We start from the raw sequence: 227,594 nt of genomic DNA on the forward strand, positions 1-227,594 counted from the left end.
CGGCATCCGGGAGTGGAACGTCTCGGTCATGCTGTCGGGCTCCAGCCCCTGGAGCGTGAGTACGGCGAAGCCGCCGCCGGGGGTCGCCGTTCCGGGTTTCGGGTCGACGATCGGCGTGTTCTCGACGTGCTCGGGTCGGTAGTAGCTGGTGAGCGTGTGGGTCGGGTGGCCGTCCTGCTTGACGAGTCGTGCGCGCTCGTAGACGGGGCTCCCGGGTTCGATGCCGAGGGCGCTCGCGACGTCGGCGTCAGCTTCGACCTTGCGGACCTGGTTGGTCTGGTCGTTCCTGTTCCATGCCTGCCCGGAAGCTTCGCGGTCGGCGGCGAACGCCACGAGTCCGAACTTCCACTTGCTCTTGGCGTAGCGCTCCACACCGAGACGCTTCATCGGCGGCCGCGCCCGAACCACGGTGCCGCGCCGACGCACGGACGTCACGAGCCCTTCGGACTCGAGAACGCTGATGGCCTTCCGCACCGTGTTGACGTTGATGTCGTACTGGACGGCAAGGTCGTCCTGCTTCGGAAGCGTGCTGTCCGGCGGGTAGTCACCATCCTTGATGGCGTCCCTGAGCAGCGAGGCCAGGTCGCGGTAGCCGATCGTCAAGCCGCCTCCTCTCGATGGGCGATAACCCTATCTCTACCTGCAGTCTACCGTCATGGCGAACTGATAGAGATAGTTCTATTGACAGTTGCCGTCGCACTGTGTGTAATAGAGATAGTTCTAACGACGACCTAGGAGGCGGCATGCAGGACATCCCGTTCGTCAGCTCGGGCTACCGGTTCATGGTCACGGAGGCCCCGACGATGAAGATGCGCGAGATCAAGGGGGAGCTGCAGCCCGCGACGGACCGGGACGGCGTTCCGGCGTTCGTGGTGATGCTGTTCGCGAAGCCGCGTCCGGTGGAGGGGCGTCGGCCGGGCAAGGGCGAGGAGATCAAGGTGACGCTTGCGACGGACCCGGGGGAGGGGTTCGACGAGGGCACCTACGTGGAGCTGATCGACCCGGTGTTGAACACGTGGCAGACGACGGGGGATGACGGCCGGATCACCGGCTCGGGTCTGTGGTTCAAGGCGATGGGTCTCAAGCCCGCCGGGTCGGGTGCTGCGCAGCGCGCCGCCTGATGCCGGCCGAATGACCGGTGGGTGACCGGTTCGCGCGGCTACCTCCCCGGCTGTCGCGTCATCACCACCCTGGAGCCCTTCCCAAATAGGTTGGCTGCCCGTTTTCGAGTCGGGCAAGGGCACTTCTTGTTCTTTGACAAATGCACAGTGGGCCGATCCATGCCTAAAACCGCGCTGTTTGTGGTGGCGCGCCTCGATTCCCGGCCGGACACGTCGTCCGGGAGTTCTGGGGTTCTACCACGGAGTTTCGAGCGGAAGGAGTAGGCGAATGGGTGGCGCAATGAACGCGGTTCGGGGTGGGTTGTCGTCGTACGACCCCCATGGCCCGAAGCGGGGTTCCTGAGACCAACCACGTCTGTTCGGCAAGTTTCTGGCTGTCGCCGACACGGATTGCCACGTGCACCGTGTGCGGCCGCCAGTGGCACATGTGAGGAGGAGGAGCAGTGACGTACGTGTTTTGGGCGGTCCTGGTGGGACTGCTGATGTGGGCGGTCCCGGTGTTCGGGGTTCTCGCGCTGGTCTCGGGGCTGGCGCTGGCGTGGAAGGCCGGACGGTGAGCCGCCCGGTGAAGGTCGGCGTGGTGATTCGCATGCTGGCCGCCCGGCTGGAGCGGGAACGAGCCGCCGCGATGACGGAACCGACCGAAGACCTGGGCTGGCAGGCCGGGTTTTGCGAGGGCCTGAAGCACGCGCAGCACGTGATCCGGAGCGGAGGCTGACATGTCGGAAATCCTGGCGATCATCACGGCGGCGAACGAGGCGTACCGCGCGTTCGTCGCCTCCGAGCCGGATCGGGACATCAAGGTCGCGGTCGGAAACGCGGTGCGCTTCCTGGCAGCAGACCTCACCTCGGCGGCCGAGCTGGTCGCCACGACACGCGAAGGGTAGAGGCGAATGCAGGAGATTCAGGCGATTGTGGACGCGGCAACCGCTGCGTTCGAGAACTTCCACGCCACCGACGCCCCGGCCGAGGCGAAGAGGCAGGCCGGTCGGTGGGTCGCCGGGATGGTCGGTGAGCTGTCCAACCTCGCGTGGCAGTTGGAGCACAACCCAGGACGGTGGAGCTGACATGCAGATCGCGACACTTAACCGGCGAGCGCAGCAGCGCTACGCCACGTTCGTGTCCAACCTGGACATGGTCGCCGAAGTCCTCGGCGAGGTCGACAAGCTCATCGACCGCTACGACGACTCCGCGATGGCCGACTCCTGGACCATCGCCACGAAGGACGAACTCAAGGCCCTGCGCACCAAGGCGTTCGACGAACTGGACCGGCTGCGCGTGCTCGGCAAGAAGCACGAGGCCGAGCTGGTCTCCCGGGACTGGAGGTTCTGACATGGCACACCAGGTCGACCGGGTCGTCGACGACCTCGGTTCCACGCTCACCCAGCTCAAGGAGTCGATGCGCGGGATGCCGCTGCACAAGAACGGCTTCAAGGCCGCGCACGACCGCATGGCCCGCGCGATGGGCACGCTCACCACCGAGCTGACCGACGCCCGGACCGCCATCAAACCCTGACCAACCGCACATGATCCGTTTCGCACACGACCGGCCCCAGCTCCCACCACGGGACGCGGGGCCGGTCTTGTGCTGTTCGAGAGGACCACCACAGCCATGAACACCCCCAAGTCGTCCCGCCAGACCGGGACCGAAGTCAAGGCGCTCAAGTGGCTCGTCCGCCACCCCGGCGCCACCGCAGGACCGGGCGCCGTCCTCTGGGCCGGTCTCGAGCTCGGCTGGACCGCCACCGGCGGCATCACCGGTGGAACTGCCGGCGCCTTGCTCTGCTGGTACCGGGCGCACCCTGACACCTTCGACCACTACGCCGCCCCGCGGCTTCGGGCGTGGCGCCGTCGCTGGTCGGCCTACTTCGGGCCGCGCTTCACCCGGGCGCTGCGGGCGTGCGACATGTACGTCACCGACCGCAAGACCGGCGAGGATCTGTTCCCCCGGATCACCCGACTGCGGTCCTACTCCCCGTCAGTGGACGTGGTCACCCTTGCCCTGGCTCGCGGGCAGGCTCGCCGGTCGATCGAGGAGAACCTCGAACGGCTCGCCGACACCCTGCGGGTGCAGCGCATCGCGTTCGAGCACCCGAAGCCCGGCTACGTCGCTCTGATCATCGAACGCTCGGAGCCGTTCACCGAGACCATCCCGGCCCCGGAGATGCCCGAGACGTCGGACGCGGTCGACCTGGACGACATCTACGTCGGGGACACCGAGTACGGCACCGACTGGCGGCTGAAGATCCGCGATCACCTGTTCGTGGCCGGGGCCACCGGCGCGGGCAAGAACTCGATCGTGCTCTCGGAACTGCGCGGGCTGGCCCCGCTGATCCGGGACGGGCTGGTGCGGCTGTGGATCTGCGACCCCAAGCAACTGGAGTTCCGCAAGTTCGGCGACGCCCACGTCGCCTACCGCTACGCCGACACCGAAGAGACCTGCGCGGCACTGGTCGATGAGTACATCGCGGACCTGCGATCGGTGCAGCAGTCCTTCGCCGCGACCGGGCGCCGCAAGATAGAGGTCTCGGCCGAGACCCCGCTGAACCTGCTGATCATCGACGAGATCGGCGCGTTGCTGGCCTACGGCGACGGCACCATCGCCCGCACTCTGCGCAAGCAGCTCGCCATCGCCGGGTCCCAGGGCCGCGCAACGGGCCATTTCATGACCGCGCTGGTGCAGGAACCCACGAAGGACACCGTCCCGGTCCGGGAGCTGTTCCCGACCCGGGTGTGCCTGCGGGTCACCGCACAGTCCCACGTGGACATGGTCCTCGGTGACGGTGCCCGGCTGCGTGGTGCGCTCGCGGACGAGATCCCGAACGTCCCGGACACCGCCGGTATCGGCTACGTGATCCGGCAGCGCACCCGCGTTCCGCAGCGCGTCCGGGCCGCCTACGTCGACGACCGCGAGATCGACGAACTGATCACCTTCATCCGCTCCGGACGTCCGGCACCTGGGCTGTCGGTGGTGGCCTGATGATCACGGTCACCTACCCGGCGGTACTGCGCCAGCGGCACTACTACGTCGTCGTGGGGTCCTACCCCCGTCCCCTCAGCGGCCGGATTCACCGCGACAGGTCCCGCGCGGTGTGGGAAATGCAGGTCGCGACGGAGCAATTCGCGGAACGCGGAATCGAGCTGTACGAGGCCCACGTCGCCGCACTGGACGAGGTGTACCTCGCGCGCTGCGGGGTGTGTGCGGAGCTGCCCGGAGACAAGCCGGACCTGTTCGAGGACTGGGACGCCCTGAGGGAAGCGCTACGCACGTGGTGCCCGACGTGGGTAACCACCGACGACTGGAACGTCTTCTGTCCCCGCCATCAACCGTCCGGAGAGGACGGGCCTTGAGCCACCGCGAGGACTCCCATGCCCGCGTGATGTCCCACCTGGGACGCGCGCTCTCGGAGGCGGCTGGCTGGTGCGACTGGGTCCGTGTGGACGTCGAACACCGCCTTGGCCATGTCGGCGACGTCGGGCCGGTCGACGACGCGGAGTACGGCGCCGCGCTCGACGCCTTTGGGCTGATCCAGGAAGCACTCGACAAAGTGCGCCGCGTAGGCGCTTGAACAAAGGAGAAGCGCCATGTGGCGTCTCGGATTCTTCGTGTGGCGAGCCTGGCTGTACGCCAAGTACGGCGTCCCGGCCGCGCTCGCGCTCTGGCTGATCTACCTCGCACAGGGATGGTCCCCGCTGTTCTGGATCGTGGCCGCCGTGCTCGGCTGCGTCGGGCTCGGGATGGTGCTCGGGATCACCGAGTTTCGCAACCGCGAGTTCGGCGACATCGGACGGGAGCGCATCCGATGACCCGCCGTACCGATCCCGGACAACCGGGCCTGTTCGACGCTCCCGCGCCTGCCGCCGCTCCGAGTGCCGGCCGCGCGTGCCCGCCCGCTCGGGGACGTCGCAAGCCGCTCGGCTCGCCCGGTAACCCGCTGGTGGCCAAGGACGTGCTCGCCGACGTGCGGGACGGAAAGTTCGGACTGCTGGACGACACCGACCGCGTGATGGTCATCGACGGCGACGGACACTGCCGGGCCGCCCAGGAGGACGACCTCGTCATGCACCTGGTGTCCATCGGCTACGTCGAACGCAGCCCGGCCCGCGAGACGGTCTCGTGCCTGCACGGCGTCGTCCGCAGACCCGTTCTGCCATTGCGGCTGACCCGACGCGGCCGGGACATGCTCCAGCGCTGGTCCAACCTCACGCCCCTGACCTGAAAGGCGTTGCTGTGAGCGGAATCCACTACTTCGGACACATCGACCGGTTGCTCTACGAGTACTACACGGCAGAGCTGGCCGTCCCTCAGGACGAGCGGGAGAAGCCGGGCTACCGAAACCCTCAGCTGGCTGAGCTGGCCGACACCGTCGTCCGGCTGCTGGAGCAGGAAGCCGACCACTACCGGAGCTACGCCGCCCGGTGGCGCGGCGAACACTGACCCGAAAGGAGATCACGATGTCCACTGCGGACAGTACGAACCGGACTCGTCGGCTGGTGGACCTCGTTCGAACCCTGGTCGCCGTGGTCCTCGGCACGATCGGTGCGGCGGCCGGGTTCACCCACACCCACGACTGGGCGGTCCACCACGGACAACTCGGCTGGATCGCCTGGGCCGACGCTGTGGTGATCGAGGGCATCGTCATCGTCGCCGGGTTCGAGATCCAGCGCGACCACCGCACCGGCGGAACCCGCAAGCTCACCTTCCCGGTAGCGGTGCTGGTGGCCGGGTTCGGGGTGCAGATGGCCGCACAGGTCGCACTCGCCGAACCCACCCCGGCCGGATGGCTCGTGGCCGCGATGCCGGCACTCGGGTTCCTCGTGGTCGTCAAGCTCCTCATGCGCCGCGCCCCGGCCCCAGAGACCACAGTGGCACCGGAGCCCGCTGCGGATCCCGCGCCGGTCACCGTGACCGCCTCCCGAACAGACGTCGTCGCCGACCCGGCCCCCGCACCTACCGCTGTGGTCGCTCCGGCCCGGCCCCGGCTCAAGCTCCCCGCCGAGCTCACCAGCCGGATCAACACCGTGGCCGAAACCGCCCGTAACGAAGGCCGCGAGCTGACCATCGAGGAGATCCGCCGCGTCGTCCGCGTCCCGGAACCGATGGCCGCGCAGATCCTGCACGAACTCACCACCAGCTGACCCAGCTCGACGCACCCGCCTACGGCGCGGGAGCCCGGCCACTAACCCGGCTCCCGCGCCGTTTTCATGCCCGCCAACCGAAAGGCTCCGACATGCTGACGTTGGAAGACCGCCTCGCCGCCCGCGTGAAAGCCTTGGACTACCACGACTGGCGAGCCAAGGTCCGCGCCGTCAACGGCTGCGCCCGCCCGATCCGGCTCTCCGGGGCACACCAGCTCCAGGACGCCACCACCGGGGCCGTGCTGCACCACCACGGCGGGGACATCTTCGCCCCGTGCGGCAACCGCCGGTCCGGGGTCTGCCCGGCCTGCTCCGACCGCTACGCCGCCGACGCCTTCCACCTCATCCGCGCCGGGCTCATCGGCGGCCACAAGGGCATCCCGGCCTCCGTGGGCGACCGGCCGCGCGCGTTCGTCACCCTCACCGCCCCGTCCTTCGGCCCGGTGCACACCGCCCACATCACCCAGAACGGGAAGCGTCGGCCGTGCGGCTGCGGGGAGTACCACCACGAGGACGACACTCGCATCGGCGCCCCGCTGGACCCCGAGACCTACGACTACGTCGGGTCGGTGCTCTGGCAAGCCCACGCCGGCGTCCTGTGGCAGCGCTTCACGATGCGGCTACGACGGGAACTGGCTCGCCGGGCTGGACTCAAGGCGCGTGAGTTCGCCGAACAGGCCCGCCTGTCCTACGGCAAGGTCGCCGAATACCAGCGGCGCGGGCTCGTGCACTTCCACGCCGTGGTCCGCCTCGACGGCCCTGACGGCGCGGTGTCCCCGGCTCCCCGGTGGGCACACCCGGACTTGCTCGAAGACGCCGTCTACGCGGCTGCTGGAGCCGTGCTCGTGCGGACCGCGTACCCGGACGGCACCGAGCTGCCGCTCACCTGGGGCACGCAGGTCGACGTCCGCCGGATCGAACCAGCCGCATCGACTGAGCTGGAAGACGATGCCGGCCACATCTCGGAGGCCCGGCTCGCCGCCTACATCGCGAAGTACGCCACCAAGGGCACCGGCAAGAGCGAAGCCGCCGACCGGCCGATCCGCTCCCAGCTCGACATCGACCACCTCAAGGTCACCACGCACCACCGCCGGATCATCCAAACCGCCTGGGACCTCGGGGACCTGCAGGCGTACGAGGACCTGAAGCTCCGCCGGTGGGCGCACATGCTCGCGTTCCGGGGTCACTTCCTCACCAAGTCCCTCGCCTACTCCACGACGTTCAAGGCCATCCGAGGTGACCGCCAGGCCTTCCGGCTCGCCGAAACCCTCGAACGCCTGGGCCTCGACGACCGCGCCGACTCGATCGCCGTGGTCAACGACTGGTGCTTCGACGGCGCCGGTTACCGCGACGACGCCGAACGCGAACTTGCCGCCGGTATCGCCGAACGCATCCGAGACGACCGTAAACTCAAGTACAGCAAGGAAAACGACCATGAATAGCAAGCTGCTCAGCATCGAAGATGTTGCCGACTACCTCGGTATTCCGAAGAACACCCTCTACCAATGGCGTACCAAGGGCTACGGGCCGACCGGCCGCCGCATCGGCAAGTACGTCCGCTACCGCTCCGAAGACGTCGACTCGTGGGTCGATCAGCAAGGGGTGGTCTGATGGGTCGGCCACCGCTGCCGCTGGGAACGTGGGGAAAGATCCGCACGTACGAGCTGCCGGACGGCGGATATCGAGCCGTGGCGAACTACAAGGACTACGACGGCGTCACGCGTCCGGTCGAACGGGTCGGTTCGACGAAGGCCAAAGCGATCAATAACCTGCTTGAAGCTTTGCGCGACCGCGCGCGAAGGTCGGGCGATGGTGAGATCAAGGCGGAGACCAAGGTTTCTGTTGCGGCGGACATGTGGTTGAAGTCGATTGACGAATCAAGCAAAGCCGCACGGACCAAGCGAGAGTACCGCGACACGTGGAACCGCTACTTGGCGACGCCGATGGGGCACCTTCGGGTTCGGGATATCCGTGTCTCGACAGTGAATCGCCTGATCACCGAGACGCGGGATCGCAACGGCCGTGGTGCGGCATCGCACGTCAAAGTGGTGCTGTCCGGGATCTTCGCACTGGTCGTCCGACACGACGCACTCGACAAGAACCCGGTCCGCGAGATCGAGAGTCTGGGTGCCAAGAAACGCAAGAAGGAACGTACGGTCAACGCGAAGACCATCGGTCCCATTCTCGGGGTGTTCCACGCGGCTGAGAGTGCGAAGCGCTGGGATTTGGTCGACATGGTCGACGTACTGTCCGGACTCGGGTGCCGTATCGGCGAACTGCTCGCGCTCGACTGGGATACCTCGGTCAACTTCGACGCCGGGACGATTCGGTTCCACGGGACCGCGATTCGGGTGACTGGGCGCGGCCTGTTCGTGCAGGACCACACCAAGAGCCGTGCCGGCATGCGCACGATCCGGCCGCCTGGCTGGGTGATGGACATCCTCAAACGTCGTCGGTCGGAGGCTGAGACGCCGTGGGTGTTCCCGTCGGCGAGCGGCACATTGCGGGATCCGGACAACACCCGGGCGCGGTTCCGGATGGTCGTTGAGAAGACGCCGTACAAGGGTCTGCACCCGCACGACTTCCGGCACTACGTCGCCGGGGTCCTTGATGATGCCGGCCTGACCGCTCGCGAGATCGCCGACTACCTCGGACACGAGCGAATCAGCACGACTCAAGAGGACTACATGGAAAGGGGCGTTGTGGGCGAGGACGTCGGTCCGGCGCTAGCTGAGCGCCCGAAGATCGAGCTTCCCAAAGATGAGGGTTAAGCGAGGGGCGGCCTAGTGCAAAGCCCCTGGTCATGACCCCGACCAGGGGCTTTGTGCCCCCGGCAGGATTCGAACCTGCGACACCCGCTTTAGGAGAGCGGTGCTCTATCCCCTGAGCTACGAGGGCTTGTCTTCTTGGACAGGCTACCCGACTGGTGGAACGAGGGGCCGCATGGTCCACGAACCTCTCCTCGACCCCATCGCGATCTTGGCGTGCAGCCTTGGCCGAGCTGGCGCGCCCGGTCGAGCGAGCCCACCGCGGGCCGGCTTCATCGGCAAGCAACGACACGTCACCCGTTTTGGTGAATCTTTGACAGTCGGCGTCCTCCAGGGCGGTTAGGGAGTGAGATGTCCTTCGTCCCCCTGAAAGGTCCTTCCCCGATGCCCTCCTTCTCCCCATCGCACCTGGACGTAATCGAGCGCCGGTTCCTGGCGATGACGTCCGGGCCGGATCCGTTGGAGCTCGACTGCGCGGCGCTGGGCTGCGGTTTGCCCGCGACGACGCTGCCACTGGATGAGGTGCGAGTCCTGCTGCTGAAGCGGCGAACGAGCTGGGTCACCAAGGACGCCGTGTGGCAGGAGCTGGTCAAACGAGCCCACGCGACGCCGGAGCCGTGGACGACGATTACCGCCGGGATGATGATGCCGGGGCTCAAGCACATCGGCGGAAAGCTCGGAAGCCGGTACTTCGGCGACCGGAACGACCTCGACTCCGAGGTGCTGGAGGGTTTCCTCCAAGCGCTCGATGTCGTGGACGCCAAGGCTCCGAAGGTCTACGCACAACTCTACTGGGCTGCCTTCCGCCGCGGGCACGAAGCATGCAACCGGGAGAGGCGTCTGGCCGTGTCGCGTTGCGAGCTCACCGAGACGGTCGCCGACCTGCGCCCGGCAAGCGGGCATCCGGACCTCGTCCTCGCCGGCGCCGTGCTCTCGGGTGCCGTTACTCCGCAAGAGGCCGATCTCGTCTCCGACGTCCTCCTGGACCACGACGATCGGTTGACCGCGGCCAAGCGACGTGGGATGAGCCGCTACCAGGTGACGTCACAGCTCAACACCGCTTCCCGGCACCTCGCCGACTACCTGCTCAACGAGTCTCCTCGGCCGGCTGCGTGATCATGCTCGTTGTCCGGAGCGCACCGCCTTGGCATGTACACGCCGCCTGCCGAATTGCCGACAAGACCGTTGACTGGGTTGAAGCCGAGCCGGGCAGTGCAGCTGCTGCCAGGTGCAAGGTGACCTGCCGCAGCTGTCCGGTTCGCACGCCGAGATCACCGCGCACGCCATTCAGCGCATGGCGGAGGAGGGCGACAGCATCGACTGGTGGGAGCGCGGAGACACACGCCGTCGCACGTGAAGCGAGGCGACCCGACTCTCGTCGTCACCCGGGTGAGTGGTTCTCACCCCCCGCCCACATCGCGGATACACCCTCCCGGACGGGCCACCACACCTGACCTGGACGGACCAGCGCGTCACCTGGTCGTGTCTGGTTTCGAACTGCTGAACAACAGTAGGTAACCTTCGTTAACGGGACGCGGGGAGCCGCCTCCTACTGGCTGTTGCGGAGGGCTTCGTTGATCAAGCTCATGTTCGCCGACGACGAGGAACTGGTGCGCTCGGGGTTGCGCGCGATGATGTCCGGGGCTCAGGACATCGAGATCGTGGGCGAGGCCTCCGACGGCAGATCCGCGGTCGAGGTCGCCCGCCGGTATCACCCTGACGTGGCCCTTCTCGACATCAAGATGCGTGCTCCCGACGACGGCATCAGGGCGCTCAGGGCCATCCTCGCCCTCCCCGATCCGCCCACCGTCGCCATGCTGACCACCTTCGACATCGACGAGTACGTCAGCCTCGCCCTCCGGCTCGGCGCGAACGGCTTCCTCCTCAAGGACATCGACCCCGCCGCCTTGCTGAGGGCGGTCCGGGACCTGAGTAGAGGCGGGGCCGTCCTGGACCCGGGCGTCGCCGCGCGGATGGTTCAGTCGCATCGGGACGAACAACGCGCTGCCCAGCCCGCCCGGAAGCTGCTCGCCTCACTGTCCGAACGCGAACGCGAGGTCGTCGCGCTCATCGGGCAGGGCCTCTCCAATGCCGAGATCGGCGGACGCCTGCACCTCTCCGAAGCCACCGTCAAGGGGTACGTCTCCGCCGTGCTCTCGAAGATCGGCGCGGCCAACCGGGTGCAGGCCGCGCTGCTGGCCTACCGCGGTGGACTTCTCGACCAATAGAACATGCTGCTCACGGCGCTGGAGTTCCTCGGGCTCGTCGCCTTCGCGGCGTCCGGGGCGCTCGCCGCCGTGCGGGCGCGGCTCGACGTCTTCGGCGTCGTGGTCGTCGGGCTCACCACCGCGCTCGGGGGCGGTGTCATCCGGGACGTCCTGCTCGGCATCCACCCGCCGACGACGCTGCGGAACTGGCCCTACCTCGCCGTCTGCGGGGTGACCGCCCTGGTCGTCTTCGCCTTCCACCCTCAGGTCGCTCGGCTGCGGCGGGGCGTGCTGCTTGCCGACGCGCTCGGGCTCGGCGTCTTCGCCACCGCCGGGACGACCATCGCGCTCAACGCCGGCGCGACCGTCTACGCCGCGTGCCTGATCGGCATGACGACCGGGATCGGCGGCGGTGCCGTCCGCGATCTGCTGCTCCGGGAAATACCCCTGGTCCTGCGGAGAGAGATCTACGCCATGGCCGCGCTGGCCGGCTCGGTGCTCGTCGTGGTCGGTCACACCGTGCGACTGCCGGAAGGACCGGTCACCGTGGTCGCCGCGGCAGGAGTGGTCGCCATCAGGATGGTCGCGCTCTGGCGGCACTGGAACGCCCCGGTCGCGCGGGCACCGGAGTGAGGATTCTCCTTGTTAGTTCTGTGTGTGTTCTTAGGCGAGTCTCAGCACGCTGAGTAAAACTGTCGCCATGCGCATCCTTGTGGTGGACGACGACCGCGCCGTCCGTGAGTCGCTCCGGCGGTCCCTGGAGTTCAACGGCTACCAGGTCGAGCTGGCCAGCGACGGTGCGCAGGCCCTGGAAGCGATCATCGCCAACCGGCCGGACGCCATGGTCCTCGACGTCATGATGCCCCGGCTCGACGGCCTCGAGGTGGCCCGCCGCCTGCGCAGCACCGGCGACGACCTGCCGATCCTCGTGCTCACCGCCCGCGACACCGTCTCCGACCGGGTGTCCGGGCTCGACGCCGGCGCCGACGACTACCTGCCGAAGCCGTTCGCGCTGGAGGAACTGCTCGCCCGGCTGCGGGCGCTGCTGCGCCGCGCCGTCCCCGAGACGCAGAACGGCCAGGCGTCGGAGGCCCTGTCCTTCGCGGACCTGACGCTCGACCCCGGCACGCGCGAGGTCCGCCGCGGCGGCCGCGAGATCAGCCTGACGCGGACCGAGTTCGCACTGCTGGAACTGTTCCTTTCCTACCCGAAGCACGTCCTCACGCGGGGCCGGATACTGGAGGAAGTATGGGGTTACGACTTCCCGACGTCGGGCAACGCGCTGGAGGTCTACGTCGGCTACTTGCGCCGCAAGACGGAGGCCGAGGGGGAGCCGAGGCTGATCCACACGGTGCGGGGGGTGGGGTACGTCCTGAGGGAAACCCCGCCGTGACCGAAGCCGGAGAACCCGGTGACCCCCGCGGCACGCGCTGGGGGACGCGCCGGTTCTCGCTGCGCGGCCGGGTGACGCTGCTCGCCGCCGCCTGTGTCGCCGGTGCCGTCGCGCTGGTGTCGATCGGCGCGTACATGGTCGTGAGCAACAACCTCTACCAGCAGCTCGACGACAGCCTCATGGCGCGCGCGCAGGCGGCGGTCGCCTCGCCGCAGGTGCAGACCGAGCTGCGGCAGGTCCCCGGTGCCTTCCTGGCCAGCGCCGACCTGCAGATCGGGCAGCTCACCGCCGCGCCCGACGTCCAGCACGCCGTGATGACCTACCCGCTGTCGAGCTCGGCGCCGCCGTTCGACCAGCACGAGCTGGACGTCGCGAACGGCGATTCACCGCAGTCGATGCGGACGGACTTCCGCACCGACAGCCGCGTCGTCGCGCTGCCGTCCGGGCACGGCGAGGCCATCGTGCTCGCCCAGTCGATGGGCCCGACCAAGCGCACGCTGAACGAGCTCGCGCTGGTCCTGTTCCTCATCGGCGGCGCCGGCATCCTGGTCGCCGCCGCGGCGGGCACCGCCGTCGCGCGGGCCGGCCTGCGCCCGGTCGACCGGCTGACGTCGGCCGCCGAGCGCGTTGCCAAGACCGGCGACCTGCGGCCGATCCCGGTCAGCGGCGACGACGAGCTGGCGCGCCTCACCACGACCTTCAACACGATGCTCGGCACGGTCGCGGACTCGCAGGAACGCCAGCGCCAGCTGGTCGCGGACGCGGGACACGAGCTGCGGACGCCGTTGACGTCGCTGCGCACCAACCTCGAGCTGCTGCTCGCCGCGAGCAAGCCGGGCGCGCCGCCGCTGCCGGACGAGGACCGGATCGACATCGTCGCGGACATCAGCGGCCAGCTCGACGAGCTGACGCAGCTCATCGGCGACCTCGTCGAGCTCGCCCGCCAGGACGAGCCGCGTGAGCGCTTCGAGCGCGTCGAGCTGCTGGACGTCGTCGAGCGCGCGCTCGACCGGGCGCGGCGGCGCGCGGGCGACATCAACTTCGACGTCTCGCTGCAGCCGTGGGTGCTCACCGGCGACAACAGCTCGATCGAGCGCGCGGTGCTGAACCTGCTGGACAACGCGGTGAAGTTCTCGCCGCCGGACGCGACGGTCTGGGTGCGGCTGTACCCGCTCGGCGACGGCACCGCCGTGGTCGAGGTGGCCGACGCCGGCCCGGGTATCGCCGAGGAGGACCTGCCGAAGGTGTTCGACCGCTTCTACCGCTCGTCGGAGGCCCGGACGCTGCCCGGCTCGGGGCTCGGCCTGGCGATCGTGAAGCACGCGGCCGAGCGGCACGGCGGCGCGGTGTACGCGTCGCGGGCGCCCGAAGGCGGTGCGCTGATGACGATCCGGCTGCCGGGGGCGCCCGGCTGATCCCGGCGTTCCGCGAGCCGCCGGCCGACCCGGGCGCCCGGGTGATCCTCGCGGTTTCGACCACCCTGCTCGAGCCGGGAGCGGATTCCTTCCCTCGGGTTCTCCGCCGTGGTCGCCGGCTGCTAAGCGCTCGCGGCGCTCGTCACCGCGGACGAATTGCCGCTCGCGTGGCGGGTTGCGCTCGCCTCGCCCGTGGTGGTGTTGTTCGGCTGGGGCGTGGTTCTGCCGATCGTGCTGTGACCTGGTATTTCGAAAGTTCACCCGCGTCCGCCCTGCGGATACCGTGTTGAATCGTGTAGGATTTTGTGTGGTTGGGGAGTGACGGGGACGGAGTTGAGCGGTGCTTGCGCGTCAGCGACAGGCGGTGATCCTGGAAGAGGCACGCCGGACCGGGGCGGTCCGGGTCAGTGACCTCGTGACCAGGCTGGGCGTGTCCGACATGACGGTGCGCCGCGATCTGGACGTCCTCGCCGGGCGCGGGCTCGTCGAAAAGGTCTACGGCGGCGCCACTTCGATCGTCGGCAAGAGCACCGACGAACCCGGCTTCGAGGCCAAGTCCGTGCGCCAGCGCGCGCAGAAGGAAGCCATCGCCGAGTTGGCCGCGACGCTCGTGCGGCCCGGCACCGCGATCGGCATCTCCGCCGGCACCACGACATGGACGCTCGCCCGCGCGCTCGACGCCATCCCGGGCCTCACCATCGTGACCAACTCGATCCAGGTCGCCGACGTGCTCCGCGGGTCGACGCAGCCGGACCGGACCGTGGTGCTCACCGGCGGCGTGCGGACGCCGTCGGACGCGCTGGTCGGGCCGGTCGCCGTGCACAGCCTGCGGTCGCTGCACCTCGACGTCGTCTTCCTCGGCGTGCACGGAATGGCCGAAGGGCCGGGCTTCACGACGCCGAACCTCACCGAGAGCGAGACCGACCGCGCGCTGGTCGAAGCCGGGCGCAAGCTCGTCGTGCTCGCCGACCACACCAAGTGGGGCACCGTCGGGATCTCCACGATCGCCGACCTGGACGAGGCCGACGTCGTCGTCACCGATGACGGGATTTCCGACGAGGCCAAGGAAATACTCGCCGAAAGGGCAACGGAACTCATGATCGCCGAGACGGCGGAGACGGTCGAGGCCGAAGAAGCGTGAAGCGGACTGTACGACACCTGGCCGACGGCCGGGAGATCATCTACTTCGACCGCCCCGGCGCGCCCGACCGCGTCGCCGAGGACACCCGCGACCTGCCACCGGTTTCGGCCGCGTCGGAGATCCGGCTGGACCCGCTGACCGGTGAGTGGGTCGCGATGGCCGCGCACCGCCAGACGCGGACCTACAAGCCGCCGGCGGACCTGTGTCCGCTGTGCCCGAGCAAGCCCGGCAAGCCGAGCGAGATTCCCGAAAGCGACTACGACGTCGTCGTCTTCGAGAACCGCTTTCCCTCCTTCGCCGAGGATGTCATCGGCGAACCGTCCACTGTGGATGGTCTGGGGCTGGTGCCGGTGCGGCCCGGACGCGGCCGCTGTGAGGTCGTCTGCTTCACCAGCGACCACGACGGCGCTTTCTCACGGCTGAGCGCGAAGCAGGTGCGCGCCGTCGTCGACGCGTGGGCCGACCGCACCGCCGCGCTGTCCGAAGTGCCCGGTGTGGAGCAGGTTTTCCCGTTCGAGAACCGCGGCGAGGAAATCGGCGTCACGCTGTCGCACCCGCACGGGCAGATCTACGGCTACCCGTTCGTCACGCCGAAGACCGAGCGGATGCTCGACGTCGCCCGCGCCTACCAGGCTGAACACGGCCGTCCGGTGCTCGGCGACGTGCTGGCCGCCGAGCGGAAGTCCGGAGCGCGCGTGGTGGCATCCGGCGAGCATTGGACGGCGTACGTGCCGCCCGCGGCGCGCTGGCCGATCGAGGTGCACGTCGTGCCGCACCGGCAGGTCGCGGACATTCCCGCGCTGACGGACGCCGAGCGTGACGACTTCGCCGACGTCTACCTGGACGTCCTGCGCCGGTGCGACGCGCTGTACGACCGGCCGCTGCCGTACATCGCGGCGTGGCACCAGGCGCCGGTGCGCCGCGACCGCGAGCTCGGCTGGCTCCACCTGGAACTGTTCTCGGTGTTGCGCGCCAAGGACAAGCTGAAGTACCTGGCGGGGTCCGAATCGGGCATGGCGGTGTGGGTCAACGACGCGACGCCGGAGCAAATCGCGGAACGGCTCCGCGCGGCGGGCTGATCCGGCCATACTCATCTCCGATGCACAGGTTCGGCTCAGGAACCTCTCAGGACCGTCCCGCAAGGTGATGACATGACCGAGAACGACCCCAGCGCGCAGGACCCCGCGGCGCCGCGGCACCCCGAGACCGGCCAGCAGGCGGCTCAGGGCGGCTGGGCGGGGAGCCCGTACGGTGACCAGGCCGCCACGCCCGAGACCGGCGGCACGCCGCAGTACTCGGCACCGGAGCCGACCTACCACGCGGTGACCGGGGCTGATCCGTCCTACGCGACGCCGAACCCGAACCCGTGGTCCGCGCAGGGTCCCGCGTCGGGCCAGACCCAGCAGAGCGTCTACCCGCCGCCGAACCCCAACCCGTACTCACAGCCCGGCACGTCGGTCTACGGCGTGCCGCCGGCGCCCACTCAGCCGAAGCGGTCCGGCGGGAAGCTGCTCGCGGGCGTCGCGCTGGTCGCGCTGCTCGTCGGCGGCATCGCGGGCGGGGCGGTCGGCTACCTGACCGGGGGCTCGTCGAACGGTCCGGTCGGCAACGCGCTCGACGCGCCGAAGCCGGCTCAGCAGACCGGCAACGCGCCCGCCGGCTCGGTCGAGTCGGTCGCGCAGAAGCTGTCGCCGAGCGTGGTCGAGCTGCAGGTGAGCGGGCAGCAGGAGGCCGGCGAGGGCTCCGGGTTCGTCATCAGCACCGACGGCTACATCCTGACCAACAACCACGTCGTCGAGGTCGCCGCGAACGGCGGGCAGATCCAGGCCGTGTTCCAGGACGGCAAGAAGGCCGCCGCCAAGGTCGTCGGCCGCGACCCGACGACCGACATCGCGGTCGTCAAGGTCGACGGCGTCAGCAACCTGACCCCGGTCGAGATCGGCCGCTCCGACGACCTGCGGGTCGGCCAGCCGGTGGTCGCCATCGGCTCGCCGTTCGAGCTGGCCGGCACGGTCACCTCCGGCATCGTCAGCTCGCTGCACCGGCCGGTGCGCGCCGGCGGCGGCCAGGGCGGGCAGGAGACGGTGATGGACGCCGTCCAGACCGACGCGGCGATCAACCCGGGCAACTCGGGTGGCCCGCTGGCCAACATGGCCGGCCAGGTCATCGGCATCAACTCGGCGATCTACAGCCCGCAGTCGGCGTCCGGCGGCCAGGGCCAGGGCGGCTCCCAGAGCGGCAACGTCGGCATCGGGTTCGCCATCCCGATCGACCAGGCCCGCCGCACCGCGGACACGATCATCAAGACCGGCCAGGCCGTGCAGACCTACATCGGCGCGCAGGTCACGGACGCCCCGCAGGGCGGCGCGAAGCTCGGCGCCATCACGCCCGGCAGCCCGGCGGACAAGGCCGGCCTCAAGTCCGGCGACATCGTGACGAAGATCGACGACCGGAACATCGACACGTCCGACACGCTGGTCGCCGCGATCCGCACCCGCGCCCCGGACGAGAAGGCGACGTTCACCCTCTCCGACGGCCGCACGGTCGAGGTGACCCTCGGCGGACAGCCCGTCCCGGCCAACTGATCCCGTCCATACGCTCGGCCGCCCTGGTGCGGCCGAGACCAGCACTGGCTCGACCCCCGCTTTCCCGGGGCCGGACCCACAAGGCCACGCGCGACCAGGCAGTCAGTGCCGGTCGCGCGTGGCCGCATTTGTGCCCCGGTCAGGTGCCGGGACGGTGGGCCGGCGTGCTTGGAGGGTCGGCTGACGTGCTTGGCGGGTCGGCTGACGTACTTGGAGGGTCGGCTGGCGTGCCTGGAGGGTCGGTCGGCGTGCTTGGAGGGTCGGTCGGCGTGTCTGGCAAGGCATCTCGTGTGATCGGGCGGGCATCTCGTGTGTCTGGAGGGGCATCTCGTGTGTCTGGAGGGGCATCTCGTGTGCCTGGAGGGACGACACGCGTGATTGGCCGGCCGACTCGCGTGCCTCGGTGGACGACACGGGGGACCAGTGCGGTCAGGACCACCACGAGCCAGACCGCGGCCAGGGTCAGGGCCAGGCCCAGGGCCGGGTTGCCGTCGTGGAGGCCGGGCATCGGGGGTGTTCCGTACGGGCGCCAGAGGAGCGGGAACGCCAGGATCAGCAGGACTCCCGTGATGACCGTGCCGGTGACCACCGGGACGCGCCACGGGGGACGCAGGACGCGGGCCAGGACGATGCCGAGCACCGCCGTCAGCGGGGCGACGACACCGTCGTTGATCAGCGGGCCACCGACGATCCAGCCGACCGTGCCGAAGACGTCCGGACGCAACGGGAACGCGTACTCGACGAACAGCAGTACGCCATATGCCAGCGCCGCGAGGCCGGGCAGGGCGAGCAGTGCGCGAGCGGTCTTCACAGCGCCTCCAGCTTCGTGACCCACTTCGTCTGCAGGACCCCGGGCCGGTTCGGGGCGATGATCCGGCACGGGAAGCCGTGGTCGAGGTCGAGCACCTCGCCGTTCAGCTCCAGTGCGAGCAGCGTCAGCTCGTCGGCCGTGTGCTCGCCGGGCAGGACGCTGACGCCGTACAGCCCGGAACGCTCCAAAGAGGACACCCGCACGGCCGTGCCCGGGGACGCGCCGACGGCTTTCAGCAGTGCGGGCAGCGAAATCCCGCGCCAGGTCGCCGACTGGCTCCAGCCCTCCACGCACGCGATGGGCAGCTCGGCGGTCGTCTGCGGCAGCGCGCGCAGCTCGTCGAGCGAGAACTTCGTCGTGCCGCGCGGGGTCACCACCGACAGTCGCCAGGCCGCGGCCTGCGCCGACTGCGTGACGCCCGCCGCGACCGCGGTGCGGTTCACCGGGAGGTCCTGCGTGCCCTTGCCCGTCTTCCAGGAGAGGCCGGAAATGCCGCGCAGGAACGGGACCGTGGCGCCGGCCGTGGCGACGACCGCGACGCCGGTCGCCAGCCCGGTGGTGCGCAGGAAGCCGCGCCGGGACAGCCCGGCGGCCGGCGGCTCTTCTTCCGGTGTTCCGCGGCTCAGGGCGCGGCGGAGCACCGGCAGCTTCACCGCGACGTGCACCAGGATCGACCCGATCGCCAGCCACGCGACCGCGTAGTGCACCTGCGGGAAGTAGAAGCCCCACGGGTAGTTCTGCGCCACGTTCAGCAACCCGGTCGTCAGCTCGAAGAACGCCGCCCCCGAAAGCACCAGGATCGAGAGGCGCTCCAGGGCGTGCGGCAGCGAGCGGACGAGTGGACGGCCGAACAGCTTCGGGTAGACGCTCCACAGCTTCGCCAGCAGCAGCGGGATCGACGCCGCGCCGGAGATCACGTGCAGCCCCTGCGTGACGCGGTAGAGCCCGACCGGGCGGCTGGGCCAGAAGAACCACTCCGGCGGGTGCTGGATCAGGTGGCTGATCAGGCCGGTCACGAAGCAGGTCGTGAACGTGACCGCCAGCGCCAGGCCGATCTTCGACGTCACGCGCTCGTCGTGCGCCGGTGCCTTGAAGTGCTCTTCGTTCGGAATCGGCAGCTTCATGACCGCTCCAATCGCGCGAACCAGCGGTGCCCGTGCCGGGTGGTCCAGTCGACGCGCAGCCCGGCGCGCACGGCGACTTCGGCGATCGCGTCCACGCCGACCCAGGCCCACGTGAACCACGCGACGTCGGCGTGGCCGGGCCGCAGCCGGACGCGCTCGTGCCGCAGCCCGCGTCCCGGCGGCTCCAGTTCGACGAGGACGTCACCGTCGACGGCGATCAGCTGCGCCGCGCGCCGCAGCAGGACGACCGGGTCGCCGCCGATGCCGATGTTGCCGTCGGCGAGCAGGGCGTGCCGCCACCGTCCTTCGCCGGGGACGTGGTCGAAGACGTTGCGGTGCAACGCACTCCCGCCGCGCCGGCGCGTCAGCCGGACGGCCGTGCGCGAGCTGTCCACGCCGAGCGCGGCGACCCCGCGGCCGGCCAGGGCCGCGGTGAGCCGGCCTGGACCGCAGCCGATGTCGAGGGTCGGGCCGGCGCAGGCGTCGAGCAGGACTTCGTCGCCGTCGGACGGCGCGCTCCACCGCTCGACCGGCAGCTCGACCCGCTCACCGGTGGCCAGTTCGAGCCAGCAGTGGTGGCCCAGCAGGCCGTGGTCGAACTCGTGGCCGACGAGTGCCGTCTTCATGCGACCGCCCGGCCGTGAACCGCCGCGACGGCGCGCGCGAACCGGCCGTCCGGGCAGGCCGCCGCCACCGCGCGGGCGTCGACCATCGTGTCCACATCGGACAGTCGCGCGGCCCGCCACGGCCGAAGCCCGCACGCCTCCAGGGCACGCACCGTGCGTTCGCCGGTGTCGGCGCGGGACATCGGGACGCCGGCGAGCACTTGCGCGTGCCGCGGGTCGGCGAGGCCCAGCGCCCACCAGCCGCCGTCCTCGGCCGGGCCGACCACGGAGTCGTGCCCGCCGTGCACGACCGGCGCGGCGGCCGCGGCGAGGGACTCCGGCGTGACCTGCGGGGTGTCCATGCCGATCTGCAGGATCGGCAGGCCGGCGTGCACCGCGGCGGCGTCCGCGTGGGCGTTCGCCAGGCGGGCGCCGAAGTCCCAGCCGCGCTGCGGGACCACGGTGGCGCGGCGCAGGGCCAGGCCGATCTCCGCGGGCCGGGCGGCGGCGTCGAGGTCACCGGTCATCGCGACGACGGGCGCGGCGCCGGGCACCGCGCACACGGCGTCGAGCGTGTCGAGCAGCGCGGCCGCGGCGATCTCCGCCGCCTGGGCCGGCGTGGCCGGCGGGCAGAGCCGGGTCTTGGCGAGGCCGGGCACCGGCGCCTTGGCCACGACCAGCAGCACGAACGAAGCGGTCATCGCGCTAGCACCCGCCCGAAGTCGCGGACCGCGCGCAGCGTGCCCCGCACCGAACCGGACACCTTCGACTTCGTGCCCTTGGCGCGTTCGCCGTAGCGGACGTCGAACTCGTGCACCCGCCACCCGGCCCGCTGGGCCTTGATCAGCAGCTCGAGCGGATAGCCGAACGCCCGGTCCGTGACGCCGAGCCCGAGCAGCGCCCGCCGGTCCGCGGCCCGCAGCGGCGCGATGTCCCGCACCGGCAGCCCCCGGCCGCGCAGCAGCTGCGCGAGCACGACGTTGCCGGCTCGCGCGTGCCACGGCCACACCCCGGGCCCGGTCGGCACTCGCCGCCCGACGGCCAGGTCGGCGCCGTCTTCGACCGCGGTCACCAGCCGCGGCAGGTCGCCGAGGTCCAGGGACCCGTCGGCGTCGGCGAAGCACACGATGTCCGCGGTGGCGGCCTCCAGCCCCGTGTGGACCGCCGCGCCGTAGCCGCGACGCGGTTCGTGGACGACCTTCGCGCCCAGCGAGGCCGCCACTTCGGGCGAGCCGTCGGCCGAACCGTTGTCGACCACGATCGCGCGGTACCCCGGGGGCAGCCCGGCCAGCACACCGGGCAGGGCGCCCGCTTCATCGAGGCAAGGGAGGACGACGTCCACTCCTGAGTCAGTCACGCCGCCGACCGTAGGTCCACGGTGGACCGTGGAAAACCCTTGCGCTCCTTACTGAATCATGACGAGTGACGAGTTCTTACCGGGTCGTTACGGCTGCCTCTCCCGGCCCGCGGAACCGGGCCCGCGGACCTAGGGTGGACAGCGATGAGCGAGCCGAACCCGGCAGCCCGGCTCGCCGAGCCGCCTGCCCGCGAACCCGAACCCCCGGCGCCCGATCGGCCCGGACGCCGCGCCCACCGGGCCGATCTCCTCGCCGTCGCGGCGGCCGCGGTGCTCGTGGCCGCGGCCGCCGCGGTCGGCGCGTACTACAACCGGCCTGACTCCGGCGTGATCATCTTCGTGTCGTCACCGCCGTTGTTCGCCGACTGGCTGCCGCACGTCGGCCCCGGCTCGGTGTTCGCCGTGCTCGTCGCCGTGGCGGTGGTGCTCCACGGCCCCACGCTGGCCGCCCGCCTGCCGTGGCGCCGGGCGCTCGCCCTCGGCTACCTGGCCTCGCTCGCCTGGATCTTCTCGCTGGCCATGGTCGACGGCTGGACGCGCGGGTTCGCCGGCCGGCTGACCATTCCGCAGGAGTACCTCCACGAGGTACCCGGCATCACCGACATCCCGGGGATGCTGCGCGAGTTCTCCTCCCGCATCCTCGACTTCCAGCCGAACTCCTGGACGACGCACGTGTCCGGGCACCCACCGGGCGCGACGCTCGTCTTCGTCTGGCTGGACCGGCTCGGCCTGCACGGCGGCGCGTGGGCCGCGACGGCCGTCGTGCTCGTCGGCAGCCTGGTCGCGGTGGCGGTGCCCGCCACTGTCGCCTTGCTCGGCCGCGCCGACGCGGCTCGCGTGGTGCTGCCCTTCGCCGTCCTGACGCCCGGCGCGGTGTGGATCGGCGTGTCGGCGGACGGCCTGTTCGCCGGGACGACCGCCACCGGGCTCGCGCTGCTCGCGTTGTCCGCCAAGGGATTCGCCCGCGGCCGCCGGTACGCCGTCCCGGCCGGGCTGGCGGCCGGGCTGCTGCTCGGCTTCGGGATCTTCCTTTCGTACGGCCTGGTGCTGCTCGGCCTCCTCGCGCTGGCCGTGGCCGTCCTCGGCCGGCAGTGGCGGGCGGCCGCGCTGGCCGTCGCGGCGGCGCTGGCCGTCGTCGGCGTATTCGCGTGGGCGGGTTTCTGGTGGCTGGACGGGTATCACCTGGTCGTCGAGCGTTACTACCAGGGCGTCGCGATGGTCCGGCCCTACTCGTACTGGGTCTGGGCCGACCTGGCCGCGGTGACCGTCGCGCTCGGCCCGGCTGTGGTGGCCGCCGCCCGCCGCGGCGTCACCGGCGCGGTCAAGGGGCGTGCCCTGCTCGCCGACCCGGTGCTGCTCCTCGGGGTCGCCGCCCTGGTCACCATCGTGTTCGCCGACGTCTCGGGCCTGTCGAAGGCGGAGACCGAACGGATCTGGCTACCGTTCGGGGTGTGGTTGCTGCCGATGACGGCCTTGCTGCCGCGGCCCGGGCGCCGGTGGTGGCTCGCCGCCCAGGCCGTGACGGCGCTGGCGGTCAACCACCTGCTGCTGACCGGCTGGTGAGGGAGACGTGATGAACGATCAGGCCGGGCGCGTGCTCGTGGTCGACGACGACGAGACGGTCCGCGACGTCGTGCGCCGCTACCTCGAGGTCGCCGGCTTCACCGTCGACGTGGCCGGGGACGGCGCCGAGGGGCTGGCCAAGTTCGCCGCCCACGAAACGGACCTGGTCGTCCTCGACGTCATGATGCCGGGGATCAACGGGCTCGAGGTGTGCAAGCGGCTGCGCCAGGTCAGCCAGGTGCCGATCGTCATGCTCACCGCACTCGGCGAGGAGGAGAACCGGATCGCCGGACTCCAGCTCGGCGCCGACGACTACGTCACGAAACCCTTCAGCCCCAAGGAACTCTCCCTCCGCGTCGCCTCGGTGCTGCGCCGCGCGCGGATGCCGCGCCCGGAACCGGCCGCCGCCGAGCTGGCGGACGGCGACCTGCGCCTGCAGATGACCGCGCGCACCGCGACGCTCTCCGGCCACGAACTGCCGCTGACCTCGCGGGAGTTCGACCTGCTCGCGTTCTTCCTCGCCCACCCCGGGGTCGCGTACTCGCGCGCGGACCTGCTCGAGAAGGTGTGGGGCTGGGACTTCGGCGACCAGTCGACCGTGACCGTCCACGTGCGACGGTTGCGCGAAAAGATCGAGCGCGACCCGGCCAAGCCGACCCGGGTGGCGACCGTGTGGGGCGTCGGCTACCGCTACGACCGGGAGCAGCCGTGATCGAACCCGGTGAGTCCTTCGGCGAGACGCTGGCGCACCTCTGGCACATCCTGCCGCTGGCGTTGCTCTTCTCCCTGCCGATCGCGGCGCTCGGTGGCGTCGTGCTCTACGTCCTGCGCCGGGGTTCGCTGGCCACCACGCTGACGGTGCTGGTGCTGATCCCGGTGCTCGCCACGCTGGTCGGCGTGCTGGGTGTCAGCGGGTTCATGTTCACCCCGGCACTGACGACGATGCTGCTGGTCTGCCTGCTCGTCGCGGTGGTCACCGTGCCGGCGGCGATCATCCTCGGCCGGGCCATCGCGCGCCGCAGCGTGTGGGAGCGGGAAGCGCGGGACCGCGAGCGCGCGGCCGAGGCGTCGCGGCGCGAGCTGGTCGCGTGGATCAGCCACGACCTCCGCAGCCCGCTGGCCGGCATCCAGGCGATGGCCGAGGCGCTGGCCGACGGCGTGGTGTCCCAGCGCCACGAGGTCGCCGACTACGCCCAGCGGATCAGCGGCGAGACCAAGCGGCTGTCCGCGATGGTCGGCGACCTGTTCGAGCTCTCGCGCATCACCGCCGGCGCCCTCGAGCTCACCATGTCCGCGGTGCCGCTGCGCGACGTCGTCAGCGACGCCGTCGCCGCCCAGTCGCCGGTCGCCGAGCGGAAGCGCGTGCGGGTGCTCGCCAACGCGTCGACCTGGCCGGTCGTCACCGGAAGCGACCCGGAACTGGCCCGGATCGTGCGGAACCTGGTGTCCAACGCGATCCGCCACACCCCGCCCGACGGGACGGTGGCGGTGCAGATCGGCGTCGACGGCGACGAGGCGCTCCTGGCCGTCGACGACTCCTGCGGCGGCATCCCCGACGACGAGATCAGCCGGGTGTTCGACGTCGCCTTCCGCGGGACGCAGGCCCGGACCCCGGAACGTGGCGGGACGACCAGCGGCGGCGGCCTCGGACTGGCCATCACCAAGGGACTCGTCGAAGCCCATCGCGGGAAGATCGGCGTCCACAACCACGGGCCCGGATGCCGCTTCGAGGTCCGGTTGCCGCTGGCGATGTCCTAGACCGGGTCGCGCAGTTCCGCTGTCGCGAAGTCGGCGATGCCCTTTTCGAAGCCGATCTCCGCGGTGAAGCCCAGCAGCTCGCGGGCGCGGGCCGGGTCGGCGACGACGTGGCGGACGTCGGCCGCCCGAGCGCCGCCGACCACGCGCGGTCGTGGGCCGTCGCACGCTCGGGCCAGCTCCTCCGCCAGGTCGCCCACCGTGTGCGGGGTGCCGGAGCAGACGTTCAGCGGGGTGATGTCGCCCTCCGGGCCGGTTGTCCTGAGCGCCAGGACATTCGCCCTGGCGACGTCGTGGACGTGGACGAAGTCGCGCTGCTGACGGCCGTCCTCCAGCACCAGCGGGGCTTCGCCGCGCACCAACGCCGAGCGGAACAGCGACGCCACCCCCGCGTACGGGGTGTTCTGCGGCATCCGCGGGCCGTAGACGTTGTGGTAGCGCATCGCCCACACGCTGCCGCCCGTCTGCCGCGCCCACGCGCCGGCCAGATGCTCCTGCGCGAGCTTCGTCGCCGCGTACGTGCTGCGGGGGTTCAGCGGCGCGTCCTCGGGCACCAGCCGCCAGGCCAGCTCGGTGCCGCAGGCCGGGCACCGTGGCTCGAACCGGCCGGCGTCCACATCGGACGCCCGGCGCGGTGACGGCGGGACGACGCCGTGGCCCGGGCACGCGTACCGGCCTTCGCCGTAGACGACCATCGACGACGCCAGCACCAGCTTCCGCACCCCGGCCGCGTGCATCCCGGCCAGCAGGACCGCCGTGCCGTAGTCGTTGTGCAGGGCGTACGACGGCGCGTCGGACGGGTCGACGCCGTGCCCGACCACCGCCGCCTGGTGGCAGACCGCGTCGACGCCGTCCAGCAGCTCGGCGACGATCTCGGCGTCGGTGACGTCGCCGCGCAGGAACCGGTGCCCGCTGGTGTACGCCGGTGGCGTGCGGGAGCCGTGGGCCGTGGGGAGGAGGTTGTCGAGCACCACGACCTCGGCACCCCCGTCCGCGAGCAGATCGGCGATGTGGGACCCGATGAACCCGGCTCCGCCGGTGACCAGTACGCGCACACCGGCCACGCTAGGGGCCGGAGGACCGGCGTGCCCGGGTGCGCGCGGGCACGTCACGGAATCGTCAGAACTCACCCGGCACCTCCCGGCGGCGGGTGGCCGAAACCGACTACGGTGGGCGCCATGGAACGGAGTGCACAACGGCTGGGCCGGGCCCTCGTGGTCATCGTGGACGATCGCGTGGCGCACGGCGAGCACGAAGACACCACTGGCCCGCTGGTCACCGAGCTGCTCGAAGAAGCGGGCTTCATCGTCGACGGTGTCGTGGTCGTCGAGGCCGAGACCGCGGGGATCCGCAACGCGCTCAACACCGCCGTGATCGGCGGCGCCGACCTGGTGATCACGGTCGGCGGCACCGGTGTGCTGCCGCGTGACCGCACGCCGGACGCCACCGCCGGGGTGCTCGACCGGCCGATCCCGGGCATCAGCGAGGCCATCCGGGCGTCCGGGCTGGCCGCCGGGGCCGTGGACGCCGGGATCTCGCGGGGGCTCGCCGGGGTGTCGGGAAGCACGCTGGTGGTCAACCTCGCCGGGTCGCGGTCTGCGGTGCGCGACGGGATGGCGACGCTGACCTCGCTCGTGCCGCACGTGATCGACGAGCTTTCGGGCCTCGAAGAGGTCTGATCTTCGCTTTGCCGGGCCGGGGGTGCCGAGTGGTCGCTCCCGGCCTGACTCATGCTCAGGCGCATCGAGTGCGGGATGACCGCACGCCGGCGGGGTGAAGTTCACTCTGGAGTTGTCAATGAACGCGTCGTGGGAGACTGGGGGCATGCCCGGGCAGCAGCGTGATCCCAAGGCCGGCAGCGAGCAGCGCCGGCGGGTCGACGAGATCTTCGGGGACGTCCTGCCCGAGACGACCTCGGACGAGCGCGATCCCGACCGGCGCACCGGGCTTCCGGACGACTGGTACCGGGAGAACCGGCCGCCGCACCACGATCGCTGACCGCGCTCAGTCGCGGCCGTTGTCGCGCTGGGCCTGGGCTCGCAGCAGGTCGCGGATCTCGATCAGCAGCTCGACGTCGGTCGGCTCCGCCGGGCCCGGCTCCTGGCCGCGCTTGCGCCGGTCCTGGATCTTCTTCACCGGCAGCACGATCGCGAAGTAGACGACCGCCGCGACCAGCAGGAAGTTGATCGCCGCGTTGATCACGTTGCCGAAGTCCAGGAACGTGGCGGGGTTGTTGTCGAAGATCTGGTAGCCGAGGCCCTTCGCGGCGTCCGTGCCGCCGATCGTGCTGATCAGCGGCTTGATGAGGCCGTTGGTGAACGCCGTGACGATGGCCGTGAACGCCGAGCCGATGACCACGGCGACGGCGAGGTCGACGACGTTGCCACGCATCAGGAAGTCCTTGAAACCCTTGAACACTTGCTCTCCTCACGAAGGGGACGAGGGATGGGCTAGCGGAGAGTAACCGTTACCGGACGGTCCAGTGAAATCGCCGCCACCCTCGTCGCGATCGCCTCCGGGAGCCGCAGCAGCACCAGCGGTCCCTTCGCCGCGGACGCCTCCCGGCTCCCGACCGACACGACCGTCGCGCCGCCGGCCAGTACCGACGCGGGCACGCCCGGCTCCGGCGCGGCCACGACGTCGACGCGCCGGCCCGGCTCCAGCAACTCGGCGACGCCGGCGTCGGCCAGGCGCACCGGCACCGTCGCCGTGGCCGGATCACCCGCCCCGGGGACGGTCGACGCGAACCGGACGTCGGTCAGGGGCTCCCCGGCGCGGACGGCGCCCGCCAGCAGGCGGCCGCCGACGCCGTCCAGGGTGCTCACAGCACCCGCTGGACGCGCGGAATCGGGGAGATCGGCGAGCCGGACGTCGGCAGCGCGCAGGGCCGCGCCGGAAGGGAGGTCGTGCGCCGCGACGACGGTCGGGGTCGTCGGCGCGCCTCGCGCGGAGCCGGGGTATGCGAAGAGCAGGGCACCGGCCAGCAGCAGGCCGGCGGCGAGCCAGCGGCGAATCAGCCGCGTCCGCCGGCTGGGGAGCCGGTTCAGATCAGGTAGGTGGAACCTCGCCAGCACGTCCACAGTGCCCCCTCGGTCGGATCGAGTGCGACGCCGTGCCGCACGAGATCGACGTTAGGGAAGCCGGACGGGCCGCCGGAAGGGCCGCGTCCGGCATCTGTGGACAACCGGGGTGTTGTGGACAACTCCGCGCTTCAGGAGGCGGCGGCGGCCGTTTTCGTCGTACCCGAGGAGGAGGATGCCGAGCTCGTGTCCGACTTCGGCTTGCTCTCCGTCTTGGTCTCGGTCTTCGCGGGGGTCGCGGTGGTGCTCGACTTGGCGGCGTCGCGCGAGTCGGTCCGGTAGAAACCGCTGCCCTTGAAGACCACGCCGACCGAGCTGAAGACCTTGCGCAGCGTGCCGGAGCACTGCGGGCACACGGTCAGGCTGGGGTCCGAGAACGACTGCACGGCTTCGAACCGGTGGTCGCATTCTTTGCAGGCGTACTGGTACGTAGGCACTGAGGGCTCCTTTGCTGGCACTCATCCGACCAGAGTGCCAACCCGATTGTGCTGGAAAACATTCCCCGAAAGCAATTCCACGTTGCTCACATCGGCAGGTCGAGCACGCCTCGACCCGGCGTCAGCGCCCCGCTCATGCGCACGTCGTGGGGTTCCCCGGGCAGCCGTTCGACCAGCTCTTCGTCGCGGACGACGGCCAGCAGCGTCACGCCGGCCGCGGCGAACACCAGCGAGCGATCGTAGTGGCCGGCGCCCCGGCCGAGCCGGACGCCCCGGCGGTCCACGGCCAACGCGGGCACGAGGACCAGCTCCGCCGCCCCGACGGCCTCGGTACCCAGGCGTTTCCCGCCGGGCTCGCGGATCCCGCGGAACCGGCTCGGTACGAGATCGGCCTCGCCGGCGTACTCCGCCCAGTCCAGCGGATCCGTCCGCGACCGGATGACCGGCAGCAGCACCCGCGCGCCGCCGGCCGCCAGCGCGTCGACGAGCGCCGTCGTGCCCGGCTCGGTGCCGAAGGGCAGGTACGCGCAGACCGTGCCGAATGTGACCTTCGACACCGCGCTGACCAGCGCCGACGCCTCCTGGGCGTGCGATTCGGCCGTCTGGTCCGCCCGCGCGCGCGTCAGCCGGGTCCGCCACTCCGCCTTGCTCAGGTGCTCATTGCCCAGCGCGTGCATGACCTCACGTTAGGCTTTGCGCCCATGACGGGCGCCGCAACCACCCAGACGTTCAGAACCGCCATCGTGCCGGCCGCCGGCCTCGGGACGCGCTTCCTCCCGGCGACGAAAGCCGTGCCCAAGGAGCTGTTGCCGGTGGTGGACACGCCGGGGATCGAGCTGGTCGCGGCCGAAGCCGCCGCCGCGGGCGCGGAACGCCTGGTCATCGTGACCTCACCGGGCAAGGACGCCGTCGTCCGCTACTTCGAAGCGCAGCCTGAGCTGGAGAAGAACCTCGAGGCCAAGGGCAAGACCGAGCTGCTGGAGAAGGTGCGCCGCGGGACCAGCCTGCTCGCCGTCGAGACCGCCATCCAGGAGCAGGCGCTCGGCCTCGGCCACGCCGTCGCGCAGGCCGAGCCGAACCTGAAGCCGGACGACGAAGCCGTCGCCGTGCTGCTGCCGGACGACCTCGTGCTGCCCACCGGCGTGCTGGAGCGGATGAGCGCGGTGCGGGCGCAGTACGGCGGCAGCGTGCTCTGCGCGTTCGACATCCCGAAGGCCGAGATCTCGCCGTACGGCGTCTTCGACGTCACCGACACCGACGACGAAGACGTCAAGCGCGTGCACGGCATGGTCGAGAAGCCGAAGCCGGAGGACGCGCCGTCGACGTACGCCGCAGCCGGGCGCTACCTGCTCGACCGGGCGATCTTCGACGCGCTCAAGCGGATCGAGCCGGGCAGCGGCGGCGAGCTGCAGCTGACCGACGCGGTCGCGCTGCTGATCTCCGAGGGCCACCCGGTCCACGTCGTCGTGCACCGCGGCGGACGCCACGACCTGGGGAATCCGGGTGGTTTCCTGCGCGCCGCGGTCGATTTCGCGCTTGAAACGCCCGAGTACGGTCCATCTTTACGGGCGTGGCTGACGGAACGGATCGGGACAGATCGCCCATGACGGAATCCCTCGACGCGGCACGGCCCGAAGTGGCCGGGGACGAGGCCGAGCTGCGCTCGGTCGACGCGCAGATCTCGATGACCTTGGACGCCGCCGTCCGGCCCCAGCCGGTGCGCGTGGCGATCTCCGAGGCCCAGGGGCTGCTCTGCGCCGAGGAGGTGGTCGCCGAGCACGCGCTGCCCGGGTTCGACCAGGCCGCGATCGACGGGTACGCCGTGCGCAGCGTCGACGTGCGCACCGCCGGGCAGGAGCCGGTGCAGCTGCCGGTCGTCGGCGAGATCGCGGCGGGCTCGCGCCAGCCGCGGCGCCTGCAGCCCGGCCAGGCCGTGCGGGTCGACACCGGCGCGCCGCTGCCGACGCTGGCCGACGCGGTCGTGCCGCTCGCCTACACCGACGGGCACCAGGCCCGGGTCACCGTGCACCGGTCGGTGCCGTCGGCGGGGTACGTGCGCCGGACCGGCGAGGACGTCCAGATCGGCGACGTCGCGGTGCGCCGCGGTGACACGATCGGCTCGGCGCAGGTCGGCCTGCTGGCCGCGGTCGGCCGGGCCAAGGTCCTCGTCTACCCGCGGCCGCGGGTGTCGATCGTCTCGGTCGGCGACGAGCTGGTCGACATCGACCGGACGCCGTCGGTCGGGCAGGTCTACGACGTCAACTCGTACGCGCTCGCCGCGGCCGCCCGGGACGCGGGCGCCGAGGTCAGCCGGGTCGGCATCGTGCCGAGCGAGCCGAAGCGGCTGCGGGAGATCGTCGAGGGCCGGCTGCTGATGTCGGAGATCGTCGTGGTCGCGGGCGGCGCCGGGGGCGCCACCGGTGACGAGGTCCACGCGGCGCTCTCGGACCTGGGCCGGATCGACATGACGCGGGTCGCGATGCACCCGGGCTCGGTGCAGGGGTTCGGCAGGCTCGGCCCCGACTCGGTGCCGACGTTCCTCATCCCCGGCAACCCGATGAGCGCGCTGGTCGTGTTCGAGGTGCTGGTCAGGCCGCTGATCCGGGCGGCGCGCGGGACGCGCAACCCGCACCGGCGGATCGTCGGGGCGCGGCTGCTGTCGCCGATCACGTCGACCGAGGGCCGCCGCGGGTTCCTCCGCGGCCAGCTCCTGCGTGACGAGGCCAACGGCGAGTACCTGGTCCAGCCGCTCGGCCAGTCGGGGGCGCACCTGCTCGCGTCGCTGGCCGAGGCGAACTGCCTGATCAACGTGCCGGAGGAGCTGACCGACGTCCCCGCGGGCGAGCAGGTCCAGGTCACCTTCCTGGCGCAACGGGCCTGATGAACTCCGTGTCGGGGGTGTCCTACCCGGTCGAAAGCCGGCACCCGGGCTGGCCGGCCCGGCTCGGCCCGCTGCGGGTCCCCGCCGGGGAGGTCGCGATCCGGCCGGTGCGGCTGCGCGACGCCGGCGAGTGGAGCCGGATCCGGCTCCGGGACCGGGCGCACCTCGAGATGTGGGAGCCGACCGGCGTCGGGCCGTGGCCCGAACGCAACGCTTTCTGGTCGTGGCCGTCGCAGTGGGCGGCGTTGCGCTCGCTCGCGCGGCGTGGCCAGTGCCTGCCGTTCACGATCACCCTGGACGGCCGTCTGGCGGGGCAGATCACCGTCGGTAACGTCATCCGGGCCTCGCTGCGGTCCGCCTGGATCGGCTACTGGGTGTCGTCCGACGTGGTCCGCGGCGGGGTCGCGACGGCCGCCGTCGCCCTGGTCACCGACCACGCCTTCGGCCCGGCCGGGCTGCACCGGCTGGAGGCCACCGTGCGCCCGGAAAACGGCGCCAGCCTGCGGGTTCTCACCAAGGCCGGCTACCGGCAGGAAGGCCTGTTCGAGCGCTACCTCGACGTCGCGGGCGCCTGGCGGGACCACTACTGCTTCGCCGTCACGCGCGAGGAGACCGGGGCCGGGCTGGTATCGCGGCTGGTCGCGGCGGGCCGCGCCGACTACGCCTGAGGGTCATTACCCACCTGGGTCCGTGAGCGCGTTACCACATGCTGTGAGATTCACCTAATCCGGTGAGGCATTTTCGTGATCCAATCCGGCGAGCCTCCGTCCGATCTGTTACTCCTGTGACTAGCGTGATTTCAGGTGGAAGGATCGGGGGAGGTGACGGGAGATGCCCAGCTCCGTGATCATCGTCGCGCTCGCCGCGGCATGGCTCGTCGTTCTCGTGCCCATGGTCGCGCGTCGGCGGCAGCAAGTGGCCCATACGGCCGACTCCGCGCTGGCGGCCAGGGTCGTACGCAGTGGACGCAACGAAGACCGGGAGGAATTCGCCATGTCCGAGGAGACCGTCAAGTCCCGGCCGTCGGTCGAGGACGACCTCGCGGAGCTGGAGGCCGACCTCGAACTCGAGGACGACTACGAGGAGCCGGAGCCCGAGCCGCTCCCGCAGCCGACCCGCGCCGAGCGGGCCGAACGAGCCGAGCGCGCGGCTTACCGCCCTGGCCGGGGCGGCTTCGACCCGGAAGCGGCGGAGCTGGCGGCGCGCGCGAAGTACAGCTTCCGGCAGCGCATCGTCGTCATCCTGCTCGCGGCGGCGATCATCACGGGCGCGGTCGCCGGGTTCGTCATGCCCCTGGTCTGGTGGGGCCACGCGCTGGCCGACGTCGTGCTGGTCGGGTACCTCGTCTACCTGCGCCGCCAGGTGCGGATCGAGGAGGAGATCCGGCAGCGCCGGCTCGCGCGGTTCAACAGCACCCGCGCGCCTCGGCGGTCGGTCCCGCGTCCCGCGGCTTCGTCGCCTTCCGCGGACGACGACGAGCCGGTCGAGGACACCGAGGACGTGGACGTCGTCGAGCCGGTCCGCCGCGAAGTGGTCGAGCGCCGTCCGTCGCCGACTTCGCGGGTCCGACGCAGCGCGGTGGTCGTCGACCTGGACGACGAGGACCCGGCGTTCGAGGAGCTCGACGAGCCGGGGACCGGGCCTTATCGGCGGGCTGTCGGAGAGTGACCCCCTCGGAGAGGTGCTCGTAGGGCACTGCTACGCTCTACGAGCACAACCAAGGGGCTGTAGCGCAGTTGGTAGCGCGTCTCGTTCGCATCGAGAAGGTCAGGGGTTCGATTCCCCTCAGCTCCACCCTAGGGGTCTTACTAGAACACGGGGCCGAAACAACGCCACGTAGTAGGACCTGAAGACCGTTGGTAGCCACGGGGCCGCCTCCCTTTTGGGAGGCGGCCCTTTTGGCATTTCGGGGTCGGGTGTCGGTTCGTGGCTCCGGCACGGTCACGTCGGTGGTCTGCCAGTCGCTCTGGACGGCGTGGAGTTGTGCGAAGGGCTCCCGGAGGCTGTGGTCGGCGATCTGGTCGTCATCGACGTAGATGCTGTGGAAGATCGCCTGGTTGAGCATGCGGCGTTGCTGTTCGTCGCAGCGGCGGTAGAGTTCTTGAGGGTTCTCCAGCAAGGTGAGCGCGGCTTCGATGAGCCGGGCGCTGTCGGAGAGGTTCTCGGTCGTGGTTGTGAGGCGCTCATCGAGGCGTCGTCGTTGTCGGGCGATCTCGCGGAGCTTGGTCTTGATCTTGTCCTGCCCGATGGTGGAGTCGGCCGCCAGTTCGATGAGGTTCTCTTCGCGGGTGTCCAGCGCCTTCATCTCCGTGGTGAGTTGCTTGTGGAGCAGTCGCTCGGAGGCTTCTTGCTCGTCGATGGCGCGGGCGACCTCGGCGCGGACGGTGGCGACGAACTGGGGGCTGAAGCGGATCGTGGCGTAGTGGTTTTCCACGGCGTCTTCGATGAGGGCGACGTTGATGTGCGGGGCTTCGCAGCTGCCGTTCTGCTTGTTGCGGCAGAAGAAGTAGGTGTATTCGCTGCCTCGGGAGTTGACGGTGTGCTGGACGATCAGCCGCTGGGTGATGCCCGCTCGCTTGCAGCGTCCGCAGAACAACGAGCCCTTGAGGTAGTGGGGGTGCTCGCGGCGGCGTTCGCCTGCTGTGGAGCGGGATTCGAGGAGATCCTGGACGCGGTCGAAAAGATCGTCGTCGATGAGCGGCTCATGCCGGCCTTGGACCTCCTCGCCGTCGACCTCTACGTACCCGAGGTAGTAGCGGTCCCGCAGCATCATCGAGAGCTTGTTGATCGACACCTGCTTGGCGGGATGACGGCCAGTGGGCCGAGTACGCAGTCCGCGATCGTAAAGCTCATCGGACAGGTCTTCCAACGAGTAGTCGCCGGTGACATAGAGCTCGAAAGCAAGCTGGACAAAGGGTGCACGTTCGGGGTCGACGGCGATGGTGCGGATCTCGCGGCCGTCGAACCGGTCGCGGACGTTGAGGTAGCCCAGTCGGGCGCGGCCGATCGTGCCGCCATTCTTGGCTTTCTGCTTCATCTTGTACGCGATGTCGGCACCGGACTCTCGCGACTGGTACTCGTTGAAGGTGGCCAGGATGCCGTGCATGAGCTGACCTACGGGCGAGTCGTCGATCGACTCGGTGGCCGATACGTGCGGGGTTCCAGAAGTCGGTTCACGGATCCGACCTGCGGCGATGGGCGCGTTCGGTGGATGGGGCATGATCGCCAGCCATGGCGTTGCGTCTGCTCTATCTGATCTTCCTCCGGCTTATGGGCCTGCTGGTGTTGCTTGGGCGCTCGGCGGCGTCCAAGGAGGTCGAGTTGCTGGTGCTGCGCCACGAGGTCGCCGTGTTGCGCAGAGGCAACCCGAAACCTCGTCTGGACTGGGCTGACCAGGCTGTTTTCGCGGCGTTGGTCCGGCTGTTACCCAAGGCGCTGCGGATACACCGGCTGGTTACCCCGGGCACGATCCTGCGCTGGCACCGGCGCCTGGTAGCCGCGAAGTGGACCTATCCGCACCGGCACGGGCGTCCACCCGTCGACGACGCGATCGCCGGGCTGATCGAACAGATGGCCAGGGAGAACCACGGCTGGGGCTACAAGAGAATTCAGCGTGAGCTGCTCAAGCTCGGACATTGGGTCGGTGCTTCGACGATTCGGCGGATCTTGAAGCGGGCGTGTATACCTCCGGCGCCGGTCCGGCACTCCGACACGACGTGGCGGCAGTTTCTGCGTACGCAGGCCTCGACGATGCTGGCGTGTGACTTCTTCCACGTCGACTGTGCGGTCATCCTCAAGCGGATCTACGTGTTCTTCGTGCTGGAGGTCGGCAGCCGCTACGTCGACGTCCTCGGCACGACCACCCACCCGGACGGTAGGTGGACCACCCAGCAGGTCCGCAACCTGGTGATGGATCTCGGTGATCGAGTCGACGAGTTCAGGTTTCTCGTCCGCGATCGGGCTGGCCAGTTCGCGGCCTCGTTCGATACCGTCCTGGCTGACGTCGGCATCGAGACGGTGAGGATTCCCGCGCGTTGCCCTCGGGCGAACTGCTACGCCGAGCGGTTCGTGCTTACAGCCAGAATCGAGCTCGCTGACCGCATGTTGATCCTCAACGAGCGGCATCTGCAGGCTGTGCTCGCCGAGTACGTCCGGCACTACAACGGTCGACGGCCGCACCGTTCCCACGAGCTTCGCCCACCCCGGCCGACCCACCCCGCAGCAGATCTCAGCTCTCAGAGGGTCAGGCGCCAGCGGCTTCTCGGAGGCCTGATCAACGAGTACGAACGCGCCGCGTAAATCCGCTGGTCAGCGCCGGGGAGCGACTTTTAGAACCCCGCAGGTGATGGACTTGGGGGAGCGGATCGCGTCGTTTCGGCTCCTCGTCCGCGACCGGGACGGACGCCTCGCGCGAACTGCTACGCGGAGCGATTCGTACGCAGCGTCCGCGCGGAGTGCACCGACCAGATGCTGATCTACAACGAACGGCATGCCACCGCCGTCCTCGGAGAGTACGCCCGGCATTTCAACGACCACCGGCCACGCCAAGGCCTCAATCAACAGCCACCAAACCACGATCCGGCCAGCGTCATCCCGCTGGACGCTCCAATCACACGCCGGAAGATCCTCGGCGGCGTGATCAACGAGTACCGGCGAGCCGCCTGAGCTGACCGGCAAAACACCTGGTCACCGCCTACGCTCCGACTTTTGGCACGGTACAAGCCGGAATTCCGGCGCCGGGTCCAAGCCGGTCGCGTTCGGCTGCGACCTCCGCCCATGCCGGAGAGCGAACATCGCCACGCTGACGACATCGCCGAAGTGGTCAAGGCGGTATCGGACCGCGTTCAGGCCGCTCAGGGTGGTCGGGAGACGTCACGCAAGCGGAAATGCCGTACGATTCGCAGCGGCTGAGCAATTGATCGACCGCTGAGGTCCTTCGCATTTTCCGAAGATGGGTGATCATTCCACGAAGCGCAGATTCCGCCCGGCTGGAGTACAGAAACTGGTACTCGTCGAGAAACCGGTTCCAGTAATAGTACGCGGATCTGTTTCGGCCGGCGGCCATTTGACACTCCCCCAGCACCGCTGCGGTGAGGATTCGCGCCCGGCGTTGCCCGGAAGGGAGATCGCGCAGGCAACGCAGCAATGATTCGCTTGCCAAGGGAAGGTCTTGTAACTTGACGTAGACTTGGGACATCCGAAAGGCGAGCACGGCCGCGCTGTAGGCGCACACCGGCTCGGAGCGCTCGCCGGTGCCGGATCGCCTAAGGAATATGATCTCATCGAGCAACCGAAGAGCTTTTTCAGCGTGGCCTAGTTCTGCATAGGCGACCGCTTCCTGAGCCCGCAGCAAGAGCTTCATCCCGAGCGGTTGGGTGATCGATTCACCCGCCAGCTTGTTTGCGGCCGCAACGATTTCCAGCGCATCTCGAGGACGGTCGAGCATCGTCGCCTGGTTGGCGAGATCACAGAGTATCTGGGCGGCGAGACCATGATCGCGCGCCGCAATGGAGACACGCAGCGCTGCGAGGTAGTAGCTTTGTCCGAGGCCGTGCCTGTGGCGGTCGACGTGCTTGATGCCAAGGCGTTGCGCCAACCGGACGGCACAGTGGACAAGACGCGACCTGTTGCCGCCCTGGCCGGTAGCCGAAAGCATTTCCAGGATATCGTCGCGTAAGTAGGCAGTGGTCGCCTCGCAAGCATGACCACCGCCGAAAAGATCGTCCAGATTACCCAGCACCGTAGTTGTTTCTTCGACTGCCTGGATCTGCGCCTTGGTGAAAATTCGCGGCAGTTTACCCGTGACCTGCGACACGAGCGGCACGTTGGCATCCTCGGCGAGACCGATCCAGGAGACATCCCCAGTTCGGTACGGAACCCGGTGCAGCTGAGCCCGGGACCGGTGGTCCAGGTCGGCTTCGGCCAGCCTTTCGAGCCCGGCAAGGGGATCTTCTCCACAGAGGGCATGAAGAACCAGCTGATCCGCCTCGTCAGGCCTCGCGAATCCGGCATCGACCAGAGTCAGGCTCTTGCCCAGTTCGGTGCTCAGTGCGTTCACGATCAGCGGAACGACCGAGGCGCGAGGCATCGAGCCGGCCAGCCAGTGAGACACCGCGGACCGGTCGTAACGCAACTCGATCCCCGCCCGAGACCCGAGGCGGTTGACCTCCGAAGCCAACGCCGAATTGCCCAGACTCGCTTGCTCCATCAACTTCCGAAGCAAATGATTCGGCGTTCTTTCCGACATCGCATCCTCGCCGTTATCCGCTCTACGAAAGAGCACCAGTGGAAGTCTGGGGCACGACACGGAATGTCGCTAGCCAGCGTTTGAGTGACAACGAAGTCCTCCGGAGTGACGGCTCGTTGCCTTACTGCGACTGGACGGCGGAGATCACCTACCACTATCGGCGTAAAGGTATGCCCGATCGGGCTTCGCCGCAGTTCGCGGTCCGAAAATCGGTACCCGAGTGTCACTGCGCACCCACCGCGGATTCAACCTGTTCAACACGGCCGAGTCGTCCGCCGCGGACCGGGTAACAAACCGGCAACCGTTGTTGCACGTCGAGAGAGGTTCTTGTCCATGACTGTCGAAGGAGCGGAAACGCCGGCGGACCCGGAACCCGTCGCACCCGGAAAACCGACGCACCGGGCCGAGCCGACCAGGTCCCGGGCTCACGGAGACGGGTTGAGCGGCCAGGTGGTAGTGGTGACCGGCGGGGCCCACGGGTTCGGACAGCACGTGGTAGCGGCGTTGGCTGAGGCCGGAGCCCGGCTGGTCGTCACCGGCCGGGACGATGCAGCACTGGCTGCTCTTTCCCGGGCTGCGCACTCCGCCGGTTGGGCGCTGGTCACGCAGGCCGGTGACGTCCAGGACCAAGCCACGGCGACCGCGGTGGTCGACCGTGCGGTCGAAACATTCGGCCGGGTAGACGTGCTGGTCAACAACGCCGGAATCACCGGGCCGATCGGACCGACCTGGGAGGTGGACTCCGACGACTGGTGGCAGGCGATGGAGGTGAACGCGCACGGAAGTCTGCTGTTCATCCGGGCCGCGCTGCCGGTGATGGCTGACCAGGGTGCCGGCACGATCGTCAACATCGTCTCCAGTGCCGGCCTGCGGCGCTTCCCGCATCTTTCGGCCTATTCGGTTTCCAAGGCGGCCGTGATCAAGCTGGGGGAAAACCTCGGCCGCGAACTGGCGACCGCCGACACCGGCGTATCGGTCTTCAGCCTGCATCCGGGCGTTCTCCGCGACAGCGGCATCGCCCGCAACCTTCTCCGGGGCGATCACACGGGCCGATGGCTGGTCAAAACCGCCGGCTGGGTCCGGGAACAGATCAGGACCGGGCGGTCCGTGGAGGCCGCGGTCGCCGCACAAGCGGTCGTCGCGTTGTGCTCCGGCAAATTCGAAGCTTCGAGCGGTAGCTATCTGGAGGTCGATGATGTCCTTGCGCGACTCACTCCTGAAACAGCCCAGGTTCCCGACCAAGCCAGTACCGGCGCGCGAGGCACTCGGCATTATCACGAAACGGAGCTACGCTTCTCGGATCTCGACTGGCAAGGTCACATCAACAACGTCTCGATGGTTGGATACCTTCAAGAAGCACAGATCCGGCTACTTGACCCGGATCGCCGAAAAATCTTCCAGGAAGCCGACGAGTCATTCGTGGTCGCCGCGCATAATGTCGACTACCTCCAACCTCTTCAGTTCCGAGAGGAGCCGGTCGTCGTCGAGACCAGGATCGTCGATATGGGTCGTTCGAAGATCGTACTGAACAGCGAGGTTCGCGACGACCAGAATATCTATGCCCGGTCGAGCAGCACGTATGTGGCATACGACACGGTGGCTCGCACCGTGCGACCGTTGACAGCTCACGAACGTCGCGAATTCGCCCGTTACACGGCGAAACATTCCAGGAATTTCCTCAAAAAGCGTTATCCTGACCTCTATCGAAAGCGGGTGAAGGCATGATATCGGCCGACAAGACGCGCGAGATTTTGCGAGAGATGCTCGCGGTGCAGGGCAAGGAACTACCGGACGACGGGACGAATCTGGCGGACTTCGGGTTCCGCTCATTGGACTTCTCGGAGCTGGCGATGCGCGTGGAGGACGAGGTTGGCGGCGAGTTGAACTTCGACGCCGCCGGCCTGCGTGACATGACCACGGTCGGCGATATGTATCGTTTTCTGTCCCGGCGTTCGCCGGTCCGCTCGCGGGTGCGCTGGCCTGGCTCGCCGGGGTGCTGGTCGTATTCTTCCCGTTGGCGCTGCGGGCTTATCACCGCCGCGTCGCCTGAAACTGCTGAGAGGTGAACGAGGGCCATGGACGTCAAAGTCACCTTGCGGGGCGGGCCCGAGGGACTGCCCGAAACCGTGCTCGTCCACGCGGGGCAGCAGCGGCTGAAGATCCCGTTCCGCGCGGGATACGAGCACTTCGAACCCGTCGACGGACGGGACACCGGGGACAACGCCGTCTTCGTCTGGTGCGACCGGACCAAACTCGCCGAATGAGAGAGGAAGGCGTGGCATGAACACCGCGATTCTCGGTACCGGCTCCTACCTGCCGGACGAGATCCTCACCAGCGCCGAACTGGGCAGCAGACTCGGGCTCGGGCAGCAGTGGATCTTCGACAAGACCCGCATCGCCGAACGCCGCGTCGCCGCGCCCGACCAGGCGACGTCCGATCTGGCCACCCTGGCCGCCGAACGCGCGCTCGCCGCGGCGGGGCTGACCGCCAACGACCTCGACCTGATCATCGTCGCGACGTCGACCCCGGACCAGCCGATCCCGGCCACCGCGGTCGCGGTGCAGGCCAACCTCGGCGCCGTACGCGCGGCCGCGTTCGACATCGACTCCGTGTGCAGCGGGTTCGTCTACGCGCTGGTCACCGCGCACGCGCTGCTGGATCTGGATCCCTCGCCCGGCACCGCGCTCGTCATCGGCGCGGACACCTACTCGCGCGTGCTCGACTACACCGACCGCCGCACGTGCGTGCTCTTCGGCGACGGCGCTGGAGCGGTGGTGCTCGGCAAGCGGGCCAACGGCCGTGGCCTGCTGTCGAGCACCCTCGGCTCCGACGGCACGACCGCCGACTACGTCACCATTCCCGGCGGCGGCAGCCGCCGCCCGGTCAGCAAGGAGACCCTCACCGCGGGCGAGCACTTCTTCGCCATGCGCGGCAGGCAAGTCCGCGACCTCGCCGCCCGCGTGCTGCCCGACCTCGTCGTGGACGTCGCGAAAGCCGCTGAGCTCGAGGTCTCCGAGATCGACCTCATCGTGCCGCACCAGGCCAACGGCGTGATGCTCGAAGACCTCGCCGACACCCTGGACCTGCGGCCGGACCAGATGCACCTGACTGTCGGGCGTTACGGCAACACCGGTGCCGCGTCGGTGCCGATCACGCTGGACGACGCGGTGCGCGGCGGCCGGCTCTTCGACGACGACGTGCTGATGATGGTCGCCTTCGGCGGCGGGATGAGCTGGGGCGGCGCGGCCTGGCGCTGGACCCGCCCGCGGAAGCCGGGCGAGGCCTGGTGACCCGCCCGCCGTTGCGTGCGCCGGCCGGGCGTCCGCCGCGCTTCGACGTCGAGTTGGCGCCGAGGGTCAGACCCGTGACGCTGGACGGGTTCCGCGCCTCACCGCGGAGTCGAGCGCGACGCCGGGCCGGGCGGGCGCACCGGCCGCGTCGTGACCGGCGGCTACCTGTACCGTGCCATAACTCGGCCGTGGTTCGTTGACCTGCTGTTTTGGTCGCGTGGGGGTTGTGGGATGCTCTCCGGCTGTGCTGTTTCGGCTGACGTACTTGATCATGGTGAGGTTGTTCGGCTGGCTGGGTCTACTCGCTCGGTCCGCTGCCGCCAAGGACGTCGAGATCCTCGTGCTCCGGCAGGAGGTGGCGGTCCTGCGTCGCCAGGTTGGCCGGCCACGCCCTTCGTGGTCGGATCGTGCGGTCTTGTCCGCGTTGGCACGGAGGCTGCCCCGCGAGCTGCGGCGGCTTCGCATCGTCAGGCCGGGCACGCTGTTGACCTGGCATCGCCGGCTGGTTACCCGGAAATGGACCTACCCCCACCGGCCTGGACGACCGATGATCGATGATGAGCTGCGCGAGCTGGTCGTCCGACTTGCCCGGGAGAATCCGCGGTGGGGGCATCGCCGCGTCCAGGGAGAGCTCGTCCGGCTCGGGCACCGCATCGGTGCGGGCACGATCCGCCGTATCCTCGCCGCGGCCCGGATCGGTCCCGCGCCTGGACGCAGGGACACCGGTTGGCGCACTTTCTTGCGCGCGCAAGCGGCGGGCTTGCTGGCCACGGATTTCTTCCATCTGGACACCATCGGCCTGCGCCGGCTCTACGTCCTGTTCGTGATGGAGATCCACACCCGGCGGTTCACATCCTGGGCGTGACCGAGCATCCGACCGCTGCCTGGATGACGCAGGCCGCTCGCAACCTGCTGATGAACCTCGGCCAGGGCATCTCCCGATTCCGGTTCCTGATCCGCGACCGGGACACCAAGTTCGCCGCGTCGTTCGACGCGGTGTTCGCCTCCGAGGGCATCGAGGTGGTGAAGACCCCGCCGCGAACGCCCCGAGCGAACTGTTACGCGGAGCGGTTCGTGCGCAGTGTTCGGTCGGAGTGCACCGACCGGATGCTGATCTACGACGAACGCCACGCCCTGACCGTGCTTGATGAGTTCGCCCGGCACTTCAATGATCACCGGCCGCACCAGGGCCGTGAGCACCGCCCACCCAACCACGACCCCGCTGAAGGCATCCCGCTCGACGAACCGATCCGCCGACATCGAGTCCTGGGCGGCGTGATCAACGAATATCGACGAGCAGCCTGAACTGATCCCAAAACCGCAGCTCAAAAGACCGAGTCGCGAGTTTTGGCACGGTACAAGTGCAGAGCATGCTGCGGCACTCGTCGATCACGGTGACCATGGACACCTACACCACTGTGCTGCCCGAAGTCGCGCTCGCGGCGGCTGAGGCCACGGCCAAGATCATCCCGCGGTCGGCATCGCGACAGCTCGGGCACGTCTCGGGCTCGTCACCGGCCACAATGGACAGTCAGCAAGCGGAAGATCTGGTTCCGGATAACACAAAACCCCAGGTCACTGTTTTAGGTGACCCGGGGAGTGGGGGTGCGCCATCAGGGACTCGAACCCCGAACCCGCTGGTTAAGAGTCCGAACTTTGAGGTGTCGGATGGTGCCGAGTGATGCCGGACAAGACCTTTTCGTCTGCTCAGAGCGTTCTGTCGTCGACCGTGGATGTCGGGGAGTGTCGTCCAGTGTCGTCGTGTCGGGGACCTCTCGGGCTCGTCTCGGGCTCGCTGGTGCCGGATTCTGTCGCCGAGTTCGCCGCGGTCATGAGTGTCTTCGGAGGAGTGGGGAATGGCAGCTGCTCGGTACGCGTGCCCGGTTCTGAGGCTTGGCTGGGCCCTGCGTGTCAGGGTGAGTTGAGTCCACTGGTTCACAGCAACCCGGCCTGATGCAGGGCGAGATACGGATCGACTGACATGACCCGCAAGACCATGTCCCCGGTAGTTGAGGGCGACAATGAGCGGATGGATTCCCAGCACCCGCGCAGCGACGGGCCACGGCGGCGACGCACGTTCACCGCGTCCGAGAAACTCGCGCATCTGGACGCCTACGAGGCGGTGTGTGAGCAGGGCGACGGCGGCGGGTACCTGCGGCGGGAAGGCTTGTACTCGTCGTTGATCAGCGAGTGGCGCAAGCAGCGTGATGCCGGCGTGCTGGCGGGCAAAAAGCCCGGTGAGAAGGTCGGCAGGCCGTCCGCGGAGCAGGCTGAGATCGCGCGGCTCACGCGGGAGAACGCCCGTTTGAGCAAGCGGTTGAACACCACCGAGACGGCTCTGGACATCATGGGATAAAGCGCACGCTCTCTTGGAAGGTCTTTCCGAGAGGGCGGATTCCGACGAGAAGCGCAAGAAGCATTGACCCAGGCCTACGCGTCGATGACCGCCGATGGTGTGCCCACGAGGCAAGCCGCCTGGTTGACCGGGCTGGTGCGCTCGACGGCGATCCGTCACGGCAAGACTGCCGCCGCGCCCACGCCGGTGGTCGTGCCGCACCCGGCGCCGGCCCCAGTCAACAAGCTGACCGTTTCCGAACGCCTGCGGATACTCCAGGTGCTCACCAGCGAACGATTTGTGGACATGGCGCCGTTGCAGATCTATGCCCAGTTGCTCGACGAGGGCGTCTACGTGTGCTCGGTGTCCACGATGTATCGGGTGCTGGCGGAGAACAAGCAGGTCAAGGAACGCCGCCGGCTGGCGCGGCACCCAGCGAAGGCCTGTCCAGAACTGGTCGCGACCGCACCTCGTCAGGTGTATTCGTGGGACATCACCAAGCTGGCGGGCCCGGTGAAAGGCACCTACCTCGACGCGTACGTGATGATCGATATCTACTCCCGGTTCATCGTCGGAGTCCATGTCCACGCCCACGAATCCGGTGTCCTGGCGAAAGAACTGATGGAACAGATCTTCACGGTCCACGGCGTTCCGCAGGTCGTGCACGCTGATCGTGGTACGTCGATGACCAGCAAAACCGTCGCCGTCTTGCTCGCCGATCTCGAGGTCACCCGGTCGCACTCGCGGCCCCGCGTGTCGAATGACAACCCCTACTCGGAATCGCTGTTCAAGACCTTGAAATATGGTCCGGAATTCCCCGAACGCTTCGGGTCACTGTCGGAGGCAAGGAAATTCATGGACGAGTTCGCCCAGTGGTACAACCACGAACATCGACACACCGGTATCGGGCTGCACACGCCCGCCGATGTCCACTTCGGCCTGGCAGCCGCCAAAGCCGCCGATCGGCGCGCCGTGCTCGCCGAGGCCCGGGCCAGGCATCCGCATCGGTTCGGTGGCATCACCACGGCGCCGAAGGTGCTCGATCTCCCCGACACCGTCTGGATCAACCGACCAGCCGACGACACCAACCCGGAGACTGAAACCGAAGCCGCCTAACACCCACTGGTCTCACTCGCCTTGACAAATTCCGCCAGCCACGCTCGAGCACCTGCTCACCCTCGCAGCATTTAAGGATCGGGCGTACCGACCCCTGACACCGGCGGGCGGGTCAGGCGCCGCCCTTGGCGAGGTAGTCGGCGGGGTCGTACAGGATGCACAGTCGCTGAATCTTTCCCTCGGCGAAGGTGAAGAACTCGGTGAGCCGAGAGGTGCCTTTGGGCAGGTGGGCGTCGTAGCACACGGCGGCGCCGTCGGGGTCGTGGACCTCCTGGATCAGGTCGATCTTCTGGATGTTCGCGATGAACCCCCGCACTCCCTGCAGGAACGGAGCGGCCCCCGTCCTTTGCCCGGCGATCGGACCCTCGAAGTGGAGGTCCTCGGCGAGCAGTGGTGCCAGGTCCCGGCCGTCCCCGTAGCTCTCGATCCCGCCCGTGAGGATCCCGTAATACTCCCTGAGCACGACGGGTGCGCTGTCGCTGACCACAGTCATGGTGCTCTCCCTCGTCTCGAACGTGGTTGAAAAACTAAACTACTTGATAGAGATTGGCAACCATCCTGCTAGTCTGCCGACGTGCGTTCCTACAACCAGTACTGCTCGATGGCACGCGCCCTCGACCTGGTGGGTGACCGCTGGACCCTGCTGATCGTCCGTGAGCTGCTCACCCAGGGCCCTTGCCGCTTCTCCGATCTGCGCCGCGGGCTGCCCGGCATCGCCAGCAACCTGCTGGCCGACCGCCTCCGCGACCTGGAGAGCACCGGGCTGATCGCCCGCCACGACGAACTGCCGCCGGTCGCCGCCACGCTCATCACGCTCACCGACCGCGGCAGCGACCTCGGGGGCGTGGTCCGCGAGCTGACCCGCTGGGGCGCCCCGCTGATGGTCGCCCCGCCGGACGACGACGCGTTCCGGGTGCACTGGTTCTCGCTGCCGCTGCGCCACCTGTGCACGGACATCACACCCGACGAGCCAGCGAGCGTCGTGCGCCTCGGCGACCTGGGCGACGGCTGCGACATCATCGCCGACCGCGGCCGGATCGACGTACGCCCCTGCTCGACCGAACGCCGGCCCGACGCCAAGATCGCCGCGCCGCCGCACGTGTTCGTCGCGCTCTTCACCGGCGCGGTGACCCTGCGGACGGCGATGACCATGGGACTTGCCGTTGACGGCTCCGTCGCGGCCCTCGAACGCGTGCTACCCGGGAAGATCGATGGCTGACGTACCCAACAGCGACCTGCTCGATCGGATCGCTAAGGACTTCACGGACGATCGAGACGTCGCCATGGGGACGATGTTCCGCAGCCCGGGACTTCGCGTCGGCGGCAAGATCTTCGCCTTCCTCGGACACCGCGGTGAGCTCATCGTGAAGGTACCCAGCGATCGGGTCAGGGAGCTCATTGCCACCGGACAGGCCGAGCAGGTGGTCATGGGCAAACGGACAATGCGGGAGTGGATCGAGCTCCCCGCCCTGGGAGACCGCACGGCGACGCTCGCCCTCTGGCGAGACCTCGCACGCGAGGCGCACCAGCATGTCGACTCTCTGCGGCGACCGAGTTGATCAGCGGCGGGAACCGCCGGCCACCCAAGCGATCGTCGCCGCCAGTGGCGGTCAGGGCGTCGTGAGGGCGGAGAGTGTGTAGTGCACCGTGCTGTTGAGCTCGGCGGAGGGCGCACCAGCGCGGGATCGTAGGTTAACTCCGTAGGCCAGCAGCGCCAACTGGCCCGCGGTGTTCTCGATGTCCGCTCCGGAGCGGAGTTGGCCGAGCCGGTGGGCGGTGCCAAGCGCGTCGCGCATCGCGGCGCGAAGGTGTTCGTAGTGACGGTGGAGGCGGCGTTGCACGTCGGGGTCGGAGCTTTCCGCGCCGGTGTGCGCGTTGACCATCAGGCAGCCCCACCGGGCGCGCTCACCAGAGCACCGGGCACGGATGAGTTGTTCGAAGAACTGGGTGATCGCCGGTAGTCCGCGCGGGTCGTCGGCGAGGCGGGCGAAGCCAGGCAGTGCATTGTCGTCGAGGTAGCGGTCAAGCGCGGCCAGGTAGAGCTGGCGCTTGTCACCGAACGTGGAGTACAGACTGGACCGGTTGACCCCGGTCGCGGTCACCACGTCCCGGATGCCGGTGGTGGCCAGTCCCTGCCGCCAGAACAGCTGCACGACCACGCCCAGCACGGCGGCTTCGTCGAAGTGCTTGACGTCGGCCACAAACTTCACTCCCCGCAAACCTGGAACAGATGGTCCAAGATAATATACCCTCTATCTTGGAACGACCGATCCAAGATAGTTGTTGGAAGGGAGCCGATCGCGAAATGGCTGAATTCACCGTCTACGACGAGAAGACCGCGCCCGAACAGGCGCGTCCAATGCTGGCCGGCGCCAAACGTCGACTCGGGTTCATCAGCACGTTGGCCGGGGTGATGGCCGAGTCGCCTGAGCTGCTGGCCGGGTACAACGCGTTGTTCGAGAAGTTCCAGGCATCTTCGCTGCCCGGTCCGGCCAAGCACGTCGTGATGATCACCGCCAGCGTGGCCAATGAGTGCGCCTACTGTGTGGCCGCGCACTCCACCATGGCGCTGCGCGCGGACCTCGATCAGGACACGGTTGGGGCGCTGCGCGACAGCAAGCCGCTCGACGACCCCGCCCTGGAAGTGGTGCGTGCGTTCACCCGCGCTGTGGTGGATGGCCGTGGCTGGGTGGACGACGAGCGAGTGGACGCGTTCCTTGCCGCCGGATTCACCCGCCGCCACCTGCTGGACGTCGTCCTCGGCGTGGGGGTGAAGACCTTGTCCAACTACACCAACCACATCGCGCACACCCCCCTCGATCCTGCCTGGGCAGCGCAGGAGTGGACACCTCCGGGTGCGTAGCTGACCAGAGCTGCGCCGATCCGCGCGGACGCCTGCATCCACTCACCGCATCGCTCGCATCATGTCCGGCGCGGAGGTGAACCTGCTCGCCCCTGCGCGACATACGAGAAACGTTCATCCAGGAATGATCGGCATGAACCGTGCCGACGACCGCACCGTTCATGATCGTGGTCGTCCGTGGGTGTCTCGGGTGGGGATGCCGCGTTCCCTCAGTTTGGTCAGCACTGTGGTGTGATCGACGCCCAGGTGTGCGCCGACTCGCGCGAGGGACCAGCCGAGGTTGTACAGGTGGATGGCGTCGTCGACCTGTTCGGGCGACAGCCCGCGCCGCCGCATCGGCACACCGTGCCGGTGGAGGATGTTGCTGACCGTCCGCCGTTCGATGCCGAACCGGTCGCCCAGTTCGTACACCGTCGCCCCGGCTTGGTAACCGGCGATGAGCTCCTGGACCCGGTCGGCGTCGAGTTGACGGGCCCGCCCCGGCTTCGGTCGGTCGACGGGCGGTAGAGCCGGTGTCGTAGGGCAGGACAGCTTCCGGAGCAGGGTTTCCAGCGCTTCTACCTGGGATTTGTGTTGTAGTAAGTTCCCCCAAGGTCCACAGATGGCAGGCTCGTGCTCGCGGAGAGCGCGGGCCTTTCTGTTCCGCGTGTCCTGTGGGGGTGCAACCCCCACACCCCGCTCGGGGGCACGCCCCCGAACCCCCAGCCGTGGTTGCGTTGGGTAGATCGGGTTCGAGTAAGCATCCCTGAGGTCCACTCAATTCATGAGAGTGCCGTGTGGGGGCCGAGCCCCCGCCGCCATCTGTGGTTCCGTCACGTAGAGCCCGTGTCAGTTCGGGGTCAGGTTCGTGTCAGGGCTCGGCGGCACAGTCCTTTCCATGACCACCTCAGCGATCACCGCTACCGGCCTCCGGAAGGCCTACCAAGACAAAGTCGTGCTCGATGGCATCGATCTGGATGTTGCCGCCGGGTCCGTTTTCTCGCTGCTCGGTCCCAACGGGGCCGGGAAGACCACCACCGTCAACATCCTCACCACCCTTGCGCAGGCCGATGGGGGCAGCGTGCGCGTTGCCGGGCATGATGTCGGCTCGGATGCCAAGGCCGTTCGGAAGGTCATCGGGGTCACCGGGCAGTTCGCCGCCGTTGACGAGTTGCTCACCGGGCAGGAAAACCTGCAGCTCATGGTGGACCTCAGCTCCGTCAAGAACGGCAAGCGGGTTGTCGCGGACCTGCTCGAGCGCTTCGAACTCACGGAGTCCGCGCAGAAGCCCACCTCGACCTACTCCGGGGGCATGCGCCGGAAGCTCGACCTCGCCATGACCCTCGTCGGGGACCCGCGGATCATCTTCCTCGACGAACCCACCACCGGCCTGGACCCGCGCAGCCGGCGGACCATGTGGTCCATTGTCAAGGACCTCGTCGCCGACGGCGTCACCATCTTCCTCACCACCCAGTACCTCGACGAGGCCGACCAGCTCGCCGACCGGATCGCCGTGCTCGACCACGGGCGCCTCGTCGCCCAGGGCACGCCCGATGAGCTCAAGCGGCAGATCCCCGGGACGCACGTCCGGCTGCGGTTCACGAACGTCGCCGAGCTCGACGCGGCCGCGCGGGTCATCGCCGGGTCCACCCGGGACGACGAGTCGCTCACCCTGCGGGTTCCCGGCGACGGCGGCACGAAGTCGCTGCGCACCCTGCTCGACCGGCTCGACGAGTACGCCATCAGCGCCGAAGAGTTTTCCGTCCACACCCCTGATCTCGACGACGTTTTCCTCGCCCTGACGGGCCACACCACGGAGGTCGCAGCGAAATGAGCACCCACTCGACGGTCATGTTGCGCCGCAACTTCAAGCACATCGCCCGGAACCCGACCTCGGTGTTCAACGCGGTCCTGATGCCGATCGTGATCATGCTGATGTTCGTCTACATGCTGGGCGACGCGTTCGACGTCGGCGTGAACTACGTCGACTACGCGACACCCGGCCTGATGCTGCTCGCCGTCTGCTACGGCCTCGGCGCCACCGCGACGTCGGTGAACTCCGACATGACCAAGGGCATCATCAACCGGTTCAAGGTCATGGACGTCTCGCGCGGCGCGGTGCTGACCGGGCACGTCGTCGCCAGCGTCCTGACGAACGTCGTCGCCATCGCGGCTCTCGTCGGCGTGGCGTTCGCGCTGGGGTTCCGTCCGAACGCGAGCTTCCTCGACTGGCTCGGTGTCGTCGGCATGGTCCTGCTGCTCGCCTTCGCGGCCGGCTGGCTGACTGTCGCGTTGGGACTGTTCGCCAAGTCGCCGGAGACGGCGGGCCTGGCGTCCGTGCCGCTGGTCATGCTGCCGTTCTTCAGCAGCGCGATCGCGCCGGCGGACAAGATGGGGCCGGGACTGCGGCAGTTCGCGGAGTACCAGCCCTTCACGCCGATCATCGAAACCGTGCGCGGGCTGCTCAACGGCACGCCGTCGACCGGCTACGCGCTCGCCGCGGTCGCCTGGTGCCTCGGGATCGCGCTCGCCGGGTACTTCTGGGCGCGGTCCACGTTCAAGAAGCGAGCGTGACTTCGGCCAGCTCGCGCCAGCTCGCCCGTTTCCCCTCCTGAGTCGCCTCGGTGAACCTCGTGTCACCGAGGCGATTCCGCGTGGCCTGCTCGATCCGCGCGATGTCCGGCTGCGAGCGGTCCACCACACCGCGCACGGCGGCGCTCGCCGCGAGCAGCCGCGCCGCCTGTTCGTACTCTTCCTTGCGCAGAGCCAAGTCCGCGATGCCGACGAGCACCTGCGCGATCATGGGCGCGGCCCCCGTCTCGGACGCCGCCCGGAAGGCCGCGACGCGGTGGTCGCGGGCCTCACCGAGGTCTTCGGCGAGGTAGCCGAGCAGATCGTGGGTCGTCACCTGGATGTTCGCCCGTTCGGCGGCCGAGCCCAGCGTCGCCGTCGTGACGTCGAGCTGCCGGCGTGCTTGGACGGCGTCGCCGCTCCAGCGGGCGATGTCCGCTTTCGCCAGGGCCAGCTCGGTCAGCGCCTCCGGCCAGGCGACCCGTTCCGCGAGCCGCTGCGCCTCGGCCATCGCCGACGCGCTCGCTTCCTCGTCCCCTGACAGCCAGTACAGCTGGGCCTGCCGCGACCGCATCCGCAGGACGTCCTCGATGGCGCCGACCTCGGTGACGACGACGATGGCCTGTTCGTAGTACTCGCACGCGCCGGCGAACTCGCCGCGCATGGCGATCCGGTCGGCCAGCTCGGTCAGGGCGAACGACGTCCCCCACCGTTCGCCGAGCGCGCGGAACTCGGTCAGCGCCGTCTCGAGGAAAGCGTCGGCCTCCTGCTCGTCCTCGCCGAACTGGATCCGCATCTTGCCGAGCTGCAGCCGGGCGAGGCCGCGGACCCACGGGTCTTCGTCGGCGAGCAGCGGTTCCCACGCGGGCAAGAACTCTTCCGGCGTCCGCAGCATGCGTTCCAGCGCGGCGACCAGCGACACCGCCGGGTGCGGGTGCCGAACGCGGCCGCTGAGCTCGTGGACCTGGTGGATCCAGTCCGCCGCCTCGAACTGGTCGCTTTCCCGGCCGGACGTCAGGAAGCCCGTGACGAACGCGTACACCGTGGCGCGGATTTCGTCGGGCACCTCGCCGGGCAGGGCGGTGGCCGCCATGAGCAGCTCGTTGCCTTCGGTCTTGTGCCCGGCGAGCCACCAGTACCAGCCGGCGGCCGCCGCCAGCCGCATCGCCTCGGGCGTCTCGCCGGTCGCGAGGGCTCCACGCATCGCGGCGACGATGTTGTCGTGTTCGGCGTCGAGGGTGGCGAGCCAGGTGAGCTGGTCGGCCCGGCGGAGGTGCGGCTCCGCGGTTTCGGCGAGTTCGGTGAAGTACGCGAGGTGCGCCCGGCGCGCCGAGTCCGTGTCCCCGGCCTCGGCGAGCCGCTGCTCGGCGTACTCCTTGATCGTGCCGAGCATCCGGTACCGCGGCGCCCGGTCGCCCGCGCTGACCACCAGCGACTTCTCGGCCAGCGCGGTCAGCAGCTCCTCGGCCGCGTCGGTCCCGCAGACCCGCTCGGCCGCCTCCAGGCTCGCGCCACCGGAAAACACCGAAAGCCGGCAAAGGACGGCGCGTTCGTCGTCGGACAGCAGCTCCCAGCTCCAGTCGATCACCGCGCGCAGCGTCCGGTGCCGCGGCAGCGCGGTGCGGCTGCCGCCGGTCAGCAGGCGGAACCGGTCGTCGAGGCGGTTGGCGAGCTGGTCGAGCGACATCGTGCGCAGCCTGGCCGCGGCGAGCTCGATCGCCAGGGGCATCCCGTCCAACGCGCGGCAGACGCGGGCGAGCGTCGGGGCGTCGGCCACGAAGTCCTTGCGCACCGCGCCGGCCCGGTCTCGCAGCAGCCGGACCGCCGGGGCTTCCTCGATCTTCGCGGGGTCGGCGCCCTCGGCAGGCAGGACGAGCGGGGCCACCGGCCACAGCGCCTCACCGGTGATGCCGAGGGGTTCGCGGCTCGTCGCGAGGATGCGCAGCCGGCGGCACTCGCCGAGCACCCGGTGGGCGAAGGCCGCCGCGGACTCGATGACGTGCTCGCAGTTGTCCAGGACCAGCACCAGGTCGCGGTCCCGCAGCGCGGCGATGACCCGGTCGGTGGGTTCGGCCTCCGGCGCGTCGCCGAGCAGGGCGTCGCGCAGCTTGAGCGCGGCGAGCGTCGCTTGGGCCACGTCGCCCTCGGTCGGCGCGAGCTCCACCAGCCAGGCGCCGTCCGGAACGTCACCGAGCAGCGTGCGCGCCGTCTCGGTGGCCAGCCGGGTCTTGCCCGAGCCGCCCGGTCCGACCAGCGTGGTGAGCCGGTGTTCGGCGACGAGCTCGCGGACGGCGGCGATGTCGTCGTCCTCGCCGACGTAACTGGTCAGCTCGGCGCGCAGGTTCGTCTTGCGTGGCTCTTCGCGTCGGGTCAGCTCGCCGCGCAGCAGCGCGACGTGCAGTGCGGCCAGCTCCGGTGACGGGTCGACGCCCAGTTCGTCGGCCAGCGTCTCGCGCGTGCGCTCGTAGAGTCGCAGGGCCTCGGTGTCCCGGCCGGTCGCGACCAGGCCGCGCATCAACGCTCCGACGAGCCGCTCCCGGGCCGGGTGCGCGGCCACCAGGTCGGTGAGCTCGGTGACGACGCCCTGGCCGAAGTCGGTCTCCGCGTCGAAGCGGTCCTCGAGGGCGGCCAGCCGGAGTCCTTCGAGCCGCGTGACCGCGGCGTCGAACGCGGCGCTCTCGGTGAGGCCGACGTCCTGCATGGCCGCGCCCCGCCACAACGCCAGCGCCGCACGCAGCTGCCGGACGTCGTCACCGGCCTGGGCGACGAGGCGTTCGAACCGCACGGCGTCGACGGCGTCGGGGTCGACGGTCAGCCGGTAGCCGGCGGGCCGGCCTTCGACGGCGCCGTCCGGAAGGACCTTCCGCAGCCGGGAAACCAAGCGCTGCAACGCGTTCGCCGCGTCGGCGGGCGGGTTCTCGCCCCAGATCCAGTCGACGAGCGTCGCCTTCGGGACCACGTGACCCGGGTCGAGCGCGAGCGCGATCAGCAGTCCGCGCAGCCGGGCGCCCGGCACGTCGGCCACGACGCCGTCGTCCGAGCGAACTTCGAATGACCCCAGTATCCCGATCTGCACCAGGCCGATCATGCCACGGGCGCCCGGGTGTCCGGGCCGTGTCAGCGCCGTGTCAGGCCGGGCGGCGATCGTGGTCGGCACACCCACCAAGAAAGGACCTCCGATGAGCGACATCCCGCAGGGACTTCCGATGGAGCGCGACGCGGGGCCCTTCGACCCGCCCCGCGAGGTCACCCTGCTGCGCGACACCCGCCCGGTCAGCCCGATGGTGTTCCCCGACGGGCACGAGGGCTGGCTCGTCACCGGCTACGAAGCGGTGCGGGAGATGATGGCCGACACGCGGTTCAGCTCGCGGCTGGACCTCGACGTCGTCCACGTGCCGTACGAGACGCCCGGCATGCCCGTCGCGACCGAGCCGTCCCCGCAGCTGCCGGGCATGTTCATCGCGATGGACCCGCCGGACCACGGCCGGCTGCGCAAGCGGCTCACCGGCGCCTTCACCGTGAAGCGGATGAAGCAGCTCGAGGAGCACATCGCCGAGATCGTCGAGCAGCAGCTCGACCACGTGGCGCGCCTGGCGCCGCCGATCGACCTGGTGAAGGAGTTCGCGCTGCCGGTGCCGTCGCTGGTGATCTGCGAGCTGCTCGGCGTTGCCTACGAAGACCGCGAAAGCTTCCAGGCCAACTCGGCGCAGTTCATGGTCCGGGACCAGACGCTCGAAGAGAAGATGGGCGCGTACATCGCGCTGAACACGTACCTGTCCGAACTGGTCACCCACAAGCGCTCTTCGCCGGGCGAGGACATCCTCTCCGACCTGGCGCGCCACGAGGACCTCACGATCGAGGAGCTGACCGGTGCCGCGTTCCTGTTGCTGATCGCGGGGCACGAGACGACCGCGAACATGCTGTCGCTGGGCACTTTCGCGCTGCTGGAGCACCCTGCGGAGCTGGCTTCGCTGAGCGCCGACCCTTCGTTGATGCCGGGGGCGGTGGAGGAGCTGCTGCGGTACCTGTCCGTCGCCGACATCTTCTTCCGGTACGCGACGGAGGACCTTTCGCTGGGAGGCGAAACGATCCTCAAGGGGTCGACGGTGGTCGTGTCGCTGCTGGCGGCCAACCGCGACCCGCAGCGTTTCGAGAACCCGGACGTCTTGGACATCCGCCGCAACGCGCGGGGACTGTTGTCGTTCGGCCACGGCGTGCACCAGTGCCTGGGGCAGCAGCTGGCGCGCATCGAGATGCGCGCCGGGTTCGAGGGTCTGCTGCGCCGCTTTCCGTCTCTCCGGCTCGCCATCCCCGCCGATGAGGTGAAGCTGCGGACCGACATGAACATCTACGGTGTTCACGAGCTGCCGGTCACCTGGTGAGCGTTGGTCGTGACACGCGGGATCGGCCGCGTGTCACGGTCCCTCCCGGGCCCGCATCCACAGGACGACGTCCAGGCAGCGCAGCAGGCTGATGTCGTCGATGCCGCCCGCTTCCTCACGCAGCTTCGCCACCGCCGAGGCGCGGGTCAGGTCGGTGTGGAACCAGTTCCACAGGCAGTTCCACGGGCTCGCGGGCGCCTTGAGGATCGCTCTGACCTGGCTGTCGTACACCGGGGTCAGGCGGGGACGCTTGCGGGCCAGCAACTTGGACGCCGTCACCGGGCGGTGGTTGCCGCCGCACTGGCGGAACAGCTCCCACAGCCGGTGGGCCGGCGCGCCCGGTTCGTAGAACGACCACGGGGCCGAGTGCATGGGGATGTCCGCCGGGATCTGCTCCAGCAGCTCCCGGATCTGGAGCGCGTACGTGATCGTCGTGTCGATGGCCACGTTCGCCAGGCTGGTGATGCTCAGGAAGTTCAGCGCCAGGACGTCCGCTTCGGTCACCGTGTTGGCGACCGACGGGCCGTCGCCGCCGCCGGCGAACCGCTCGAACCAGCGGCCCGTGTAGCGGCGCTGGTCGAAGTAGCGCCTCAGCGCCTTCAGTGACTCTTCGCGGTGCTCACCGCGGACGCATTCGTCCAGGACGTGGTGCTGGTGTGCGTAGTCGGTCATGTCGGACGCTCCCCTCCTCGCCCGATGAGGGTCGCGTCCGTGACCTCGGTCGTTACGGCAGCGTTTTAAGCCAATTTCCCACCACGCCGAAGTAAGCCGGCGCGTTCGGCGCGTAGTTGATCGCGTGGCCGTAGCCGTTCAGGATGTACGTCTGCAGCTGCGAAGTGCCGAAGAACGGCGCTTCGGACGCCCGCAGCGCCGCCGGGGACGAACAGTCGCTGCCCAGGGTGCCGCAGAAGTTCGGGTCATTGCCGACCACCAGCAGGACCGGGGCCGTGATCTGGCGGGACGCCGGGATGACCACGGTCGTCAGCGTCAGGCTGTCCACCGCCTCGGTCGCGGCGAAGACGTCCTTTGTGGACTCGTCGTAGGCGATCGCGGCGGTGTCGTACGGGCCCGGTGTGTGGAAAGCGGCGTAGCGGGTGCCCGGGTCGGTGGTCAGGTAGCCCGCGTCACGGCCCGGGACGGCCGGGTCCAGCGGGGCCGGGATCATCTGCGCCAGCGTGGGGATCACCGAGACCAGGTTCATCCGGTGCGTCATCCCGGTGACGAGCACGCCGTCGACGTCGCGGTAGCGGCCCGCCTCGATCATCGCCATCGCCGAGCCGATCGAGTGGCCGCCGATGACCACCTTCGCGAACCGCGCGCGCACCGCCTGGACCACCGCGTGCGCCGCGGTCGCCTGGACGGACGCGCTCAGCAACGTTCGGTTTCTTCCTGCGTCCGGACGGCTTTTTCGGCCAGCGAACGGTATTCGTGCTCCCGCGCGAGGGCCGCCTTGGCGCGCCAGGTCGAGGCCAGCTGCACGATCGCGATCGACAGCACGACGGTGATCAGGACGAAGACCCCGGTCACGCCGATGATCTCCTGCCATTGGTGCCAGTTCATGTCCGTCCCTCCTCGCCGTCCCCCTGGACGGATTCCGGTGTGGTCAGCGTCGGCACGGCGGCCGCGATCGTCTCCGGGGTCAGCACGACGGAGAACGGCGTGAGCTCGTAGAACCGCAGCGTCTTGCCGTCTTCGCCGACCTCGAAGCTCGCCTCGACCAGGCCCGCGGCTTCGAGCTTGCGCAGGTGGACCTGCAGCAGCGCGCGGCTGATCCGCAGCTCGCGCGCGAGCTTGCTGACGTAGGTGCGTTCGGCGCGCAGGGCGGCGACGATCCGCAGCCGGTGCGGGTTGCCGAGGGCGCCCAGCTGCCGCAGCAGGTCGTCGCCCGTGGTCCACATGCCAACAAAAGTTGGCAGGTGGTCGGCCGAAGGGGTATCAGGGTGATCCCTGAAGAGCCGGGAACGTCAGCGCAAGGCCTTCTGGCGGCGCGTCAACGCCGACGGGTCGAGGTTGGCGCGCGTCCCCGCGTCGTGGCCGTCGAGGTACCCGCTGCCGGACAGCCGGCGGGGCGCGGCGGAGCGCAGGCCGCCGTACTCGGAGTCGAACGCGTGCTGCACCAGCTGCGCGCGGTCGCGGACCACCAGCTCGGCCGACCGCTCGCCCGGCGCCGCCGTGCGGACCGCTTCCTGCTCGGCGTGGGTCAGCCGTTCGTGCACCGCGCGGGCGAACCCGTGCAGCCACGTGCGCCGGTAGGCGGCGAGCGACTCGCCGGGGAAGAAACCGTCCGGCCGGACGCGGGTCAGCTGCGTGCTCGCCTGCAGCAGCAGGCTGGTGAACAGCAGCTCGACCCGGCCGAGGTCGGACTTGAAGCCGAACACGGTGACGCTCTCGACCTTCTGGCCGAAGCGGTGCAGCAGCGTCCGGCAGCGCAGCGGGTAGGCGACCGAGGTCAGCAGGCTCGCCTTGTCGCGGCTGTACGGGTCGTTCATCGGGATCTTCAGCGTCCCGATCTCGTCGGAGTTCGCACCGGACGCGGCGAGCATCGCCTGGTCGATCCCGTAGCGCGCGACCAGCTCGGCGGCCTTCGTGTTGTAAGCCTCGGCCTCCGCCTCGGTGACCGCCGGGTCCTCGGCCTTGGCCAGCAGCTTGCGGATGCGCTCGAGCTGCGGGTCTGACTCGGTCATGGAGGGAGGGTATTCGATCAGGTGTTCGGACGCGCGCACCGGGTGCGCGTGTCGCCCGGCGACACAAGTGCGGTCTCGTACGCCACGACCACTGCCTGCGCCCGGCTCGAAATGCCCAGCTTGGCCATCAGCCGGTTGAGGTGCGTCTTCACCGTCGCCTCGCTGACGCGCGGCTCGGCCGCGATGTCGCCGTTCGTCGCGCCCGTGCCGACGTACTTCAGCACCTCGCGCTCGCGGCCGGTCAGCCCCGGCAGCTCCGGCGCGGCGGCGGGCCGGGCCGCGGTGAACGCCTCCACCAGCCGGCGGGTGATGGCCGGGCCGGACAGCATGTCGCCGCGGGCGGCCGCGTGGATGCCCGCGACCAGCGTCTCCGGCGGGCTGTCCTTGAGCAGGAAGCCCGACGCGCCCGCGCGCAACGCCGCGTAGACGTACTCGTCGAGGTCGAACACCGTCAGCATGAGCACGCTGCGCCGCCGCGAGGATCCGCTCGGTCGCCCGCACGCCGTCCAGCTCGGGCAGCCGGATGTCCATCAGGACGACGTCCGGACGCAGTGCTGCCGCCTTCGCGACGGCCTCGAGCCCGTCGCGCGCTTCGCCGATGACGTCGATGCCCGGCACCGCGGCGAGCAACGCGGCGAACCCGGCGCGGACGAGGTCCTGGTCGTCGACCACCAGCACGCTGGTCACTCGGGCTCCTGCGGTTCGGGTGACGGGCGGGTCGGGTACAGCAGGGTCAGCACGACGGCGAGCCCGGCCGGCTCCCGGGGACCGATCTCGATCACGCCACCGTACATCCGGGCACGTTCACGCATACCGACCAGCCCGTGCCCGGCCGGGTTCGGCATCACCTCGCGCCCGCCCGCGTCCGTCACGCTGAGCACCAGCTGCGAAGCCCCGTATTCGAGGACCAGCGAAGCGGCCGAACCGGCGTGCTTGAGCACGTTCGTCAGCGCTTCCTGCGCGACGCGGTACGCGCACAGCTGCTGGCCCGGCGGCAACGTCCGCGGCTCGCCGGTGACGCTCACCTCGACCGGGATCCCGGCCTCGCGGACCCGCGCGGCGAGTGCGTCCAGGTCGCCGAGCCCGGGCGGGGGCCGGTACTCCGCCGGCGCGTGCTGCGGCGGGCGAAGGACGCTGAGGAGGCGTCGCAGCTCGTCGAGCGCTTCGGTGGTCGTGCCGCTGATCGTGTCCAGCGCCGTCCGCGCGGTGTCCGGCGACGATTCGAAGACGTACCGCGCGAGGTTGGCCTGCACCGAGATCACCGAAAGGTGGTGCGAGACGACGTCGTGCAGCTCGTGCGCGATCCGGACGCGCTCCTCGGCGACGGCCTCCTCGGCCTCGTGCTCGGCGTCGCGCAAGCGGTGGCTGCGCACGTAGGCGGCGCGCCCGATCGCCGCGACCCCGGCGGCGAGCAGCAGCGCCAGGAGCGAGTCGCCGACCGGGGAAACCGGGCTGCCGGACAGCATCGACGTCTCGTAGGCGGCCAGGCCGAGCAGCGTCACGGCCAGCGCGTCCCGGAACCGGCACTGCGCCCACACCGTGTAGGCGGCCACGACCACGCTGAGCTGGCCGAGCTGCGACCGGAAACCGAGGCCGTAGAACAGTCCCATCAGGACGACGCAGGCGACCAGGGCCGAGATCGGGAACCGGCGGCGTGCCGCGAGTGGCAGTGCGCTCACGGCGGCGAGGACCAGGCCGAGGGGCCGCGCGTGGTCGCCGAAGTGCCCGCCGAGGTCGGTGGCGCCGACGAGCTGGTAGGCCGCGACGACGACCGCGAGCACGGCGTCGGCGAGCCACGGCCGCGCGCGAAGGAGTCCCGGCACGCTGCGAAGCTACCTGGTCGATCTTTCGCGGTAGGCGGACCCCGAGTAGTACCGCCAAGGTTTACCCGGCACTGCGTCGCCGGTTGCTTCCGCTGCGTGGTCGCTCATCGCTAACCTCGCTCGGCTCGGTGGAGAGGGGGTCCCAACCCAAGGCAAGGGGGAGGGCTTTGGTGCGCCCTCTTCGCCGGGCGCTCAGCCGGCGCTCAATTCAGGTACGCGTCGAGCGTGACGGCCAGCGCCGACTCCGGCGACGGCGCGAAGCTCGCGCCGGCCAGGCCGCCCCACAGCCACAGCTGCGCGAGGCCGTGCAGTGCCGCCCACAGCGACGCGGCGACCAGCCGCAGGTCGGCGCCCGAGCGCGCGAGTGGCGTCGGCACCGCCGCCACCAGCACGGCGAAGGTGTCGAACACCGCACTCGCCGCCGCCGAGAGCGCCGGGTCGTCCGCGTCGACCAGGTCGCGGCGGAACATCAGCTCGAACATCGCCGGGTTGGCCAGCGCGAAGTCGAGGTAGCTGTGGCACGCCGCGGTCAGCCGCTCGCGCGGCGAGTTCCCGGGCAGCGTCTGCCGGCGGGCGAGCAGGTCGGCGTACCCGCGCGTCGCCACGGCGGACAGCAGCTCGGCGCGGCCCGAGAAGTGCCGCAGCGGGGCGCCGTGCGACACGCCGGCGGCCTTGGCGATCCCGCGCAGCGTCACCGCGTCGACGCCTTCATCGGCCAGCAGCTCGGACGCGGTGTCGATCAGGCGTTGCCGGGTGCCCATGCCTCGTCCCGGGTCATGGGGAGCAGGTCCGGGCGCTTCGGGAAGAAGCCGTCGCCGGGCTGGCGGCCGATCACCCGGTTGCGCGTGCGCGTCACGGCGACCGGCAGGACCTCGCGCAGCAGCCAATGCGCGTCGGCACGCCAGCTCCCCGCCGCCGCGACGCCGGGCAGCGGGTCGAGCCAGGCGGGGTCGTGGCTGACGCCGAGCAGGCCGAGGACGTATGCGGCGAGCCGCCGGTGGCCGTGCGTGGAGAGGTGGAGCCGGTCGGCGCCGAAGTACCGCGAGTCGGTGACGGCCTGGTCGGGCCAGAGGTCGATGAGCTGCGCGCCGTAGCTGACGGCGGCTTCGCGGATGGCCTCGTTGAGCGCGACGATCCGCGGCCGCATCCGGCGTCCGAGCGGCATCCGGTGGGAGATGTCGCTGAGGGTGAAGGTGACGACGGTGGGCGAGATCTCGGTGCAGGCCCGGATCGCGGCGTCGACCCGCCGGGCGACGGTCCGCGCGTCCCAGCCGCGGCTCATGACGTCGTTACCGCCGCCGAAGAGCGCGATGAGGTCGGGTTCGAGGCGCGTCGCGGCGGGGACCTGCTCGGGGACGATCTGGTCGAGCCGCCGTCCGCGGACCGCCAGGTTGGCGTACCGGAAGCCGGGCTCGTCCTGCGCGAGGCGGGCGGCGACGAAGTCGGCCCAGCCTCGATACGCGCGCTGGTCCGGGTACGGGTCGTCGAGACCCTCGGCGCAGCTGTCGCCGAGGACGACGAAACGGTGGTAGTTCATTCCGATCTCCGTAACCCGTGGTTCACCTGGTGGACACTGTCTATCAAACTTGTGTAGACGCTGTCTACTTCGGGTCGTCACAATCCGGCGGGGCGCTCCGTCGTACTGGCATGACACTCGAATCGGAAGTCAGGCAGCACATCGGCGAGATCGTCGAAGGGCTGCGAGCCAAGGACCTCGAAGCGCTGAGGCGGGTCTACGCCCCGGACGTCGTGTCCTTCGACGTCGAGCCGCCGCTGCAGCACGTCGGGGTCGAGGCGAAGCTGAAGAACTGGGCGAAGGTGTTCACCCTCTTCGAGAAGGTGGACTACGAACTCCGCGACCTGACCGTCCACGTGCGCGCCGACCTGGCCGTCGGGCACGGCTTCGGGCGGATCAGCGGCACTCTGCCCGACGGGACGGCGATCGAGGGCATGTGGGTCCGCGCGACCTTCGTCCTGCGGAAGCTCGACGGCGCCTGGATGATCGTCCACGACCAGGCCTCGGTGCCGTTCGACGTGGCGACCGGCCGGGGCGTGGCCGACCTCGAGCCCTGACGCCTCAGGCGAGCCGCGCGCGGTGGGCCGAGACGGCGGCCCGCCGCGGGTCGGCCGCCGGGAGCGTCTCCAGCAGGGCGTCCAGCACCGCGAAGTCGTCGACCCCGCACGCCGTCTCCCAGAACGACCACAGCACGCCCGGGTCGGCGCTGTTCAACGCCACCTGGCGGACCTGCGCCGTGAGGGACTCGCGCTCTTCGCGGACCGCGGGCGCTTCCGACTCCGGCAGCAGCGGCCCGCGGAAGACGCGCAGGACGTCGGCCGGGGAACCGGTGCGCAACGACGTTCGCGCCCGGACGAAGTCGGCGTCGACGTCGGCCGCCAGGCGGTACGGGCGCGTCTGCACCACCTGCGCGCCCAGCTGGGAGCGCAGGCGGTGGATCTCCGCGCGGACCGTCACCGGGTTGCCCGTTTCGCCGTAGAGCTGCAGCGCCAGCCGTTCCGCGGACAGGCCGTTCGGGTGCAGGGCCAGCAGGGTCAGGATCTCCGCGTGCCGCAACGTCACCGGTACTTCGCGACCGTCCACAGTGGTCGAATGCGCGCCGTCGGAAAGGTAGCCGAGGCGCAGGCGGGAGCGCTGCCCCGCACCGCCGGAGGACAGCCGGAGCAGGTAGCCCTCGGCGAGGGGCTCGACCGTCGCGATGCGGCCGTCGGAGAGGGCGACCGTCCCGCCGCCGCGCCGGACGTCCACTGTGGACGGAAGCAGGCACGCCTGGGCGGCCAGCACCCGGCCGCCCGCCGAGAGCAGGGCGCCGGGACGTCCGCGCAGGGCTTCCAGGTGCGGCATGTTGACGCGCCGCAGGCGCTCGTCGCGGACCGCGAGGTGGGCGCGCAGCTGGCCCTCGGCGAGCTGCGCCGTGGCCGTGACCAGCGAAATCATCGCCGGGTGGACCGTGCGCAGCGGCCCGCTGACGTCGATGGAGCCGAGCAGCACGCCGGTCTCGGGGTCGCGCACGGGCGCCGCCGCGCACGTCCACGTGTGGTAGCGCCGGACCAGGTGCTCGGCCGAGTGGATCTGCACCGGCTCGCCGGTCGCGAGCGCCGTGCCCATGGCGTTCGTGCCGATCGCGGCTTCGCTCCAGCGCGTGCCTTCGGTGAGGCCGACGCGGTCGCCGCGCAGGAGCTGCGCCGTTTCGCCCTCGCGCCAGAGGATCAGGCCGTCGGCGTCGGTCACGATCATCACGTGCTCGGCGTCGTCGGCGATGCTCACCAGCATCTGTCGCAGCACCGGCAGCACCGGCGCCAGGGGATGGGCTTCACGCAGCGAAGCGAGGGCTTCGGTGTCGAAGACGAACGGGGCCTCGCCCTCGTCCGGGTCGACGCGGGCCGCGAGCGAGCGGTGCCACGAGTCGGAGACGACCGAGCGTGGCGGCCGGGGCCCGGGAACGCCCTGGAGCACCGCCTCGCGGACGTGTTCCAGCAGCCGCGCGTACGACTCGGGGTCGCGCAGCAGCTCCGGTTCGGGCGCCTCTGCCACGTTCACCAGCGTAGATAGCCGGCGCGCGGCCGTGCAACGCGCGTGCAACGTCGCCCCGCTTACGTTCGCCGCCACCAGCACACCGTCACTCCGAGCAACGAGGCAGGGAAGATGGTCCAGTACGCCGCACCGAACACCGAAGGCAGCGTCGTCAGCTACGAGCCGCGCTACGACCACTACATCGGCGGCGAGTACGTGCCCCCGGCCGGCGGCCGGTACTTCGAAAACCCGACCCCGGTCACCGGGAAGACCTTCTGCGAGATCGCCCGCGGTACCGCCGAAGACGTCGAGAAGGCGCTGGACGCCGCCCACGGTGCGGCCCCGGCCTGGGGCCGGACGTCGGTCGGGGAACGCGCCGGGATCCTGCTCAAGATCGCCGACCGCATGGAGCAGAACCTCGAGGCGATCGCGGTCGCGGAGGCGTGGGAGAACGGCAAGGCGGTCCGCGAGACCCTCGCCGCCGACATCCCGCTGGCCATCGACCACTTCCGCTACTTCGCCGGCGCGCTGCGCGCCCAGGAGGGCGGCATCTCGCAGATCGACGAGCATACCGTCGCCTACCACTTCCACGAGCCGCTCGGCGTGGTCGCGCAGATCATCCCGTGGAACTTCCCGATCCTGATGGCGGTCTGGAAGCTCGCCCCGGCGCTGGCCGCGGGCAACGCGATCGTGCTCAAGCCGGCCGAGCAGACCCCGGCGTCGATCCACCTGCTGTTCTCGATCATCGGCGACCTGATCCCGCCGGGCGTGGTCAACATCGTCAACGGCTTCGGCGTCGAGGCGGGCAAGCCGCTGGCGTCGAGCAGCCGCGTCCGCAAGGTCGCCTTCACCGGCGAGACCACTACCGGCCGGCTGATCCTGCAGTACGCCAGCGAGAACATCATCCCGGTGACCGTCGAGCTGGGCGGCAAGAGCCCGAACATCTTCTTCGACGACGTCGCCGCGCGCGACGACGACTTCTACAACAAGGCGCAGGAAGGCTTCGCGCTCTTCGCGCTGAACAACGGCGAAGTCTGCACCTGCCCGTCGCGGGCGTTGATCCAGAGCGGCATCTACGACAAGTTCATGGGTGACGCGATCGAGCGCGTCCGCGGCATCAAGCAGGGTCACCCGCTCGACACCGACACGATGATCGGCGCGCAGGCCTCCAACGACCAGCTCGAGAAGATCCTGTCCTACATCGACATCGGCAAGCAGGAGGGTGCCGAGATCCTCACCGGCGGCACGCGCAGCGACCTCGGCGGCGAGCTGTCCGGCGGCTACTACGTCGAGCCGACGGTGTTCGCGGGCGACAACAAGATGCGCATCTTCCAGGAGGAGATCTTCGGCCCGGTGCTGTCGGTGGCGAAGTTCGACGACTACGACGACGCGATGAAGATCGCCAACGACACGCTGTACGGCCTCGGCGCCGGCGTCTGGTCCCGCGACGGCAACACCGCCTACCGCGCCGGCCGCGACATCCAGGCGGGCCGCGTCTGGGTGAACAACTACCACGCCTATCCGGCGCACGCGGCCTTCGGCGGCTACAAGGCGTCCGGCATCGGCCGCGAGAACCACAAGATGATGCTGGACCACTACCAGCAGACGAAGAACATGCTGGTCTCCTACTCGGACCAGGCGCTCGGGTTCTTCTGATGACCCGGCGAGCAGACCTGACACCGGCCGCCGCGGACCTCCTGCGGCAGCTGGTGTCGGTCCACGGGCCGGTGATGTTCCACCAGTCCGGCGGGTGCTGCGACGGCAGCGCCCCGATGTGTTACCCGGACGGGGAGTTCCGCATCGGCGCATCGGACGTGTGCCTCGGCTCGCTGGAAGTCGAGGGCATCGCCGACGTGCCGGTCTGGATGTCCGGGCCGCAGTTCGAGTACTGGAAGCACACGCACCTGACGATCGACGTCGTGCCCGGCCGCGGCAGCGGGTTTTCCCTGGAGGCGCCCGAAGGCGTGCGCTTCCTGATCCGCTCGCGGCTGTTCACCGACGAAGAGTCGGCGGCGCTGAACTGAAAGCACCGAACAACGCCGTGGCGAGCACCAGCCCCTCCCGGGCGACCGGGGCGAGCAGGTGCTCGTCCGGCGCGTGCTGCAGGCAGCCCGGGTAGGAGTGCGGCAGCCACAGCGTCGCCAGCCCGAGGACGTCGGTGAAGACGTGGTTGGGCAGGCCGCCGCCGAAGCTGGGCAGGAGCGCGACCGACCGGTCCGCGACGGCGTCCAAAGTGGACTTGGCCCAGTGCACCCACGGGTTTTCGACGGGGGTCCGGCTGGCTTTGAAACGGGCGTCGGCGGTCACCGCGACCATCGGGAAGCCCTGCGCGGCAAGGTGTTTCTCGATCGTCGTGGTGACGTCGCCGACGTCGGTGCCCGCGACGTACCGCAGCTGCAACACCGCGCGGGCGCGGCCGGGGATGGCGTTGACCGGGCGGTCGGCGTTCCCGGCGTCGAGCGCCAGCACCTCCAGGGTGTTCCAGCCGTAGAGCCGCTCGGCGGGGCCGAGTCGTTGATCGCCCCAGCCTTCGTCCGGCGCGTCGACGACGACGTCGGCCAGCGCGTCACGGACGGACTCCGGCAGCTCCGGCGGCAGCAGCGCGGGCACCTGGATGCGGCCGTGGCCGTCGACGAGGCTCGCGATCGCCGCGGTCAGCGTCGTGGCCGGGTTGCGCAGGATGCCGCCCCAGTTCCCGGAGTGGGAGCCGCCCGGGCGCAGGTCGACGTCCAGGTCGATCCGGATTCCGCCACGCGCGCCGAGGAACAACGTCGGTGTCGCGGCGTCGAGGCGCGGGCCGTCGGAGGCGACCAGAACGTCCGCCTCCAGCAGGTCCTGCTCCTGCTCGGCGAACTCGGTGAGCCCTGGTGAGCCGATCTCCTCGCCGGTCTCGAAGAGGAACTTCAGGTTGAAGCCGAGCTTGCCGCGGGCTTCGAGGAGCAGCCGCAACGCCGTGAGGTTGATCAGGTGCTGGCCCTTGTTGTCCGCGGTGCCGCGGCCGTACCAGCGGTCGCCGTCCGCGGTCAGCGTCCACGGGTCCAGGCCGTCGCTCCACTTGCCGGCTTCCCCGACGACGTCGGCGTGGCCGTAGCAGAGCAGCGTCGGCAGCTCGGGCGACTCGACGCGGACGCCGACCAGGAACGGCCCGCCCGCCGGGTCCGGGTTGGGGTGCTGGGTGACGTCGCAGCCGAGGCCGGTCAGCGCGGGGGTCAGGGCCTCGTCGAGGTAGGCCTGGATCGCTTCCCGGCCTTCGGGGGCGTCGCTGACCGTGGGGTAGGCGACGAGCCGGGCGAGTTCGGTGAAGAAGGCGCCGGAGTCGACGTGGGCACGGGCCTGGTCGAGCAGTTCCATGGCCGTCAGCTTAGAGCCGGTAAACAATACGAACGGTCGTGCTATATTCGGCGGCATGAACGTCGACAGCGTTTACGTGGGGGAACCGAGCGTCCTTGGGTACCGGCGGGAGGTGCCGGTGCTGAGCGGGATCACGAAGACGCTGGTCACGGCCCCGGAGCTGAACCTGACCGAGCTGAACCTCGACGGCGACCGGCAGGCCGACCTCACCGTGCACGGCGGTCCCGACAAGGCGGTCTACGTCTACCCGGCGGAGCACTACGCGGCCTGGCGCGAAGACGGCTTCGAGGTGGCGACGGCCGACTTCGGCGAGAACGTCTCGCTGTCCGGGCTGACCGAGGACGACGTGCGGATCGGGGACGTCTGGGCCTGGGGCGACGCGCTCGTGCAGGTCTCGCAGCCGCGGTCGCCGTGCTACAAGCTCGCGATGAAGACCGGCCGCAAGGACATCACCCCGGCGATGATCGGCTCCGGGCGCAGCGGCTGGTACCTGCGCGTGCTGCGGCCGGGCACCGTGCCGACGTCCGGCGCCGTGGAGCTGGTCGAGCGCGCGGACGCGCCGACGGTCGCCGAGGTGTACGTCATCTCGTTCGCGAACTACGGGCAGCTGCCGCCGGACCGCATCGGGCCGGCGCTGGACTTCGCCGACCGCGTGCTGGCCACCCCCGGGCTGGCGGAGCAGTGGAGCGTCGGCATCCAGTCCACTGTGGACCGCTGGCGGGCGCGGCGTGCCGGTTGACGGCCGGGTCGCCCGCGGCGACGCGACCCGGCGCCTGGTGCTGCGCCGGGCGGTGGACGTCGCGTCGGTGGACGGCCTGGAGGGGCTGTCCCTCGGCCGGCTGGCCACTGAGCTGGAGCTGAGCAAGAGCGGCGTGTTCGCGCTGTTCGGCTCGAAGGAGGACCTGCAGCTCGCGACGATCGAGGCGGCGCTGGAGATCTTCCGCTCGTACGTCGTGACGCCGGCGCTCGACGTCGCGCCGGGATTGCCAAGGCTGCGCGCGATCTGCGAGAACTGGCTGGACTACTCGGAAAAGCGCGTCTTCCCGGGTGGGTGCTTCTTCTTCAACGTCGGCGCGGAGTTCGACGCCCGCCCCGGCCGGGTCCACGACGCGGTGGCGGCGGCGAGCGGCTCGTTCGCCGCGTTCATCCGAGAGACAGCCGTCGAGGCGGTCGCACTGGGGCACCTCGAGGTGGACGCGGAAGTCCTGGCGTTCGAGCTGCACGCGCTGGGCCGCGCGGCCAACGCCGACTCGGTGCTCAACGGCGGCACCCACGCATACGCACTGGCCAGGCGGGCCATCGGCGCAAGACTGTCGTGAGTGAGAAACAGGGTTAGAACCCTGCTTCTCACTCACGACCGTGCTTACTTCCAGTCGACCTGCGGGCTCCGGTAGAAGTCGATGCCCTGGGTCACCCAGCGCGGGGCCTGCTTGGCCAGCCGCGCGCGATAGGCGTCCCAGTTGTGCGTCGACTTCGGGGACCAGCCGATCTCCGCGATGCCCGGCAGCCGCGGGAAGGCCATGTACTCGATGTCGTCGCTCGTCCGGATCGTCTCCGTCCACAGCGGCGCCTCGACGCCCGCGACCGACTTCTCCCCGACGCCGGTCACCAGCGACGCCGGGTCCCAGTTGTACCCGTCCTTGACCTCGACCAGCGCCGCCCAGTCCTGGCCCAGCGGCGTCTGCTCGGTGTACTTCATGTCCAGGTACGCGAAGTTCGCCGGCGACATCAGGATCTTGTTGCCCCGGGCCGCGGCGGCCGCGACGGACTCGTTGTCGCCGCCGAAGTCCCAGTACTGCGGGACGGCCGACACCGGCAGGTCCGACTTGGCGATCTCGTGCCAGCCGGTGACCTTCTTGCCGTACTTGGCGACGATCGGCTGCACCTTCCGCTGGAAGGTCAGGTAGTCCGCGGGCGGCGTCGCGTGCGCCTCGTCGCCGCCGATGTGCAGGTACGGCCCGGGGGTGATGGCCGCCAGCTCGCGGACGACGTCCTCGACGAACTTGTAGGTGATCGGCGAGGAGATGCACAGCGAGCTGTAGCCGACCTCGGTGTCCGTGCGGACCGGGACGGCCTTGCCGTCGCAGTTCAGCTCCGCGTACGTCGACTGCGCCGCGTTCGTGTGGCCCGGCATGTCGATCTCCGGGATCACCGTGATGTGCCGCGACGCCGCGTACGCCACGATGTCCTTGTACTGCGCCTGCGTGTAGTAGCCGCCCGGGTCGCCGTCGACCGCCGTCTTGCCGCCGACCGTCGCGAGCTTCGGCCAGCTCTTGATCTCGATGCGCCAGCCCTGGTCGTCGGCGAGGTGGAGGTGCAGGGTGTTGATCTTGTACTGGGCGATCTGGTCGATGTACAGCTTGACCTGGTCCGGCTTGAAGAAGTGCCGGGCGACGTCGAGCATCGCGCCGCGCTCGCCGAAGCGCGGGTAGTCGAGGATCGTGCCGCCCGCGACCGTCCACGTCCGGTGCTGGACGCGCTTCGCGTCGATCGCCGACGGCAGCAGCTGCCGCAGCGACTGGACGCCGTCGAAGAGCCCGTCCGCGGTGTTGGCCTTCAGCGAGACGCCGTCGTGGGTGACCTTGAGTTCGTAACCCTCGGTGCCGATCCGGGAGTCGTGGCCCAGCTGCAGCGAGATCGCGGGCAGGCCCGACGACCGCGGCACGACCGGCAGCGGGTAGCCGGTGGCCGTGCGCAGCAGGCCGCGCAGGTAGTCCGCGACCTGGCCGGCGCCGCGGTCGGCGCTGATGACGGTGAACGGCGTCAGCTTGAAGCCGCCCCGCGGATCGGCCTTCGCCGAGACGGGCGCGGGGACGACGTCGGTCACGCTCCGTTCCGGCGCGGCCGGGGTAGCCGCCGCGGCGGCGGGCAGGCCGACTGCCGTGAGACTCACGATCGCCGTGGTCAGGACGGCTCTGGACAAGCGCATCAGGGCACCTCCGGTCGGGGACTGCTCCCAAAGGTACAGACCAGCCCGACCATTTGGAACAGCTCTTAACGAAGGGCGGCCCGGATCGCGTCGAGCACGCCAGGGTCCTCGATGGTCGAGGGCACGGCTTCGTCGCGGCCGTCGGCGATCGCGCGCATGGTCTTGCGCAGGATCTTCCCGGACCGCGTCTTCGGCAGGGCGTCCACAATGGACACATCGCGGAACGCGGCGACCGGCCCGATGTCCCGGCGGACCATGGCCACCAGCTCGTCGCGCAGCTGCTCCTCGGGGATGTCCGCACCCGCCTTGAGTACGACGAAACCGCGCGGCAGCTGGCCCTTGAGCTGGTCGGCGACGCCGATGACGGCGCACTCGGCGACGGCCGGGTGCGAAGCCAGCACGGCCTCCATCGAACCCGTCGAAAGCCGGTGTCCGGCCACGTTGATGACGTCGTCGGTGCGGCCCATGACGAACAGGTAGCCGTCTTCGTCGAAGTACCCGGAGTCGCCGGTCAGGTAGAAGCCGTCGTAGCGGGAGAGGTAGGCCTCGCGGTAGCGCTCGTCGTCGCCCCACAGCGTCGGCAGCGAGCCCGGCGGCAGCGGCAGCTTCACCGTGATGGCGCCTTCGCGCCCGGCCGGCAGCTCGTCGCCGGCCTGGTCGAGGATCCGGACGTCCCAGCCGGGGACGGGCTTGGTCGCGGACCCGGCCTTGACCTCCATCGGCTCCAGGCCGCGCGGGTTGGCCGCGATCGGCCAGCCGGTCTCGGTCTGCCACCAGTGGTCGATCACCGGCGTGCCGAGCTTCTCGTGCGCCCAGTGGTAGGTCTCCGGGTCGAGCCGCTCGCCGGCCATGAACAGCGTCCGGAACGCCTTGAGGTCGTACTTCTCCAGCTCGCGGGCGTCCGGGTCGACCTTCTTGATCGCCCGCAGCGCGGTCGGCGCGGTGAACAGCGCCTGGACGCCGTGCTCGGCGATGACCCGCCAGAACGCGCCCGCGTCCGGCGTGCCGACCGGCTTGCCTTCGTAGAGCACGGTCGTCGCGCCGACCAGCAGCGGCGCGTACACGATGTAGGAGTGCCCGACGACCCAGCCGACGTCGGAGGCCGTCCACCAGATGTCGCCGGCGTGGACGTCGTAGACCGCGTCCATCGAGTAGGCGAGCGCGACCGCGTGGCCGCCGGTGTCGCGCACGACGCCCTTCGGCTTCCCGGTGGTCCCGGACGTGTAGAGGATGTAGAGCGGGTCGGTGGCGGCGACCGGCACCGGGTCCGCCGGGGTGGCGCCGGCCGCCAGCTCGTCCCAGTCGAGGTCGCGGCCGGCCAGCTCGGCGGGGCCCGCTCGCGCTGCAGCACGACGACGTGGTCCGGCTGGTGCTCGGTCATCCCGAGGGCGCCGTCGATGATCGGCTTGTACTCGACCACCCGCGTCGGCTCGATGCCGCAGGACGCGGCCAGGATGACCTTGGGTTTCGCGTCTTCGATCCGCGCCGCGAGCTCCTTCGGTGCGAACCCGCCGAAGACCACCGAGTGCACCGCGCCGATCCTCGCGCAGGCCAGCATCGCGATCGCGGCTTCGGGCACCATCGGCAGGTAGACGATGACGCGGTCACCCTTCGTGACCCCCAGGGAGCTGAGCGCACCGGCGAACCGCGCGACCGTGTCCCGCAGCTCTTCGTAGGTGTAGGTGCGTTGCCGTCCGGTCACGGGAGAGTCCCAGATCAGTGCGGCCTGGCCGCCTCGGCCGGCCTCGACGTGCCGGTCGAGCGCGTTGTAGGAGGTGTTCAGCTCGGCGTCCGGGAACCACCGGTAGAAGGGCGGGTTCGAGTCGTCCAGGGCCCGTTCCGGGGCCTTCGTCCAGCTGATTTTCCCGGCCGCTTCCAGCCAGAACGCGTCCGGCTCGGTCAGGCTCCGCTGGTAGGCCCCGGAGTACGCACCCATTCCCGCTCCTTCGCGTCGGACGTCCGCTCCGGCCCCATCATGACGCGCGGGCGGCGGGCTTGCCGGATTCCGGGCAACCTGAAGACCCGGCAACCTCACGGCGGCCGGCTGCGTCCTAAGCTGGACCGCAGGAAAACGCCGCGTGGCGGTACCGAGCGAATACGGACAGTGAGGGGAGCCCGGCGGTGAACGGACTCGCGAGCGTGTTGCTCTCGCTAGCCCATTCCTTGTTCGGCCCGGGCTTTTGCCCCGGCGACTGGGTCTGGGCCACGAGTGCGGCCGGCGCGCTCGTCGCACTGCTGCCGCCGATCGGTGCGCTGGCGGTGGCGATCATCCGGAAGGGCACCGGCAACCGGTACGACGCCACGACGCTGGGGGTCTTCGGCGCGATCGGGCTGTTCAGCGCCCTGGTGCTGCCGTGGCTGCTGTCGAACGGCGTGTCGGGGGTCTTCCGGGCGGAGTTCGCGGGCCAGAAGTCCGGGCTGTCCAAGGCGGAGACGGCCACGTTGACCAGCGGCTTCTGCTGGGTGGACAACCAGAAGCAGTACCTGGGCGGGCGGCAAACCGTCTTCGACGTCTTTTCCGCCGGCAGCACCGGCCCCGACGACCTCCCGGTCTTCGTCTACCTTGCGGCCTTCGTCGTGCTCGGCGCCGGTTCGCTGCTGTTCGTGATGCTGCAGGGCCGCACGGCCTTCCGCCGCGGCCCGAAGTGGCCGTCGCGGTTCTTCTGGATCCCGTTCGCGGCGATGCTCGTGTTCAGCGTCGGCATGGAGGCCAACACCGCGCTGCACTTCTTCCTGGGTTTCCTGCCGTTCAGCGTGCTGGGCCTGATCCCGGTCGCGATGGTCGGCCCGCCGCCGTGGTCGGTGATCAACCGGCCGGACGTGCCGCCGCGCCGCGACCAGGAGCCGCAGGGGCCGCCGCCGTCGCAGGTCCAGCCGCGCCCGACCCCGCCGCCGCCACCCCCGGTCAACCGGCCGTACCCGAAGACGGCGCTGGCGTCCGCGCCCGAGCCCCCGCCGATGGCCGGCGCGCTCGCCGCGGCCCCGGGGCCGATCCCGCCGCCGCCCGGCTCGCGCAACGCAGGCGGCAGCCGCTACCGGCGCGTCAAGCAGCTCGGCGCGGGCGGCTTCGGCACGGTCTGGCAGGCCGTCGACACCCAGCTCAACCGCACGGTCGCGCTGAAGATCGCGCACGCGCCGGACCGCGACACCGCCGAGCGCATGCAGCGCGAGGCCCGGGCGCTGGCCGTGGTCAGCCACCCCAACTGCGTCAAGGTGTACGACCTCGCCGAGGAGCCGGACGGGCTCGCGCTGGTGATGGAGTACCTCGAGGGCCGTCCGCTGGCCGAGCTGGTCGACGGCCAGGGCCCGCTCGACGACGTCGCGGCCGGCCGCCTGTGGGCCACCATGGCCGGCGCTTTGGCGGCGGCTCACGACAAGGGCGTCCTGCACCGCGACATCAAGCCGTCGAACGTCATCCTCGACCCGAGCGGCCTGGCCCACCTGATCGACTTCGGCATCGCTCGCAGCCAGGGCGACTCGAAGATGACGGCGACCGGCATGATGATCGGCACGCCCGACTTCGTGGCCCCGGAGCAGGCGATGGGCGCGACGGCCTCCCCGGCGTCGGACGCGTGGCAGCTGGCGGCGACGATCAGCTACGCGCTGTCGGGCCAGCCCCCGCGCGGAACCCGCGAGACCCCGATGGCGGCGCTGATGGCGGCGGCGCGGGCCGAACCGGTGTCCCGGCTGCCGCAGCGAAGTGCGCACGCTCGCCTGCTGGCGGCTTCGCTGGACCCGGAGCCCCGGCGCCGTCCGACGTTGAACGCCGTACGGCGTGAGGTCGAGGGCTGGTTGTCGCGGGCGGGAAAGTCGGCCGACGGCCCGGTGACGCGGGTGGTGCCGCGCCAGCCGGGGGGCCAGCTGCCCCGCCGCTAGCTGGGCTTCACGGCCGAGAAGATCAGCAGCTCCTTCGCCCGCAAGTCCACGCTGACCTGCTCGAACCCGGCCTTCTCGAGCCGTCCGGGGAACGTCGTCGCGTCGATGACGTTCATCGTGTCGCCGAGGTGCAGGAGCCGGAAGCGGAAGTTGAGCTGGCCGTCGCTGCCGCAGTACGTGCCGCCCGGGCGCAGGACCCGCGGCCTCGGCGAAGATCGCGTCCTGCAGTTCCCGGGTCGGCACGTGGTGCAGCATCGTGAAGCAGACGACGGCCGAGAACCGGCGGTCTTCGAAGGGCATCTCCGCGCCGCTGCCCTCGACGACCTCGGCGCGGTCGCCGTACTTCGCGCGCAGCAGCTCGGTCGACGCGTGGTCGATCTCCAGCACCGTCAGCTTCGGGACGGCGTCGAGCAGCACCTTCGTGGTGGCGCCGAACCCGGGCCCGATCTCGAGCACGTCGTCGCCCAGGTCGCGGTCCTTCAGCCACGGCGTAAGGCGTTCCTCGACGGTCGCCGCCCACTTCTCGGAGCTGCAGATCTTGCGGTGGATCAGGTTCATCGGCATGCGTCCGACGCTAGGACGCCCCGCAGGTGACCGGTAGCCGATAGCCTGACAAACGATGTCGCGAAACAGCCAGGCCATGCTCCTCGGCGAGGTCGACCTGCCCGCCGGCACCTGGTTCCCGTGGCACGAGCACCCGGTGCACCAGCTGGTCTGGTCGGCCCGCGGAGTCGTCGCGGTGAAGTCCGGCGACGCGGGCTGGGTCCTCCCGCCGACGCGGCCGCTGTGGATCCCGGCGGGCGTCCAGCACCGCACGGGCGCGCTCGGCCGGGCGGCGCTGCGCGGCATCTACGCCGACCCCGCGTTGTCGCCGGTGTCGTGGCCGTCGCCGCGGCTGGTCGTGGTCCGGCCGCTGCTGCGCGAGCTCCTGGAGTACCTGACCGGCGACAGCGTCGCCCCGGCGGCGCGGCTGCGCGCCGAGGCCGTGGCGTTCGACCTGCTCGAGCCGCTGGACGTGGTCCCGATCGTGGTGCCGTCCCCGGCCGACCCGCGAGCGCGGGACGTCGAGCGGGCCGTCCTGGCGAACCCGGCGGACCCGCGGAGCCTGGCGGAGTTCGGGCGGGACGTCGGAGCGGCGGAACGGACGCTGGCGCGCATCTTCGTCCGCGAGTGCCGGATGCCGTTCGGAACGTGGCGCACGCAGGTGCGGCTGCGGGCGTCGCTGCCGCTGCTGGCCCAGGGAGCGTCGATGGAGACCGTGGCGCACCGGGTGGGGTACAGCTCGGCGAGCGCGTTCGTGGCGGCCTTCCGGCGGGCCGTCGGGGTCACACCGGGGGCCTACTTCGCCGGCTGAGCTACCGCCAGGACGGCAGCCAGCGTTCGGCGTCCCACTGGCCCGTGGTGATCGCGACGCCGTTCAGGATCGGCCACAGCCAGGCGAAGTTCGCCACCACCAGGCCCACGTACAGCGACACCACGAGCAGACCGGTCCCGCGTCTCTCGAACCCTCGCCGGGCGCTGCCCAGGATCTGGCCCAGGCACAACGTCAACCCGAGCACCAGGAACGCCGCCAACGGCGTCGCGTAGAAGAAGTACATCTGGCGGTCGATGTTGGTGAACCAGAAGACGTACCCGCCGAGGTAGCCGACCAGCACCGCCGCGTAGCGCCAGTCCGCGCGGAACACCGAGCGCCACACCGACCAGCCCAGCATCGGGATCGCCAGCCACCACATCGCCGGCGTGCCGATCAGCATCGTCGCGCTGACGCAGCGGGACTCGCCGCAGCCGGTGACGTCGCCGTCGTAGCTGTAGAGCATCGGGCGCAGCCCCATCGGCCACGTCCACGGCTTCGACTCCCACGGGTGCGGGTTGTCCTTGGGCGTCACCAGCGTTTCGTGGAAGTGCAGGACGTTGCCGGTGTAGTCGGCGAGCGAGCGCAGCGACGCCGGCACCCACGACCAGATGCCCGGCGCGATGTCCTTGATCTCGGTGTAGTGCCGGTCGGTCGCGGTCTCGCTCGCGAACCAGGCCCAGTACGCGCTCAGGTACATCAGGAACGGGATGACCAGGATCGCCCACAGCGCCGGCAGCACGTCCCGGCGGAGGGTGCCCAGCCAGGGGCGCTCGACGCCCGCCGCGCGGCGCGCCGCGACGTCGAAGAACACGCACAGCAGCCCGAACGCGACGATGTAGTACAGCGCCGACCACTTGACGCCGAAGGTCAGCCCGATCATCAGCCCGGTCGCGAACCGCCACCAGCGGAAGCCCAGCTTGGGACCCCACACGGACTCGTTGACCCAGCCCTCGCGCACGGCCGTCGCGAGCCGGGAGCGCACCTGATCGCGGTCGACGAGCAGGCAGGCGAACGCGGCGAGCACGAACAGCGCGATGAAGATGTCGAGCATGCCCATCCGCGACTGCAGGTGCAGCACGCCGTCGCTGATCACGAGGATGCCCGCGATGCCGCCGAGCAGCGTCGAGCGGGTCAGCCGGCGGGCGACGCGGACGGTCAGCAGCACCATCAGCGTGCCGGCCAGCGCGGGCACGATCCGCCAGCCCCAGCCGTTGTAGCCGAACAGCCATTCGCCGATCGCGATCAGCTGCTTCGCCAGCGGCGGGTGGACGACCAGCTCGTAGCCGTAGTTGTCCTCGTAACCGCCGTTGCGCAGCATCTCCCACGCCTGCGGCACGTAGTGCTTCTCGTCGAAGACCGGGCTGCCCTTGTCCGTCGGCACGCCGAGGTTCTGCAGCCGGACGATGCCGCCGATCACGGTCAGCACGAGGGTGACGACCCAGCCGCGCAGCCGGTCGGCCGGCATGCCGCGGCCGAGCAGGGTCACTTCGCGGTCGGTCGGCGGCCGGAGCGCCTCGACCGGGTCCGGCCGGACGCTTTCGTCGTCGGGACGGGTCAGCACGGCGGTCACGGGGGCGATCCTACGGGCGGGGCAGGGCGTCCGTCGTCCGGATCCGCTGATCAGCCTAGGCTGGGCGGGTGAGTGCCCCCCTGGTTCCCGGTCGTCTCGTGCTGGCCGCGACCCCGCTCGGCGACGTCCGCGACGCGTCGCCCCGGCTGGCCGAAGCGCTGGCGGAAGCCGACGTCATCGCGGCCGAGGACACCCGAAGGCTGCGGTCCTTGACGACCGCGCTGGGCGTCACGCCGCGCGGCCGGGTGGTGAGCTTCTACGAAGACGTCGAGACGGCGCGCCTGCCCAAGTTGCTCGAATCGTTACGCGCGGGGGAGACGGTGGTCCTCGTGACGGACGCCGGTATGCCCAGTGTGTCCGATCCGGGCTTCCGCCTCGTGGCGGCGTGCGTCGCCGAAGCGCTTCCGGTGACGTGCCTTCCGGGGCCGTCGGCGGTGACGACGGCGCTCGCTTTGTCCGGTTTGCCGTGTGACCGCTTCTGCTTCGAGGGCTTCGCGCCGCGCAAGCCGGGCGAACGGGCTCGCTGGCTCACGTCGTTGCGTGACGAGCCTCGGACGGCGGTGTTCTTCGAGTCCCCGCACCGATTGGCGTCCCTGCTGGCGGACGCGGCTTCGGTACTGGGCGACTCGCGTCAGGCCGCGGTGTGCCGCGAGCTGACGAAGACGTACGAAGAGGTGAAGCGGGGAACGCTTTCCTTCTTGGCGGAGTGGGCCTCCGACGGCGTGCGCGGAGAGATCACGGTGGTGCTTTCCGGGGCGGAGCCACGAGAAGTGGCGGTGGCGGACCTGGTGGGCGAAGTCCAGTCCCGAGTGGACGCGGGCGAGCGCCTGAAGTCCGCGGCGGCGGAGGTCGCCGAAGCGGCGGGAGTGTCCAAAAAGGAGCTTTACGACGCCGTTCTCGCCGCGCGCACAGCGAAGTAGCGCGGACCAGGGACGCCCCCGCGGCGGCGCGTAACGGTGAGATCGAAGAGTGGACGTCGAACGACGACATCGGCGCCGTGTTCGCGGGTGAGATGCTCGCGGCCACCGAGTATCAGTGGCACGTTGCTCGCCGCAGTGGTCCCGGACCGGGCGGGCGGCGTCGACGCGCTGTGGGACGCGGATCTCACGCTGATCCACTGACGGGGCTGAGTCCAACTAGGGTGGACCGTGTGAAACGGGGTGGACTGGGCGAGGATCTCACCGCCGAACTTGACCCTTCCGAGCCGTTCGACGAGATACCGCTCTACTCCCGTGACTCCGATGTGGCCTTCTTCGGTGGCCGGCCGGTCCGGGAAGCGAACGAGATCTTGATCCGCTACTCGGCCCGGTTTCTCGCCGACGTGGTCGGTGTCGTCGAGCCGGCAGGTGGTGAGCCTGCCCACCGGTATCTGATGGTCTCATTGCTGGAATGGACCGATTGCCGTGATGCCGGCTCCACGGGCCGGCCGGCTGGTTCCGAACTTCTCCTCGTGCCCTGGTTCTGGATCGGCGACCTGGCGCATCCGGCCATGAGGTCGTTCGAGATGTCGGCCGGCACCTCGATGTGCGCGCGGTTCGCCGAGTCTTCGCTTGGGTCCGGTGGCGAATTCCGGGTGTATGAGAATTTCAGCACCTGGAGTGACGGAGAAGTGTCGGCCAGGGTCTACGTCGAAGCCGTCGTGGCTGGTTGAGATCACGTCAGTAAAGCGGTAACCGCGGCATACGCCTTCTCCGCGTCCGGCGCATCCCCGGTGATCACATCCGTGTACACGAACGACTCGCCGATCCGCACCAGGAGGTAGGCCAGGTCCGGCACCGGCAACGGCGGCTCCAGCCGCCCAGCCGTGACCTCCCCGACCAGCAGCTTCTCGAGCTCCGCCGTAGTCCGTTGCTGGCAAACGCTTGCGCGGGTCGTCAGCAGCCGCAAAGCCCGCTCTGGCTCGCGGCGCAGGAAGTCCCGAAAAGGCGGCGAATCGTTCGCAAACCGAACATATCCGCTCACGAAGTCGGCCACCCCCGCAGCCCCACGGCCGACGCACGAAGGCCACAACCGCGCGATGGAGGCGGACGAAAGCGACCAAAGGATCTCCCCGAGCAGCCGATTCCGGGACCCGACCCGGCGATGCAGTGTCGCCCGGCTGATCGACAGCGCTTCCGCCAGTTCGCCCATGTCCACCCGGCGGCCGGCCAGGAACCACTCGCGCGCCAGTTCGAACTCCTGAGACATATGCCAGAATGTCTCACGGCTTCGATGGGAAGGGAAACCCAGATGCGTGCAGTGCAGGTGACCGAGTTCGGCGGACCCGAGGTGCTCACCCCCGTCGAGCTGCCCGATCCCGTGGCCGGGCCCGGTGAGGTGCTCATCGACGTCGAGCGGATCGGCGTCAACTACGCCGACACCCACCAGGCCGAGAACAGCTACCTCGCCCCGAGCAAGCTGCCGCTCGTCCCCGGCGGTGAGGTGGTCGGGGCCCGCGAAGGCAAGCGTGTCGTCGCCCTGCTGAACGGCGGTGGCGGGTACGCCGAGAAGGCCGTCGCGCCCGAGGTGACCACCTTCCCCCTGCCAGACGGCATCGACGACCTCACCGCTCTGTCCATGCTGGTCCAGGGCACCACCGCCTGGGTGCTGCTCAAGAAGAACGCTCACCTCGAAAAGGGTGAATCGGTCGTCGTGCACGCTGCCGCCGGTGGGGTGGGGACCATCGCCGTGCAGCTCGCCAAGGCCTGGGGTGCCGGGCGCGTCATCGCCACCGCCAGCAGTGAAGAGAAGCGCGAGCTGGCGCTCGAACTCGGTGCCGACGTCGCCGTCGACTCGCGGGCCGAAGACATGACCGCGACCCTCCTCGAGGCGAACAACGGCCGCCGCGTCGACGTCGTGCTCGACATGGTCGGCGGCACGACCACCGACCAGAGCATCGCCGCCCTCGCGCCGTTCGGGCGGCTCGCCTTCTACGGCATGGCCGGGCGAGAGAGCCCGAAGCCCGTCGAGCTGCGCAACCTCCTCGGCCACAGCACCACCGTCAGCGGCATGTGGCTGCCGCACGTCTTCCGGCTCCCGGGCAACGTCTTCGGGACGGCGCTGAACGAGCTGTTCGACCTGGTGCTCGAAGGCAAGCTCAAGGCGATCCCGGGCGGCGAGTTCCCTCTGTCGGACGCCCGCGACGCGCACGAGGCCCTGCGCTCCCGCAAGACCGTCGGCAAGCTACTGCTCGACCCCGGCAAGTAGGCGTTCCAGGGGTGCCGCCTTGTGGAGGCACTCCTGCCACTCCGCCTCCGGGTCCGAATCGGCCGTGATGCCGCCGCCGACGCCGAGGGAAATCGTGCCCGCCGCGATCTCGAACGTCCGGATCGCGACGTTCAGCTCCAGTCCGGCCGCCGGCGACACCAGGCCGATCGCGCCCGTGTAAACCCCGCGTCCGCAGGGTTCCAGGGACGCGATCAGGTCCAGTGCGCGGATCTTCGGCGCGCCCGTCACCGAGCCTGGCGGAAAAGTCGCGTCGAGCAGCGAAGAGTCCGACACCGACGGGCGCAGCACGCCCGTCACCGTCGAGTCCAGGTGCCAGACCCCCGGCGCCGGACGGACCTTCAGCAGTGACGGCACCGTCACCGACCCCACCTCGCACACCCGGCCCAGATCGTTGCGCACCAGGTCGGTGATCATCACGTTCTCCGCGACGTCCTTCGCGGATTGGCGCAGCAGCAAGGCATTTCCGTCGTCCTGAGGTCCGCGCCGGGGGAGCGTCCCCTTGATGGGCGTCGAGCGCACCGCACGGCCGTGCCGCGCGAGGAACAGCTCCGGCGAAAACGACACCACCGACCCCCAGGAGCCGGACAGGAAGGACGCGCGGCGGGGGGACAGCGAAGAAACGCCGGAGGCGAACAGCGCCGCTGGGGACCCGGAGAACGATCCGGTGAACCGGCTGCAGATGTTCGCCTGGAACAGCTCCCCGGCCTCGATCGCGTGCACGCACGCCTTCACGGCGTCCCGGTGCTCCGAGGGCAGTGGACGTCGCAGTGGTCCCGCGGACCAGGAAAGCGGCGTCGGCGGAGCAGTCAGCAGAGACTCCATTGTGGACACCGACGGCCCGCCGCCGTCCAGGGACTCCAGGTGGCAGGTGCCCGACGCGGACCACCGCAGCACGTGGTCCGCCCAGCCCCACGCGGACGGCGGCAACGCGCCGCGACGGCCCGACGGATCCGCCAGGTCGTACGACAGGTACCCGAACCAGCCGCCGCCGACCACCCCGGGCGGCGCGTCGACCGGCGCCGGAAAAGAAGGAAAGGAGGGAGTCCCGGACGACACCTGAAGCGACGGCGCGATCACGGCCGGTGAGCCGAACCACTCGCCGGACAGCATCGCCGGCGGCGGCAGCCCGCGGGAGGCGTTGTGGTGAGCGAGTACCGAAAAGGCGCGCGCGGGCGTGACATTCGTCCGAAGTGCCCTGCTCGTCACGCGCATGGCGACATTGTCACCGGTCCTACAGCAAAAGGTCGCCCAATGTGAACGGGTACACGACGGCGTTCTGCTCGACCGGCCCGTCGATGCCCGGCACGTCCGGGCTGCACGCGTGCTGGTGCACGCCGAGCCGGGAGTGGAACCAGCCCGGCCGCCCGGGGATGCCGTTGTGCCGGACCAGCCACAGCACGACCTCGCTGTCGGCCCAGCGGTCCGGGTGCAGCCGGTGCGCCCAGCAGTCGTGGTCGGCGTAGACGAGCACCCGCTCGATGCGCGCCGCGTGCCGGACGTGCTTGATCCACGCCTTGATGAACCGGTCGTCGACGCTCGGCGCCGCCACCTCCAGCGCCGGCGCCAGCGACCCGGGTGCGAACGCGCCGAGCCTGCTGGCCGTCCGCACGAAGTGGTCGGCCTGGTCGTGCACCGCGCCGGGCCGCGCGTAGTGACGGCCGCCGACGTGCAGCCCGGCTTCCTGGGCGCCGGCGAGGTTGCGTTCCGACGCGGAGCTGCTCCAGTTGACGTTCTCGCTGATCGTCACCGAGACGAACCGGGTCTGCGCGCCCCGCACGGCCTGCCAGTCGGCCACGTGCTCGCGGTGGGACAGCGAGATGCCGAGTTCGGCTTCCGGCTCCGTCACAGTCCGCCCCCGGCGCGTCGATGAAGAGCACACCATACGTCGCCGGGAGCGGACCCGCAGTGACCCACGCGCGGTTGATCAGGCCTTTTTGCTCAGGCGCTGTCTCGCTGGAAGGTGCGGGTGCCCCACCACACCGACACCACCGCCATCACGAGCACCACGACGCTGCCGGTGAACAACGCGTCCATCGTGAAGTCGCCGCGGAACGAACTGCGCTCCACGTCGACCACGTGGCGGAACGGGTTGATCTGGCTGACCGTGTACAGCCACTTCGGCGCGACGCCGGCCGTGATCGGCAGCAGGATCCCGGAAAGCAGCAGGAGCGGGATGAGCACGGCGTTGAGCAGCGCCGGGAACGTCTCCTCGCTCTTCAACGTCAACGCCAGCGCGTACGAGCACGACGCCAGCGACACCGCCAGCAGGAACACGATCACCAGGCTCAGCAGCACGCCGCCGACCGGTGCGTCGAGGTCGAACACCAGGTACGCCAGCACGATGATCAGCAGCGCCTGCACGACGGCCTGCAGCGCGTTGGCCAGCACCTTGCCCAGCAGCAGCGCGCCGCGGCTGACCGGCGTCACCCGGAACCGCTCGACCACGCCGGAGCGGTAGTCGGCCAGCAGGCCGAACCCGACGAACGAGCTGCCGAACAACGCCAGCTGGGCGGTCAGCGCCGGGGTGAGCAGCATCCAGCCGTCCACTTCGGACAGGCCCTGTGCCTGCATCGCCTTGACCATCAGGGGACCGAACAGGAACAGGTACAGCAGCGGCTGCATGAGCCCGATCATGACCCAGGTCGGGTTGCGCAGCGCCGCCTTCATGTCGCGGCGGAAGATCAGCCAGGTGTCACGCAGCACGGGTGCCCTCCTCGGCTTCGCGCAGCGAGCGCCCGGTCAGGGTCAGGAAGACGTCGTCGAGCGTCGGGCGGTGGACCTGCACCGACCGCATCGGGATGTCCTTCGCGTCGAGCGCGCGCAGCAGTTCCGGCAGCGCGACGTCGCCGCGCGGCACCCGGAACCGGACGAGCCCGTCGGCCGCGGACAGCTCGTGCGCGCCCGGCAGCCGTCCCGCGATCTCGGCGGCGTCCGCGCCCTGCTCCGGGTCCACGCCCACCTCGACGCGGTCGCCGTTGACGCGGGCCTTGAGCGCGTCCGGCGTGCCCTCGGCGACGATCCGCCCGTCGTCGATGACGATCAGCCGGTCCGACAGGGCGTCGGCTTCGTCGAGGTAGTGGGTCGTCAGGAAGACCGTGACGCCCTGCTCGGCGCGCAGCCGGCGGACGTGCTCCCACAGGTTGGCGCGGCTCTGCGGGTCGAGCCCGGTCGACGGCTCGTCGAGGAACACCAGGCCGGGCGAGTGGATCAGCCCGAGCGCGATGTCGAGCCGGCGGCGCTGGCCGCCCGAGAGCGTCCGGGTCAGCCGCTGGTCCAGCCCGGTCAGGTCGAGTTGCTCGGCCAGCTCGGCACCGCGCGCGATCGCGTCGGCCTTGCTCATCCGGTAGAGCCGTCCCTGCAGTTCGAGCTCGTCGGCGACCTTGGTCTCCGGCGAGCTGCCGCCGCCTTGGGCGACGTAGCCGATCCGCTCGCGCACCCCCAGCGGGTCGGTCAGCAGGTCGCGGCCGCCGACGGTCGCGGTGCCCGCGGTCGGCTTCAGCAGCGTGGTCAGCATGCGCAGCGTGGTCGTCTTCCCGGCGCCGTTCGGCCCGAGGAACCCGACGAGCTCGCCCGCTTCGACGTCGAGGTCGACGCCCTTCACCGCGTGTACTTCGCCCCCAGTGCGGCCCTTGCGGCGGAACCGCCGCTCGAGACCGCGTGCCGTGATCATGAGATCCCCTCTCGCAGGTAATCAAAGTTGACTAGCGGAAGCGGTCACTGTGCCCGAGAAAGGTCCGCTAGTCAAACTTGATTACCGAGCCGGTGGCTCGCCGAACGCGTCGCCGCGCTCGTCGGCCATCACGTACTCGCCCGCTTCCAGCCGGGCGATCAGGCCTTCGAGCCAGGCGAGGCTCGCGTCGGTGATGCCGCCCCACAGCCGGTACAGCTCACCGACGTGCTCGGGCGTGCCCAGCTCCATGCTCACCTTGATCTCTTCGAGCATCAGCTTCGCCTGCCGCTGCTCGGCCTCCAGGTGTACGAGCCGGTGCCGGAGCAGGTTGATCACGCGGGCGCGGGGGAAGGTCGTCATCAGCGAGATCGCGGCCGACAGGTCGGGGTGGTTGAGCTGGGGATCGGACAGCGCCTTCGCGAGCAGGACCTGGTACTCCTGCTCGCCGTCACCGGTGAGCCGGTAGGCGGTCCGGTCCGGCCCGCCCTCGCCCGGCTCGACGTCGACCTGTTCCAGCAGGTCCTCGGCGGTCATCTTCTTGAGCGCGTGGTAGATCGACCCGGGCTGGACGTTCGCCCACTTGTCCGCCGACCAGCTCAGCAGCTCGCGCCGCACCTGGTAGCCGTGCGCGCGGCCGTACATCCGCACCACCCCGAGCACGAGCAACCGTGTCGCCGACAACCGGGCCTCCCTCTCGACAATGCGCGTGACGCCCTCCGTAGGCTAATAAGGTATGAGCACCCCTGTGTTGACCGCGGTGGCCTGGCCCTACGCCAACGGCCCCCGCCACATCGGCCACGTGTCCGGATTCGGCGTCCCGTCCGACGTCTTCTCCCGCTACCAGCGAATGGCCGGCAACCGGGTGCTCATGGTCTCCGGGACCGACGAACACGGCACGCCGATCACCGTCCAGGCCGACAAGGAGAACTCGACCCCGCAGGAGACGGCGGACAAGTACACCCGCCAGATCGGCACCGACCTGCAGGGCCTCGGCCTCTCCTACGACCTGTTCACCCGGACCACGACCGGCAACCACGCCGAGGTGACGCAGCAGATCTTCCTGGCGCTGCACCGCAACGGCTACGTCGTGCCGAAGACCACGCGCGGCGCGATCAGCCCGTCCACCGGCCGCACGCTGCCCGACCGCTACGTCGAGGGCACCTGCCCGATCTGCGGCTACGACGGCGCGCGCGGCGACCAGTGCGACAACTGCGGCAACCAGCTCGACGCCGCGGAGCTGATCAACCCGAAGTCGCGGATCAACGGCGAGACGCCGAAGTTCGTCGAGACCGAGCACTACTTCCTCGACCTGCCGGCGTTCACCAAGACCCTCGGCGACTGGCTGTCGACCAAGACCGACTGGCGCCCGAACGTCCTCAACTTCACCAAGAACCTGATCGACGACATGCGGCCGCGGCCGATCACCCGCGACCTCGACTGGGGCGTCAAGATCCCCCTCGACGGCTGGCGTGACCAGCCGCTGAAGCGGTTCTACGTCTGGTTCGACGCGGTGATCGGGTACTTCTCGGCCAGCGTCGAGTGGGCGCGGCGGTCCGGGAACCCGGACGCGTGGCAGGAGTGGTGGAACAACGCCGACGCCCGGTCGTACTACTTCATGGGCAAGGACAACATCACCTTCCACGCCCAGATCTGGCCGGCGCTGCTGTTCGGGCACAACGGCGAGGGCGACAAGGGCGGCGAGCCCGGCAAGTACGGCAAGCTGCACCTGCCGGACGAGATCGTGTCCAGCGAGTTCCTCACCATGAGCGGCTCGAAGTTCTCGACCTCGCGCGGACGCGTCATCTACGTCGAGGACTTCCTGCGCGACTTCGGCCCGGACACGCTGCGGTACTTCATCTCGGTCGCCGGCCCGGAGACCCAGGACACCGACTTCACCTGGGACGAGTTCGTCCGCCGGACCAACTTCGAGCTGGCCAACGAGTGGGGCAACCTGGTCAACCGGTCCATCTCGATGGCGCACAAGAACGTCGGCGCCATCCCGCGCCCGGAGGCGCCGACGGCGGCCGACGAAGAGCTGAAGGCGTTGTCGCGCAAGGCGTTCGACACCGCGGGCGCGCACCTGGCCCGGTCCCGGTTCAAGCTGGCGGCGAGCGAGGCGATGCGGGTCGTCACCGCGGCGAACAAGTACATCTCCGACCAGGAGCCGTGGAAGCTCAAGGACGACCCGACGCGGCGCGACACCGTGCTGCACACCGCGCTGCAGGTCGTCTCCGACGCCAACACGCTGCTGACGCCGTTCCTGCCGCACTCGGCCCAGAAGGTGCACGAGGCGCTTGGCGGCACCGGCGTCTGGGCCGCCCAGCCGGAGCTGAAAGAGGTCGAGGACCTCGACATCGCCGGCCGGGTCAACCCGATCCTCACCGGCGACTACGCGGGCGAGCAGGCGAAGTGGGAGTCGACGCCGATCGAGGTCGGCAAGCCCCTGCAGAAGCCGTCGCCGCTGTTCACCAAGCTCGACCCGGCGCTCGGCGAAACCGGCCCGGAGTGGGCGCCGATCACGAAGGAGTAAGAGGTACTGCATGGGTGACGAGAAGCGCGAGCTGCCGCCGGTCCCGGACCGGCTCCCGGTGTCGGTGGTGGACGCGCACACCCATCTCGACGCGTGCGGCGCGGTCACCGCGGCCGAGGTCTCGGCCATGGTCGACCGCGCCGAGCGCGCCGGCGTCGCCCGCGTCGTCACGGTCGCCGACGACCTCGCCTCGGCGCGCTGGGCCGCCGAGGCCGCCACCTGGGACCGCCGGGTCTGGGCCGCCGTCGCGATCCACCCGACGCGCACCAAGGCGTTCGGCGAGGCCGAGAAGTCCGAAGTGGAGCGCCTCGCGGCGCAGGAGCGCGTGGTCGCCGTCGGCGAGACCGGCCTCGACTACTACTGGGACTACTCGCCGCACGACGCCCAGCAGGAGGCGTTCCGCTGGCACATCGACCTCGCCAAGCGGCTGGACAAGCCGCTGATGATCCACGACCGCGAGGCCCACGACGACGTGCTGCGCATCCTGGCCGAAGAGAATGCGCCGAACGCCGTAATCTTCCATTGTTTTTCCGGCGACGCGGAAATGGCCCGCAAGTGCGTCGACGCGGGGTATGTCCTTTCCTTCGCGGGCACGGTGACGTTCAAGAACGCGAAGGGGCTCCACGAGGCGGCCCGGCTCTGCCCGGCGGACCAGTACCTCGTCGAAACCGACGCGCCGTTTCTGACCCCCCACCCGTTCCGTGGGCGGCCGAACGAGCCGTTCGGCGCGGCCTACACCGTCCGTCACCTCGCGGCGCTCAGGGGCGAAGCTGTCCACGAAGTCGCCGAATCGGTCCGGACCACTGCCGAGCGGGTCTACCGACTCCCCAGTGTCACAACGGGTTGAACGCATTGCGACATCGGGGTTCCTCGATCGGCCACCTGATGGAGTGATGGGGATCACGACACTCCGGGGGGTGTTTGCGCAACCCGGCGGGACCCGTTACTGTCCCGTGATCGTGCCGGTCGGTACTGCACCATGCAGTTGCCGGCTGTTACGCCCACAGTCACGTCAGTGCACGTCGGGGAAGCGGAACCGGTGAGGTACGGCCGGAACCGTGACGATGGCGCCGGCTGCGGGCCCAGACGTAAAGACGCTGCCCCGAACGGCGTCTTGGGAAAGGGAACGACCCGGTGACAGGTAGCAGACAGGCTGGAGCGCGCTCGGCCGTCCTCGATCGTCATTTCGAGGACACCGCCTACGGCCAGCTCGACTTCTCCGACGACCCGAACATCACGCAGCAGGACATCCTCGCCGCGCTCGGCCCCGACGCCGACGCGATGATGGCCGAGATCGACGTCGACGTCGACGAGCTGATCCGGCTCATCAACGCCGAGACGACGTACCTGCCGCCGATCGTCATCCCGGACGGCCTCGAGGAGGACCGCACCGCTTCCCCCGAAGCGCGTCGTGCGGCTCTGGACGAGGGTCTTCGCCAGACCACCAAGGTCTGGAAGCGCCGCTTCCTCAAGGGTGCCGTCCTCAGCGTCATGATCAGCGTCGCCGGCGGCGGCGCGGCCGCGCTGGCGATGAACAAGAGCATCACGGTCGACGTCGACGGCCAGCAGCAGACCGTGCACTCCTTCGGCGACACCGTCGGCGAGGTGCTGCAAGACGCCGGCCTGTCCGTCGGCGCGCACGACTCGCTGTCCCCGTCCCCGCAGGCCGAGGTCGGCGACGGCGGCGTCATCAAGCTCGAGCGCGGCCGTCAGCTGAAGATGATCGTCGACGGCTCGGAGCACACCTCCTGGGTCCGCGCGACCCACCTCGGTGACGCGCTCGGCCAGCTCGGCATGGCGGGCGTGGACAAGCCCGGCACGTGGATGTCGATGCCGAAGGACGGCGAGCTGCCCCTGCAGGGCGCCACCGTCGAGATCAAGACCCTCAAGAACATCACGCTCTACGACGGCGCGAACGAGCCGAAGAAGGTCACCACCACCGCGGTCACCACGAAGGAGTTCCTGGGCGAGTACAAGCTCACCCTGGGCCCGGAGGACGCCGCCGAGGGTGGCCTGGACGTCAAGCTGGTCGACGGCGCCGAGGTGCACATCAGCCGCACCGGCGTCTCGACGGTCGTCCAGAAGGAGTCCATCGACCCGCCCGAGCAGAAGGTCGACGACCCGGACCTCGCCAAGGGCAAGACCTCGGTCGAGGACCCCGGCACGCCCGGCGAGAAGATGGTGACCTACAAGGTCACGCAGAAGAACGGCAAAGAGGTCTCCCGCGAGAGCGTCTCCGAGCAGGTCATCACCCCGCCGAAGCCGAAGATCATCCACGTCGGCACCAAGCAGGCCCCGACGCCGGACATCGGCGACGGCTCCGCGTGGGACCGCATCGCGAAGTGCGAGTCGGGCGGCAACTGGGCCATCAACACGGGCAACGGCTACTACGGCGGCCTCCAGTTCGACAAGCGCACGTGGGACGCCTACGGCGGCGACGAGTACGCGGCGCTCCCGAACCAGGCCTCGCGCGAGCAGCAGATCGCGATCGCGGAGAAGGTCAAGGCCGCACGCGGCGGCAGCTACAGCGCCTGGCCGGTCTGCGGCGCCAAGGCCTGAGTCTTCCTTCGAAACGGCCCCCGTCCCAGGTGGACGGGGGCCGTTTCGCGTGCGCCAAGGGGCATCACCCGTGTCCCGAGAGGCATCACCCGTGATCAGCGGGGCATCACTCGTGATCAGGCGGGCATCACGCCGATGCCCCTCCAATCACGCGTGATGCCTCCCCAATCACGCGTGATGCCCCTCCAATCACGTGAGATGCCCGGCTGATCACGCGAGTTCCGCCTTCAATCACGCGAGTTCCGTCCCTGATCACGCGAGTTCGGCCTCCGGTCACGCGAGTTCCGTCCCGGATCACGCGAAATCCGCTTCCGGGTGCGTGAGCCGGCTCTGTGGGGACGTGAGCCGACCGTCCGGGGGCAGGGGACGACCGCCTGGGTAGGCTCGTCCGGTGGTTGAACTGCTGGGACCGGCCGAGATCCGGGGGCTGGCGGCCGAACTCGACGTGCGGCCGACCAAGAAGCTCGGGCAGAACTTCGTGCACGATCCCAACACCGTCCGGCGGATCGTGGAGCTGGCGAACGTCGGCCCGGACGACGTCGTCCTCGAGGTCGGGCCCGGGCTCGGGTCGCTGACCCTGGGGCTGCTCGCCACCGGCGCGCACGTCGTCGCCGTCGAAATCGATCCCAAGCTCGCCGCCCGGCTGCCCGGGACCGTCGCCGAGCGTGGGGCCGAGGCCGCCGGGCGCCTCACCGTCGTCGGTGCCGACGCGCTGCGCGTCACCCGTGACCAGCTGCCCGAGCCGACCGCGCTCGTCGCGAACCTGCCCTACAACGTCGCCGTCCCGGTCGTGCTGCACCTGCTCGCCGAGCTGCCGTCCCTCCACTCCGGCCTCGTCATGGTCCAGACCGAGGTCGCCGACCGGATGGCGGCCGGCCCCGGCAGCCGGATCTACGGCGTGCCCAGCGTCAAGCTCGCCTACTACGGCCCGGCGCGCAAGGTCGCCGCCGTGCCGCGCTCGGTGTTCTGGCCGGTGCCGAACGTCGACTCCGCGCTCGTCGCCTTCGAACGCGGTGACGCTCCGGCGTCGGACGACCGCGATCGGCTCTTCGGCCTGGTCGACGCCGCTTTCTCACAGCGCAGGAAGACGCTCCGCGCCGCGCTCGCGGGCTGGGCGGGCTCGGCCGAGCGGGCCGGGGAGCTGCTCACGGCGGCCGGGATCGACCCGAAGACCCGCGGTGAGCAGCTCGATGTGCACGACTTCGCCCGGCTCGCCGCTGTCCGTTAGCAAGTCCACAGTGGAAGTGAAAGCGGTCCGGCGAAAATACCCCTCCTGGCGTGCCGTCTCGCGATTCGGACACCGCCACTCGTGTGATCTGGGCCGATGCGCTTGCTTTCGCTCCTCGGGATCGGTTTTACTCAGTACGTCCATCCCGAGCGACTGAGAGACCTGGCTCGCCGAAGTCGCAGCAACCACCCCCCACGGGGCAGGTGCTACCGCCAGGACCGATGGAGGCCGTTTCCGATGAAGAGGGTAGCCCGCCCCCTGCTCCTGACCAAGCGTCGCGTCGTCGACGAAGGCCGCCGCTCCGTGACCGCATGTCGACGCTCCCACTGAGCTTGTCGTAGCCGGTCCACCTCTTCTTCACGCACCGTCCTCTCAGGACGGACTTCGCTTGCGGCCGGGTGCCGCGCGTCGCGCGCACCCCGTTTTCTGGAGCCTTCGTGATCACCGTCGAAAACCTGTCCAAAACCTTTGCCACCAACGGAAATTCGGTTCTCGCTCTGCGCGACGTGAGCGTCGACGTCCAGGCGGGCTCGCTGTTCGGCGTGGTCGGCCCGACCGGGTCCGGCAAGTCCGTCCTCGCCCGCTGCATCGCGCTGCAGGAGCGCCCCGACCGCGGCGTCGTCCGTCTCGACGGCCTCAACACCGGCACGCTCGACGGCCGCCGGCTCCGGGAGATCCGTCGCCAGCTGGGCGTCGTCTCGACGAAGCCGACGCTGATCGCCGAGCGGACGATCGCCGGCAACATCGCCTCCCCGCTCGAGCAGCTCGGCATCGACGGCCCGCAGCGCCGCAGCCGGGTCGGTTCGCTGCTCGACCTCGTCGGCCTGACCCAGCGCGCGACCCAGCGTCCCGGCGAGCTGTCCGAGGGGCAGCTCCGCCGCGTCGCGGTCGCCAAGGCGCTGGCCGCGGCCCCCGCCGTCCTGCTCGCCGACGACCCGACCGCCGGCATCGACCCGGAGGAGGCCGGCGCGGTGCTCACCGTGCTCGACCGCGCCCGCTCCGAGCTGGGCACCACCGTCGTGGTCACGACGCCGGACGCCAGTGTGGTCCGCCGGGTCTGCGACGACGTCGCGGTGCTCGAAGACGGCACGGTCGTCGAGCGCGGCAGCGTCCTCGACCTGATCTCGAACCCGGCCAGCCGCACCGCGCAGGCGCTGCTGCCGGCCATCGAGACCACCCGCGCGCAGTCGGCGCGCTACGACCGCTCGGTCGACGTCGTGCTGGTCGGCTTCGCGTCGGTCGGTGCGCTGCTGCCCGAGGCCGCGGGCCGGTTCGACGTCGAGTTCGCCACCATCGGCGGCGGCCTGACCCGCATCGGCGACACCCCGGTCGGCCGGTTCCGCCTCGGCGTCCGCGGCGAGCGGGCGGACGCGGCGCTGGCGTGGGTCGCCGAGCGCGGTGGCCACGTGACGCACACCGCGCGCGGCCCCCAGGGCGTCGCGGCCTGATCGAACGCTCGAGAACGCCCCGATGCGCACGTCGCATCGGGGCGTTTTCGCGGGCACGTAGGCTGGTCGGGTGCTCGCCGTAGTTCCGCCTCCAGTCACCGTCCGGGTCCCGGCCAAGGTCAATCTGCACCTGGCGGTCGACGACCTGCGCGAAGACGGTTACCACGAGCTGGTGACCGTGTTCCAGGCCCTGTCGCTGACTGACGAGGTGACCGTCGCGGTCACCGAAGAACCGGGCCTGGAGATCTACGGCGAAGGCGAGGGGTCGGTCCCGACCGGCCCCGAAAACCTGGCCTGGCGCGCGGTCGAAGCGCTTTCCGCGCACGTCGGGCGCACCGGTGAGCCGAAGGTCCGCGTGGTGCTGCGCAAGGGCATCCCGGTCGCGGGCGGCCTGGCGGGCGGCAGCGCCGACGCGGCGGCGACCCTGGTCGGGCTGGCTTCACTGTGGAACCTCGACGTCACGCGCGACGAACTGGCCGAGATCGCCGCCGGGCTGGGCAGCGACGTCCCGTTCGCGCTCTACGGCGGCACCGCGCTGGGTACCGGGCGCGGTGAGCGGCTCGTCCCGGTGCTGTCGCGGCACACCTTCCACTGGGTGCTGGCGTTCGACGCCGAAGGGCTGTCGACGCCGAAGGTGTTCAAGGAGCTGGACCGCCTGCGTGTGGACGGCAACCCGCCGCGGATCGGCTCGCACACCCCGGTCGTCGAGGCGCTGGCCTCGGGCGACCCGCGGCAGCTCGCGCTGCTGCTGGGCAACGACCTCCAGGCGGCGGCGGTTTCGCTGCGGCCCGGGCTGCGCCGGACGCTGCGGGCCGGCGTCAACGCGGGCGCGCTCGCCGGCACGGTCTCCGGATCGGGCCCGACCTGCGCGTTCCTCTGCGAGAACGCGCAGTCCGCGGTCGAAGTCGCCGCGGAGCTGTCGGGTGCGGGGGTGTGCCGCACGGTCCGGGTGGCGCACGGCCCGGTCCCGGGTGCGAGAGTGGTCGGCGGGGACGACGCGCCGCGCCCGGCATCGCCGCGGGTGCACGCGTGAAGCACGCCGAATTCCCCGGCCCACTGTGCGGTCCGGGAATACGAACATGCCGGTGTGGCGTTGTGTTCGTGGGTCGCCGAGGCTCGACTGCGTCCAAAGTGGACTTGACCGGTCGTCGCCATCGCTTCGTCAACAACGTCGAAGTGCGTCGGGCGACCCGAAATTCGGCTCACACCGGGACCATCGAATCCTGGTTCGGCCTCGTGGCAGTGTCTCCCAAAGAGAGGATCGGCTGAGCGGATGGCCAACCTGGTCAACCTGGAGGCGGTGAGCAAGTCCTACGGGGTGCGCCCGCTCCTGGACGGCGTGTCGCTCGGCGTCGCGGCCGGCCAGCGCATCGGCGTCGTCGGCCTCAACGGCGGCGGCAAGACCACGCTCCTCGAAGTCCTTTCCGGACTCGCCGAGCCCGATTCCGGGCGGGTGAGCCATGTCGGCGGCCTGCGGATGGCCGTCGTCACCCAGCGGACCGAGCTGCCGGAGGGCAGCACGGTCGGCGACGTCGTCCTCGAACGCTACGGCGCCGAGCACGAATGGGCGGCCGACGCCCGCGTCCGGTCCATTGTGGACGGGCTCGGGATCACCGCGATCGGCCTGGAGACGCCGACGGCGAACCTCTCCGGTGGCGAGCGCCGCCGGGTTGCCCTGGCCGCGGCGCTGACCGGCGAGCTCGACCTCGTCGTGCTCGACGAGCCGACCAACCACCTGGACGTCGAAGGTGTCCGCTGGCTCGCCGACCACCTGCTGGCGCGGCGGATCGCGGTCGTGGTCGTCACCCACGACCGGTGGTTCCTCGACACCGTCGCGACGCTGACGTGGGAGGTCGCGAACGGCCGCGTCGAGCAGTACGAAGGTGGTTACGCCGACTGGATCTTCGCGCGCGCCGAGCGGGCGCGGCTGGCCGCGACGGCCGAGGAGAAGCGGCAGAACCTGGCCCGCAAGGAGCTGGCGTGGCTGCGCCGCGGTCCGCAGGCGCGCTCGTCGAAGCCGCGCTACCGCATCGAAGCGGCCGAAGCGCTGATCGCCGACGTTCCGCCGCCGCGCGACTCCGTCGAACTGCAGGCGTTCGCGAAGCGGCGTCTCGGCAAGACCGTGCTGGAGCTGGAAGACACGACGTACACGGTGGGCGAGCGGACGCTGCTCGACCACGTCACCTGGCGGATCGGGCCGGGCGACCGGATCGGCCTGGTGGGGATCAACGGCTCGGGCAAGACGTCGCTGCTGAAACTGCTCGGCGGCGACGTCGAAGGCTCGACCGGGCGCCGGATCGAGGGCAAGACGGTCGCGCTCGCGCACCTGCGCCAGGAACTCGACGACCTGCCCGGCGACCTGCGCGTGCTGCAGGCGATCGAGCAGATCGCCGGGCGCGTGGTGTTCGGCAAGCAGGAGATGACGGCGTCGCAGCTCGGCGAGAAGCTCGGCTTCCCGCAGGCCCGCCAGTGGACCCCGGTCGGCGACCTGTCGGGTGGCGAGCGGCGCCGGCTGCAGCTGTGCCGGCTGCTGATGGCCGAGCCGAACGTCCTGCTGCTCGACGAGCCGACGAACGACCTGGACATCGACACGCTGCAGCAGCTGGAGGACCTCCTCGACGGCTGGCCCGGCACGATGGTCGTGGTTTCGCACGACCGCTACCTGGTGGAACGCGTCTGCGACACGATCGTCGCTCTCTTCGGCGACGGCCGCATCACCCACCTCCCGGGCGGCATCGAGGAGTACCTGAACCGCCGCGCCCTGGCCAAGGAACCGGCGGCCGCGGCGGCTCCGACGGCGGAGAAGGCGGAGGCGAAGAAGTCGGCGGCGGACCTCCGGGCGGCGCAGAAGGAGCTGGGGCGGCTGGAGAGGAAGCTCGACCAGCTGCACGCGAAGGAGGAGAAGCTCCACACGGCGCTGCTGGAAGCGGCCACGGACCCGGCGAAGCTGATGGAGCTGAACGCGGAGCTGAAGGGCGTCCAGGGCGAGATCGAGGACGTCGAAGGCCGGTGGCTGGAGACGTCCGAACTGCTGGAGTGACACGGCTGCCAGTAATGTCTGCCTCATGAGCAGGTTCGTGGACACGCTCGTCGCCACCGCGGCGGGGCGAGGTCAGCAGCGTGGCATGGTCACCGGGGAGCCCAAGGAGCCGGTCCGGCGGACCTGGGCCGAGGTGCACGAAGAAGCCCGGCGGATCGCCGGTGGGCTCGTCGCCGGTGGGTTCGAGCGCGGGGGTGCCGTCGCGGTGCTGGCCGCCGCTCCGGTGCTGATCGCGCCGACCGTGCAGGCCGTGTGGCTGGCCGGTGGCAGCGTCACCATGCTGCACCAGCCGACCCCGCGCACTGACCTCGCTGAGTGGGCCGAGGACACCGTGCGGGTGCTGGGCATGATCGGGGCGAACCTGGTGCTGCTCGGCGAGCCCTTCGACCAGCTGGCCCCGGTGCTCGAGGAGAAGGGCATCGGCTACCGGCTCATCACCGAGCTGACCAAAGCCGAGCCGCTTGCCGAAGTCGTCCCCACCGACGAGGGCGAAACCGCGCTCCTGCAGCTGACCAGCGGCTCGACCGCCGACCCGAAGGCCGTGCGGATCACCTACGGGAACCTGTACTCCAACGTCAAGGCCATGGTCGACCGCGCGGAGTTCGACTTCGACACCGACGTGATGGTCTCGTGGCTGCCGACGTTCCACGACATGGGCATGGTCGGCTTCCTGACCGTGCCGATGACCTTCGGCGTCGAGCTGGTCAAGATCACGCCCGTCGAGTTCCTTTCCGGGCCGTTGATCTGGCCGGAGTTGATCACGAAGTACCACGGCACCACGACGGCGGCCCCGAACTTCGCCTACGCGATCGTCGGGCGGCGGATGGCGCGCGTCGACGAGGACGACGCCTACGACCTCTCGACGCTGCGGATCGCCCTGAACGGCGCCGAGCCCATCGACGAGACCGCCGTCCAGACCTTTGTGGACGCCGGTGCCCGGTTCAAGATGCCGGCGGAATGCGTTTTCCCGGCGTACGGCATGGCCGAGGCGACGCTCGCGGTGTCGTTCGCGCCGCTGTTCACCGGCCTCACGCTCGACGTCGTCGAGGCCGACGCGCTGGAGGCGGACAACCGCGCGGTGCCGGTGCCCGAGGGCGACCCGCGGCGCGGCACTGACGGCGTCCGGTCGTTCGCGCTGCTCGGCCGTCCGCTGGACGGACTGGAAGCCGAAATCGTCAACGACGCGGGTTCGCGCGTCGGTGACCGCGAAGTCGGCGAGATCCGGCTGCGCGGCGAGGCCGTGACGCCCGGCTACCTGACGATGGACGGCCCGGTCGCCACCCAGGACGACGAGGGGTGGCTCAACACCGGCGACCTCGGGTACCTGGTGGATGGCCAGATCGTCATCTGCGGCCGCCGCAAGGACGTCATCATCATGGGCGGCCGCAACCTGTACCCGACGGACATCGAGCGCGCGGCGACGTCTGTGGAGGGCGTGCGGGCGGGCAACGCGGTGGCGGTGCGGCTGGACGCGGGCAGCCGTCGTGAGCGCTTTGCGGTGGTCGTCGAGTCGAAGCTGGCGGGCGACGCCGAAGCCGAGAAGAACCTGATGAAGCAGGTCTCGGCGCGGGTGCGCGACGCCGTGGACATGCGGCCGTACGCGGTGGTGGTGCTGCCGGCGGGGAGCCTGCCGAAGACGCCGTCGGGCAAGGTGAAGCGCGCGGCGACGGCGCAGCAGTTCGCGGACAAGATCAAGAAGAACGCCGACGGCTGACCGCGCTTTCACGTGAAAGTGCCCACCGGGAAGCGGCACTTTCACGTGAACGCGGGCGTCTCAGCGCTGTTGGAGACGCTCGGCGCGCACCGTCGGCGGGGTGGCGCGCTCGGTCGTGGCCTGCTCCGACGTGCGGGCGCCCGGGAGGTCCGGGGCGTGGCCGGTGCGGGCGGCGAGCTGGTCTTCCACGGTGTCGAGGAACTCGTCGACCTCGCGTTCGTCGTAGCCGCGCTTGCCGATCAGCGGCTTCGCGAACATGACGTGGTGCACTTCGGCGGCGGTCAGGTCGTCCTCCTCGGCGAACGTCTTGGCGATCCGCCGGACGAACTCGTCGACCTCGTGCTTCGCGTAGCCACGGCGGCCGATCGGGGCGTTACCGAAGGTGACCTCGGCGAGGTCTTCGGCGGTGAACGACATGCAACTCTCCGATTCCGGGGTTGGGCGGTGCGAACTGCCGTACACCGTCCTAGTCCGAGAACAGGCACCCCCGGAAGGGACAGACCCCGAAGCTCACCCCGACGGGCGGCTGCCGTCCGCCTGTGAGTGAGCCGGGACTACGCAGCGCTGTGTGGCCGGTCTCACACCGTCAGGAGCGGCCGAACCACTTCCGCGGTCCCTGCGGGCGCTCCTCTTCGACGACCGGACGCGGGTTGCGCAGCTTGATCAGCGCCGCCTCCGCCTCGTCCAGGAACAGGTCGACCTGGGCCTGGTCGTAGCTGCGCATGCCCACCGGCATGATCGTGAACTCCACGAAGTGGATGTCGTCGGCCGTCAGGATGTTGCGGCCGGCCAGCGCATCGGCGATCAGGTCGAGGAACGCGTCGACCTCGTCCTCGTTGTAGCCGCGCCGGCCGAAGCGGGGTTTGCCGAACGCGATCGCCCGGACTTCGTCAGGGGTCATGGAGTCACCTTGCCACCGATGTCAGCCCGCATGGAAGGCGTTTTGCGCCGCCGCGAGACCCGTGCCGACCAGCGCTTCGGTCGCGTCCGCGCACCGGTCCACCTCGAACGGGAGCTCCTTGCGCTCGACCGTCGAGAAATCCTTCAGCACGAAGTCCGCCGGGTCCTGGCGGCCGGGCGGCCGGCCGATGCCGAACCGGACGCGGTAGTAGTCGCGGGTGCCCAGTGACTTCGTGATCGAGCGGAGCCCGTTGTGGCCGTTGTCGCCGCCGCCGAACTTCAGCTTCAGCGCGCCGAAGTCGACGTCGAGCTCGTCGTGCACCACGACCACGCCGGTCGGCGGCACCTTGTAGAACCGGGCCGCGCCGACCACCGGGCCGCCGGAGAGGTTCATGTACGTGCGCGGCTTCACGAGCACGACGCGCCGGCCGGCCAGCCGGCCCTCGAGCACCTCGCCGCCGCTCTTGTGCGTCTTGAACTTGCCGCCGATCCGGGCGGCCAGCTCGTCCAGCACCATGAAACCGACGTTGTGCCGGTTTCCGGCGTACTGGGGTCCGGGATTGCCGAGGCCGGCGAGCAGGATCAGCTCGCCGGCCCCGGGCAGGTCTTCGATCATGCGGAAATGCTATTCGGCGGCTTCGGCCGACTCGTCGCCCGCTTCGGCGGCGCCCTCGTCGTCGGCCTCTTCACGCTGCGGCTCGTTGACGGCGACGACCAGCGACTCGGGGTCGGTGACCAGGGTGGCGCCCTGCGGCAGCTCGACCTGGCCGGCCAGCACCTGGCTGCCGACCTCGAGGCCCTCGATCGAGACCTCGAACTGCTCCGGGATGTGCAGCGCCTCGACCTCGACCTGCAGGGTGTCGACGTCCTGGTTGACCAGGCCACCGGGGCCGGGGGTGCCCGTGACGACGACCGGGACGTCGACCACGATCTTCTCGCCACGCTTCACGACCAGCAGGTCGACGTGCTCGATGTAGTTCTTGAGCGGGTGCACGACGATGGTCTTCGTCAGCGCGAGCTCGTCGGAGCCCTCGATGGCGAGGGTGATGACGGCGTTGGAGCCGTTCTCACGGACGACGCGGGCGAACTCGATGGCCGGCAGCGCGAAGTGCCGCGGGTCCGAGCCGTGGCCGTACAGCACGGCGGGGATCTTGCCGGCGCGACGCGTGCGGCGCGCGGCGCCCTTGCCGAACTCGGTGCGCGGCTCGACGGACAGACGTACCTCGGACACGGTGTGGCACTCCTTCAAATCACGAACATGGTGCGGGAGACAGCATGCTGCGGCGGGGGATGCGGGCGTTGTTCTGTTCAGGCGGTTGCGTTCGGCGGCGAGTTTCCGGGCGTGCACGACGACGGGGGCTACTCGAGCCGCCGCGTCGATCACGCCGGGCACCCCAGAAGGGCCCCGCCTCGCCGAGACAACCTCAAGAGTGTAAACCAACCTCATCACGGTGGGTTGCGGCGGGGGCCCGGCCCAGGCTAGAACCCTCCTGAACCCCGGTGCGTGACGACACAAATCCGGTGGCGGGACTTCACCGGCCGAGGTGTGCTCGGACGCAGGCGCAGAGCAGGGGGCGGAAAGATGCGGGCTCGACGGGCCATGGCGGCGGCGGTGCTGCTGCTGGGCGGACTGCTGGCCGGCTGCCAGGCGGCGGTCCCCGGCACCGCCGGGGTCTCCGCGGCCGATCAGCGGACGGCCGACCAGCGCGGCGAGCAGCGCGCCGCGGTCGACGCGGCCCTCACCGCGCTGGGCCAGGCGCCCGCGCTCTCCCTCAAGTCGACGACCAACGGCGCCGAACAGCAGTTCCGGGTCACCCGCGGCGGCACCGCCCTCGGCGGGCTGCCGCTCGAAGGCCGCGTCGTCCAGGTGACGTCGGCGGCGGGCCAGTTCTACCTGCAGGCCGACGCCGACTACTGGAAGGCGCACGCCGTCGACGAGGACACGCAGTTCGGCACGAGCTGGGTGCGCTCGCTCGGCTCCGAGCTGCCCTTCGACCCCGCCGCCAAGTTCGCCCCGCAGGCGCTGGCCGACGGGCTGCGCAAGGCGTTGCCCGGTCTCGACCGGCTGGGCGCGCCGGTCGAGGCGAAGCTCCCGGACGGCACCGAGGTCTACCAGCTCGGCGCCGCGCCCAGCGTCCTGCGCGTCACCACGGCCAAGCCGAACCGGGTCGTCAGCTTCGCCCCGGCGCTGCTCGACCCGCAGGCCGGTCCGAAGTACGGCGCCGAGTTCCGCGTCGACCCGCTCGCCGGCGACGCGCTGAAGACGTTCCACACCGACCTCGACAACACTGTGGGCGGGCTGGGCCAGCCGTTCGAGGGACTGGTGCAGGCCAGCGCCGTCGTCACGAACGACAACCTGGACTGCAAGGACTTCGTCGGCTCCTGCACGACGACCGTCGACGTCTCCACCAGCGTGGTCGGCACGCCGGCGGCGGGCGGGAAGAGCGTCGTGCATATCACCCTCTCGGTCGAGGTCAGCGCCGTCTCGCTCGGCGCGCAGACCTGCACGACGGCGGCCGACGCCGAGCCGTACGCGACGGTCAAGATGTCCTGCGCGGTCAAGTTCAAGCTGCCGAACCGCACGGCCAGCTACCAGGTGCTGTCCAAGCCGAACGCGACCGCGGAGGTCCGCGCGGCCCTCGACGTCAACGCGGTGAAGCAGCAGGTCGCCGCGGAGTTCGCGAGCCTGGGCGGCTGAGCTGGACACCTACCCGGGGGTGTGTTGCTTCCGTTGAAGTAGGTGATCTCCCGTCCTTAGCATCGGCTGTGACAGCCGAATCCGAACGGGAGAAGTCATGGCCAAGCTGGTGGTTTTCGGGGCGACGGGGTATGCCGGTGGCAAGATCGGCGCCGAGGCGCTGCGTCGCGGGCACGAGGTCGTCGGGGTCGCGCGCCACGCGGGCTCGGTGCCCGAGGGCGTCGACGAGCGGCAGGGTTCGCTGCACGACGAGGAGTTCGTCGCGCAGGTCGCGAAGGACGCGGACGTCATCGTGGTCGCCACCCCGGCCCGCGCGATCGACGGCAAGAAGCTCATCGACGCCGTGCCGTCACTGGCCCGGATCGCGCGTGAGAACGGCGTCCGGCTGTCGTTCGTCGGCGGCGCGGCGAGCCTGCACGTCGCCGAGGGCGGCCCGCGGCTGTTCGACACCCCGGAGTTCCCGGATGAGTACAAGGAAGAAGCGGGCAGCCACGCGGAGGTGCTCGGCCTGCTGCGCGAGCAGCCGGAGGGCCTGGACTGGTTCTACGTCAGCCCCGCCGCCGAGTTCGGTGCCTGGACCCCGGGCGAGCGCAAGGGCGAGTTCCGGCTCGGCGGCGACGTCCTGGTGACCGACGAGAACGGCAAGTCGCACATCGGCGGCGACGACTTCGCGATCGCGTACGTCGACGAGATCGAGCAGCCGAAGCACCACCGCGCGCGCTTCACCGTCGCTTACTGAAGCTCTTTCAGCACGGGCGCGAAGGTTTCGAAGAACGGTTCGAAAACCGTGATGTAGGTGAAGCCGTAGCGCTCGCGCCGGCTTTCGAGCTGCCCGGCGATCTCCTCGACCGTGCCCAGCAGCAGCTGGGGCGCGTCGAGGAGTTCACGGGCGTCCGGCACGGCGCTGCGCTCGGTCAGCTCGTGCCACGCCTCGGCGGCGGCCAGCCGGTCACCGGTGACCTCGACGTGCTGGACCAGCATGTTGTATTCGAGGTCGCGGCTGGTTTTCGACCGGAAGTAACTCACCCGTTCGTCCATCGCCTCGGCGTTGTCGAGCTTGAAGGTGCCCGGCGGCTTCCCGGGCTGCTGCCGGAGCCCGCCGAACCCGACGACGTCCGCGTGCTCGGCGGCCAGCTTCAGGACGCCGTCGCTGTTGCCCGCGATGAGCAGCCGCGGCTGGTCGATGCCCTCGTCTTCGAAGTGTTTCCGCAGGTAGCCGAGGCTCTCTTCGAGGTAGCCGATCCTCGTGGCGGCGTTCTGCCAGGGGATACCGGCGGCGTCGAACTCGGCTTTCATGTGCCCGGCACCGAGCCCGAGGTCCAGTCGCCCGTCGAGCAGCGCGGCCGTCGAGGAGGCTTCGCGCGCGAAGAGGGCGAGATTGTAGAAGGGCACATTCGACACGAGCGTGCCGAGCCGCGGCCGTTCGGTGACGGCAGCGGCCATGGCGAGCACCGGGAACGGCGCGAACCGCCCGGTGCCGAGGTGGTCGGGCACGGTGATGACGTCGTAACCGAGCTCTTCGGCCCGCCGGCACTTGGCGATCCACGCGTCCCGGCTGCCGATCTCGCGGAAGCTGACGCCGAACTTGAAGTTCCCCATGACCGGCACGCTAGCGCCGGGAACCCCCGCCGGGCGCGGAGTTTCGCGCCCGGCGGACGGGTCGTCAGGCGTTGCCGTCGAAGAGGGACGTCACCGAGCCGTCTTCGAAGACCTGCTGGATGGCTTCCGCCAGCATCGGGGCGATCGACAGGACCGTCAGGCCCTCGAACCGCTTCTCCGCCGGGATCGGCAGCGAGTTCGTCACGATGACCTCGCGTGCCTTGCACTGCGAGAGCCGCTCGGTCGCCGGGTCCGACAGGATGCCGTGGGTCGTCGCGATGACGACGTCCGCCGCGCCCTCGTCGATCAGGGCCTCGGTGGCCTTCACGATCGTGCCGCCGGTGTCGATCATGTCGTCGATCAGGACGCAGAGCTTGCCCTCGACCTTGCCGACGACGCGGTTGGCGATGGCCTGGTTCGGCCGGTCCGGGTCGCGCGTCTTGTGGATGAACGCGATCGGCCGGTCACCCAGCTGCTGCGCCCACTTCTCGGCCAGCCGCACGCGGCCCGAGTCCGGGGAGACGACGGTGATGTCGGCGTCGCCGTAGGTCTGCTTGATGTGGTCGGCCAGCACGCTCTGGGCCATCAGGTGGTCGACCGGGCCGTCGAAGAAGCCCTGGATCTGCGCGGTGTGCAGGTCGACCGTCATGATCCGGTCGGCGCCCGCGGTCTTGAACAGGTCCGCGATCAGCCGGGCCGAGATCGGCTCGCGGCCCTTGTGCTTCTTGTCCTGGCGCGCGTACGGGTAGAACGGCATCACCACGGTGATCCGCTTCGCGCTCGCCCGCTTGAGCGCGTCCACCATGATGAGCTGCTCCATCACGTACTCGTTGATGGGCGTGGTGTGGGCCTGGATGACGAAGGCGTCGGTGCCGCGCACGGACTCCTCGAAGCGGACGAACAGCTCGCCGTTGGCGAACGTGTGCGCCGTCTGCGGGGTGATCGTCACGTTGAGGTGCTCGGCGACCTCTTCGGCGAGCTCCCGGTGCGCCCGTCCGGAGAAGAGCATCAAGTTCTTCTTCGGCGTACCTGACTTCGGACTCATGCTGGCGACTCCCCGTCGGTTCCTGCTGCTGACTCGGCGTCGAGCGCGGCCTGGGCCGCTTCCGCCGCGGGCGTACCCGGCCTGCGCCGGATCGCCCAGCCTTCGATGTTGCGCTGCGGCGGCGCCGACACCGCGAGTGTGCCCGGGGGGACGTCCTCGCGGATCACGGCACCCGCCCCACTGTAAGCGCCGTCACCGACCTGCACCGGAGCGACGAACGTGTTGTCCGCGCCCATCCGGACATACGACCCGATAACGGTCCGGTGCTTGTTGACCCCGTCGTAGTTCACGAACACGCTGGAGCAGCCGATGTTGCTGTGCTCGCCGATCGTGGCGTCGCCGACGTAGGTCAGGTGCGGCACCTTCGTGCCGGCGCCGATGTCGGCGGACTTCGTCTCGACGAACGCGCCGAGCTTGCCCTTTTCGCCCAGCTTCGTGCCCGGGCGCAGGTAGGTGAACGGGCCGACGGTGACGCCGTCGCCCAGCTCGGAGTCCGAGCCGTGCACGCGCACCACGGAGGCGCGGGCGCCGATGGTCATGTTCGTCAGCGTGCTGTCCGGGCCGACCGTCGTGCCCTCGCCGACCGACGTCGTGCCCTTGAGCTGCACGCCGGGCTCGATGACGACGTCGCGCGACAGCGTCACGCCGGCGTCGATCCAGGTCGTGGCGGGGTCGACGACCGTGACGCCCTCGCGCTGCCAGCGCTGGACGATCCGGCGGTTGAGCTCGGCGCCGAGCACCGAGAGCTGGACGCGGTCGTTGACGCCCTCGGTCAGCCACGGGTCGTCGACGACGAGCGCGCCGACGTGCAGACCGTCGCCGTTCGCGATGCCCAGGACGTCGGTGAGGTACAGCTCGCCCTGCGCGTTGTCGGTCGAGAGGCGCGAAAGGCCGTCGCGCAGCACCGCGGCGTCGAAGGCGTAGACGCCCGAGTTGATCTCCGTGATCTCGGCCTGTTCCGGGGTGGCGTCCTTGTGCTCGACGATCCCGGTGACCTTGCCGGCCGCGTCGCGGGTGATCCGGCCGTAGCCGGTCGGGTCAGTGACCACGGCGGTGAGCACGGTGACCGCGTTCTTCGCCTCGGTGTGCTCTTCGAGCAGGGCGCGCAGTGTCGTCGTGTCGAGCAGGGGGACGTCGCCGTAGCTGACGATCACCGTGCCGGTGAGGTCGGCGGGGAGGGTGGCGAGCGCGCAGGACACGGCGTGGCCGGTGCCCTTCTGCTCGGCCTGCACCGCGGTGCCGACCTCGCGTCCGAGCGTGTGCGCGACGTGCGCGAGGTGCGCGCCGACCAGTTCGCGGCCGTGGCCGGTCACCACCACGAGGTGCTCGGGGTTCAGGCCGGCGGCGGCCCGGACGGCGTGCTCGACGAGGGGGCGCCCGGCGATCGGGTGCAACACCTTCGGGGTCGCGGATCGCATGCGGGTGCCCTCACCCGCGGCGAGGATCAACGTGCTCAGCGGGCCGGTCAACGGCGCTCCCAACGGTTACCAATGGGTGGCTTCGGTCGGGCACCGATCCTACTGTGCCGATTGTCGGCAATCCGACCGGCAGCCACGGCGGAACGGGCGCCGGTGAGCCGGTCCGCTCCGGAGCGGGTCCGCCTGCTTTCGGCCGGATTGCTAACTGTGGTCTTCGGTGTCCCACGCCGGGTCGGTCGGAGGGGCCTCGCCCGCCCACGCGGCGGCCGGGTCGGCGGTCATCGAGTTGGCCGACGCGACCTGGTTGCCGCCCCCGCGTTTCGCCTGGTACATCGCCGCGTCCGCACGGGCGAGGACCTGCTCGCCCCGCTCCTGCGGCCGCAGCGACACCAGCCCGATGGACAGCGTGACGCCGTGCGAAAGGTGGTGCGGCAGGCCCGCGACGGACTTCACCGCGCGGCCGAGCGCCATCTTCGCCGCGGACGCCGGGGTGCCCGGGAGCAGGACGATGAACTCGTCGCCGCCGTAGCGCGCCACGAGGTCGTCGCCGCGCAGCGCGTCACGCAGCGTGCTCGCGACGACGCGCAGCACGTTGTCGCCTTCCGCGTGGGACTGCTTGTCGTTGACGCCCTTGAAGCCGTCGAGGTCGACGAGCGCGACGGCGAGCGGCTGCGCGTCGGCCGACGACGCGAGCTGGCGCAGCTTCTCGTCCAGCGCGCGCCGGTTCGGCAGGCCGGTGAGCGGGTCCTGCAGGGCCTGCTGGGTGATCGCGCCGTGCTCGGCGGACAGGCGTTCGTGCTCGCGGCGGGCGTTCAGCGTGGCGATCTGCGACTCGCGCAGGCTCCACATCTCGTTTTCGAGGCGCCTCGCGTAGTCGATCAGCGACTCGCTCGCGCCGGACGCGTAGTCCGGGGTGGTGTCGAGCCGGGCCAGCTCACGGGCGATGTTCAGCCGCATCGACGGCTGCGAGGTGTCGTCGGTCAGCGACTCGCGCGCCTTGCGGAGCACGTCGAGCGCCTCTTCGCGGCGGCCGGCCGTGTCGAGGCAGCGGGCCAGCGCGATGGCGACGATCTCGCGTTCGCCCGGGTAGCCGGTGCCTTCGTGCAGCGCCCGGAGCCGGTCGATCTGGTCGGCGCTCGGGCTGTGCAGGGCCTGCGCCGCGGCGAGGACGCCGACCTGGTCGACGGCCGGGACGTTCGCCTTCCGCGGAAACAGCGACTCGGTGAACGGGCCTTCGGCGGCCGTGGCCATGGAGGCGGCGGTGCGGAACTTCTCGGCGCTCTCGTCGTATTCGTCGATGCGCTCGAGCCGCAGGCCCCAGCCCAGCAGCATCTTGACGCGGTTCATCAGCTGCAGCGTGATCTCGTGCGGGCTCGCGCTTTCGCGGATCGCACTCGCCGCGCGGCCGATGACCTCCTCGGCGGCTTCGTAGACGCCGAGCTGGTTCAGCACGATCCAGCAGTCGTTCAGCGTCGACCACAGCATCCGGTTCCACTGGCGGATGCCGACCTGCCGGTTCGGGATCGCGGAGTCGTCGAGGATGGCCAGCGCGCGGGCGATCTCGGTGAGCGCGGGGTCCTCCTGCGCGGCGATCACCAGCCGGCGGCCGCGCAGCGCGTGCGCGTCGGCCCGCAGCAGCGCGAGGCCGTGGCGCCTGGTGTGCGCGAGCATCTCGTCGAGCCGGGGCTCGGCCTCCGCGGCCAGGCCCCTGGTGATCAGCCGGGCGATCGCGGACGCGCGCAGCAGCTGCGCGATCATCGTCGGCTCGCCGCGCCGCTGGGTCTCGTCGAGCAGCTCGTCCATCAGCTCGACGATCTGGAGCTGCTGGTTGTACTCCTGCCGCTGGACCGCGGCGATCAGCTCCCGCGCTCGCCCGACGAGCCAGGCATCGGACATCTCGGCCAGCGCGGGACGCCTGGCCGCCACCGGGTCGGTCGCCTCGTCGGTCAGCGCCAACCTCCCGGTGTCGTGGTTCGGGTCCTGCTGCTCCGCCGCCAGGATTCGAACCTGAACTGTCAGAACCAAAATCTGAAGTGCTGCCGATTACACTACGGCGGATCGATCCTGGTCAGGATAGCGACGATCGGGTGTCGTCCGCGCGGGGGATGCGTTACCGGGCCGTCCGCCGGGTACTTCGCTCCGAAGTACCGGTGTGAGGGTTCCGGCACTCCCCAGCCGCCGAAACCTCCTGTACCGTAACTTACGGCATCGTAGGTTAGGGCACCCTACGTCAAGGGGCGCCCGCGTAGGGAGAAGTGAAGCGTATGACGGCCACGCTCGACCGTTCTCAGCCCACCGGGGAGCCTTCGGCCCCCAAGGGACCCAAACCCGTCCTCGAAGGCACGCGCGGCATCGGCGTGCAGCTGTCGGTCTACTTCGGCGTGATCGCGCCGCTGGTGGCACTGCTGGTCGCGGTGCCCTTCGCCTGGGGCTGGGGACTGAGCTGGGTCGACGCCGGCATCTTCGTGGTGTTCTACGCGATCAGCGGGCTCGGCATCACCGTGTCGTACCACCGCTACTTCACGCACGGCTCGTTCAAGGCCAAGCCGTGGCTGCGCGTGGTCATGGCCATCGCGGGCAGCATCGCCCTGCAGGGCCCGGTGATCACCTGGGTCGCCGACCACCGCCGCCACCACGCGTTCTCCGACCGCGACGGCGACCCGCACTCCCCGTGGGCGTTCGGCACCTCGCCGTGGGCCATCGCCAAGGGCTTCTGGCACGCGCACATGGGCTGGCTGTTCGAGCGCGACCAGACCAACGCCGAGCGCTTCGCGCCCGACCTCGTCAAGGACCCGGCGATCAAGAAGGTCGACGAGCTGTTCTGGCTGTGGGCGCTGGTCAGCCTGCTGCTGCCGGCGCTCGTGGGCGGGCTCATCTCGTGGTCGCTGTGGGGCGCGGTGACGGCGTTCTTCTGGGCCGGCCTGGTGCGCATCTGCGTGCTGCACCACGTGACCTGGTCGGTCAACTCGATCTGCCACATGATCGGCGAGCGCCCGTTCGCGGCGCGCGACAAGTCGGCGAACTTCTGGCCGCTGGCGATCTTCTCCTTCGGCGAGTCGTGGCACAACCTGCACCACGCCGACCCGACGTCCGCGCGCCACGGCGTCAAGCGCGGCCAGATCGACATCTCCGCGCGGCTGATCTGGATCTTCGAGAAGTTCGGCTGGGTGCACGACGTGCGCTGGCCCACCCCGCAGCGGCTGGCCCGAATCGCGACGGAAAAGGGCTAGTCAACTAGGCTGCACCAGTGGCGGGGAGACGACGTTCGAAGCGTGAGCAGGTCACCGGGGCGCGTCCGGTCGCCCCGGTGACGCGCGTCCGGATGACCGGCAGCGAGCGGCGTCGGCAATTGCTGAACGTGGCACGGGCACTGTTCGCCGAAAAAGGTTTCGACGGCACGTCGATCGAAGAGATCGCGCACCGCGCCAACGTGTCGAAACCCGTGGTGTACGAGCACTTCGGCGGCAAAGAAGGCATCTACGCGGTGGTCGTCGACCGCGAAACCCAGCTGCTCCTGGACCGCATGGTGTCCACCCTGCACGGCGGCCACCCCCGTGTGATGCTGGAGCAGGCGGCGACGGCTTTGCTGTCGTATGTCGAGGATTCCCACGACGGCTTCCGGATCCTGGTGCGGGATTCGCCGGTGGCGAGCTCGACGGGGACGTTTTCGACGGTGCTCAACGACATCGCGAGCCAGGTGGAGCACATCCTGGCCCAGCAGTTCGCGGCTCGCGGGTACGACGAGAAGCTGGCCGCGCTGTACGCGCAGGCTTTGGTGGGGATGGTCGCGCTGACCGGGCAGTGGTGGCTGGACGCCCGGAAGCCGAAGCGGGACGAAGTCGCGGCGCACCTGGTGAATCTGGCTTGGAACGGGCTGTCGCACCTGGAACACAAGCCGAAACTGCGGCTCGGTTAGCTGAGCTGCCCGGCCTCGTGCAGGTGGTCGAAGATGAGCTTGTCCACCGCCGAAACCCGATCCCGGTCCGCGTATCCGAGCCAAGCGAGCTCGTCGATCTCGCTGCTCGCCGCCAACGTTCCCGTGTACTCCGCGGTGAAGCACGTCATCCGGACCACGATGCCCGCCGCCTTGCCGTCGGCCTGGGCTTCGAACACGCCCGCCGGCTCGATCGACGACAGCTCGATCGTCACCGTCAGCTCTTCGCGGACCTCGCGGACCAGCGTCTGCGCGTCCGTCTCGCCCGCTTCGCGCTTGCCGCCGGGCAGGTAGTACACGTCCTTGCCGCGGGAACGCGTGCTCAGGATGCGGCCGTCGACCAGGTGCAGCCACGCGATCTTGTCGATCACTTCAGGCCCGTCAGCACTTCGTCCGTCGTGACGACCGTGCCGAGCCGCGGGAAGATCTTCGTGATCGCGTTCTCGTGGGAGATGGCCGAGAGCGCGGTCATCGCGTCCGAGACGGCGACCGTGTCGTAGCCGTGGTCGGACGCCGCTCGCAGCGTCGACTCGACGCCGAACTCCGTCGCGATGCCGCCGAACAGCACCGTGCGGACGCCCCTGCCGCGCAGGAACTCGTCGAGGTCGGTGTTCGCGAAGCCGCCGATCGTGTACTTGGTGACGATCTTGTCGTCCTGCGCGTCGAACACCAGCTCGTTGCCCGGCGGGTTGTCCGGCCGCGACACCTTGACGATCACGACGGGCGCGCCGGCCTCGCGGAACGCCGTCCGCAGCCGCAGCGCGTTCGCGACGACTTCTTCGCCGCTGTACGGCGTGGTCGGCAGCGCGACGACCCGCTCCTGCAGGTCGACGAGCACGAGCGCGGACGTGGCCGGGTCGATCTTGGTCATGCCCCGATCCTAGGCACCGGCGGCGACCGAGCAGTGTCGCGGTGGTGGCGAGCCCCCGCCGCCGGACCGGTGGTGCACGTCGGCGGCGGGGCTCACCTGGGCAAACAGGCACGAAGTGGATGCCGGCTCCCGACCGCCAGGTCGGCGGTGGCGCTCGGGAGCCGGCGCGGTGCTGCCGCGGGAACGCTCTCTTCGGACCGCGTCCAACACTCGTCGGGGGCGGGCGAAAACTCCTGGTGCGAACCATGTTCCGCGATCCGCGCGCCCGGCGGAAGTGTCCACGGCACGCCACGGCCGTGGTTTTCTCATGATCAGGCCGGCGTGACCTTCAGCAGTTTGTCGTTCGTCCCGTCCGAAGTGGTCACGTACAGCGCGCCGTCCGGGCCGCTGCGCACCGCGCGCAGGCGGCCGAACTTGTCGTTGAACTCGGGCGGCAGCGTGACGTCGAGGACCTTGCCCGCCGCGTCCAAGTGGTACAGCAGCAGCTTCTGGCCCTTCAGCGCCACCACGACCAGCGCGCCGTCGTTCGGGCCCCACTGCGGGCCGGTCAGGAACGCGTCGCCGCTGATCGCCTCGGTGATCTTGCCGGACGTCCACAGTGGACTCACCGCGTCCGGGAAGCGCTTGAGGTCGGTCATCGGCACGCTCTCGTCGTAGCTGGCGTCCGTGCCGCCCTTCGACGGGTCCCAGCCGTAGTTCGCGCCCGGCTTCAGCAGGTTGACCTCGTCGTCGAAGGCCGGCCCGTGCTCGGCCGTGATCACCTGGCCGCTGCCCGGCCGGATCGCCACGCCCTGGACGTTGCGGTGGCCGTAGGTGTAGATCAGCCGCTCGTGCGGGTCGGCCGAGGTGATGAACGGGTTGTCCGGCAACGGGTTCCCGGTCTTCGCGTCCAGCCGCAGCACCTTGCCGCCCAGGGAGTGGCGGTCCTGCGCGATCGTCGACCGCGCGGTGTCGCCGGTGCCGACCAGCAGCGCGCCGTCCGGCGCGAACGTCGGGCGGCAGCCGGAGTGCCGTCCGCTCGGGTTCACCGGCAGCCCGGTGAGCAGGTTCTTGACCTTGCTCGCGCTACCGCTGTCTTCGGCCAGCTTCCACGTGACCAGCCGGATGTCGACGGCCTTGCCACCCTCCTGGTGGTCCTGGCAGGTGATGAACTCGCGGCTGGTCGCGAAGTCGGGACTGATCACCATGCCGAGCAGCCCGCCCTCGCCCTGCACGAGGACGTCGGAGAAGTCGGCCTTGACGTCGGTGACCTTCCCGCCGCGGATCAGCGCGAGCTTGCCGGGCCGCTGCGGCACGAGGATGCCGCCGTCGGGCAGGAAGCCGATGTCCCAGCCGTGCTGCAGCCCGGCGGTCACGGTCTCGACCTTGAACTTCCCGGTCGACGCGGGTGGCGTGGACGCGGGCGGGACGCTCTGGACGGGGGCGCTCGACGCCCCCGAGCAGCCCGCGACCAGCAGGGAAACCACGCCGATGAGACCCAGCACCCGCCGCATACGGCTCATCCTGCCATCAAGCGGTGAAATCACCGTTCGCCGAAGCGTCCGTCAGGAACTCCAGGTCGGCCGAGTCCGGGAGGGAGTGCCCGGTGCCCGGCACCAGGTCCACGCGCGCGCCGGCCGCTTCGAGACGGCGTTTCGTCGTCGCGGAGTCGACCATGGCGTCCTCCGCGCCGACGACGGCGTACACCGGCATGGCCAGCCGCTGCAGCGCCGCGTCGTCGAAGACGGGGAACGGGCCGGTGCGGTAGCGGTAGTTCGCCGACACCAGCAGCTGGTGTTCGACGATCGGCGACGCCGCCGGCTCACCCAGGGTTCCGGCCACGGACTTCCGCCGTCCCTTCTCCCCGAGCAGGGCCAGGAACACCGCCTTGACCACGAACCCCTTCTTCATCGGGCCGAGGCCGATCGGGCACCGCAGCGCCAGCGCGGCGACGCGCTCCGGGCGCCGGATCGCGTGGTCGAGCGCGAGCCAGCCCCCGAACGACGACGTCAGGAAGGCCGCCCGTGCGACGCCGAAGTGGTCCAGCACCGCGTCCAGCCAGTGCGCGTACCGGTCGCTGTCGAGCGGCGGCCGCGTCTCGGCGCTCAGCCCCGGCTCGCCGATGATGTCGACGGCGTACACCCGGAACCGCTCCGCCAGCGACGGGAGCCGCGGCGCCCACTCCGCCGAGTTGCTGCCGGAGCCGTGCAACAGCACCAGCGGCGGCGCGCTCTCCGGGCCGGAGACCAGCACGAACGTCTCGCCTTCCGGGGTCGGTACGCGCACTTCGTCGTGGGGTACGGGCCAGCTCGTCAACGCTTCGAGGTAGCGCTCACGCAAGAGGCGGGCACCGGTCTCGGACTTGTATATCTTCATGCAAACTACTCTAACCTTCCCTATCAAGTGGATAAATAGGGAGTCTTCACGACCCTGGGCGTACCAACCCGGACTCGTAGGCGAAGACGACCGCGTGCACCCGGTCGCGCAGCCGCAGCTTGCCGAGGATCCGCCCGACGTGCGTCTTCACCGTCGTCTCGCCGATGTACAGCTTCGCCGCGATCTCGCTGTTGGACAGCCCGCGCGCGATGAGGCCCAGCACGTCCTTTTCGCGCTCGGTAAGCACGTCGAGCTGCGCGACGTTCACCGGGTCGCGGCCGTCGCCGAGGTAGCGGTCCAGCAGCCGCCGGGTGACCGACGGCGAAATCATCGAGTCGCCGCGCAGCACGCCGCGGATCGCCACGAGCATCTCCTCCGACGGCGCGTCCTTCACCAGGAACCCGCTGGCACCGGCGCGCAACGCCGCGTACGCGTACTCGTCGAGGTCGAACGTCGTGATGATCAGGACGCGCACGTCCGGCAGCTCGGCGCAGATCCGCCCGGTCGCCGCGACGCCGTCGAGCACCGGCATCCGGACGTCCATCAGCACCAGGTCCGGCCGCAGCGCGCGAGCCTTCGTGACGGCTTCCTCGCCGTTCACCGCCTCGGCCGCGACGACGAGGTCGTCCTGGCTTTCGACGATCATCCGCAGCCCGACGCGCACCAGCTCCTGGTCGTCGCAGAGCAGCACCCGCGTGGTCACGAGGCGACCACCAGGCTCGCGCGCACCCGGTACCCGCCGTCCGGCAGCGGCCCGGCGACCAGGTCGCCGTGGTACATCTCGACGCGCTGGCGCATCCCGGCCAGCCCGCGCCCGGACGAGGGCAACGCGGGCGCCGGCGGGGACTGCCCACCGGTGTTCGTCACCTCGATCCGGATCTTCGCCGGTTCGAAGGCGACTTCGACGCGGCCGGTCGCGTCGGCCGGGGCGTGCTTGATCATGTTGGTCAGGGCCTCCTGGACGATCCGGTACGCCTGCAGCGCGGCGCTGGCGGGCAGGCCGCCGGGGTCGCCGGTGACCTCGAGCGCGACGGCGCGCCCGCACTGCTCGACGAGCCCCCGCAGCTCGGCGGTGGTCGGCTGGGGACTGCGCGCCGCCTGGCCGGCGTGCAGGACTTCGAGGAGCCGCCGCAGCTCCGCGAGCGCGTCCCGGCCGGTGCGGCCGATCGTGTCGAGCGTGCGGCCGACGGCTTCGGGGTCGCGGTGCCGGGCGAGCTTCGCGCCCTCGGCGTTCAGCACGATCACGCTCATGCTGTGCGCGAGGACGTCGTGCAGCTCGCGCGCGATCCGGGTGCGCTCCTCGGCGATCGCGGCGCGCGACTGGGCTTCGGCCCGCTTCTCCTCCTCCACGGTGAGCTGCTGCTTGGCGCGGAAGAACTCGCCGAGCGCCCACGCGGCGAAGTGGATCGGGATGATGCCGACGACGTTCAGCGTCGGGTTCTGCGTTTGCGGGCCCCAGCTGAACCCCCACGTCACATCGAGCGCGAGGATCGCACCCGCGGTCAGGGCGGCGAACCGGCGGTCGCCGCGTTGGACGAGGGTGAAGAGGACGACCGCCATGCTCAGCTCGGCGCGGCCGCGGTCGTACGCCCAGATCTCGTTGGTGTAGGTGACCAGCGCTCCGGCGAGGATCAGCACCGCGACCGCGCGCGGGAAGCGGCGCCGGACCAGCAGCGGCAGCAGGAACAGCATCGGGATCGCGCGGACCGGCCACGAAACCTCGCCGGTCCAGTTGGGCGCGAGGAACAGGAAGACGGCGTACAGCGGCAGGTCCACCGTCCACCGGCGCCTGCGAACCCACACGACGAGTCGTTCCACGCTCCGAACGTAACGCCGCGACCCGGCCCGGGTCGTCATCCCGTCGGCCCCGGCCGTGTCCTCCCCGGGGAGGACACGGTCCGGCCGGTCCGGCGGATTCGCGGCCACCCCCGTCGTTCCTAGCTTCGGGATCATGACGATCACCCGGGAGTTCCTCCGCCATCCGATGCTGACGGGCGCGATCGCGCCCAGCTCACCGAGGCTGGCCGAGACGATGACGGCGGGCCTCGGCCTGGAACGCGCGGCCCGCGTAGCCGAGCTTGGGCCGGGCACGGGAGTGTTCACCGAAGCGGTTCTCGCGCTGCTTCGCCCCGAAGCGCGTCTGACCGCGTACGAGATCAACCCACGTTTCGCTTCGACGCTGCGAGAACGGTTTCCGCAGGTCGACGTCGTCACCGGCTCGGCGGAGCACCTCGCTCTCGACCACGTCGACGTCGTCGTCTCCGGACTGCCGTGGACGGCGATGACCGCGGACCGGCAGCACCGCATCCTCGACGCCGTCACCGCGGCCTTGGCCTCGAACGGCCGGTTCACGACGTTCGCGTACGCCCACGCGGCCTGGACGCCACCCGCGCGTCGCTTCGCCGCTTCACTGCGAAGCCGTTTCGCGGTCGTCGAGCGCACTCCGGTTGTCTGGCGCAACCTGCCGCCCGCGTTCGTCTACCGCGCGGCGCTGCCGGTGGCGGTGGGGAGGACCGGCCATGGACAGCCTGCTGCGGCCACTGCTTGACGCACCCGCGGTGGTCGTCTACCTGGTCTGTTTCGCGATCATCGCGGCCGAGACGGCAGTGCTGCCGGGAATCGTGCTGCTGACGTTGTCGACGTTGCTGCTCATGGGATTCCTCGCCGAGCGGGGCACGCTCCACTTCGGACTCGCGTGGCCGGTGGCCGTGGTCGCGGCCGTCCTCGGCGACCAGCTGGCGTACCTCGAAGGACGGCGGCTCCGGCGTTCACGGCTCGCCCGCCGCGTCGGCCAGGAGCGGTGGGAGCGCGCCGAAGCGGCGATCGCGCGCTACGGCGTCCCGGCGGTGATCGCGGGCCGCTGCCTGGCCGGTTTCCGGACGCTGGTGCCGCGCGTCGCGGGCTCGGCGGCGATGCCGTACCGCCGGTTCGCCGCCGGCAGCGTGTGCGCGGCGGTGCTGTGGGCGAGCGCGGAGCTGCTGATGGGTCACCTGACGGCGCTGGTCGTCTGAAGGCGTTCCGCGGTTTCGGCGTCCGCGGGCAGGAACGTCTCCAGCTTCAGCTCCGACACCGTGACGTCGGCGGCGGTCGCGAACGTGGTGATCGCCGTGATCAGCCGCAGCTCACCGACCGAAGTGGACAGTCGCACCGGGACGGCGAAGCCGAGGTGGTCCGCGCTCGGCGGCCGTTCCGGCGGCAGGTAGCCCGTCAGCTCGGCGAGCTGCACGGCGAGGCGGTCGTCGGGGGTGCGCGCGAGGTCGTTGCGGAGGCGCTCGAGGATGTGCCGGGCCCAATCGTCGAGGTTGGCCACGCGCGGCGCCATCCCGCGCGGGTGCAGGGCGAGCCGCAGCGTGTCGACCGGCTCTTCGAGCAGCTCCGGCGCCACACCCTCGACGAGCAGGGAAAACGCGTCGTTCTTCGCGACCAGCAGGCCGTGGCGGTCGACGACGATCGCCGGGTAGGGGCGGTGGCCGTCGAGCAGCCGCCGCAGGCCGTCGAGCACCGGCCGGATCGCCGGGTCGTCGAGCCGCGTTTCGGGGTACGTCGGTGCGTAGCCGGCCGCGTGGAGCAGGCCGTTGCGCTCGCGCAGGGGCAGTTCGAGCGACTCGGCGACGCGCAGCACCATGCCGCGGCCGGGCACCGAGCGCCCGCTCTCCATGAAGCTCACGTGCCGCTGCGTCGTGCCCGCGCGCAGGGCCAGGTCGAGCTGGCTGAGCCGGCGGCGGGTGCGCCAGTCCTTGAGCGCCGTTCCGAAGTCCACGGCCCCATCCTGCTCGGCTGCGCCATTCCCCGCGGGGAATTGAGGGCATACCCGCGTCCGGCGAAGCTTCCGGCATGACGAACTACGGCCTGGTCGTGCCGACCTACCAGCCCATCCTCGACGCCGGGCGCACCGCGCCCGAGCTGGTCGACGTCGCCGTCTCCGCCGAAGAGCTCGGCCTCGACTCGGTGTGGGTGGGCGACACCCTCGCGCGCGCTCCGCTGGACGCTTTCGCTGTTTTGGGGGCTTTCGCCGCACGGACCTCACGGGTGACGTTGGGGACGTCCGCGCTGCTCCCGGCGTTGCGGGACCCGGTTCTGTCGGCGAACCAGCTGCTTTCCCTCGATCTGCTGAGCGGCGGCCGGCTGACGGTGGCCGTCGGCGCGGGGTTCGCCGGGCGGAGCGAACCGGAGTTCGCGTTCGTCGGCGTCCCGTGGGAGCGCCGGCGGGCCCGGCTGGACGACATCGTGGGCCTGTGGCGGGCGGCGTGGAGCGGTGCCGATTCCTTCCACGGGACGGTGCTGCACTACGACTCGCTGCCATCGTTCCCCGCGCCCGCACGGCCGGGCGGTCCGCCCGTGTGGCTGGCGGCGTACACCCCGGGGGCCCTGTCGCGAATCGGACAGCTGTACGACGGGTGGCTGCCCTACCCGCCGGACCCCGCGGACTACGTGTCGGGCCTGGCTCGGATCCGCGCTCTCGCGTCGCGCCCGGTGACCCCGGCGCTGTTCGCGACGGTCCTGGTGGAGGACGACGTCGCACGCGGGCAGGCGCTGCTGGAGGAGTACTGCCTGGCCAACTACGGCCGCCCGGCGGCGTTCGTCCAGGGCATCCAGATGCAGGTGACCGGCTCCGCGGCGGAAGTGGCTGCGCGGCTGCGGGAGTACGAAGGGGCGGAGCACGTCCTGCTGCGGATCGCGAGCACGGACCCGAAGGTGTTCGACGAGCAGCTGCCGCGGGTCGCGGGGGTGGCGGAACTGCTGCGCGACCAGCGGTGATCGGAAACCTGTCGGGGGTGGCACGTAGGCTGGGACCGTGACCGACGCTCCACTGTCCGGACTCCTCACCGCCATCCTTCCCGACCCGGCCCTGCGTGGCGTGGTCGAGCGCGCCGGTGCGCCGCTGCTCGAACTGCAGGGCCCGATCGCCGCCCGGCAGCTCGTCGCCGCCGCGCTCGCCTCGGACGACGGGGGCGGCAAGCCCGTGCTCGCCGTCACCGCCACCGGCCGCGAAGCCGACGAGCTGACCGCTTCGCTCAAAGCGCTCGTCGGCGAGAGCCGGGTCGTCGACTTCCCCTCCTGGGAGACACTCCCGCACGAGCGGCTCTCCCCGCGCGCCGACACCGTGGGCCGCCGGCTCGAGGTGCTGCACCGGCTGAAGGCCGACGACGACGGCCTGCGCGTCGTCGTCGCCACCGTCCGCAGCCTCATCCAGCCGATGGCCCCCGGTCTCGGGTCGCTCGCCCCGGTCGACCTCGTCGTCGGCGAAGAGCAGAGCTTCGAAGGCCTGCTCGAACGGCTCGTCGAGCTGGCCTACACCCGCGTCGACATGGTCGAGAAGCGCGGCGAGTTCGCCGTCCGCGGCGGCATCCTCGACCTCTTCGGGCCGACCGCCCAGCATCCCGTCCGCGTCGAGTTCTGGGGCGACGAAGTCAGCGAGATCCGCGCGTTCGCCGTCTCCGACCAGCGGTCGCTGCCCGGCGAGATCCCGCGCGTCACCGCGCCGCCGTGCCGCGAGCTGCTGCTCACGCCGCCGGTCAAGGAGAAGGCCGCGGAGCTGGCGAAGACGTACGAAGCGGACGCGCACCTGGCCGAGATGCTCACCAAGCTCGCCGACGGCATCCCGGTCGAGGGCATGGAGGCCCTCATCCCGGTGCTCTGCGAAGGCGAGCTGGAGCTGCTCACCGACGCGATGCCGATCGGCACCCACGTCCTGCTCGCCGACCCGGAGAAGATCCGCGCCCGGGCCGCCGACCTCGTCCGCACCGGCCAGGAGTTCCTCGAAGCGTCCTGGACGACGGCCGCGGCGGGCGGCCAGGCCCCGATCGACCTCGGCGCGTCCGCCTACCGCGGGCTCGACGAGATCGCGTCCCACGCGCAGGACACCAAGCGCTGCTGGTGGACGCTCACCCAGCTGACCAGCGAAGACCCGGACGTCTACCGCGTTTCGGTCGAAGCCGCGCCGGGGTACCGCGGCGAGCTCGAGCGCGCGACGACGGACCTGCGCGCGCACATCGCGGCGGGCGGCACGGCGGTGCTCGTCGTCGCCGGACACGGCACCGCGGCTCGCGCGGTCGAGCAGTTCTCGGCCGCCGACGTCCCGGCCGCGCTGGCGGGCGACGGCCTGACGAGCGCGCCGGCGCCGGGCGTCGTCACGGTCACCTGCGGCGGCCTGACCGACGGCTTCATCTCGCCGGAGCGCGCCCTGGTCGTGCTCACCGAGGCGGACCTGACCGGCCGCGGCTCGGGCGCCGGAACGTCCACAAAGGACCTCACCACCAAGATGCCGTCCCGGCGGCGCAACGCCGTCGACCCGCTGGCGTTGAAGGCCGGCGACTACGTCGTGCACGAACAGCACGGCATCGGCCGCTTCGTCGAGATGGTCCAGCGGACGGTCGCGGGCGCCACCCGCGAGTACCTGCTGCTGGAGTACGGCTCGTCCAAGCGCGGGCACCCGGGCGATCGGCTGTTCGTGCCGACCGACCAGCTCGACGAGGTGTCGAAGTACGTCGGCGGCGAGCTGCCGACGTTGAACAAGCTCGGCGGCTCCGACTGGAAGAACACCAAGGCCAGGGCCAAGAGGGCGGTCAAGGAGATCGCCGCCGAGCTCGTGCAGCTGTACGCCGCGCGGCAGGCCGCGCCGGGGCACGCGTTCGGCCCGGACACGCCGTGGCAGGGCGAGCTGGAAGACGCGTTCCCATTCACCGAAACCAACGACCAGCTCGCCGCGATCGACGAGGTCAAGGCCGACATGGAGCGCGGCGTGCCGATGGACCGCGTCATCTGCGGCGACGTCGGCTACGGCAAGACGGAGATCGCCGTGCGAGCCGCGTTCAAGGCGGTGCAGGACGGCAAGCAGGTCGCCGTCCTCGTCCCGACCACGCTGCTCGCCCAGCAGCACCTGAACACGTTCCACGAGCGCATGCGGTCGTTCCCGGTGACGATCAAGGGCCTGTCCCGGTTCACGAACAAGACCGAGTCGGACATCATCCTCGAGCAGCTGGCCGGCGGCGAGGTCGACATCGTGATCGGCACGCACCGCCTGCTGCAGACGGGGATCCGCTACAAGGACCTCGGCCTCGTGATCGTGGATGAGGAGCAGCGGTTCGGCGTCGAGCACAAGGAGCACATCAAGGCGCTGCGCACCCACGTCGACGTGCTCACGATGTCGGCGACACCGATCCCGCGCACCCTCGAGATGTCGCTGGCCGGCATCCGCGAGATGTCCACGATCCTCACCCCGCCCGAGGACCGGCACCCGATCCTGACGTACGTCGGCGCGTACGACGACAAGCAGGTCGGCGCGGCCATCCGGCGTGAACTGCTGCGTGACGGCCAGGTCTTCTACGTCCACAACCGCGTCTCCTCGATCGAGAAGGCGGCGCGGCACATCCGGGAGCTGGTGCCGGAGGCGCGCGTCGTCACCGCGCACGGCCAGATGAACGAGGACAAGCTCGAGAAGATCATCCAGGGCTTCTGGGAGAACGAGTACGACGTTCTGGTGTGCACCACGATCGTCGAGACCGGGTTGGACATCTCGAACGCGAACACGCTGCTGGTCGAGCGCGGTGACCTGCTCGGCTTGGCACAGCTGCACCAGCTGCGCGGCCGCGTCGGACGTGGGCGCGAGCGCGGGTACGCGTACTTCCTGTACCCGCCGGAAGCGCCGCTGACGGAGACCGCGCACGACCGCCTCGCGACGATCGCCCAGAACACCGAGCTGGGCGCGGGCATGGCGGTCGCGATGAAGGACCTGGAAATCCGCGGCGCGGGCAACATCCTGGGCGCGGAGCAGTCCGGGCACATCGCGGGCGTCGGGTTCGACCTGTACGTGCGGTTGGTCGGCGAAGCGGTGGACGCGTTCCGCCGCCACGCTGGTGCCGAGCCGGCGGAGGACGAGGAGCTGGCGGAAGTCCGCGTCGACCTCCCGATCGACGCCCACATCCCGCACGACTACGTGCCGGGGGAGCGGCTGCGGCTGGAGGCGTACCGCAAGATCGCGGCCGCGCCGGACACCGAGGGCCTGGACGCGGTCCGCGAAGAGCTGATCGATCGCTACGGCCAGCCGCCGGCGCCGGTGAACCGGCTGCTGTCGGTGGCGCGGTTCCGGCACACGTGCCGCGAGGCCGGCGTGACGGAGGTGGCGGTCCAGGGCAGCACGATCCGGTTCGCGCCGCTGCCGCTGCAGGACTCGCAGCTGGTCCGGTTGAAGCGCCTCTATCCGAAGGCGATGTTCAAGGCCGTGACGAACACGGTCTCGGTCCCGAAGCCGACCGAGGGCCCGGCGGGTGGCCGTATCGGCGCACCGACGTTGCGCGACGAAGAGCTGCTGGACTGGTGCACGAAGTTGCTGACGCAGCTGACCAAGAAGCCCGCGGCGGTGTGAGCGCACCGGGCGCCACTCCGGGGGTTCCCGTTGTGGCGTCCGGGTTTCACCGATGGTGTCGGGCAGCCTGGCGCGGGTTCGTCAGCCGACTTCGCTGAACATCGGTGGCAACGCCTCCGCCAGCCCCATCTTCACCGACTCCACCGGCACCGGGATCGCTCCGGCACCCGCCATCGGCAGCGGCCGGGGATTCCGCGGCATCCGCGAGCCCGCGCCCCCGCCGCGGCCGGGGTACACGAGCAACCCCCGTGTCGGGTCCGGCACCGCGTCCAGCGCCGCCGTCACGACCGGCAGCGTCCGGAACGCGTCGCGCCGTTCCTCCGACCCGAACTCGATCTCCAGGACGACGCCCCAGCGGTGTTCGTGCCACACCCACTGTTCCGCGCCGTTCGTCAGTGCTGCTTCGGTGAGTGCGTCACCATGGGCGAGCCGCCACAAGGAAGCCGTGGACTCGCCATCGAAGACCTCGATGGTCAGCCAGTGGTCCATGTCGTCGAGGCTACGCCCGGCGACATCGCCCGGGTGTTGCGTTTCGGGTGCGATGGTGTGAGAGGGTATGCGCTGTGATGCGGATCATGGGGCGCCCTCGCGCGCTGGTCGCGGTCGTTGCCGGTGCTCTTCTGCTCGCCGGGTGCGGCTCGGGCCCCAGTCAGGTCGGCAGCGCCTTCATCGTCGGCGACCGCTCGGTGAGCCTCGACGAAGTCCAGTCGATGATCGACCAGGCCGTCCGCGAGCAGCCGTACACGCAGAAGCTCGCGCGTGAGCACAAGCTCGACCTGCTGGGCCGCGAGATCGTCCGGCAGACCGTGCTCCACGAGCTGACCGCGCGGGCCGCGCGGCAGGAAGGTCTCGTCGCCGACCAGGCGAAGGTCGCGAGCCTGACCGCCCAGGAGAACGCCGCGCCGGTCGGCGACACCGGGCAGGGCGACTCCGTCGCCGTCACGCAGATCGTCTCGAAGCTGCGCGACCCCAACGAGGTCGCGACCGACGTCGTCCTCGAGGAGCAGCTCGCGCAGAAGTACCTGCCGAAGCTCTCCGTGAGCGCGGACTACATCGGCATCAGCGCGACCAGCGAGACCGACTCGGCGGCCCGCACCCGCGCGTTCGACCTCGCGAAGCAGTTCGCGGCCGACCCGGGCAAGATCCAGGGCGTCCTCCAGCAGGCGAGCCAGGACGCCCAGCAGGCCCAGCAGACGGGCCAGCCCGGCCCCGGCGGATTCTCCGACGCCGGCATGACCGAGACCTTCGGCGCCGCGCAGTACCTCTCGCTGGCGCAGACCCCGCTGTTCGGTTCCGCGGCGAACAGCGTCGTCGCGTTCCAGGCGCGGATGCCGGAAAAGCCCGACTGGTACGTCTTCGTCGTCCGCTCCCGCGGTACCGAGAAGGCCGTCTCGTCCGACCAGGAGGCGCAGAAGCCGACCGACCAGCAGCTGACCTCGATCGGCACCCGCTTCCTGCAGCCGTACCTGGCCGAAGCCGGGCTGCGCGTCAACCCCCGGTACGGCGTGTGGGATGTTGTGGGCATGGACCTCGCGACGAACCAGGACACCACGAAGGGCACCGTGCTGCCCTTGAGCGGGCCCGCACCCGCGAAGCAGTGAGCACGGGCGTCGTCGTAGTCGTCCGCGGGGCGACGCTGCCCGCCGGGGCGCTGAAGATCCTTCGCGACGCCCGCGCGGTGTACGCGGCCACAGACCTCGACGCGAGCGTGTTCGGCGTCCCGGCCGTGACCGAGGCGCCGTCGCTGAAGGACGTCGTGCTGCTCGCCGGGTCCCGGGACGAGCCCGCGGCGTCGCTGCTCATCGCGACCGGCGCGGAGGTCATCGAGACCCCCGCGGCGCCGCTGGTCGAGGCCGCCGAGGTGATGGACCGGCTCCGCTCGCCGGGCGGCTGCCCGTGGGACGCGGCCCAGACGCACGATTCGCTCCGGCAGTACCTGGTCGAGGAGACCTACGAGCTGCTCGACGCCATCGAATCGGGCGACCGCGAGGCACTGCGCGAAGAGCTCGGCGACGTCCTGCTCCAGGTGCTCTTCCACGCGCGGGTCGCGGCGGAGGACGCCGCCGACCCGTTCGGCATCGACGATGTCGCGGCCATGCTGGTCGCGAAGCTGGTCGGCCGGCACCCGAACGTCTTCGCCGACGACGGCTCGGTGCGCACGGTCGAGCACCAGAACGTCAAGTGGGAAGAGCTCAAGCAGCAGGAGAAGCAGCGCAAGTCCATTGTGGACGGCGTGGCGCTCGGCCAGCCCGCGGTGGCGCTGGCCGGCAAGCTCGGCCAGCGTTCCGGGCGCGCGGGCATCCCGCTCGACCTCTTCCCGGTCGGCACCGGTGCGGCGGCCCAGCTGTTCCGCATCGCGGCGACGGCGCGGCGCGCGGGCGTCGACCCCGAGGGTGAGCTGCGGGCGCTGGCGAAGCAGTTCGCGAACGACGTCCGGGCGGCCGAGCAGGCCGCGCGCGACGCCGGCCTGGAGCCGACGACCCTGGAGGCCGACGGCTGGCGGAAGTTCTGGCCGACGACGCCCTGACTGTGACGCAGCACACAATCGAGTGAGAACCGTTTCCCGCTGACCGGCGTCTTGCCTGGTGTGAGACGACAGCAGCCCCTGGAGAGCGCGGACGAGGAGCACCTCGTCCGGCGCACGGCCAAGGGCGACCGCGCGGCGTTCGAGGAGCTCTACCGCCGCACGTCGCCCTGGCTCGCCGTGCGCCTGCGCCGCCGGTGCGCGGACGAGCACGTCGTCGCCGAGGTCATGCAGGAGACTTACCTGGCCGTCTGGCGCGCGGCGGGCTCGTTCGCGGGGGCGGCGACCGGCGGCAGCGCGGTCGGCTGGATGTGGACGATCGCGGCCCGCCGGCTGGTCGACGCGTTCCGGCGCCGGGCGCACCACGCCGAGCCGCCGGTGGAGGTGGCCTTCGACACCGCGCTCGTGCCGGCGGCCGAAGAGGTGGCGTTGGCGGCGGCGATGGGTGACGACGTCGGCGACGCACTGCGCGACCTCGCGCCCGAGCTGCGGCAGGTGCTGCAGGCGATGGTGCTCGACGGGCTGACCGTCCGCGAGACCGCCGTCCTGCTCGGGCTGCCGGAAGGAACCGTCAAGACCCGCGCCCGCCGGGCGCGGATCGCGATGCGGGAGGCACTGTCATGACCCATGCGTCGGACGAGCTCATCGCCGGCTACGTGGCGGGCGACGACCTCCCGGGCGACCGGCTGTGGGGCCTCGAGGCCCACCTCGAAGCCTGCCGGGTGTGCCGGGCGCGGCTCGCGGAGGTGGCGCCCGTCCAGCCGGTGGTGGACGTCGTCTGGAGCCGGCTCGCCGGCGAGGTCCTGCTGGCCGGCGAACCGTTCCACGCTCCGAAGGCCCGGGCGAAGCCTCGGTCTCGGCGGTACCGGCGGCGGTGGCTCGGCACCTGGGTCACGCCGGCGATGGTGCCGTGGCTGGCGATGATCGCGCTGGTTTCGCTGGTCGCGGTGCTCTTCGACCGGCTCGCCGGGGCGTCCGCGCTGGACGTCACGGCGGTGCAGCTCTTCGCGCCGGTGCTGCCGGTGCTCGGGGTCGCGGCGGCCTGGGCGCGCGGGCTCGACCCGGCGTACGAGGTCGTCGCCGCGACCCCGCGGGCGGGGCTGTACCTGATCGTCCGGCGGACGGTGGCGGTGCTCGTCGTCGTCCTGCCGGTGCTCGGCGCCGCCGGGTGGCTCACCGGCACCGCGTCCGCGCTCTGGCTGCTGCCGAGCCTGGCGTTCACCACCGGGACGCTCGCGCTGGGCGGACTGATCGGGGTGAGCCGGGCGGCGTACGCGCTGATCGCGGTGTGGGTGGCGATCATCGTGCTGCCGAGCTTCGTGGCTCAGGGGCACGCGGTTGCGCTCGACGCCGGCGCGGTGCCGGTGTGGGCGGGGATCTTCGCGCTGACCACGGTGGTCGTCGTCCTGCGCAGGACGGCGTTCACCCGGCTCGGCGCGCACCACTAGGGAGGAAGACATGCGGGCAGTGGCGGCCGCCGAGGTCGCGCCGACGACCTACGCCTGGGAAATCCAGGCGGAGGGGCTGAAGGTGCGGGTGGGGCGGCGGAAGATGGCCGTGGACGGGCTGGACCTGTCCCTCGGCAAGGGGGTGCACGGCTTGCTCGGGCCCAACGGCGCGGGCAAGACCACGCTGATCCGGGCACTGGCGACGGTGCTCCGGCCGGCGGCGGGCGGGTTGTCGCTGCTCGGTGCGCCGGCCGGGGGACGCACTGGGCAGCGCGACCTGCGCCGCCGGATCGGGTACCTGCCGCAGAACTTCGGGTACTACAAGCGGTTCACCGTCCGGGAGTTCGTCGAGTACCTGGCCTGGCTCAAGGAGATGGCCAAGCCGGACATCCCCGGGGCGGTCCAGCGCGCGATCGAGCGGGTGGGCCTGGCCGACCGCGCCGACGACCGGATGAAGACCCTCTCCGGCGGCATGGTCCGCCGGGTCGGGATCGCGCAGGCGATCGTCAACGACCCGGACATCCTGCTGCTCGACGAGCCGACGGCCGGCCTCGACCCGGCGCAGCGGGTCCGGTTCCGCGAACTGGTGCAGCAACTCGGCCAGGACTCGTGCGTGCTGATTTCGACGCACCTGGTCGAGGACGTGGCGACGGCGTGCACGGACGTGGTGCTGTTCGCCGAGGGAAAACTGGTGTTCCAGGGAACCCCGGCCCAACTGGCGGCGGCGGGCACCCCGGAAGACGTCGGCGACAGCCCGATCGAGCGCGGCTATTCGGCTCTGCTGAACCACGAGCCCGGCAAGGGATCGTGGTGACGATGAAGGTCCACAAGGGACTCCGCGGCCCGATCATCGGCGGTGGGCAGGGTCTGGTTTGTCGGGCCGGTGTTGAGCTGGGTTGGGGTGGTCGGGATCCGGTTCGGCGCGGTGTGGGCGCCGGGCCCATGTCGAGCCGGAACCGGGTGGTGGGGCGATGATCCTCCGCACCGAACTCCGCCGGTCGATCGCGCCGTGGGCCGGGCTTGCCGTGCTCGTCGTCGCGCTCGGGTTTCTCTTCCTGCTGTCCGGGCCGTGGTGGAAGGCGCCCGCGGACTGGACCTCGCAGACCACCACCGCCGCGCTTTGGGTGCGGTTCCTGCTCGTCTTCCTGTGGCCGATCGTGGTCGGTGCCGGGACGATCCAGGGCATCCGGGACAGCCGGTCCGGCATGACCGAACTGCTGGCGACGACGTCGCGGCCGCCGTGGCACCGGGCGGCGATGCTGGCCGCCGCCGTGGGTGGGCTGAGCGCCTTCGGCTACCTGCTCGTGTTCGCCGCCGGGATGGTCGAAGTGGTCGCGCACGGCGGGTTCGTCTCGGCGGCCTTCGTGCCGATCGTGCTGGTCGGCGTGCTGGCGGTGGTCGCGGGCGCCTGGCTGGGGTTGGCGGTGGGCCGGCTGCTGCCGCACCCGCTGACCGCCCCCGCGGCCGCCGTGCTCAGCCTCGTGCTGATGGTGCTGCTGTGGAGCGCGCTCGACCCGGAGACGTGGACGTCGTCGGTGATCGGTTCGCCGCGGATCGGACTGCTCGGCCCGGCGATCGCCCAGCCGCACGGCACCATGGTCACCACGGCGACGGCGGTCGACCTCGGCCAGGCGGTCTGGTTCACCGGGCTCGCCCTGACCGCGTTCCTGCTCCTGGCGGCGACGTCGGCGCGCGGCCGGCTGCTCGGGCTGCTGCCGGTGGCGGTCGCCGTCGCGGTCGCGCTGCCGCTGCTGCCGTCGTCGGCCGACGCCGGCCTTTCGCCGGACGACTCCGCCGCGCGGAGGGTGTGCGACGGGCCGGTCTGCGTCGCGAAGCTGCACGAGGCGAGCCTGCCGCTGCTGGCTTCGGTGGGCCGGGACGTCCTGCGGCAGCTGGAAAAGATCCCGGGCGCGCCGACCCGGGTCGACGAGTCGACGGCCGCGGTCGGGTTCGCCCTCCCGGAGCCGCGCGATCCCGGCGCCGTGCTCGTCGACTACCAGTCGGAACCGCAACTGCTCGATGCGAGCGGGGACGAACTGCGCCGGGTGCTGCTCGCCGGCGCGGGGACACCCTCGTGCCTGCCGCGGAACGCGGGCGAACTCGGCGACACGGCCGCGCGGACGGTGTCCGCGTCGTGGTTCACCGGCGAGCTGAGGCCGCTGCCGCGCGGTCTCGGCGCCACCGTCGAGCCGGGCGGCGTGATCGACACCGCCTGGCGGGCGTTCCGGCAGCTGCCGGCCGCCGAGCAGCAGCGGCGGATCGCCGCGCTGCGGCAGTACTACCTGCGGTGCCCCGACGGCGATCCGCTGGCCGTGCTCGTCCCGGGGCTCACGCGATGAGGTGGGCGGTGTTGTACGCGCGCTCGCGGCAGGTCCCGGCGGCCGTGACCGCGCTGGTGGTGTGCGCGCTCGCGGTGTGGCTCCCGGCGCACGGCTCGTGGTCCCTGCTGTACGCGGGGTTGACGCTGACCGCCGGAGTCTCGGTGACGGCGATCGGGCTCAGCGGCCAGGACCCCGACCTCGACCGGACGGCGGCGGTGCGCTGGCCGCTGCGCCGGTTCGCCCACCTCACGCTGATCGGTCTCGCGGCCGGGGGTGCGGTGCTGGCGGTGCAGCAACTGGGGCCGTCGACGGTCGAGCTGACGGCCGTGGTCCGGGACGCGGCGGGCCTGCTCGGCCTGGCCGGCCTGGCGGCCACGGCCGCCGGGGGCCAGTTCGGCTGGACGCTCCCGCTGGCCTGGTTCGCGATCGCGGCGTTCGTTCCGGACGACGGCTCGGCCAAGGCCCGCATAGCGGCCTGGATGCTGCAGCCACCGGGCACCTCGATGGCCACCTGGACGGCCGCGGTGCTGGCCGCGGCGGGCGCCCTGGCCTACACGGTTCGGGGCGGCCGCCGCTGAAGCCCGGGCGCACGGTGTCGTGAGTGTCAACGCGACCGGACACTCACGACGAGCCGCCGGAGACCCTCAGACGTTGCGGATGTTCGGTTCCAGCTCCAGCGGCTCGCGGTCCCAGTCCTCGACGCCGAAGGCGAGAATGCGCTCCGGGCGGATGCGGATCACCGCGTCGTCGAAGTGGTTGTCCGGCAGGTTCACGCCGGTCAGCGCCTCCGCGCGGCCGCGGATCTCCAGGCAGCGGACGCGCCACGGGTTCGTGGACGGCTGGTCGTCGACGACGAACGCGACGTGGTCGTCGGTCGCCAGGTTGCGGAACTTCTTGCTGCCGCGCAGGTTGTGGCCGGTGACGTCGATCGTCTTCTCGTCCGGGTTGTAGCGGAAGCCGACCGGGTTGACCTGCAGGGTTCCGTTCGGCTGGCGGGTGGCCAGCCGGCCCAGCGGCTGGGCGTCGAGGTAAGCGAGCTCTGCTTCGGTGAACATGCCTCGAGCATTCAACTTCAAGGGAGCTTGAAGTCAAGCGAACGGGCCGCCGAAGGCCAGCTCCGTGAAGCGCGCGGCGATCCGGTGGTGCGCCGCGCCGTCCGGGTGCAACTCGTCCGGCAACGGCAGCTCGGCATAGTCGGCGGGACCGTACAGCGAAAGCCCGTCCAGGTAGTGCAGCTGGGGATCCTCGCGCTGCGAAACGATCTGTGCCAGCTCGTCGCGGATCACCTCGAGCGTGAGCTTCCCGTCGCCCGGTTCGCCGGTGGCCCGGAACCGGACGACCCCGGACGCCAGCGCCGCGTGGTCGAAGTCGCCGGGGCCGGGCGTCCGCTCGTGGATCGGGCAGTACAGCGGCGAGACGACCAGCAGCGGCGCCGACGGGTGACCGTCGCGGATCGTGTCCAGGAACCCGTGCACCGCCGGGCCGAACGCGCGCAGGCGCATCACGTCGGCGTTGACGACGTTGATGCCGATCTTGACGCTGACGACGTCGGCCGGGGTGTCGCGCAGCGCGCGGGCGGTGAACGGGTCCAGCAGCGCGTTCCCGCTGAAGGCCAGGTTGACCAGCTCGACCCCGGCGGACGTCGCGGCCAGCGCGGTCCACGTCGTCGAGGGGCTGGCCGCGTTCGAGCCCTGGCTGATCGAGCTGCCGTGGTGCAGCCACACCCGCCCGGCCGGTGGAACGGGCGCAACCGGAGCGTCCGTCCGCAGCGCGACCAAGGTCGTCAACTCGTTGTGCGGCAACCAGATCTCGACGTCCTTGCGGTGCCCGGGCAGGTCGGCGAACCGCACGCCGCCAGGCGCGGTCGCCTGGCCGGCGAGCTTGCCGTCCACCACCAGGTCGTACACGCCGTCGGGACGCGGTGGCGCGCCCGGGTACTCCACCTTCGTCGCCAGCGTGTCGAGTTCGACCGTCCGGGCCGTGGTGCGGAACCGCAGGCGGACGCCGGCGGGCTGTGCCTCGGCCATCGCGAGCCGCGGGTCGGTGTTCTGTGCCCGCGCGCGGGCGGGCAGCCGGTGCGGCACCAGGCCGCGTGGCGTGGGTTCGAGTTCGAGGGCGCCGCGGAGCAGGTCGGCGGTCACCGGGGTGGTGATCAAGGGCGTGGCCAATCACGGAGAAGGGAATCGAGGACGTCGAGGAGGCGGGTCCAGCTTTCCGGCGCGGGCGGCGAGCTGTGGTCGAAGCCGCCGTCGGCTTCGAGTGCGACGAACCCGCGGAAGAAGCTGCCGAGCAGCCGGACGGCGTGCGTCTGGTCCGGCCCGGTCAGGTCGTAGCCGCGCAGGATCGCGCGCATCAGCTGCGCGTGCCGCACGCCCGCGCTCGCCGCCGCGGTTTCCGGGTCGAGCCGCAGCTGCGCCGCGGCGAACCGGCCGGGGTGCTCGCGGGCGTAGCCGCGGTAGACGCCGGCGAACGCGACGAGCGCTGCCCGCCCGGACCGGCCGGCCAGCGCCGCCGCGGCCCGGTCGGCCAGCTCGTCCAGTGCCAGCAGCGCGATCCGCGTCCGCAGGTCGTGCGCGTTCCTGACGTGCGAATACAGACTCGCGACCTTGACGTCGAACCGCCGCGCCAGCTCCGACGGCGTCACGCGATCGAACCCGATCTCGTCGGCCAGCTCGGCGCCCGCGCGGACCAGCCGCTCGGTCGTCACCCCGGCGCGTACCACCACTGCCACCTCCTAAAGCCACCATAGATCTACCTAAAGGCTTTAGGCAAGGGGATAATGAGGGTATGCGCAGGCAAGCCGTCAGCTCCTCGACGATCGCGTCGATCGGGTACGACCGGGAGGAGCACCTCCTGGAGGTCGAGTTCGTCAACGGCAGCGTCTACCGCTACCGGCTGGTGCGGGAGTCCGTGTACCGGGAGCTGATGGCGGCCTCCAGCCACGGCCGGTTCTTCAACACCCGGATCCGCGACCGGTACCCGACGGAACAGGTGGACTAGGCGAAGAGGCCCTCGCCCCAGTAGCCGGTCTCGGAAACGCCCGGCGGCACCGCGAAGTGCGCCGAACCCGTGTGCTGGACGTACTCCATCATCGCGTCCTTCGACGACAACGCCTGCTGCATCGGCACGTACTGCTTGCGCGTGTCCCGGTTGAACGCCAGGAAGAACAGCCCCGCCTCGAGGTGCCCGACGCCGTCGGAGCCGTCGACGAAGTTGTAGCCGCGGCGCAGGATCCGCACGCCGTTGAGCGCCTGGTGCGAAGCCAGCCGGACGTGCGCATCCTCCGGGATCACCTTCTCGCCGCCCGCGCCGCCGACGTTGAGGTCCAGCTCGTCGAACTCCGCGGTCTGGCCCAGCGGGGCGCCGGTGCCCTTCGTGCGGCCGATGATCTTCTGCTGGCCGTCGAGGGTTTCGCGGTCCCACGTCTCGATGTGCATCCGGATCCGGCGCGCCACCAGGTACGAGCCGCCGGTCATCCAGGCCGGCCCGTCACCCGCCTCGGCCCACACCTGGTCGCGCAGGATGTCCGTGTCCTCGGACTTGATGTTGTTCGTGCCGTCCTTGAAGCCGAACAGGTTCCGGGGCGTCTGCTGCGCCCGCGACGTCGACGAGCTGCGGCCGAAGCCGAGCTGCGACCAGCGGACCTCGGTGACGCCGAAGCCGAGCCGCACCAGGTTGCGGACCGCGTGCACCGCCACCTGCGGGTCGTCCGCGCAGGCCTGGATGCACAGGTCGCCGCCGCTGCGCGCCGGGTCGAGCTTGTCCTTCGGGAACAGCGGCAGGTCGATCAGCTGCGGCGGCCGCTTGCCCGCGAGGCCGAACCGGCCGTCGAACAGCGACGGCCCGAAGCCGATGGTCAGCGTCAGGTTCGACGCGGGCAGGTCGAGCGCCTCGCCGGTGTCGCCGGGGGGCGCGTAGTCGCCGCTGCCGACGGCGCCGTTCGCGACGACCTCCTGGCCCGCCGTCATCCGGCGGGCCGCGTCGGTCCACGTCTTCAGGAGCTGCCGCAGCTTCTCGCGGTCCTTCGTGGTGACGTCCAGGGCCGCGAAGTGCAGGTTCGCCTGGGCCGGGGTGACGATCCCGGCCTGGTGCTCCCCGTGGAAGCCGACTGTGTTGACCGACGCTTCGGCGCTGCTCGCCGCCTTGTCGATCCCGATCCCGGCGGCGGCTCCCGCCCCGGCGAGCGCGACACCCGCGCCCGCCAGGCCGAAGAGCTTCCGCCGCGAAACCCGCGTGCCCTCTGTCGACGTCACTTCGAGACGACCTCCGCAACCTTGCTCAGCGGCTCGCTCAGCGCGTCGACCGCCGAGGCGAACTCCTTGACCTGGTCCTGCGACAGATCCGTGTAGAGCTTGAAACCGTCACCGGCGCGCTGCTTGTCGAGCAGGCCCTGGACGTTCGCGAACTCCTTGTCCAAAGTGGACACGAGGGCGGGGTCCTTCGCCTGCAGGATCGGCCGGAGCGACGTGATCGCGCCCTTCGAACCGTCCACGTTGGCCTGGAAGTCCCAGAGATCGGTGTGCGAGAAGGTCTCCTCCTCGCCGGTGATCTTGTGGGTCGCGACCTCGTCGAGCAGGCCCTTCGCGCCGTTCGCGAGGTCGAGCGCGGTCAGCTGCAGCGTCTTCGTCTTCGCGACGAGGTCCTTGACGTCGGTCAGCAGCTTGTCCGCGATCTGCGGGCTGTCGGCCTGCAGTCCGGTCTTGAACAGGTCCTTCTCCAGCCGGTGGAAGCCGGTGAACTGCTGTCCCTGCTCGAGGTCGGCCTCGCGGACGTCGATGGCCGGGTCCAGTTCGCCGAACTTCTCGGCCACCGGCTCGATCCGCTCGTAGTAGACGCGGGTGCGCGCGTACGCGGCCTTCGCCTCGTCGGCCTTGCCCGCCTTGACGAGGTCGACGAACTTGGCCGTCTCCTCTTCGAGGGCGGCGGTGTTGTTCGCGATGTAGTCGTCGTAGCTCTTGGTCGCCTGCGCCTTCTGCGCGTTCGCGTCGCCCTGCTGGGGCGCGCCGCCGGTGACGGTGAACTCGCCGCGGATGCCGGTGCCGGCCATGCCCGGCTTGCACGCGGTCTGGTACTTGCCGGCGTCGGCGACCTCGACGATCAGCCGCCGGTTCAGGCCGGGCGCGATGTTCTCGACCTCGCCCATGATCCGGTCGCCCTCGGCGTAGAGGTAGAACTCGGTGACCTTGGTGCCCTCGTTGGTGATCTCGAAGGTGAGGTTGCCCGCGTTGGCCGTGGTGGCCGAGACGTCGCACGCGGTGTCGGACGCCGACACCTTGATCGGGCCGCCGGCCGCCGCGGCACCGGCCGCGTCGCCCTTGCTGTCGCACGCGGCCAGCGCCACCAGCGCGGTGGCCCCGGCCAGCAGGGCCAGCGGGGTTCGACGGATGTTGCGCACGGTCACTCCTTCGAGGCGGCCGCGGCGGCGGGCGCCGGCGCGGTCTTCTTGCTGGGCTTGAGGAAGAGGGGCAGCACGATGGCGACGTAGGCGACCCACGCGACGGCCTGCAGCACGGTCGTCTGCTGCGAGTAGTTGAAGATGCCCTTGAGCAGGGCGCCGTACCAGGACGTCTCGGGCAGCGTCGCCGAAGCGTCGAAGGCGAGGGTGCCGATGCCCGGCAGGAACGCGGCCTCCTGCAGGTCGTGCAGGCCGTAGCCGAGCACGCCCGCGGCGACGAACACGAGCAGGACGCCGGTGACCGTGAAGAACTTGCCCAGGTTGAACCGGACGGCGCCCTTGTAGAGCAGCCAGGCGAGCACGACGGCGGCCGCGATGCCGACGGCGAAGCCGATCAGCGGCTGCACGGTGTGCGACTGCGCGGTCTGGACGGCGGAGTAGAAGAACACCGCGGTCTCCAGGCCCTCGCGCCCGACGGCGAGGAACGACAGCAGCAAGACGGCCAGTGGCCCGACGTCCAGCGCGTCGTCCATCTTCCCGCGCAGCTCGGCGGCGATGCTCTTCGCCGCCTTGCGCATCCAGAAGATCATCGCGGTGACGAACACGACCGCGATGATCGACAGGCTGCCGCCGAGCAGTTCCTGGTGTTCGAAGGACAGCTGGGCGGTCGTGTAGGTCAGGATCGCGCCGACGGCGACCGACAGCAGCACCGCGGCGCCGACGCCCGGCCACACCCACCGCAGCGCGTGGCGCCGGTCGGTCTTGACCAGGAACGCCACCAGGATGCTGACGACCAGTGCGGCTTCCAGGCCTTCGCGCAGCCCGATCAGCGCGCTCGAGAACAACACCGGTCCGCCTCCCTGAGTTCTTGTGCTTCTCTGAAGGTTTTAGGTAAGGCTCACCTGTAAGTCCAGCGGGCCGACGCCCAGAGAAGACGGAAGAATCGGGCAAAACGGACCGAGTTGCGAAGTTAGGTTAGGGTAACCGCAGGTCAGGGCGCTGCGCGTCGACTCGATAACAAAATTTGTGACGTCGCTGGCAGCGGCCTGGTTTTTACCCTCCGCTTGCCTGGTCAGGCGACCGGGGGACCCCCTTGAGTGGCTCCGTACCCTAATCGGGTGGCCGATACCGCTCAGCCGACCGTCACGCCTCCGCACGCGCCTCCGGGCGGTCCGCCGCGGCGCTATCTCGGCCGGGCGGCCCTCGCCCTCGGGCTGGTGATCACCGGCGTGGTGCTCGTCGTCACGATCGGTATCCGGAACCCGGACGCCCCCGCCGCGCCGCCGCCGGCGCAACCGGCACTGGCCATTCCGGAGCAGCGCCCCCAGCCCGGCGCCGAGTCGCCGCGCGCCGGCCTCGCCGCCCCGGTCGACCGGCCGGCGGTGTCCGACCAGGCCGAGCTGGACGCGTGGGCGACCCGCGTCGCGGACAAGACGCACCTCCCGGCGCGCGTGCTCGCCGCGTACGGCCGGGCGGAGATGTGGATGCAGCGCCAGAAGCCGACGTGCCACCTCTCGTGGGCGACGCTCGCGGGCATCGGCCGGGTCGAGACCGGGCGCGGGGACTTCGACCTCTCGGCGATCGGTGCGAACGGCCGCGTCGCGAAGCCGGTGGTCGGCCCGCCGCTGGACGGCTCGCCGGGCGTCCCGGCGGTGCACGACACCGACGGCGGCAAGCTCGACGGCGACAAGTCGTGGGACCACGCGATCGGCCCGATGCAGTTCCTGCCGGCGACGTGGAAGAAGTACCAGGAGCGGGCCAACGGCGACGGCGGCACGCCGGACCCCCAGAACGTGGACGACGCGGCCTTCACGGCGGCGCGCTACCTGTGCTCGGGCGGCGACGACCTGGGCACCCCGGCCGGCTGGTGGCGCGCGATCTTGTTCTACAACTCGGGTGTGGCGTACGGACAGGACGTGTTCAGCGCGGCGGACGCCTACGCGGAGGCCAGCGTCGCGCCCTGACGTGGTTGTCCACAGGCCGCTGAGATTGTGGACGACATCGCTGGAAGTGCGCGCGAGTCGGGGGTTTGTCGGGGGGCGCCGATAGACTGGACTTGGGGACGCCCCCCAGGGAGGGCGGGGGAGTTTCCCGCAGGAGGCAGGACGGCAGCGGGCGCGGCGGTGCGTTCGGCTCAAGCCCTGCTCGCGTCAGGACCCGCGCAACGCGATGCGTGCCTTCACTTCGCTGATCGCCTCGAGGTACTCCGGCACCGGGTTCATCGCCGACGCGATCTTCATCTGGGCCAGCGCCTCGACGAACCGGCCGAGGCGCTGCAGCGTGCGGCCCAGGACGAACCGGGCGTAGTGGTCCGTCGGGTCCAGCTCCAGCACCCGCGTGAGCGCCTCTTCGGCCCGCCGCAGCTGCGCCGAGTGGAAGTAGGCGCGCCCGGCCAGCAGGTGCACCGACGGCTTGTCCGTCTCGGATTCCAGCAGGGGCTGCAACGCCTTCAGCGCGTCCAGCGGACGGCGGCGGCCGACCAGATCCTCGGCCTGGCGGAAGGCATGGAACCGCGACTCCTCGGGAGGCTGCGAAGCAGCTGCGGCGTCCGTCATGGTCATCCCACGTTACCTCGGAAGAGGGGCTTGCACACGCCGCCGATCGGGACGTGGTGGACTGTCCCGCCATGAGCAGCCCGTACCGGGGCCTGGCGCCCTACCTGTACTACTCCGACGCGACGGCGGCGCTCGCCTGGCTGACCAGGGTCTTCGGGTTCGCCGAGGAGGTCCGGTTCTGCGACGGCGCCGGCGACGTCTTCCAGGCGTGGCTGCGCGCGGGCGACGTGCGGATCCAGATCGCCGGCGTCGGGCCGGACTACTGGCAGGCCAAGGGCGTCGACGGACCGGTCGGCCAGCTCAACATCCTCTACGTCGACGACGTCGACGAGGCCTACGAGCGGATCGAGGCGGCCCTCGGCGACGAGGGCGAGCTCGAGCCGCCGCAGGACCAGCCCTATGGCGCCCGGGTGTTCACCGTCGCCGACCTCGGCGGCAACAGCTGGACGTTCTGGCAGCAGACGTCCGAGACCGTGGACCTGCCGCCCGGCTGGCAGGCGATCCGCGCGGGCGGTGAGTCCTCCAACGGGTGACCTGCCGCGAAGGCTAGGCTGGGCGCGTCACCGCCGCCGACGTTCTCTTTCCCGCGGAGGCGGCGTTCACCACAGGCACGACGCACCGAGGAGCATGGCGTGGCTCTCATCGAGCAGGTAGGCGCGCGCGAGATTCTGGACTCGCGTGGCAACCCGACGGTCGAGGTGGAGGTGGCCCTCGACGACGGCACGCTGGCGCGGGCCGCGGTCCCGTCGGGTGCGTCGACCGGTGAGCACGAGGCGGTCGAGCTGCGGGACGGCGACACCGGCCGCTACAACGGCAAGGGCGTCGAGCGCGCGGTCGCCGCGGTGCTCGACGAGATCGGCCCGGAGATGGTCGGCATCGAAGCCGTCGACCAGCGGATCGTCGACCAGAAGCTGGTCGACCTCGACGGCACGCCGGCGAAGTCCCGCCTCGGCGCGAACGCCATCCTCGGCGTCTCGCTGGCCGTCGCGAAGGCCGCCGCCGAGTCGGCCGAGCTGGAGCTGTTCCGCTACCTGGGCGGGCCGAACGCGCACGTGCTGCCGGTGCCGATGCTGAACATCCTCAACGGCGGTTCGCACGCGGACAGCAACGTCGACGTCCAGGAGTTCATGATCGCGCCGATCGGCGCGGAGACCTTCCGCGAGGCCCTGCGCTGGGGCGCCGAGGTCTACCACTCGCTGAAGTCGGTGCTGAAGGGCCGCGGCCTTTCGACCGGCCTCGGCGACGAAGGCGGCTTCGCGCCGAACCTGGCGAACAACCGCGAGGCGCTCGACCTGATCCTGCAGGCCATCGAGAAGGCCGGCTACACGCCGGGCCGCGACGTCGCGCTCGCGCTGGACGTCGCCGCGACGGAGTTCTTCGCCGACGGCGCGTACACCTTCGAGGGCAGCAAGAAGAGCGCGGAGCAGATGTCGGCGTACTACGCCGAGCTGCTGCGCGACTACCCGCTCGTGTCCATCGAGGACCCGCTGAGCGAGGACGACTGGGACGGCTGGGTCACCCTGACCGCCGAGGTCGGCGAGAAGGTCCAGATCGTCGGCGACGACCTGTTCGTCACCAACCCGGACCGGCTCGAGGAGGGCATCACCCGCCGCGCCGCGAACGCGCTGCTGGTGAAGGTCAACCAGATCGGCACGCTGTCCGAGACGCTCGACGCGATCTCCCTGGCCACGTCGTTCGGCTACAAGTCGATGATGAGCCACCGCTCCGGCGAGACCGAGGACACCTTCATCGCCGACCTGGCGGTCGCCACCGGCGTCGGCCAGATCAAGACCGGCGCCCCGGCCCGCGGCGAGCGGATCGCCAAGTACAACCAGCTGCTGCGCATCGAGGAGACCCTCGGTGACGCCGCCCGGTACGCCGGCGAGCTGGCCTTCCCGCGGTTCAGCGCCGAGGGCTGAGCCCGCGATGGCGGACCGGGGGAGGACGACGCGCAACCGCCGCGGCGGCAGCGGGGCTTCGCGGGCGGCAGGTCCGGCACGGGCCCGCCGTCCCGAGGCCGCGCGCCGGCGCACCGGGGCCGCGGGCCCCGAGGCTGCGCGCCGTCGCACCGGCGACGTCGAGACGACCCGGGCCCGGCTGCGCCGGAGCCTGGCGGCGAAGCGCGCGTCCGGTGCGGCGAAGGTGCTCGGCATGTCCACCACCCGCCGCGCGGCGGTGGTGGCGATCGTGGTGTGCGCGCTGGCGTTCACCATCGCCGTGCCCCTGCGCACCTACCTCGCCCAGCGCACCGAGATCCGCCAGCAGCAGGCGCAGCAGGCACAGCTGCAGCAGACGGTCGCCCAGCTCCAGGGCCGCAAGGCCGAGCTGAGCGATCCGGCGCAGATCGAGGCCGAGGCCCGGCGCCGGCTGCGGTACGTCAAGCCCGGCGAGACGCCGTACATCGTCCAGCTGCCCGAGGACAAGGCCCCCGACGCGGCGCCCCAGCCCGGCCAGCCGCAGGTCCCGGACGGCTCCTGGTACGACAACCTCTGGAACCAGGTCTCCGGCGGCTGACCCCACGCTCACTGCGCCGATCGTCACCAATCCGGCCACAGTCACGGCCGATGGCTTTCGTGGCCACATGCACCTGCCGCTCGGCGGGGCGGCCTGCTTTGGCCGGATTGGTAACGTGGACCGCGTGAACAGCACGCAGCAGCACCGGTTCGAGCCCGTCACCGACGCCGACCGCGAGATCATCGCGGAGCAGCTCGGACGGCCGCCGCGGGCGCTGCGGGCGGTGGCCGCGCGGTGCCCGAGCGGGCACCCCTCGGTGGTGCAGACCAGCCCGCGGCTGGAGAACGGGACGCCGTTCCCGACCCTCTACTACCTCACCTGCCCCAAGCTGAACTCGATGATCGGCACGATCGAGGCGTCCGGGATCATGAAGGAGATGACCGAGCGGCTCAGCACCGATCCCGAGCTGGCCGCCCGCTACCAGCGCACCCACGAGACCTACCTCGCCGAGCGCGACGCGATCGAGCCGCTCGGCCACCAGGTCACCGCCGGGGGCATGCCCGGCCGCGTCAAGTGCCTGCACGTGCACGTCGCCCACGCGCTCGCGGTCGGTCCCGGCGTGAATCCGTTCGGTGACGAGACGCTGGACCTCCTTAAGGCGAACGGGTGGCCCACGGGAGACTGCGCCGAGTAACGCTCGCGCGTCGTCAACAGATAACTGGGCTGGGTGAGCGAAAACCCCGTCCGGCGAGATCCAGACTCCCGAAGGGGTGAAACCACGCCCCGGGTACGGCAGGCTGTCACCCGAGGGTGGGTGACCGATCCGGCCAGGAGGGCTTCGAGCTATGCGCGTGCGGCGACTGCCTGACGCAGTCGGGAGCCACACCCGAAGGTTCGGGATCCGCCACCGCACGGCGTACCCCCTGATCACCGGCATCTTCGCGGTCATCCCGGCGCTGCTCGCCGGCGGCGTCACCCTCGGCTGGCTCGGTGGGACCGGTGAGCACACCCGTGACGCCGCGCTCGGCCAGGGCTACGACCCCGGCCACGCCGCCATCCAGCAGATCGCCGTCGACGGCACCCTCCCCGGCGCGCCCACCCCGCTGCCGCTCCCGGCCTACGAGCTGCCCGACGGCCCCCTCGGCATCCCCGCGACCGCGCTCGCCGCGTACAAGAACGCCGCCGACATCCTCGGCCGCGAGCAGCCCGCGTGCCACATCGACTGGGCCCTGATCGCCAGCATCGGCCGGATCGAGTCCAACCACGCCCGCGGCGGCTACGTCGACGCGAACGGCACCACCCGCGAGCCGATCCTCGGGCCGGAGCTCAACGGCCAGGGCGGCTTCGCCGCGATCCCGGACACCGACCACGGCGAGCTCGACACGGACCCGGTGTGGGACCGCGCGGTCGGCCCGACGCAGTTCATCCCGGCGACCTGGCGCGGCTACGCCTCCGACGGCAACGGCGACGGCAAGTCCGACCCCAACAACATCTTCGACGCGGCACTGGCCACCGGCCGCTACCTCTGCTCCGGCGGCTTCGACCTGGCCAACCCGGACCAGCTGCGCGGCGCCATCTACCGCTACAACAACTCGGACACGTACGTGAACACCGTGATCCTGTGGGCCGAGGCGTACCGCAACGGGATCATGCAGGTGCCGGACAGCACGGTCCCGATCGGCGCGCCGAACGCCGCGCTGGCCCCGGCCCCGCCGGCCGTGCCGCCGCCCCCGGTCCCGACGACGACGCCTTCGGTGCCCACGACGACGCCGACCAGCCCGGGCACGACGACCAAGACCACCCCACCGGCCTCGTGCACGAAGCCGCCGACGACGACACCCACCACGACCACGGTGATCAGCACGACGACCACCCCGCCGCCGCCTCCGACGACGACCGGCACCGGTGAGACCACGCCGAACCCGACGACCACCCCGCCGCCGCCGACGTGCGGGCAGACGGTCACCTCGGTCACAACCACCACCACGACCACGACCGTCGGGACGACGACACCCGCCAGCTAGGGTGATCGGCATGCCTCGTGTTGCCGCGATCGACTGTGGGACCAACTCCATCCGCCTGCTCGTCGCCGAGCTGACGCCGCGCCACGACGGCACGGTCGACCTGCGCGACCTGCACCGCGAGATGCGGATCGTCCGGCTCGGCCAGGGTGTCGACGCCACCGGCGAGCTCGCGCCCGAGGCACTCGAACGCACCCGCGCCGCGCTCGCCGACTACACGGTCGCCGCGCGGCGCAAGGGCGTCGAGAAGGTGCGGATGGTCGCCACCTCCGCCACCCGCGACGCGAAGAACCGCGACGACTTCTTCCGCATGACGCGCGAAACCCTGGGCGTCGAAGCCGAGGTGATCAGCGGCGACGAAGAAGCGCGGCTGTCCTTCACAGGCGCGGTCGGGGAGCAGGACCCGGACGACGGCCCGTTCGTGGTGGCCGACGTCGGCGGCGGCTCGACCGAGCTGGTCCTCGGCACCTGGGACGGCCGCCGGGCCGACGTGCTCGCCGCGAAGTCCGTCGACATCGGCTGTGTCCGGATCACCGAGCGCGCGCTGAAGAGCGACCCGCCGACCGCCGACGAGATCGCCGCCGCCCGCGACCTGGCGGGCAAGGTCCTCACCGAGGCGTTCGACGTGGTCGACGTCGCCCGCGCGCGCACGTGGATGGGCGTCGCCGGCACGGTGACCACGCTCTCGGCGATCGCGCTCGGGCTGCCGGAGTACGACAGCGACCGCGTCCACCTGTCGAAGCTCGGCCCGGCCGACATCGATCGCCTCGCGGCGAAGCTGCTCGCCGAGGACCACGCCACCCGCGCGGCGAACCCGGTGATCCACCCGGGCCGCGTCGACGTGATCGCCGGCGGCGCGGTGATCGTCCAGACCCTCGCCGAGCAGCTCGCGGCCCGCGGCGGCCCGACCGAGCTGGTGGTCAGCGAGCACGACATCCTCGACGGCATCGCCCTGTCCCTCGCCTGATCCGCTCTTGACAACCGCCGCACCGGCCCTTTCGGACATCCGAAAGGGCTTGTGCCACAACGGGATTCGACTCGAACCCACGGTGAGCGCGCGATGACCAGGCGTCGGCGCTACGCCGTCCGGAGTACCCGGTTTCCTACCTTGGTCGTGCTCCAACCAGGTGGTCCCGACGGTCGTCACTGATTTGCAACACCGCAGTCCTGTGATCAGCTTCGCCGCCCCCGATAGCGTGCGTCTCACCTTTCGGACGTCACGGAGATGGAGGGGATCATGCGTCGTTCGCGCAGGCTCTGGGGACCCACGGTGGTGATGACCTCGCTGGCGCTCGCGCTCGCCGCGTGCGGCGGCGGTTCGGGCAGCTCCACGGGAGCCGGCGGGGCGGACCCGGACGGCACGGTCAGCGTCTACGGAACCGAGCCGCAGAACGCACTGGTCCCGACCAACATCAACGACCTCGGCGGCACCAAGGCGATCCAGCCGATGTTCGCCACGCTGATCGGGTTCAAGGGCGCGGACGCGAAGCCGTTCAACCTGATGGCCGACTCGATCACGACGACCGACTCCAAGGTCTACGACATCAAGATCAAGCAGGGCTGGAAGTTCCACGACGGCACCGAGGTGAAGGCGCACAACTTCATCGACGCCTGGAACTACGGCGCCTACGCGCCGAACGGCCAGCTCAACACGGACTTCTTCTCGAACATCCAGGGCTACACCGACGTCCACCCCGCCGACGAGAACGCCAAGCCGGCCACGAACAAGATGTCCGGCCTGGTGCAGAAGAGCGACTACGAGTTCCAGGTGACGCTCAACGCGCCGTTCTCGGTGTTCGACATCAAGGTCGGCTACCAGGCGTTCGCGCCGCTGCCCGACTCGTTCTTCAAGGACCCCAAGGGGTTCGAGCAGCACCCGATCGGCAACGGCCCGATGAAGTTCGTCTCGCGGACGCCGAACCAGGACATCAAGCTCACCCGCTTCGACGGCTACAAGGGTGACGACGCGGTCCACTTCAAGGACCTCGACATCAAGATCTACTCCAGCCAGGAGACCGCCTACCAGGACCTGCTGAGCGGGCGGCTCGACTTCATGGAGGCGCTGCCGCCGTCGGCGGTCGCGGGCGGCAAGTACAAGGCCGACCTCGGCGACCGGCTGGTCACCGGCGCCCTGCTCGGCGTCAGCACCATCGCCGTGCCGTACTACGTGCCCGGGTACAACAACCTCGAGCTGCGCAAGGCCATCTCGATGTCGATCGACCGCGCGCAGATCACCAAGACCGTCATGAACGACACCTACGTCCCGCTGGACGGGTACGTCGCCCAGGGCATCACCGGTGCCCGCTCCGGCGTCTGCCAGTTCTGCAAGTTCGACCCGGCGGCGGCCAAGGAAGCCTTCGCGAAGTCCGGCTTCAAGGGCAAGCTGACCATCGCGTCCAACGCGGACGGCGGCCGCAAGGAACCGCTGACCGCGGCGTGCAACAGCATCAAGAACACCCTCGGCGTCGAGTGCGACTTCGTGCCGGCCACCGACTTCGGCCAGTGGCGCAGCATCGTCACCGGCAAGAAGCTGACCGGCATGGGCCGCTCGGACTGGTCGGCGGACTACCCGTCCATCGAGGACTTCCTCAACCCGATCTACAAGACCGGCGGGTCCTCGAACGACTCCAGCTACTCGAACCCGCAGGTCGACGCGATCCTGGCGCAGGCGGACGCCACCGCCGACAAGGACGCCGCGGTCAAGCTGTACCAGCAGGCCGAGGACCTGATCGCGAAGGACCTGCCGTCGATCCCGGTGTGGGACGAGAAGGGCGTCGCGGCGAAGTCGAAGAACCTCAAGACCGCGGCCCTGGACTTCCGGCGCATGCCGGACTACCCGTCCATCGAGGTCCTGAAGAAGTGACGCGCTGACCTGCCGGTACCCACCACCACGCCGTCGTGAGTGAGAAACAGGGTTAGCACACTGTTTCTCACTCACGACGGCCGGCGCGCACTAGGAACGTCATGACCCGCTATGTCCTGCGACGGCTGCTCCAGCTGATCCCGGTGTTCTTCGGCACCACCTTCCTCATCTACGTCCTGGTCTGGGCCGTGCCCGGCGACCCGTTCTCCGGCAAGTGCGGCCAGGCCGCCTGCCCGCCGGCCTACATCGCCCAGATGACCGAGAAGTTCCACCTGAACGACAACATCTTCGTGCAGTACTTCAAGTACCTCGGGAGCCTGTTCACCGGCGACTGGGGCGAGACCTTCAACGGCACCTCCGTCGGCGACCTGATCGCCACGTCGTACCCGATCACGCTGCGCCTGGCCGTGATCGCCGTGGTCATCGAGGCCCTCATCGGGCTCAGCGCCGGCGTGCTGACCGGCCTGCGCGGCAAGGGTTTCCTCGACAACCTGGTGCTGGTCTCGACCACGTTCCTGATCTCGCTGCCGGTGTTCGTCACGGCGATCGTGCTGCAGCTCGCGCTGGGCAGCAACGGCCTCGGCCTGATCGAGGCCAGCGTGTCCGACAACCCCAGCGTCGGCGAGCTGATCGTGCCCGGCATCGCGCTCGGCAGCCTGTCCATGGCGTACGTGGCCCGGCTGGCGAGGACGAGCATCGCCGAAAACCGCCGAGCCGACTACGTCCGGACGGCGATCGCGAAGGGCCAGCCGCAGAGCCGCGTCGTGCTCGTCCACCTGCTGCGCAACTCGGTGATCCCGGTGCTCACGTTCCTCGGCACCGACCTCGGCGCCCTGATGGGCGGCGCGATCGTCACCGAAGGCGTGTTCAACATCAACGGACTGGGCGGGCTCATCTTCCGCGGCATCCAGAACCGGGAGAGCGCGACCGTCGTCGGCGTGGTCGTCCTGCTGGTGCTGGTCTACCTGCTGATGAGCCTGATCGTCGACCTGCTCTACGCCGTTCTCGACCCGAGGATCCGCTATGACTGACCCGAACCTGGTGGGCGGCGGCGGGGCCGACGCGGCGCAGCTGTCCCGCGTCGACGACTCCGCGACCGGCCCGCATAAACCGCGCAGCCTGTGGAACGACGCGTGGCGCCAGCTGCGGCGCAAGCCGGCGTTCGTCATCTCGGCCGTGATCATCCTGGTCATCGTGCTGATCGCGATCGCGCCCGGCCTGTTCAGCTCACGGGAAGCGGGCTTCAGCGATCTCACGCACGCCAACGAAGGCCCGTCCGCGGACGCCTGGTTCGGCTACGACAACCAGGGTTACGACGTCTACGCCCGCACCATCTACGGCGCCCGCGCGTCCCTGCTGGTCGGCGTCTTCTCGACGCTGCTGACCGTCCTCTTCGGATCGCTCGTCGGCATCCTGGCCGGCTACTACGGCCGGTTCGTCGACAGCATCCTGTCGCGGTTCGGCGACATCTTCGCCGGCCTGCCGTTCGTGCTCGGCGCGATCGTCATCCTCACGACGTTCAACGCGCCCGGCTCGAACCCCGGCGCGGTCACGATCATCGTGCAGGTGGTCTGTTCCATCGCCGTGCTGAGCTGGCCGGTGGCGATGCGCATCATGCGCTCGGCGACGCTGGTGGCCAAGCAGCTCGACTACGTCAAGGCCGCGCGCGGCCTCGGCGCGAGCACCCCGCGGATCATCTTCCGCCATCTGCTGCCGAACACGCTCGCGCCGGTGCTGGTGTACGCCACCATCGCGCTCGGCGCGTTCATCGGCGCCGAGGCGACGCTCGCCTACCTCGGCATCGGCGTGCGCCCGCCGGTGATCTCGTGGGGCGTGATGATCAGCGACTCGCGGGACTACTTCCGGGTCGACCCGCACATGCTGCTGTTCCCCGGTGCCTTCGTCACCCTGACCGTGCTGGCCTTCGTGATGCTGGGTGACGGCATCCGCGACGCGCTCGATCCGAAGTCGAGGTAGATCCCCTTGTCCGACAACGAACTCCTCCTCGAAGTCGAGGATCTGCACGTCGAGTTCCGCACCTCCGACGGCGTGGCGAACGTGCTCAACGGCGTCGGCTACTCGGTGCACGCCGGGGAGACGCTGGCGGTGCTGGGCGAGTCCGGCTCCGGCAAGAGCGTCACCGCGCAGACCGTGATGGGCATCCTCGACATGCCGCCCGGCGTGATCACCGCCGGCGCGGTGCGCTGGCGCGGCGAGGACCTGCTGACCGCGTCCGACGACCGCCGCCGCGAGGTTCGCGGCAGCGAGATCGCGATGATCTTCCAGGACGCGCTTTCGGCGTTGAACCCCGTCTTCACCGTCGGCTTCCAGATCGAAGAACAGCTGCGCGTCCGGCTCGGGATGTCCAAAAAGGACGCAAAGAAGCGCGCCATCGAGCTGCTCGACATCGTCCGCATCCCGGCCGCGGACCGGCGGATCAAGGACTACCCGCACCAGTTCTCCGGCGGGATGCGCCAGCGCGCGATGATCGCGATGTCCCTGGCCCTCGACCCGGACCTGCTGATCGCCGACGAGCCGACCACCGCCCTCGACGTCACCGTGCAGGCCCAGATCATGGACCTGCTGGCCGAGATCCAGGCCGAACGCAAGATGGGCCTGGTGCTGATCACCCACGACCTCGGGGTGGTCGCCGAGGTAGCCGACCGGATCGCGGTGATGTACGCGGGCCGGATCGTCGAGCAGGCCGACGTCGTCGAGCTGTTCCGCGCGCCGGCCCACCCCTACACCGCCGCGCTGATGGACTCCCTGCCCCGGCTCGACCTCAAGGGACAGACGCTGGAAACCATCAAGGGCCTGCCGCCGAGCCTGCTCGACATCCCGCCGGGCTGCCCGTTCCACCCGCGGTGCAAGCGCGCCGAAGCTCGGTGTTCCGAGGAAGTCCCGCCGCCACACGGGATCGGCTTCGGCCGGACCAGCGCGTGCCACTTCGCCGAAGAGGTGGTGAACTCCCGTGCCTGAGCCGATCCTTTCGGTCGCCGACCTGACCAAGTACTTCCCGGTGCGCACCGGCGTCCTGTTCAAGCGCACGATCGGCCAGGTCAAGGCCGTCGACGGCGTCTCGTTCGACCTGCTGCCGGGCGAGACGCTCGGCGTCGTCGGCGAGTCCGGCTGCGGCAAGTCCACTTTGGCCCAGGTCCTGATGCGCCTCGAAGAGCCGACCGGCGGCACCGCGAAGTTCGAGGGCCGCGACATCTTTTCGATGCGCGGCAGCGAACTGCGGAAGCTGCGGCGCGAGATCCAGATCGTGCTGCAGGACCCGTACACGTCCTTGAACCCGCGGATGACCGTCGGCGACATCGTCGGCGAGCCGTTCGAGATCCACTCCGAGGTTGCGCCGAAGGGCTCGCGGGCCAAGAAGGTGCAGGAGCTGCTGGACGTCGTCGGGCTCAACCCGGAGCACCTCAACCGCTACCCGCACCAGTTCTCCGGCGGGCAGCGCCAGCGCATCGGCATCGCGCGGGCGCTCGCGTTGCGCCCCAAGGTGATCATCTGCGACGAGCCGGTGTCCGCGTTGGACGTCTCGATCCAGGCGCAGGTGATGAACCTGCTGGGCGACCTGCAGGGCGAGTTCGGGCTGTCGTACGTGTTCATCGCGCACGACCTTTCGGTGGTGCGGCACCTGTCCAACCGGGTCGCGGTGATGTACCTCGGCAAGATCGTCGAAATCGGGACGGACGAAGAGATCTACGAGCGACCGTCCCACCCGTACACCCAGGCGCTGCTGTCGGCGGTACCCGTGGCGGATCCGTCGGTCCGCGGGCAGCGGCAGGTGATCCGGCTGACCGGCGACGTCCCGAGCCCGCTGGATCCCCCGTCCGGGTGCCGGTTCCGCACGCGCTGCTGGAAAGCGCAGGACCGCTGCGCCACCGAAGTGCCGGAGCTGATCCCCAGGACGGACGGCCACTTGTCAGCATGTCACTTCGCCGAGCAGAAGTCGGTTGTTCCATAACGTACGTTTGGCCGTTGTTTGCGCTATGTCCGGTCTATACGGTGCAGGAACCGCTTTCCCGAGGAGGAGAATCGTGAAGAGACCCAGGCTTCTCGCCGCGGCCATGGCCGTCCCGCTGTTCGGGGCGATCTCGGCCGTCGCGGTCCCGGTCGCGTCGGCGCAGCCCGCGCTGTCCGGCCCGGCGACCGAGTTCACCGTGCTCGCCAAGGACGTCCAGAGCATCGGCACCGCCCAGCAGGCCATCCGGGCCGCGGGCGGCACCGTGCTGGAGACCAACACCGCCGTCGGGCTGATCAAGGCCAGCGCCCCGGCCACCGGGTTCGCCGAGCGCGTCAACGCGAACCGGGCCGTGTTCGGCGCCGCGAAGGAGCGCGTGATCGGCACGGCGCCGAAGGACGGCTCTCCGAAGACCAAGCCGGACGCCGTCGAGAAGGAGGGCGCCGGGGCCGCCGCCGCGCCGAAGGCCGCCGCGAAGAAGGCACAGCCGATCAAGACCGACCCGCTCGACAGCCAGCTCTGGGGCCAGCAGGCCGTGCGCGCCGACCTCGCGCACACGGTGCAGCGCGGCGACAAGCGCGTCAAGGTCGGCATCATCGACACCGGCGTCGACGGCTCGCACCCCGACATCGCGCCGAACTTCGACCTCGCCGACTCGCGCAACTTCACCAAGGACATCCCGACCGACGTCAACGGCACCGTCGTCGACGGACCGTGCGAGTTCCGCGGCTGCGTCGACCCCGCCGACCACGACGACAACGGCCACGGCACCCACGTCGCGGGCACCATCGGTGCCGCGCTGAACGGCTTCGGCGTCTCCGGCGTCGCGCCGAACGTGACGCTGGTGAACGTCCGCGCCGGCCAGGACTCCGGGTTCTTCTTCCTGCAGCCGACCATCGACGCACTGACCTACGCCGGCGACGCGGGCATCGACGTGGTCAACATGTCGTTCTACACCGACCCGTGGCTGTACAACTGCACGGCGAACCCGGCCGACTCCGCCGCGGAGCAGGCCGAGCAGCGCACGATCATCGAGGCGACGTCCCGTGCGCTGAACTACGCGTACCGCAAGGGCGTCACCTCGGTCGTCGCGCTGGGCAACCAGCACACCGACCTCGGGGCGCCGCAGCCGGACACGACCAGCCCGGACTACCCGAGCACCAGCACGCACCCGCGCACGATCGACAACGCGACCTGCCTGAACCTGCCGGTCGAGGGCCCGCACACGATCGGTGTCAGTGCGTTCGGGCCGTCGCAGGCGAAGGCGGACTACTCGAACTACGGCACCGAGCAGATCTCGGTGTCGGCGCCGGGTGGCTTCTTCCGCGACGGCTTCGGCACGCCGTGGTACCGCACGCTGCAGAACGAGATCCTCTCGACGTACCCGAAGAACGTGGGGGTGGCGGCCGGCAACATCGACGCCGACGGCAACATCACCCCCGCGGGTACGACCGCGGGTATCCAGAAGGCGACGGCGGCCGACGGCCGGGTCGGCTACTACCAGTGGCTGCAGGGCACGTCGATGGCGACGCCGCACGCGACCGGCGTCGCGGCGCTGATCGTTTCGCAGTACGGCAAGCCGTCGCACGGCGGTTTCGGCCTCTCGCCGGACGCGGTCCAGCGCGTGCTCGAGGGCTCGGCGTCGAAGATCGCCTGCCCGGTGCCGAGGACGGTGGACTACCTGAAGGAAGGCCGCGACGCGACGTTCACGGCGACGTGCGTGGGCGACCCGTCGTTCAACGGCTTCTACGGTCACGGCGCGGTCGACGCGTACTCCGCGGTGACCCACGGATCGCAGTACCTGAAGTAGGTTCCGGGAAACGGCCCACCTCCGGCTTCGGCCGGAGGTGGGCTTTTCCGCGTGACGGGGACGTGGGCATGGACGCGATCCGGCAGCCGGTGCTCGCCGTGCCGAACAAGTCGCTGCCTACCTCGCCGCGCGCGGCCGGGCCGCCCGCGACTACCGGGCTCTTCCGCCCGGCTTCCACGGCCGGTGAACCATCGTTTCCCAGCAACCTTTCGCCCGCTCCGCGCGTGTATCGGGAGGACAAAGGGGAGATCTCATGCCGAGCACGGAACCGGTCGACGCGGAGTTCACGGCCGCGGCCACCTGGCTGGCCAAACACGGTTTCCGGGTGGCCGAGCCGACGCCGTTGCTCGCCCTGCGGCTGGGCGTCCGCGGCGGCGCGCGCCCGCCCGGCTACTGGAACGTGCTTCCCGGGCTGCTCGTCGCCGTCTTTGTCGGCCTGTTCGCCGTGCAGTTCCTGCCGTTGCTGCTCGGCGTGGACCGGTACCTGGCCGAGGGCCGGATCTCCATGGTCCTCTTCACCGTGATCTTCGTGGGCAACTGGCTGCCGGTCCGCCGGGCCGACCGGCGCGCGGCGGTGTGGCTCGGCGACCGGCGGCCGGACCGGCCGCGGCCGCCGTGGCGCGAAGTGCTGGGCGGCTGGTACCTGGCGTCGGCGGCGATCACCTTCGGCGGCGGCGTGGTGCTCGCCGCCGTGATGGCCGTGACGACCTCGCGCTGGGCCTGGCCGCTGTCCTGGCTCGGCCAGCTCGTCGTCGGTGCGGCGGTGGTCGCGTTCATCTGGCCGGCGTGGTCAGGCGGCCGGTCATCGCCGAAGACGAAAGCTCGCTCGCGGTCGACACCGCCACCCGGCTCGCCGACACCGGTCTCGCGTCCCCGGCGCTGTTCGCGCTGCCGGTGCTCGTCGACCTGGTGACGTCGAACCGCCAGCCGCCCGGGTTCGCGCCGTGGCTGCTCGCCTACGTCGTGCTCGCGGCCGGAACGGAGGCCGTCGCCCGGCTCACCCGCCACCGGGCGCTGCGGGCCGGGAACCACGGCACGCCGCCGGCGGGCCTGCCCGGACGTACGCGCTGAGCGAGGCCCGGCCGGCGTCCTCACCGAGCCTGCACTCGACGAGGACGCCGCCGGGCTCAGCGGTTCGACGCCTTCTTGACGAACTTCGCGAGGTCCTTCGCCTGCTGCACCCGCGTGGGCTCGTGGACGTACATCATGTGCCCGGCCGGGTAGTACGCCGTGTCGATGTTCTCCCGCAGCTCCTCCGGGATCTGCAGGTGGGCGAGCACGTGCTCGGCCGCGAAGTACGCCGTCGCGCCGTCGTAGTGGCCGAACGCCACGTGGACCTGCAGGTGCGGGTTCGCGCGCATCGCCGCGCTCACCGAGTCGACCACTGACACCGAGCGGCCCTCGAAGTCCGAGTACGACCACGCCTTGAACGTGTCCTCGTGGATGAGCTCGTACGGCAGGTCGTTCTCGTACCCGAGCTCGGCCCGCACGTAGTGGTTGAACGCCGCCGCGTACGCGCCGATCACGCGGGAGATCGACGGGTCGTCGCTCATGTGCTCGCGGCCGCCGTCCGGCTCCCACGTCGTGAACCGGCCGTCCATCCGGCCGACCGTCAGGCCGCGGTCGCGCAGCAGCTCGGTGAAGAACCGCACGTGCTCGATCCGCAGGTTCACCCGGTCCACATAGGACTCGGTGAGCCCGGTCAGCGACGCCAGCGTGGCCACCGCCTCGGCCCGGTCCTGAGTGGACAGCCGCGCGCCGCGCGAAAGCACGTACGGCAGCTCCTTCGCCGCGAAGTCCTCGGCGTCGGCGAGGACGTCGTCGAGCGGGCGCTCGCCGTGCAGGCCGTGGTAGTGCGCGATCGCCGCGTACGTCGGCACGTACAGCGAGTACGGCAGGTCGTTGCCCTCGGTGAACCGCAGCGTGCCGAGGTCGAGCACCGAGGAGATCAGCAGCAGGCCGTTGAGGTACAGCCCGTGCCGCTCCTGCAGGTGCGCGGCCAGCCCGGCGGCGCGCAGCGTGCCGTACGACTCGCCGGCCAGGAACTTCGGCGACAGCCAGCGCTGGTGGCGCGACACCCACAGCCGGATGACCTCGCCGACCGACTCGATGTCGCCCTTGAAGCCGTGGAAGTCCTTGGTTTCGCCGCCTTCGGACGCGCGCGAGTAGCCCGTCGACACCGGGTCGATGAACACCAGGTCGCTGTGCGCCAGCAGCGTCTCGGGGTTGTCCGCCAGCCCGTACGGCGGCGGCACGAGGTCGTCGACGTCGCCGGAGAGCACGCGGCGCGGGCCGAGCAGGCCCATGTGCAGCCAGATGCTCGACGAGCCGGGACCGCCGTTGAAGGCGAACGTCACCGGCCGCGTGCCGGGCTCGGCGTCGTCGAGGGTGTAGGAGGTGAGGAACACCTCGGCCTTCGCCTTGAAGCCCTCGGACTTGCCGTCCTTGACGACCTCCTTGCGGAGCACGATCCGGCCCGCCTTCGCCGTGTACGCGAGCTTCTTGCGCTTCACGGTGAGCGTGTGCTGGGTCGTGACGATGTCGTCGGTCGGCTCGGCCGGGATCTCCGTCGCCTCCGATGAAGATCCAGTCTTCTTCTCGGGAGCCTCTTCGGGGGTCGTGTCCGCCATGGACCCAACCTAGTCGGCGGCGGCGGGCCCCTGTGGCAGGGTGAGCCGGTGCACAACGGGGAGAGGTCCCTGGCCGAGCTGGACAAGGCTGTCACGTCATGCCGCGCCTGCCCGCGCCTGGTGACCTGGCGCGAAGGCGTCGCGGGCACGAAGGCGGCGTTCCGCGGCGAGGCGTACTGGGCGCGCCCGGTGCCGGGCTTCGGGCCGCCGGACGCGTCGATCGCGGTGGTCGGGCTGGCGCCCTCGGCGCACGGCGCGAACCGCACCGGCCGGATGTTCACCGGCGACCCGTCGGGTGACTTCCTCTTCCGGGTGCTGCACGAGGTCGGGCTCGCGTCGCAGCCGACGTCGGAACGGCTGGGCGACGGTTTGGAGCTGTACCGCACCCGGCTCGTCTCGCCGGTGCGCTGCGCGCCGCCGGAGAACAAGCCGACGCCGGCCGAGCGCGACACCTGCCGTCCGTGGCTGGCCGAAGAGCTCACACTGTTGCGTCCGACACTGCGGGCGATCGTCGTGCTCGGCGCGTTCGGCTGGCAGGCGTTACTGCCCGTGCTCGCCGCGGCCGGCTGGCCGGTGCCGCGGCCGCGTCCGGCCTTCGCCCACGGAGCCGTCCTGGAGCTGGACGACCTGCGCGTTTTCGGCTGTTATCACGTGTCGCCGCGCAATGTCCAGACGCGGCTCGTGACGCACGCCATGGTGGCCGATGTGTTCCGTGCCGCGACCTCGGTGACGGCCTCGGACTGAATCGTTACGGAAGGTGCAGCGACGCTGGTCACAGCCAGATGGGGTCCCCGAGCAAAGCCTCTGTGAAGGTGCGACTATGGATTCATGGCTGCTGCGAAGTCGAAGTCGGAACCGACTCGGATCCTCGTCCTCGGTGGTGGGTACGTCGGGCTCTACACGGCGTACGGCCTCCAGAAGATGCTCCGGGCCAACGAGGCCTCCGTGACCGTCGTTGACCCGCAGCCCCACATGACCTACGCGCCGTTCCTCCCGGAGGCCGCGGCCGGCGCGATCGAGCCCCGGCACGTGGTCGTGCCGCTGCGGCGGGTGCTCAAGCGCTGTCACGTGCTGACCGCGCGCGTCACCAAGATCGAGAACGAGAAGAAGTCCGTCACGGTCGAAGCGGCCGACGGCCACATCGAGCAGCTGGGCTACGACGTCCTGGTCGTCGCGCTCGGCGCCGTCGCCCGGATCCTGCCGATCCCGGGCCTGGTCGAGCAGGGCATCGCCTTCAAGACCATCGGCGAGGCCATCTACCTGCGCAACCACATCATGACCAAGCTCGACGAGGCGGCCAGCACGCTCGACCCCGAGCTGCGCAAGCGCCTGCTGACGTTCACGGTGGTCGGCGGCGGGTTCGCCGGCATCGAGGCGCTGGCCGAGCTCGAGGACATGACCCGGTTCGCGGTGGAGAACTACTACCCGAACATCCAGCCCGCCGACGTCCGCTGGGTGCTCGTCGAGGCCGCCGGGCGGATCCTGCCCGAGGTCCGCGAGACCCTCGGCGTGTACACGGTCGAGCAGCTGGAGAAGCGCGGTATCGAGGTCTACCTGTCGACCGCGGCGAAGTCGTTCGAGAACGGCCACGTCGTGCTTTCGGACGGCACGGAGTTCGACACCGACACGCTGATCTGGACCGCCGGCGTGAAGGCCAACCCGGTGCTGGCCAACTCGGACCTGCCGCTCGACAAGCGCGGCCGCCTCGAGGCGACGGCCGCCATGCAGGTCGTCGGTCACCCGGACGTGTGGACCGCGGGCGACAACGCGGCGATCCCGGACCTCTCGCGCACCGAAGAGGACCCGACGGCGACGTGCCCGCCGAACGCGCAGCACGCGGTCCGCCAGGCGACGCTGCTGGCGAAGAACATCATCAAGGTGATCCGCGGCGGCAAGCCGAAGGACTACTACCACAAGAACCTCGGCGCGGTGGCCAGCCTCGGTCTGCACAAGGGCGTCGCGGACGCGCTGAACCTGAAGATCAAGGGCTTCCCGGCGTGGCTCTTCCACCGCGCGTACCACCTCAAGGCGATGCCGACGTGGAACCGCAAGATCCGCATCCTGTTCGACTGGATCCTCGGTGGGCTGTTCCGGCGTGAGGTGGTTTCGCTCGGGCAGATCAACAACCCGAAGGACGAGTTCGCGCGCGTCTCGAAGTCCTGACGTTTTCTTCCTGAAGGCCCCCGGCCGCTTCGGCGGACGGGGGCCTTTCGGTGTTTTCGCCGTTTTGGCAGGAAAAATCCGGCTGTGTGCCGGTGAGCGACATGGTCTGGACAACTGGGCCGGTGAGCGGGTAAACCCTTTCTTCACAACGCGGAATAAGTCCGCGCCGGCTCCCTCCCCACGGTCCCCCTGGAGCTCGCATGCGTTTTTCCCGTACCAGAACGGCACTTCTCGCGGCGCTGCCCGCGGTGCTGAGTGCCGCCGTCCTCGCCACCACGCCGTCCGTCGCCGCCGCGGCCGGGGCGGCCTTCCCCGCCCACTACGCGGCGCCCTACCTGCAGATCAGTGATGCCGACGCGGGCCAGATGGCCGCCGACCAGAGCGCCACCGGCACGAAGTTCTACACGCTGGCGTTCCTCACCCCGCAGTCCGGCTGCACGCCGGTCTGGGAGGCGAACGGCACCGGCGTCGGCTCGTTCAAGTCGCAGATCAGCGCGTTGCAGGCGGCGGGCGGCAACGTCATCCCGTCGTTCGGCGGCGCGCAAGGCGGCGAGCTGGCCCAGACCTGCACGAACACGTCGAGCCTGACGGCGGCGTACGCCAACGTCGTCAACACCTACGGCACGCCCCGCCTGGACTTCGACATCGAAGGCGGCGTCCTCGGCGACACGGCGTCGAACCAGCGTCGCAACTCCGCGCTGGCCGCGCTGCAGCAGCAGAACCCGGCGGTCCAGGTCGACTACACCCTCGCGGTCGACCCGACGGGCATCCCGTCGAACGAGCAGGACCTCCTGCGCGACGCGAAGAACAAGGGCGTCAAGGTCAGCGTCGTCAACCTGATGGTGATGGACTTCTACGACGGCCAGCCGGTCCTGAGCGATGCCCTCTCGGCGGCGCGCGCTTCGGCGTCGCAGCTGGCGAGCCTGTACGGCATCTCGACGTCGGCTGCGTACGCGATGATGGGCCTGACCCCGATCGCCGGCCGCAACGACGACGGCGCGCAGTTCAGCCAGTCGGACGCCCAGCAGCTGGAGACGTTCGCGGCCCAGAACGGCGTCGCGGAGCTGTCGTTCTGGGAACTCCAGGACTACGACCGCGCGACGGGCTACGCGTACTCGCGCATCTTCAACGCGATCACGGGCGGCACGACCACCCCGCCCCCGCCCCCGGGCGGCGGCACGATCACCGGCTACGGCGGCAAGTGCGTCGACGTGGCGGGCGCGAACTCCGCGAACGGCACGACGGTCGACCTGTACACGTGCAACGGGACGAACGCCCAGCAGTGGACGTCGACGTCGGGCACCCTCCGGGCGCTGGGCAAGTGCCTGGACGTCAACGCGGCGGGCACGGCGAACGGCACGAAGGTCCAGCTGTACGACTGCAACGGAACGGGCGCCCAGCAGTGGACGGCCTCGGGCAGCCAGCTGGTGAACCCGGCCTCGGGCAAGTGCCTGGACGCGACCGGCCCCAGCTCGGCGGACGGAACCCCGCTGCAGATCTGGACGTGCACCGGCGCGGCGAACCAGTCGTGGACCCTGCACTGAGTCCACAGTAGACACGAGGCCGGGCCGCGGGAGCGGCCCGGCCTCGCGTCGGTTCCGGGTGGTGGCGCCGGTGGTGTGGGCGCCTTACCAGCCAGGTGGGCGAGGGGAGGGGCGCGCCCGCCGCCGAGCGGCCGTGGCGTTCCACCCCCTGGTCGTCGGCCTGGTGGCGGCAATCTGGAAACTGGCGGCGTAGTCCTGCGACCTCGGACACAGGCCGGTCGCCTAGAGTGGGCGGTGCCCCCGTAGCCCAATCGGCAGAGGCAGTCGACTTAAAATCGATTCAGTGCGGGTTCGAGTCCCGTCGGGGGCACTTACCCAATCCGCACGTTCGTCGTAGGTCCTGGCCAGCCGGTCGGCGGCCCTCAGGCGATCTTCGTCAGCTTGATCTACCTTCGACCACCCAGCTGGTCGAATCTCCGGTCTTCACATCGTTGCTCGTGATCGCAGTTCGACGCCGAGGGGCGTGGCGGTGTGGAGGACGGTGTTGCGATGACGGTGGGTAGTGATGAGCCCGGCTTGGCGCAGCACGGTCGCGTGCTCGCTGGCGCGGCCCGGCGAGATGCCGAGCCTTCGGGCGAGTTCGGTGGTGGTGCGCGGCGGGTTGGTGGTGATGGTGTCCAGGATCGCCGCGCGGGTGCGTCCGATGAGCGCCGACAGCGATGGGGGCGCCCCGGTGCCGGCGGAGTTGGCGGCGACCAGCGGCAGCGGTATCCGGGCGGGGTAGACCAGCAGGAAAGGCTGGTCGGGCAGGGACCGGGAGATCAGCGGATGACCGCTCCATACGGTGGAGGGCAGCAGAGTGATCCCCCGCCCCCGCAAGTGGATGTCCCGGTCGTAGGGAAAGTCGGCGTGCAGGACGTTGCCAGCCCAGCGCGCGCCGGGGACCACGGTGGCCAACGCCGGGCCGATCCCTTCGGCGAGTAGCACGCGGTTGCGATGATCGAGGTCGTGGCGTGCGCCGGTGACGACTTGCTGCCACGCCTCGCCGAGCACGGTGTCGTGTGCGGCGAGGAGCGCCCGGCGCAGGATCTGACGGGCTTCCCGGTCACCGCCGGCCAGCAGACGTCCCCACGGGGTGATCGGGTGCTGGGTCGCGTCGTTGTCCGCGATCGACGGTCGCAGCGCGGCGGGCGGCGCGGTGATCACCGCGTCGACGGCCTCGTCGAACTCCGGGCTGAGCGAATCGAGGTACTCCGGGCTGGAATTGGCGAACACGATGTCCAGCAATGGGCGGGCGTCGCGGGGGAATGCGAGGCGGGTGGTGTGCCGCCACTGGTCGAAAATGCCGTAGTCGCGGCGGCGCAGCGTCATCAGCGCCACGACCAGCTCCACCATGGGCGCGGGGTGGGGCAGGAACCGGCATCGCAGCAGGTCACCGACCGTGAACCAGATCCTCAGCACACTCAGCGCCTCCCCCGTTGAGCGCAGTTCTGTGCGGCACGTGGCCTGTCCGATCCCACCCGGACACTCCCAACCTACACCGGCCGGTCCTCTTTCCGGAGAGCCGGAAAGAGGATGCGATCCCCCAGGCGTGGCTGCAGGCTGGGCGCCATGAGCAGACGGTTCCTCGCCGGTGTCCTGGTCGCCCTGACCGCAACCGTCATGATCACGTCAGCCGCTTCGGCAACGGCTCCCGCGTTCCGGTTGCGCGACGGTGTGAGCCAGCCGATCTACTCCTACGCCGGTGCGATCCGCGAGACGGCGTGGGTCGAGACCGGCCAGGACCTCGACCGCGACGGGAAGACCGACCGCGTCGCCGCTGACATCATCCGCCCGGCCGAGCCCACCGCAGTCGGGCGCCGCGTGCCGGTGATCATGGACGTCAGCCCGTATTACCTCTGTTGCGGCCGCGGCAACGAGCAGCAGACGAAGGCCTACGCGCCCGACGGCACACCGATCTCGTTCCCGCTGTTCTACGACAACTACTTCGTGCCGCGCGGCTACGCCGTCGTGCTCGTCGACGTCGGCGGCACCGGCCGTTCCTCCGGCTGCTTCGACGACGTCGCCTCCGGCATCGCCGTCGTGAACTGGCTCAACGGCCACGCGAACGGCTTCAGCGCCCCGGACGGCGGCACGCGGATGACCGCGGACTGGACCACCGGCTCGGTCGGCGCCATCGGCAAGTCCCAGGACGGCGCCACCGCGGTCGGGATGGCGGTCTCCGGCGTCGACGGACTCAAAACCGTCGTGCCGATCGAGGCGGATTCGAACAACTACGCGCAGCTGATCGCCAACGGCGCGCCGTTCGACCCCAGCGGCGGCGGCTCCGGTTTCACCTACAACGACCGGGCGAAGACCCTCTGCAAGCCGTTCGACGACGACATCGCGCGGCAAGCCGGGACGAACGGCGACTACAACACCTTCTGGCAGTCGCTCAATCGCGCGGACCGCGCCGGAAACGTCCGCGCGAGCGTGTTCTCGGTCCAGGGCCTGCAGGACCAGATCGTGCCCGCGGACCAGTTCGCGATCTGGTGGGACGCGCTGGGGCGCGCCGGCGTGCCCCGCAGGGCGTGGCTCGACCAGGCCGGCCACGTCGACCCGTTCGATCTGCAGCGGCCGCAGTGGGTGGCGACGCTGCACCGCTGGTTCGACCACTGGCTGCTCGGCGTCGGCAACGGCATCGAGGACGAACCCGCCGTGCACCTGGAAACCACCCCGGACCACTGGGCCGACCTGCCGCAGTGGCCGTTGCCCGGCCGTGCACGCACGCTCCGGCCGGCCGCCGGCCCGCTGGCCAACCTCGGCTCGCTGAGCGGACGTCCGGGCACGGGCACCGCTGTCGTGGTCGACGACCCGACGCAGTTCCGGGAGGATTGGGTCGGCAATCCCGGCGGCCCTTCGCGGAGCCGGGCGAGCTACACGACCGATCCGCTGACGCGGCCGCAGCACCTGTCCGGGCGGCCGTCGGTGTCCTTGACCGTCAGTGCCGACAAGCCCCAGGCGCGCCTGGGCGTCGCGCTCGTCGACTGGGGACCCGCGATCACGCGCACCACCGCGGCCTTCCGGCCCGGCGTCAAGAACCTGACCACGCGCTCGTGCTGGGGCGAAAGCTCCGCCGCCGACAGCGCGTGCTACCTGGACACCGCCGCCGACCTGGTCTCGGTGGACCACAAGATCCTCGCGGTCGGCTGGGGCGACCTCGGGCACGCCGGTTCGCTGGAGCACGGCGTGCCGCTGGTGCCGGGGCAGCCCTACCGGATGTCGTTCGCGCTCAACGCCCTCGACCACGTCGTCCCGGCCGGGCACCGGCTCGGGCTGGTGCTCGCCGGCACCGACGGTGGCAGGAACTGCGACACCGGCGGGCCGTGCCAGTTCTTCGACCCGGCGCCACTGGGCGACACGCTGACCTACGACCTGCCGGGAACGTCGATCACGCTGCCGATCGCCGCTTCTTCTTGACTCGGCCACCGGCGGCCGGCGTGGCCGGTGCCCGCCGGCCGGGGCGAGTGCGGAGGTCCGATGTTCCGCCTTTTCGGGCAGGAGAGTTTGGCTCGCCGGGGTCAGACTTTCCTGAGTCGATGCCGTCTGGCCGGCGTTTCCCGCACCGAAGTCCGACTCAGCACGAAGAGAGAGTCCACAGTGGACAACGTATCGCGCACGACGGTTGTTTCGCACTACTCGCCGCATTTCGACCTGCCGAACGCGCAGCTGGCAGTCGGGCTCGACGGGAACGTGTACCTGGCTTCGCACATGCCCGGAACCGGGCACGCGCTGCGGCTGAAGCCGGACGGGACGCTGCTCGGCGCCGGGCCGGTCGGTCCCGGAACGACGGCCATCGCGGTCAACGCGGGGGGCGTCATCGCCACCACGCAGTCGTTCCTGCTGCGGCGGGCGGACGTGCAGGGCCCGGACTTCGGGCTGCTCGCCCGGCTCGAGCTGTTCGCCGCCGGCGACAGCCTCCGGACGCCGTGCACCGTCGAGGCCGGCAACCTCAGCGGCGCCTTCTACGCGCTCGACCAGCGCGTACCGGCGGTGGTCCGGTTCGACGACGCGGGGCAGGTCGAGCGGATCCCGCTGACCGGGCTGACTCCGCCGCCCTTGACCAGCGACAATTCCGACGTGGTCGCGCTGCGGGTGTCCGAAAGCGCCGGCCGGTTCTGCCTGGCGTGGCCCGATGGCACCCTGCGAGTCACCGACCTGACCGGGAACCCGTTGTGGCAGGCCACGCTCACTCCCGACGGGCAGCGGCGCACCGCGTTCGACATGGCCGCCGACGGCACCGTCTACGTCTTCGCGGCCGGTCAGACCGGGACGGCCACGAAGATCACCGTCCTGAACCCCGACGGGACCACCGGCACGGACATCCCGGTGCCGTCCAGCCCGTTCAGCATGGAGTCGCTGCGGATTCTCGACGCCAAGACCTTCCTGTTCAAGCGCGTCGATCCTCTGACGCTGTTCGAGACCTACCCGCGGACCGGCGGCACGGCGACCGGCATCGCCGCGGACGTCTCACAGGTGTCGCTGACCTTCCCGGCCGGGCCGTGGCAGCCGGGCGCCCAGCTCGACCTGACGGTCGCGGTCACCGGCGCGACCGGACGGCCCGCGCCACGGCTGCGCTGCTGGCTGCGGCCGGTCGGCGTGCCGGAGTTCGCCGAGCTGCCCGCGACACCGGGCGCAGGCGACGCGCTGGGCATCCAGGTGCCGGCGGACGCCCGGGGCTACTACCAGCTGCGAGTCTCTCCCGATGTCGCCGGGCGCTACTCCGAGTACGCCGTGGACGGGCTGGTCGAGATCCGGCCGCAGAACCTCGGCTCGCTCGCGATCTTCACGCCGCTCAACCGCTTCTCGTACGGCCAGGGCGAGCCGGTCGCCGTCACGGTCGTCCCCGGCACGGCTCCCGCACCGCCGGCGAGCGTCCACCTCGAGGTGCGCAAGGACGGCGTGCTCGTGACCGCGCAGGACGTGCCGCTGGCGATGAACGCGACCGCCCAGCGCGTCCAGGGCCAGGCCACCTTCGACAGCACGCCGTGGCAGCCCGGACGCTACGTCCTCGACGCGACCGTCCCCGGGTTCGCGGTCGCGCCGCAGTACCTGGAGATCGGCTCGGCCCAGCGGCCCGGGTACGCGCTGATCCGGCACGGCGACTACGAGGACAGCTTCCCCCACGATCCGCTGCTGGGCCCGCCCTACTCGCCGAATCTGCGCAACGGCCCGGACATCGCGGCCGCGCACGTGGACCGGATGCGCCGGATCGGGTTCACCCGCTTCGTCGACCGGCTGGGTGGCTTCACGCCGACCGCGGACCAGACCGTGCCGGTCGCCTCCGCGCTGCTGGACTTCGGCGTGCAGGCGGGTCAGGATCCGGCCGCCTTCAGCGCGGACAAGCTGGAGCTCGAAGACTTCCGGTACCGGTCCATCGCCGGCTACGGCGCCTACGGGCTGGAAGAGCAGCCGATCCTGCTCACCATGGACGCGCTCGTCCCGCTCGGCCAGAACGACAGCAGCGACCACCGCACGCCGGACCAGGCCAACCGCGCGATCACCCTGCTCTCGACCTGGTTGAAGGACTATCGCGGCTTCCGCGGCTGGACGTGGGCGGCGAACTGGTGGGTGGCCAAGCAGGGCACTCAGGCCGCGCTGCCGTCCGAGGCGGCCGCCTACGCCGCGGCACTGAAGTCCGTCCGGGACACCGGGACGTGGGCCGCCGGTGGGGTGCTGGAAACCGTGTCCGACCGCGTCTTCGCGCTCAAGCCGGACGTCGCCGCGCAGTTCCGGCAGACGCTGGCCGCCGTCGACAAGACCCGCGTCACCGCCATGCCCGCGCCGGCTCGCGCGCTGCAGACCTCGCCGCCGCGGCTGTTCGCGAACGTCGACGAGGTGGACCTGCACCTGCAGTGGGAGCAGCTCGCGCCGCCGATGACCGCGGCGTTCCAGGTGGACTACTACCGCCGCCCGGGCAAGCCGGTGTGGGGACACCCCGAGGGGATCGCCAACGACGACGGCACCGGCGGCGTGATCCTCCCGCTGCTGCTGCAACTGGCGATGCGCGGGGCCGACGGCGTCGGCATCAGCGCGTTCGAGGACCTGCACCAGTGGGGTGAACCCCAGGAGCCCCGGTCCGGCGGCGACGGGCCGGATCCCGCCGATCCGCGCTCGGGCGGCGCGGGCAAGATTTCGGTGCTGCGCGCGGTCTTCGCGCTGCTGAACCGGTTCGGGCCGCTCACCGCGGCGGCGCGGAACGCGAACCGGGTGGCGATCGTGGTGTCCACCCGGATGTTGCGCATCGAGGCCGGCAGCGGCCTCGTCAACGGCGACGCCGACTTCTACGGCTACTACACCGGCACGATCGGCAGCCGGTACTTCGACGCGCTGCTCGAGGCCTACAACGCCTGCCTGATGGCGCACCGGCCCGCGTCGTTCGTGTTCACCGAAGAGGTGGGCGCCGACGTGCTGCGCCAGTACGACGCGGTGCTGCTGGCGCGGCAGCAGGTGATGCCGGAGGACGAACTGGTGCACGCTCTGCACGACAGCACCGTGCAGGTGTATTTCGACGATGCCTGTCATCCGGCCGTGATCGAGAGGCTCTCGCCGGCGGGCGCGCCGCTTAGTGCGTACCCGCTCGGCTTCGCCTTCGACCGGATCGCCCGGGAGGCGCACGACCTCGGGCTCGGCGTGACCAATTCCGAAGCCGCCTACCTGCGCCACCGCGACTACTACCTGCAGTCCGCCCAGGGCGTGCGCGCGGCGCTGGCCGACGTCCGCCCGGTCGCCGAGTGCGACAACCCGGAGGTCCTGCTCAGCGAGTGGACCGACGGCGACGTCCGCTACCTGTGGGTGGTCAACAACACCCTGTTCGACTGGGAGCCGGGCGTCATGTGGCGGGTGAGCACGGTACCCGCCCACCGGATGCCGCTGCTGGCGAACCTGCGTGTCGACGTGCCGCCGGAGTACCGGATCGTGGACCTGCTGACCGGCGAGACGGTCGGTGACGCCGACGGTGCCTTCAGCGCCGACCTGCGCACCGTCCCGGGCCGGATGTACGCCGTGGCGCCGCCCGCGTTCACCAGCCCGGTCGAGCCCGCGCCGGACCTGTTCGGGCCGCACGTGCGTGACCTCGCCGTCGCCGCGGACGGCTCGACCGCGGCGCTGACCTGTTTCAACTGGGACCACAACGTCTACGGCCTCGATCTGGAGACCGGTGCGACGTCGTGGCGGCGGAAACTCGGGCACTTCTTCGCGTTCGCGCCGTCGGCGCACGACGGCGGGTTCGCCGCGATGGGCTACGACCTTGACACCGCCGAGGGTTACCACCTCTACTCACTCGGCCTCGACGGCGTCGCGCAGCGCCGGTTCGCGCTGTTCGGCCTGCCGAAGAAGGCGACCGACCGGGCGTTCGCGGAGTGGCAGTACGACGCCGGGCTGGCCGCCTTCGCCACCGCACCGGACGGCAGCTGGATCGCGACCTCCGGCGATCTCGGCCTGGCCGTGTGGAACCGCGCGGACGGCTCCGAGCGGTGGGTACGGGAGTGGTGGCAGACCGAACGCACGCCGAAGCGGCTGCTGGCGGTGGACGACGACACGCTCGTCACGCTGGCGGACAACACCGTCACCGCGCTGGCCGCCAAGGACGGGAGTCCCCTGTGGACGGTGCAGGCGCCGGTGCCCGGCACGTTCACCGGTGGCACGGTCAGCGCCGACGGGCGCACGGTCGTGGCCTGGACGAACGGCGAAGGCGGCCGCGTCCTCGTGCTCCGGGACGGCAAGCTCGTCAGCGCGATTCCCACGTCGGCGAGCGAGGTTTCGGTGTCCGGCGACGGCTCGTTGCTGGTACTGGCCCGCGCCCGCCAGCTCGCCGCCTACGACGCCGCGGGCCGCCTGCTGTGGACCTACACCGGCGACGACTTCCTGCGCCGGCCCCGGATTTCACCCGACGGGCAGCGGATCGCGGTCGGCAGCGAACTGGGCAGCCTGGTCGTGCTGAGCACCACCGGCCAGATACTGGCCGAGACCGACCTGCGGGCACTGCCGGTACCGGCCTGGCTGCCCGGCGGCGACCTGCTCGCCGCCACCTGGATGGGCACCGTCATCCGCTTCGACACCCAACTGCGACCGAAATGGCGGACACTGCTGGCACCGGTGGAGAACGATGCGCGGGCCGCGTTGCGGCGCACCGACCGCACGCCGACGGTCCGACGCAGCGGCTGGGGCACCACCGCCCGGCCGCACCTGCCGCTGACACCCAACCTGCTCGCGGACACCAAAGCCCTGCTCGCACCGCACACGGTGTACGGCCACGCGCTCACCGACTACGTGCAGCCGGTGTGGAACCTCGACCCGGACCACCCGCCGATCGACTCGATCGAGTGGCTGAGCAACGACTGGTACGACGGCCGCTACGCGCCGCCCGGCCGGCCGTGGCTGCGCACCGACGACGTCAACGCGATCGGCTCCCACACCGCCGATCGGATGGTGATCGAGATCGACACCTACCGCACCCTGCTGGAGGTCACCGGCATCACGGTCGTCGAGGATCCGGACCATCCCGAGAGCTGGCTGCGCGACGTGCTCCTGCAGTGGTTCGACATCCGCGCGGGCGTCTGGCGCGACGGCCCGATGCTGCTGGCCGACATCCACCCGGACCCCACGACCACGCCGCCGGTCGTGCACAGCCACACCTTCGACCCGATCCGCGCCGCGAGGTTCCGGCTCGCGAGCACCGGCGGGATCTGGCCCAGCGGCAACCTGCGGCTGAGCGAGCTCGTGTTCCACGGGAAGACGGCCGGCGGTTCGCACCGCGACGTCGTTCTCGGGAATCCGGTGGCGGTGCTGTTCGACGAGCAGCCGCTCCCCGCGGAGTTCACCGGCGGCCTCACGCTGCGGCCCGACGGCGGAGTCGGCGGCGGGCAGTGTTTGGAGCTGCCCGCACCGGGGGAGGCCGCACCCACCATCTGGCACCGCCAGTTCTGGGACAACCTGCGTGACTGGAACTTCACGATCAGCGAGAACCCGGGGCGCGGCGAGTACCGCTACCTCCGCTTCTACTGGAAGCAGCACCCCGTCGCGCCTGGCGTGAAGACCGGGGTGTCGCTGCGGATCGGCCCCGGCACCTCGAACCCGTCCCTGGTCGTGACCGCGGGCACTGACCCGTGGCCGGACTGGTACCGGACCGCGGGAACTCCGGCGCTGGAGCCGCTGCCGGGGACGGACTGGACGCCGGTCCTGGTCGACCTGTGGACGCAGATCGGGGACGAGGTGCCGCTGTCCACGATCCGCTTCGGCGCAGTGGGCGGCGGCATGCTGGTGGACCGGATCCTGCTCGGCCGCACGCTCGACGACCTGAAGGCCTACGAAGCAGCCTCACATCCATGACATCTCCCTGAGGTGCCCGTGCCGGAGGTCGCCGCGGACCGCGGTGACCTCCGGTCTGCTGCCCGGAAGCGGCTCGGTTCCGAGGAAACACGAGGGTGTTAGCTGGTGACCATGGCTGGTGAGCTATGGACGTCGATCGCTTCGATGATCGGGGTGGTCGTCGGCGGTGGGTTGACCTTTGCGACGCAGCGAACGACCCAGCGGGCGGTCGAACGCGTCGAGGAACGGAAGCAGCGTGCGGCGCTGCAGGAAGCCCGGCGGACCGAGCAGATCCGCGCGTTGCTGGAGTTCATCAGGTTCGCACATGAAGCCGAGGGGGTCGCTCACGCCCGTCCGCCCAGCTGGGACGTCGGCGACGACTGGTATCGAACGGCGAGACCGGCGATGGACGGGCTCCGTGTGGCCGAGAAGAGCGTCGAACTGCTCTGTACTGCCTCGCTGCGGGCACCGACGGCACGCTATGGGCGCGCGCTGAATCAGGCCGTCTGGCAGGAACGCGCCGACATGCCGATCGGCGAACAACTCGAGCCGTTCAGATCGGCCTTTCTCTCCGCCGCGCGCCTGAGCCTGGGAACCACAGGGCCAGGCGAGTCGGCGAATTGAGTCGCCGACTCGCCTGGCCGGCCGTCGGCGACATCGGCGAGTGCCAGACGGTTGAGGACAGACGCGCTGCGCGGAGAACGTTCTTCCATGATGGTCTGCCTGGGATCCCGTCGGGGCACCACGCAGACCATCACCCGCGCCAAGCCGTCACTTGACCGATTCATCCTCTACGTCGGAATCGGCTCCGGCCTGCGCATCCCGCCCGGTTTCGACCACGTTCGAAAAGGTTGCCCCGCCCCTCGGCGGCTCTGAGAATTCAGCGCGCCGGATGCTCGGCGATCGTTGTTTCCTGATCCGGTGAGGCGAGCGCCGCCGGGCGAGTTTGGGGGGATCCGGGTGCCCAGTTCCGTGCGTGGTTTCAAGCTGAGATCGACGCTCATCACCGCTCTCCTCGCCTCCGCGATGGTGGTCGGGGTGCTGGACGCGCCCGCCGTCGCGGTGGCCGCGCCTGCGCCCGCCGCCACTGTGCCGGATGCCGCTCCGGATGAAGCCACCGCGGTGAAGTTCGCGCAGCAGGGGCACAAGACCGTCAAGGTCGACGAGGCCACCAGCGAGGCCGCCGAGACGGTGGCCAACCCGAACGGCACCCTCACCCGGACGCAGCACACCAAGCCCGTGCGCGTCCACGGGCCCGGGGGCGCGTGGGTCCCGCCGGATCCGGCGCTGGTGGCGCGGGGGAACGTTCTCGCGCCGAAAGCCGCCGCGAGCGGGATCACCCTGTCGAACGGCGGTGACCAGCCGCTGCTGAAGCTCGCCGCGAACGGGGTCACCACCGGACTGACCTGGCCGGGCTCGCTGCCCAAGCCCGTCGTCACCGGCAGCACCGCGACCTACCCCGAGGTGCGGCCCGGCATCGACCTCGAGGTGGAGGTCGACGCCGAGATCGCGCACGAGGTTCTCGTCGTCAAGACGCCCGAAGCGGCCCGGGACGCGGCCGCGTTCAAGCTCGGCGTTCCGGTCACCGGCGGCAAGCTGAGCATGGACGCCGACGGGACCCTGCACGTGCGGGACGCCAAGGGCGCCGACGTCTACACCGCACCGCCCGCGACCATGTGGGACTCCTCCGGCTACACGCCCGGCGACCGCGACTTCGTCATAGGCGCCGACCCGGGCGGCCGGACGGCGAAGGTCGGGGAGCGGCTCGACGGCACCACCCTCACGCTCACGCCCGACGCCGCGCTGCTGCACGACAAGAAGGCCACCTTCCCGCTGTACATCGACCCGCAGTGGACCCCGCCGAACTGCGTCTGCACGCGGGACCACTACCTCGTGCAGTACGCGTGCGGCCCGGGCAAGACGCCGGGTGACACGAAGTGGGACAGCGACGACTTCCTGCGCACCGGGTTCATCGTCGACAACACCTCCTCCTGCTCCGGGCACCAGGTGACGGCCCGTTCGTACGTGCAGCTGAGCATGGCCGGGCTGGCCGGGAAGCAGATCTACGGTGCCGAGGTGGACCTCGGCGTGGTCAGCGCGATCAGCTGCGGCACCAAGGACGTCCTCCTCATGTCCGGCGCCATCAACGGGCCGACGTCGTTCGGCAACGGGCCGCCGTCGATCTCCAACATCGCCGAGATCAACCAGTGCGGTGCCGTGGGCTACAACATCACCGGCGTGATCAACGACCTGGCGCACAACGGCTTCCACCCGACGTTCACCTTCGGCCTGCTCTCGCCCAACGAGAACGACCAGAACACGTGGAAGCGCTTCTCGCGGGACGTCGGTTTCAGCGTCACCTACAACTCCCTGCCGAACACACCGCAGAACCTCCAGCTGTGGAACGGCACCCACGCCTACCCGTGCGCGCAGGGGCCGAACCGGCCGGCCGTCGGGCCGTCCAGCACCGGCTACACCATGCGGGCCAACGTGTCCGACCCTGACGGAGGCCAGCTGTACGCGGGGTTCCGGATCTACGACAGCCCGGGCACGCCGCCGGTCGTCTGGGACGGCAACGAGACCGGCGTCGACAACGTGCTCAGCGACGGCGATCCCAGTCACCTCAACGCGGTGGTCACCGTGCCGCCGAACGAGATGAACCAGGACGGCCACGTCTACTCCTACGACGTCCACGCCTTCGACGGCAAGGAAACGACGTGGGTGCCGCCGTGCGAGATCGAGCTCGACCTGACCGCGCCGAACCCGCCGGCCGTGGCGTCGCAGGCCTACCCGCCGGGCCCGGCGTTCGGCGGCGGCCCCGGCCGCTCCGGCGACTTCACGTTCACCGCCGCCCCGGCCACCACCAAGGTGGACCACTACGTGTGGCGGCTGGACAACACCGCGCTGCCGTCGTGTGACGGCGTCGAGCCGGGCACGGTGAAGCCGGCGGCGGTGGACGGTCCCGCGACCACCGCGATCGCGCCCGCCACCAAGGGCCCGCACGTGCTGAGCACGTGGAGCTGCAACCGGGCGGGCACGCCGTCCGCGCGGGCCGACTACCAGTTCAACGTGAAGGACGCGTCGCCACCGGCCGCCGCCTGGCAGCTCGAGGGCGACGGCGTCTCGCAGAACCCGGGCCTGCGCTACGTGGGCGAGGGGTCCGGCAACTACACCGAGGGCAAGCTCGGCCAGGCCGTGACGCTGACCGGCCAGACCGGCGACCTCTTCGCCACCGAGGGCCGCGTCTTCGACACCGGCGCGTCCTACACCGTCTCCGGGTGGGCCAATCTGTCCACATTGGACGGGACAAGTGTCATCGCTTCCCAGGAGGGCAGTCAGAACAGCGCGTTCGGCCTGCTCGCCGAGGGCGGCCACTGGAAGTTCGCGCTGACCGGCGGGGACGGCGCGAACCCGGCGATCGCCGCGGCGGTGTCCACGAGCGCGGCGGCCACCGGCACCTGGACCCACCTGACCGGCGTCTACGACGGCACCGCGAAGACCGCGACGCTGTACGTCAACGGCAAGGCGGAGGCGACCGTCCCGGCGACCGGCTGGAGCAGCATCGGCCAGTTCGTCCTCGGCGGCGCGAAGAACGCGGGCCAGCGGATCTCGCTGTTCCGCGGCGCGATCGACGAGGTGGCGGTCTACGACCACCACGCGCTCACCGCGGCCGAAGTGTCCACTTTGTACGCGAACCAGGGCGTCCCGTCCGGCGCGACCCGCGAGTACAAGCTGGACGGCGACCCCACTGACGCGACCGGCAACGACAGCAAGCTGCTGCTCCCGCAGACGGGCGTGTCCTTCGGTCCCGGGTACAGCGACTCGGCCGGCCAGTCGGCCACCGACTCCTCCACCGGCCACGGTGAAGGCCACGGCCTGGTGTTCACCGGTTCCGGCATGGCCGAGACGACGAACCCGGTCATCGACACCACGCAGAGCTTCACCGTGTCGGCGTGGGCGAAGCTCTCCGACAAGAAGGCCTACTACGCGGTTGCCGGGCAGTCCGGGATCAACGAGACGGCGTTCCAGCTGCGGTACTCGCCGGACGTCGACCGCTGGATCATGGGCCTGTCCGCCGCCGACCACGGCGACGACGGCTACACCTGGGCCATCGGGAAGACCGTGCCGACGGCCGGGATCTGGACGCACCTCACCGGGGTCTACGACCGGGCGTCGGGACAGATCTCGCTGTACGTCAACGGTGTCCTCGACGGTCAGGTGGCCGTCACGGCGGACAAGACGTGGAACGCGCCGGGCGGATTCAGCGTCGGCGGGGTCCGGGCGCACGTGCCCAACGCGCCCGAGAACGCGTACTTCTTCAACGGCAGCATCGACCAGGTCCAGGTGTGGTCGCGGGCGCTGCCGGCGACCGAGGTGAACGGGCTGGCCAACACCGCGGTGCTGCGGGCGAACTACCAGCTCGCCGGGGACACCAAGGACGGCGTCACCGGCGCCACGGCGACTCCGTCCGGCGGCGTGAGCACGGCCAACGGCGTCGCCCGGTTCGACCACTCCTCGACCGGTCAGATCGAAGGGCCGCGGCCGCAGGACTTCCGCGGCGACCGCAGCTTCAGCGTGGAAGCGTGGGTCAAGCACACGTGGACGGCCGACGACGTCGCGGCGGTCAAGGCGGCCGACCCCAAGAACACCACCGGCGCCGACCCCTACGCCCGTGCGGCGGTTGGCCTGAACGGCCCGCAGTTCTCGCCGTTCCTGCTCGGGTACCGGGGCGAGGCCGACAGCCAGGGTGACTGGCACGGGCAGTGGAGCTGGCTGCTGACCAACTCGTCGAGCAACTCCACCCAGCAGGCGGCCTGGACCGCGTTGACCCCGGGCACGGCCGACGACAACACGTGGACCCACCTGACCGGCACCTACGACGCGACCACCGGGCAGACCTGCCTGTACGCGACCACCGACACGCGCCAGCTGCAGCCCCAGTGCCTCTCCGGGGCCGTCGGCTGGAACGGCGCCGACGCCCTGGCCGACCTGTTCATCGGCCGCGGCGTCTGGACCGGCGTCCGCAGCGACCCGTGGTACGGCGACCTGCGCGGCGTCCGCGTCTACAGCGGCGTGCTGGACAAGCAGCAGATCAACGTCGACGCGATCCTCGACCACCCCTGAGCACCCACCGAATCCCGGGCAGGCCACTGATGAACGCTGGTGTCGGATCCGGCTGGGTCCGCAGAGCCATTGCGACGTCGGTCGTCGCGACGTTGTTCTTCTCCGGAACGACCGCGACGGCCGCGCCACCGAAGAACACCTGGAAGCTGACCGGCGAGCAGAAGGTCGCGAGCGCCCCGGTGCACCCGGTGGCGCCCGCAGCGGCCCCGGCGCCGCTGCGGCACGACCCGACGCCGCTGCCGAAGCCCGCGTGGCCGGCCGCGTCCGAGTCGGACGTGACGATGTCCACCACGCTGGCACAGGCGAACCGGCCGGACGGCCCGGCGGTGCAGGCCAAGGCGGGTGACAGCCCGGTCCACATCGGCTTCGCGCACGCCGCGACGGCCAAGGCGGCGACGGCCGGCGTGCCGTCCAAGGCCCACGTCCGGGTCGCGGACCGGACGGTGCCGGACCAGCTCGGCCTGAGCGGGGTCGTCTTCTCGGTGACCGACGGCTCGAGCGGCACCCTCCACATCGGACTGGACTACGGCGCCTTCGGCAGCGCGTTCGGCGGCGGCTGGGCGGACCGGCTGCGTCTGGTCGAGCTGCCCGCCTGCGCGCTGACGACGCCGGGCAAGGCGGAGTGCCGCAAGCAGGCGCCGGTCGCGGCGTCGGCCAACGACGCCAAGGCCCAGCAGGTCACCGGGGACACCGCGTTCACCGCGAACAGCACGCACGTGTTCGCCGCGACCGGCTCGGGCTCGGGCTCCGGCGGGGATACGACGGCGCAGCCGCTGTCGCCCGCGGGTTCGTGGCAGGGCGGCGACGGCTCGGGCGGCTTCGGGTACAGCTATCCGATCACCGTGCCCAAGGCTCCCGGTGGCGCCGCGCCGAACCTGTCGCTGGCGTACTCGTCCGCGGGGCTGGACGGCATGACCGCGGGGACGAACAACCAGGGCTCGTGGGTCGGCGACGGCTGGGACTTCACCCCCGGCGGGTACGTCGAACGGCACTACTGGACCTGCTCGGAGGACCCGGCGACCGCCACCAGCAACGCCAAGGAGAAGACCGGCGACCAGTGCTGGGGCCCGGACAACGCCACGCTCGTGCTGGGCGGCCACTCGACCGAGCTGATCCAGGTCGACGCCACGCACTGGAAGCCGGCCAACGACGATGGGTCGACCGTCGAGCGGCTCGTCGCCGACGCGAAGAACCCGTACACCAGCGAGTACTGGAAGGTCACCACCGCCGACGGCACCCAGTACTTCCTCGGCCTGAACCACCTGCCGGGCTGGACGGCGGGCCAGCCCGAGACGCAGTCCACCTGGACCGTGCCGGTGTTCGGCAACAATCCGGAGGACCCGTGCTACAAGGCCGGTGACTTCGCGGGCTCGATGTGCGTGCAGCCGTGGCGGTGGAACCTCGACTACGTCGTCGACCCGCACGGCAACGCCAGCTCCTACTACTACCAGCCGGAGTTCAACTACTACGGGCTGAACAAGAACATCACCACGCCCGGCGTCCAGTACACCGCCGGCGGCTACGCGCTGCGGATGGAGTACGGCCTCCGCCTGACCAAGGACGCCGGCGGCAACCCGACGGTCTACGGCTCCGCACCGACCAACCGCGTGGTGTTCAACGCGGACTACCGCTGCACCGCGACGGCCGACTACGACTGCAAGAACCCGCCGACCTCGGACCTGGGCCACGCCCAGAACTGGCCGGACACGCCGGTCGACGAGATCTGCACCGCGGACAAGGCCTGCCTCTACGGGTCGCCGTCGTTCTTCACGATCCACAAGCTGGCCTCGATCGAGGCGCAGTACAACGCGAACGGCAAGTTCACCGACCTGGACAAGTGGGACCTCACGGAGTCCTTCCAGCCCACCGGTGACGCGCTCGCGAAGCCGATGTGGCTCGACGGGGTCCAGCACACCGGCTACGGCACCGACGGCTCGGCCATCACCCTGCCGCCCACCACGTTCAAGCCGCAGTCCTACGCCAACCGCGTCGACACCGTGGGCGACAAGTACGCCCCCTTGAAGCGCAACCGGCTCGTCGAGATCGACAACGAGACCGGCGGCAAGACCGGCATCGCCTACACCAGCGAAGCCGACACGCAGCCGGGCGGCTGTGTCGCCGGGAGCGTGCCGAAGTCGCCGGACACCGACACGCAGCGCTGCTTCGCGGCCTGGTGGACGCCGAGCGGCGCGACCGACCCGATCCTCGACTGGTTCCGCAAGTACCTGGTCACCGACGTGACCGAGTACGACAACACCGGTGGCGCGGCGCCGGTGGTCACCCACTACGACTACCTCGGCGACCCCGCCTGGCACCACGACGAAGGCCAGTTCACCCCGCCCAAGCGCCAGACGTGGGGCCAGTGGCGTGGCTACAACGTCGTCCGGACGACGGTCGGTGACCCGAAGCTGGCCACGACGGTCACCGAATCGCTCTTCATGCGCGGCATGGACGGCGACGTGCTGCCGGACAACGGCGTGCGGCACGCGTCCGTCACCGACTCCGACGGCACCGCGCTCACCGACCAGAACGCGCTCGCCGGGTTCACCAGGGAGACCAGGGAGTACCTGCCGGGAACGTCCACAGTGGACACTTCGTCGATCAGCGATCCCTGGGTGAAGGGCCCGAACGCGACCAGCTCCGACGGTGTCCTCAAGGCGTTCCAGGTCAACGTCGCGGCGACCAAGGGCAAGGCCCTGCTGGCCGACGGCAAGACCTACCGGCGCACCCAGGTCACCAAGGCGTACAACGACAACGGCGAAGTCACCCAGCTGGAGGACCTCGGCGACGTCGCGGACGCGACCGACGACACCTGCACCAGGACCACCTACGCGCCGGGCACCAACGGCATCACCAGCCTCGCCCAGGAAACGGTGATGTTCACCGGCACCTGCGCCGGCGACCAGACCGCACAGAACAGCGTGACCGACGTCCAGGTGTCCTACGACCACCACGCGTTCGGGGACGCGCCGACCGCCGGTGACATCACCGAGCAGGACACCCTGGACACGTGGGACGACGCCGGCAGGCACTTCGTCCCGACGTCCAAAGTGGACTACGACGAGCTCGGCAGGCAGACGAAGTCGACCGACGTCTACGGCCACGAGTCGACGACGGGGTTCGTGGCCTCCGCGAACGGCGTCGTCACCGGCACCACGCAGAAGAACCCCAAGGGCTGGGTCACCACCACGGCGGTGGATCCGCGGGGCAACCCGACGTCCGAAGTCGACCAGAACGCCGTCCACACGGACATCACCTACGACGCGCTGGGCCGCAAGACCGCGGTGTGGAACCCGGGCCGCAGCAAGGCCGCGGGGGATTCGCCGACCGCGAAGTTCGGCTACACCGAAAGCCAGACGACGCCGACCACGGTCGTGACGAGCACGCTGCAGGACGACGGCTCGTACACCGACAGCTACGCACTTTTCGACGGCCTCGGCCGCGCCCGGCAGACCCAGACGCCCGCCGAGGGCGGCGGCCGGGTGCTCACGGACACCTTGTACGACGCTCGCGGCCTGGCGTTCAAGACCAACAACAGCTACTTCAACGCGGACTCCGGGCCGTCCGGCACGCTGGTCAGGATCGCCGACGCGGACGTGCCGAACCAGACCGTCGTGCAGTACGACTGGCGCTCCCGGGCGACGGCGTCGATCGTGTACTCGAAGAGCGCCGAGCAGTACCGCACCACGACGCTGTACGAAGGCGCGGACCGGACCACGACGATCCCGCCGAAGGGCGGCAGCCCGGAGACGGTGATCACCGACGTCGCCGGCCAGACGAAGCAGCTGCTGCAGTACAGCAACGGCTACACCCCCGGCGGCACCAACCCGGCCGACGTCACCACCTACACCTACAACGGGGCCGGCGCCGAGACGTCCCGCACGGACTCGGCGGGCAACGTCTGGACCACCAAGTACGACCTGCGCGGCCGGAAGACCAGCCAGACCGACCCGGACAACGGGACGTCCCTCTACGGCTACGACCAGGGCAACCAGGTCACGTCCACGACGGACGCCCGGGGCCGGAAGCTGTTCTCCAGCTACGACGAGCTGGGCCGCCGGACGCAGGAGAACGCGGACGCGCCGGCGCCGGGCGGGACCAAGCTGGCGACCTGGACGTTCGACACGCTGCCGAACGGCCTCGGCCTGCCGGTCGGCTCGACCCGCTGGGACGGCACGAACGGCTACACCGAGCGGGTCGGCGCCTACGACCAGTTCGAGCGGCCGACGTCGCTGGCCGTCGACATCCCGGCGACCGAGGGCAAGCTCGCGGGCACCTACGGGTTCACCACGAAGTACAACCCGACCGGTTCCGTCGCTTCGACGACGAGCCCGGCCGCGGGCAACGTCGACGCCGAGACGATCATCCACACCTACGACAGCCTCGGCCTGCCCGCGACCACGTACGCGATCGACAACAAGCTCGGGACCACGACGTCCCTGGCGTCGAGGACGGACTACGACTCGTTCAACGCGCTGTCCGGGCTGCAGCTGGACGGGGACAAGTCGACGACGAACGTCGGCATGGTCCAGACGTACGACCAGGTCACCCGCCGGCCGCAGACGACCACGGTCACCCGGGCAACGCAGGTGAACGCGGAGCTGACCAAGCGGACCTACAGCTACGACCCGGCCGGGAACGTCACGAAGATCGCCGACACGCCCTCCGGCGGCGCCTCCGACGTCCAGTGCTTCGCCTACGACTACCTCCAGCGGACGACCGACGCGTGGACGCCGGCGGCGGCGGGCGCGGACTGCACGGTGCCGAAGTCGACGGCCGAGCTCGGCGGCGCGGCGCCGTACTGGCAGACGTACTCCTACGACAAGACCGGCAACCGGAAGCAGGAGATCGACCACCAGCCGGGCGGCCCGGTCACCAGCGACTACACCTACGCCGCCCCGGGGCCGGCCGCGGTGCGCCCGCACGCCGTCCAGGAGGTGGACGTCAAGGGGCCCACCGGGACGTCGTCCAACACGTACGGGTACTTCCCGGACGGTGCCACGCAGACCCGGAACGTCGGCGGGAACGCCCAGGCCTTCGAGTACGACTACGAAGGCCACGCGGTCTCGGAAACGGACAAGGCCGGGACCAGCAAGTACGTCTACGACGCCGGCGGCAACCGCCTCATCACCCACGACCCGACCGGGGCCACGCTGACGGTCGGCGACCTGCAGCTGTTCCAGGCGGCGGGCACCACCGGCGTCACGGCGACCCGGTTCTACGAGCACGGCGGCACGAAGATCGCGGAACGGGTGGGGTCGACCGGCGTCAAGTGGATGCTCAGCGACCTGCACGGCACCGACACGCTGTCGATCACGCAGGGCACGCTGACCGCGAGCGTGCGGTACAGCGACCCGTTCGGCAACCCGCGCGGGCAGGCGCCGGGGAGCTGGCCGGACAAGCAAGGCTTCGTCGGCGGCCGGCAGCAGCCGACCGGCCTGACCCAGCTCGGCGCCCGGGACTACGACCCGTCGATCGGCAAGTTCACCACGACGGACCCGGTGATCGAAGGGGGCACACCCCAGCAGTGGAACGCGTACTCGTACGCGAACAACGCCCCGGCGACCGAGGCGGACCCGGCCGGCACCGACTACTGCTTCAACTTCGGCAGCGACGGCAGGCACTGCCGGCCGGACGCGCCCAAGGGCCCCTCCGGTGGCGGCGGCGGTGCGTCCCCGCCGGACAACAAGACGAGCTCCGCGGGACAGAAGGCCCGCGACAACTACGAAGCCGCGCACGGTCTCGACAAGGCGTCGCTGGAGAAGGCCTACTCGATCAAGAACGAGTCGATGTGGCAGGTCTTCATCAGCGCGGCGGGCGAGGTCGTCAAGAGCCTGATCGGCTGGGACGACATCCAGGCGTGCGTGACCGAGGGCAACATCGGCTCCTGCGCGATGACGGTGGCGACGCTGATCCCGTGGGGCAAGGTCCTCAAGGCGGGCGAGATCATCGAGTCCTTCTGGAAGGGCGCCCGAGCCCTGATCACGTTCGGCAAGGACGTGGAGAAGGCGGAGAAGGTGATCGCCGACTCCGAGCGCGTCATGGTGGACGCGGAGAAGGCGGCCAAGGAAGCAGAAGACGCGGTCGCGGCCGAGGAGAGACAGGCGGCGTCGGAGGCCGAGCATGCCGCCGAGGACGCGAAGTCCAGTGGTACCTCGGAAAGCAGCGAAGGCGGCACATCACCCGAGTGCAACAGCTTCCCCGCGGGCACTCTGGTGCGGCTCGCGGACGGTGCGTCGAAGCCGATCGACCAGGTGAAGAACGGCGACACCGTGGTCTCGACCGACACGGAGTCGGGCGCGACCGAGTCACACACGGTGGTCGCCACGATCATCCACACCGACGAGGACCAGCGCACCGAGGTGACGACCCAGTCCGGGACGTTGACGGCGACGGACTGGCACCTCGTCTGGGTGGACGAGGCCGGCGGCTGGGTGCAGATCGGGGCGGTCGTCGCCGGTGAGCACCTACACTCGCCAGATGGTCACGAGGTGGTGGTCACCGGGGTCCGGCACTACCGCCAGGCCAACCCGGTCTACGACCTCACGGTGGATTCGGTCCACACGTTCTACGTGCTGGCGGGGTCGACCCCGGTCCTGGTCCACAACTGCGGCACGGCAGGCGCACCGGAAGAGCGGGTAGTCAACCTCCCGGAAGAAACCGCCCCCAAGCCCATGAAACCGGAGCAGGCGCTCGATGCCTGGTCCGATCACCTCGGGGAGGGCCCGTACAGCAATATCCACCCGCGAACCGGCCGAGTGGATCCGGATCGGCTCGTCTCCGCCGACGGGCGCCGCAGCATCCGGATGGGAGCGCACGAGATGAACAGCAAGCCGACGAAATTCCACTTTCACCTCGAAACATGGGACTGGAATTCGGTCGCCAACATCTGGACCGTCCGTAATGTGATGCAGCGGGTGCCGTTAAAGTGAATATATGCGCGTAGAGATCACGGACGTCCTCGACCGGGACCGTCGACTGGTGCGCTTCCAGTCGGCTTGCGGGGCGGCCCTTGCCCGTCTTGGCGGCGGACTACCCGCCGCGCCGGGGGTGTTCGATGTGGAACTGGACATCCCCGACGTGGCGGTGGAGTGGGTGGTCGCGAACGAGGGGGAGAGTGCCGTCATCGGCGAACCGGACGGCCGGATACGGCTTGTCGGCAGGGTCGTCGGTGTCGAACCGGGGGACAAGGTGATCACCCTCCGGGTGGCCGATTCCGTGGTCCTCGTCGAACTGGAAGATGTGCTGCCGACGGAAGCGTCGGACAAGTGGTTGTCGGTTCTTGTGCGGGAAGTTCAGCTATTTGACATGAATCTGTAGCTTGATCGTCCCGAAGCTGGCTGGGATCAGCCGCGCACCGTCACCGGGAACTTCGACGGCCCCCGCAGGTTGATCCGCCCGTTCCACTCCAGCTCGCCGGCGAATCCCAACCCCGGGAACCGCTGCACCAACCGCTCCACCGCCACCTGTCCCTCCAACCGGGCCAACGCCGCACCGAGGCAATGGTGCGGACCGGCCCCGAACGAAACCTGGTGACGCGCCTCAGTCCGATCCAACCGCAACTCGCCCGCAGAAGGCCCGAAGAACCGCTCGTCACGGTTCGCCGACCCCAAGCACGCCAAGACGAACGTGCCCGCCGGGATCTCCTTGCCGCCCAGCGAATACGGGGACGTCGTCACCCGGCGGGTCTGCTGGACCGGTGAGTCGTACCGCAGGAACTCCTCCACCGCGTTCGCCGCCAACTCCGGCTGCGAACGCAGCAACGCCAGCTGGGCAGGATTCCGCAACAACGCGTTGACGCCGTTCGCGATCAGGTTGACCGTCGTCTCGTGGCCCGCCACGTACAGCAGGACCACCTGGGCCACCAGCTCGTCGCCGTCGAGGACCTGGCCGTCGTGCTCGGCCTGGATCAACGCCGTCAGCAGGTCGTCCGCCGGGTTTTGGCGCTTCCACGCGATCACCTCGCGCGTGATCGCCGTCAGCTCCGCGTCCGCGGCCATGATCGCGCGGGCCGTTTCCTCGTCCGCCACGATCTCCAGGGAGCGGACCAGGGTTCCGCTCAGCTCGCGGATGCGGGAATGGTCCGTCGGGGGCATGCCGAGCATCTCGGAGATCACCGCGAACGGCAGCGGGAACGCCAGCTCCTCGACCAGGTCCGACTCGCCCTTGTCGGCCATGCGATCGAGCGCCGCGTCCACGAGCGCCACGATCTTCGGCTCCAGCGCCGCGATCGCGCGGCGGGTGAACACCTTCGTCACCAGGGAGCGCAGGCGCGTGTGGTCGGGCGGGTCACGGTCGAGCATCGACCGGTTGAGCGCGCCCGCGTCCTCCTCCGGGGGAAAGTACTCGAACGGCGACTCCGCCAGGTTCGCGACGTCCACGGACAACCCGGCCCGCAGCAGCGCCGAGACGTCTTCGTAGCGCGACACGAACCAGAAGCCCAGGGGGTGCTCCTGCACCGGGTCCTCGTCGCGCAGCTTCTTGTACTGCGCGTACGGGTTTTCGAAGAAGCCGGGCTCGAACGGGTTGAACAGCAGTTCGTCGACGTCGGTCATGACTACCCCCACATGCACTGTGTCGGTGACATACGCAGTGTATGTCCTATGCTTTGCGCATGTCGACCGTCAAGAGCCGGCGGGCGCAGTACTCCGAGGCCACCCGGGCCGCGCTGCTGGCCGCCGCCACCCGCCGGTTCGCCGAGCACGGCTTCACCGGCACGGCGCTGGAGGACATCGCCGGCGACATCCAAGCCACGCGCGGCGCCATCTACCACCACTTCGCCAGCAAGACGGCGCTGTTCGAAGCGGTCTTCGAGCAGCTCGAGACCGAGGCGATGGAACTGTCCGCGACCGCGGCGGCGCGGGCGGCGGACCCCTGGTCGGCGGCGTTCGCGGCCCTCGACGTGTTCCTCGACCGCTGCTGCGATCCGGTGTACGGCAAGCTCGTCTGGCGGGAGGCGCCGCTCGCGCTCGGCTGGCCGCGCTGGCAGGCGGCCGAGGAGCAGTACGCCTACGGGCTCGTCGAGCAGCTCATCAAGGCACTGGTGGACGGCGGCGACATCGACGACCAGCCGCTGGAGACCACGACGCGGCTGGTGTTCGGCATGCTCGGCACGGCGGGGCTGGCACTGGCCGAAGCGTCCGATGTGGACAAACCCCGGCTCAAGGCGGAGTACGCCGCCGTCATCGGGCGGATGGCTGCCGGACTGCGGCCCGCGGGGACCTGACCGGGGCCTGACGCGGACGCGATTAATCGATTTTTGGCGACCGTTTTATACGATTTTTCGACCCTTTCGAGTTAATGGGGACACCGTGTGTAGGCCTTGTGGGGTCCGTGTAAGCTCCGGTCTCGCTTGACCGGGTGATCGCTCACCCGAATCAGTGGCCGCCGATCGGGGCGCGCGGCCCTGCCGTCGCGGTTCGGGCTCGGATAGGAGATTTATGCAGGTCAGGTCCACTCTCGTGCGTGGCGGGATCGCGGCTCTCGCCGCGGCCGCCGCGGTCATGATCGGTTCTCCGGCCGCGCTGGCCGACGACGGTGCCGCCCGCGGCCGCGTCGACGAGCACGGTGGCACGGTCGGCTACCGGCTGAACCTCGGCAAGGGCGGCGACTACATCGCCGAGCTCTTCGACATGAAGCTGTCCAATGGCAGCACGCTCAAGCTCTACTGCGTGCAGATCACCGTCGGTCTGCGCACCGACGTCGACATGGTCGAGCGGCCGTGGAACAAGTACCCCGCGCAGGGCCCGTTCAACGACAACAGCGCGAAGATCAACTGGGTGCTGCACAACGGCTACCCGGGCACCGGCCTCGACGCGCTGGGCAAGGCGCTGAAGAAGGCCGGCGTCGACGTCCACGACGGCGTCTCCGAGCGCGAGGCCATCGCCGCGACCCAGGCCGCCGTGTGGCACTTCAGCGACGGCGTGAACCTCGACGCCACCAAGCCGCTGGCCGAGGAGAACTCGGCCGACGCGAACGCCGACGTCGCCGCGCTCTACGCCTACCTCACCGGTGATCAGAACAAGGGCATCGGCGAGCAGCCGAAGCCGACGCTGAACATCGCCGTGGACAAGACCGAGGGCGCGGCCGGCGGCAAGATCGGCCCGTACAGCGTCGCCACCAGCGGGGACATCACGTCGCTGACCAGCCAGCTGCCCGAGGGCGTCAAGATCACCGACGCCGAAGGCAAGGAGCTGAAGGGCTCGGACGTCAAGGACGGCAGCAAGCTGTACGTCGACGTCCCGGCGGGCACCAAGCCGGGCAAGGGCGCCTTCACCCTCAAGGCTTCCGGCGAGCTGGACACCGGCCGCCTGTTCGTGTCCGAGAACTACGCGAAGCAGCCGGCGCAGTCGCTGATCGTGGCCGACTCGGAGAAGACCGAGGTGACCGCGAACGCGGCCGCCAGCTGGGCCGAGGCGACCGCCCCGACCACCGCGCCGAGCACCCCGGCCGGCTCGACCGGCGGGGGCGGCGAGCTCGCCAACACCGGTGTCGACGCCGCGGTTCCGTTCACCGTCGGCGGCCTGCTGCTCGGCGGCGGCGCGCTGATGCTGCTGCTGAACCGGCGTCGCAGCCGCGCGTAAGCGGTAAGCAGTACCCGTGAACGGGGCCGGTCCACTGTGGACCGGCCCCGTTTCGCGTCCGGCCGGCGGATTGCGATCGGGGCAAACGCGGCGAACCCCCGCAAATCGCGTCCCGCAGGCCCCGACGTCGCCTCCGACCGCCACGCCGCCCGGCTTCCGCACGATAGGCGACGACCGGGCCGCGCCGACGTGGGAGATTCGCCGGTATGACGGAATCCGCGACGTGGTTCGTGCGCTTCCACCCGGCCGCGCCCGGCGCACCGCGGCTCGTCTGCTTCCCGCACGCCGGCGGGTCGGCGAGCTACTTCCACCCGTTCTCGGCCGCGCTGGCCCCCGAGGTCGACGTGCTGACCGTGCAGTACCCGGGCCGGCAGAACCGGCACGCCGAACCGCTGGTGGACGACCTGTTCGTGCTCGCCGACCGGCTGGCCGACGCGCTCGCCGCCGAGGTCGCCGGACCGGTCGCGTTCTTCGGGCACAGCATGGGTGCCAGCCTGGCCTTCGAGGTCGCGCGGCGGCTCGGACCCGGGCCGCTCGGCCTGTTCGTGTCCGGGCGCCGCGCACCGGCGGCGAGCCCGCCGGGGCAGGCCCGGGAGCGGAGCGACGACGAACTGCTCGCCGACGTCCGGCAACTCGGCGGCACGGACGCGGGCGTGCTGGCGCACCCCCAGTTCGCCCGCATGGTGCTGCGGGTGCTGCGCAACGACTACCGGGCCGCGCAGAGCTACCACTACCGGCCCGGACCCGACGTGAGCTGCCCGATCGTCGCGCTGGTCGGCGACCGCGACCCGTGGGTCCCCGAGGCGGAGGCCCGCCGGTGGGCGGGGTACACGTCCGGCGGTTTCGAGCTGAAGTCGTTCGCGGGCGGTCACTTCTACTTCAACGACCACACCGCGGCGCTGAGCCGCCTGCTCGGCGAGCGGCTCACCCACTGGGTGGGTGAGCCGCTCGCGTCAGGTCAGCAGTAGAGGTTGGCGCCGGGGTCGACGCCGAGGACGGAGCTGATCTGGCGGTACTTCGAGACCCGGCTCTCGACCTGGGCGGGGTTGCCGCCGTTGCACTCGATGGACCCGTTGATGCTGCGGATCGTTTCGCCGAACCCACGCTGGTTGACCATCGCGTCGTGCGGGGTCATCGTGCCTGGGCCGGTCTGGGTGTTCCAGTACCAGAGGCCGGTCTTCCAGGCGACGGCGGCGTTTTGTTCGACTTGGTAGGGGTTGTCGAGCAGGTCGATGCCGAGGGCGTCGCCGGCGGCTTTGTAGTTGAAGTTCCAGCTGAGCTGGATCGGGCCGCGGCCGTAGTAGGCGGCTTGGCCTGCGGGGCAGCCGTAGGGTTGGCTGGTGTCGCAGTAGTGCGGGTAGTTCGCGGTGTTCTGTTCGACGATGTAGACGAGGCCGCCGGTTTCGTGGTCGACGTTCGCCAGGAACGCCGCGGCTTCCTGCTTCTTGACCGTGTCGCTGCCGGTGGTGGCGAAGCCGGGGTACGCCGACAGAGCCGCGGTCAGGCCGCTGTAGGTGTAGAAGGAGTTGCGGCCCGGGAAGATCTGGTTGAACTGCGCTTCGCTGACGACGAAGGAGCCCGGGTTGCCCGGGTCGGTGCCGCCGCCGCAGCTGTAGGGCTCCCAGTACCAGGTGCTGATGATCGGGTCGTAGCCCGGGTTGGCGTTCTTGGCGCGGTAGTAGCCGCCGTTGGTGTAGCGCACGATCGCGCCGACGTCGTACCACTGGCCCGCGACCCAGTTGGGGGCGTTGCAGGTGGTTCCGCCGCCCCCGCCGTCACAGCTGTAGGGCTCCCAGTACCAGGTGCTGATGATCGGGTCGTAACCCGGATTCGCGTTCTTGGCGCGGTAGTAGCTGCCGTTGGTGTACTTGACGACCGCGCCCACGTCGTACCACTGGCCCGCGACCCAGTTGGGCCCGCTGCAGGCGGCGGCCGCGGCCCGGGGGGCCTGACCGGTGGCGGCGGGCACGCCGAGCACGAGTGCGGCGGCGGCAGCGAATGCTGACAGGACCGCGACAAGACGTCTTCTCAAGACTGGCTCACTCCTTCGGCCACGACGGAGTCCGGACGCGGGAGCGCCCGGTGTCGGAGGGGGTGTGCTCATCCGGCCGAGACGAGGGTGACACCGGCCACTAGAGCAGATTGGTCTAGTCCAGTCAAGGAGCCGGGTGATCCGGGCAAGGGGTGTGCGCGAACGACTCCCGAGGTGAACCACCTGGGCGAGCCGGGGGTTCGGAGCGGGAACCGTGCTGAGATACCGTACACAACTCCTTCGCCTTGGCTAACGACCTGCATGATTCATGCACGGCATCCGGCCGCGCCCTGGAATGCGGGGTCCAGGGCGTCGAACCCGCGCGAACCTTCGGCGCCGGGGTCAGCCGGCCGCAGGCTCTCCGGGCGGCTTCCGCGCCAGCACCCGCCCCTGCGGCACCCGCGCCGCCGGATCGCGTAGCACCTGTGTCAGGACCTCGAACCCCGCGGTCGTCACCAGCTCGCACACCCGCTCCACCGGCAGCCAGTAGATGTCCAGCGAGAACCCGGCACAGCCGTACCCCTCGGTCTTGTGGTGCCGCCGGTCGCCGACGTGGAAGGCGAGCTGGAGATGGCCTCCCGGGCGCAGTACCCGGAACAGCTCCGCGGCCACCTCGGGCAGCCGGGCCGGCGGGGTGTGGATGATCGAGTACCAGGCCACCGCGCCCGCGAGACCGCCGTCCGGCAGGTCCAGCTCCAGCAGCGATCCCTGGGAGAACCGCAGCTCCGGGTGGTCGCGGCGGGCGACGGCCAGCATCTCCGGCGACAGGTCGATCCCGGCGACGTCGAGGCCCGCCGAAGCCAGGTACGCCGTCACCCGGCCCGTTCCGCAGCCGAGGTCGGCCACCGGGCCGTCGCCGCGGACGAGGTCGGCGAACGCCGTGAGCAGCGCGCGGTCCTGGACGTCCTCGGCGATCGGGGGCGCGAACGCGTCGTAGCTCTCGGCGACGATCGAGTAGGTGTGGCGGGTGGTGGTCAGGAAGTCGGTCATGGCGCGGACGGTATCGGCGGGCACCGACAGTTTCCGCGCATCGTCCTAAGTGGACTCCAGAGGACCCAGGTGGTCGAGCATCGAGCGGACGGCCTCGAACTCCCGGACCTCCTGGCGGCAGTCCGGGCACGCCGAAAGGTGCCGCTCGACCCGTGCCGTTTCGACGGCGTCGAGCAACCCCAGGCTGTACGCCCCGAGGTCGGTCCGGTCGTACCGGGCCATGGATCGCGTCTCCGTTTCCGCGTCCCGCAAGGGAACGCCCGCACTACCGGACGTCTCCAGAGTCCTGACGCGGACGCGGCACCGGGGACGTTCCCCCGTTTTCCACCCGATCGGCCGACAACTCAGGGCGGCGAACAGCCCATGTGAGTGACAAAAGATCGTCACGGTACTCACCGGTCCGGACACGGAAAGCTTTTGTGCGGGAAATTTCCGCGATTCGGCGTCATGGCTCGGGAGCGGGTTCGTCCGACCTGCGTCAGGCCGGAATTTTCCGGCCTCGACCTGGGCGAAGGCGATCCGGAACGAGGAGAGCGAGAGCGATGACCGTACGGAGCCACCTGGCGGACGACGTCGTCGAAGAAGTCGGGGTGTGGCTGGCCGGGGAGTTCGCGGGACGGCTCCCGGCGGGGGAGATCGACCGCGTCGTCAAGGCGACGCGGCTGGACCTCGAAAGCAGCATCGCGCCGGAGGAGCTCGGGGAGATGCTCCACCGGCTGGGCCGGGCCCGGCTGCAGCGGATCCTGGAGTTGTCGCCGGTCGCGAAGATGCGGATCCCGCAGGCGCGCTGACCCGCACTTTCCCGGGAAAGCGCGCTTCAGCGGGTGGCGGCCGCCTTGACCGTCCGGAGGACCGGCGCCGTCTCCAGGGTGTGGATGGCGTCGAGCGCCCCGAGCCGGCGGGTCAGGTAGTGGTGCAGCGCCGCCGCGTCCGGGCAGAGCGCGTGCGCGACCAGGTTGGCCGGCCCGGTCGTCGCCGCGACGAGCGCCAGCTCCGGGTGGGTGGCCAGCTGCCGGGCCACGTCGTCGAGGTGGGCCGGGGCGACCGACATCCAGAGCAGCGCGTGCGTCGTCGCACCCAGCGCACCCGGGTCGACTTCGAGGTCGAAGAACACCGTGCCGCCGGCCTGCAGATCGGCCAGCCGGCGCGCGACGGTGGCCGCGGACCAGCCGGTGGCCGTGGCCAGCTCGGCCAGGCTCGCCCGCCCGTCCCGCTGCAACGCGGTCATCAGTGCGTCGTCGTCGCCGGTCAACGGCTTGCCGTCGCCGGTGCGAGCGGGGGTCAACGCGGCGACCTGGGCCGGGTCGAGGGACTGGGCCCGGCCGAGCCACGCCGTCGGGCCGCCGAAGTAGCGGTGCAGCAGCTGGTGCGCCGACACCGCCGTGATGCTCGCGGAGCGCGGGATGTCCCGCAGCAGCAGCGAATGGTCGCTCGCGGCCGGCATGGACACGTTCACGCAGATCTCGGTGCCGCCCGACACCAGCTTGACCCACGCGGTGTCGGCGCGCCGGGCCAGGGCGAGCGCGACGTCGCGCGCGGTGTTCGGGGTCGCGGTCAGCCGGACCATCCACTCGGCCTGCCCGGCGCGTTGCGGGTCCGGCAGGCCGACGACGCGAAGCGACGCTTCGGCGCGTAGCCGGCGATAGCGCCGCACGACCGTCTGCGTCGAGACGCCGAGGACGTCCCCGATCTTCGTGAACGGAGCCCGGCCGTCGAGGTGCAGCGCGTGGATCAGCGCGCGGTCGACGTCGTCGAGTGCGGTCATATCCTTCATCAAAGCGCACGGCGTGGCAGAAATCAGCCAGACCACCGCGAAAAGTGGAACCTGCGACCGGACGCGGGTCAAGGTCGGTGCCGACCGAAAGGGGCACCTCTTGCCGACCATGACGCGCTACCGATGGCCCGCACTGGCCGTCCTGCTCACCGCCGAGGCCATGAACCTGCTCGACGCCACGATCGTCCAGGTCGCGGGCCCAGTGATCCACGACGGCCTGCCGGGGCCGGCCGCCGAAATCCCGTGGTTCAGCGCGGCCTACACGCTGCCGTTCGCGGCCCTCCTGATCACCGGCGGCCGGCTCGGGGACGTGTTCGGCCGGGCCAGGGCGTTCAAGATCGGCGTGACGGCCTTCGTGCTCGCGTCGCTGGCCTGCGCCGCCGCACCGGACGCCGGCCTGCTGATCGGGGCCCGCGCGGTGCAGGGCGCGGCGGCGGCGCTGGTCATCCCGCAGACCATCGGCCTCATCCGCGCGCTCTTCGACGGCGACGAACTCGCGAAGGCGCTCGGCACCATCGGTCCGGTGATGGGCCTGTCCGCGGTCACCGGCCCGCTGCTCGGCGGCGTCCTGACGCAGGCTTTCTCGTGGCGGGCGGTGTTCCTGGTGAACGTCCCGCTCGGCCTCGCGGTCCTGCTCGCCGCGCGGTTCCTGCGCGAGGACAAGGCCGCGACGCGCCCGAAGCTCGACGTCGTCGGCACGGCCCTCGTCGTCGCGGGCGCCGGGCTGCTCGTCTACCCGCTGATCAGCCCGGGCGGGACGTCGTGGCCGCTGCTCGCGGTCGGTGCCGTGCTGCTCGTCGGCTTCGGGGTCCAGCAGCGCCGCGCGGCCGCGCCGCTGGTCGAGCCGAGCCTGTTCGCCGACCGCGGGTTCCCGGCCGCGCTCGCCGGGTCGCTGCTGTTCTTCGCGGTGATGACCGGCCTGATGCTCCTCGTCCCGATGCGGCTGCAGCTCGGCGAAGGCGTCGACGTCCGCACCGCGGGCCTGACGCTGCTGCCGCTCTCGGCCGGGCTCGCGGTGTCGTCGTGGTTCGCCGGATCCCGGCTGGTGCCGAGGTACGGCCCGCGCGTGATGTTCGCGGGACTGGCCTTGCTGCTGACCGGGATTCTCGCCGTCGCCGCCGGGGTGACGCCCGCGCTGGGGTTGTGCGGCCTCGGGATGGGGACGTTCACGGTCCCGTTCTTCACCGCCGCGCTGCACCGCGTCCGGCCGCACGAGACGGGCTCGGCCGCCGGGCTGCTCAACGCCGTGCAGCAACTCGGCGGCACGCTCGGTGTCGCCCTGCTCGGCGGCCTCTACCTGAGCACCGGGACGGCGACCGCGGCCTTCGGCGTCGCCGCCGGGCTGACCGTGGCCGCTGCCGTCGCGGTGATGCCACTCAGCGGCTTTCGGGAGCGCCGGTGACGACTCAGTAGTCGTCGCGGCCGGTGAACTGCTGCTCCAGCAGCTCGGCCGCGCCCGCCACCAGCTCGAGGGGGTCGACGAACTCGTTGATGTCGAGGTTGATCAGCGGCAGCGAGTGCCGCAGCACGAGGTGGTCGCCCATCACCGCGAGGCCGCCCACGACGGTCGAGTTGCCGACCTCGGTCAGCACGTCGAGGAGGTCGACCTCGTCGTGGCGGGCGAACGGCGTCGCGATCTGGACCCAGTCCTCGCGCTGGTCGAGGATCTCGCGGGCGATCACCACGACCTGGGCCCGCTGCTCGGTGTCGGGGTCGTCGCCGAAGATCAGCCGGATGCGGATCTCGTCGGGCTCGTCGCGCACCACCCGGTACGCCTGCCTGATGTACGCGACCAGATCGCCCCAGTCCGCCACGGTTCCTCCGCTCTCGTGCCTGCTCGGACGCTCAGCGTAGCGATCACGCGGTGCCGATCCGGTCCAGGTCGGCCCGCCCGCCGGCCGACAGCACCCGGAATCAGCCGCAGACGCCTTTCGCGCGCAGCACGCGCGTCACCGACTCCTGCACCCGCGCCTTCGGCAGCTCGCCGGACTGGACGGCCTGCGTCAGCCGGTTCAGCACCTCGTCGACGTGGCCGCCGGACGACCACAGCGCCTCGTCCGCGCCGGCCTGCAGTGCCTTCAGCACCGCGTCCGGCAGCGGGTACTGCGCCGTGATCGCCTTCATCGCGCCGAGGTCGTCGGTCACGACCACGCCGGTGAACCCGAATTCGGTGCGCAGCAGCTGGTAGGCGGCCGGCGAGACCGAAGCCGGGACGCCGTTCGTCAGGCCGGGGACGTCGAGGTGGCCGACCATGATCGCGACCGGCCCGTAGTCCGCGAGAGCGCGGTAGGGCACCAGGTCCACCGCGCGCAGCTGCGCCAGCGGCGGCGTCACGACCGTGCCCAGGTGCGAGTCGCCCGAGCCGTGGCCGTGGCCGGGGAAGTGCTTCAGCACGGGCTGGACGCCGCCGTCGCGCAGGCCCGCCGCGAACGCCGTGGCGTACGTCTTCACGCGCACCGGGTCGGGGCTGAACGAGCGGTCGCCGATGACGTCGTCGTCCGGGGCGTCCGTGACGTCGGTGTCCGGCGCGTAGTCGACCGTCACGCCGCGGGCGCGCAACTGCCGGCCGCGGTCGGCGGCCAGCGCGCGGACCTCGGCGGGGGACTTCGTCGCGGCCAGCACGCGGGCCGACGGGATGGCGCCGTCGAGGTCGTCGATGCGCTGGACGCGGCCGCCCTCTTCGTCGACCGAGACGGCCACCGGGAGCTGGGCCGCGGCCTGGACGGCGTCCAGGGAACGATCTTTCAACAACGCTGTTGCGTTACCGCCGACGAAGATCCCGCCGACCTGGTTGTCGCGCACCAGGGACACCGCGGCGCCGGGGTTGTCGCCGGACACGCCCACGACGACCAGCTGCGCGACCTGGCGGCGGACGTCGAGGCCGTCGACCAGCGACGCGCAGTCACCGGGCCGCGCCAGTTTCGACGTCGGCGCCGGGGTGGCGGTCCGTGAAGCCGGTGAAGGCGGTGAAGACGATGAAGGCGGTGTCGGAACCGGCGATCGCGGGATGGCCAGCCCGGTGACGGGCTCCGATCCGCAGCCGGTGACCAGCGAACTCAGGCACAGCGCCACCCCCACGGCGGCCAGACGTCGGCGGTTCATCGGTCCCTTCACTCGTCGGTTTGCCCCACGACCGTAGTCGACGGCCCGGCTTCACGATGTGAAGAACGAGCCGACCTTGGTTAGAGAATTCGTGAAGGCGGTCTCAGCAGACTGGCGCCACCAGGACACGGACAGTGGGGAGGGCTCGATGGACCAGGTGCGAGTGGCGGCGTGGGCGTCGGACCCGATCGCGCTCACGGGGCTGACCAACCACCTGAAGACCCGGCCGGAGCTGCTCGTCGTCCCGCGCGCCCGGCGCGGCGAGGCGGCGGTGCTCGTGTTCGCCGTCGGGCAGGTCGACCGTGAGGCGATCGCCGCGCTGCGGGCCGCCGCCGCCGAGTCGCCCGCCGCGATCGTGCTGGTCGCCGGGAACGTCGACCCCGCGCACCTGAGCCTGCTCGCCGACTGCCACGTCTCCGCCGTGCTGCCGCGGACCGCGCTCGACCGCCTCACCGACAGCGTGCTGGCTGCCGCGCGCGGGCGCACCGCGCCGCTGCGCGACCAGGTCGAGGCCCTGGCCCGCGCGGGCAGCGCCGCCGCGCTGACGCCGCGCGAGGTGGATGTGCTTCGCCTGATGGCCGAAGGCTGGGACACTGCGGAGATCGCGGGCAAGCTCTGCTACTCGGAGCGGACTGTGAAGAACGTCATCTACGCCATGACCAACCGGCTCAACCTGCGCAACCGGCCGCACGCGGTCGCCTACGCCGTGCGGGCCGGTGTGATCTGAGGAAGCCCGTTGCGCACGATCGTCCGCCGGACCGCCGTCGCGGTCGCCGCGTTGATCCCGCTCGCCGCCTGCAGCCCGAGTGACGCCGGTGGCCCGACGAAGCTCACCATCGCCACGTTCGGCGAATTCGGCTACGCGCCCCTGATCGCCGAATACCAGAAGCTGCACCCGGACATCCAGGTGCAGAACCGCGTCACCGACTTCGACACCCACCACAAGGGCCTCGCGACGCAGCTCGCGACCGGCCACGGCGCGGCCGACGTCGTCGCGATCGAAGAGCAGTACATCCCGCAGTACCGGAAGGCGAAGGACAAGTTCGTCGACCTCGCCTCCTTCGGCGCGCGGGACCTCGAAAAGCAGTGGGCGCCGTGGAAGTGGGCGCAGGGCACCGACGGCGCGTTCGTCCTCGGCCTCGGCACCGACATGGGCAGCCTCGCGCTCTGCTACCGGCGTGACCTGTTCCAGGCCGCGGGCCTGCCGACCGACCGTGACGAGGTCGCGGAGCTGATGCCGGACTGGGACGCCTACGCCGCGACGGCCCAGCGGTTCACGGACAAGACGCCGAACGTGAAGTTCGCCGACTCCGCCGGGACCGTCTACACGGCGATGCTCAACCAGTCGCCCGAGAACTACTTCTCGGCGAAGGACGACTCGTTCATCGCCGACCGCAACCCGAGCGTCCGCACCGCCTTCTCCCTCTCCGGCGGCATGGCCGCGAAGGGCGAGACAGCAGCCGCGACGACGTTCACGCAGGCCTGGAACGTCGCGATCAAGCAGGGGTCCTTCGCGACCGTCGCCTGCCCGGCGTGGATGCTCAGCCAGATCAAGGAAGCCGGCGGCGACGCGGGCAAGGGCAAGTGGGACGTCACGACCGTCCCCGGCAAGAGCGGCAACCAGGGCGGCTCGTTCCTGACCGTGCCGAAGCAGAGCGCGCACCCGAAGGAGGCGTACGAGCTCGCGAAATGGCTGACCGCGCCGGAGCAGCAGAAGAAGCTCTTCCTCTCCGACGGCATCCTGCCGAGCGAACCGTCCGTCTACACGGACCCGCAGGTCTTGGCGCACACCGACCCGTACTTCGGGGACGCGCCGATCGGCCGGATCTTCGCCGCGTCGGCGACCGGCTGCGGCCCAACTACCGCGGCCTGCGCGACGCCGACGTCCGGCCCGAGTTCGGCCGGGCGCTCGGGCGGATCGAGGACAAGACCGACGGCGTCGACCAGGCCTGGGCGGAAGCCGTCCAGCAGGCGCAAGCCGCCCTGAAGTAGCCCGCGTGCACCACCGGCTCGCCCGTTTCGACCGCAAGGCCACGCCGCTGCTGTTCGTCGCGCCGTTCTTCGGCCTGTTCGCTGTCTTCGGCGCCTTCCCGCTGCTCTACACGGCGTGGGTGTCGCTGCACGACTGGAACCTGCTGGAGGGCGACCAGGGCCACCTCGGCCTGGCGAACTACGGCGAGCTGCTCGCGGACCCGAACTTCTCCAACGCGCTCGCCAACACCGTCGGCATCTTCCTGCTCGCCGCGGTCCCGGAGTTCCTGCTGGCGCTGGGCATCGCGGCGCTGCTCGACCGCCCGCTGCGGGGCGCGACCTGGTGGCGCACCGGGATTCTGCTGCCGAACGTCGTGTCCGTCGTCGCGGTCGGGCTCGTGTTCGGGCAGCTGTTCAGCCGGGACTACGGCGTGGTCAACGAAGGCTTGAGCTGGTTCGGCGTCGCGCCGGTCAACTGGCAGGCGTCGACCTGGACGTCGCACGTGGCGGTGGCGTCGATGGTGCTCTGGCGCTGGACCGGCTACAACGCGCTGATCTACCTGGCCGCGATGCAGGCGGTTCCCGGAGACCTCTACGAAGCCGCGGCCTTGGACGGCGCGTCGCGGTGGCGGACGTTCTGGTCGATCACGGTGCCGGGCATCCGGCCCGCGCTGGCCTTCACGGCCATCGCGGGCACGGTCAACGGCCTGCAGCTGTTCGCCGAGCCGCAGCTGTTCGACGCCGGCGGGTCGGGCGGCACCGGCGGCAACGACCGCCAGTTCCAGACGCTCACGATGTACCTGTACGAGAAGGGCTTCACGCACCTCGACGCCGGGTACGCGGCCGCGCTGACCTGGGTGATGTTCGTGATCTGCGCGGGGTTCGCGCTGGTCAACTACCGGCTGGTGCGCCGGTTCGTGAGGTCGGCGTGAGACGGCCCGGCGGCTGGGTCTACGTGGTGCTGGTCGGCGTGCTCGGCGCGTCGATCTTCCCGTTGTACTGGTCGTTCGTGGTGTCCACAAGGGACAATGCGGCGATCGGCGAGACGTCACCGCTCCTGCTGCCGGGCGGCCACCTCGTCGAGAACGTGCGGCGGGTCTTCGACACCGTCGACTTCTGGCTGGCGCTGGGCAACTCGCTGATCGTTTCGAGCACGGTCATGGTGTCCAACGTCGTGCTCGCGAGCCTCGCCGGGTTCGCCTTCGCGCGGCTGCGGTTCCGCGGCCGCAACACGCTGTTCCTGCTGGTCGTCGGCTCGGCGATGGTGCCGGCGCAGCTCGGCGTCATCCCGCTGTACCTGGTGATCGGCGAGCTCGGCTGGTACGGGCGGCTCGAAGCGGTGATCGTGCCGGGGCTGCTCAGCGCCTTCAGCGTGTTCTGGATGCGGCAGGCGTGCGAGAACGCGATCAGCGCCGAGCTGGTCGACGCGGCGACCGTCGACGGCTGCTCGGTCCTGCGCACCTACTGGCACGTGGCGGTTCCCGCGCTGCGCCCGGCGGCCGCGGTGCTCGCGATGCTGACGTTCTTGGCCGCGTGGAACGACTACTTCTGGCCGCTGGTGGTACTCGACCCCAACGAGACGCCGACCGTGCAGGTCGCGCTGTCGCAGCTGGCCAGCGGCTACTACACCGACTACGCGCTCATGCTCACCGGCGCGACCGTGGGCGTGCTGCCCGTGATCGCGCTGTTCCTGCTGCTGGGCCGCCACATCGTCCGGGGGATCCTGAAAGGGGCGCCAGTATGACCGAGCTTTCCTTCCCGCCGGGGTTCCTGTGGGGCGCGGCGACCGCGTCGTACCAGATCGAAGGCGCGGTGTCCGAGGGCGGCCGCGGACCGTCCATCTGGGACACTTTCGCGGCTCGGCCGGGTGCCGTCCTCGACGGTGCGTCGGGCGAGGTCGCCTGCGACCACTACCACCGGTTTCCCGAAGACATCGGGTTGCTGGCGGACGTGGGGCTGGGCGCGTACCGGTTTTCGGTGGCCTGGCCGCGGGTCATGCCGGACGGGCGGACGACCTCGCCCGCCGGGCTGGCGTTCTACGACCGGCTGGTGGACGAGCTGCTGCGCCGCGACGTCGTGCCGGTGCTGACGCTGTACCACTGGGACCTGCCGCAGGCGCTGGAAGACGCGGGCGGCTGGCCTTCACGGGACACGGCCCACCGGTTCGCCGAGTACGCCGCGGTGGTCCACGACGCGCTGGGCGACCGCGTGAACCAGTGGACGACGGTCAACGAGCCGTTCTGCGCTGCGTTCCTGGGGTACGGCAGCGGGGTGCACGCACCGGGCGTCCGGGACTACGACACGGCGCTGGTCGCGGCGCACCACCTGCTGCTGGGGCACGGGCTGGCGACGCGGGCGCTGACCTCGGCGGCGCGGCCGGGGCAGGAGTTCTCGCTGGCGTTGAACTTCGCGCCCGCCATCCCGGACGGCTCGTCACCGGCGCACCTCGATGCGGCGCGGAAGTTCGACGGGATCCACAACCGCTTCTTCCTGGACCCGGTGCTGGGCCGCGGGTACCCGGACGACGTCATGGCGGACGTTCTCCATCACGGCGGCCGGTTCGCGGCGTCGATTCGCGACGGCGACACGGACACCATCGCGGCGCCGATCGACTGGCTGGGCGTGAACTACTACGCGCCCGCGCGGGTGACGCCCCTCGACGATCCTCTGGTGCACGGCAACTGCCCGCTGCCGGGGTTGCGGGGGCTGGACGTGCTGCCGGCTGCCGGTCCGCTGACGGCGTTCGGCTGGGAGCAGGCGCCCGCGGCCTTCACGTCGCTGCTCGGCTGGCTCGCGTCGCGGTCCGGCCTGCCCTTGGTGGTGGCGGAGAACGGCGCGTCCTTTGTGGACAAGCCGGTGTCGGGTCGGGTGCACGACGCGGCCCGGGTGAACTACTTCCTGGAGCACCTGCGCGCGGTGCACGACGCGATCCGCCTGGGCGCGGACGTGCGCGGGTACTTCGCGTGGTCGCTGCTGGACAACTTCGAGTGGGCGATGGGGTACTCGCAGCGCTTCGGCCTGGTGCACGTCGACTTCGAGACGCAGGTCCGGACGGTCAAGGACTCGGGCCGGTTCCTGGGCCGCGTCGCGAAAGCCAACGCCCTGACGGAGTAGCCGTGTCGACCTCCGAATCACGCGTGTCGACGTCCTGATCACGCGTGATTGGCGACACGGCCTCAGGAGCGGCGGCGGAAGGCGTCGGCGACGCCCGAGCGGGACGGGGTGTCCAGCTTGCCCAGCAACCTCGTCACGTGCGCCTGGACCGTCCGCCGCGGCAGGGACAGCTCCGCCGCGATGTCCGGGTTCGACCGGCCCTCCGCGACCAGGCTCGCGATCTTGACCTCGATCGGTGTCAGCGACTCCCAGCCGTGGCCCGGCCGGATCGAGGAGAACAGCGCCCCGCGTCGGACACCCAGCCGCCGCAACCGCGTCTCCGCCCGGCGCAGGTCCCAGCGCGCGCCCAGCGCCGTGTAGATCTCCGCCGCCTCCTCGAACGCCGCGTGCGCCGCGTCGAGACGCCCTTCGCGGGCCAGCAGCTCCGCCGCGTCCTCCAGCACCGAAGCCAGCTCCGGGCGGCGGCCGACCGCGCGGAAGTGCTCCGCCGTCGCGAGCAGCGGCGCCGGGTCCTCCTCGATCAGGCCGCGGCACCACGACACCGCCGCGTGCGCCCGCGCCGGACGTCGCTCCTTCGCCGCCTCCTCCTCGCAGACCTCGAGCGCGCGGCGAGCGCGGACGACGTCGTCCTGCTCCATCGCCAGCCGGACGAACGTCGGGAGCCACTGGTGGCGCAGCATCATCTGCGCGTACGTCGGGTTCAGGATCGGCTCGAGGACGGCCATCGCGCGGGCCCGGTCGCCGCGCTGCTCGGCCGCGAGGGCGTCCGCGACCAGCAGGAAGTCGAAGCTCTCGCGCTCGGCGCCGGTCGCCGGGGCGTACTCCTCGGCCGCGTCGAGGTGAGCCGCCGCCTGCGCGCGGTCGTCGCGGCGGCCCGCGATCAGCGCCGCGACGCCGTGCAGCAGCAGCGCCGCCGGGCCGGGCTCGCGCAGGCCGTAGAACGTGATCGCCGGGCCGTCCTCGGTGACCGTGTCCAGCTCGACCAGGGCCTCGTCCCAGCGGCCTTCCCAGTACCGGTGGACCGCGACCGACACCTGCAGGCCCACCGGCATCGCGTGCCGCGCCGCGATGTCGCCCGCCGCGCGCAGCGCCGCGTCCGCCTCGGCCAGCCGGTCGAGGTTCTGGAGGGTGAAGACGCGGTTGTCGAGCAGGTCGACGTGCAGGTCGGCGAGTTCGTGCTCGTCGCCGACGGCCTCGATCGCCGCGTCGATGTGCACGAGCGCCGAGTCGTGCTCGCGGCGCACGGAATCGACCAGCCACAACGACTGCAGCGCGTGGGCCGTCAGGTACCGGTCGCCGCCGGCGAACGACTTGGTCTCGTACGCGGCCTTTTCCGCGGTGTCCAAATCGGACAGATCGCCGCGGCGGAAGTTCGCCAGCAGCTGCCGGTGCTTGACGCGCCACAGCTCCGGCACGGCCGGGTCGTCGGCCGACGCGGCGAGGATCGCGACCGCCCCTTCGGTGTCGCCCCGCCGGTGCTTCAACGCCGCGATGATGTGCCGCATCTCTTCGGTGGCGTCCGGCTCGGTGGCCGCGTCGAAGGCTTGCTGCGCCAGGGATTCCGGGTTGCGTTCCAGCCGGAACAGCACCTTGACCAGGGCCACGAGCAGGACTTCGCGACGCGGCCCGCCACCGGCGGCCAATGCGCGTTCCAGCAGCTCGACGGCGATCAGCGGCGCCCGGTTGGACACGGCCGCGTGGTGCGCGGCGAGCCAGTCCAGCACCCAGTCGTCCACAGTGGCCGGTGCGGCGACCAGCTGCTCGGCGACGCGCTTCACCGGGGCGCCGATCCCGGCGAGCGCTTCCGCGGCCTGCCGGTGCAGCGCCGCCCGCGTTCCCGCCAGCAGCCGGTCGTAGAGGGCCTGGCGCAGCAACGGATGCCGGAACGCGAGCTGCGTCCCGGTGTCGATGAGGACGTTCGCGGCGACGGCCTCTTCGAGCGGCTCCAGCAGGTCCGACGGCCGCGTGCCCAGCACCGCGGCGATGTCCCCGACGGCGAACTCCATGCCCAGCAGCGCGCCCCAGCGCAGCACTTCCTGCGTCCGCGCGGGCAGGAAGTCGAGCCGGCGGTCGACCGCGGCGACCAGCGAACTCGGCGCTTCGAACTCGGCCGGATCGTCGACGTCGGCCTCGCCGCCGGACACCTCGACCGCGCCCGCGCGCAGCAGGACGTCGACCATTTCCTTGACGTACAACGGGTTCCCGGCACCACGAGCGGCCAGCTCGCGCAGCCCCGGCCCGGGCGCGGCGCCGATCTGGTCTTCGATCAGCCGTCCGACGTCCTCGCCGGTCAACGGCGCGAGGTCGAGCACGACGCCGTCGCGCGCCTGGACACCGCGGCGCAGCTGGGCCAGTTCGGTGCGGTCCGGCGCGGGCCGGGTCGCGGCCACCAGGAGCAGGGGCAGCTGCCGGGTCGCCGCGCAGAGGCGGTGCCAGACCAGCACGGACGCCTCGTCCGCCCACTGCAGGTCGTCGACCACCAGCACCTGCGGCGAGTGCGCGCACAGCTCGTCGACCAGGGCCAGCAGGCGGTCGACGGCGCCGAGCACCGGGTCGGCCGGCCCCAGACCGCGGCGGACCGGGCCTTCGCCGGCCAGTTCCTTGGCGACCTTCGCGCGCCGCGGGTCGGCCGAATGCGCGTCGATCGCCAGGCATTCCAGCATGACCTGCAGCGGGAAGCGCCTGCTCAGCTCGTCGGCCGCGGCCCAGAGCCGCTGGAAGCCGGGGCCGTCCGGCAGGGTGCTGGTGAGCAGCTCGGACTTGCCGATCCCCGCCTCGCCCTCGATCCACACGGCCCGGCCCCGCCCGGCCCGGACGTCGGCGACGAGCTCGGCGAGCCGGGCCGTCTCGGCTTCCCGGCCGAACAGCCGGTGCCCGGTGACCTCCACAGGTGACGCGGGCGCGTCTAGTGCGGCGTCCTGGGCGAGGACCTGCTGGTGGAGGCGCTGCAGTGCCGGGCCGGGCTCGACGCCCAGCTCGCCGACCAGGGTGGCGCGGGCGTCGCGGAAGACGTCGAGGGCGTCGGCGGGCCGGCCGCTGCGGTAGAGGGCGAGCATGAGCGACTCGCGCAGGGACTCCCGCAGCGGGTGCTCACCGGCCAGCACGGCGAGCTCCGGCGCGAGGTCGAGGTGCCCGCCGAGGGCCAGCAGCGCCTGGGCACGCCGTTCGAGGGTGTTCAGCCGCAGCTCGGCGAGGTATTCGCGGTGCCGCTCGGCGAATCCGCCGGGCACCCCGGAAAGGGCTTCCCCTTGCCACAGCGCGAGGGCCGCGTCGAGCTCGGCGACGGCCGCCCGCGGATCACCGCGGTCGAGGTGCCGCTGCGCGGTTTCCCGGTGGCGTTCGAAGACGGCGGCGTCGAGCGCGTCCTCGTCGAGCAGCAGCGAGTACCCGGCGGGGTCCGACACGAGGACGCTGGCGGCCGACCACCGCGACCGGTCGGGTTCGAGCGCCCGCCGCAGCCCCGAGACGTAGGTGTGGACGCTGCCCTCGACGCTCGCGGGCGCGGCATCGCCCCAGACCCCCGCGATCAGCTCGGCGCGCGGGACCGCCCGCCCGGCGTTGACCGCGAGCACGGCGAAGATCGCACGCTGACGTGCGGGACCCAGGCCGATCTCGGCCGCCCCGCGCCAGGCACGCAGAGGTCCCAGCAAGCCCACTCGCAGACCGGTGTCCGCTTCCCCTCGCATGTCCCTGCCGTTCCCTCGGGGGACGAACCCGCCGGGGGCGGGCCCCCAGGACCCCGGCGGACATCTTCGCTGCCGACTACTCCGGCGAGCTTACTGACGTGGCAAGCCCGGATCGGGTTGCCCGGCGACGGGGCGAGTAAGTGCCGACGCCGGCGCGCCCGGTCCGTGGTGCGGTTGCCGCGGCGGGGTGGGAGGTGGCTGGTGGTCTCATTCTCCGGCGCTTGCCCGGGTGCGTATCGAGTTCGCCCGTCGGATCCCGAACGGCTGCATCCGGCTCTCGGCGCGCCGCACGTCCCACACCGCGCCCATTCCCGTGTACGCCGTCAGCGCCGCGCGGAACGTCGTGCGCGCGTCGTCCAGCCGGCCCGACTCCGCCAGCAGGATCGCCGCGTCCTCGGTCGCCTTGGCCTGCTTCAGCAGCCGGCCCGCCGCGCGGTAGTGCGAAACCGCCGTCAGCACCGGCTCCGGATCGCCGGTCACCAGCCCGCGGCAGTGGGCGGCCGCCGCCGCGTGGGCTGGCGGGACCTCGCCGTCCGGGGCGAGCAGGCGCAGCGCCTGCTCGGCGCGATCGGGCGCGTCGAGCAGCAGGCTGAGCCGCACCAGGTCCGGCAGCCACTGGTGGCGGGCCGCGGGCGGGTGGTGGTCCTCCAGCAGCGGGAGCAACGCCGTCAGCGCCGCCTCGGGACGGCCGTCCTGCTCGGCCAGCAGGGCGCGGGCCGCCAGCAGGAAGTCGCCACCGTCGGGCTCGAGGCCCGGCGGCCACTGGCGGCGGCCCGCCGCGTCGAGGTGCGTCCCGGCCAGCACGCGCTGGCCGCGGTGCCCGGCGATCAGCGCGCCGACGCCGTGCACCAGCAGCGCCGAACCCGGGCTGCGCAGGACGTACGACGCCGTCTCCGCGCCGTCGCGGATCACCGCGTCCAGCTCGGCCAGCGCCGCGGACCAGCGGCCCAGCCAGTAGTAGTGCACCGCGCCGGCCAGGTGCATCTCACCCGGCACCGCGCGCGTCGCGGCGATCCGCCGGGCGGCTGCCAGCGGCTCGGCGGCCTCGTCGAGGCTGTCGAGGGTCGGCACGGACAGCGCCGCGTCGTCCAGCGGGTGCAGCCCGGCCGGCGCCAGTACCGTCTTCTCGCCGAGCCGCTCCAGCGTGGCCAGCAGCGACTCGTGCCGCCCGCGCCACATCTCCGGGACGTCGCTGTCGTCGAGCGTCCGCTTCAGCTCGGCCGTCGCCTCGGCGAAGTCGCCGCGCCGGTAGTAGACGTAGGCCAGGATCCAGCGCATCTCGGCGGCACGCCTGCTGTCGGACGTCCGCGCGACGACCGACCGCGCCTCCGCTTCGGGCTCCCGGCCGAGCCAGAACAGCAGCCGCGCGAGCGTCGCGGTCAGCGTCTCCCGCGCGTCCGGCGGCAGTGCGCCCTGGGTGATGGCGTGGCGCAGCAGGTCGACGGCGACGCGCGGGGTCTCGGTGGCGACCGCGCCGATGTTGTCCAGCAGCCACGTCGTCACCCACGGGTCGACCTGCGCGGGCGCGGCCGCGAGCTGCTCGGCGACGCGGTCGGCGGGGGCGCGCGCGGCGGCGAACGCCTCGGCCAGCTGCCGGTGCAGTGCCACCCGCATCGCCGCGGGCGTCTTTTCGTAGAGCACCCGGCGCACCAGCGGGTGCCGGAACGCCAGCCGGTCGCCCGACTCGACGAGCACCCCGGACGTGATCGCCTCGTCGACCGCGCCGACCAGCGCCGTCGGCGGCCGCTCGGTGGCGACGGCGATGTCCGACAGCGAGAACTCCCGGCCGAGCAGCGCGGCCCAGCGCAGCGTGTCGCGGGTGCCGCTGGAGAGGAAGCTCAGGTACAGCGTGATCCGCGACCCCAGCGGCGCCGGGATGGTCTGGCACGAGTTGCCGTCCAGGTGCGCGTGGACGCCGTCGAGCACGATCATCGAGTGCGCCAGCAACGTTTCGACGATTTCCTTGACGTAGCGCGGGTTCCCGGACCCGTAGGAGACCAGCGTCCGCAGCCCGGGCCCGGGTGGCGCGCCCGCCAGTTCGGTGGCCAGCTCATGCGTCTCGGCCTCGGCCAGCGGCGGCAGCGCGAGCACGGTGGTGACATCGTTGTCGAGCTCGGCTCTCAGCTCGTCGAGTGCGGCCGGTCGTGGCACCGGCCGGCATGCGCCGACCAGCAGCAGCGGCAGCTCCCGCGTCTCCCGGCTGAGGTACCGCCAGACGCGCAACGTCGTGTCGTCGGCCCAGTGCAGGTCGTCGACCGCGAGCACCAGCGGCGCCTCCACGCACAGCTCGCGGACCAGCCCGAGCAGGCCGTCGACCGGGTCTTCACCGGACCGCTCGGCGAGCCGGGCGGCCAGGTTCGCGCGGCGCTCGTCGGTGGCGCGCGGGTGCACGCCCAGCGCGTCGAGCAGCGGCCGCAGGGCGAACCGCTGGTCCAGCGCGTCGGCCGCGGCGAACGCGGGCCGGAAGTCCTGGGCCATGGCGAGCAGCTCGGCCAGCAGCGCCGTCCGGCCACTGCCCGGTTCGCCTTCGAGCCACAGCGAATGCCCGGTGCCCGCACCCAGCTCGGCGACGGCTTCGCGCAGCCGGGCCAGCTCGGCGTCCCGGCCGACGAAGACGTCGGCCCGCTCCGGCATCGACGTGACGGGCGACCGCGGCACGCGCACGGCAGGCGGCGGTTTCGGGGCCGGCTTCGCCACCAGCTCGTCGTGGAGCCGCCGCAGGGCCGGCCCCGGCTCGGTGCCCGACGACTCGACGAGCCGGTCGCGGACGTCGGCGTAGACCGCGACCGCCTCGGTCCGCCGGTCGGAGCGGGCGAGGGCACGCATGAGCAGGCCGCGCAGCGTCTCGCGGAACGGGTGTTCGCGGGTCAGCGCGGTCAGCTCGGCGATGAGCTCGGCGTGCCCGCCCGATTCGAGGACGAGCTCGGCGCGCCGCTCGATCGTCGCCAGCCGCACCTCGGCCAGCCGCGCGCGCTGGGCGGCCGCGAACGGCCCGGGCAGGCCCGACAGCGGGACGCCGTGCCAGAGGTCGAGGGCTTCGTCGAGGACTTCGCGCGCCCCGCGCGCATCGCCGGCCGACTGCTTGCGCTGGGCCAGTTCCCGCAGGGTCTCGAAGCGGTGGACGTCGATCGCGGCGGCGTCCAGGCGGAGCGAGTAGCCGGACCCGATCGACGCGAGCAGCTGCGGGCCCTCGCCCTTGGCGCGGCCGGGTTCGAGCACGCGGCGCAGGCCGGAGACGTAGGTGTAGATGGAGCCCTGCGCGCTCTGCGGCGGCGCCTCGCCCCAGACGGCGTCGATCAGCTCCTCGCGCGAAACCGTGCGGTTCGGGTTCATCGCGAGGGCCGCGAGAACCGTCCGACGGTGCGCGGAGCCGAGGTCGAGCTCCGTTTCGCCCCGCCACGCCTTCACCGGGCCCAGGAGCTGGAGTCTCGGTGCGGAGCCGTCCGCAGCCGACATCGGTCTCCCTTCGTGCGCTGACGAGCTGACGAACCGTCACGCGCCGGATGCCTGACGTGAGCATACGCGGCCGCCGTGAACCGGCAGGCAAGGATGGCGGACATTCGGGCAACGGCACACGGGCGGGGTTCCGCCGCGCCGCGGCGTGCGCGACGCTCGGGTCGCCGAGACCTCGAGGAGCCCGAAAATGGCCACAGCCGAGCCGACGGACGACATGAAGCAGGCCGCCGCCCGCATCGCGTACGCCCTCGACGCGGCCGGCTCGCACCTGCGCGACGTCAACAGCGACATGGCGATGGTGCAGGCGTCGTGGCGCGGCGAGGCGTCGGTGCGCTTCGGCCAGGCGATGAGCGACTGGGAGCAGGAGTTCGACGTGATCCTTTCGCGGCTGGTCCGGCTGCTCGAGACGACCGGCGGCCGCGTGCCCCGGCAGCGGCGGTCATGACGCGGCACGAGGTCTACTTCGGCTTCGCCGATCTGGTGCTGGACCGGATGGGGGAGATCACCGGCGAGCTGGGCGACCTGCTCGCCGAGCTGGAGTCCACTGTGGAGCCGGGGCTGGCCGGCTGGAGCGGCGAGGCGCGGGAGGAGTACCTGCGCGCGAAGCGCGACTGGGGCCGGGCGGCGGAGCGGATGCCGGGCTGCCTGGAGCGGGCGCGGGAGGCGTTCGGCGAGCTGGGCCGCGGCGTCCGGTGATTCCGTCTTCACGCGCGTGAAGACGGAATAGGGAAGGCGTGAAGACCGGCCGTCCACACTGCTGCCATGAAGCCCGTCGAAGTGACCGTCCTCGCCTCGGACCCGATCACGCACGCCGGCGCGGTGACCCTGCTCGAAGCCCATCCGGACGTCCGGGTCACCGACCTCGTGCCCGACGTGCTGCTGGTGATGGAGGACCACGTCACCGAGGCGGTGCTGGGCGAGGTCCGCGCGGCGAAGGCGTCGCACGTCGTGCTGGTGGTCGAGCACTTCCGCGAGAGCGACCTGATGTCGGTGCTGGAGAGCGGCGTCGTGGCGATCCTGCCGCGCCGCGAGACGGGCGGCGCCGAGTTGGTGACAGCGGTGCTCGCCGCGGGCGACGGCACGGCGAACCTGCCGCCGCGGCTGCAGGGGGCGCTGCTTTCGCAGGTCCAGCGGATGCGCAAGGACGTCCTGGAGCCGAACGGGCTGACGCTGTCCGGGCTCGCCGCGCGCGAGTGCGACGTGCTGCGGCTGGTCGCCGAGGGCTTCGGGACCGAAGAGATCGCCGCGAAGCTGTGCTACTCGGAGCGGACCGTGAAGAACGTCCTCTACGGCCTGATGACGCGTTGCGGCCTCAACAACCGCGCCCACGCCGTCGCCTACGCGCTGCGGGCGGGCGCGATCTGAGCCGGTTTTCCGGCCGTTCGGTGGGCTAGTGTCTCGATCATGGTGTCCACCGCAGCGGAGATCGCGGCTTCCGTCCGGGCCGGGAAGCTCGACCCGGTCCAGGTGACCAAGGAAGCGCTCGACCGGATCGCCGCGGCGGACGGCGTCGTCGGCGCGTTCCGCCGGGTGCGCGCCGAGGAGGCCCTCGCGGAGGCCGCTTCGGTGGCCGCGCGGCCCGATCTGGCGTCGCTGCCGCTGGCCGGGGTGCCCGTCGCCGTCAAGGACGTCACGGAGATCGCGGGCGAGTACGCGTCGCACGGTTCGCTGGCGGGGCCGGCTTCGCCTGCCGAGGAGGACGGGGTGATCGCGGCGCGGCTGCGGGCGGCCGGCGCGGTGCTCGTCGGGCTGACGCGGGTGCCGGAGCTGTGCGTCTGGCCGATGAGCGACACGCCGGACGGCATCGCCCGCAACCCCTGGGACCCGACGTACGCGTCGGGCGGCTCGTCCGGCGGCAGTGCCGCGGCGGTCGCGGCCGGGCTGGTCCCGCTGGCGCACGGAACGGACGGCATGGGTTCGGTCCGGCTGCCGGCGGCGATGTGCGGGCTGGTCGGGCTGAAGCCGGGCGCGGACCTGCTGGCCGAGGGCGGCTGGTTCGGCATGTCGGTGCACGGCCCGCTGGCCACGACGGTCGCCGACGCGGCGTTGCTGGTCTCGGTGCTGGCCGGGGATCCTTCGCTGGCGGTCGTTTCGTCGCCGCCGGCTTCGCGGATCGCGATGTCGACGACGGTGCCGCTGCTGCACACGCCGGTGCCTCGCGAACTGGTTGCAGCGGTGTCCCAGGCGGCCGGGCTGCTGGCGTCGGCGGGCCATTCGGTTTCGCCTGACGCCCCGCGCTACCCGGCGTCGATGGTGCTGGGCATGACGGCCCGCTGGTGCGCGGGGCCGGCTCGGCAGGCCGCGGACTTCGACTTCACGCGGTTCCAGCGGCGAACCCGCACGCACGTGCGGGTGGGGCGGTTCCTCGAGCGAGCGGGCCTGATCCGTGCGCGAACGCGGGACCGGTGGGTCTCCCGGGCGTCGGAGTTCTTCGCGTCCCACGATGTCTTGATGACGCCGACGCTGTCGCACTGGCCGGTGAAGGCGGGCCGCTGGCACGAGCGCCGCTGGCTGGCGAACGTCCTGCCGTCGACGCGCCTGGCGGGCTTCACGGGCCAGTGGAACCTGGCGGGCTACCCGGCGATCACGGTCCCGATCGGCCGGTCGGCCCGGTCGGGCCTGCCGACGTCGGTCCAGCTGGTGACGAAGCCGGGCGGCGAGTCGCTGCTGCTGGGACTGGCGGCCCAGCTGGAGGCCGCGAATCCGTGGCCGAGGACCGCCCGCGGCTGACGTTGTCCACAACGTCCGCCAGTGGGGGACAACTCGGGTCCGCGGCGCGGCCGAGCACCGGAACCGTCGGTGGCCGCCGATAGCGTGGAAAACGGGGGCTGCTCAGCCCCGGAACGCACGAAAAGGCCGCCCCGAAACATTCGAGGCGGCCTTCGCGCAAACCTCAGGAACCCGGCTTGCTCGCGGTCGGCGACAGCGGCTTCACGCCGTTTCCGTTCCCGTTCGCCGGCTTGGTCGCGGGGCCGTTCTGCTTCGGGGCGTTCCCCGGCTTCGCGACCGGCTTGGGCGCCGGGGCCGCCGCGGCCTTCACCGCGGGCTTGGCCGCCGCCGGGATCGACGGCTGGACCACCGGCACCACCGGTGTCGAAGGCGTGGTCGGGGATTCGGCCGGAGAGTCGCCGCCCACGAGCTTGGACGCCTGGGGGATCACCGCTTCCTCCGGCAGCGTCGCCAGCTGCGTCTCGCTGCGGTTGAGGATGTCCTCCGCCGCCGCGAGGCTCTTGCGCGCCTGCTCGCGGATCTCCGCCAGGCGCTCGACTTTGCGGTTGGCCGCCGTCGTGCGCTGGGCCGCCTGCGTGGTCGCCTCGTCGAGACGGCGGCGGGCTTCCGCCGTGGCCTCGTCGAGCCGCCGCTTGGCCTCGGCCGTCGCCTCCGCGAGCCGCCGCTCGGCCTGGTTCTTGCTCGCCGTGCGCTGGTCGGCGACGTGCTTCTCCAGCGCCGCCTTCTGGGCCGCCTGCGACGACTCGAACTCGCGCTCGATCTTCCGCCGCTTCCGCTCGGCCTCGTTGTCCAGCAGCTCGCGCCGCTGGGCCGCCTCGACGGTCAGCCGCTGCACCTCCGCGCGCGTCTCGGCGAGCGCGTTCTCGTGCTCCGAGTGCAGCAGGTCGGCCTGCTTGTCCAGCTCCGCGACGAGCTTCGTGTACCGCTCGCGCAGCTTCGTCGACGCCTCGGTCGAGCCCGCCCACGTCTTCTCCGCGGCGGCCTCGGCACGCTTGATGATCTCGTCCGCGCGGGCCTGCGCGAGCGTGACCGTCCGCTGCATCCGCTCGTCGAGGTCCTCGAGCCGCTCCGGCGGCTTCTTCAGCTCCTCGATGCGCGCCTCCAGCGACGCCACCTGCGACCGGGCCGACTCGGCGTCGCGCGCGGCGGCGGCGGCCTGCGCGGCGGCGGCGTCGCGTTCGCTGAGCACGCGACGCAGCTGCGCCTCGACATGGTCGAGGTACTGGCGGACTTCGTTGCGGTCGAAGCCGTGCCAGGCCTGTGTGTACTCACGACGAAGGGGGAGAAGGCCGTTGAGGGCGGTTGCGGCGGGGTCGCGCTCAGGAACCATGCGCCCGACCGTACCTGGGCACGGTCCGCTTACGCCCTTCGGCTTAACAAATCACCAACACGTGTCGCGGCCGCGGCGGCGCGTCGCCGGAATGGCCGCACCCCGGAAACCCTCAGTCACCAGTGGAACCCGCGCGAAAGCCGGGCGAGCGCCATCGCCGCGCGGGAGAGGTGTTTCTCGCCACGCCCGATCTTCAACTCGCCCGAACCGCCCGCCGCGGTCGAATCCGGGAAGATCCGGAAGCCCTGGTACGCGATCGCGTCGGTGAGGCCCGGCGTGAGCGTGTACGCCACCCCGATCGCCTGCCCGGCCGGGGTGCCGATGTGCTTCGGCCGCTCGACGAGTGCCTTCATCACCATGTCCGCGGCCTGCTCCGGCGACTTCGTCGGGAACGCGTCGTAGATCTTCGTCGGGCGGATCATCGGCGTGCGCACCAGCGGCATGTGGATGGTGGTGAACGTGATCCCGTCGCCGTGCGTCTCGGTCGCCGCGATCCGCGAGAAGTAGTCCAGCGCCGCCTTCGACGCCGCGTACGCCGAGAAGCGCGGCGCGATGCCCTGCACGCCGATCGACGACACGTTGACGATGTGCCCGAACTTCCGCTCCGACATGTGCGGCAGCACGGCGAGGATCAGCCGCACGGCGCCGAAGTAGTTGATCGCCATCGCGCGCTCGTAGTCGTGCATCCGGTCGTAGGACAGCTTGATCGACCGGCGGATCGACCGGCCGGCGTTGTTGACCAGCATGTCGATCCGGCCGTGCTCGGCCAGCATCGCGTCGACGGCCTTGTGCACCGAGTCCTCGTCGGTGAGGTCGGCGGGGTACACCGACGCCGTGCCGCCGGCGGCGACGATCTCGTCGCGGACCTCTTCCAGTTCGTGCTGCCGGCGCGCCACCAGAAGCGGAACGCCACCGGCGGCCGCCACCTTCAACGCCGTCGCGCGGCCGATGCCCGAGGACGCGCCGGTGATGATCACGCGGCGGCCGTCCAGCTCGCCGCGCGGGCCGTGCTTGCGCGCGCGGAACGGGTCGAGGTGCTCGCGCCAGTAGCGCCACAGCGTCGGCGCGTACTCCTCCAGCCGCGGCACCTCGACGGTGCCGGCCAGCGCCTTGCGCGCCTCGTCCGAAGAGAACACCGACGGGAACGCCATGGTCTCCAGCAGCACCGGCGGGATGCCGAACCGCTCCATGACGGCGTCGCGGGCGATGGTGACGCCCGGGATGTGCTCGGTCAGCTTCACCAGCCCGACGATCCGCTTCGAGAGGCCCTCGCCGAGCTGCACGGTGATCGTCGGCGCGCCCGCGGCCTTCGCGAAGGCGTTGTAGACCGAGACGACCGGCTGCGGCTCGGGGTTGACCAGGTGGAACGCGTGGCCGTCGAGCCCGGGCTTGACGACCAGCTCCAGCAGCGCCTTGGCGACGTAGTCGACCGGCACGATGTTGGTGTCGCCGAGGTCGGGGCCGACCAGCGGCAGCACGTCCGGCAGCCCGGCGAGCCGGTTGATGGCGGGGAAGAGGTAGTACGGGCCGTCGACCTTGTCCATTTCGCCGGTCTCCGAGTGCCCGACGACGACGGCGGGCCGGTACACCCGCCACGGCACCCGGTCCTGCTCGCGGACGATCTTCTCGGCCTCGAACTTGGTCCGGTGGTACGGCGTGACCAGCCGCTGGCCCGCGTCGAACATCTCTTCGGTGAAGACGCCTTCGTGGTCGCCTGCGACGGCCACCGAGGACACGTGGTGCAGGCAGCCGGCGCGCAGGTCCGCGGCCAGGTCGACGACGCTGCGCGTGCCGTCCACATTGGCCTTGACGCTTTCTTCGTCGTCGGCGGTGAGGTCGTAGAGCGCGGCCAGGTGCACGACGTGGTCGACGCTGCCGCGCAACTCGTCGCGGTCCGCTTCGGACACGCCGAGCAGCGGCTCGCCGAGGTCGCCGGTGACCAGCGTGACGCGGTCGGAGTGCGGCCACTGGTCGACGAGCGCGGCCAGCTTGGCCTTGCTCGACGCGCGGACCAGCAGCGCGACGCGGTCGTCGTCGGGGCGGGAAAGCAGCAGCCGGGTGAACTGGCGCCCGATCAGTCCGGTCGCCCCGGTCACCAAGAACGTCGCCATCGTCTTCACCTCTCGCGCCGCATCGCCTGACCCTGGGCATTCTGCTGCATACGGCCGTCAGTGACCACCTCGTGACGACGTGATGTTACCCACGAGTAACTTACTCGGGGTCCGCGATGACGACGCGGTTCTCCTCGTAGCCGTCCGACCCGCCGACCCAGCGGCCGCCGCAGGTGACCAGCACCACCCGGTGCGGGCCGGACTGGCCGAAGAGGTCGTCGGCCCGCGCGGGCAGGTCGTCCTTGTGCACCGTGACCAGCTGGGAGACCCGGTAGCGCCAGGTCTTGCCCGCACTGTCCACAATGGTCACTTCGCCGCCGATCTCCGCCGTCCAGAGCTCCGCGAACGGCCCGGTGGCGCCCCGCCAGTTCACGTGCCCGGCGAAGACGCTCGCCCCGCCGGCGGCGTCGAGCCCGGCACCCCACCACGTCGCCTGGCCGAGGTCGTTCGGGATCGGCAGCTCGCCGCCGGGGCCGAGGGCCGTGCGCACCAGGGTGGCGGTCCCGCCGGCGGGCAGCCGCACGGTGCCCGGCTTCTGGGGCGGCGGTGGTGCCGGAGTGGACGTCTGGGCGGCCGGAGCCGCGGGCGCGATGCTCGTCGGCGGCGCCGGCGCCGGTGCGGGAGTGGAGGTGGCCGGCCGGGCCGCCGGAGCGGCAGCGCCGGCGGCGGGCAGCGCGGTGCCGGCCACGAGAGCCACGGCCGGCGAGCCGAGGGCGGACGACCCGAGCTGCACCGCGAGCACGCTCGCCACCCCGAGCGCGAACCCGGCGAGCAGCCGCCCGCGCTTCGGCTTCAGTTTCGGCTTCGGCCGAGTCCAGCCGTCGTCGCCGGTCGGCTGGTCCGGGGCCGCTGCGGCCCAGCGGCCGGCACCGCCGGTCGACCAGGGCGGCTCGGCTGCGGTCTGGCTATTCGCCGCCCAACCGAGTTCGGCTGCGGCTCGGCTGCTTGCGGCCTGACCGAGTTCGGGTTCGGCTCGGGTGCCGGTCGACCAGGGCGGTTCGGCTGCGGCTCGGCTGCTTGCCGCCCAACCGAGTTCGGCTTTGGCCCGGCCGCTTCCCGCCCGACCGAGTTCGGCCTCGGCCCGGTCGTCGGTCAACCAGGGCGGCTCCGTGCTGTCCCAGCCACCGCCTGCTCGCCGGGCATCGGCCGGGCTCGCGTCGAACCAGCCTCCCGTGCTCCGGCGGCCACTCGCGCTCGGCCGGTACAGGAGTCCGTCGTCGTCCGCCGACCAGCCGCTCGCGTTGTTGCCCGCCATGCCGGTTACCTGCGCGAGGCCCGCCGCGCGGCGAAGCCGGCCAGGCCGGCGCCCAGCAGCACCAGCAGGCCGAGTCCCGCCAGGCCCGGCGTCGAATAGCTCGTCTCGACGACGCCTCGCGCCTGCACGACCGGTGCGTCCCCGGCCGGGATCGCGCGCGGCACCTCGTTCGGCTTGTTCACGACGGTCAGGGTGAGCGTCTCGCCCGGCTTCACCGTGCCGCACGCCGACGGCGGGTTCTTCGGGTCGTACGCGTTCGTGTAGCCCGGCGGTGGGCCCGCTTCGACGACGCAGATGTCCTGCGGTGCCCGGAGGTTCTCGACCGTCACGCCGCCGGTCGTGCGGTCGGTGGTGACGACCGCGGGCTTGCCGTCGGCGCCCGTGAGCGGCTTGCCGTCCTGGCCGAGCGCCGCCGACGTCTTGTCCTTGCCGGTGATCCGCAGGACCGCGCCGCCGACGCCCTTGCCGGTGTTCGCGTCGGTCTTCGTCACCTTCACCTGGCCGGGCTTCGCGACGTTGACCACGCCCTGCGTGGTCAGTTCCTTCTCGCCGCCGGTGGAGACGACGCGCTGCTTCTCCGTGTCGACCGGAACCCGCACGTACGGCCGGTCGGCCGGCGCGGACAGAGCGGCCGCGAGCTTCGGCTGGTCACCCGTCGGGGTGAGCTTCACCCGCACGACGCCGTCGGTGTCCGTCTTGAGCGTGACGTCCTTCGCCGCGGCCTGCGGGCTCGAGTTCCCGGCGGTGTCCGTGGTCGGTTCGTCGCCGAGGGTCGCGGCGGTCGCCGTCAGCTTCACCGGGACGTCCGGGACACCACGACCCTTGGCGTTCTTCACCGTGACCGTCCACTCGGCGGCCTCGCCGGGGTACTGCGGGTCCTTCGGCGTGGTCACCGACGCGGTCCACGGGCCGCGGTTGGCTTCGGCCTCGGTGCGCAGCCGCGCCACGGCCGCCGCGGCGTCCGGGTGCTGGTCCTGCAGCTGTGCGAGGTGGAACGGCGCGTCGTAGCCGATCTTGTCGTAGGTCAGCGCCGGGTCGAGGTCCGCCGGGGTGCGCGGGGCCGCCGTCCAGGAGTGCAGCAGGTGCGCGAGCGCGGCGGCCTCGTCCGGCTTCTTCGTGTCGCCGTAGCGCAGGAGCAGGTAGGAGATGTTCGCCGCCTGGTCGGCGGGGAGCTTCGTGCCCCACTTCGTGAGCAGCTCGTCGCCGGGCCGGTACTTCTCGTCGGAGTCCGGCGCCTTGAGCTGGAAGCTCACGCAGAACACCTGCTGCCCGCCGACGATGTAGGACCCCAGCCAGTTGCCGGTCGTCGGCAGTGGCGTCATCTTCTGCGGGTCCTTGGTGCGGTAGCCGATGCCTTCCTGCTTCGCGGCGAAGGCCACGGGCGTGGCGACCGTCACGGACAGCGCGCCGAGCAGCGCCGCGGCGACCAGGCCGGTGAGCGCGCGGCGACCCGCGCGCGGGCGTGTTGACCACCTCATGGTGTGTAGGCTCCTTCGTCGGACACGCGGCGACGACGACGGCGTCTCCGCAGGTCACACGATTGATCAACTCCCCGACGCGCGTACGGTGAACGACCGGGCACGCCAGGTGAGCGTCGCGCCGAAGGGGCCGGACTGTCTACCGCCCTTCGGGTGGCGGTCGCCGAACGGCCGTGATCGTGGTCGCATACCGTGTCTGTCGTGGCCGCGGGCCCGCCGTCGAGTAAAGTCGTCTTTACTCGACGGGAACCGCACGTACCCGGCGGTCGTTGAACCCGATGCAGCGTCGATCCACGAAGCAGCAGATCCAGGAGGATCAGGTGCGTTCCAGTAGCAACCCGGCGTTCCGCAACCTGCCCCGCGGCGGAACCCAGACTCACGGGCAGTACGGGCCCCCGGTGGGCTTCAACCAGTCCCAGGGCGGGGTGCCCGGCTACGGCCCCGGGCGGGTCTCCGCCGGCGAGGGCGACCGGCCGATGACCGTCGACGACGTCGTCGTCAAGACCGGCATGAGCCTCGGCGTCGCGCTGCTCGTCGGGATCGTCACCGCGATCTGGGCCCAGAACACGCTCGCCGAGACCGGCAGGCTCTCCGGCGCCCTCGTCGCCGCGATGCTCGGCGGCCTCGTCGTCGGGCTCGTCATCTCGCTGGTGATCATCTTCCGCCAGAAGCCGAGCGGTCCGCTGACGCTCGTCTACTCGGCGGCCGAAGGCCTCTTCCTCGGCGCGCTGAGCGGCGTGTTCGAAATGATCTACCCGGGGATCGCGCTGCAGGCGATCATCGGCACTGCGGGCGTCTTCATCGGCATGCTGGTCGTCTACAAGACCGGCGCGGTCAAGGTGACGCCGAAGCTGACCAAGTGGATCGTCGGGGCCGTCGTCGGCGTCGCGATCCTGATGCTGTTCAACCTGATCAGCTCGTTCGCCTTCGGCTTCAACCCGCTGCGCGACGGCGGCCCGCTGGCCATCGTGTTCAGCCTCGTCTGCATCGGGATCGCGGCCTTCAGCTTCCTGCTCGACTTCGACCAGGCCGACCGGATGATCCGCGAGGGCCTGCCGTCGAAGTGGGCCTGGTACACCGCGTTCGGCCTGATGACGACGCTCGTCTGGCTGTACCTGGAGATCCTGCGGCTGCTGTCCTATCTCCGCGATTAACCTGGCTGACCGTCCCCGAACGGCTACACAGTGAAGGCGCTCCGTAACCAACGGGGCGCCTTTTCTGTGGGTAATTCATGCGTATGGGGACCCCGGTGCGGATCGTGCTCACCCTGCGTGTTTGATGTGCCGGTCGGTTCTTCATTTCACATGTGTGAGGTTCACAGTGAGCGTTCCCCCTCCGGCCCCCGGGGGCCAGCAGCCGGTGGGTCAGCCCGATCCCTACGGACCGCCTCCGGGCGGCCAGCCGCAGCAGTTCGGTCAGCCGGGCCACTACGGCACTCCGCCGCCGGGCACCCCGCCGCAGGGGCAGCCCGGTCCGTACGGCCCGCCCCCGGGGCAGTACCCGCCGCCGCCCGGCCAGCTCGGCTTCCCGCCCGCGCCGCCGGCTCCGCCGAAGAAGTCGAAGACACGGTGGATCCGCCTCGCGGTGTTCGCGGTCGTCCTGGTCGTCGGCGGCACCGTGGCGTTCATCAGCTTCATGAACTCGCCGGAGAGCTCGAACGTCGGTGACTGCCTCAAGGTCACCGAGTTCACCTCGGGTGGCGACGAGCCGAGCAAGGCCGACTGCAACGACATCGGCGCGAACGTGAAGATCGCCGGCCGCCTCGACGGGAGCGCCGACCAGTGCCCCGGCGGCGGCACCGGCGACGCGGCGTACGACACCTACACGGTCACCGGCCGCACCTCGTACAAGCTGTGCCTGATGATCAACGCGAAGCAGGGCGACTGCCTGGCGAACTTCTCGTCGCAGACCAAGGGCTACCAGAAGGTCCCGTGCAGCGACCCGACGAAGGACGCGGAGCTCGTGAAGGTCGTCACGGGGCAGGCCGACAAGAGCGTGTGCGAGGGCACGGAAGCCACTCGCGTCGCGGTCTACCCGGAGCCGGCGACGACGATGTGCGTCAAGACGAACGAATAGCGGTTCTCTTCGAAGGCCCTCTCGCGTGCTTCGCGAGAGGGCCTTCGACGCGTTCGGGATGCTCGGCCTGGGTCAGGAGAGGCGCTCCAGGATCATTGCCATGCCCTGGCCGCCGCCGACGCACATCGTCTCCAGGCCGAACTGCTTGTCGTGGTGCTGCAGCGAGTTGATCAGCGTCGACGTGATGCGGGCGCCCGTCATGCCGAACGGGTGGCCCACCGCGATCGCGCCGCCGTTGACGTTCAGCCGGTCCAGGTCGATGCCCAGGTCGCGGTACGACGGGATCACCTGCGCCGCGAACGCCTCGTTGATCTCCACCAGGTCGATGTCGCCGATCGACAGGCCTGCCCGCGACAGCGCCTGCTTCGACGCCTCCACCGGCCCGTAGCCCATGATCTCCGGCGACAGACCCGTCACGCCCGTCGACACGATCCGGGCCAGCGGCGTCAGGCCCAGCTCACGCGCCTTCGTGTCGGACATGACGACCACCGCCGCCGCGCCGTCGTTGAGCGCGCAGCAGTTGCCCGCCGTCACGCGGCCGTCCGGGCGGAACACCGGCTTCAGGCCCGAAACGCCCTCGATGGTCACGCCCGCGCGCGGGCCGTCGTCCTTCGAGACGACCGTGCCGTCCGGGAGCGTGACCGGGGTGATGTCCTTGGCCCAGAAGCCGTCGGCGATGGCCTTCTCGGCCAGGTTCTGCGAGCGGACGCCGAACTCGTCCATCTCCTCGCGCGTGACGCCCTTCAGCCGCGCCAGGTTCTCCGCGGTCTGGCCCATCGCGATGTAGACGTCGGGGACGTCCCCGGACGAGCGCGGGTCGGTCCAGCTGTCGGTGCCCGACTCGGCGGTCGCGGCGGTGCGCTTCTCGGCGTCGGCGAACAGCGGGTTGTGCGTGTCCGGCCACGAGTCCGAGCTGCCCTTGGCGAACCGCGAGACGGTCTCGACGCCGGCGGAGATGAACACGTCGCCCTCGCCGGCCTTGATCGCGTGCATGGCCATCCGGGTGGTCTGCAAGCTGGAGGAGCAGTAGCGGGTGATGGTGCAGCCGGGCAGGTGGTCGTAGCCGAGCTCGACGGCGACCGCGCGGCCCATGTTGAACCCGGACTCGCCGCCCGGCAGGCCGCAGCCCAGCATCAGGTCGTCGATGTCGGCGGGGTCGAGCTGCGGCACCTTGGCCAGTGCCGCCTGGATCATCTGCACGGTCAGGTCGTCGGGCCGCATGCCGACCAGCGAGCCCTTCCCGGCGCGGCCGATCGGCGAACGAGCGGTGGAGACGATGACGGCTTCAGGCATGACGTGACACATCCTCGTATCGCGAGCTAAGCGGTTGCTCACGAGTGTGCCGTGAACCACGCTCCGGGCAAAGCCGAACGCGACCAAGGCAACAGCCGGCCGGCCGGATCACCCGGGTGGGGACCGAGACTCGGGTGCTGCGGACCAGGACGATCCTGCTGTGGGAGCCGGGCTGCCGCTGGTGGCGGCGGTCGCCGCGAGACGGGACCGAAGCCGACTTCACCAAGGCGACGTTCGAGGACCGCGCCGATTTCCGGAGAACCGTTTTCGGTGGCGAGCGCGACTCGTTCACCGGCGCCGTTTTCGCAGGTCCGGCCGAGTTCGGGACGAAATCCGCCGCCCGGCTCGCCGGCGCGGAGGCGGAGCGGGGCTTTTCGCGGACCTGGCCGGCGGGCCGGGAAGAATGCGCGATCGCCGATCGGCCGAACCGCGCGCAATTGACACGAAAGGACGATCCCGGGCAACCCGATAGCCGATAGGATCGTTTCCGGAATGGAAGACCGCCGTTTCGCGGCGGAGGTGCACCGGGAGGCACCTTCGAGACGGGACGACGGCCCAGCCGGCCGCGGCGCGCACCCGGAGACCACCCGGTCCACCGCGGCGCTGAGTGGACAACGCCACCGGTCGGCCGTTTAGGCTGGCGGTCGTGGAGTACGCAGAGCACATCGCAGACCTCGTGGGCAACACCCCCCTGGTCAAGCTGAACTCGTTGACCAAGGGGCTCAAGCCGCTCGTGCTGGCCAAGGTCGAGTACCTGAACCCGGGTGGCTCGGTCAAGGACCGCATCGCGCTGCGCATGATCGAAGCCGCGGAGCGCTCCGGCGAGCTGCGCCCCGGCGGCACGATCGTGGAGCCGACGTCCGGCAACACCGGCGTCGGCCTGGCCATGGTCGCGCAGCGCAAGGGCTACCAGTGCGTGTTCGTCTGCCCGGACAAGGTCAGCGAGGACAAGCGCAACGTGCTCAAGGCGTACGGCGCCCGCGTCGTGGTGTGCCCGACGGCTGTCGCGCCTGAGCACCCGGACTCCTACTACAACGTCTCCGACCGCCTGGTCCGCGAGATCGACGGCGCCTGGAAGCCCAACCAGTACGCCAACCCGCAGAACCCGGAGAGCCACTACCTCTCCACCGGCCCCGAGCTGTGGAAGCAGACCGACGGGAAGATCACGCACTTCGTCGCGGGCGTCGGCACCGGCGGCACGATCTCCGGCACCGGCAAGTACCTCAAGGAGGTCAGCGACGGCGCCGTGCAGGTGGTCGGCGCCGACCCGGAGGGCTCGGTCTACTCCGGCGGCAGCGGCCGGCCGTACCTGGTCGAAGGCGTCGGCGAGGACTTCTGGCCGGACACCTACGACCGGAACATCGCCGACGAGATCATCCCGGTCTCCGACGCCGACTCCTTCCAGATCACCCGGCGCCTCGCGCTGGAAGAGGGCCTCCTGGTCGGCGGCTCCTGCGGGATGGCCGTCGCGGCTGCGCTGAAGCTCGCCGAGCGGCTCACCGAGGACGACGTCGTGGTCGTGCTGCTGCCCGACGGCGGCCGCGGCTACCTGACGAAGGTGTTCAACGACACCTGGATGTCCTCCTACGGCTTCCTGCCGCCCGACTCCTCCGGCGCGACGGTCGCCGACGTGCTCACCAAGAAGAGCGGCCAGCTGCCGGCCCTGGTGCACTCGCACCCGAACGAGACGGTCGCCGAGGCCATCGCGATCCTGGCCGAGTTCGACGTCAGCCAGATGCCCGTGGTCAGCGCGGAGCCGCCGGTGATGGCGGCCGAGGTCGTCGGCGCGGTCAACGAGCGCGACCTGCTCGACGCGCTGTTCACCGGCAAGGCGCAGCTGGCCGACCGGCTCGAGCGGCACATGTCGCCGCCGCTGCCGACCATCGGCGGCGGTGAGCAGGTCGGGGCCGCGATGACCGCGCTCGAGGGTGCCGACGGCGCGCTCGTGCTGGTCGACGGCAAGCCGGCCGGGGTCGTCACCCGGCACGACCTCCTGGGCTTCCTCGCCGGTCGCTGAGCGGGAGCTGGGAAGGTCCTTCATCGGCGCACCCGGCCGGGGCGTTACGAGCGCCCCGCCGGGTGATCCGATAGCGTGGGCGCAAATAGAACACTTTCGCGTCCTCGTCAAGGGGGTTCAAGACCCACATGAGTGCACCGCAGCCACCGAACCAGCCGTGGGGTGGCGGCCAGCCACCTCAGGGCCCGCCGAGTGGCCCCCAGCCGCAGCAGGACGACCCGTTCGGGAGTCCGGAGCCGACGCAGGTCGTGCAGCCCGCCCAGCCACAGGGCGGTTCCCCGTTCGGGGAGACGCCGGAGCCGACGCAGGTCGTCCAGCCCGCCCAGCCGGGTGAGGGCGGGGCGGGCGCGACCCAGGCGATGCCGCCGGTCGACGCGAACGCGACGCAGTGGGTGAACCCGGCCGGCGGCGACGCCCCGGTCGGGGACTCCACGCAGCTGGTGCCGCCGGGCTCCCAGCCGCCGGCGATCCCGTACACCCCGCCGCCGAGCGCGGCCGACAACCCGGCCGCGGCGTTCGGCCAGCAGCCGGGCGGCTTCGGCCAGCAGGGTGGCTACGGTCAGCCGGGGCAGCCCGGTCAGCCGGGTGGGTTCGGGCAGCAGCCGGGCGGCTTCGGCCAGCCGGGGCAGCCCGGCCAGCCGCCGCAGGGCTTCGGCGGTCCCGGCTTCGGTGGTCCCCAGCAGCCCGGCTTCGGTGGTCAGCCGCCGCAGTTCGGCGCGCCGTCGGGCGGGGGCAACGGCCTCTTCGGCTACATCGCCGGTGGCGTCGTCGCCCTGCTCGGGCTGATCGCGCTGATCATCTCGTTCAGCTACCTGGGCGACGCGAGCGACTACTCGGCCCTCTTCGACGGCGCGCCGGACCAGGACGCGATCAACAAGGTGCTCGACGCGGCCGGCATCGTCGGTCCGGGCACGGTCTGGTTCTACGTGATCATGATCCTGGTGGCGTCGCTGATCTCCCTCGCGGGCGGGGTCGGCTTGGCGCTGGCGGGCAGGCTGGGCGGGATCAAGAAGTTCGTCCCGATCGCGGTCGTCGCGGGTGGCGCGCTGCTCACGCTCTTCGCGCTGCTGCTCAAGATCGGCATGACGCCGAACGCCCAGACGCTCGCGCAGGCGTCCGCGTCCGAGAAGGACACGTTCGGCCTCGGGCTCCCGCCGCTGATCATCGGCGTGCTGATCCTCGTCGTGGGCGTGCTCGGGCTCATCCCGGCGACCCGGCAGTTCGTCGGCCTCGGTGGCGGCGGTGCCGCGCCGGGCGGGCCGCAGGGCTTCGGTGGCCCTCCGGGTCAGGGTGGCTTCGGCGGTCCGCAGCAGCCGGGCGGGTTCGGCCAGCCGGGCCAGCACGGGCCGCCGGGTGGCTTCGGTGGCCCGCAGCAGGGTGGCTACGGCCAGCCGGGGCAACCGCCGCAGGGCTACGGACCCCCTCCGGGCTACGGCCAGCCGGGCGGACCGAATCCGTCCAGCGGCGGGTTCCCGCAGCCGTCGAGTGGGGGCTTCCCGCAGCCGGGTCAGCCGCAGCAGCCGGGCGGGTACGGCCAGCCGGGCCAGCCGCCGCACGGCTATCCGCAGCAGCCGGGTCAGCCCCCGCAGGGCTGGGGCCAGCCGCCGGGGCAGCAGGGCCCGCCGAGCGGCGGGTTCGGCCAGCCCGGCCAGCCGCCCCAGCAGCAGTGGTGAGCTAGTACACCTCCCTTCGTGCCCCGGAGCCATTCGGCTCCGGGGCACGCTGCATTGATGGCCGAATGCGCACTCGTCCTTTTCGGACAATTGCGGATGGTGCCGGGTCGGGCCGATTGCGTGACAGCATTTCTGCCGCTACCGCAGGAAAATGATCTTGGGTTCCGCCGTCCGGCCGAATTCCGTTCTCTTTCGGAGTCAATTCCCCCTTTCCGGACTAGGGTGAGCGCGGTGTCCTGCGTTCTGCTGATGGGGGAGTCGTGACCGGTCCACGCGGATTTGCGGTGTCGCATTCGCATTCGTATTCATCGGCTCGGCCGTCCGGAGTAACGGCGGTCCTCGCCGGCCTGCTCGGGCTGGCGGCCGCTGTCGCCGCGGGATTCGTGCCGGTCCGGACCTTCCTCGACATGCCCCCCGAATTCAGCCTCGGCGCCCTGCCGGGCTGGGTGCTGGCGGACCTGGCCGGCTACCTCGGCGCCGGGCTCGTGCTCCTGCTGGGCGCACTGGCGACGCTGTTCCGCGCGACGGCGGGCGCGGTCCTGCTCGGCCTGGGTGCCCTGCTGGCTATCGGGGCACTGCTGACGGAGCCGCTGTCGGTGGGCGTCCCCCTGGCCCGGTTCGCGGACGCGATGTTCACCCACGGCGGGTTCGCGATGGTCGACCGGGTGAGCCTCGCGGCCCTGGCGGTGCTGGTGCTGGTCCTGGCGCTGCTGCCGCCGACGTTCCGCTACCTGCGCTACCGCACGCCGACGCTGCCGGTGTGGACGGGCCAGGAGGCCTACTCGTCGCGGAGCTGATGACCCGTACCAGTCACTCCCGGTAACCGACCGTATCCTCGGCAGCCGTGACGCTAACCGAAGGCCGGACGGCGCTCGCCGCCGCGGTGCTCGCTCTACTCGGCGGGCTGCTCTACCTGACCGGGCTCGTCCTGGACGTCGTCGCGCTCGTGCGGTTTCCCGCCGACGCCGGCCGCGTGGCCATCCATGCCGCCGTGGACGTCGTGCTCGCCTCGACCTTGCTGTCCGGCGGTTTCCTGCTGCTGCGCCGGCAGCCGGCCGGCCGGATCGGCTGCATCGCCGGGAGCACGGCGGCGCTGCTCGCGACCGTCACCTCGGCGGCCCTCGCGGCCGCGGGGGTCACGCTCGGCGGCCCTGGCGCCTTGGGAATGGGCGGGCTGACGGCGCTGGCCCTGGTGGTGCCGCCGGCGCTGGCCACGCTGCTGCTCGCGATGTCCGCCCCGGCCGCCCGGTGGTGTGACACTGAGATCCGTCCCACCTGACGGGAATGCCAGGGCCTCGCCGTACGCTGACCCCATGGTGGACGACTACTCCGTACTGGGATTCGAGACCCGCGCGATCCACGCCGGTCAGAAGCCCGACCCCCGCACCGGCGCCGTGATCGTGCCGATCTACCAGACCTCCACCTACGCGCAGGACGGCGTGGGCGGGACCCGCGAGGGCGACTACGAGTACTCGCGCACCGCGAACCCGACCCGCTCGGCGCTGGAGGAGGCGCTGGCCTCGCTGGAAGGCGGCCGGCACGCGCTGGCCTACGCCTCCGGCATGGCGGCCTCCGACGTGGTGCTGCGCAGTACCCTGCGCCCCGGCGACCACCTCGTGCTCGGCAACGACGCGTACGGCGGCACGTTCCGCCTGATCGACAAGGTGCTCAGCCTGTGGGGCGTCGAGCACACCGTCGCCGACCTGGCGAACCTCGACGAGGTGCGCGCCGCGATCCGACCGGAGACCAAGCTGATCTGGTGCGAGTCGCCGACCAACCCGATGCTCGGCATCGCCGACATCGCCGCGCTGGCCGGGGTCGCGCACGACGCCGACGCGCGCCTTGTGGTCGACAACACCTTCGCGACGCCGTACCTGCAGAACCCGCTTTCGCTGGGCGCGGACATCGTGCTGCACTCGACGACGAAGTACCTCGGCGGCCACTCCGACGTCGTCGGCGGCGCGGTGATCACCAACGAGGACGAGCTGCGCGAGCAGCTGTTCTACCTGCGCAACGCCGCGGGCGCGGTGCCCGGCCCGTTCGACGCGTGGCTGACCCTGCGTGGCATCAAGACGCTGGCCCTGCGCATGGAACGCCACAGCGACAACGCCGAGCTGATCGTCCAGGCGCTGGTCAAGCACCCGAAGGTCGCGAAGGTCTACTACCCGGGCCTGCCGGAGCACCCTGGCCACGAGACGGCCGCCAAGCAGATGCGCCGCTTCGGCGGAATGGTCTCGTTCAGCCACGCGGACGGCGAGCAGGCGGCGCTGGAGGTGGCGTCCCGCACGAAGCTGTTCATCCTGGCCGAGTCGCTCGGCGGCATCGAGTCGCTGATCGAGCACCCGGGCAAGATGACCCACGCGAGCACGGCGGGCTCGACGCTCCAGGTGCCGGCGGACCTGCTGCGCCTGTCGGTCGGCATCGAGGACGGCCGCGACCTGGTCGCGGACCTGCTGACCGCACTGGGCTGACCTCCCGGACACAGCGAAACGGCGCCGGATCCGCTCCGGCGCCGGTTCGCTTGCCCGAGATCAGGGGTTGTAGTTCCCGTGCACGACGCCGCCCGACTTCGGGGTGCCCGTCGCGGGGAGGTTCGCGCCGTCGACGCAGCCGCCGACCAGCTCGACGTGGCTGTCGTGGCGGATGTACTGGGCCGGGGAACCGCACGAGGCGCTGTCCACGGTGAAGTACGCGGCTCCGGTCAGCGCGGCCGCCGAGGCGACGCCGATGACCAGCGGGAGCAGGCCGGCCGACCGGGTCGCGCGGCTCCGTCGAGCGGCGTCCGCGTCGTTCCCCCGTGCCATGGTTGCTCCCTGTTTACCGTGCGTTGACACGCCCCAGGGTACCCGGCTCCCGGTCCGGTCAACCTGTGGAGTTCCTGAGTGGCATCATCCCGGCCATGGAACTCGTGACCATCGAGCGGATCCAGGCCGCCCGGGAACTCCTACGCGGAGTGACCCGGGTGACGCCGATGGAGCACGCGCGTGACCTGCGCAAGCTCCACGGCGGTCCGGTGCACCTGAAGTGCGAAAACCTGCAGCGCACCGGGTCGTTCAAGATCCGCGGCGCCTACACCCGCATCCACGGCCTCAGCGAGGCCGAGCGCGAACGCGGCGTCGTCGCGGCCAGTGCCGGCAACCACGCGCAGGGCGTCGCGCTCGCGTCGTCGCTGCTCGGGGCCAAGTCCACGGTCTTCATGCCCCTGCGGGCGCCGCTGCCGAAGCTCGCCGCCACCCGCGGGTACGGCGCCGACGTCCACCTCCACGGCGCGCTGCTGGAAGAGACCCTCGCCGCGGCGATCGAGTTCGGCGAGCGGACCGGCGCGGTGTTCATCCACCCCTTCGACCACGCGGATGTCATCGCCGGCCAGGGCACCGTCGGCCTCGAGATCCTCGAGCAGGTGCCGGGCGTGAAGACGATCCTGGTCGCGACTGGCGGCGGCGGGCTGGTCGGCGGGGTCGCGTCGGCGGTGAAGGCGGTGCGTCCGGACGTCCGCGTAGTCGGCGTCCAGGCCGAGGAGGCGGCGGCGTACCCGCCGTCGCTGGCCCAGGGCATGCCGGTCCGGCTGAGCTCGACCTCGACGATGGCCGACGGGATCGCGGTCGGCGAGCCGGGCCTGGTCAGTTTCGCGCACGTCGCGTCGCTGGTGGACGACGTCGTGACGGTGTCCGAGGAGTCCCTTTCCCGCGCGGTGCTGCTCTGCCTGGAACGCCGGAAGCTGGTCGTCGAACCGGCCGGCGCGGCGACGGTCGCGGCGCTGCTGCAGCACCCCGGCGTCTTCGAGCCGCCGGTGGTGGCGATCCTCTCCGGCGGCAACGTCGACCCGGTGCTGCTCCTGCAGATCATCCAGCACGGCATGACCGCGGGCGGCCGCTACCTGCGCCTGCACCTGCGCGTCCCGGACCGCCCGGGGTCGCTCGTGGGCGTGCTGTCCTGCGTGAGCGAGCTGGGCGCGAACGTGCTCGACGTGGAGCATTCCCGCATCTCCGGCAGCCTCGACCTCGGCGAGGCCGACGTCGTGCTGGCGCTCGAAACGCGCGGTCCCGAGCACTGCAAGGACCTCGAGATCGCGCTGACGAATGCGGGTTACACCGTCGTCTGAAGCCGCTTACGGGAATTCCGCGTGGCGGAGCGTGTCAGAGCTCTTCCCCGGTGATCGCGGCCAGTGCGAGGTCCTTGGCCGGTTCGGGAACCTCCGACGGCGCGGTGAAGCGGCGAGCCCGGATGTGGGCGACCAGGTCCGGGTCCGGCGGCACGCCGTGCTCACGCAGGTAGTACGCCACCGCGCCGGGCCAAGCCCACGCGCCGTCGGTGCGGAAGTTCATCGGCACCGCGTCCGCGCGGTCGGGCGCGAACGCGTCCGGGCCGTTGCTGCGCGAGGCGAGGATGACCGGCGCCGCGTCCAGGTACGCCAGCACCCGCTCGGCCTCGGCCGGGACGAGCGGACGGCGGCGGACGAGCGGCTTGCCGGACGCGTCGACGCCGTCGTAGATCCGCGGCGTGCGCACCTGCCCGTCGGACACCGGCGCGGCCATCCCGGCCCGCTCCCGCAGCCACGCCGGGACGTGCTCGTCGGCGCGCGGGAAGAACCGCAGCTCGTCCTGGAACCCGATCGGCGGCGGCTGCTGCCGGAACGGCGGCTCGAGGTCGGGCCCGACGAAGTCGGCGACGGGGGGCCTGCCCGGCTCGAAGACGAGGATCGCGCCCAGCCAGGTGCCGCGGCCGGGCTGGTACATGCCCGACCGCAGCACGCCGAGCAGGCGCACCGCCTCCGGGTGCGGCTGGACCACCCGGGGCGTCCCGTCCGGCGTCGTCACCAGCAGGTCGGCCTCGACGTGCCGGCCGGCGGCGCGGTACTCGACGCGCAGCTGCCGCCAGCCCGGCGGCACCTGGGCGGTCAGCACCGCCCCGATCTGCCCGACGAGCTCCTGCTGCTGCTCCGGCCGCAACGGCCCCGGTGGCTGGGTCATGCTCAGGCCCCTTCGGCGCCTTGGCGCAGCCAGTCGGGCGTGCGCCGCTCGGAACGCGGGTAGCGGCGCAGCTCTTCGGCGAACGCCTCGGCCGGCGGCCGCTGCCGGAAACCGGGGTCCTCGTTCACGTTGAACTGGGCTTTGACCGACTCGGGGAACTTCATTTCGTACTTCAGGCTCACCCACGTGCCCCGGTCTTCGGATGCCGAAGCCGCGCGGTGGCGCCGCAGCAGCTCGAGCACCTGCTCCGGCGGCGTCCACGGGTAGACCGTCCCGGTGATCGAGTGGACGACCGCGCCGGACTCTTCGTGGTCGCCGACCGCGCGGAACTGCAGCTGGACGTAGTCCCAGCCCGCGGGAAGAGCGAACTGAAGGGTGTCTGCGACGTCCTTCAGCAGGGCGTTCGGCTCGTCCGGGGTCCGCGTTCCGCCGGTTTCCCCCTTGAGCCCTTCCCGGTACCAGGCCGGGATCCACTCGTCGTCACGAGGAAAGCTTTCGAAGTCGTGGTCGAAGACCCCGGTGTCGACCGGCGGGTCCCACTGGGGGTCCGAGTCGAAGTTGTAGAGCACGCGGTAGGCGCCATCCGGCTCGATGACCAGGCGCAACGACAGCCAGGTGCCGCGGCCGCGCAGGTACTTCTTCTGCCGCAGCTCGAACAGCAGCGGGCTGACGTCGGGCGGCGGTTCCATCCGCGCCGGGTCGCCGTCGGGCATGACGACCGCCAGCGAGATCTCCTCGACCGTCGAAGCGACCCGGGCCGTCATGTCGATCCGCAGCCAGCCTTCGGGAGCGGCGTCCATCAGCCAGCCGCCGATCCAGCGGACGACCTGGTCCTCGTCCGCCTCCCGGAGATCAGGTCCGGGTGGGGGGTACCACGGGGGCTGGGAGCGGGACATTGCGGAAACTCCTGTAGTTGTAGGTGCGGGTGCCGTCGGGCTGGATTCTCTCGGACATCACGTGCAGGCGGTCGGGGGTCTCGGTGTTCGGCGTCGACGGCTCGTCGGCGTAGACGCGGGTCGCGCCGTGGTCGCCGCCCCGGTTCTCGAACGTCTGGCGGTCGATCTCCATCTGCCGCCAGTTGTCCGGGTTGCCGACGCTGTGGTTCTGCTCGTAGAGCTGCGGAACCATGCCCATCCGGCCCTGCAGCCCACCCGACCGGTGATCGGCGGTGTGCCCTCCGCGGTTGACGGTGCTGCCCGGGTGGTCTGCCTGCCCGACGTGGCCGGTGCGTAGCTGGGGGCCCGTGTCGACCCGCGTCGTCGCCGGGCGGGAGTAGTCCGGGTCCCAGGAGACGGCGGCGTTGCCGTGCTCGTCGACGTGGTAGTGCATGTTGTCGGCGCCGATCTCGTACTTGGCGCCGCGGACCGGCATGCCGTCGGGCCGGCCGGCGTGCTGGTCGTGCATCGTGTTCAGGTCACCCGTCTCCGGGTTGATCATGCCGCGTTCGTTGTCGTGCCACGTCTTGATGTGCGTGATCCGCGGCGGTTCCTCGCCGTTCGTGTAGAAGATGCCGTGCAGCCGGTCGGTGCCGTCGGCCTCCTTCGTGTAGACCTTGTACTGGCTGTTCGGCTCGAGTTCCTCCCGCGGCGTCGCGCCGAAGGGACCGTCGCCCTGATGGCTCGGGTCGTAGCCCATGATCGGGCGTTCGGTGGGCACCGGGTTGGTGGTCGGCGGGTCGAAGCGGTCGATGTCGAGTTCCGGCCGGCCGTCCGCGCCGGTGTGGAACTCGAACTGGCCTTCGCCGGTGTTGACCCGGTAGTCGACATCGCCGAGGAGGTGGGTCGTGTCCGGGTTGCCGACCTCGACGCTGCTGTTCCCGACGCGGGTGTTCGGCACGTCCGCGTCGACGTGCGTGATCCGCGGCGGTTCGTCCCCGTTGGTGTAGACGCGGGTGTAGCGGCCGTCGGGGCCGGTGACCTCGTACCGCGTGTTCGGCTCGAGGTGCCGGGGGTTCGCCGGGTCGTAGAACCGGTCGTGCGAGCCGAGTGTCACGTTCTCGTGGCGCTTGAACTCCGGTTCCTGCCAGGCGGGGTCGAGGTCGTGCATGTCCGGGTGGTCCTTGCCGCGGGCGAGCGCGCTGTCGGCGTCGACGTCGTGCGCGTCGCCGTGGTGGCTGTCCGGCGCGAACCCGTCGTCGCCCGCGCGGTGCGTCGAACCGTCCGGGTGGTGGGTGTTCCATTCGCCGTCCGGGGGGATGCGCGGGCGCATCCGGCCGTCCGGGCCGATCTCGTAGTCGGAGGAGAAGACGCGGCCGTGCGAGTCGGTCCACGCGGGCTTCGTCGGGGCCGTGACCTCGGTGTCCAGCTCGCGGGAGAGCCGGTGCGCGAAGTCGCTGGAACTGGCGTCGCAGCCGATCAGCCGGATCGGGCGGCCGTCGTAGTCGGCGTTGCGGCGCAGGACGTCGGCGAACTCCTCGGGCGTGTAGAGCCGGTCCCCGATCCGGGCGTGGCCGTCCGGCGTGACGTGCACGTCGACGGTGTAGCGGCCGTCCGGGTCGGGCTGGACGCGGTGCGGCAGGTCGCCCATGTCGGGGTCGCCGGCGTGGTACGAGCTGCCGGACGGCGTGCTTTCCGCGTGCCGCGCGTTGACCTCGTCCGGGGTCAGCGGCGCGGAGTCGCCGTGGTGCGGGTCGCCGCCGTCCGGGTCGTGGTGGCTCTCGTTCGGGGTGTTCTCGTGGGGCGGGTTCTCGTGCGGGGCGTTTTCGTGGGGCGCGGTTTGGTGGGGGGCGTTTTCGTGGGGTCCGTGGCCGCCGGGGCGGGTGTCGGGGGCGTGCGTGCCGGGGCCGTAGCCGCGGGCCGCCGGTGCGGGGGCTTCCGGCGTGCGCGGACGGCCCGAAGGCAGGTCGCCGCCGGCGCGGGGGCCGGGGGTGTCGACGTGGGGCGTCCGCGCGCCGGGAGTGCCCGGGGTGCCGGTCCAGCCGCCACCGCCGGTGCGCGGGGAGCCGCCGCCGAGCCCGCCGCCGGGCGGCATCCCACCGCCACCCATCATCGGCGCGCCACCCTGCGGCGGAACGCCGGACGCGGCGCCGTCCCCACCGCGCGGAGACGGGACCGTGCCGGGCTCGCCGGTGCGCGGAGCGGTCGCCGCGGTGCCGCTGGCGGAGGTGGTGCCGTCGGCCCGCGGCGGTGCGGCGCTGCTCGGGGTGTCGCCGCCGGTGTGCGAGCCGGGTGCGTCCGATCGGGCCGCGGGCGAAGAGCCGGAGTGCGCGGAAGAGCTGTCGCCACCGGCGTGGGACGGCGCGCTGTCGCCGCCGCGAGCCGGCGACGGGCTGCCGTCGCTCGCGCGGGAGGGCGCGTTGTCCGCGGCGTGCGAGGGCGCGTTGTCGCCGCCGCGGGTGGGCGAGGGGCTGCTGTCGCTCGCGTGGGATGGCGTGTTGTCGCCGCCGCGAGTGGGCGAAGGGCTGCTGTCGCTCGCGTGGGATGGCGTGTTGTCGCCGCCGCGGGTGGGCGAAGGGCTGGAATCCTCGACGTGCAAGGGAGAACTGTCGGCTGCGTGCGAAGGCGAGCTGTCACCGGCGCGAGTCGGCGAGGGGCTCGAATCGCCCGTGTGCGAGGGCGAGCTGTCGCCCGAACGCGCCGCCGACGGGCTGCTGTCCGGCGAGCCGTCCCCGCTGTGCGCCGACGGGGAACTGTCTCCGTCACCCGTGTGCGACGGCGAGCTTTCGCCGTCCGGCGAACCGGAACCGTCGCGGCTCGAACTCCGGCGGGAGGCCGAGTCCGGCGACGAGTCCGTGTTCATCGGGTCGGAACTCGGCGAATCCCCGTCCGTGTGACCGGGTTCGCCGGAATCGGCCGACGAACCCTCGCCGCTGTGCGAACCCTCGCCGCCGGAGGAACCCTCGCCGTGGGCGCGCGCGTGGACTCCGCCACCTTCCCCCTTGGGGATCTTGTGGACGAAGCCGCCTTCCTTGACGTGCAGGCCGTCGAGCCCGCTGACCTTGCCCAGCACCTTGCCGAAGACCTTGGCGATCTTCTCGAAGATGTCGACCAGCTTGGACAGCAGCGGCGACACCTTGCGGATCGTGTCGGTGAGCTTCTTGAGCAGGTCGCCGATCTTCTTGCCCCACTTGGCGATCGCGGCCGACGCCTGCGCCACCACCACCGGCGTGCCGAAGCCGAGGGAGAAGGCCTCCTCCATCACCCAGGAAATGAGCTTGCCGACCAGGTCCGCGATCAGCTGCCGCACGGTCTCGCGCACGAACGAGACGACCTGGCCCATGATCATCGTGACCGTGCTGATCGCGCCGGCCACCGTCGCCGCGCCGGACAGCGCGTCGCTGTGCTCCGCCGCGAACTTGCGGTACGCGTCGGCGCCGTCGCCGGTCCAGCCGGTGGTGCCGTTCTTGACCGCGTTGTCGAAGTCGGTCTTGCGCTCGCCCAGCGCCTTGGAGACGTTGCCCCAGGTGTCCGCATAGGACTGGATCACCGGCGGGTTGCCCGCCACCGAGTCCAGCATGTCCTTCAACGGCTGCACGTGCTCCATCAGGAACGACGCCACCGACGACATCAGGTACCCGAACGGGTCGACCGCCGCCCCGGCGATCTCGCCGGCCAGCGACAGCACGCCCAGGCCGCCGGAAACCCAGTCGCCGTCCTTGATCCCGTTGAACGCGTCCATCGACGACTCGGCGAGGCCGATGCCGCCGGCCCAGCCGTAGTCGCCGTTGCCTGCCGTCATCGCGCCGGGGCCGTTCGGGTCGGCCTTCGCCTGCGCGACGAGCGGGTTCCCGTCCGGCATCAGGCACCACCCGCGGACTTGTTCAGGTCGTCGGCGACGCCGGCCTCGTACGTGTGGTACGCCGCCGCGGCTTCGCGGACCTTGCCGGAGACGGCGGTCATCGCCTGCACGGCGTCCTTCAGCGCGTTGATGCCGTACTGCTCGACGGGGTCGAGCATCATCCGGAACGGCTGGCAGAGGATGCCGTACGCGTCGGTCGGCATGCTGACCTGGTTCGCCGCGTCGACGGCCTGCTGCAGCCCGTCACCGATGGTGTCCAGCTGGTGGGCGTGCGCCGTCAGGTCGGCGCTGAGTTCCACGTCTGCCACGGTTTCCCCCTCAGGAAAGAATCGGTCCGCCGAAGTCGTCGTCATCGTCGGTGTCGGCCGGACGCCGGCGTCGCGGCGGTTGCTGCTGCGGAGGCGGCGGCGGGGTGCGCGGCGGCGTGGGCGGCCGCTGCTCGTCGTTGTCCTCGGGCAGGAACCGGCGGACGCGGTCGGGCTCCGGGAACGCGGGCTCGGGCTCCGGCGGCGGCTGCGGGAAGGTGCTCTGCGCCTCGCGGACGATCTCGACGGCGGCCTGGTCGCCGGTGCCGGTGGTCTCGGTCATGGCCTGCTGCAGCAGTTCCGGGATCCGGGCCTGCGCGCGCTGGACGAGCTGCATCACCTGCGCCGACACCTCGGCCATCCGCTTCCCGGCCGCGGCTTCGGCGATGACGAGGTTCTTCAGCAGGCCGCGCGAATCGACGGTCACCTGGACCGTGCCGTCCTTCGACCGCTCGGTGACCGACTGGCCCTGCACGCGATCGGCCAGCGCCTGGTACCGCGCGGCGTTCTCTTCGAGCCGCTTGGTCCAGTTGTCGATCATCGCGTCGCTGGCGTCGATGCTGTCCGGCATCCCGGCCCCTTCTCTCTGCGTCTCCACACTGACGGATCCGGGCTGCCCGCGGTTCCCGATTCACGTCAAAGGCCACCATAGGGGACCCGGAGGTTCCCGATGGTGGCCTTCGCCGAGATGTGTCAGAGGTTCCCGCGGCGCTCCTGTTCACGCTCGATCGCCTCGAACAGCGCCTTGAAGTTGCCCTTGCCGAAGCCGAGCGAGCCGTGGCGCTCGATCAGCTCGTAGAAGACGGTCGGGCGGTCGCCGATCGGCTTGGTGAAGATCTGCAGCAGGTAGCCGTCCTCGTCGCGGTCGACCAGGATGCTGTGCTCCTTCAGCGTCTCGATCGACACGCGGACGTTGCCGATCCGGGCGCGCAGCTCGGGGTCGTCGTAGTAGGAGTCCGGGGTGTCGAGGAACTCGACGCCGGCGGCGCGCATCGCGGTGACCGTCGCGATGATGTCGTTGGTCGCCAGCGCGATGTGCTGGCAGCCCGCGCCGCCGTAGAACTCGAGGTACTCGTCGATCTGCGACTTCTTCTTCGCCACGGCGGGCTCGTTCAGCGGGAACTTCACCCGGTGGTTGCCGTTCGAGACGACCTTGCTCATCAGCGCCGAGTACTCGGTGGCGATGTCGTCGCCGACGAACTCCGCCATGTTCACGAAGCCCATGACGCGGTGGTACCAGTCGACCCAGTAGTCCATCTTGCCGAGCTCGACGTTGCCGACGCAGTGGTCGACGGCCTGGAACAGCCGCTTCGGCGCGCCTTCCGGCCGCTTGATCGTGCTCTCGCGCGGCTCGTAGCCGGGCAGGTAGACACCGGTGTAGCGCGAGCGGTCGACCAGCGAGTGGCGGGTCTCGCCGTAGGTCGCGATCGCGGCGACGCGCACGGTGCCGTGCTCGTCGGAGACGTCGTGCGGCTCCTCGAGGACGGTCGCGCCCTGCGCGCGGGCGTGCTCGACGCACTTGTCGACGTCGGTGGTCTCCAGCGCCAGGTCGATGACGCCGTCGCCGTGCTTGCGGTGGTGGTCGAGCAGCGGCGAGTCCGGCCGCACGCCGCCGGTGATGACGAACCGGGCCGAGCCGGACTTGAGGACGTAGGACTTGCGCTCGAAGTCGCCGGTCTCGGGGCCCGAGTACGCGACGAGCTGCATCCCGAACGCGATCTGGTAGTACCAGGCGGTCTGGGTGGCGTTGCCCGCGATGAACATCACCGCGTCCATGGCCTTGACCGGGAACGGGTCGGTCGAGGCGTCGTGGTCCACGAGCCCGACGAGCTGACGCAGCTGGTCGTAGCTGACGTCGTCGAGCGCACCCTGGGGTTCGGCAGTCTGGGTCATACCTCGAAGGATCATCCTGTGAGGCAAGGTGCGCAATGGTCCGAATTTTCACTGGACAATCTGCCGGGTGTCTGCCGGACATCGACCGTCATCGTGGACAATCTGTGCATGCCGGAGAACCTGGATGCGCTGGACGCGCGACTGCTGCTGTTGCTCACGGACTCCCCGCGCCTGGGGGTGCTGGAGTGCGCGCGCCGGCTGGGCGTCGCGCGCGGAACGGTCCAGGCGCGCCTCGACCGGCTCACCGAGCGCGGCATCCTCGGCGGCTTCCCGCCGGAGCTCGACCTGGCGGCGATGGGGTACGGCCTGACGGCGTTCGCGGTGCTGGAGATCGCCCAGGGCCGCCGTGCGGAGGTGGCGGAAGCGCTTTCGGCGATCGACGAGGTGTGCGAGGTGCACGCGACGACCGGCCAGGGCGACCTGTTCGTCCGGATGGTGGCGCGGGGCAACGACGACCTGCAGCGGGTGATCGACAAGGTGGTCGGGGTCCCGGACGTGCTGCGGACGTCGACGTCGATCGCTTTGTCGACCCCGGTGCCACCGCGGGTCCGCCCCCTGCTGGAGCGGACCGCGCGGGACTGACCGTCAGCGTTCGTCGACCACCTGGGCCAGGTAGCGCTTCGCCGACCGCTGGACGACCTCGAAGCCGTCGGTGCGCACGATCGCGTCCCACCAGGCCCCGTAGATCGCCTCGAACCGGTAGCCGGCCAGCAGCTCCGCCGCCCGGCGGACGATGTGCGGCCGCTCCGGGACCAGGTTCGGGTAGCTGTACATGAAGCCCACGTGCGTCCGGTCGGGGATCACCTGCACGATGTCGCCGGACAGCAGCGCGCCCTGGCCGTCCTCGCCGTCCGGCCAGTGCAGCACCGTGCCGCCGGTGAAGTGCACGCCGAGGTTGATCAGCCGCAGGTCGTCGGCGACGTCGAGGGTGGTGCCGGACCACAGCTTCACCGCCGGGTCGGGCCGGCCGATCCACTGCTGGTCGCCTTCGTGCAGGTAGATCGGCACGTCGAACGCGTGCGCCCACTCGACCATCGTCGTGTAGTAGTGCGGGTGGCTGATCGCGATGCCGGTGATGCCGCCCAGGTCGCGGACCTGCTGGACCAGCGCGTCGTCGAGGTACGCGGCACAGTCCCACAGGAAGTTGCCCGACCGCGCCTGCACCAGCAGCGCGCGTTCACCGATCGCGAAGCCGGGGTTCGAGCCGACGCCGATGATGCCGCGCCCCTGCTCCTCGATGCGCGGCGTGTACGTGCCGCTTTCGCGGAGCGCGGAAAGGTTCGTCCACTGCTGCCCGGACTGCGGGACGTACTGGCGTTCGTCCTCGCAGACCGGGCAGTCGTCGCGGGCCACGGCGTACTGCATGCCGCAGGCCTGGCAGATGGGTTCCGTGCTCACAGCGCTGTCCTCCCAGAACGTGGATCCTGGGAGACACGCTAGCGCCGCTACTTGGCGTCGGTGTACGGAACCGCCTTGACGAGGGTCACCTTCTGCAGCTTGCCGTTGGGCAGCTCGTACTCGCGCGACTCGCCCTCCTTGGCGCCGAGCAGGGCCTTGCCCAGCGGCGACTCGGGGGAGTACACGTCGAGGTCGCCTTCGGCGCCCTCTTCGCGGGTGGCGAGCAGGAACTTCTCGTCCTCGTCGTCACCCTCGTAACGGACGGTGAGCACCTTGCCCGGGCCGGCGGTGCCGTCGTTCGCGGGCGCCTCGCCGACCTTGGCCGAGCGCAGCAGCTCCTGCAGGTGCCGGATGCGCGCCTCGGCCTGGCCCTGTTCCTCACGGGCGGCGTGGTAGCCGCCGTTCTCCTTGAGGTCGCCCTCTTCGCGGCTGTCGTTGATGCGCGCGGCGATGACCGGACGATTCTCGATCATTTCGTCGAGCTCGTGCTTGAGCCGGTCGTAGGCATCCTGGGTCAGCCAGGTCACCTTGGTGTCGCTCACGGTCACCATCTCCTCGTCGGGCCTGCCAGGCTTGCGTGTTCAAGCCGGCCCACGCGGGCCTAGGTGCCCGCGTGGCTGAGATAAAGGAAAAACACGGCCCGTCGTGGGCCGTGCTGAACGGTCAGACTATCACGGCGCGACAGGGCGACGCCCGTTATTTCCGCGCGCCGTGGGCGTTGGGCGCGCGGTTCACCCCGTTGGCCGCTATGGGGTTGACAGGTAGTCTGGTATGTCGTACGAGCAGCCGTACACGTCGGCGGTCACCGGTTCCCCGATGCTCTTGATCGTCGTGCTCATCCTGCTGTACTTCGCCCCGGCGGGGATCAGGAGCTCCTTGCGGCCGCTCTCCGCGCCGGTCTTGTCGCGGACGCGCACGATGCAGACGCCCGCCCGGTTGTCGTCGTCCCGCGTCACGTTGATGGTGATTTCCATCGCGTTGCCCGGTTTGCCGCTGAACGCGACGCGCTCGGCGTCGATCGGCGCGGACCCCAGGTTGACGTAGGCGACCCACGCGATCCCGCCGCTGACCAGCAGGGCGACGGCCAGGAAGAGCCAGCGCCGCCAGCGCCGGGGCGCCTTCGCCCGCGCGGTGCCGTACCGGCCTTCGGGCAGCACGGGCGCTGCCGTTTCCGCCGGTCCGCCTGCCAACGCGGGGCCTCCTGCTCGTTCTTGTCGTACCCGTGGGGACAATGGTGGGGCGGGTACGGCTTCGAGTATCCGCCCGCTGGGTGGGCGGCCCGCAGGTGGGTCGCGGAATACGGGTAGAGAAGGAGTCGTTCGCAGCATGGTGGACCAGCTGACGAAGACCGCCAAGCCGCGCCTGCGCCTGATGGCCGTGCACGCGCATCCCGACGACGAGTCGAGCAAGGGCGCCGCCTCGATGGCGCGCTACGCCGCCGAGGGGCACGAGGTGCTGGTCGTCACGTGCACCGGTGGCGAAGCCGGCAGCATCTTGAACCCGGCCATGGACCGACCCGAGGTGCTGGCGAACATGCCGGAGATCCGCCGGGAGGAGATGGCCCGCGCGGCCAAGATCCTCGGGGTCAGCCAGCGCTGGCTGGGCTTCGTCGACTCGGGCCTGCCGGAGGGCGACCCGCTGCCGCCGGTG

At 70.7% G+C, this 227,594-nt stretch carries 210 protein-coding genes, 4 tRNA genes, 7 pseudogenes and 1 riboswitch (2 of these 222 running past the window's edge); of the genes and pseudogenes, 134 read left to right on the top strand and 87 right to left on the bottom strand.

Annotated features, from left to right (window positions below; genetic code table 11):
- Positions 1-603 carry the 5' portion of a GntR family transcriptional regulator gene (locus tag OG738_RS16620; protein WP_329054953.1) on the bottom strand. The gene continues 162 nt to the left of window position 1, outside the view, so 603 of the gene's 765 nt are visible here — the first part of the coding sequence; it begins with the start codon at positions 601-603; its stop codon lies beyond the left edge, outside the window.
- A gap of 140 nt (positions 604-743) precedes the next feature.
- On the opposite strand from OG738_RS16620, the gene OG738_RS16625 reads away from it, so the two are divergent.
- The 16 genes from OG738_RS16625 to OG738_RS16700 all read left to right on the top strand — a co-directional run bounded on the left by OG738_RS16625 (position 744) and on the right by OG738_RS16700 (position 9,031).
- Positions 744-1,121, top strand: coding sequence for a hypothetical protein (locus OG738_RS16625; protein ID WP_329054954.1), 378 nt, complete (start codon positions 744-746; stop codon positions 1,119-1,121).
- Positions 1,122-1,686: 565 nt separating this feature from the next.
- Positions 1,687-1,839 carry a hypothetical protein gene (locus OG738_RS16630; RefSeq protein WP_329054956.1) on the top strand — a complete coding sequence of 51 codons (153 nt, stop codon included), beginning with the start codon at positions 1,687-1,689 and terminating at the stop codon, positions 1,837-1,839.
- 1 nt (position 1,840) lies between these two features.
- Positions 1,841-2,008, top strand: a complete 168-nt coding sequence (locus OG738_RS16635) for a hypothetical protein (protein ID WP_329054958.1) — start codon at positions 1,841-1,843, stop codon at positions 2,006-2,008.
- A gap of 6 nt (positions 2,009-2,014) precedes the next feature.
- The gene (locus tag OG738_RS16640) at positions 2,015-2,188 is read left to right on the top strand and encodes a hypothetical protein (RefSeq protein WP_329054959.1); all 174 of its coding nucleotides are present in this window, start codon (positions 2,015-2,017) and stop codon (positions 2,186-2,188) included.
- 1 nt (position 2,189) lies between these two features.
- The gene (locus tag OG738_RS16645) at positions 2,190-2,453 is read left to right on the top strand and encodes a hypothetical protein (RefSeq protein ID WP_329054960.1); all 264 of its coding nucleotides are present in this window, start codon (positions 2,190-2,192) and stop codon (positions 2,451-2,453) included.
- Position 2,454: 1 nt separating this feature from the next.
- Positions 2,455-2,637, top strand: a complete 183-nt coding sequence (locus tag OG738_RS16650; protein ID WP_329054961.1) for a hypothetical protein — start codon at positions 2,455-2,457, stop codon at positions 2,635-2,637.
- A 96-nt stretch (positions 2,638-2,733) separates the two neighbouring features.
- Positions 2,734-4,101, top strand: a complete 1,368-nt coding sequence (locus OG738_RS16655) for an FtsK/SpoIIIE domain-containing protein (protein WP_329054963.1) — start codon at positions 2,734-2,736, stop codon at positions 4,099-4,101.
- Positions 4,101-4,472 carry a hypothetical protein gene (locus tag OG738_RS16660; protein WP_329054964.1) on the top strand — a complete coding sequence of 124 codons (372 nt, stop codon included), beginning with the start codon at positions 4,101-4,103 and terminating at the stop codon, positions 4,470-4,472. Before OG738_RS16655 ends, OG738_RS16660 begins: the two co-directional genes overlap by 1 nt.
- Positions 4,469-4,690, top strand: coding sequence for a hypothetical protein (locus OG738_RS16665; protein ID WP_329054965.1), 222 nt, complete (start codon positions 4,469-4,471; stop codon positions 4,688-4,690). Before OG738_RS16660 ends, OG738_RS16665 begins: the two co-directional genes overlap by 4 nt.
- 16 nt (positions 4,691-4,706) lie before the next feature.
- Entirely contained in the window at positions 4,707-4,928 is a 222-nt protein-coding gene (locus tag OG738_RS16670) for a hypothetical protein (protein WP_329054966.1), read from the top strand.
- Positions 4,925-5,341 (top strand): hypothetical protein, encoded by a 417-nt coding sequence (locus OG738_RS16675; protein WP_329054967.1) that lies wholly within the window; start codon positions 4,925-4,927, stop codon positions 5,339-5,341. The genes OG738_RS16670 and OG738_RS16675 overlap by 4 nt, the downstream gene beginning before the upstream one ends.
- Before the next feature lie 11 nt (positions 5,342-5,352).
- The gene (locus OG738_RS16680) at positions 5,353-5,559 is read left to right on the top strand and encodes a hypothetical protein (protein WP_329054969.1); all 207 of its coding nucleotides are present in this window, start codon (positions 5,353-5,355) and stop codon (positions 5,557-5,559) included.
- A gap of 17 nt (positions 5,560-5,576) precedes the next feature.
- Positions 5,577-6,260: a DUF2637 domain-containing protein gene (locus OG738_RS16685; RefSeq protein WP_329054970.1), complete on the top strand. Its 684-nt coding sequence runs from the start codon at positions 5,577-5,579 to the stop codon at positions 6,258-6,260.
- 92 nt (positions 6,261-6,352) lie between these two features.
- Positions 6,353-7,702, top strand: coding sequence for a replication initiator (locus OG738_RS16690; RefSeq protein WP_329054972.1), 1,350 nt, complete (start codon positions 6,353-6,355; stop codon positions 7,700-7,702).
- The gene (locus tag OG738_RS16695) at positions 7,695-7,871 is read left to right on the top strand and encodes a helix-turn-helix transcriptional regulator (RefSeq protein WP_329054973.1); all 177 of its coding nucleotides are present in this window, start codon (positions 7,695-7,697) and stop codon (positions 7,869-7,871) included. Before OG738_RS16690 ends, OG738_RS16695 begins: the two co-directional genes overlap by 8 nt.
- A 77-nt stretch (positions 7,872-7,948) precedes the next feature.
- Positions 7,949-9,031 carry a site-specific integrase gene (locus tag OG738_RS16700; protein ID WP_329054975.1) on the top strand — a complete coding sequence of 361 codons (1,083 nt, stop codon included), beginning with the start codon at positions 7,949-7,951 and terminating at the stop codon, positions 9,029-9,031.
- A gap of 54 nt (positions 9,032-9,085) precedes the next feature.
- On the opposite strand, the gene OG738_RS16705 is transcribed toward OG738_RS16700, so the two are convergent.
- Positions 9,086-9,158 (bottom strand) — tRNA-Arg (locus OG738_RS16705).
- Positions 9,159-9,379: 221 nt separating this feature from the next.
- On the opposite strand from OG738_RS16705, the gene OG738_RS16710 reads away from it, so the two are divergent.
- The 8 genes from OG738_RS16710 (at position 9,380) to OG738_RS16745 (ending at position 17,769) form a co-directional block, all read left to right on the top strand.
- Positions 9,380-10,144, top strand: coding sequence for a hypothetical protein (locus OG738_RS16710; protein WP_329054976.1), 765 nt, complete (start codon positions 9,380-9,382; stop codon positions 10,142-10,144).
- Positions 10,145-10,602: 458 nt separating this feature from the next.
- The gene (locus OG738_RS16715) at positions 10,603-11,256 is read left to right on the top strand and encodes a response regulator (protein ID WP_013230063.1); all 654 of its coding nucleotides are present in this window, start codon (positions 10,603-10,605) and stop codon (positions 11,254-11,256) included.
- Positions 11,257-11,259: 3 nt separating this feature from the next.
- Positions 11,260-11,868 (top strand): trimeric intracellular cation channel family protein, encoded by a 609-nt coding sequence (locus tag OG738_RS16720; protein ID WP_329054983.1) that lies wholly within the window; start codon positions 11,260-11,262, stop codon positions 11,866-11,868.
- Between the two features lie 67 nt (positions 11,869-11,935).
- On the top strand, positions 11,936-12,628 hold the full coding sequence (locus OG738_RS16725) for a response regulator transcription factor (protein ID WP_329054985.1): 693 nt from the start codon (positions 11,936-11,938) through the stop codon (positions 12,626-12,628).
- Positions 12,625-14,043, top strand: coding sequence for a HAMP domain-containing sensor histidine kinase (locus OG738_RS16730; RefSeq protein ID WP_329054987.1), 1,419 nt, complete (start codon positions 12,625-12,627; stop codon positions 14,041-14,043). The genes OG738_RS16725 and OG738_RS16730 overlap by 4 nt, the downstream gene beginning before the upstream one ends.
- Positions 14,044-14,383: 340 nt before the next feature.
- Positions 14,384-15,184, top strand: coding sequence for a DeoR/GlpR family DNA-binding transcription regulator (locus tag OG738_RS16735; RefSeq protein WP_329054988.1), 801 nt, complete (start codon positions 14,384-14,386; stop codon positions 15,182-15,184).
- The gene (gene galT / locus OG738_RS16740; RefSeq protein WP_329054991.1) at positions 15,181-16,263 is read left to right on the top strand and encodes a galactose-1-phosphate uridylyltransferase; all 1,083 of its coding nucleotides are present in this window, start codon (positions 15,181-15,183) and stop codon (positions 16,261-16,263) included. Before OG738_RS16735 ends, galT begins: the two co-directional genes overlap by 4 nt.
- Positions 16,264-16,335: 72 nt before the next feature.
- Positions 16,336-17,769 (top strand): S1C family serine protease, encoded by a 1,434-nt coding sequence (locus OG738_RS16745; protein ID WP_329054992.1) that lies wholly within the window; start codon positions 16,336-16,338, stop codon positions 17,767-17,769.
- Between the two features lie 807 nt (positions 17,770-18,576).
- Here the strand turns inward: OG738_RS16745 and OG738_RS16750 are convergent.
- From OG738_RS16750 to OG738_RS16765, 4 genes are read right to left on the bottom strand one after another with little or no spacing between them, the layout of a single operon-like run.
- Positions 18,577-19,704, bottom strand: a complete 1,128-nt coding sequence (locus OG738_RS16750) for a molybdopterin-dependent oxidoreductase (protein WP_329054993.1) — start codon at positions 19,702-19,704, stop codon at positions 18,577-18,579.
- A complete protein-coding gene (locus OG738_RS16755; protein WP_329054994.1) occupies positions 19,701-20,330 on the bottom strand; it encodes a class I SAM-dependent methyltransferase in 630 nt (209 codons plus the stop codon). The genes OG738_RS16750 and OG738_RS16755 overlap by 4 nt, the downstream gene beginning before the upstream one ends.
- On the bottom strand, positions 20,327-21,010 hold the full coding sequence (locus tag OG738_RS16760; RefSeq protein ID WP_329054996.1) for a TIGR04282 family arsenosugar biosynthesis glycosyltransferase: 684 nt from the start codon (positions 21,008-21,010) through the stop codon (positions 20,327-20,329). The genes OG738_RS16755 and OG738_RS16760 overlap by 4 nt, the downstream gene beginning before the upstream one ends.
- A complete protein-coding gene (locus OG738_RS16765) occupies positions 21,007-21,651 on the bottom strand; it encodes a glycosyltransferase family 2 protein (protein ID WP_329056722.1) in 645 nt (214 codons plus the stop codon). The genes OG738_RS16760 and OG738_RS16765 overlap by 4 nt, the downstream gene beginning before the upstream one ends.
- A gap of 159 nt (positions 21,652-21,810) precedes the next feature.
- Here OG738_RS16765 and OG738_RS16770 point away from each other — a divergent pair, with 159 nt between their 5' ends.
- Genes OG738_RS16770 through OG738_RS16780 form a run of 3 tightly spaced genes read left to right on the top strand, consistent with a single transcriptional unit; the run spans position 21,811 to position 24,987 of the window.
- Positions 21,811-23,229 carry a hypothetical protein gene (locus tag OG738_RS16770; RefSeq protein ID WP_329054998.1) on the top strand — a complete coding sequence of 473 codons (1,419 nt, stop codon included), beginning with the start codon at positions 21,811-21,813 and terminating at the stop codon, positions 23,227-23,229.
- Between the two features lie 10 nt (positions 23,230-23,239).
- Positions 23,240-23,941, top strand: coding sequence for a response regulator transcription factor (locus OG738_RS16775; protein ID WP_329055000.1), 702 nt, complete (start codon positions 23,240-23,242; stop codon positions 23,939-23,941).
- On the top strand, positions 23,938-24,987 hold the full coding sequence (locus OG738_RS16780) for a sensor histidine kinase (RefSeq protein WP_329055002.1): 1,050 nt from the start codon (positions 23,938-23,940) through the stop codon (positions 24,985-24,987). The genes OG738_RS16775 and OG738_RS16780 overlap by 4 nt, the downstream gene beginning before the upstream one ends.
- Here the strand turns inward: OG738_RS16780 and OG738_RS16785 are convergent.
- Positions 24,984-26,039, bottom strand: a complete 1,056-nt coding sequence (locus OG738_RS16785; protein ID WP_329055003.1) for an NAD-dependent epimerase/dehydratase family protein — start codon at positions 26,037-26,039, stop codon at positions 24,984-24,986. The two genes, OG738_RS16780 and OG738_RS16785, sit on opposite strands and share 4 nt — an antisense overlap.
- Before the next feature lie 123 nt (positions 26,040-26,162).
- Between OG738_RS16785 and OG738_RS16790 the strand changes: the two genes are divergently transcribed.
- Positions 26,163-26,663, top strand: coding sequence for a MogA/MoaB family molybdenum cofactor biosynthesis protein (locus OG738_RS16790; protein ID WP_013230045.1), 501 nt, complete (start codon positions 26,163-26,165; stop codon positions 26,661-26,663).
- Positions 26,664-26,808: 145 nt separating this feature from the next.
- The gene (locus OG738_RS16795; protein ID WP_329055012.1) at positions 26,809-26,982 is read left to right on the top strand and encodes a hypothetical protein; all 174 of its coding nucleotides are present in this window, start codon (positions 26,809-26,811) and stop codon (positions 26,980-26,982) included.
- Positions 26,983-26,988: 6 nt separating this feature from the next.
- On the opposite strand, the gene mscL is transcribed toward OG738_RS16795, so the two are convergent.
- From mscL to OG738_RS16815, 4 genes are all read right to left on the bottom strand, one after another.
- Positions 26,989-27,402, bottom strand: coding sequence for a large conductance mechanosensitive channel protein MscL (gene mscL, locus OG738_RS16800; protein WP_329055014.1), 414 nt, complete (start codon positions 27,400-27,402; stop codon positions 26,989-26,991).
- Between the two features lie 32 nt (positions 27,403-27,434).
- The gene (locus OG738_RS16805; protein ID WP_329055015.1) at positions 27,435-28,064 is read right to left on the bottom strand and encodes an SAF domain-containing protein; all 630 of its coding nucleotides are present in this window, start codon (positions 28,062-28,064) and stop codon (positions 27,435-27,437) included.
- Between the two features lie 131 nt (positions 28,065-28,195).
- A complete protein-coding gene (locus tag OG738_RS16810; protein ID WP_329055016.1) occupies positions 28,196-28,501 on the bottom strand; it encodes an FmdB family zinc ribbon protein in 306 nt (101 codons plus the stop codon).
- An 86-nt stretch (positions 28,502-28,587) separates the two neighbouring features.
- Positions 28,588-29,178, bottom strand: a complete 591-nt coding sequence (locus OG738_RS16815; RefSeq protein WP_329055017.1) for a 5-formyltetrahydrofolate cyclo-ligase — start codon at positions 29,176-29,178, stop codon at positions 28,588-28,590.
- Positions 29,179-29,202: 24 nt separating this feature from the next.
- Here OG738_RS16815 and OG738_RS16820 point away from each other — a divergent pair, with 24 nt between their 5' ends.
- From OG738_RS16820 to OG738_RS16840, 5 genes are all read left to right on the top strand, one after another.
- Complete coding sequence (locus OG738_RS16820) at positions 29,203-30,108, top strand: UTP--glucose-1-phosphate uridylyltransferase (RefSeq protein WP_329055019.1); 906 nt, start codon at positions 29,203-29,205, stop codon at positions 30,106-30,108.
- A complete protein-coding gene (gene glp, locus OG738_RS16825; protein WP_329055021.1) occupies positions 30,105-31,382 on the top strand; it encodes a molybdotransferase-like divisome protein Glp in 1,278 nt (425 codons plus the stop codon). The genes OG738_RS16820 and glp overlap by 4 nt, the downstream gene beginning before the upstream one ends.
- Positions 31,382-32,050 carry a GNAT family N-acetyltransferase gene (locus tag OG738_RS16830; protein ID WP_329055024.1) on the top strand — a complete coding sequence of 223 codons (669 nt, stop codon included), beginning with the start codon at positions 31,382-31,384 and terminating at the stop codon, positions 32,048-32,050. The genes glp and OG738_RS16830 overlap by 1 nt, the downstream gene beginning before the upstream one ends.
- Before the next feature lie 163 nt (positions 32,051-32,213).
- A complete protein-coding gene (gene sepX / locus OG738_RS16835) occupies positions 32,214-33,050 on the top strand; it encodes a divisome protein SepX/GlpR (protein ID WP_329055026.1) in 837 nt (278 codons plus the stop codon).
- 53 nt (positions 33,051-33,103) lie between these two features.
- Positions 33,104-33,176 (top strand) — tRNA-Ala (locus OG738_RS16840).
- Between the two features lie 685 nt (positions 33,177-33,861).
- Here the strand turns inward: OG738_RS16840 and OG738_RS16845 are convergent.
- Positions 33,862-34,602 (bottom strand): annotated as a pseudogene (locus tag OG738_RS16845) (recombinase family protein); the annotation flags it as partial.
- Between the two features lie 11 nt (positions 34,603-34,613).
- On the opposite strand from OG738_RS16845, the gene OG738_RS16850 reads away from it, so the two are divergent.
- On the top strand, positions 34,614-35,681 hold the full coding sequence (locus OG738_RS16850; RefSeq protein WP_329055028.1) for an integrase core domain-containing protein: 1,068 nt from the start codon (positions 34,614-34,616) through the stop codon (positions 35,679-35,681).
- Positions 35,682-35,837: 156 nt separating this feature from the next.
- Positions 35,838-36,047: pseudogene (locus OG738_RS16855) on the top strand (integrase core domain-containing protein); the annotation flags it as partial.
- Between the two features lie 157 nt (positions 36,048-36,204).
- Here the strand turns inward: OG738_RS16855 and OG738_RS16860 are convergent.
- Positions 36,205-37,665 carry a tetratricopeptide repeat protein gene (locus OG738_RS16860; protein ID WP_329055029.1) on the bottom strand — a complete coding sequence of 487 codons (1,461 nt, stop codon included), beginning with the start codon at positions 37,663-37,665 and terminating at the stop codon, positions 36,205-36,207.
- A gap of 402 nt (positions 37,666-38,067) precedes the next feature.
- Between OG738_RS16860 and OG738_RS16865 the strand changes: the two genes are divergently transcribed.
- The 7 genes and pseudogenes from OG738_RS16865 to OG738_RS16900 all read left to right on the top strand — a co-directional run bounded on the left by OG738_RS16865 (position 38,068) and on the right by OG738_RS16900 (position 44,371).
- Positions 38,068-39,354: an SDR family NAD(P)-dependent oxidoreductase gene (locus OG738_RS16865; protein WP_329055031.1), complete on the top strand. Its 1,287-nt coding sequence runs from the start codon at positions 38,068-38,070 to the stop codon at positions 39,352-39,354.
- Complete coding sequence (locus tag OG738_RS44670) at positions 39,351-39,695, top strand: acyl carrier protein (RefSeq protein WP_442875902.1); 345 nt, start codon at positions 39,351-39,353, stop codon at positions 39,693-39,695. Before OG738_RS16865 ends, OG738_RS44670 begins: the two co-directional genes overlap by 4 nt.
- A 9-nt stretch (positions 39,696-39,704) precedes the next feature.
- Positions 39,705-39,893, top strand: coding sequence for a DUF5988 family protein (locus tag OG738_RS16880; RefSeq protein WP_329055032.1), 189 nt, complete (start codon positions 39,705-39,707; stop codon positions 39,891-39,893).
- A 16-nt stretch (positions 39,894-39,909) separates the two neighbouring features.
- Positions 39,910-40,920 (top strand): 3-oxoacyl-ACP synthase III family protein, encoded by a 1,011-nt coding sequence (locus OG738_RS16885; protein ID WP_329055034.1) that lies wholly within the window; start codon positions 39,910-39,912, stop codon positions 40,918-40,920.
- A gap of 244 nt (positions 40,921-41,164) precedes the next feature.
- On the top strand, positions 41,165-41,785 hold the full coding sequence (locus tag OG738_RS16890; RefSeq protein WP_329055036.1) for a helix-turn-helix domain-containing protein: 621 nt from the start codon (positions 41,165-41,167) through the stop codon (positions 41,783-41,785).
- Positions 41,782-42,225, top strand: a complete 444-nt coding sequence (locus OG738_RS16895) for an integrase core domain-containing protein (RefSeq protein WP_329055038.1) — start codon at positions 41,782-41,784, stop codon at positions 42,223-42,225. The genes OG738_RS16890 and OG738_RS16895 overlap by 4 nt, the downstream gene beginning before the upstream one ends.
- A 724-nt stretch (positions 42,226-42,949) precedes the next feature.
- Positions 42,950-44,371 (top strand): annotated as a pseudogene (locus OG738_RS16900) (IS3 family transposase).
- Between the two features lie 112 nt (positions 44,372-44,483).
- Here the strand turns inward: OG738_RS16900 and OG738_RS16905 are convergent.
- The gene (locus OG738_RS16905; RefSeq protein WP_329055039.1) at positions 44,484-44,864 is read right to left on the bottom strand and encodes a nuclear transport factor 2 family protein; all 381 of its coding nucleotides are present in this window, start codon (positions 44,862-44,864) and stop codon (positions 44,484-44,486) included.
- Between the two features lie 81 nt (positions 44,865-44,945).
- On the opposite strand from OG738_RS16905, the gene OG738_RS16910 reads away from it, so the two are divergent.
- Complete coding sequence (locus OG738_RS16910; RefSeq protein WP_329055040.1) at positions 44,946-45,590, top strand: winged helix-turn-helix transcriptional regulator; 645 nt, start codon at positions 44,946-44,948, stop codon at positions 45,588-45,590.
- Positions 45,583-45,930, top strand: coding sequence for a hypothetical protein (locus OG738_RS16915; protein ID WP_329055041.1), 348 nt, complete (start codon positions 45,583-45,585; stop codon positions 45,928-45,930). Before OG738_RS16910 ends, OG738_RS16915 begins: the two co-directional genes overlap by 8 nt.
- Before the next feature lie 51 nt (positions 45,931-45,981).
- Here the strand turns inward: OG738_RS16915 and OG738_RS16920 are convergent, their stop codons facing one another.
- Positions 45,982-46,572 (bottom strand): TetR/AcrR family transcriptional regulator, encoded by a 591-nt coding sequence (locus tag OG738_RS16920; protein WP_329055043.1) that lies wholly within the window; start codon positions 46,570-46,572, stop codon positions 45,982-45,984.
- Between the two features lie 104 nt (positions 46,573-46,676).
- On the opposite strand from OG738_RS16920, the gene OG738_RS16925 reads away from it, so the two are divergent.
- The 4 genes from OG738_RS16925 (at position 46,677) to OG738_RS16940 (ending at position 49,787) form a co-directional block, all read left to right on the top strand.
- Positions 46,677-47,234, top strand: coding sequence for a carboxymuconolactone decarboxylase family protein (locus tag OG738_RS16925; RefSeq protein WP_329055044.1), 558 nt, complete (start codon positions 46,677-46,679; stop codon positions 47,232-47,234).
- A gap of 231 nt (positions 47,235-47,465) precedes the next feature.
- Positions 47,466-47,741, top strand: coding sequence for a hypothetical protein (locus OG738_RS16930; RefSeq protein ID WP_329055046.1), 276 nt, complete (start codon positions 47,466-47,468; stop codon positions 47,739-47,741).
- A 370-nt stretch (positions 47,742-48,111) separates the two neighbouring features.
- Positions 48,112-49,047 carry an ATP-binding cassette domain-containing protein gene (locus tag OG738_RS16935; protein ID WP_329055047.1) on the top strand — a complete coding sequence of 312 codons (936 nt, stop codon included), beginning with the start codon at positions 48,112-48,114 and terminating at the stop codon, positions 49,045-49,047.
- Complete coding sequence (locus OG738_RS16940) at positions 49,044-49,787, top strand: ABC transporter permease (RefSeq protein WP_329055049.1); 744 nt, start codon at positions 49,044-49,046, stop codon at positions 49,785-49,787. The genes OG738_RS16935 and OG738_RS16940 overlap by 4 nt, the downstream gene beginning before the upstream one ends.
- Here OG738_RS16940 and OG738_RS16945 read toward each other — a convergent pair.
- Positions 49,771-52,860 (bottom strand): BTAD domain-containing putative transcriptional regulator, encoded by a 3,090-nt coding sequence (locus OG738_RS16945; protein ID WP_329055051.1) that lies wholly within the window; start codon positions 52,858-52,860, stop codon positions 49,771-49,773. The two genes, OG738_RS16940 and OG738_RS16945, sit on opposite strands and share 17 nt — an antisense overlap.
- A 103-nt stretch (positions 52,861-52,963) precedes the next feature.
- On the opposite strand from OG738_RS16945, the gene OG738_RS16950 reads away from it, so the two are divergent.
- A complete protein-coding gene (locus OG738_RS16950) occupies positions 52,964-54,166 on the top strand; it encodes a cytochrome P450 (RefSeq protein WP_329055052.1) in 1,203 nt (400 codons plus the stop codon).
- Between the two features lie 33 nt (positions 54,167-54,199).
- Here the strand turns inward: OG738_RS16950 and OG738_RS16955 are convergent, their stop codons facing one another.
- From OG738_RS16955 to OG738_RS16995, 9 genes and pseudogenes are all read right to left on the bottom strand, one after another.
- Entirely contained in the window at positions 54,200-54,838 is a 639-nt protein-coding gene (locus OG738_RS16955; RefSeq protein ID WP_329055054.1) for a DUF6308 family protein, read from the bottom strand.
- A gap of 52 nt (positions 54,839-54,890) precedes the next feature.
- On the bottom strand, positions 54,891-55,541 hold the full coding sequence (locus OG738_RS16960) for an alpha/beta fold hydrolase (protein WP_329055055.1): 651 nt from the start codon (positions 55,539-55,541) through the stop codon (positions 54,891-54,893).
- Positions 55,535-55,726 carry a hypothetical protein gene (locus tag OG738_RS16965; RefSeq protein WP_329055056.1) on the bottom strand — a complete coding sequence of 64 codons (192 nt, stop codon included), beginning with the start codon at positions 55,724-55,726 and terminating at the stop codon, positions 55,535-55,537. Before OG738_RS16965 ends, OG738_RS16960 begins: the two co-directional genes overlap by 7 nt.
- Positions 55,723-56,064 (bottom strand): ArsR/SmtB family transcription factor, encoded by a 342-nt coding sequence (locus OG738_RS16970; protein ID WP_329055057.1) that lies wholly within the window; start codon positions 56,062-56,064, stop codon positions 55,723-55,725. Before OG738_RS16970 ends, OG738_RS16965 begins: the two co-directional genes overlap by 4 nt.
- A gap of 66 nt (positions 56,065-56,130) precedes the next feature.
- On the bottom strand, positions 56,131-56,850 hold the full coding sequence (locus OG738_RS16975; protein ID WP_329055059.1) for a DUF2786 domain-containing protein: 720 nt from the start codon (positions 56,848-56,850) through the stop codon (positions 56,131-56,133).
- A 17-nt stretch (positions 56,851-56,867) separates the two neighbouring features.
- A pseudogene (locus OG738_RS16980) lies at positions 56,868-57,537 on the bottom strand (response regulator).
- Positions 57,534-58,673: a sensor histidine kinase gene (locus OG738_RS16985; protein WP_329055060.1), complete on the bottom strand. Its 1,140-nt coding sequence runs from the start codon at positions 58,671-58,673 to the stop codon at positions 57,534-57,536. Before OG738_RS16985 ends, OG738_RS16980 begins: the two are co-directional and overlap by 4 nt.
- 203 nt (positions 58,674-58,876) lie before the next feature.
- Positions 58,877-59,434 (bottom strand): TetR/AcrR family transcriptional regulator, encoded by a 558-nt coding sequence (locus tag OG738_RS16990; protein ID WP_329055062.1) that lies wholly within the window; start codon positions 59,432-59,434, stop codon positions 58,877-58,879.
- Positions 59,413-60,210: an SGNH/GDSL hydrolase family protein gene (locus tag OG738_RS16995; RefSeq protein WP_329055064.1), complete on the bottom strand. Its 798-nt coding sequence runs from the start codon at positions 60,208-60,210 to the stop codon at positions 59,413-59,415. Before OG738_RS16995 ends, OG738_RS16990 begins: the two co-directional genes overlap by 22 nt.
- 110 nt (positions 60,211-60,320) lie before the next feature.
- On the opposite strand from OG738_RS16995, the gene OG738_RS17000 reads away from it, so the two are divergent.
- Positions 60,321-60,746, top strand: a complete 426-nt coding sequence (locus tag OG738_RS17000; protein ID WP_329055066.1) for a YybH family protein — start codon at positions 60,321-60,323, stop codon at positions 60,744-60,746.
- A 4-nt stretch (positions 60,747-60,750) separates the two neighbouring features.
- On the opposite strand, the gene OG738_RS17005 is transcribed toward OG738_RS17000, so the two are convergent.
- A complete protein-coding gene (locus OG738_RS17005; protein WP_442875903.1) occupies positions 60,751-62,223 on the bottom strand; it encodes a GAF domain-containing protein in 1,473 nt (490 codons plus the stop codon).
- A 111-nt stretch (positions 62,224-62,334) separates the two neighbouring features.
- Here OG738_RS17005 and exaC point away from each other — a divergent pair, with 111 nt between their 5' ends.
- Positions 62,335-63,858, top strand: coding sequence for an acetaldehyde dehydrogenase ExaC (exaC, locus tag OG738_RS17010; protein ID WP_329055069.1), 1,524 nt, complete (start codon positions 62,335-62,337; stop codon positions 63,856-63,858).
- Positions 63,858-64,226 (top strand): DUF779 domain-containing protein, encoded by a 369-nt coding sequence (locus tag OG738_RS17015; RefSeq protein ID WP_329055071.1) that lies wholly within the window; start codon positions 63,858-63,860, stop codon positions 64,224-64,226. The genes exaC and OG738_RS17015 overlap by 1 nt, the downstream gene beginning before the upstream one ends.
- On the opposite strand, the gene OG738_RS17020 is transcribed toward OG738_RS17015, so the two are convergent.
- On the bottom strand, positions 64,195-65,553 hold the full coding sequence (locus OG738_RS17020; protein WP_329055073.1) for a M20 family metallopeptidase: 1,359 nt from the start codon (positions 65,551-65,553) through the stop codon (positions 64,195-64,197). The genes OG738_RS17015 and OG738_RS17020 overlap by 32 nt on opposite strands.
- 55 nt (positions 65,554-65,608) lie before the next feature.
- On the opposite strand from OG738_RS17020, the gene OG738_RS17025 reads away from it, so the two are divergent.
- Both OG738_RS17025 and OG738_RS17030 read left to right on the top strand, forming a co-directional pair.
- Positions 65,609-66,292 carry an MOSC domain-containing protein gene (locus tag OG738_RS17025; RefSeq protein ID WP_329055074.1) on the top strand — a complete coding sequence of 228 codons (684 nt, stop codon included), beginning with the start codon at positions 65,609-65,611 and terminating at the stop codon, positions 66,290-66,292.
- Complete coding sequence (locus OG738_RS17030; protein ID WP_329055076.1) at positions 66,282-66,872, top strand: TetR/AcrR family transcriptional regulator; 591 nt, start codon at positions 66,282-66,284, stop codon at positions 66,870-66,872. The genes OG738_RS17025 and OG738_RS17030 overlap by 11 nt, the downstream gene beginning before the upstream one ends.
- 44 nt (positions 66,873-66,916) lie before the next feature.
- On the opposite strand, the gene OG738_RS17035 is transcribed toward OG738_RS17030, so the two are convergent.
- Together OG738_RS17035 and OG738_RS17040 are read right to left on the bottom strand one after the other, a co-directional pair.
- A complete protein-coding gene (locus tag OG738_RS17035) occupies positions 66,917-68,482 on the bottom strand; it encodes a beta-N-acetylhexosaminidase (RefSeq protein WP_329055078.1) in 1,566 nt (521 codons plus the stop codon).
- Between the two features lie 65 nt (positions 68,483-68,547).
- A pseudogene (locus OG738_RS17040) lies at positions 68,548-70,418 on the bottom strand (propionyl-CoA synthetase).
- 185 nt (positions 70,419-70,603) lie between these two features.
- On the opposite strand from OG738_RS17040, the gene OG738_RS17045 reads away from it, so the two are divergent.
- A complete protein-coding gene (locus OG738_RS17045) occupies positions 70,604-72,358 on the top strand; it encodes a serine/threonine-protein kinase (protein ID WP_329055080.1) in 1,755 nt (584 codons plus the stop codon).
- On the opposite strand, the pseudogene OG738_RS17050 reads toward OG738_RS17045, so the two are convergent.
- A pseudogene (locus OG738_RS17050) lies at positions 72,355-72,922 on the bottom strand (class I SAM-dependent methyltransferase). The gene OG738_RS17045 and the pseudogene OG738_RS17050 sit on opposite strands and share 4 nt — an antisense overlap.
- A gap of 76 nt (positions 72,923-72,998) precedes the next feature.
- Here OG738_RS17050 and OG738_RS17055 point away from each other — a divergent pair.
- Positions 72,999-73,712, top strand: coding sequence for an AraC family transcriptional regulator (locus OG738_RS17055; RefSeq protein ID WP_329056724.1), 714 nt, complete (start codon positions 72,999-73,001; stop codon positions 73,710-73,712).
- A 1-nt stretch (position 73,713) separates the two neighbouring features.
- On the opposite strand, the gene OG738_RS17060 is transcribed toward OG738_RS17055, so the two are convergent.
- Entirely contained in the window at positions 73,714-75,282 is a 1,569-nt protein-coding gene (locus OG738_RS17060) for a dolichyl-phosphate-mannose--protein mannosyltransferase (RefSeq protein ID WP_329055082.1), read from the bottom strand.
- A gap of 80 nt (positions 75,283-75,362) precedes the next feature.
- Here OG738_RS17060 and rsmI point away from each other — a divergent pair, with 80 nt between their 5' ends.
- Together rsmI and OG738_RS17070 are read left to right on the top strand one after the other, a co-directional pair.
- Positions 75,363-76,202, top strand: a complete 840-nt coding sequence (gene rsmI, locus OG738_RS17065) for a 16S rRNA (cytidine(1402)-2'-O)-methyltransferase (RefSeq protein WP_329056726.1) — start codon at positions 75,363-75,365, stop codon at positions 76,200-76,202.
- 230 nt (positions 76,203-76,432) lie between these two features.
- Positions 76,433-76,933, top strand: a complete 501-nt coding sequence (locus tag OG738_RS17070; protein ID WP_329055084.1) for a hypothetical protein — start codon at positions 76,433-76,435, stop codon at positions 76,931-76,933.
- Positions 76,934-76,935: 2 nt separating this feature from the next.
- Here OG738_RS17070 and OG738_RS17075 read toward each other — a convergent pair whose 3' ends face one another.
- A complete protein-coding gene (locus OG738_RS17075) occupies positions 76,936-77,469 on the bottom strand; it encodes a QsdR family transcriptional regulator (RefSeq protein WP_329055085.1) in 534 nt (177 codons plus the stop codon).
- A 42-nt stretch (positions 77,470-77,511) separates the two neighbouring features.
- Between OG738_RS17075 and OG738_RS17080 the strand changes: the two genes are divergently transcribed.
- Positions 77,512-78,468 (top strand): quinone oxidoreductase family protein, encoded by a 957-nt coding sequence (locus OG738_RS17080; RefSeq protein ID WP_329055086.1) that lies wholly within the window; start codon positions 77,512-77,514, stop codon positions 78,466-78,468.
- On the opposite strand, the gene OG738_RS17085 is transcribed toward OG738_RS17080, so the two are convergent.
- From OG738_RS17085 to OG738_RS17105, 5 genes are all read right to left on the bottom strand, one after another.
- Positions 78,445-79,701: an aminodeoxychorismate synthase component I gene (locus OG738_RS17085; protein WP_329055087.1), complete on the bottom strand. Its 1,257-nt coding sequence runs from the start codon at positions 79,699-79,701 to the stop codon at positions 78,445-78,447. The genes OG738_RS17080 and OG738_RS17085 overlap by 24 nt on opposite strands.
- Positions 79,702-79,720: 19 nt before the next feature.
- Complete coding sequence (locus OG738_RS17090) at positions 79,721-80,335, bottom strand: glycoside hydrolase family 25 protein (RefSeq protein WP_329055089.1); 615 nt, start codon at positions 80,333-80,335, stop codon at positions 79,721-79,723.
- Between the two features lie 92 nt (positions 80,336-80,427).
- A complete protein-coding gene (locus OG738_RS17095; protein ID WP_329055090.1) occupies positions 80,428-81,192 on the bottom strand; it encodes an ABC transporter permease in 765 nt (254 codons plus the stop codon).
- Entirely contained in the window at positions 81,182-82,159 is a 978-nt protein-coding gene (locus OG738_RS17100) for an ATP-binding cassette domain-containing protein (protein ID WP_329055092.1), read from the bottom strand. The genes OG738_RS17095 and OG738_RS17100 overlap by 11 nt, the downstream gene beginning before the upstream one ends.
- 81 nt (positions 82,160-82,240) lie before the next feature.
- Positions 82,241-82,840: a PadR family transcriptional regulator gene (locus OG738_RS17105; RefSeq protein WP_329055094.1), complete on the bottom strand. Its 600-nt coding sequence runs from the start codon at positions 82,838-82,840 to the stop codon at positions 82,241-82,243.
- Between the two features lie 52 nt (positions 82,841-82,892).
- Here OG738_RS17105 and metG point away from each other — a divergent pair, with 52 nt between their 5' ends.
- From metG to OG738_RS17145, 8 genes are all read left to right on the top strand, one after another.
- Positions 82,893-84,689: a methionine--tRNA ligase gene (metG, locus tag OG738_RS17110; protein WP_329055097.1), complete on the top strand. Its 1,797-nt coding sequence runs from the start codon at positions 82,893-82,895 to the stop codon at positions 84,687-84,689.
- A gap of 10 nt (positions 84,690-84,699) precedes the next feature.
- A complete protein-coding gene (locus OG738_RS17115) occupies positions 84,700-85,536 on the top strand; it encodes a TatD family hydrolase (RefSeq protein WP_329055099.1) in 837 nt (278 codons plus the stop codon).
- 287 nt (positions 85,537-85,823) lie between these two features.
- Positions 85,824-87,248, top strand: a complete 1,425-nt coding sequence (locus OG738_RS17120; RefSeq protein ID WP_329055100.1) for a transglycosylase family protein — start codon at positions 85,824-85,826, stop codon at positions 87,246-87,248.
- Positions 87,249-87,639: 391 nt separating this feature from the next.
- Positions 87,640-88,476 carry a 16S rRNA (adenine(1518)-N(6)/adenine(1519)-N(6))-dimethyltransferase RsmA gene (rsmA, locus tag OG738_RS17125; RefSeq protein ID WP_329055102.1) on the top strand — a complete coding sequence of 279 codons (837 nt, stop codon included), beginning with the start codon at positions 87,640-87,642 and terminating at the stop codon, positions 88,474-88,476.
- A gap of 137 nt (positions 88,477-88,613) precedes the next feature.
- Positions 88,614-88,704, top strand: a riboswitch (SAM riboswitch).
- A 209-nt stretch (positions 88,705-88,913) separates the two neighbouring features.
- On the top strand, positions 88,914-89,924 hold the full coding sequence (locus OG738_RS17130) for a methionine ABC transporter ATP-binding protein (protein ID WP_329055103.1): 1,011 nt from the start codon (positions 88,914-88,916) through the stop codon (positions 89,922-89,924).
- A 70-nt stretch (positions 89,925-89,994) separates the two neighbouring features.
- Positions 89,995-90,957: a 4-(cytidine 5'-diphospho)-2-C-methyl-D-erythritol kinase gene (locus tag OG738_RS17135; RefSeq protein ID WP_329055105.1), complete on the top strand. Its 963-nt coding sequence runs from the start codon at positions 89,995-89,997 to the stop codon at positions 90,955-90,957.
- A 240-nt stretch (positions 90,958-91,197) separates the two neighbouring features.
- On the top strand, positions 91,198-92,964 hold the full coding sequence (locus OG738_RS17140; protein ID WP_329055107.1) for an ABC-F family ATP-binding cassette domain-containing protein: 1,767 nt from the start codon (positions 91,198-91,200) through the stop codon (positions 92,962-92,964).
- A gap of 25 nt (positions 92,965-92,989) precedes the next feature.
- The gene (locus tag OG738_RS17145; protein WP_329055109.1) at positions 92,990-94,678 is read left to right on the top strand and encodes a fatty acyl-AMP ligase; all 1,689 of its coding nucleotides are present in this window, start codon (positions 92,990-92,992) and stop codon (positions 94,676-94,678) included.
- A 60-nt stretch (positions 94,679-94,738) separates the two neighbouring features.
- Here OG738_RS17145 and OG738_RS17150 read toward each other — a convergent pair whose 3' ends face one another.
- From OG738_RS17150 to OG738_RS17165, 4 genes are all read right to left on the bottom strand, one after another.
- On the bottom strand, positions 94,739-95,095 hold the full coding sequence (locus OG738_RS17150) for a DivIVA domain-containing protein (protein ID WP_329055110.1): 357 nt from the start codon (positions 95,093-95,095) through the stop codon (positions 94,739-94,741).
- A gap of 169 nt (positions 95,096-95,264) precedes the next feature.
- On the bottom strand, positions 95,265-95,579 hold the full coding sequence (locus tag OG738_RS17155) for a DivIVA domain-containing protein (RefSeq protein ID WP_329055112.1): 315 nt from the start codon (positions 95,577-95,579) through the stop codon (positions 95,265-95,267).
- 21 nt (positions 95,580-95,600) lie between these two features.
- Positions 95,601-96,194 (bottom strand): aminoacyl-tRNA hydrolase, encoded by a 594-nt coding sequence (gene pth, locus OG738_RS17160; RefSeq protein ID WP_329055113.1) that lies wholly within the window; start codon positions 96,192-96,194, stop codon positions 95,601-95,603.
- Between the two features lie 9 nt (positions 96,195-96,203).
- A complete protein-coding gene (locus OG738_RS17165; RefSeq protein WP_329055115.1) occupies positions 96,204-96,809 on the bottom strand; it encodes a 50S ribosomal protein L25/general stress protein Ctc in 606 nt (201 codons plus the stop codon).
- 351 nt (positions 96,810-97,160) lie between these two features.
- On the opposite strand from OG738_RS17165, the gene OG738_RS17170 reads away from it, so the two are divergent.
- Both OG738_RS17170 and OG738_RS17175 read left to right on the top strand, forming a co-directional pair.
- Positions 97,161-98,276 carry a hypothetical protein gene (locus tag OG738_RS17170; protein ID WP_329055116.1) on the top strand — a complete coding sequence of 372 codons (1,116 nt, stop codon included), beginning with the start codon at positions 97,161-97,163 and terminating at the stop codon, positions 98,274-98,276.
- Between the two features lie 97 nt (positions 98,277-98,373).
- Complete coding sequence (locus OG738_RS17175) at positions 98,374-99,015, top strand: NAD(P)-dependent oxidoreductase (protein WP_329055118.1); 642 nt, start codon at positions 98,374-98,376, stop codon at positions 99,013-99,015.
- On the opposite strand, the gene OG738_RS17180 is transcribed toward OG738_RS17175, so the two are convergent.
- From OG738_RS17180 to OG738_RS17200, 5 genes are all read right to left on the bottom strand, one after another.
- Complete coding sequence (locus OG738_RS17180) at positions 99,009-99,875, bottom strand: TIGR03621 family F420-dependent LLM class oxidoreductase (protein WP_329055120.1); 867 nt, start codon at positions 99,873-99,875, stop codon at positions 99,009-99,011. The genes OG738_RS17175 and OG738_RS17180 overlap by 7 nt on opposite strands.
- Positions 99,876-99,939: 64 nt before the next feature.
- The gene (locus OG738_RS17185; RefSeq protein ID WP_329055122.1) at positions 99,940-100,920 is read right to left on the bottom strand and encodes a ribose-phosphate diphosphokinase; all 981 of its coding nucleotides are present in this window, start codon (positions 100,918-100,920) and stop codon (positions 99,940-99,942) included.
- On the bottom strand, positions 100,917-102,389 hold the full coding sequence (gene glmU, locus OG738_RS17190) for a bifunctional UDP-N-acetylglucosamine diphosphorylase/glucosamine-1-phosphate N-acetyltransferase GlmU (RefSeq protein ID WP_329055123.1): 1,473 nt from the start codon (positions 102,387-102,389) through the stop codon (positions 100,917-100,919). Before glmU ends, OG738_RS17185 begins: the two co-directional genes overlap by 4 nt.
- 150 nt (positions 102,390-102,539) lie before the next feature.
- The gene (locus OG738_RS17195; protein WP_329055125.1) at positions 102,540-104,294 is read right to left on the bottom strand and encodes a GGDEF domain-containing protein; all 1,755 of its coding nucleotides are present in this window, start codon (positions 104,292-104,294) and stop codon (positions 102,540-102,542) included.
- A gap of 30 nt (positions 104,295-104,324) precedes the next feature.
- Positions 104,325-104,396 (bottom strand) — tRNA-Gln (locus OG738_RS17200).
- Between the two features lie 206 nt (positions 104,397-104,602).
- Between OG738_RS17200 and OG738_RS17205 the strand changes: the two genes are divergently transcribed.
- Complete coding sequence (locus tag OG738_RS17205) at positions 104,603-105,568, top strand: acyl-CoA desaturase (protein ID WP_329056727.1); 966 nt, start codon at positions 104,603-104,605, stop codon at positions 105,566-105,568.
- Positions 105,569-105,660: 92 nt separating this feature from the next.
- Complete coding sequence (locus tag OG738_RS17210) at positions 105,661-106,254, top strand: TetR/AcrR family transcriptional regulator (RefSeq protein WP_125312529.1); 594 nt, start codon at positions 105,661-105,663, stop codon at positions 106,252-106,254.
- Here the strand turns inward: OG738_RS17210 and OG738_RS17215 are convergent.
- The 6 genes from OG738_RS17215 to OG738_RS17240 all read right to left on the bottom strand — a co-directional run bounded on the left by OG738_RS17215 (position 106,251) and on the right by OG738_RS17240 (position 111,316).
- Positions 106,251-106,643: an NUDIX hydrolase gene (locus OG738_RS17215; protein ID WP_329055127.1), complete on the bottom strand. Its 393-nt coding sequence runs from the start codon at positions 106,641-106,643 to the stop codon at positions 106,251-106,253. The genes OG738_RS17210 and OG738_RS17215 overlap by 4 nt on opposite strands.
- Positions 106,640-107,143, bottom strand: coding sequence for an isochorismatase family protein (locus OG738_RS17220; protein ID WP_329055129.1), 504 nt, complete (start codon positions 107,141-107,143; stop codon positions 106,640-106,642). Before OG738_RS17220 ends, OG738_RS17215 begins: the two co-directional genes overlap by 4 nt.
- 311 nt (positions 107,144-107,454) lie before the next feature.
- Positions 107,455-108,636, bottom strand: coding sequence for a PQQ-dependent sugar dehydrogenase (locus OG738_RS17225; protein ID WP_329056729.1), 1,182 nt, complete (start codon positions 108,634-108,636; stop codon positions 107,455-107,457).
- A 16-nt stretch (positions 108,637-108,652) separates the two neighbouring features.
- Positions 108,653-109,498, bottom strand: a complete 846-nt coding sequence (locus tag OG738_RS17230; protein WP_329055131.1) for an alpha/beta fold hydrolase — start codon at positions 109,496-109,498, stop codon at positions 108,653-108,655.
- Positions 109,499-109,544: 46 nt separating this feature from the next.
- Positions 109,545-110,201 (bottom strand): response regulator transcription factor, encoded by a 657-nt coding sequence (locus tag OG738_RS17235; protein ID WP_329055133.1) that lies wholly within the window; start codon positions 110,199-110,201, stop codon positions 109,545-109,547.
- Positions 110,198-111,316 carry a sensor histidine kinase gene (locus OG738_RS17240; RefSeq protein ID WP_329055134.1) on the bottom strand — a complete coding sequence of 373 codons (1,119 nt, stop codon included), beginning with the start codon at positions 111,314-111,316 and terminating at the stop codon, positions 110,198-110,200. The genes OG738_RS17235 and OG738_RS17240 overlap by 4 nt, the downstream gene beginning before the upstream one ends.
- 133 nt (positions 111,317-111,449) lie before the next feature.
- On the opposite strand from OG738_RS17240, the gene OG738_RS17245 reads away from it, so the two are divergent.
- Together OG738_RS17245 and OG738_RS17250 are read left to right on the top strand one after the other, a co-directional pair.
- A complete protein-coding gene (locus OG738_RS17245) occupies positions 111,450-112,046 on the top strand; it encodes a class I SAM-dependent methyltransferase (protein WP_329055136.1) in 597 nt (198 codons plus the stop codon).
- A complete protein-coding gene (locus tag OG738_RS17250; RefSeq protein ID WP_329055138.1) occupies positions 112,018-112,509 on the top strand; it encodes a DedA family protein in 492 nt (163 codons plus the stop codon). The genes OG738_RS17245 and OG738_RS17250 overlap by 29 nt, the downstream gene beginning before the upstream one ends.
- On the opposite strand, the gene OG738_RS17255 is transcribed toward OG738_RS17250, so the two are convergent.
- Positions 112,485-113,258, bottom strand: coding sequence for a helix-turn-helix transcriptional regulator (locus OG738_RS17255; protein ID WP_329055140.1), 774 nt, complete (start codon positions 113,256-113,258; stop codon positions 112,485-112,487). The two genes, OG738_RS17250 and OG738_RS17255, sit on opposite strands and share 25 nt — an antisense overlap.
- Positions 113,259-113,332: 74 nt before the next feature.
- On the opposite strand from OG738_RS17255, the gene OG738_RS17260 reads away from it, so the two are divergent.
- Both OG738_RS17260 and mfd read left to right on the top strand, forming a co-directional pair.
- Positions 113,333-114,256, top strand: a complete 924-nt coding sequence (locus OG738_RS17260) for an LLM class flavin-dependent oxidoreductase (protein ID WP_329055142.1) — start codon at positions 113,333-113,335, stop codon at positions 114,254-114,256.
- 52 nt (positions 114,257-114,308) lie between these two features.
- Entirely contained in the window at positions 114,309-117,863 is a 3,555-nt protein-coding gene (gene mfd / locus OG738_RS17265) for a transcription-repair coupling factor (protein ID WP_329056730.1), read from the top strand.
- Positions 117,864-117,944: 81 nt separating this feature from the next.
- On the opposite strand, the gene OG738_RS17270 is transcribed toward mfd, so the two are convergent.
- Entirely contained in the window at positions 117,945-118,352 is a 408-nt protein-coding gene (locus OG738_RS17270) for a hypothetical protein (RefSeq protein WP_329055143.1), read from the bottom strand.
- An 86-nt stretch (positions 118,353-118,438) separates the two neighbouring features.
- Here OG738_RS17270 and OG738_RS17275 point away from each other — a divergent pair, with 86 nt between their 5' ends.
- The 7 genes from OG738_RS17275 (at position 118,439) to OG738_RS17305 (ending at position 124,734) form a co-directional block, all read left to right on the top strand.
- Complete coding sequence (locus tag OG738_RS17275; RefSeq protein ID WP_329055144.1) at positions 118,439-119,464, top strand: hypothetical protein; 1,026 nt, start codon at positions 118,439-118,441, stop codon at positions 119,462-119,464.
- On the top strand, positions 119,461-120,390 hold the full coding sequence (locus OG738_RS17280; protein WP_329055145.1) for a MazG family protein: 930 nt from the start codon (positions 119,461-119,463) through the stop codon (positions 120,388-120,390). Before OG738_RS17275 ends, OG738_RS17280 begins: the two co-directional genes overlap by 4 nt.
- A 60-nt stretch (positions 120,391-120,450) precedes the next feature.
- On the top strand, positions 120,451-121,011 hold the full coding sequence (locus tag OG738_RS17285) for an RNA polymerase sigma factor (protein ID WP_329055146.1): 561 nt from the start codon (positions 120,451-120,453) through the stop codon (positions 121,009-121,011).
- The gene (locus OG738_RS17290) at positions 121,008-121,835 is read left to right on the top strand and encodes a zf-HC2 domain-containing protein (protein ID WP_329055147.1); all 828 of its coding nucleotides are present in this window, start codon (positions 121,008-121,010) and stop codon (positions 121,833-121,835) included. The genes OG738_RS17285 and OG738_RS17290 overlap by 4 nt, the downstream gene beginning before the upstream one ends.
- Positions 121,836-121,845: 10 nt before the next feature.
- Positions 121,846-122,649, top strand: coding sequence for an ABC transporter ATP-binding protein (locus tag OG738_RS17295; protein WP_329055148.1), 804 nt, complete (start codon positions 121,846-121,848; stop codon positions 122,647-122,649).
- Between the two features lie 157 nt (positions 122,650-122,806).
- On the top strand, positions 122,807-124,174 hold the full coding sequence (locus OG738_RS17300) for a hypothetical protein (RefSeq protein WP_329055150.1): 1,368 nt from the start codon (positions 122,807-122,809) through the stop codon (positions 124,172-124,174).
- Positions 124,175-124,182: 8 nt separating this feature from the next.
- The gene (locus tag OG738_RS17305) at positions 124,183-124,734 is read left to right on the top strand and encodes a hypothetical protein (RefSeq protein WP_329055152.1); all 552 of its coding nucleotides are present in this window, start codon (positions 124,183-124,185) and stop codon (positions 124,732-124,734) included.
- Positions 124,735-124,800: 66 nt separating this feature from the next.
- On the opposite strand, the gene OG738_RS17310 is transcribed toward OG738_RS17305, so the two are convergent.
- Genes OG738_RS17310 through OG738_RS17320 form a run of 3 tightly spaced genes read right to left on the bottom strand, consistent with a single transcriptional unit; the run spans position 124,801 to position 126,878 of the window.
- On the bottom strand, positions 124,801-125,211 hold the full coding sequence (locus tag OG738_RS17310) for a PPOX class F420-dependent oxidoreductase (RefSeq protein WP_329055154.1): 411 nt from the start codon (positions 125,209-125,211) through the stop codon (positions 124,801-124,803).
- Between the two features lie 33 nt (positions 125,212-125,244).
- Complete coding sequence (locus OG738_RS17315; protein WP_329056731.1) at positions 125,245-126,312, bottom strand: SGNH/GDSL hydrolase family protein; 1,068 nt, start codon at positions 126,310-126,312, stop codon at positions 125,245-125,247.
- Complete coding sequence (locus tag OG738_RS17320) at positions 126,309-126,878, bottom strand: TetR/AcrR family transcriptional regulator (protein ID WP_329056733.1); 570 nt, start codon at positions 126,876-126,878, stop codon at positions 126,309-126,311. Before OG738_RS17320 ends, OG738_RS17315 begins: the two co-directional genes overlap by 4 nt.
- Before the next feature lie 65 nt (positions 126,879-126,943).
- On the opposite strand from OG738_RS17320, the gene OG738_RS17325 reads away from it, so the two are divergent.
- Positions 126,944-127,156 carry a KTSC domain-containing protein gene (locus tag OG738_RS17325; protein WP_329055156.1) on the top strand — a complete coding sequence of 71 codons (213 nt, stop codon included), beginning with the start codon at positions 126,944-126,946 and terminating at the stop codon, positions 127,154-127,156.
- Here the strand turns inward: OG738_RS17325 and efeB are convergent.
- The 3 genes from efeB to efeU are packed head-to-tail and all read right to left on the bottom strand — an operon-like array spanning position 127,153 to position 130,399.
- The gene (efeB, locus tag OG738_RS17330; RefSeq protein ID WP_329055158.1) at positions 127,153-128,409 is read right to left on the bottom strand and encodes an iron uptake transporter deferrochelatase/peroxidase subunit; all 1,257 of its coding nucleotides are present in this window, start codon (positions 128,407-128,409) and stop codon (positions 127,153-127,155) included. The two genes, OG738_RS17325 and efeB, sit on opposite strands and share 4 nt — an antisense overlap.
- On the bottom strand, positions 128,406-129,557 hold the full coding sequence (efeO, locus tag OG738_RS17335) for an iron uptake system protein EfeO (RefSeq protein ID WP_442875904.1): 1,152 nt from the start codon (positions 129,555-129,557) through the stop codon (positions 128,406-128,408). Before efeO ends, efeB begins: the two co-directional genes overlap by 4 nt.
- Positions 129,554-130,399 carry an iron uptake transporter permease EfeU gene (gene efeU / locus OG738_RS17340; RefSeq protein ID WP_329055160.1) on the bottom strand — a complete coding sequence of 282 codons (846 nt, stop codon included), beginning with the start codon at positions 130,397-130,399 and terminating at the stop codon, positions 129,554-129,556. Before efeU ends, efeO begins: the two co-directional genes overlap by 4 nt.
- A gap of 369 nt (positions 130,400-130,768) precedes the next feature.
- Here efeU and OG738_RS17345 point away from each other — a divergent pair, with 369 nt between their 5' ends.
- Positions 130,769-131,515 carry a lytic transglycosylase domain-containing protein gene (locus tag OG738_RS17345; protein ID WP_329056734.1) on the top strand — a complete coding sequence of 249 codons (747 nt, stop codon included), beginning with the start codon at positions 130,769-130,771 and terminating at the stop codon, positions 131,513-131,515.
- A 186-nt stretch (positions 131,516-131,701) separates the two neighbouring features.
- On the opposite strand, the gene OG738_RS17350 is transcribed toward OG738_RS17345, so the two are convergent.
- Positions 131,702-132,106: a tetratricopeptide repeat protein gene (locus OG738_RS17350; RefSeq protein WP_329056735.1), complete on the bottom strand. Its 405-nt coding sequence runs from the start codon at positions 132,104-132,106 to the stop codon at positions 131,702-131,704.
- A gap of 71 nt (positions 132,107-132,177) precedes the next feature.
- Between OG738_RS17350 and OG738_RS17355 the strand changes: the two genes are divergently transcribed.
- The 14 genes from OG738_RS17355 (at position 132,178) to OG738_RS17420 (ending at position 146,292) form a co-directional block, all read left to right on the top strand.
- Positions 132,178-132,639 carry a VOC family protein gene (locus tag OG738_RS17355; protein ID WP_329055162.1) on the top strand — a complete coding sequence of 154 codons (462 nt, stop codon included), beginning with the start codon at positions 132,178-132,180 and terminating at the stop codon, positions 132,637-132,639.
- 99 nt (positions 132,640-132,738) lie between these two features.
- Positions 132,739-134,025 carry a phosphopyruvate hydratase gene (eno, locus tag OG738_RS17360; protein WP_086865093.1) on the top strand — a complete coding sequence of 429 codons (1,287 nt, stop codon included), beginning with the start codon at positions 132,739-132,741 and terminating at the stop codon, positions 134,023-134,025.
- 232 nt (positions 134,026-134,257) lie between these two features.
- Positions 134,258-134,620, top strand: coding sequence for an FtsB family cell division protein (locus tag OG738_RS17365; RefSeq protein WP_329056736.1), 363 nt, complete (start codon positions 134,258-134,260; stop codon positions 134,618-134,620).
- 124 nt (positions 134,621-134,744) lie between these two features.
- Positions 134,745-135,254, top strand: a complete 510-nt coding sequence (locus tag OG738_RS17370) for a DUF501 domain-containing protein (protein ID WP_329055166.1) — start codon at positions 134,745-134,747, stop codon at positions 135,252-135,254.
- Positions 135,255-135,405: 151 nt separating this feature from the next.
- A complete protein-coding gene (locus tag OG738_RS17375) occupies positions 135,406-136,584 on the top strand; it encodes a lytic transglycosylase domain-containing protein (RefSeq protein WP_329055169.1) in 1,179 nt (392 codons plus the stop codon).
- Between the two features lie 10 nt (positions 136,585-136,594).
- Complete coding sequence (locus tag OG738_RS17380) at positions 136,595-137,548, top strand: Ppx/GppA phosphatase family protein (protein WP_329055171.1); 954 nt, start codon at positions 136,595-136,597, stop codon at positions 137,546-137,548.
- Between the two features lie 270 nt (positions 137,549-137,818).
- Complete coding sequence (locus tag OG738_RS17385) at positions 137,819-139,444, top strand: peptide ABC transporter substrate-binding protein (protein WP_329055173.1); 1,626 nt, start codon at positions 137,819-137,821, stop codon at positions 139,442-139,444.
- Positions 139,445-139,545: 101 nt separating this feature from the next.
- On the top strand, positions 139,546-140,475 hold the full coding sequence (locus OG738_RS17390; RefSeq protein ID WP_329055174.1) for an ABC transporter permease: 930 nt from the start codon (positions 139,546-139,548) through the stop codon (positions 140,473-140,475).
- On the top strand, positions 140,468-141,421 hold the full coding sequence (locus tag OG738_RS17395) for an ABC transporter permease (RefSeq protein ID WP_329055175.1): 954 nt from the start codon (positions 140,468-140,470) through the stop codon (positions 141,419-141,421). Before OG738_RS17390 ends, OG738_RS17395 begins: the two co-directional genes overlap by 8 nt.
- 6 nt (positions 141,422-141,427) lie before the next feature.
- Positions 141,428-142,423: an ABC transporter ATP-binding protein gene (locus OG738_RS17400; protein ID WP_329055176.1), complete on the top strand. Its 996-nt coding sequence runs from the start codon at positions 141,428-141,430 to the stop codon at positions 142,421-142,423.
- Entirely contained in the window at positions 142,416-143,414 is a 999-nt protein-coding gene (locus OG738_RS17405; RefSeq protein ID WP_329055178.1) for an ABC transporter ATP-binding protein, read from the top strand. Before OG738_RS17400 ends, OG738_RS17405 begins: the two co-directional genes overlap by 8 nt.
- Positions 143,415-143,517: 103 nt before the next feature.
- Positions 143,518-145,221 (top strand): S8 family serine peptidase, encoded by a 1,704-nt coding sequence (locus OG738_RS17410; protein WP_329056738.1) that lies wholly within the window; start codon positions 143,518-143,520, stop codon positions 145,219-145,221.
- A gap of 253 nt (positions 145,222-145,474) precedes the next feature.
- On the top strand, positions 145,475-146,134 hold the full coding sequence (locus OG738_RS17415) for a hypothetical protein (protein ID WP_329055180.1): 660 nt from the start codon (positions 145,475-145,477) through the stop codon (positions 146,132-146,134).
- Positions 146,116-146,292, top strand: a complete 177-nt coding sequence (locus tag OG738_RS17420) for a hypothetical protein (protein WP_329055181.1) — start codon at positions 146,116-146,118, stop codon at positions 146,290-146,292. Before OG738_RS17415 ends, OG738_RS17420 begins: the two co-directional genes overlap by 19 nt.
- A gap of 56 nt (positions 146,293-146,348) precedes the next feature.
- Here OG738_RS17420 and OG738_RS17425 read toward each other — a convergent pair whose 3' ends face one another.
- Positions 146,349-147,851 carry a S10 family peptidase gene (locus OG738_RS17425; RefSeq protein WP_329055183.1) on the bottom strand — a complete coding sequence of 501 codons (1,503 nt, stop codon included), beginning with the start codon at positions 147,849-147,851 and terminating at the stop codon, positions 146,349-146,351.
- A gap of 48 nt (positions 147,852-147,899) precedes the next feature.
- Between OG738_RS17425 and OG738_RS17430 the strand changes: the two genes are divergently transcribed.
- The 4 genes from OG738_RS17430 to OG738_RS17445 all read left to right on the top strand — a co-directional run bounded on the left by OG738_RS17430 (position 147,900) and on the right by OG738_RS17445 (position 151,868).
- A complete protein-coding gene (locus OG738_RS17430) occupies positions 147,900-148,595 on the top strand; it encodes a uracil-DNA glycosylase (protein ID WP_329055185.1) in 696 nt (231 codons plus the stop codon).
- An 84-nt stretch (positions 148,596-148,679) separates the two neighbouring features.
- On the top strand, positions 148,680-150,014 hold the full coding sequence (locus OG738_RS17435) for an NAD(P)/FAD-dependent oxidoreductase (protein ID WP_329055187.1): 1,335 nt from the start codon (positions 148,680-148,682) through the stop codon (positions 150,012-150,014).
- 200 nt (positions 150,015-150,214) lie between these two features.
- Positions 150,215-151,558, top strand: a complete 1,344-nt coding sequence (locus OG738_RS17440; RefSeq protein WP_329055189.1) for a ricin-type beta-trefoil lectin domain protein — start codon at positions 150,215-150,217, stop codon at positions 151,556-151,558.
- A 236-nt stretch (positions 151,559-151,794) separates the two neighbouring features.
- Positions 151,795-151,868: transfer RNA gene (locus OG738_RS17445), tRNA-Leu, on the top strand.
- Positions 151,869-151,981: 113 nt separating this feature from the next.
- Here the strand turns inward: OG738_RS17445 and OG738_RS17450 are convergent.
- Positions 151,982-152,893 carry a helix-turn-helix domain-containing protein gene (locus OG738_RS17450; protein ID WP_329055190.1) on the bottom strand — a complete coding sequence of 304 codons (912 nt, stop codon included), beginning with the start codon at positions 152,891-152,893 and terminating at the stop codon, positions 151,982-151,984.
- Positions 152,894-153,109: 216 nt separating this feature from the next.
- Between OG738_RS17450 and OG738_RS17455 the strand changes: the two genes are divergently transcribed.
- The 6 genes from OG738_RS17455 to OG738_RS17480 all read left to right on the top strand — a co-directional run bounded on the left by OG738_RS17455 (position 153,110) and on the right by OG738_RS17480 (position 173,290).
- Positions 153,110-154,957: a CocE/NonD family hydrolase gene (locus OG738_RS17455; protein ID WP_329055192.1), complete on the top strand. Its 1,848-nt coding sequence runs from the start codon at positions 153,110-153,112 to the stop codon at positions 154,955-154,957.
- A 180-nt stretch (positions 154,958-155,137) separates the two neighbouring features.
- Positions 155,138-160,867 carry a WD40 repeat domain-containing protein gene (locus tag OG738_RS17460; protein WP_329055193.1) on the top strand — a complete coding sequence of 1,910 codons (5,730 nt, stop codon included), beginning with the start codon at positions 155,138-155,140 and terminating at the stop codon, positions 160,865-160,867.
- 105 nt (positions 160,868-160,972) lie between these two features.
- A complete protein-coding gene (locus tag OG738_RS17465) occupies positions 160,973-161,470 on the top strand; it encodes a hypothetical protein (RefSeq protein WP_329055195.1) in 498 nt (165 codons plus the stop codon).
- 336 nt (positions 161,471-161,806) lie between these two features.
- A complete protein-coding gene (locus OG738_RS17470) occupies positions 161,807-165,970 on the top strand; it encodes a LamG domain-containing protein (protein WP_329055197.1) in 4,164 nt (1,387 codons plus the stop codon).
- A 29-nt stretch (positions 165,971-165,999) separates the two neighbouring features.
- The gene (locus OG738_RS17475; RefSeq protein WP_329055199.1) at positions 166,000-172,902 is read left to right on the top strand and encodes a polymorphic toxin-type HINT domain-containing protein; all 6,903 of its coding nucleotides are present in this window, start codon (positions 166,000-166,002) and stop codon (positions 172,900-172,902) included.
- Positions 172,903-172,906: 4 nt separating this feature from the next.
- Positions 172,907-173,290, top strand: coding sequence for a hypothetical protein (locus OG738_RS17480; RefSeq protein WP_329055201.1), 384 nt, complete (start codon positions 172,907-172,909; stop codon positions 173,288-173,290).
- 26 nt (positions 173,291-173,316) lie between these two features.
- On the opposite strand, the gene OG738_RS17485 is transcribed toward OG738_RS17480, so the two are convergent.
- Positions 173,317-174,525: a cytochrome P450 gene (locus tag OG738_RS17485; RefSeq protein WP_329055202.1), complete on the bottom strand. Its 1,209-nt coding sequence runs from the start codon at positions 174,523-174,525 to the stop codon at positions 173,317-173,319.
- 59 nt (positions 174,526-174,584) lie between these two features.
- Between OG738_RS17485 and OG738_RS17490 the strand changes: the two genes are divergently transcribed.
- From OG738_RS17490 to OG738_RS17500, 3 genes are all read left to right on the top strand, one after another.
- Entirely contained in the window at positions 174,585-175,196 is a 612-nt protein-coding gene (locus tag OG738_RS17490) for a TetR/AcrR family transcriptional regulator (RefSeq protein WP_329055203.1), read from the top strand.
- Between the two features lie 214 nt (positions 175,197-175,410).
- Complete coding sequence (locus tag OG738_RS17495; RefSeq protein WP_329055205.1) at positions 175,411-176,553, top strand: thioester domain-containing protein; 1,143 nt, start codon at positions 175,411-175,413, stop codon at positions 176,551-176,553.
- 206 nt (positions 176,554-176,759) lie between these two features.
- Positions 176,760-177,521, top strand: coding sequence for a thioesterase II family protein (locus OG738_RS17500; RefSeq protein ID WP_329055207.1), 762 nt, complete (start codon positions 176,760-176,762; stop codon positions 177,519-177,521).
- On the opposite strand, the gene OG738_RS17505 is transcribed toward OG738_RS17500, so the two are convergent.
- The 3 genes from OG738_RS17505 to OG738_RS17515 form a co-directional block, all read right to left on the bottom strand.
- A complete protein-coding gene (locus tag OG738_RS17505) occupies positions 177,512-178,531 on the bottom strand; it encodes a glycoside hydrolase family 19 protein (protein WP_329056739.1) in 1,020 nt (339 codons plus the stop codon). The genes OG738_RS17500 and OG738_RS17505 overlap by 10 nt on opposite strands.
- 396 nt (positions 178,532-178,927) lie before the next feature.
- Positions 178,928-179,575, bottom strand: a complete 648-nt coding sequence (locus OG738_RS17510; RefSeq protein WP_329055209.1) for a class I SAM-dependent DNA methyltransferase — start codon at positions 179,573-179,575, stop codon at positions 178,928-178,930.
- Positions 179,576-179,620: 45 nt separating this feature from the next.
- The gene (locus OG738_RS17515; protein WP_329055210.1) at positions 179,621-179,797 is read right to left on the bottom strand and encodes a zf-HC2 domain-containing protein; all 177 of its coding nucleotides are present in this window, start codon (positions 179,795-179,797) and stop codon (positions 179,621-179,623) included.
- Between the two features lie 320 nt (positions 179,798-180,117).
- Here OG738_RS17515 and OG738_RS17520 point away from each other — a divergent pair, with 320 nt between their 5' ends.
- Positions 180,118-180,366 carry a hypothetical protein gene (locus OG738_RS17520; RefSeq protein WP_329055211.1) on the top strand — a complete coding sequence of 83 codons (249 nt, stop codon included), beginning with the start codon at positions 180,118-180,120 and terminating at the stop codon, positions 180,364-180,366.
- Positions 180,367-180,392: 26 nt separating this feature from the next.
- On the opposite strand, the gene OG738_RS17525 is transcribed toward OG738_RS17520, so the two are convergent.
- Positions 180,393-181,340, bottom strand: coding sequence for an Lrp/AsnC family transcriptional regulator (locus tag OG738_RS17525; protein ID WP_329055213.1), 948 nt, complete (start codon positions 181,338-181,340; stop codon positions 180,393-180,395).
- Positions 181,341-181,458: 118 nt separating this feature from the next.
- Here OG738_RS17525 and OG738_RS17530 point away from each other — a divergent pair, with 118 nt between their 5' ends.
- Positions 181,459-182,751, top strand: a complete 1,293-nt coding sequence (locus tag OG738_RS17530; RefSeq protein WP_442875905.1) for an MFS transporter — start codon at positions 181,459-181,461, stop codon at positions 182,749-182,751.
- 4 nt (positions 182,752-182,755) lie between these two features.
- Here the strand turns inward: OG738_RS17530 and OG738_RS17535 are convergent, their stop codons facing one another.
- Both OG738_RS17535 and OG738_RS17540 read right to left on the bottom strand, forming a co-directional pair.
- Positions 182,756-183,163, bottom strand: coding sequence for a hypothetical protein (locus tag OG738_RS17535; RefSeq protein WP_329055216.1), 408 nt, complete (start codon positions 183,161-183,163; stop codon positions 182,756-182,758).
- Between the two features lie 100 nt (positions 183,164-183,263).
- Complete coding sequence (locus tag OG738_RS17540) at positions 183,264-184,451, bottom strand: glycoside hydrolase family 3 N-terminal domain-containing protein (protein WP_329055217.1); 1,188 nt, start codon at positions 184,449-184,451, stop codon at positions 183,264-183,266.
- A 148-nt stretch (positions 184,452-184,599) separates the two neighbouring features.
- Between OG738_RS17540 and OG738_RS17545 the strand changes: the two genes are divergently transcribed.
- The 5 genes and pseudogenes from OG738_RS17545 to OG738_RS17565 all read left to right on the top strand — a co-directional run bounded on the left by OG738_RS17545 (position 184,600) and on the right by OG738_RS17565 (position 189,536).
- Positions 184,600-185,178, top strand: coding sequence for a helix-turn-helix transcriptional regulator (locus tag OG738_RS17545; protein ID WP_329055219.1), 579 nt, complete (start codon positions 184,600-184,602; stop codon positions 185,176-185,178).
- 9 nt (positions 185,179-185,187) lie between these two features.
- Positions 185,188-186,443: pseudogene (locus OG738_RS17550) on the top strand (ABC transporter substrate-binding protein).
- A gap of 5 nt (positions 186,444-186,448) precedes the next feature.
- On the top strand, positions 186,449-187,354 hold the full coding sequence (locus OG738_RS17555; RefSeq protein ID WP_329055220.1) for a carbohydrate ABC transporter permease: 906 nt from the start codon (positions 186,449-186,451) through the stop codon (positions 187,352-187,354).
- On the top strand, positions 187,351-188,166 hold the full coding sequence (locus OG738_RS17560) for a carbohydrate ABC transporter permease (RefSeq protein ID WP_329055221.1): 816 nt from the start codon (positions 187,351-187,353) through the stop codon (positions 188,164-188,166). Before OG738_RS17555 ends, OG738_RS17560 begins: the two co-directional genes overlap by 4 nt.
- A complete protein-coding gene (locus tag OG738_RS17565; RefSeq protein ID WP_329055222.1) occupies positions 188,163-189,536 on the top strand; it encodes a GH1 family beta-glucosidase in 1,374 nt (457 codons plus the stop codon). The genes OG738_RS17560 and OG738_RS17565 overlap by 4 nt, the downstream gene beginning before the upstream one ends.
- Positions 189,537-189,598: 62 nt before the next feature.
- On the opposite strand, the gene OG738_RS17570 is transcribed toward OG738_RS17565, so the two are convergent.
- Positions 189,599-193,222: a BTAD domain-containing putative transcriptional regulator gene (locus OG738_RS17570; RefSeq protein ID WP_329055223.1), complete on the bottom strand. Its 3,624-nt coding sequence runs from the start codon at positions 193,220-193,222 to the stop codon at positions 189,599-189,601.
- Between the two features lie 207 nt (positions 193,223-193,429).
- Positions 193,430-196,678, bottom strand: coding sequence for a BTAD domain-containing putative transcriptional regulator (locus tag OG738_RS17575; RefSeq protein WP_329055224.1), 3,249 nt, complete (start codon positions 196,676-196,678; stop codon positions 193,430-193,432).
- 187 nt (positions 196,679-196,865) lie between these two features.
- Here OG738_RS17575 and OG738_RS17580 point away from each other — a divergent pair, with 187 nt between their 5' ends.
- The 4 genes from OG738_RS17580 (at position 196,866) to OG738_RS17595 (ending at position 199,408) form a co-directional block, all read left to right on the top strand.
- Positions 196,866-197,123, top strand: coding sequence for a WXG100 family type VII secretion target (locus tag OG738_RS17580; protein WP_329055226.1), 258 nt, complete (start codon positions 196,866-196,868; stop codon positions 197,121-197,123).
- Positions 197,120-197,374 carry a WXG100 family type VII secretion target gene (locus tag OG738_RS17585; protein WP_329055227.1) on the top strand — a complete coding sequence of 85 codons (255 nt, stop codon included), beginning with the start codon at positions 197,120-197,122 and terminating at the stop codon, positions 197,372-197,374. The genes OG738_RS17580 and OG738_RS17585 overlap by 4 nt, the downstream gene beginning before the upstream one ends.
- A gap of 66 nt (positions 197,375-197,440) precedes the next feature.
- The gene (locus tag OG738_RS17590) at positions 197,441-198,043 is read left to right on the top strand and encodes a helix-turn-helix transcriptional regulator (RefSeq protein WP_329055228.1); all 603 of its coding nucleotides are present in this window, start codon (positions 197,441-197,443) and stop codon (positions 198,041-198,043) included.
- A gap of 39 nt (positions 198,044-198,082) precedes the next feature.
- On the top strand, positions 198,083-199,408 hold the full coding sequence (locus OG738_RS17595; protein ID WP_329055230.1) for an amidase: 1,326 nt from the start codon (positions 198,083-198,085) through the stop codon (positions 199,406-199,408).
- Positions 199,409-199,571: 163 nt separating this feature from the next.
- Here the strand turns inward: OG738_RS17595 and OG738_RS17600 are convergent, their stop codons facing one another.
- The 4 genes from OG738_RS17600 to OG738_RS17615 form a co-directional block, all read right to left on the bottom strand.
- A complete protein-coding gene (locus OG738_RS17600; protein WP_329055232.1) occupies positions 199,572-200,738 on the bottom strand; it encodes a cell division protein DivIVA in 1,167 nt (388 codons plus the stop codon).
- Positions 200,739-200,854: 116 nt separating this feature from the next.
- Positions 200,855-202,849 carry an SDR family oxidoreductase gene (locus OG738_RS17605; protein WP_329055233.1) on the bottom strand — a complete coding sequence of 665 codons (1,995 nt, stop codon included), beginning with the start codon at positions 202,847-202,849 and terminating at the stop codon, positions 200,855-200,857.
- A 100-nt stretch (positions 202,850-202,949) separates the two neighbouring features.
- Positions 202,950-203,645: a class F sortase gene (locus OG738_RS17610; protein WP_329056741.1), complete on the bottom strand. Its 696-nt coding sequence runs from the start codon at positions 203,643-203,645 to the stop codon at positions 202,950-202,952.
- A 464-nt stretch (positions 203,646-204,109) separates the two neighbouring features.
- Positions 204,110-205,582 carry an MSCRAMM family protein gene (locus tag OG738_RS17615; RefSeq protein WP_329055235.1) on the bottom strand — a complete coding sequence of 491 codons (1,473 nt, stop codon included), beginning with the start codon at positions 205,580-205,582 and terminating at the stop codon, positions 204,110-204,112.
- Between the two features lie 320 nt (positions 205,583-205,902).
- On the opposite strand from OG738_RS17615, the gene OG738_RS17620 reads away from it, so the two are divergent.
- Complete coding sequence (locus tag OG738_RS17620) at positions 205,903-206,736, top strand: Bax inhibitor-1/YccA family protein (protein WP_329055236.1); 834 nt, start codon at positions 205,903-205,905, stop codon at positions 206,734-206,736.
- A gap of 205 nt (positions 206,737-206,941) precedes the next feature.
- The gene (locus tag OG738_RS17625) at positions 206,942-207,658 is read left to right on the top strand and encodes an LppU/SCO3897 family protein (protein ID WP_442875943.1); all 717 of its coding nucleotides are present in this window, start codon (positions 206,942-206,944) and stop codon (positions 207,656-207,658) included.
- A 72-nt stretch (positions 207,659-207,730) separates the two neighbouring features.
- Here the strand turns inward: OG738_RS17625 and OG738_RS17630 are convergent, their stop codons facing one another.
- On the bottom strand, positions 207,731-208,951 hold the full coding sequence (locus OG738_RS17630) for an acetyl-CoA C-acetyltransferase (protein WP_329055239.1): 1,221 nt from the start codon (positions 208,949-208,951) through the stop codon (positions 207,731-207,733).
- 134 nt (positions 208,952-209,085) lie between these two features.
- Between OG738_RS17630 and OG738_RS17635 the strand changes: the two genes are divergently transcribed.
- From OG738_RS17635 to OG738_RS17660, 6 genes are all read left to right on the top strand, one after another.
- Positions 209,086-209,430, top strand: coding sequence for a pentapeptide repeat-containing protein (locus tag OG738_RS17635; protein WP_329055240.1), 345 nt, complete (start codon positions 209,086-209,088; stop codon positions 209,428-209,430).
- 167 nt (positions 209,431-209,597) lie between these two features.
- A complete protein-coding gene (locus tag OG738_RS17640; protein ID WP_329055241.1) occupies positions 209,598-210,968 on the top strand; it encodes a cystathionine beta-synthase in 1,371 nt (456 codons plus the stop codon).
- A 128-nt stretch (positions 210,969-211,096) separates the two neighbouring features.
- The gene (locus tag OG738_RS17645; RefSeq protein ID WP_329055243.1) at positions 211,097-212,641 is read left to right on the top strand and encodes a hypothetical protein; all 1,545 of its coding nucleotides are present in this window, start codon (positions 211,097-211,099) and stop codon (positions 212,639-212,641) included.
- Positions 212,642-213,048: 407 nt separating this feature from the next.
- A complete protein-coding gene (locus OG738_RS17650; RefSeq protein ID WP_329055244.1) occupies positions 213,049-213,438 on the top strand; it encodes a hypothetical protein in 390 nt (129 codons plus the stop codon).
- Positions 213,439-213,485: 47 nt separating this feature from the next.
- A complete protein-coding gene (locus OG738_RS17655; protein WP_329055245.1) occupies positions 213,486-213,920 on the top strand; it encodes a hypothetical protein in 435 nt (144 codons plus the stop codon).
- 34 nt (positions 213,921-213,954) lie between these two features.
- The gene (locus OG738_RS17660; RefSeq protein ID WP_329055247.1) at positions 213,955-215,112 is read left to right on the top strand and encodes a cystathionine gamma-synthase; all 1,158 of its coding nucleotides are present in this window, start codon (positions 213,955-213,957) and stop codon (positions 215,110-215,112) included.
- 60 nt (positions 215,113-215,172) lie between these two features.
- Here OG738_RS17660 and OG738_RS17665 read toward each other — a convergent pair whose 3' ends face one another.
- Positions 215,173-215,445 carry a hypothetical protein gene (locus OG738_RS17665; protein ID WP_329055248.1) on the bottom strand — a complete coding sequence of 91 codons (273 nt, stop codon included), beginning with the start codon at positions 215,443-215,445 and terminating at the stop codon, positions 215,173-215,175.
- Between the two features lie 95 nt (positions 215,446-215,540).
- Between OG738_RS17665 and ilvA the strand changes: the two genes are divergently transcribed.
- On the top strand, positions 215,541-216,743 hold the full coding sequence (ilvA, locus tag OG738_RS17670) for a threonine ammonia-lyase (protein WP_329055249.1): 1,203 nt from the start codon (positions 215,541-215,543) through the stop codon (positions 216,741-216,743).
- 34 nt (positions 216,744-216,777) lie between these two features.
- On the opposite strand, the gene OG738_RS17675 is transcribed toward ilvA, so the two are convergent.
- From OG738_RS17675 to hppD, 6 genes are all read right to left on the bottom strand, one after another.
- A complete protein-coding gene (locus OG738_RS17675) occupies positions 216,778-217,611 on the bottom strand; it encodes a ferredoxin (RefSeq protein WP_329055251.1) in 834 nt (277 codons plus the stop codon).
- Positions 217,612-217,613: 2 nt separating this feature from the next.
- Complete coding sequence (locus OG738_RS17680) at positions 217,614-218,507, bottom strand: hypothetical protein (RefSeq protein ID WP_329055253.1); 894 nt, start codon at positions 218,505-218,507, stop codon at positions 217,614-217,616.
- Complete coding sequence (locus OG738_RS17685) at positions 218,464-222,348, bottom strand: hypothetical protein (protein WP_329055255.1); 3,885 nt, start codon at positions 222,346-222,348, stop codon at positions 218,464-218,466. Before OG738_RS17685 ends, OG738_RS17680 begins: the two co-directional genes overlap by 44 nt.
- Positions 222,348-222,656, bottom strand: coding sequence for a type VII secretion target (locus OG738_RS17690; RefSeq protein ID WP_329055256.1), 309 nt, complete (start codon positions 222,654-222,656; stop codon positions 222,348-222,350). The genes OG738_RS17685 and OG738_RS17690 overlap by 1 nt, the downstream gene beginning before the upstream one ends.
- Before the next feature lie 10 nt (positions 222,657-222,666).
- Positions 222,667-223,224: a YbaB/EbfC family nucleoid-associated protein gene (locus OG738_RS17695; protein WP_329055258.1), complete on the bottom strand. Its 558-nt coding sequence runs from the start codon at positions 223,222-223,224 to the stop codon at positions 222,667-222,669.
- A 122-nt stretch (positions 223,225-223,346) separates the two neighbouring features.
- Positions 223,347-224,546 (bottom strand): 4-hydroxyphenylpyruvate dioxygenase, encoded by a 1,200-nt coding sequence (gene hppD, locus OG738_RS17700; RefSeq protein ID WP_329055260.1) that lies wholly within the window; start codon positions 224,544-224,546, stop codon positions 223,347-223,349.
- Between the two features lie 108 nt (positions 224,547-224,654).
- Here hppD and OG738_RS17705 point away from each other — a divergent pair, with 108 nt between their 5' ends.
- Complete coding sequence (locus OG738_RS17705) at positions 224,655-225,128, top strand: Lrp/AsnC family transcriptional regulator (RefSeq protein WP_329055262.1); 474 nt, start codon at positions 224,655-224,657, stop codon at positions 225,126-225,128.
- A 3-nt stretch (positions 225,129-225,131) separates the two neighbouring features.
- Here the strand turns inward: OG738_RS17705 and OG738_RS17710 are convergent, their stop codons facing one another.
- The 3 genes from OG738_RS17710 to OG738_RS17720 form a co-directional block, all read right to left on the bottom strand.
- The gene (locus OG738_RS17710) at positions 225,132-225,944 is read right to left on the bottom strand and encodes an MBL fold metallo-hydrolase (protein ID WP_329055264.1); all 813 of its coding nucleotides are present in this window, start codon (positions 225,942-225,944) and stop codon (positions 225,132-225,134) included.
- A gap of 47 nt (positions 225,945-225,991) precedes the next feature.
- Complete coding sequence (gene greA / locus OG738_RS17715; RefSeq protein ID WP_160696254.1) at positions 225,992-226,495, bottom strand: transcription elongation factor GreA; 504 nt, start codon at positions 226,493-226,495, stop codon at positions 225,992-225,994.
- 195 nt (positions 226,496-226,690) lie between these two features.
- Positions 226,691-227,134 (bottom strand): DUF4307 domain-containing protein, encoded by a 444-nt coding sequence (locus OG738_RS17720; protein ID WP_329055267.1) that lies wholly within the window; start codon positions 227,132-227,134, stop codon positions 226,691-226,693.
- Positions 227,135-227,270: 136 nt separating this feature from the next.
- Here OG738_RS17720 and mca point away from each other — a divergent pair, with 136 nt between their 5' ends.
- Positions 227,271-227,594 carry the start of a mycothiol conjugate amidase Mca gene (mca, locus tag OG738_RS17725; RefSeq protein ID WP_329055269.1) on the top strand. 582 nt of this gene lie beyond the right edge of the window, so the window shows 324 of its 906 coding nt (coding positions 1-324); it begins with the start codon at positions 227,271-227,273; its stop codon lies beyond the right edge, outside the window.

The sequence above is a fragment of the Amycolatopsis sp. NBC_01488 genome, assembly GCF_036227105.1.
Classification (GTDB): domain Bacteria; phylum Actinomycetota; class Actinomycetes; order Mycobacteriales; family Pseudonocardiaceae; genus Amycolatopsis.

Bases quoted from the DNA above. Each gene is read 5' to 3' on its own strand.
- OG738_RS16625 (WP_329054954.1), top strand. From the start codon at position 744: ATGCAGGACATCCCGTTCGTCAGCTCGGGCTACCGGTTCATGGTCACG.
- OG738_RS16635 (WP_329054958.1), top strand. From the start codon at position 1,841: ATGTCGGAAATCCTGGCGATCATCACGGCGGCGAACGAGGCGTACCGC.
- OG738_RS16640 (WP_329054959.1), top strand. From the start codon at position 2,015: ATGCAGGAGATTCAGGCGATTGTGGACGCGGCAACCGCTGCGTTCGAG.
- OG738_RS16645 (WP_329054960.1), top strand. From the start codon at position 2,190: ATGCAGATCGCGACACTTAACCGGCGAGCGCAGCAGCGCTACGCCACG.
- OG738_RS16650 (WP_329054961.1), top strand. From the start codon at position 2,455: ATGGCACACCAGGTCGACCGGGTCGTCGACGACCTCGGTTCCACGCTC.
- OG738_RS16655 (WP_329054963.1), top strand. From the start codon at position 2,734: ATGAACACCCCCAAGTCGTCCCGCCAGACCGGGACCGAAGTCAAGGCG.
- OG738_RS16660 (WP_329054964.1), top strand. From the start codon at position 4,101: ATGATCACGGTCACCTACCCGGCGGTACTGCGCCAGCGGCACTACTAC.
- OG738_RS16670 (WP_329054966.1), top strand. From the start codon at position 4,707: ATGTGGCGTCTCGGATTCTTCGTGTGGCGAGCCTGGCTGTACGCCAAG.
- OG738_RS16675 (WP_329054967.1), top strand. From the start codon at position 4,925: ATGACCCGCCGTACCGATCCCGGACAACCGGGCCTGTTCGACGCTCCC.
- OG738_RS16685 (WP_329054970.1), top strand. From the start codon at position 5,577: ATGTCCACTGCGGACAGTACGAACCGGACTCGTCGGCTGGTGGACCTC.
- OG738_RS16690 (WP_329054972.1), top strand. From the start codon at position 6,353: ATGCTGACGTTGGAAGACCGCCTCGCCGCCCGCGTGAAAGCCTTGGAC.
- OG738_RS16695 (WP_329054973.1), top strand. From the start codon at position 7,695: ATGAATAGCAAGCTGCTCAGCATCGAAGATGTTGCCGACTACCTCGGT.
- OG738_RS16710 (WP_329054976.1), top strand. From the start codon at position 9,380: ATGTCCTTCGTCCCCCTGAAAGGTCCTTCCCCGATGCCCTCCTTCTCC.
- OG738_RS16720 (WP_329054983.1), top strand. From the start codon at position 11,260: ATGCTGCTCACGGCGCTGGAGTTCCTCGGGCTCGTCGCCTTCGCGGCG.
- OG738_RS16725 (WP_329054985.1), top strand. From the start codon at position 11,936: ATGCGCATCCTTGTGGTGGACGACGACCGCGCCGTCCGTGAGTCGCTC.
- OG738_RS16745 (WP_329054992.1), top strand. From the start codon at position 16,336: ATGACCGAGAACGACCCCAGCGCGCAGGACCCCGCGGCGCCGCGGCAC.
- OG738_RS16750 (WP_329054993.1), bottom strand. From the start codon at position 19,704: ATGAAGCTGCCGATTCCGAACGAAGAGCACTTCAAGGCACCGGCGCAC.
- OG738_RS16755 (WP_329054994.1), bottom strand. From the start codon at position 20,330: ATGAAGACGGCACTCGTCGGCCACGAGTTCGACCACGGCCTGCTGGGC.
- OG738_RS16760 (WP_329054996.1), bottom strand. From the start codon at position 21,010: ATGACCGCTTCGTTCGTGCTGCTGGTCGTGGCCAAGGCGCCGGTGCCC.
- OG738_RS16770 (WP_329054998.1), top strand. From the start codon at position 21,811: ATGAGCGAGCCGAACCCGGCAGCCCGGCTCGCCGAGCCGCCTGCCCGC.
- OG738_RS16775 (WP_329055000.1), top strand. From the start codon at position 23,240: ATGAACGATCAGGCCGGGCGCGTGCTCGTGGTCGACGACGACGAGACG.
- OG738_RS16790 (WP_013230045.1), top strand. From the start codon at position 26,163: ATGGAACGGAGTGCACAACGGCTGGGCCGGGCCCTCGTGGTCATCGTG.
- OG738_RS16795 (WP_329055012.1), top strand. From the start codon at position 26,809: ATGCCCGGGCAGCAGCGTGATCCCAAGGCCGGCAGCGAGCAGCGCCGG.
- OG738_RS16815 (WP_329055017.1), bottom strand. From the start codon at position 29,178: ATGCACGCGCTGGGCAATGAGCACCTGAGCAAGGCGGAGTGGCGGACC.
- OG738_RS16820 (WP_329055019.1), top strand. From the start codon at position 29,203: ATGACGGGCGCCGCAACCACCCAGACGTTCAGAACCGCCATCGTGCCG.
- glp (WP_329055021.1), top strand. From the start codon at position 30,105: ATGACGGAATCCCTCGACGCGGCACGGCCCGAAGTGGCCGGGGACGAG.
- OG738_RS16830 (WP_329055024.1), top strand. From the start codon at position 31,382: ATGAACTCCGTGTCGGGGGTGTCCTACCCGGTCGAAAGCCGGCACCCG.
- sepX (WP_329055026.1), top strand. From the start codon at position 32,214: ATGCCCAGCTCCGTGATCATCGTCGCGCTCGCCGCGGCATGGCTCGTC.
- OG738_RS16850 (WP_329055028.1), top strand. From the start codon at position 34,614: ATGGCGTTGCGTCTGCTCTATCTGATCTTCCTCCGGCTTATGGGCCTG.
- OG738_RS44670 (WP_442875902.1), top strand. From the start codon at position 39,351: ATGATATCGGCCGACAAGACGCGCGAGATTTTGCGAGAGATGCTCGCG.
- OG738_RS16880 (WP_329055032.1), top strand. From the start codon at position 39,705: ATGGACGTCAAAGTCACCTTGCGGGGCGGGCCCGAGGGACTGCCCGAA.
- OG738_RS16885 (WP_329055034.1), top strand. From the start codon at position 39,910: ATGAACACCGCGATTCTCGGTACCGGCTCCTACCTGCCGGACGAGATC.
- OG738_RS16905 (WP_329055039.1), bottom strand. From the start codon at position 44,864: ATGACTGTGGTCAGCGACAGCGCACCCGTCGTGCTCAGGGAGTATTAC.
- OG738_RS16915 (WP_329055041.1), top strand. From the start codon at position 45,583: ATGGCTGACGTACCCAACAGCGACCTGCTCGATCGGATCGCTAAGGAC.
- OG738_RS16925 (WP_329055044.1), top strand. From the start codon at position 46,677: ATGGCTGAATTCACCGTCTACGACGAGAAGACCGCGCCCGAACAGGCG.
- OG738_RS16935 (WP_329055047.1), top strand. From the start codon at position 48,112: ATGACCACCTCAGCGATCACCGCTACCGGCCTCCGGAAGGCCTACCAA.
- OG738_RS16940 (WP_329055049.1), top strand. From the start codon at position 49,044: ATGAGCACCCACTCGACGGTCATGTTGCGCCGCAACTTCAAGCACATC.
- OG738_RS16950 (WP_329055052.1), top strand. From the start codon at position 52,964: ATGAGCGACATCCCGCAGGGACTTCCGATGGAGCGCGACGCGGGGCCC.
- OG738_RS16955 (WP_329055054.1), bottom strand. From the start codon at position 54,838: ATGACCGACTACGCACACCAGCACCACGTCCTGGACGAATGCGTCCGC.
- OG738_RS16965 (WP_329055056.1), bottom strand. From the start codon at position 55,726: ATGAACTGGCACCAATGGCAGGAGATCATCGGCGTGACCGGGGTCTTC.
- OG738_RS16970 (WP_329055057.1), bottom strand. From the start codon at position 56,064: ATGTGGACCACGGGCGACGACCTGCTGCGGCAGCTGGGCGCCCTCGGC.
- OG738_RS16975 (WP_329055059.1), bottom strand. From the start codon at position 56,850: ATGACCGAGTCAGACCCGCAGCTCGAGCGCATCCGCAAGCTGCTGGCC.
- OG738_RS16990 (WP_329055062.1), bottom strand. From the start codon at position 59,434: ATGGGCACCCGGCAACGCCTGATCGACACCGCGTCCGAGCTGCTGGCC.
- OG738_RS16995 (WP_329055064.1), bottom strand. From the start codon at position 60,210: ATGAACTACCACCGTTTCGTCGTCCTCGGCGACAGCTGCGCCGAGGGT.
- OG738_RS17000 (WP_329055066.1), top strand. From the start codon at position 60,321: ATGACACTCGAATCGGAAGTCAGGCAGCACATCGGCGAGATCGTCGAA.
- exaC (WP_329055069.1), top strand. From the start codon at position 62,335: ATGGTCCAGTACGCCGCACCGAACACCGAAGGCAGCGTCGTCAGCTAC.
- OG738_RS17015 (WP_329055071.1), top strand. From the start codon at position 63,858: ATGACCCGGCGAGCAGACCTGACACCGGCCGCCGCGGACCTCCTGCGG.
- OG738_RS17020 (WP_329055073.1), bottom strand. From the start codon at position 65,553: ATGGAACTGCTCGACCAGGCCCGTGCCCACGTCGACTCCGGCGCCTTC.
- OG738_RS17025 (WP_329055074.1), top strand. From the start codon at position 65,609: ATGAACGTCGACAGCGTTTACGTGGGGGAACCGAGCGTCCTTGGGTAC.
- OG738_RS17035 (WP_329055078.1), bottom strand. From the start codon at position 68,482: ATGCGCTTGTCCAGAGCCGTCCTGACCACGGCGATCGTGAGTCTCACG.
- OG738_RS17055 (WP_329056724.1), top strand. From the start codon at position 72,999: ATGCTCCTCGGCGAGGTCGACCTGCCCGCCGGCACCTGGTTCCCGTGG.
- OG738_RS17075 (WP_329055085.1), bottom strand. From the start codon at position 77,469: ATGTCTCAGGAGTTCGAACTGGCGCGCGAGTGGTTCCTGGCCGGCCGC.
- OG738_RS17080 (WP_329055086.1), top strand. From the start codon at position 77,512: ATGCGTGCAGTGCAGGTGACCGAGTTCGGCGGACCCGAGGTGCTCACC.
- OG738_RS17085 (WP_329055087.1), bottom strand. From the start codon at position 79,701: ATGCGCGTGACGAGCAGGGCACTTCGGACGAATGTCACGCCCGCGCGC.
- OG738_RS17100 (WP_329055092.1), bottom strand. From the start codon at position 82,159: ATGATCACGGCACGCGGTCTCGAGCGGCGGTTCCGCCGCAAGGGCCGC.
- metG (WP_329055097.1), top strand. From the start codon at position 82,893: ATGAGCACCCCTGTGTTGACCGCGGTGGCCTGGCCCTACGCCAACGGC.
- OG738_RS17115 (WP_329055099.1), top strand. From the start codon at position 84,700: ATGGGTGACGAGAAGCGCGAGCTGCCGCCGGTCCCGGACCGGCTCCCG.
- OG738_RS17140 (WP_329055107.1), top strand. From the start codon at position 91,198: ATGGCCAACCTGGTCAACCTGGAGGCGGTGAGCAAGTCCTACGGGGTG.
- OG738_RS17145 (WP_329055109.1), top strand. From the start codon at position 92,990: ATGAGCAGGTTCGTGGACACGCTCGTCGCCACCGCGGCGGGGCGAGGT.
- OG738_RS17150 (WP_329055110.1), bottom strand. From the start codon at position 95,095: ATGTCGTTCACCGCCGAAGACCTCGCCGAGGTCACCTTCGGTAACGCC.
- OG738_RS17155 (WP_329055112.1), bottom strand. From the start codon at position 95,579: ATGACCCCTGACGAAGTCCGGGCGATCGCGTTCGGCAAACCCCGCTTC.
- pth (WP_329055113.1), bottom strand. From the start codon at position 96,194: ATGATCGAAGACCTGCCCGGGGCCGGCGAGCTGATCCTGCTCGCCGGC.
- OG738_RS17170 (WP_329055116.1), top strand. From the start codon at position 97,161: ATGCGGGCTCGACGGGCCATGGCGGCGGCGGTGCTGCTGCTGGGCGGA.
- OG738_RS17175 (WP_329055118.1), top strand. From the start codon at position 98,374: ATGGCCAAGCTGGTGGTTTTCGGGGCGACGGGGTATGCCGGTGGCAAG.
- OG738_RS17180 (WP_329055120.1), bottom strand. From the start codon at position 99,875: ATGGGGAACTTCAAGTTCGGCGTCAGCTTCCGCGAGATCGGCAGCCGG.
- OG738_RS17185 (WP_329055122.1), bottom strand. From the start codon at position 100,920: ATGAGTCCGAAGTCAGGTACGCCGAAGAAGAACTTGATGCTCTTCTCC.
- OG738_RS17205 (WP_329056727.1), top strand. From the start codon at position 104,603: ATGACGGCCACGCTCGACCGTTCTCAGCCCACCGGGGAGCCTTCGGCC.
- OG738_RS17210 (WP_125312529.1), top strand. From the start codon at position 105,661: ATGACCGGCAGCGAGCGGCGTCGGCAATTGCTGAACGTGGCACGGGCA.
- OG738_RS17220 (WP_329055129.1), bottom strand. From the start codon at position 107,143: ATGACCAAGATCGACCCGGCCACGTCCGCGCTCGTGCTCGTCGACCTG.
- OG738_RS17225 (WP_329056729.1), bottom strand. From the start codon at position 108,636: ATGCGGCGGGTGCTGGGTCTCATCGGCGTGGTTTCCCTGCTGGTCGCG.
- OG738_RS17230 (WP_329055131.1), bottom strand. From the start codon at position 109,498: ATGAAGATATACAAGTCCGAGACCGGTGCCCGCCTCTTGCGTGAGCGC.
- OG738_RS17245 (WP_329055136.1), top strand. From the start codon at position 111,450: ATGACGATCACCCGGGAGTTCCTCCGCCATCCGATGCTGACGGGCGCG.
- OG738_RS17250 (WP_329055138.1), top strand. From the start codon at position 112,018: ATGGACAGCCTGCTGCGGCCACTGCTTGACGCACCCGCGGTGGTCGTC.
- OG738_RS17260 (WP_329055142.1), top strand. From the start codon at position 113,333: ATGACGAACTACGGCCTGGTCGTGCCGACCTACCAGCCCATCCTCGAC.
- OG738_RS17270 (WP_329055143.1), bottom strand. From the start codon at position 118,352: ATGGACCACTGGCTGACCATCGAGGTCTTCGATGGCGAGTCCACGGCT.
- OG738_RS17275 (WP_329055144.1), top strand. From the start codon at position 118,439: ATGGGGCGCCCTCGCGCGCTGGTCGCGGTCGTTGCCGGTGCTCTTCTG.
- OG738_RS17290 (WP_329055147.1), top strand. From the start codon at position 121,008: ATGACCCATGCGTCGGACGAGCTCATCGCCGGCTACGTGGCGGGCGAC.
- OG738_RS17295 (WP_329055148.1), top strand. From the start codon at position 121,846: ATGCGGGCAGTGGCGGCCGCCGAGGTCGCGCCGACGACCTACGCCTGG.
- OG738_RS17300 (WP_329055150.1), top strand. From the start codon at position 122,807: ATGATCCTCCGCACCGAACTCCGCCGGTCGATCGCGCCGTGGGCCGGG.
- OG738_RS17310 (WP_329055154.1), bottom strand. From the start codon at position 125,211: ATGTTCACCGAAGCAGAGCTCGCTTACCTCGACGCCCAGCCGCTGGGC.
- OG738_RS17325 (WP_329055156.1), top strand. From the start codon at position 126,944: ATGCGCAGGCAAGCCGTCAGCTCCTCGACGATCGCGTCGATCGGGTAC.
- OG738_RS17350 (WP_329056735.1), bottom strand. From the start codon at position 132,106: ATGACGGACGCCGCAGCTGCTTCGCAGCCTCCCGAGGAGTCGCGGTTC.
- OG738_RS17355 (WP_329055162.1), top strand. From the start codon at position 132,178: ATGAGCAGCCCGTACCGGGGCCTGGCGCCCTACCTGTACTACTCCGAC.
- OG738_RS17365 (WP_329056736.1), top strand. From the start codon at position 134,258: ATGTCCACCACCCGCCGCGCGGCGGTGGTGGCGATCGTGGTGTGCGCG.
- OG738_RS17375 (WP_329055169.1), top strand. From the start codon at position 135,406: ATGCGCGTGCGGCGACTGCCTGACGCAGTCGGGAGCCACACCCGAAGG.
- OG738_RS17380 (WP_329055171.1), top strand. From the start codon at position 136,595: ATGCCTCGTGTTGCCGCGATCGACTGTGGGACCAACTCCATCCGCCTG.
- OG738_RS17385 (WP_329055173.1), top strand. From the start codon at position 137,819: ATGCGTCGTTCGCGCAGGCTCTGGGGACCCACGGTGGTGATGACCTCG.
- OG738_RS17390 (WP_329055174.1), top strand. From the start codon at position 139,546: ATGACCCGCTATGTCCTGCGACGGCTGCTCCAGCTGATCCCGGTGTTC.
- OG738_RS17395 (WP_329055175.1), top strand. From the start codon at position 140,468: ATGACTGACCCGAACCTGGTGGGCGGCGGCGGGGCCGACGCGGCGCAG.
- OG738_RS17410 (WP_329056738.1), top strand. From the start codon at position 143,518: ATGGCCGTCCCGCTGTTCGGGGCGATCTCGGCCGTCGCGGTCCCGGTC.
- OG738_RS17415 (WP_329055180.1), top strand. From the start codon at position 145,475: ATGCCGAGCACGGAACCGGTCGACGCGGAGTTCACGGCCGCGGCCACC.
- OG738_RS17425 (WP_329055183.1), bottom strand. From the start codon at position 147,851: ATGGCGGACACGACCCCCGAAGAGGCTCCCGAGAAGAAGACTGGATCT.
- OG738_RS17435 (WP_329055187.1), top strand. From the start codon at position 148,680: ATGGCTGCTGCGAAGTCGAAGTCGGAACCGACTCGGATCCTCGTCCTC.
- OG738_RS17440 (WP_329055189.1), top strand. From the start codon at position 150,215: ATGCGTTTTTCCCGTACCAGAACGGCACTTCTCGCGGCGCTGCCCGCG.
- OG738_RS17450 (WP_329055190.1), bottom strand. From the start codon at position 152,893: ATGGTGGAGCTGGTCGTGGCGCTGATGACGCTGCGCCGCCGCGACTAC.
- OG738_RS17455 (WP_329055192.1), top strand. From the start codon at position 153,110: ATGAGCAGACGGTTCCTCGCCGGTGTCCTGGTCGCCCTGACCGCAACC.
- OG738_RS17475 (WP_329055199.1), top strand. From the start codon at position 166,000: ATGAACGCTGGTGTCGGATCCGGCTGGGTCCGCAGAGCCATTGCGACG.
- OG738_RS17480 (WP_329055201.1), top strand. From the start codon at position 172,907: ATGCGCGTAGAGATCACGGACGTCCTCGACCGGGACCGTCGACTGGTG.
- OG738_RS17485 (WP_329055202.1), bottom strand. From the start codon at position 174,525: ATGACCGACGTCGACGAACTGCTGTTCAACCCGTTCGAGCCCGGCTTC.
- OG738_RS17490 (WP_329055203.1), top strand. From the start codon at position 174,585: ATGTCGACCGTCAAGAGCCGGCGGGCGCAGTACTCCGAGGCCACCCGG.
- OG738_RS17495 (WP_329055205.1), top strand. From the start codon at position 175,411: ATGCAGGTCAGGTCCACTCTCGTGCGTGGCGGGATCGCGGCTCTCGCC.
- OG738_RS17500 (WP_329055207.1), top strand. From the start codon at position 176,760: ATGACGGAATCCGCGACGTGGTTCGTGCGCTTCCACCCGGCCGCGCCC.
- OG738_RS17510 (WP_329055209.1), bottom strand. From the start codon at position 179,575: ATGACCGACTTCCTGACCACCACCCGCCACACCTACTCGATCGTCGCC.
- OG738_RS17515 (WP_329055210.1), bottom strand. From the start codon at position 179,797: ATGGCCCGGTACGACCGGACCGACCTCGGGGCGTACAGCCTGGGGTTG.
- OG738_RS17520 (WP_329055211.1), top strand. From the start codon at position 180,118: ATGACCGTACGGAGCCACCTGGCGGACGACGTCGTCGAAGAAGTCGGG.
- OG738_RS17525 (WP_329055213.1), bottom strand. From the start codon at position 181,340: ATGACCGCACTCGACGACGTCGACCGCGCGCTGATCCACGCGCTGCAC.
- OG738_RS17530 (WP_442875905.1), top strand. From the start codon at position 181,459: ATGACGCGCTACCGATGGCCCGCACTGGCCGTCCTGCTCACCGCCGAG.
- OG738_RS17540 (WP_329055217.1), bottom strand. From the start codon at position 184,451: ATGAACCGCCGACGTCTGGCCGCCGTGGGGGTGGCGCTGTGCCTGAGT.
- OG738_RS17545 (WP_329055219.1), top strand. From the start codon at position 184,600: ATGGACCAGGTGCGAGTGGCGGCGTGGGCGTCGGACCCGATCGCGCTC.
- OG738_RS17565 (WP_329055222.1), top strand. From the start codon at position 188,163: ATGACCGAGCTTTCCTTCCCGCCGGGGTTCCTGTGGGGCGCGGCGACC.
- OG738_RS17570 (WP_329055223.1), bottom strand. From the start codon at position 193,222: ATGCGAGGGGAAGCGGACACCGGTCTGCGAGTGGGCTTGCTGGGACCT.
- OG738_RS17575 (WP_329055224.1), bottom strand. From the start codon at position 196,678: ATGTCGGCTGCGGACGGCTCCGCACCGAGACTCCAGCTCCTGGGCCCG.
- OG738_RS17580 (WP_329055226.1), top strand. From the start codon at position 196,866: ATGGCCACAGCCGAGCCGACGGACGACATGAAGCAGGCCGCCGCCCGC.
- OG738_RS17585 (WP_329055227.1), top strand. From the start codon at position 197,120: ATGACGCGGCACGAGGTCTACTTCGGCTTCGCCGATCTGGTGCTGGAC.
- OG738_RS17590 (WP_329055228.1), top strand. From the start codon at position 197,441: ATGAAGCCCGTCGAAGTGACCGTCCTCGCCTCGGACCCGATCACGCAC.
- OG738_RS17595 (WP_329055230.1), top strand. From the start codon at position 198,083: ATGGTGTCCACCGCAGCGGAGATCGCGGCTTCCGTCCGGGCCGGGAAG.
- OG738_RS17600 (WP_329055232.1), bottom strand. From the start codon at position 200,738: ATGGTTCCTGAGCGCGACCCCGCCGCAACCGCCCTCAACGGCCTTCTC.
- OG738_RS17605 (WP_329055233.1), bottom strand. From the start codon at position 202,849: ATGGCGACGTTCTTGGTGACCGGGGCGACCGGACTGATCGGGCGCCAG.
- OG738_RS17615 (WP_329055235.1), bottom strand. From the start codon at position 205,582: ATGAGGTGGTCAACACGCCCGCGCGCGGGTCGCCGCGCGCTCACCGGC.
- OG738_RS17630 (WP_329055239.1), bottom strand. From the start codon at position 208,951: ATGCCTGAAGCCGTCATCGTCTCCACCGCTCGTTCGCCGATCGGCCGC.
- OG738_RS17645 (WP_329055243.1), top strand. From the start codon at position 211,097: ATGAGTGCACCGCAGCCACCGAACCAGCCGTGGGGTGGCGGCCAGCCA.
- OG738_RS17650 (WP_329055244.1), top strand. From the start codon at position 213,049: ATGCCCCCCGAATTCAGCCTCGGCGCCCTGCCGGGCTGGGTGCTGGCG.
- OG738_RS17660 (WP_329055247.1), top strand. From the start codon at position 213,955: ATGGTGGACGACTACTCCGTACTGGGATTCGAGACCCGCGCGATCCAC.
- OG738_RS17665 (WP_329055248.1), bottom strand. From the start codon at position 215,445: ATGGCACGGGGGAACGACGCGGACGCCGCTCGACGGAGCCGCGCGACC.
- ilvA (WP_329055249.1), top strand. From the start codon at position 215,541: ATGGAACTCGTGACCATCGAGCGGATCCAGGCCGCCCGGGAACTCCTA.
- OG738_RS17675 (WP_329055251.1), bottom strand. From the start codon at position 217,611: ATGACCCAGCCACCGGGGCCGTTGCGGCCGGAGCAGCAGCAGGAGCTC.
- OG738_RS17680 (WP_329055253.1), bottom strand. From the start codon at position 218,507: ATGTCCCGCTCCCAGCCCCCGTGGTACCCCCCACCCGGACCTGATCTC.
- OG738_RS17685 (WP_329055255.1), bottom strand. From the start codon at position 222,348: ATGCCGGACGGGAACCCGCTCGTCGCGCAGGCGAAGGCCGACCCGAAC.
- OG738_RS17695 (WP_329055258.1), bottom strand. From the start codon at position 223,224: ATGCCGGACAGCATCGACGCCAGCGACGCGATGATCGACAACTGGACC.
- hppD (WP_329055260.1), bottom strand. From the start codon at position 224,546: ATGACCCAGACTGCCGAACCCCAGGGTGCGCTCGACGACGTCAGCTAC.
- OG738_RS17705 (WP_329055262.1), top strand. From the start codon at position 224,655: ATGCCGGAGAACCTGGATGCGCTGGACGCGCGACTGCTGCTGTTGCTC.
- greA (WP_160696254.1), bottom strand. From the start codon at position 226,495: ATGGTGACCGTGAGCGACACCAAGGTGACCTGGCTGACCCAGGATGCC.